Source organism: Parvularcula sp. IMCC14364, from assembly GCF_030758415.1.
Classification (GTDB): Bacteria; Pseudomonadota; Alphaproteobacteria; order Caulobacterales; family Parvularculaceae; genus Aquisalinus.
In genome coordinates this window covers 1,925,344-2,156,029 of the sequence record NZ_CP132334.1, presented here as the reverse complement: position 1 = coordinate 2,156,029, position 230,686 = coordinate 1,925,344, and the positions used below count along the sequence as shown (strand labels likewise).

Here is a 230,686-nt window from a genome sequence, read left to right as displayed (position 1 = left end):
TGATACTTACCCGGTTTAAGTCCCTTAATCAGAAGCCTGTACGTCGCGACACCTGCGCTTGGATAGTTTGCACCCATGGAATTGAAGTGATCACTCCAAAGGGCGGGCATGGGCAAGTAGTCCGAAGTTGCACCGTCTGCTTTCTCACTCTTTAGAAGTTGGTCCCAATAGAATTCCCACTCTCCCATCAGCGGCATAACCTCCTGTGTCATGTCCCAGTCGCTGATGTCTATCACCCCATTTTCCGACGTAGGGGCACCGATACCATCTTCCTGAACATAAAAAGGAGAAATAATCATCGCCAATACAAACAGTGTTATGGCAGATAACAACACTGGAATTGAGGGCAATCGTGAAGTTGTATCTCGAAGGATTTTTGCCATTTCCCTTCGAAAAGTGTACTCATTATCCATCTCACCAAGCCCCCGAACCGCAAACTGATCAACTATCGATCAAGTTGAGTTAACTTTCTAGTACTGTGCCAGATGCCACTTTGCAGGTATGTAACCCCAAAAGCACACCTCATTGAAGACTCACGTATTGAGCTAATGATCCCATATTACTTTTGATATGCCAGGCTGGCAAATGTAAAGTGACCTGACATTGTGAAAGTGTTGCTGGACTGCTGCCTGAAAGTGAAACAGTTGGTCTTGGAGTGCCTACCGAAATGTGGTCCAGTGACGCGCATCACATACTGGCTTCTGGATAAGAGTGAGGATTTAAGTCACAGGATAGCTGCAGACAAATACCGATCAAACACCTTTTGAGTTTGTTCGTGCTCAGATCTTAGTCGCTCGTATGTCGAGTACTGCATGCGCTTTGATTTTTCAGGGAATATGCCCCCAATCCCAGATTGATCACCCAGTTTCTCCTTGATTTTCAGCGCCCTTGAGACTCGCCGCTGGAATGTGTCCTCGTACTGCGTGCAGTAGACGAGGCCCTGGCATTCCCGGCAGGCGAAAACCCCACCCAGTAGGTAAAGGACACTGCAGCGCCTCGAACAGCAGGGGCATTTGAACCACCTGCGTCGGCCACTAAAGGCAGTATCTGTCCAATCAAAGTCTATCCGCTGAGAGACCTTTCGCAAGGTGTTTTCCTCTTGCCGAATGCAATAGTACAGCATCATCCACTCAGGCCAGGTAGCCAGTTCAACCGCGGCAGTCTTCTGCCCTCGACGTGACCAGGTGAGGGTGGTCATCGTCCCCGGCTCAAGCAATCCATGTTTGTTGAGGTAGGGAATTTCAATTCGACAAACTGCTTCGCATTTGTTTGCTCCGCGATATCTGTGACTTCCTGATCCGTAGCCGCCCACCCTCAATCTCCTAAGTTCTGTGAACGAATGATACCAGAGAACAGAGCTGAATTGAATCGGTGTGATACTAATACTTTCTATTTGGGCGCCGTATGGGATCAGCTATGCTCAGTAAATCTGGCCGTAGGGCTAAGGGGAGGGGGGCATCAATCTCTACAAGGATGGGGCCTGATACCACTCCTGTAATTTAGATTTAGCTAAAGGCCCCTGATTTTGATCAAATTACTGTCAAGTTTAATAAATACAATTATTTGGATCAAATATAATGAAGCAAGACATGGACTCGCAACCGCGCGGCGTGCGCTTAAGCTAGCGGACGGCTCCACGCACACCGCGTTCGCCAAACCGAAAACAATCAGGTAATTAGCCGCAGGACTCTCTAATAAAGCGTGGGAGCTAAGAGCCTGATCCAAAAGTATCTGGGTGATTTCAACGACTTATGATTCTCTTTGTTTGCTTAAGACACGGAGGATCAGATGAGTTGGAATGAAACCACCCGCACATATTATGACCGCAGTTTCCTGCGCTATGCAAGTGATCTGACGGACGACGAATGGGCTTTGATTGAACCTGAAATACCTCTTCCAAATCGGATGGGGCGTCCTCGCAAGTGGCCGATGCGGGAGATCATGAACGCCTTGTTGTATATCGCGTCTACTGGCTGCCAATGGCGCATGTTACCAAGGGATTTCCCGCCTTTTTCGACGGTTCAGAAATATTTTTATTGGTGGCGTGATGACAGATTGCTGGAAAAGATCAATCACCGCCTGCTGTTTGAATGCCGCGAAGCACACGGCAGAAGCCCACACCCCAGCGCAGGTGTGATCGATAGCCAGTCGGTTAAAACCACAGAAAGTGGCGGTATTACTGGCTTTGACGCGGGCAAAAATATAAAAGGCCGCAAGCGGCATATTCTGACGGATACGGAAGGCTTTCTGGTGACAGCACTTGTGCATGCCGCGGATGTACAGGATCGCGACGGCGCACCAGCGGTGTTGATGGAAGCGCGAGACAAATTTCCATGGCTTCGCCATATCTTTGCCGATGGTGGCTATGCGGGAGATAAGCTAAAGCGCAAACTTAAAAAAGTCGGTCCATTCCGGATGGAAATCATCAAGCGATCCGATAAAATGAAAGGCTTTAAAGTCCTGCCCCGGCGATGGGTCGTAGAACGCACATTCGCATGGTTAGGGCGATCACGCCGTCTCGCCAAGGATTGGGAACGATGCTGGACCTCAGCTATCGCATGGCTATTCATGGCTCACATCCGTATCGCAACAAGACGACTGGCAAGAGCATGTTTCATATGAAAGACTTTTGATTCAGACTCTTATTGTCAGGATAGCCTATTTTAAGATGCGTAGGCCTTAATCCAAATCACTCTGGTTCGTATCGCAAAAATACGAACAAAAGGCATCTTCGTGTCGAAACGAGGATATAGTACTGTCCAGTCCAACAGTTTCAATAAAGTCTTCACTCAATACCTTGGCCCCCAAAATTAACCAGATACTGCCCGAGCGCCGTGACGTCGCCTTCATGGCTACTGTAAGCGTCGCGGCAATCTTTATCGTCTGGCTATGCTGAGTATGAGCCTAATCTCAAAGATCAATGTCATTCTGCATGGGTGGCCTTGCCCTGTGCTCCTGACGCGATACCCGCCCCCTGGTGATCACTGTTTATTGCTTCAGGGGGCGAGCGGGGGTAGGGCGTGTACTCATGTATGCAAGGTTTACCAAGGCAGTGGAGGATATTCGGGCCAGTTACTGGTTTCTGCCGTCCTGTATGGCGCCGGGCGGGATCGCGGTAAGAATCAGGGGGGATTGTCATGGCAACAGGGGCCTGTAACTGCGGGTTGGTGGCCTTTGAAGTATCTGAAGAGGTGACAGATGTTTATGTCTGTCACTGTTCGATCTGCCGTCGCTCCACGGGGGCTGACGGGATTGCTGTTGTGCTGGTGCCCAACACCGCCTTCCGCTGGATACGTGGTGAAAACATGATTGCCACCTGGCGCAAGCCGAATGCGCAATGGCAGACCTGGTTCTGCCGGACCTGCGGGGCGCGCGTGCCGGGGACCAATGACGAGGGCCGCATGTTTGTGCCGGCAGGCGCCATCTCGCAGGGTGGTGAGGGGTTGCGCGTTGTGCATCATCTCCATGTGGGATCGAAAGCGCCGTGGCAGGTGATCGGTGATGCGGGCAAGCAGCATATGGAGGGTTTTGAAGGCTAGAGCGTGAAAAACCTGTCTGATTTCCTTGCTGGCTGAGACTTTTCCGCTAAAAGATCAGTCCTATATAAAGCAAAACACTAAACAGGGATGAGACACCACCATGACAGACATTGCGCCGCTGAAGACGGAAGAGATTCAGGCCACGGTCGAGAAACTCCTGGCAGAGGACCCGATGTTCGGCTGTCAGCCGGGCACTATTCGCGGCGTTGACTATGAGCGCGTTTTCAATATGTCTGCCATGTCCCTGCGGGATATTCTGGCGGCGAAGTCGCAGGAATTCGCCGATCAGGAATTTATGGTGTATCAGGACAAGCGCTACAGGTTCCGGGATGTCTGGGCCAAGGGGTGCCAGTTCGCCAATGCGCTGATCGACCAGTATGACGTGAAGCCGGGTGACCGGATTGCCATTGCCATGCGCAATTACCCGGAATGGTGCATCGCCTATCTCGGCATTATTGCGGCGGGCGGCACCGTTTTACCCCTCAATGCCTGGTGGCAGGCAGAAGAGCTTTGCTATGCCCTTACAGACAGCGGCGCGAAGATTGTCGTCGGCGATGCCAAGCGCATCAGCTATCTGCATCTGCATAAGGCGGAAATGGGCCTGACACTGATTTCTGCGGTGGAAGAGAGCGATCTTGCGGATGCCAGTTTCGAGGCCCTGACGCAAAACGCCTCGACAGAAATGCCGCCGGTGGTTATCGACCCGGAAAGTGATTTCTGCATTCTGTATACATCCGGCTCGACCGGCAAGCCCAAGGGCGTGTTGCTGACCCATCGCGGTGTTGTCAGTGCTGTTCTTTCCTGGTCATTGTTGCTGAATGTGATTGAAACCCTGCGCCCTGACGCCAATGTGCGCCCTGAGAACCCGGCCATGTTGGTGACCCTGCCGCTGTTCCATGTGACCGCCTCCCATTCATCGTTCCTGCTCTCTTACCTCGGTGGACGGAAGATCGTGTTCATGTATCGCTGGGATGTGCAGGACGCGCTGAAACTGATTGATGAGGAGAACATCACGAACCTGTTGATGGTGCCCACGCAGTCACACGAGATTGTCGAGGCGGCATCGCCAGAACAGCTCTCCGGGTTGCGCGATATTGCGACCGGCGGGGCAAAACGGCCCGCGCATCATGTGATGGAGATGAAAGACAAGTTTCCGTCGATCAACTCGTCTTCGGGCTATGGCCTGACCGAGACGAATGCGCTTGGCTGTATCAATGCGTTGACGGATTATCAGGCAAGGCCGGATTCCACGGGGCGCGCTGTGCCGCCGGTAACGCAGGTTTCGATTTTTGATGAAGATATGAATGAGCTGCCTGTTGGCGAAGTGGGGGAGATCTGTATCAAGAGCCCGGCCAACTTCCGCGGCTATCTCGGCATGGAAGAAGAAACCAACCGGGTGCTGACGAAAGATGGCTGGTTCAAGACGGGCGACCTCGGCAAGCTGGACGAGGACGGATTTGTCTATATCGTGGACCGCCTGAAAGAGCTGATTATCCGGGGCGGCGAGAATATTTCCTGCCTCGAAGTTGAAAACGAAATCTATAAATATGACGGCGTGATGGAGGCAACTGTCTTCGGAATCGAAAATGAGAAGATGGGCGAAATTGTCGGGGCGGTGGTATATCCCGGTGAGAGCACGATTGATGCCGGTGAGTTGCATTCTTTCCTGAAAGGCAACATTGCAGGCTTCAAGGTGCCGGAGCGCATCTGGATTTCCCCGCAACAACTGCCGCGTGGCGGCACCGGCAAAATCGACAAGCGCGCCACGCGCGAGTTCGCGGTGCAATTCCCGGCCCATTATTCTGCTTAAAGAGCATATGATCTCGTTACCCTGAAGGTCGCTATCTCCAGATCGCGCTTTCAGGATGACGAAATCAGCGCGCTCTTGGGTGGGCGGATTTGTAGGCGCGCAGGAGTTCTTCGTTATCCACGGCTGTGTAGCGCTGGGTGGCGGCAAGAGAGCTGTGACCGAGTAGTTCCTGGATGGCGCGCAGGTCGCCGCTGGCGGACAGCAGATGCGTCGCGAAGGAGTGGCGCAGGGCATGAGGCGTTGCGCTTTGTGGCAAGCCAAGCTGACTGCGCAAATGCTGCATGGTTTTCTGCGCCATTCGTGGACTGAGTTTTTTACCGCGTGCTGAAAAGAACAGTGGTGCCGGTTCACCTGCCTCATCCCATCTTTCTGGGTACAGGCTGGCTTCTGCATCAGCCCACAAGGCTGTGCGGTATTTCGCGATTGCTGCGTGAATTGCAGGCAGCAGCGGCACGAGACGGGTCTTGTCGCCCTTGCCGGTAACGCGCAACGAGTCGCCGAACGGGGCGTCGCGCCACTGCAGGGAAAGGGCTTCGGAAATACGCAAGCCCGCGCCATATAGCAATGTCACCAGGGCGAGGTCTCTTGCAGCCTGCCAGTCATCTGATTGCTGGTGTCTGTCAGAGAGAAGGGTACGGACTTCTTCCGTCTGCTGCCTGGCCAGCGGTCGCGGCAGGCGCGCAGGCAGCTTGGGCGAGCGCAATTTTCCCACCTCCGGATTGTCAAGATCGCGGGTCTTTTTCAGATGCCGGTAAAAGCTGCGCAGGGCAGACAGGTCACCGCGCAGGGTGCTTGCGGCCAAACCGTCATTCTTCCGGCTGGCAAGGAACGCGCGAAAATCCCTGATCTCCAGTTCAGCCAGATGTTCAAGCCGCGGCGTGTCGCCCAGATGATCTTTCAAAAAGGCATGAAAGAGGGTGAGTGTGTGAGTGTAATTACGCAGCGTATGCGGACTGCGGCGCTGCTGGCTTTTCAGCATATCCACAAAGCAGGCCATCAGCGCTTCATACGTGTCCCTGTCCTGATGCTTGTCTTTGGTCATGACCATAACAGACCCGGAGAGCCTTAATGGGCGGTTAAGCTGGTTAACTCTCCGTGCCCGGCTGGCCTGTGCGGACCGTCTCAGCCACCTCGTCGATGATCTGATCGATCGTGGCTTTACCGCGTGGATAATCGGCGGCGATCCACGCCTTTTCTGCTGCTGCGAGCGCCTTGCCGATGGCAGGGCCGATGGGCAGGCCGCGGGCAATAAAGCTGGCAGCCGAAAAAGGGCATGCAGGTGCCTGCCAGCGGGCTGGCAAGGAGAACAGATCGTGCCAGCGCGTCGTCTCAAGGCCGGCTGCGTGGTCGCGGGCCCCCAGCAGCAGGCTTGCAGCGCGCAGCGCCTCGGGCCCATGCCGATAGAGGAGTTCCCGGCCATGAGCTTCATCGGGGGCAGCTGCCAGCCAGTCAGTATTTGTGCTGATACTGGTCAGGTGCTGGCTTTGGGCATTGGACAGGCGCAGGCGCGTGATAACATCCGCCGGATTATCCCACAGTGCGGCCAGATAAAGTTCCGGCGTATTTTCGTGCGTCTGCTGACAAAGGTCATATAGCGCACAGGCGTTTGGCAGGTCTGCTGGTGCCGGTATGATTTCGGCGAGGATGCCGCTGTCCGCCATGGCTGTCAGGGTGAAGGGCAGGCGAGGCCCGGCAAGGATCTTGCGTAATTCTGCGGTGACACGCTCTGATGATATCTGTTGCAGCCCGGCGCGCAGGCTCTCGCAGGCCGCGTGGCCCTGCGGGTCTATGGTGGCGGCATAGCGCGCGGAAAAACGATAGAAGCGCAGAATGCGCAGATAGTCTTCCCGGATGCGGGTTTGTGTATCCCCGATGAACGCAACTTTCTGCCGGGTGAGGTCAGTCAGTCCCGCTGCGGGGTCGAACAGTTTGCCGTCCGGTGTCACATAAAGGGCATTGATGGTGAAGTCCCGCCGCCGCCAGTCCTGCTGCCAGTCCTCTGTGTACTGCACGGTAGCATGGCGCCCGTCAGTTTCCAGATCAGCCCGCAATGTGGTGATTTCCGCGACAAGACCGTCAGCAACGGCTGTGATTGTGCCATGGTCATAGCCGGTGGGAATAGCCTTGAGGCCTGCTGCGCGCAGGGCAGCCATGGTATCGTCCGGCGACAGGCTGGTGGCAATGTCGATATCCGTCGGGCTGTCCGGCTGCCCGATCCGGGGCGGGTTGCCCAAAAAGCTGTCACGAACGCAGCCGCCTACAAACATGGCGCTGTGTGCCCGTTGTGCTGACAATGCGTCGATGATGCGGATCAATTCAGGGGTCGAAGTCCAGGTGAAATCAGCCTTATCACCTTCGGGGAAGGCCGTCAGGGGCAGGGCTGAGATACTGGATGCAGAGGTTGGCGGGTGTGCCATCAATCCCTCCTGTCATGCACCGCTTTGGCGAGCGAATTGATGATCCCGGCCGTCAGTCCCCAGATATGAAATTCTCCATACGGAATGGCTGGCATCCGGTACCTGACGCCGTTATTTTCCCGCTCCTCGATGATATGTCTGTCGAGATCGAACAGGTGAGCCAGCGGCACTTCAAACATGCCCTGAACTTCGCGCGGGCAGGGCGTGAAATCTGCATCCGGATGAATGACGCCGATTACAGGGGTGACGGCAAAGCCCATGCCACCCAGATGTACGCCCATATCTCCCATAACCTCCACATAGTCCCGCTCGATACCGACTTCCTCCCATGTCTCGCGCAAGGCCGTATCCGTGTGGTCCTGATCTTCCGCCTGCACACGGCCACCGGGAAAGCTGATCTGACCGGCATGGGACGGCATCTCATTGGAGCGGATGGTGAGCAGCACGCTCGGCTCGTCCACGCGGTCAATGATCGGGAAGAGCACTGCCGCTGCGCGGTATTCTGCCATGGGGCGATTGAAGATAGGGGTGCGTTCCAGATGCGGGTTCAACTCGTGGAAAATGCTGCGCGTGTCCAGCGCATCAGGGGCTTCCAGCGCAGCGCTGATTTCCGCGCGCCAACTGGTGGTAACGCCGGGCGGTGGGATGGTGGAGGCGCGGCTCATGCGCCTGTAGCCGCACTGGGATTTCCGAAGGGGAAAGTCGCGCCATTGCTGACGACCACTGGCGGGTCAGAGCGCACCAGTTCAGCCAGTTGATAGTAGACAGGGCGGGAGAGCCGCGCTTCCAGGCCGCGCCTGACGTGAAGATAGGGGACCAGTTCGTCTTCGGCCTCGCCTGCACGGAACGCAAGGGCGTGGTCGGGGCCGGCAATCACATCGTCGCCGACATTGGTGCGGAAGGTCAGTTGCTGATCCGGCGTGTCTTCATCCTGTACGGTCATCTCAACGGCGAGAAAGGGCACATCTTCGACCACGATTTTCAGCTTCTCCACCGGGGTCACCAAAAAATAGTCGTCTTCTTCGCGCTTCAGCACGGTTGAGAACAGCCGAACGAGCTGCGGGCGCCCGATGGGCGAGCCTTCATGAAACCAGAGGCCATCCTTGCGGATGACCATGTCGATTTCGCCGCAATATTCGGGGTTCCATTTGTCCACAGGGGGCAGGCCAGTGCCACCTGTGAGGTCGGACATGCGGGAGGCGAGGGCAAAAAGATCACTCATAAGATATAACTGGCGCAGCAGGCTGAAGTTTCAAGCCTGCTGTGCAGTGTAGAGCGTTTGCAATCTGTGGCCAGCACAACCGGCCAACAGATGAAGAATGAAGCGACTTAGCGTGCTGGCTCACATTCGAGGCAGCGGGCATAGATCGCGTTCGGGTCATTGAACGTGTCATAGAACGCTGCTTCGTTCTGGGCTTCGGCAATCAGACGACGCAGGCCGGAAACTTCGAGGCCTGCCGTGCCGCCAAAGACCAGATCATCGGATTCGATCAGGCCGAGGCGAACAGAAGCGCCAGAGAGAGATTCCAGGAATATCTCGAAACGTGTCTTGTCTGTCTCCAGACGGACAACATCATAATCGTCCTGAATACCGGCGAGTGTCGCCGCTGATTCAATGGCATCTTCGAAATAGCCGAGTTGATCAACAAGGCCGATCTCCTTGGCTGTTTCACCAATCCAGACCCGACCTTGGGCAATGGCATCCACCTCATCACGGGAGAAGCCACGGGCTTCGCCAACAATGGTCAGGAAGCGCTCATAGCCAGACTCAATAGAGAGCTGCATGATGTCGGAAAATTCCTGCGGCAAGGGGCCAAGGCCCGCACCAAGAACACCGGAAAGATCTGTTGTGCCAACGCCATCTGAGTAGATGCCAGCCTGACTGACCGTGTTTTCCAGTGTCTGGATCATGCCGAAAATGCCGATTGAGCCAGTGATGGTTGTCGGGGCGGCCCAGATTTCATCCGCATCAGCGGCAATCCAGTAGCCACCGGACGCGGCCAGTGAGCCCATGGAGACGACAACCGGCTTGCCCGCTTCCTGCAGGGCCAGCACTTCGGTGCGCATGACTTCCGAGGCAAAAGCACTGCCGCCGCCACTATCTACACGCAGGACAACGGCTTTCACGTCTTCGTCCTCACGGGCGTCTTTCAGGTATCCGGCAATGCGGTCACCAGCGGCAACACCAACAGGCGCATTACCGTCAACGATGGTGCCAGCGGCGGTGATGATGGCGACGTCAGGTGCCTTTGTGTCATCATCGCCTTCAATCGCGTTGAGAAATGTACGATAGCCAACACGCTTGAAGCCGTCTTCATCGTCATCCTCACCAACAATGCCCTTGATATGGTCAATCTGGTCCTTGCGGCTCATCAGCTGATCCACAAGGCCGACATTGACGGTTGTCTGGGCAAGGTCGCCATCTGCCAGACCAATGACCTCGGAGGCATTGTTGGCGTAATTGTTAATGGTGCCTGGCTCCAGGCCGCGTGCTGTCTCGACCGTGCTGGTGTAATCATTCCAGAGCACATTGAGATAAGCGAGGTTTGCTTCCTTGGCTTCTTCTGACATGTCATTGCGCAGAACCGGCTCAAGGGCTGACTTGTATGTGCCAACGCGGAAGATGTGGTTGGTGACGTTGAGTTTTTCGGTCAGCAATTCATTATAATATGTGCGGTAGCGGCCATAGCCATAGATGAGAATGGCGCCATAATCGTGCATGAAGACATCATCCGCGTGGGAGGCAATGTAATACTGCTCCTGAGAATAGTAGTCACCGATCGCGATGACCGGCTTGCCACTTTCCTTGAAGGCTTCGATTTCCTGCACAACAAGCTGCATCTTGCTGGAGAAGACTGAAGGCACCATCAAACCACCAAGATCCAGCACCAGCGCGTCGATGCGCTCGTCCTCTGCGGCAGCGCGGATTGCCTTGGTCAAGTCGTGGACCTGCACTTGCGCCGGGCGATTGGAGCCATAGGCTTCGGCGAGCGCTTCTTCAAACGGATCGGATTCTGCAGCCTGTTCAACCAGAACACCGTTAGGGTTGAGGAGCAGGGCAGCGCCGTCAGGCACAGCAACAGACGGGCCGGACCCGCCACTGCCAGCGTCTGTCATGACGCTGGTGATCACACCCATGAATACGATCAGGAAAATCAGGAAGAGCAGGGCCTGCAAGAGCAGTGCTGCACCAATGATGGCTTTGACGATCCCTTTGAGAAAACCCCAGATCGTCAGTTTGTTTTCGTCTTGCATGTTTCAGACCCCTCGCGACAAATACTTAAGAGTATTATGTTGCAATCACAGGGTTAAGATTCAATCCCCAATATGACGATCTGTCCATTGCCATTTGTTTTCGTTGTCAAAAGGTCACGGAACAGGGAAAAAGACCTCCAAATCAGTGCATGACTCTCTCATTATTACGCGACAGGACGACAAAATGACCATATCCGGCGCCGATACGGCCACCCAGACCACTGACATCCTCGCCCGATTCAGCGATCTCTCGGGCAAGATGCAACACGCCCGGACAGCTCTCGGCGAGGTTGTATTCGGGCAGGAACGGGTGATCGAGGAAATGCTGATTGCCCTGCTTTCCGGCGGTCATGCCTTGCTGGTGGGGGCGCCAGGGCTTGCCAAGACCCTGCTGGTGGCAAGCTGTGCCAAGGTGACCGGCCTGACGGACAAGCGCATCCAGTTTACGCCCGACCTGATGCCGGCGGATGTGATTGGCTCGGAGGTGCTGGAAGAAGGCGCAGACGGGCGGCGCAGTTTCCGCTTTATCGAGGGCCCGGTGTTCTGCCAGTTGCTGATGGCCGACGAGATCAACCGGGCAAGCCCGCGCACACAGTCCGCGCTGTTGCAGGCGATGCAGGAGCATCATGTAACGGTCGCCGGTGCCCGTCGCGACCTACCAACGCCATTTCATGTGCTGGCAACCCAGAACCCGATTGAGCAGGAAGGCACCTATCCGCTGCCCGAAGCGCAGCTTGACCGCTTCCTGTTGCAAATCAATATCGATTATCCCCCGGAAAGTGCAGAACGGCAGATGCTGGCTGCAACCACCGGGACGGCGGTGATCGAGCCTGCACAGGCCATGACCCCGGCCGACCTGATGGCGGCGCAGGCAATGGTGCGGGCCATGCCGATTGGCGAGCAGATTATTGACCGCATCATGGCGCTGGTGCGCGCGGCGCGTCCGGGCATTGAGGCAGCGGATGACCGCACGGACCTGATCGCCTGGGGACCGGGGCCACGGGCAAGTCAGGCCCTGAGCCTCGCGGTGCGCGCGCGTGCCCTGATGGACGGACGCGAAGCGCCTTCTCCGGATGATATTGCCGCGCTGGCCGGGCCGATCCTGCGCCATCGTATGGCCCTGACCTTTGCCGCGCGGGCCGAAGGGCTGACCACGGATATTGTCATCGATAATCTGGTTCAATCAATCGTCTGAGCGCAACAGGAGTGCAGGCACGCATTATGCCGCAGCCCGATCACAGGATGTCTGCCCAAGAAGCCCTGCACCATGAGGCAGAGGAGGCTGGGGGCAGTCTGCCGCCACTTCTGCTGGAGGCGGATCATCTGGCCAATACGGTGATGGCCGGCGTGCATGGCCGTCGCCGGGCTGGCAGTGGTGAGACGTTCTGGCAGTTCCGCCCTTTTGTGGAAGGGGATGTCAGTACGCAAATTGACTGGCGGCAATCAGCCCGCAGCGATGACAGGCTGTATATACGCCAGCGCGAATGGGAAGTTGCGGCAACGGCTTGGCTCTGGCGTGACCCCGGTGTCAGCCTTGATTATGCCCATGCAGACGATCTGCCGACCAAGCGACGGCGCGCTGATGTGCTGGCCACAGCAGTCTGTACGCTTCTGGCCCGGGCCGGGGAGCGCATTGGCTATGCCGGGGCTAGTCGGCGCCCGTTCATGGGACGGCGCGCGGCAGAACAGTTTGCCGGAGAAATTGTCGGTCATTCGTTCAGCCCAGACCGGTTGCCGCCGATTATCAATGCGGCAGGGGAAAAGAAGTACGTTATCTTCAGTGACTTTTTCCTGCCGCCTGTTGAACTTGAGCCGCGCCTGCGGGCGATTGCGGCCCAGCGGGCCACAGCGCATCTGGTGCAGATCATTGATCCGTCTGAAGAAGATTACAGATTTGAGGGGCGGATGGAGTTTCTGGCGCGGGAACAGGGGTTACCGAAATTGCTGTTTGGGGATGCAGGGGCGGTGGCCGGGGAATACAGGAAACTGTTTCAGGCCCATCAGGGCTGGTTACAGGATACCTGCCGCCATCTTGGCTGGTCCTTCATGACACATCGCACGGACCATGCGCCGGAGACGGCGCTGATTGCACTTTACCGGGCGCTGGCGCCGGAGGCACTTGTCTGATGGTGCCTGCTGAACTCGGTTTTTCAACCCCACTAATCCTGGGCGCGCTGGCGCTGCTGCCGGTTATATGGCTGCTGTTGCGGGCATTGCCCCAGGCCCCCAGGCGGCTTGCTTTTCCGGGATATTTCTTCCTCAGACAGATAAAGAATACGCAGGAAACGCCGAGCCGCACACCATGGTATATTCTGCTGCTGCGATTGTTGATCCTTGCTGCCATTATCATAGCGCTTGCCGGGCCGTTCCTGAATGCGCCCGAGCGACTGGCGCGCACAGGGCCTGTACTGATTGTTCTGGATGATAGTTGGGCGGCTGCCGATAAATGGGCGCAGCGGCGCAATACGCTGGCAGGGATTGCCAGTGAAGTGGATGGCACGGGGCGGCAAATCTGGCTCCTGCGCACGACGCCGCAAAGCACTGCCCGCAAGGGGGAAGCGCTGGTTGGCCCGCTGAGCGCAGACCAGCTTGCAGATATCAGCGATAGTGTTGAGCCGGTGGCGCGAGCCGCTGCGCGGAGCACTATCCTGCGTGATACGGCCCCGGCACTGGCCGCGTTGGGGGAGGGAGTTGATATCCGCTGGTTGAGCGATGGTGTTTTTACCGGGCCTGATATTGACGAGCGTCAGTTCCTGCGCCGACTTGATGATTACGGCACGCTGACGGCCTATGTGCCGCAGACCCTGCCAACTGTCCTGACCGGGATTACCTATCGCTCTGACAGTCTGCTGGCGACCATCCGTCAGCCGCAGGCGGCTGTGGCTGAGATGCCCGGGCAGATCAGTATATTGGCGCGTGACGGGCGATTGATTGAGCAGACGCCTTTTCTGATGGCGCAGGGGGCAAATGAGGCGGAGGTGGAGATCGACCTGCCACTGACCCTGCGCAATGAAATCGGTCAGATCCGGCTTGATGGTGTGCGCTCTGCCGGGGCCGTGCAACTGGCAGATGCCAGCACGCGGCGCGCGCAGGTGGGCCTCGCGGGCAGTGCTGATGGCACCAGCGGCACACTGCTGGACAGTCGGTTCTATCTCCAGCAGGCGCTGTCACCCTATGCCCTGTTCCGTACGGGTACGGTCAATACACTCGCCAGTTCTGATGCAACGGTTATTATCCTGGATGATATTGGCCGGTTGCGCGAGGGCGATGCTGAAGCGTTGAGCGGCTGGATTGAAGAAGGCGGCGTGTTGATCCGCTTTTCCGGTCCGGTGCTCGCGGATGCCTCGCAGGATGCCAGTGTCAATTTTGAAGCCTCCCTGTTGCCGGTGCCCCTGCGCGGTGGCGGGCGTGCTTTTGGCGGGGCATTGACCTGGGAAAAGCCGCAGTCGCTTGGCGGTTTTGGCGAAGACAGTCCGTTCAGTGATCTTGTGCCGGATCAGGAGATTGAAATTCGCCGTCAGGTGCTGGCGCGTCCGGGGGCTGATACCTCCACCCGGAGCTGGGCCTGGCTTGAAGATGGCGCGCCCCTGGTGACAGCGCGGGCACAGGGCAAGGGGCTTATCGTCCTGTTCCACGTAACCGCCGCGCCGGACTGGTCCGATCTGCCGATTTCGGGCCTGTTTGTTGACATGCTGCGCCGCCTGACAGCTCTTTCCGTGACCGAGACAGGCCGGCGCGACCCGGAGCAGACCTTTGTGCCCCGGCGTGTCCTGAACGGGTTTGGCCAGTTGCAGCCAGCGCCCGATGACGCCCGGCCTGTGAGTGCTGCGAGTGCCAATGGTGTGGCAAGCGCCCTGATCCCTGCGGGACTCTATGGAGATCCGGATATGCCGCTGGCGGTTAATGTCCTGAGTAATGACAGCAAACTGCAATCCCTCGAGGCGATAGGCGCTTTTGACGGGATCGCGGTGCGCTCCTATGCGGGGCAGGATGTGCGCCAGCTGGCTGTCTGGTTTTTGTTGCTGGCACTGGTGTTATTCCTGATTGATACGGTGCTGATGCTGCATTTGAACGGCAAACTGATGCCGCTGCGCCGACAGGGCCTGGCGGTGATGTCTCTCCTGGTTCTGGGCACCCTGCTGGCACTGCCAGTGTCGGAGGCCGCCGCGCAGATCCGCCCGCCGATTGACCCCAAGGCGGCGGATGCAGCGCTCTATACCCGCTTTGCCTATGTGGTCACCGGTGACAGGGAGGCGGACGAGCTTTCCAGAGCCGGGCTTTTCGGGCTGAGCCAGCGGCTGCGCGAGCGCACAGCGCTTGAGCCTGCAGCCCCTGTGGGTATTTCACCTGATACGGATGAGTTATCTGTCTATCCGCTGATTTACTGGCCGATCCTGCCCGGCGCACCGGTGCCTAGCGAGACGGCGCTGACACGCCTTGAAGCCTATATGGCGCGCGGTGGACTGATTATTTTCGACACCCGCGACGGGGACCGGAATTTCGGTAGCCAGCGAACGGAAGAGGCGGCTGCCCTGCGCCGTATTCTGGAACAGCTCAATATGCCGCCACTGGAGCCTGTGCCCACGGGGCATGTGTTGCGCCGGTCTTTTTATCTGCTTGATGATTTTCCCGGTCGCAACAGTGATGGGCCGGTCTGGGTGGAGGCACGTGGCGTGACCGGCAATGTCAATGACGGGGTGACGCCGGTGATTATATCCGGGCGTGACTGGGCCAGTGCCTGGGCGATTGATGACGGCGGTCGCCCGCTGCGCGCCATGGGCGGCGCGGGGCTTGCCGCGCGTGAAGCAGCCTATCGTACCGGCATCAATATCGCCATGGTGGCCCTGACCGGGAACTACAAGGTGGATCAGCTTCAGGCCGAAGCGCTGCTGGACCAGTTGGGGGAGGAGCAGCGATGAGTGAGCTTGTCTTTATACCTCTCGTATCGTGGCCGGTGCTGGCCGTGTTTGCTGTGGTCAGTCTTGTAGTTTGTATGTACGCCGTCTGGCGAAGCCCGTTCAGCGGGGTATTGCGCCTGATGGCGGCACTGGGCCTTTTGGCTCTGTTGACCGGGCCAACCCTGCTGGAAGAGACCACATCGCCGCTGCCGGATATTGCGTTGATTATTGAGGATCAGAGCAGCAGCCAGAAACTGGATGGCCGCGAAGAGGTCACGGCGGCGGCAGCGACCGAGCTTGCCAGCCGGCTTGAGGGTATTTCAGACCTTGATGTGCGGCGGGTCACGCTTGCGGGGCGAGATGAGACGCGCCTTGGAGAGGGCTTTCTGGATGGTCTCTCCGATGTGCCGCGCAGTCAGCTGGCCGGTATTTTTGTGGTGACAGATGGTCAGAGCATCGACACGCCGCAGGACCCGGCGACACTGGGCATTAACGCACCGGTGCACACTTTGCTGACAGGCCGCCCCGGCGAGACTGACAGGACGCTGGAGATTGTCAGTGAGCCGCGCTTTGGCATTATCAATGAAGTCGCGGATATTGTTTTCAAGGTGGAGGATTATGGCTTTACCGACAGGCTGGCCAGTGTCTCCCTGAAAGTGAATGGCCGTGAGGCGATCACCCGCACGGTGCGGGTCGGCGAGGAAGTGCCCCTGCAGGCCGCGCTTGATACACCGGGCAAGACGATCATTGAGCTGAGTACGCTGCCGGTGGATGGTGAGCTAACGACGCGCAACAACAGGGCGGTGATTGAGATTTCCGTCATCCGCGATCGCCTGCGGGTGCTGCTGGTTTCAGGGGAGCCCCATGCGGGCGAACGGGTTTGGCGCAACCTGCTGAAATCCGACCCTGCTGTTGATCTCATCCATTTTACCATTCTCAAGCCCTCCACCAAGCCCCTGGTGGCCAGCGAGGATGATCTCGCGCTGATCCGCTTTCCCGAGAACGAGTTGTTTCTGGAAAAACTGGACCAGTTCGATGTGCTGATTTTTGATCGCTACACCTATCGCGGTGTCATCAGTGCCCTGCATTTTGATAATATCTCCCGTTATATCCAGAATGGCGGCGCAATGCTGATTGCGTCGGGGCCGGAATTCATCGGCTCGACCAGCATCGCCACGCGGCGCAATCTTGCGTTCATTCTGCCAGCCCTGCCCAATGGCAATATCGACAATGCGCCGTATCTGCCAACCGTCAGCCAGACGGGTCTGCGCCATCCGGTGACGGGAACCCTGCAAGGCGCGGGGGACTGGGGGCGCTGGCTGCGCAGTCTCGGGGTGAATTTGCGCGGCGGCGATGTTCTGCTGGAGCGTGAAGACGGGGCACCGCTGCTGGTCGTCAACCGCGTGGAGCAGGGGCGGGTGGGGCTGTTACTGTCCGACCATGTATGGCTCTGGGCACGGGATTTTGATGGTGGTGGCCCGCACCGGGAATTGCTGCGGCGTCTTGTGCACTGGCTCATGAAAGAGCCGGAACTGGAAGAGGAAGCGGTGACCTTGCGCAGCGATGCAAGCCGGGATGAAATTGCCATCAGCCGACGCACATTGCAGGATGAGGTATCACCTGTGTTCATTGAAGGGCCGGATGGGTCAATGGAGCGGGTGGAGCTGGTACAGACCGAAAACGGCGCCTGGGCAGGGCGCGTGACGGCCACGGAGTCCGGCCTTTATACCGCCACAACCGGTACAGACGATGGACGGACGCTGTTTGATGTGGTCGCGCTGGGCCTCGCGGCGCCGCCTGAATACAAACATGTCATTTCAAGCGCTGAGCATTTACAGCCATTGGTTTCAGCAACCGGGGGGGGGATATATAATATCCGTACACGCGATGGGTTGCGTATTCCGTCCATACGCCAGGTGCGCGAGGGGCGCCCGGCGACCGCCCGCAGCGGCGACAGTGGCTGGGCCGGGATTTATCGCCGGGATGCTGCGCGCGTTGAAAATGTCTCAACACGGGACATCCTGCCAGCCTGGCTCTGGCTCCTGCTGGTGGCCGGTCTTGTGCTGACTGGCTGGTTGCAGGAGTCCGGCAGATTGCGCCAGAAACAAAGCGCCACCGATTAACCGGGCAGTAACCAGATGAATGTATGCTCACAGGAGTTAAGGTCCAGGTTGCGTATGTTTAGCTTGAAGAAAAAGGCCAGGCCGGAAGAACCGGCCGTAGACTTTTCGCGTCCGCTCCAGCGGGCCCTGAACAATCCATTGAAATCCAAAAATGATCCGGCGAGCATCGCGGGGCGTATTGATCCCGACCTGCGCCTGACGCTGAGTGCGATCGAAGCCAGCTTCTTTGTCATTGACCGTATTCGGGAAATTCTGACCGAGGCAGCGCAACTCGTGCTGCGCGCCAAGGATGTGGATGATCTTGCCGCCCGCGCCATGCTGGCAGAGCAATATGATGAATTACGCCAGTCTGTCTGCGATGTGCTGCATAATGCTGATGAAGATGCGCAGCACCTGATCGGGCCGGAAGCCATGCCGCTGACCGCGACGCTGAATTTTCACAGCATCTATACGGTCGATCCGGTATGCCTGAATATCGAAGAGGCCGGCCTGAACCTGCCCCCGCCGCGCGAGGCCTTTGCCCAAACGGGCGAGATAGCACAAACGCTCGGTCATCTGGAAAAGGCGCTCGAAAAAATCGACCGTACCGCCAATTATTACATGAAAGATGCAAAATTCCTGATTACGCGTCTGGAAAAGATCGATGTGATATGATAACACCATCACAACTTACAGGTGGTGGTATGGGTTATCTGAAATTTTCCTTGCTGGCGATTGTCAGCCTTTCGCTGAGTGGCTGCCTTGTGGGCACAGCCGTGAATGTTGTGGCGGAAACGGCTGAAGGCGCCATCGAGCTAACCGGCGCAACCGTTAAAACCACAGCTGGCGCAACAGGTGCCGTGATCGGCGGCACAGTTGATGCCGTGCTGCCGGGCGATCAGCGGCGCAAGAAAGACGATGACGACGACAAATAGTTGTCAGTTACGCTTCTGGTTTTTCGTTCTTTCCTGACAATTTACAAGCCTAAGCCCTGGTTCCCATTGGGAAAGGCAGGGTTGCCCGTGGAGATGTCTCAAACCATCCTGCACAGGCGGCGTATGGCGCTCACTACGTTGAAGGCGTGGCAGCATGAGGCCGCTAGATCATAAAGCCAGGCCTAACTCGGCAACTGGAGCACCTAAACAGGGCCGTCCAGTCGTCATGGTTTTTCTCCTTTGAGTTTCAAGCCGGATCATTCCGGCTGATGTCCCAATCAAGACAGGTCGAATAGAAGAGACTGCAAGGGTTAACTCGGGCCTTCGCCAGAGGCTCCTGCCTCGCAAGCGGAGGCACTTGGCGCGGGCCGCCCCTTGCTGGGTCTTCTCGTCCTGTCAGGGGCATCAGTTTAAGCAGGATGATCTGGCCTTGATCTCAAGTACGTTGAAAAACATGCACCTTCAAACTCACCAATGAGATACTCAGCCTCACTCAACGCCTAAAACTGCATTGTATCCAGAGCCATCCATCCTGCATGAAACAGGAATGTTGTCGGAAGCAGTATAAAGATGATTTTGATCTTGGAGTATTGACGAATTGTCGGGGCAAAAAAGAAACCCCCTTGTTTCTGTCCTTGATGCGCGGCGGCCTTATGCGCAAACATGATATAGAAACTGATCCAAAAGCAGATAATGCCAAGATAATTGAGCCATGTCTCGATAGCCCATTCGCTATCGTTAAATTGCCACGCTGTATCGCCAAGGACGTTCTGGATGACGCTTACATTGATAAAGCTCCATAGGGCGACACCCAGCGCCGTCCCAATCCCTGCTGCACCGAAACGACTATAGACGAACCATGCGATGATGCTGGCGGCTGCGGCTACAGAAATTTGATAGATGATCAATCCAATAAACAGGAAGCGTCCATCGCCGAATTGAAGCTCTGGCAGGGTATAAGCGCCAGTGGCTTCCAGCACTGCCAAGGCGAATGAGACAAGTGTGAAAATGAGACCAAAACGGTCCAACCATTTGAAAAACCCGTCCAATTTTCCCTCCACCCATTTATGCGACAAACGTCACGTTACGTATAGCAAAAACGGCTTTGAAAATACAGGTCGTTTGATCATAGAACGTCGCAAAATCGAATTGAGCACACAGTGCTACTATCAATATTGATACTATCAATTCTGCTACCTTGCGCCTTATTTGCTAGGCCGTATATTGCGGGTACAGATGATCAATGACTAAGACGCAGAGGATGCGCCTCTCGCAATCGTTCTGGCGAACGCCGGACCACAACCACATCACATAATGATCACCACAGCCGGGGCAGGGCCCTTTGGACGGCTCCGAAAAAAGTGGTCTGCGTATTGAATTAGGCCTGGCTCCAATGAAGGAGCCAAGACATGGCGAGAAGAAAATACGCGCCTGAAGAGGTCATCACCAATTTGTGCGAGACAGAAGTCCGCTTGAGTCGGGGAGAGTGTGCGACGCAGGCAGCACGGGCTTCAGGTATCACAGAACGGACCTGAAACCGCTGGCGGCAAGGGTATGGCGGTTTGAAGACCAGTCAGGCCGGGCGGAAAAAGCCGTGAAGAGTTGTCATTTGATCTCGCGCATCACTGGCTTGCGGCCGAGCAGTCTGACCGGCGACCAGGAGAGCGCTTTCAGGAAATCCAGTGCCGAGACCTTGCGTGTCTGTTGCAGGGCGCGGCGCGCTGCCCATGCTTTGTCTGCCTTGAGGAAACCGTCTTTCATACCGTGAAAATAGGCGGGGCCAGTGCCCGTGATGAGACCGCGCAGCACAAAGGCAAAATTTATCAGTATATGGATGGGCAATATCGGCCAGAACAGCGGCGGCGGCATCACCCGGATGAATGTCCAGATGCGGTTGCGGGCACCGTGATAAATTGTGAAGTCGCTGTAGCGCCCGGTGGTGCCGGACCCTTCATGCAGGATCACTGCATCTGCAATCATGATGCTGCGCCCGCCATCAAGGCGCAAGCGTGCGCCAAGATCGACATCCTCATGATAGCAGAAGAAGCTCTCTTCCAGACCGCCGAGCTTTTCGAATGTCGCCCGCTCATAAAGGGCGGCGGCACCACAGGGCGCGAATATCTCCCGGTCAGTGTCGGGCCTTGCCTGCGCAGACTGACCAAAGCCGCCGCGCCAGGCGATGCCTGTGGCGTGATACACGTCCCCCAGACCGTCCAGCAGGGCAGGGTCATCCGCATTCAGCTGCACAGCACCAAAGGATTTTGTGTCGGGATAACGCTGTGTCCCGCGCATCAGATTGGTGAGCCAGTCAGGGTCCGCGACGGCGTCGGGGTTCAAAAGGGCGAGCCAGTCTCCGCGTGCCTGCGTGGCCGCGCGGTTGACCCCGCCGGCAAAGCCGAGATTTTCTTCGCTGCGGATCAGCCGCATGTTTTGCATCACCGGCAGATCATCGACGCAGCCATCTGTAGAGTTATTGTCCAGAAGCAGAATCTCGAAGTCAGTGAAAGTCTGGGCCGCCAGAGAGGCAAGCATCCGCTCCAGACGGTCCGCCCCGGCATTATAGCTGACAATGATGACTGTAACGCGCGGCATGTGGCATCCCTGCAGTTCTGGCCCGGTCTTTTAAGCCTTGCGCCATAGCAGGCATCGGGCCTTTGTGCGAGCCTGAGGGCGCGCCTGCCTGTAGTTGCGACTTGAGCGCGGGCGCACGGCAACCTAACATCTTTCCAACAACCAAGAGATGTTGCGGACAAACCGCGACCTACAGGGAGAGTTGCATGAAAAACCCGTTCGAGACACCCGAACGTGCGGCATTCCGTGAAACCATCCGTCGTTTCGTGGCCACCGAGATCACGCCTTTTGCGGAAGAATGGGATGAGGCAGGCGACGTGCCGTGGGCGTTGCATGAGAAAGTCGGGGCACTGGGGGCCTGGGGCTTTGGCGTCAGTGAGGAATATGGCGGTCTTGGCTTTGACGACTGTTTCATGCGCGCGGCCTTTTCAGAAGAGATACATTTTTGCGGTGCGTCCGGCGTGCCGGCGGCGCTGGGTGGGCGCTCTATCTCCATCGGGCCGATTGAGAATCTCGCCTCCAAAGCGATCAAGGACGATGTGCTTGAGGATATCGTGATGGGGCGCAAGGGCTCCAGCCTTGGCATCACCGAGCCGTCTGGCGGGTCTGATGTTGCCCGCCTTCAGACTGTGGCAGAGCGCGACGGCAACCACTGGGTCCTGAACGGTGCCAAGGCGTTCATCACCGGCGGCATGAAATCTGATTATTTCGTGATCGGGGCCCGCACGGGTGACGCCGGCCTTGCGGGTATCTCGCTGTTTTTCGTGCCGCTCGACACGCCGGGCTTTTCCCGCACACCGCTGACGAAAAAAATGGGCTGGTGGGCCTCTGACCAGGCAACGCTGTATATGGATAATTGCCGCGTCCCGGCGGAAAACCTGATGGGGGAGGAAAATCTGGGTTTTATCCAGATCGTCCAGAATTTCAATTATGAGCGCCTTGGCATGGTCGCTGGGATGCTCGGTATGATGAAGGTTCTGCTGAACGAGTCCATCTCCTGGGCGCAGGAGCGCGAAACCTTTGGCAAGCCGCTGATCAAGCATCAGGTCATCCGCCACAAGATTGCGGATATGTCGGCGAAAATCGACATGGTTGAAGCCTATCTCAATCAGATATGCTGGCAGGCGAATGAAGGCGACATGCCGGTGGCAGAAACCTGCAAGGCGAAGTTCTCTGCCTCAAAGGCACTGGAATTTTGTGCGTCCGAAGCCATGCAAATTCTGGGCGGTGCCGGGTATATGCGCGGCAATGCTGTGGAGCGCTATTATCGTGAAGTAAAGGTACAGGCGATTGGCGGTGGCTCTGAGGAGATCATGCGCGATCTGGCTGTGCGGCAGATGGGTCTTTAGGGGGCTGTCTCAGGGAGTGTCGGTTTTGCGAACCCTCTCTGGCAACAGGGAGAGAAGAAAAATAAACGAGAGGAAACATCAGATGTCTGATTATACGCATGAAGTTGTTGACTGGATACGCTACCATGCCCTGAACCAGCCGGAGAAACTGGCGCAGGTCGATCTCGCCACCGGGCGGCGTTATTCCTATGGCCAGATGCATGAGCGCGTTGGCCGCATTGCAGGCATGTTGAAGGCACACGGCATCAAGCGCGGCGACAGGGTTGGTTTTCTGGCGCTTAATTCGACAGACATCATGGATCTGATCTTTGCGACATGGCGCATCGGCGCTGTGTCCCTGGCGCTGAATTTCCGGCTGACGCCTGGTGAACTGGAATTCATCATCAATGACTCTACGCCGGACTTCATGCTCGTGGATGATGTCTTTGCAGAAACAGCAGAGGCCCTGAAAGGCATGACAAAAGTCAAAAGCTGGATGCGCTTTGACGGTATTGGTGGAGATACGGAATTTGAACAGGCTGTGGCGCAGGCAACGCCCGTGATGGAGATGGAAGAACTGGAGCCTGATGACCAGTGTATGCTGATGTATTCCTCCGGCACGACGGGACGCCCGAAAGGTGTCATCATCACCCATGGCATGATGCTCTGGACGGCGATCAATGTGCAGGTCGGTGTCGGTTTCACCGCTGAATCCGTGAATATGTCTTTCATGCCGTTGTTCCATATTGGCGGACTGAATGTGTTTGCCGTGCCTGCTGCCTATGCCGGCGGCACGTCTGTCATTATGCGGATTGTTGATGTTGGCGCCATACTTGATACGATCAATGACCCGGATCTGGGCGTGACCCATTTTCTTGGTGTGCCTGCTATTTATAACGGTTTGCGGCAGCACCCGAAAATGGAAACTACGGATTTTTCCCGCATCGAAGCCGCTTTTGCCGGTGCAGAGGCGGTGCCGGTGGAGCTCCTGAAATGGTGGCGCGGTAAGGGTATTATCGTGCAGGAAGGCTGGGGCATGACGGAAAATTGCGCCTCCGGGACGCTGTTTCGCAAGGATGATCCAGTTGAAAAACTGGGTTCCGCCGGTCGTATCGGTATGCATAGCGGAGCAAAGATTGTCCGCGAGGATGGCACTGAAGCGCCGCGCGGCGAGGCGGGTGAATTATGGGTACGCGGCAAAGCCGTGACGCCCGGTTACTGGAAAAGACCCGAAGCCAATGCCGAGTGTTTCGTTGATGGATGGTTCAGGACCGGGGACATTGCCCGGCAGGATGAAGACGGATTTTTCTATATCGAAGACCGGGTGAAAGACATGTATATTTCCGGGGGTGAAAACGTCTATCCGGCTGAAGTGGAAAACGTACTTTACGAACTACCGCAGATTTCCGAAGTGGCTGTGATTGGCCTGGCGGACGATAAATGGGGGGAAGCGGGATGCGCCTGCGTGGTTCTGAAAAAAGACCAGAACCTGACGCTGCATGAGGTGCTGGTGCATTGCAAGGGCCGCCTTGCCACCTACAAACAGCCCGCGCATATGGTGACGATGAGCGTACTGCCGCGCAATGCCACTGGCAAAGTGCTGAAATATCAGTTGCGCGAGCAGGCACCGGGTTTGCTGACCTCATAAGTCGCGTCCGGTCTGCTTTGTCTCCACAGGCAACAAAAAGGCGAGACATCAATCGTCTGCTGCGCTACCAGAGATTAAGGTTTCAGGAGCCAGGGTGACGAGAAGATGACTGATGTCGCTGTTATCATGCCGATTTTCGGGCAGGGGCCTTTTCTGTGCGAGTCTGTCAATGCGGCGCTGACTCAGGAAACCGAGGCAGATTTCAAGGTCATCCTTGTCGATGATAACTGCCCGGACCCGGCAACACGGCGCGCGGCCCTGAAATATGTGCGGCGTTATCCTGACAAGGTCTATTACTGGCGCAGCCCAGAAAATCGCGGGCTGGCAGCGATGCGCAATGAGGGGGTCAATCTGGCGCTGGAGCGCTGGCCGGACCTGTTCTCGGTTTTCTTTCTGGATGGTGATGACCGTCTGCATCCAAAAATTCTCGAGCGCTCTCTGATCGCCCTGCGCGCCGCTGTTGCCAATGACAATGAAGGCAGTGACTATCGCACGGGCTGGGTCTTCGAGGACCCGGACCATTTCGGCATAGATGGCGTGCTCAACAGGGTGCATGATTATACGGCGCTGTTCAGCATGGCTGGCTGTGCGAATACATCTTCTTCGCTGATCAATGCAGATATATTCCGCGCGGGCCTGCGCTACCGTGAGCAGATGCGCTCTGGCGGCGAAGACTGGCAGTTCTGGCTGAATGTTCTGAAAAACGGATATCGGGGCCAGTTTGTGCCGCATCTTGGTTTTCAGTATCGCCTGCGCCCGAGCAGTATGTCAGCCGCGGCCTCCAAGCGGGCGGACCGGAATCGAACAGAAATTCGTCTCAGTCATCCTGAGTTGTTTACGCCGGACTTTTTCCTGGCTGAAGAGACGCGGGAGATGCCACGCTATGCGCTCATTACGCCAAATGGCCTTGACGCGGCAAACCGGGTTTTCGAGCACCATTCCAGAGAATATTCTGTGCACGACATGGTGGAATTCATCAAGCAGCGGGACAAGCTGCCAACCGCGCCCTATCCGCAATATGTCATTTTCACCAATAACCAGAATGTCAATGAATTGCGCGAGGCGCGCGTTCTGGACTGGGTATGGTGGCGGTTACAGGCCATGTCCCGGCGGGACAGGAAAGATGTGCTCGTGACCAGCCGTGTGCTGCAACATGAAAAAGAAGGCACTCTTGGCTATATTGAAAGCGACCTGACAACCTCGACCGAGGCAGATTATTCTGAATTAAACCTGCTGTCTTTTGATCTCTTTACGGATATTGTGAAAGGCAAGATTGACCTTGAAAAGATCCGTAAAACACGCAGGCAGCGTGCCACCAAGATTTTTCTGCAAAGCCGGGAGTTGCGTGACTGTTTCAGGGATTTCAAAGGTTTCATGGAAAAGTGCCGGACGCTTTATGCGCAAACGGCACCTTATTCACGGCATGAGGCGCGCAAATGGGCTCCTTTTGGTGTGCAGCGCAAAGACCTTGCCGATCACTTCTTTTCGGCAGAGCCGGTGCTGGCGCTTGAGAATGGCCGGCATAAAGTGCTGGCCATTATTGAGGAAAAGCACCTTGGCTCGGCGCTGATGGAGGCGCAGCTTGCCGAAATCAGTAAGGCCCATAAAGCGCATGGCGTAGAATGTTCCGTACTTGTCCTGGGGGACAGGTTGCCGAAATATCTGACACGTTATTTCGCCCGCTGCTTCCTGTTGCGGACGCGCGAAGATAATCGCTGGTCGAATTTTCAGTTCCAGAATTCAGCAGTGCTTGGCCTGCTGGTTCCGTTTGGGACCGTTATTTCCGTAGGGTGCAGCGCTGTGGCATCTGATCTCAACCAGTTGCGCCGTTATGGTACCAGTGTGATTGGTTTTCTGCCTGACAGGGAGCAGGTCAGAACCGGCCTGCATGATGATCTCAGTCACTGCTTCAAGGTCTTTACCAAGATTGTCTGTCAGACGCATGCAGAAGAAGACTGGGCCCGGGTTATGGGCGCTGGTAGCGAAGTGCTCAGCCGGTCTATTGCAGATGTTCTGGATTATGTCGGCAAGGAAAATGAAATCCCGCAATAGACGCGCGGTTAATTCGTGTCTTCTGCCATGATTTCAGTGAATATCCCGTCAAAGCCATAGCCGATAATCAGCGGTGTAATGCCTGCTGCTTCCAGTTTGTCTGCCGCTTTCTGGTCCAGCGTGACAATGGAAGTATAGGCGCCAGTGTAAGCTTGTACTGCATATGGATCGCGCAAGGCTGCCTTGCCGGCGCTGGACGGATAAAAATCAGACAGGACGGATATATCCGCATCAGGATGATACAGAAGGAAATTCATGCACCCCGTCTTGCGCAGGGCCATCAAGGGACCGGAAAGCATGGGTCCGGCAAAGTTGACAGTCGCGCTCATGTCGGCAAGGCGCCCGATCACCGGCTCCTGCAGGTGCAGCGGAATTCGTTCGTATAAAGGCAACCCATAATAATTCATGGTATGCCCGGGGGTCCAGGCGTCCGCATTGATGCGCAAAAAGATGCGCGAAGCTGATTTCTCCAAAAGGTCATCCGGCAGACCTGACAGGGTGTCACCGATCGATACCAGATGATAGCGGATCTCTTCCGGCCTGTTGAAAAGAGCTGTCACCGTTTCCTGCAAGGCAGCGTCGACCTGTTCAGGCAGAAGGAGTGCCACATCTCTGGAGGTTTCACTCGTGCCAGCGGGCAGAACGGGCCAGACGCCGAAAAGCTCCGCTCCAAGCGTATGGTGCTTGGCCTTGTCCTGACCACAGACATTGTAATTGTCCTGCATGAGTTTGCTGGGTGGGCTTTCCACCCGCAGGGCCGTGAAGGCGTCAGCGAACAGGCTCATGACCTGCAGACTGTTGACCGCTTTCAGGTTGTGCAGGGCCGTATGTTGTGCGGGCAGTTCCACGGTAATTTTTGTCAGTGTCTGTACTTCGGTAAACGCTCTGGCGACATTGCTGAGAGCAGAATGTGCCGTCGACTTCTCTGCACGCTCATGAAAGTGCCCGACGGAGAAAAACAGACCCTGTGCATGATGATCGGCAGGCGAGGCTTTTATGTCAGTCAAACGCAACGTGGTCTGGGGATGCCCGGCCGCGTCTGTTTCATCTGTTGTGAGAATGTTCAGCGCGCAAATCCCTGATTTCAGGAGTGCAGCTTCTGCTTCATACAGCACGCTTTTTAGCAGGCCAGTTTCTGACAGCAGGCGGACAACACTGTCATCCATAAACGCGAGAAGGTCCGGGAAGTACGGGTCAATGATGTAGGCTGAATGATAGTCCTTGGCATATCGGCTCGTGACAGCCTCAGCAAAGGCAGTGGCAGGAACAGTTGCAAACCCGTATTCCGGGTTGGAAAACAGCTTCCAGCTTGAAGCCGTTCCCTCAAACAGAGCCCAGCGCGGAAATGTTTCCTGTTCTTCTGCAAGAAAATGCCGGACGTGCAGAAGGTCGGCGTGTTTGCCGCGCACATAATCCTTGGTCAGCGCATCCTTGCTGCGATTGAGCGAGGAGCGGTTGCCTGTCAGGCGCCGGTATTTCAGATAGGCATCCGGGTTTTTTACGCTGTAGAAACCACGATCCATGGCGGTGTACCAGTATTCCCAGTCCTCAATGCCTTGCCGCATGGACTCATCCCAGAGAACACCTGCCTCAAACATCTCGCGAGAGATCAGACCGCTTGGGGGGCTCAGGTTTGAGCCGAGCCAGCGCATGGCGCGAAATTGGGTCGGGTAGGAGAGGGAGTTTGCGGCGTGTCCAAACTGTATCTGATCCATGACAACCCAACCGGCAGACCCGTTGGTGGCAGTATTTTTCCGCCCTTCTTTCAGGGTGTCAAAGGACGTTGCAACACAACGCTCAGTAACCAGATCATCCCCATCCAGCAGGAAAATACCTTCCACGTCGCTGAAATTGTCGAGTATCCATTTTACGCCAACATTGCGGGCGCGGGAGACGCCGCCATTTTCAAGCCAGATGTAGTGAAATTTCCCCGGTAGTGCCCGGGCATAACGCTGGCAGATCCTGCCTGTTGTTTCGGTCATTGGGCAACCATCAACAATCAGGACCAGTGCTGCCAGATCAATGTCCTGCTGATGCAGGAGTGAGTTGATCGTATCCGTCAGCACAGTGCCCATCTTGTAGGCGGTGATGACCATGCCCACCGGCCGGTCATGCTCTATCTGTACGGCCGGTTGCATGATCAGATCAGCAGGGAAAGTTTGCGGAACCTGACATGCGCATGGGAGACGCTGTCACCATCAACTTTGGTCAGCAGATAGCAGCGACTGATCTGTTGCGGCTTGTCCAGATGCAGCTCGATCGCGCCGCGTGTGCCGCCGATCATGTTCTTCCAGCCTGCGGCAACAGCGCCGTCAATATCCTGACCTTCTGTGACGGCGATAACATCCTCGCCGCTCAGCTCTTCTTCCGAAATCACCATATTAAAGGAGACTTTTGGCGCTTCCTCGTGGGGATTGACGATCTCGGCGGAAAAGCCATTGACGGGCCGTGTCCATTTCGGGTCGAAATCTGCCACGGAGGGGCCATGTAGCGTCGGGTGCAGCATCAGGCCGCTATCATCAATGTTGAAAAGGCGGAAGTTGAATTCCCGCTCTATGGTTACTTTCGCGCTGGCGAGGACACTGTCAGATATCGGCCTTGCCAGAAGAGCGCGCCCCAATTCTTCAATAGCCGTTGGCTGGAATACCCAGTCAGACATCTCTGCGTGGGAGAAACTGTTGCCGGTCCAGACTTTCAACATCAACGGCTTTGACAGGTCCGTGTCGTCAGAGAGTTTCAGGTAGCCTTCCGGATCACCCTTTGACTCGGCAAGTTTCAGGGACACGGCAGAAACATCCGTACCCATCCATTCCAGAACTAGGTCTATATAGCGGTATTTGTGCGCGATCGGCTCCTCGATAGACAGGGCAATCAGGTCATGGGCTGGTTTCTCGCGGATCTGCCATTGGCACAAAGTCTTGCCATCTTCCCGGGCAACCAGTGAGGCCCGTAGATAGCCATTGCTGAAATCAGGTGTCTGCGCCAGTTGTATGGCCAGGCCGACTATCAAAGAGCCGGCAAAAGGCAGCATCTGTTTTGCACTGCGCGTGTTGGACAATTCAACGGTTGAACCGCTGGCATCGTTCTCATAGGCGAGGATCGGCAGTGTCCCGGTGAAGCGCTCTTCCAGTCTTTTCTTGACCAGCTGCATTTTCAGGTTCTCGACTTCCTCACGCAGGACCGCGATCTGGCGATCAAGAGAAATCGCCTCGGTGGCGGTTGCCTGAAGTTCTGACTCCAGCTGGGCATTGACTGTGGAGAGAATGCTGCGGGTCAATTCTGCGCCCCGACCGCTGGATGCATTCACAACAGGCGGGGGTGTGAGACCGGCACTTGTCCAGAGGGTCGCTGCCTGTTCGGCCAGTGGCTCGTTACTGCCCGCTGCAGACAGGAAGACGACAGCCCCCGCAGCCGCAGCGTTGAATGTGTGCACCTGTCCGTCAGCTTCCGTCGCCGTCAGGATGCCATTGTCATTGGCAGAGACACGAAAGGCGCGAAAAGTCAGGTCATCACTGTTCAAGCCGGACACCTTGTTCTGAACGGCGTCGTCAAAATAAAACAGTTTTGTGTCAGCGTTGAATAAAGACACGGCCACTCTCCGGCGTTAAGCTTCTTAGTATTACGAACTGGATAGTATATTTATTTGACAGTGCACAGGGCAGGACGCAACCGCAAAAACAGCAGGCGGGCTGAAATAGCTGTCCTCAATCACACTCTCATTCACTGTCCGGCGTGCCGCGCACGACTTTGCCATCTATGATGTGGATGCCGCACTCGCTTTTGTCCTGTCCTGCCCAGCGTCCGGCACGCGGGTCTGTATCTGTTTCATCGACGGGAGAAGTGCAGGGCGCGCAGTCGATAGAGGGGTAGCCGTTAAAGCGCAATGGATGATGCGGCAGTTTGAGGGCATCGAAATGTTTCCTGATGTCGTCCTGACTGGTGCGGTGCAGCGGGTTTATCTTGATCCATTTGTCTTCTGCTTCGAATAGTTGCAGTTCAGCACGCTCGCCGCCCTGAAATCTCTTCCGTCCGGAAATCCAGGCCGTATAGGGTTGCAGCACCCGGACCATGGGCAGGGTTTTGCGAATATAGCAGCAGCGATCGGTATCACGCTCATGCAAGGTGCCATCCGGGTCATCCGCGATCAGGTGCGCTTCGTTTGGTGAGATGCGCCGCACATCCTTGAGGCCGAGTGCCCCTGTCAGCGTTCCAACATATTCATCCGTTTCCGGAAAGTGTTTGCGTGTATCAAGGAAAAACACCGGCACGTTCGGATCAACCTGTGCGACAATGTGCAGCAGAAGCGCCGACTCAGTGCCGAAGGAAGAAACGACACACACTTTGCCGGGGAATTCCGTCTTGATACTGTGCGACAGCACATCAAAGGCTGACGCGCGGCTGTAGTCGCGGTTCAGGCGAACGACAGCTTCCTCGCGTTCAATCTCCGATAATGTGCGGACGACCATGCGTGTCCTCGCGGGAGGTTACTTCTGGTTCCAGAGAGAGACACACGGAATTTTGGTCTTATCGCAGCGCCCGGCATATTCACCGGCAATGGTCTTGATCTCTTCCATCAGGCCTTCATCAAGTGTGATCGGTGAAAGACCGAGACCCAGAAAGCGATCATTTGCCACATGCAGATCGTTTTCGTCAGCCTCTTTACGCGGATTGTCGATATAGGAAATTTCTGCACCCGTCATTTCAGCAATCATCTTGGCGAGATCACGCACCCGGTGTGTTTCCGTCATCTGATTGAGGATGTTCACCCGCTCGCCTTTCTGGGGCGGGTTCTCCAGGGCCAGTTCAATACAGCGACAGGTGTCCTGAATATGAATGAAGGCGCGTGTCTGGCCGCCGGTGCCGTGTACCGTGAGCGGATATTCCACAGCTGCCTGCATCAGGAAGCGGTTCAGCACGGTGCCGTAATCGCCGTCATAATCGAAGCGGTTGATTAGATCATCATGCATCGCGGTTTCTTCCGTCTGGGTGCCCCAGACAATCCCCTGATGGAGATCAGTGATGCGGATGTCGTCATTCTTGTTGTAGAAATGGAACAGCAACTGGTCCTGGGTCTTGGTCATGTGATAAATTGACCCCGGATTGGCAGGGTAAAGGATCTCGTTATCGACCAGGCCCTGATCGGTCTCGACTTTGACCTTCAGATAGCCTTCCGGAATTTTCATGCCGGCTGTGCCATAGCCATAGACGCCCATGGTGCCGAGGTGGATGACATGAGTGTCGATGCCCGCTTCAACGATCGCCGCCAGCACATCATTGGTTGCACCCAGATTGTTCATGACCGTGTAGCGCTTGTGCTGCGCTGATTTCATGGAGTAGGGCGCAGCGCGCTGCTCGGCGAAGTGGATGATCGCGTCTGGCTGGAATTCCTTGATGAGGGTCAACAGGCGGTGATAATTTTCGCCAACTGTGAAGTTGTAAAAACTGATCTCGTTACCTGTCAGTTCTTTCCAGACGTCCAGGCGCTGGTGGATCGGGCGGATCGGGGTGAGGGAATCAACTTCCAGTTCAATGTCGATCTTGCGGCGTGACAGATTGTCGACGATGCATACATCATGACCACGGCGCGATAGATAGAGACTGGTTGGCCAGCCACAAAAACCGTCACCACCAAGAACCATTACTTTAGACATTTCAGACCCCTTCAACTGTCAGGCATTTCGTTTCGGTCACCTAACAGAGGTGACCTCAGCCTTCAACGCTTTTGTCTGATACGGACAGGCGGTGCAGCGGGATTGTGACGCAACCTTCACATTCGGTCGCGCAGCCCTATCTGTTAAACAGGATATAGCTGCGTAGTTTGATCGGAAAAATCGATACAAAATACCATGATTTTGAATTTCACTTTCGGGCGCGGCGTTCCTATCTCCGTTATGTAAGTTTCAAAACCCAAGAGGAACAAGATGATCAATAAAGTGCCAAATGTGACATTCAGAACCCGTGTCCGCGATGAAAGCGTTGAAGGGCCGAACCCGTTCCGCTGGCAGGATGTGACCAGCGAGGAGCTGTTCAAGGGCAAGAAAGTCGTGCTGTTTGCATTGCCGGGCGCCTTTACGCCGACATGTTCTTCCACACACCTGCCTGGCTATGAGGAGAAGTTTGACGAATTGAAAGCTCAAGGCGTGGATGAAATTGTCTGCCTCAGCGTCAACGATGCCTTTGTGATGTACCAGTGGGGCAAGCATATGGGCGTTGAAAAAGTGCGCCTGCTGCCCGACGGCTCTGGCGAGTTCACCCGCAAGATGGGTATGCTCGTGGACAAGGACAATCTTGGCTTCGGGATGCGCTCATGGCGGTATTCTGCGTTCATCAATGACGGTGACGTGGAGAAAATGTTCATCGAGCCTGATTTCTGTGACAATGCAGACGGTGACCCGTTTGAAGTGTCCGATGTGGACACCATGCTTGGTTATCTCAAGGAAGCCCATAAAGCGGCTGCATAGACTGCTGTCTGGCATCTGCCTGACTGAAAAGGTCGGCCTTGTGCCGGCCTTTTTGCGTTTCATGCTTAGGGTTTCGCGTGCTAAGCCTTCTGGATGAAAAAAATATTCGCGCCAATGCTTTTTGCCTCTGCCAGCCTTCAGGCCTGTGACGCCGGGACGGGGACGTTGCCTACCGGGCAAACGGCCTTCTTTGACAGTCTGTTCACCCTCTGTGGTCAGGCCTTTGAAGGGCAGATGGTCAGCGATGATGAGGTGGACATCGGCAGTGACTGGGACGTGCGGCGCGTCGTCATGCATGTGCGGGATTGCGAGGAAAATGTCATACGCATCCCGTTGCATGTGGCGGATGACCATTCACGCACCTGGATAATTACGCGCAATTCCAATGGCTTGCGACTGAAACATGATCACCGACATGAGGATGGCAGCGAAGATGCCGTTACACAATATGGCGGCGATACCGTGACAGATGGCACCGCGCAGCGGCAGGAATTTCCGGCGGATATGTATTCGAAGGATCTGTTCGAGCGAGAGGGGTTGGATGTCTCGGTCGATAATGTCTGGGCGATGGAAATGTCGCTTGGGGATATTTTTGCCTATGAACTGTCGCGCCCGAACAGGTTTTTCCGGGTCGAGTTTGATCTCGAGAACCCCGTGGTTTTGCCGCCTGATGCCTGGGGTTATGAGGGCTGAGCAGCAGCCAGGTTATCTGTCTTTCAGTCGGCGACGTGCCAGCAGGAACACCAGTAGTGCCAGCATCACAAGCACCGCTGCCGCCAGGAACGGTGCGCCCGGCAGATAGGCGCCCTCGCCACGGGTGAAACTGCCGAATATCTGCGACATCATCAGGGGGCCGATAATCGTTGCCAGACCGAACGAACTGGCAAGCGCGCCCTGCAATTCGCCCTGGCTGTCTTCAGGGATGCGCGTGGTCATCAGCGCCTGAAAAGCCGGGAAGACAAAACCGGACAGACTGCCACCGATGATCCAGATGAAAATCTCTGCCGGGGTCTCGGCGATGCCGAGGCCAATAAAGGCGATCATCCCGGCCAGCATACTGAAGATGATGGCCCGGTTCTCGCCCGTGCGTTTGATCACAGGTCCTGTCAGCCCGCCCTGCACGATAGCCATACACAGACCATACAGGCCAGCCGAGACGCCGATCATGAACGGGGACCAGCCAGCCACCTCGATGGTGAAGAACGACCAGACACTGACATAGGACTGGTTGGCAAACTGAATCAGGAACAGCGCCAGTAACAGGGGCAGGATCAGGGGATAGCGACTGACAGAGACAAGGGTGCCAAACGGGTTGGCGCGGCGCCAGTCAAAACGGCGCCTTTTTTCCGGTGGCAGGGTTTCGGGAAATCTGAACCAGCCATAGAGGCAGACAGCCATGGTCAGAACGCCAGAGATGATGAAGGGCAGGCGCGGGCCGAACTCACCCACAAAGCCGCCAAAGGCGGGACCGAAGATAAAACCGATGGCCACTGCCCCGCCGGTGAAGCCGAAATTCCGTGCCCGTTCTCCCGGGGCTGATATATCCACGATTGCGGCATTGGCCGCAGGGAAGGTCGCGCCGCAAATCCCTGAGATCGCCCGTGCAACAAACAGCCACAGAAGCGTCGGCGCCGCTGCCATAATGAAATAGTCGATGCTGAAGCCGAGCAATGCCAGCAGCAATACGGGCCGACGGCCAAACCGGTCGCTCAACGCCCCGAGGATCGGCGCGAACAGGAATTGCATGATGGCGAACGTGAACAGGAGATAGCCGGCAATTTCGGCAGCACGGCTGTTGGGCAGGCTGGAAAGCTCGCCAATCAGATCCGGCATGACCGGCAGGATCAATGCCACTCCCATGGCATCGAAGAAAAGTACCAGGCAGATGAATATCAGAATGCTGCGTTTATGCGGGGGCGTATCCAGCCGACCCTCCCTGAAGTGAAATGCAGGATGAACCCGATTGCAGGAAAGGAAACCCTGTCGCTGCCCCGGAACAGGAGATCAGAATAGGGCAAGTTGCTCCCGATTCAAGACAACAAAAAACCGGCCAGATTGCTCTGACCGGTTTCGTTTTCTTGAATCGTGGGGCGCTTAGAAGTTTGCGCGTACAGTCACGCCATATGTGCGTGGCTGGTTTGGATACCCATTGACGCTGCCAGCTTGTGCCGTTGTCGGGAAAATCGTCGTGATATACTCGTCCTGGAACAGGTTCCGGGCAAAGAATGTTGCGTCGATGTTGCCGCGTGAGATGCCGACACTGGCATTTACGGTGTTCGTGCTGCGCGTATCGAACTCAGTACCTGCAACGAGAAGTGCTAGGCCACTGCCTTCGTCAGTGTAGGCCACATCACTTTCGTACTGGTAGTCACCGCGTACGAAGCCAGTGTAATCACCACGCTCCCAGTTCCACGTCGCTGATGTGGAGATGCTGGTTTCATGAATACCGCCAGGTTGTGTGCCGGAGATGTCACCGCTGGCAGAGTTCGTGAACGTATCGTAGACCGGATCGAGGAACGTGCCGGAGAAACCAAGCACAAGGTTCTCTGTCGGGAACAGTGTCAGGTCAATTTCAGCACCCTTAACAGATTGCTCTTCCGCATTTGTCAGAGTGAAAGCTGTACCGACGAAAGCATTTGACTGGAAGCCCTCAAGGATCTGGTCAAAGACTGCAATGTTTACGGACCCTTTGTCCCAAGTTGCCTTCAAGCCAAGTTCAAATACTTCAGCTTCTTCAGGACCAGCGAAACGCGTTCCGCCGGCCAGATTGTCTGATGTATTCACACCATTGGCACGCAAAGTAGCAAGGTCGGCCGCTGTTGGCTGTGAGTCACGGGAAAGGTTCCATGAAGTTGGCTTGTAGCCTGTCGCATAACTACCATAGACATTGATGTTATCGTTCAGGTCGTAAGCAAGACGGATGGTAAAGTCAGTATTGCTATCGTTTGAAGTATTGGACTCGAACGCATTTGGCAGGCCAACCGTTGGTGTAATGAACTGGAAGCCATTAGGACCAGCAACGCCACCAACAATTGCTGCTGCTGTGCCTTGGGCCGTCGCGAACGCAACCGGGTTGTTGGCAATGTTTTCCGGTGTCGCAGGCAATCCACCACTAAAGACCGGGAACAGTCCAAATGCCAGATTGGTTGGCAGGCTGCCGCCATTGTCTGTTAGCAGATTGGCAAGATAAATTGGCTCGGTGACAGATTGTGAGAGTGAAACTTCCTTCTCGTCATTGAAGTAGGAAATGCCGAGAGTTGCTGTCAGTCTGTCAGTCAGTTCCCAGTCAGCCTGAGCAAAGAGAGAATATGACTCTTCGTCTTGCGTTGCGAATTCTCTGACGCCATTGCCGGGAGCAAAGAATGTGCCTGGAGTCAGGCCCAGCAAAACTTCCATGGTTGTGAAGTCGAGTACTGGAGGTGTGCCCGGTGCCAGGGTTGTCGCACCCTGAAGCAGAATGTCAAAGAATGGGCGCGTTTCAGTGCCATTGATGATTGAGTCTGTCTGCTTGAGACTTTCGTCAAAATAATAACCACCAACAAGGTAGCTTACTGGGCCAGCTTCGCCAGCAAAACGCAATTCCTGAGTGAATGTTTCAATCTCAAGTGACTGAGCGTTACTGCCGATGATATCGGCGCTGGTGAAATCGACATCGCCTTCGCGGTTGATCTCTGAACTTCTCAGGGCTGTGATAGAGGTGATTTCACCTGCGTCGACAGACCACTTGCTCTCAAGAGAAATACCCTTGTTTTCACCTTCGTTAGTTGGCTCGAAATTCAATGCCACGTCGTAGGAGAATGGATCTTCCGGTACCAGCGCACCACCAACGCCAAAGACACCAAGTCCTGTAGGGCCATTGACCAAGTTGGCAACTGTACAGCAGATTTCGTCAATTTTGTCATAGTCGATGACTGCGCGGTACGAAGACCAATCGTTTGGCTCTACAAGAAGCTGGCCACGAACGCCGTAACGGTCACGGTCGTTTACGTCATTACCGGTTGCGATGTTCTCGGCTGTGCCATCACGCTTGTTATATGTGCCGCCCAGGCTGAATGCCATTGTGTCGCTGATAGGACCAGTGAAATAGCCCTTGAATTGTCGGGCGTTGTAGTTGCCGATCGTTGCCTCGAGGTAACCGTTGCGCTCAAATTCTGGCTTTGATGTTACAACGCTGACCACACCAGCTGACGCGTTCTTGCCGAACAGTGTGCTTTGTGGGCCGCGCAGTACTTCGATGCGCTCGATGTTTGGCAGGTCAGAAATCTGAGAAACAGTCCGCGAGCGATAAACACCATCTACAAAAACGGCGACAGATGGTTCGATACCGGCGTTGTTCGCGCCATTACCAAAACCACGAATGATGAATGTCGTTTGAGTTGAGTTTTGCAGCTGCGATACCCGCAGGGAGGGCACAACAGACTGAAGGTCGAGAAGGTCAAGGATACGAGCCTGTTCGACTGTCTCGGCGTCAGTCACGCTGACGGATACAGGTACGTCCTGCAGGGTTTGTTCCCGCTTGGTCGCGGTCACGATGATTTCGTCCTGCTGTGCTGCTGCTGATGCGGCAAATGACGCGGCAACCAGTACAGAAGTACCCAGTAAAATTGATTTCTTAAGCATTGCGACCCTCCCGGTGCGGTTTACTGTTTGACTAAAACATATGCTGTTACGTGGTCTTAGCCACGTTGGCATTTGTGGAATTTCTTTCACACATAATTGTTATACTATTGCAAGAAGAACGCTAGAGGCTTTGACTCATTGCTCCGGCTTGTTGCGAATCAGCCACACCGTTAGCGCCTTGCTGGTGCAGTGCTTATCCCGAACAGCCTGAAAATTGTGTTAACTGGTTAAAATTTCCTGGTGAAGACGCTTGATGAATACAGGAGAAACCCGGTGCGAGGCCGGGTTTCTGTGTTTTGTTGATGGTAGCAGTTTTGGCCCGCGTTCAGGCTTCGGCGGGCTCCGGCACCCGCTCGATCAGTGGGGCGTCACCATCCGCGCTCTGCTGTGACTGGCGGTTATTGCGGGTGAACAAATAGATCACCAGCGCCAGCAACAGAACGGGGCCAGCCAGCACACCAGCGACGACGAACAGGCTTGCCGCAACGCCGACAAAAGCGAGAGCGATGGAGAAGGCTGCGGCCAGCAGCCCGATGATAATGCCGACAAAACCGGCCAGAATGCCAATGATGGCGCCCAGTATGCCAATAACGACACCGAGCACGACCTCCCATGGCTGTAGTTCATCAATGGTCTGGCCATTCATGACAATGTGGCCATCGCCATAGGTATAGGCGGCCCAGGTGCCAGCGGCGACCAGGGCAATGAACAAAACAAGCAGAACTGTAAGCGTAGTACCGTTACCCGATTGGGCATTGCGTTGGATTCGAGTCATCTCGTCCCTCTCTCGATCATCAACGCCCTGATGTATATTTATTGTTTTTCGATAAGAAGGTCAAGCCGGAGATACCGATTTGCTGAAATTTTATCTGGCGGAGGCGGGCGGGCTGACCTTAAGCTGAAGTTATGACTTCATCACGGGAGTGCACACATGATCGCCTATGCAACGCTTGGCAGCAATGATCTGCCGAAAGCCACCGAATTTTACGATGCCATACTGGGAGAGGTCGGCATCGGGCAGATGTGGTCTACCGACGGATTTGTTGGCTATGGCCATGCCATGGACCAGCCCATGCTTGGTGTGTGCAAGCCGAATGATGGTAGGGCGGCAAGTGTTGGCAATGGTACCATGATCGCCCTGGCATTGCAGGCACCTGAGCAGGTCCAGAAGGTACATGCGAAGGCGCTGGCGCTTGGCGGCCAGGATGAGGGCGCGCCGGGCCTGCGCGGTGAAAGCGGGTTCTATTGCGGTTATTTTCGTGATCTCGATGGCAACAAGCTGAACGCTTTCTGCATGGTAACCCCGGCGAAAGGCTGACTGGCCTCTCGCCCCTCACGTAAAAACAGGACGCCGTTTCATGGACCTGCTCACTGTTCTGCCGCCCGTTGTGGCGATTGCCATCGCCATCATCTGGCGCAATGTCTATGCTGCACTGATTGTGGCGCTGGTGCTGTCGGAGACGCTGATTGCCGGGTTCAACCCCGGAATTGGTGCGCTCGAAGCGATTGATCGGACGGTGGCTGTTTTTGAGGGGACGGGCAACACGCGCATTCTCCTTTTCTGTTTGCTGATTGGTGCCCTGATCGCTTTCATGCGCGACAGTGGCGGCGTGGCGGCCACGGCAAAGGCCATGATCAATAGCGGGTTTGCGCGCACGCGTCGCCGGGCGGAGTTGGCGGTGGCGGGCACCGGGTCTGCGATTTTTGTCGAGACGAATGTCAGTCTACTGAGTTCTGGTGTTCTGGGGCGGCCGCTGTATGACGCGCATGGCCTCAGCCGTGAGCGACTGGCGTATATTATTGACTCCACCAGTGCCCCGATCAGCGTCATTTTGCTGATCAATGGCTGGGGCGCTTATGCGCTGGGGCTGATTGAGCAGTATGAGTTCGACAATGCTGTTGCCGTTGTGGCCGGGTCTGTTCCGTGGAATTTCTACGCCTTGCTGACACTGGCAGGGGTGTATCTGACCGCATTTTCGGGCAAGGTCTTTGGCCCCATGCGCACCGCTGATGCCCGCCTTGAGCAGCATACGGAAGAGCAAGGACCAGCGCCAACCAAAGCCTCCTATATGTGGCTGCCGCTGCTTGTGATGGTTGGCGGGGCGCTGGCCTTCATGACATGGACGGGCGGCGGCAATCCGATCAACGGGTCAGGTTCCCAGTCAATCCTGTGGTCGATTGCCCTGGCTGTACTGGTGGCCGGACTGTTGCTCCTGAAAGACAGGGTTTTCAGCGCTGGCGAGTTACAGCGCAAGGCGTTTCAGGGGATTGGTGAAATGGTCCCGCTGGTGACGGTGCTGCTGTTGTCTATCGCGCTTGGGGCTTCGCTGCGGGCGCTTGGCACGGGGGATTATATTGCGGCGATTGCCGCCGGGACGCTGCCGGCCATGGCTGTGCCGGCAATCCTGTTTCTGGCCGCGGGTCTGACCAGTTTCATGACCGGGACAAGCTGGGGTACGTATGGCATCCTTATACCGATTGCGATGCCTCTGGCACAGGCACTTGGTATTCCGCCATCGCTTGCATTGGCGGCGGTTCTGGGGGGCGGTGTGTTCGGGGATCACTGCTCGCCGATCTCTGATACAACACTGATCGCCAGTGTGGCAGCGGGCACGGACCATCTTTCGCATGTCCGTACCCAGATGCCTTATGCTGTCGCTGCAGCACTTGTCGCCGCTGCAATGTATCTGGTTGCCGGATTACTCGTCTGATTGAGTGGTGTCACCGCTAACCTGCGCCTGAGCGGCGGTGAGTGCCTGTTCTGTTCCGTTGCGAAAGACAGCGATTGCCATATCCGCGGCAAAATCTCCTGGGCTGGTGGCGCTGGCATTCAGGAGAGCCGGGAACTCTGCCTGTGGATCATTTTCAATCTTGGCCGAGGTCATTCCGGAAGAAAAGCGCGTGGTTTCCACAAAGCGTTCCAGCGTTGGCAGCATCACACCGGTGCCACTTTCGTCTGAGCCGCAGGTCACCGCGACCAGCGTATTGCCGAAAATAGCCTGATACTGGATTGCAGTGAAATTGAATTCGCCGGTTGTCCGGGCTGTGAGTCTGAAAGCATCCATACCGTCCAGATCACCGGTTTGCACCGGGCTGATCTCAGCATAATTGACACCACCTTGAGAGCGCAGCTGTGCCAGCAGGGTCTGTTCGTCTATTGCATCGAAGGCGGCCTGAAAATCACGGTTGCTAAAAACAACACTCTGAGAAGCGATATTGCAGTTCGTGCCATAAGTCGCGGCACTGGCTGTATGCGCCCACTGGCGAATGGATGGGTCGGCAGACTGCATCTGCTGCCAGCCGAGATTGGCGCTTACATCAAAAAGGCCGGGTCTGGAGCCGGATGTTTGCGCATGTGCGGCAAGCGGCAACAGCGTTGCGGTCGTTGCGATCAACGCCAGGCGTAATTTTGTCATGACAGGTCCCCCATATCTGTTTGGATCTAAAAAGTAGCATAGGGATGTCGCTTTATCCAGTCACGCTGAGCCTTAGCGGGACTCTTGCCCCGGACAGCTGATATAATGGATCAGACAGGCTTCCCGGTCATGGTGATGGTTTCCAGGCCAAACGTCTGCTTGACCTTGTTGAAGGCTTCAACAAAACCATCATGCCCGGATACATAAGAGGCTGATGTGCCATGCTGGGTATTTTTTACCTTTAAGGTATTCAGCTGGATGATTTTTTGCCGATACAGGATATTGGCTTTCAATATAAGGAAGAATTGAGAGACCCACCAGGACTGATGGTCGAAGCTGCTGTCATATGGCAGGAATTCAGTGTCCTGCAGAATATCGGTGCGGAAGGCATTCATTGCACCATCGAACCAGTCCACAGCCTGATGGTCGACATTCTTGTCCTGCAAGCCCTTGCGTTGATTTTCAGGCGGGATGCCAGGCACATCACTGGTTCTCGCGTTACAGCCCGCATATCAGGAATGATGACGGGTGCCTTCAGTTCCTCCAGTGCCAACTCAAACCCGTCAAAACCTTCAGCCTGAGTGCATCCCTCAAATTCGATATCTTCATCAAGAAAAACAAAATAGTCGAAGTCTTCCTTGCGGGACAGGGCATGAGCTTATAGCCGGTTGCGGCCGGTTGTCCATGTGCTGTCAGGCATGAAAATGTCAGTATCAGATGTTTCTTCACCATAACTGAGGAGGATATGCCGGCCATTGAGGCAGGCATATCGTTCAGGCAAGGCATCCTTTGCCTGGATCAGATAGAGCGTTCTTGATCGGTTGAAACTTTCACGCATCGTTCTGCCTATCTGAACAAAGTCCGCAGCCTAAAACCTGCCGGCAGGCCCCGGAAAGACAACTGGTGTTTCAGAGCCATCTTCTGCAACCGCGGCGACACCGAAATAGTAATTATCGATGACGAGATTCTCGAAGGTATAGGCGCTCACGTCGCCGACATAGCGCGAATGCGTCCATGTTGGCTCTGTGGTGAGACGCCAGTAAACGCGGTAACCGGCGAGGTTGCGCGCCGCCTTGCCAGAAGGGCGCTCCCAGGTGAGGGTCGCAGAAGGCGAGACAGCGCCTTGGGCTTCGACATTGGCGGGGAAGGGCGGGGCGCCTGCCATACCGGCCAATGACACCATGTTGAGCGCTGTGAGTTTGGCGGCATAGTCGCCGTCAACACCATCCATTGTATCGCCATAGATGCGCCCACCTTCAGTGCGCAAATCCTGATGCTGACGATCATAATGTTCATGGGTTTCCATAATCCGTACCCCCGGCATACCGGCATCATTAAACGGGCGGTGATGGCCGCCGCGGCGGTAGCGGTCGAGCCGATAGACCATCATCACATCGAGATTTGTAAGATATTGATCCGCCATGCGATCAATGTAGCGGGCGAGGTTGCGTGACGGAGAGTCCACTTCGCCGCCAGTGAACCGGCGCAGGCGCGCTTCTTCCGGGGTCTCGGTTGCACGGGTGCCTTCAGAGAACACGCGGGCTGTGGTGTTATCGATAACCCCGTCTATGCCGGCGATGTTTGAGATCATGTCATTATTGAGGACGGCCTTGATTTCCCAGCCCTTTTCAAGCGCATGGGCAGCAACAATCTTGCCGCCAAACAGGCCCTGTTCTTCACCAGCCAGCCCGGCATAGATGATGGAGCCGGGAAATTCGTATTTTGACAGAATACGAGCGGCTTCAATGGTGCCCGCCATGCCGGAGGCGTTGTCATTGGCGCCAGGGCTGTCATCTGTCGCATTCATCGGGTCGGTGACGCGGCTGTCTATGTCGCCGGACATGACGACAAAACGGTTGGGGTCGAGCGTGCCACGCTGGATCGCTAGCACACTGACGACTTCCGTACGTTCAGGGATGCGGGTTTCGCCTTCGACGAAGTCTGAAACATAGATCACTTCAAGGCAGCCACCACACTCCGCCGAAATTTTCCTGAACTCATCGTAAATCCAGCGCCGCGCCGCGCCAATGCCGCGTGTGTCGCTTTCGGTCTCGGAGAGTGTGTGCCGTGTTCCAAAATCCACGAGGGTCTGGGTGTCTGCCACGATGCGTTCCGCTGACGGGGCGACGGCGATGTCATACAGTTTCATCACTTCGCCGGGCGGTGCGGTTTCCTGTGCCAGGGCGTTGGAGCCAAGAAACAGGCAGGCAGTCGCGAGTAGCAGTTTTTTCATGAATATACCTCTTTTCAGGAAGCCTGATGTTCAGGGAGTCTGATTATAGGGAAGTCTAGCGCTTTCGTGCTGTGCCGCCAAGGCCAGCCTCAGCGCATGGCGGTGGCGATGGGTTCTGCAGTGATGGGGTAGTCCGCTTCCGGCGGGATGCACAATACGGCACCATCGGCCCGCTCTTCCACCCATGGCTCAACCGTCACGACCTTAGCGCCGGACGCGCTGGTGAGTGCTTCCTTTGTGGTTTTGCTGCGACCCAGCTTCTCAAGATTGCAGCGTGTCGGGAAAATGATCGTGGCCCGTCCCTTTTTCTGCTCATCCATGGCGGTGCGCGGCTCTATCCAGAAACTGTCCACGGCCTCGCGTCCGTCGTGTACGGCGAGCTGGCGCTCCGGGGTGCTGGCCAGAAAGAAGTGCGTATCAAAGCGTTTGGGAGCCATCTTCGGGCCAATCCAGTGGGCAAAATGCACAAGCCGGTCCACAGCCAGCACCAGGTCCTGTTCTGCAACAAATTCAGCAAGGCTCAGTTTGCCCTTGTCGAGGAGAGGGCGAAACGGTGTCAGGCTTGATGCGCGCTCGGCGCCGATCATCTCACCACTGATGGCATCATAGGCAAGCAGAATGCCACATTCCTCAAAACACTCACGAATGGCGCCCAGGGCAAAATGCACAAGCGCGTGCGGCATCTCCGGGTTACGCCGTATGCGCGAGGTGGGAACGGTGCTGTCACCTTTTGTCACCTTGCCGCCCGGAAACACCAGAGCGCCGGAGGCAAAGTCAATCTGGTGATGTCGCTTGACCATCATCACCTGCAGAGAGGGCGCATCGCGCAACAGCAGGATCGTCGCTGCCGGGCGTAACGGCGCTTCTTTTCCGGTCATCAAAATTATACCTTTAACTGATTATTCAGTCTCGCAGGTTTTGCGCAAAGCCTCAAGTTTGCTTTCCAGTTGCCATTCGCAGAATAGAGCCCAGGGGTTATATTCAATCAGAATATCGGGGATTGGCCCTAAGTTTCCATTCGGTGACTACACTTGTATGTCCAGCTTGCTACACAATTCCGACATTCCACATCACCCTGTGAATAGAATAATCAATAGAAATTACGCCACTCATCATCCCAAAGATGAATTTCAGCACAGGCGAACGTAGAAATTGAATGTTCCGCGTCAATCGCGGCTACAGGCCAATTGACCTTCGGTGATAAAGCAATGCAACCAAACCCATTCCAATTTCGCTGTGCATCTCTCGATTCTCCAAAAGGCTTGGTGGCAAAGAACTTTATTGTCACTTCGTCGGGGTCAAGTAGGGCAAAGCCGGGTTGTGCATTCAAAAAGCCGTAGCGTCCGTCTGGATGTTCAAAATATTCTCGGATTTGCTTTTCTCGTCTGTCGTTGAAGTATTGCCCTCGTTTTTGTTCATTACGAATCATAGCTTCGGGGCCGGATTTTATCCGGCGCATCCACTCCCTTACAACCTCCGACGCGCCCGATGGTAAGCCTTCAACGAGTTGCAGAGGCTCATTTTCAGAATCATGCACTGGTGGATAAGTAAGTTTAGCGATTTTAGCGGGACGCCCGAGTACATCGGATAAGTCGGGCAGTTGAGCAATAACCTTGTTCTGAGACAGCACATCCACAACTTCAACATCCGTAAGTATCATGCCAGTATTCTCACCATAGTGACATGCGCCGCCAAAACGAAAACCAAGCTCTTTGCGTTGGCGGTCGTACTGCATTACGGCGAGACATTGGTCATAAACACGCGCCTTTATTCGAATGCGTCGATTATGTAGCGCATGGCTAACAATGCTTTGATCGCCCCAGTTTTCAACCCAGAAATGGGAAGAGCTTAATCCGATGGGACCGCCCGCTAAATAATGATCAGCAACATCATTGAGCATTTGTCCCCTGAAGTTTTGATATCGAACTGGCTTGAAATACCCTTCAAACTCGACCCATTCACAATTTGGTCCGAGCGTTTCTTTCGGTAAAGGCGGTGGGAGTTCTTCATCGAAATTAAAGTTATCGTAAGCGTCTGCGACCGCATCCAACTCCGCAAATAGGTCAACCAATTCGACTCTGCGAGCTGTCTCGGGTGAACCACCTGAGGCTTTTGGGTTAATCTCTGGGCAGACCAAGGGTTCCCACCAAGGAGCTTCTTCCGCAATGGCAAAGCTGCCAATCCCAAATACCAGAGCGATGACAATAGCAGTCAGGGCTCTTCCATATACTGTCATGTTCGCTCTTCTCCTAACTGAGCAGAGTATCTGAAAAGTATAGTACCTGCAAATCAGCTAAGTCACAAAACTACCACAAAACTGTTGTTTAGAATACGTCGTCGAACGGCAGAGATTGGCAACTTCCGGTCGTTCTGATTGACTATAGCGCCTAGCGCCCGGGGCGATAATCCCGTGTTGCTTCGCTCAGGACCTCCTCCAGCGTCAATGGCATCGGTTTGTACTCAAGCTCGGCAAAAAGTGGGGCCTGATCATCATAATGAGGGGACGTTTCATCAATCGTGGCAGAGCCAAACTGATGAATGGTCTGGACTTCAAGATTGCCTTCAGGGTCCCAGTCTGCATACAGAATATAGGTGTCTCCTGCCATGGCGGTGAGATAGCCTTTCTCCAGCAGCGTGTCGTGATAATAAACGGCGCGCAGCACATCCGGCCCGCCCGCCAGCGGCAGAAGTGTGTCGCCCCGCTCCAGTTTGCTCAGCTCACCCCATGTCGGGTCGAGGCGACCATAGACCGTGTTAATATCCGCAACGGCTGATCTGAAAGCGGCTTCGCGGGTCATTACATCATCGCCCATCAGGAAGTCATTGGCCCTTGAAGCGGTGAGGATGGACAAGGCAGCATTTCGGTTTTCGATCTGTGTGCTGCCATCCCAGTTGCCGAGGATTTTCTGACCTGCTTCCAGTTCAGCGTCGCCGGAGAAATCCATTGCAGCAATTTCCCGGGCGACTTCCATGGCTTCGGAATTCTGCGAATAGAAGATGTCTTCGCGATAGGCCAGGAAATCAGCCTCGCTGATAATGTCATCCGGCTCATACTGCTCAAGAGAGCGCATCGCCCGGTTGTTCATATTGGTTTCTATACCGAAGGATGCAGGATAATCTGTCTCTGACAGATGATAGGCGCTGCCTGTTGCCTGATACGGCGTGTTGTTCGTGTTGAAGACCCAGCCTGATGGCGGGTTCACGGTGTGGGGCAGCGCTTCAAAGTCGTGAAATGTATCCCAGATCACTTCGCTTGTGTCGCCCGGCAGATATTGCCGCCAGTTCCAGCCATCAGCACGCTTCGGCATCACCGCATTATAATAGTAGGCGATATTGCCTTCCTTGTCCGCATAGACCGTATTGAAGCTCGGCACGCCCTGACTGCGCATGGCTGTTTCCCATTGCGCAAAATTTTCGGCACGGCCCATCTCATACCATTGCTCAACGGCGCGGATATTATCCATACCGGCATAGCGAAAAGCATAGGCACCATGACTGGTCACCAACACAGGACCATGCTCGGACCAAAGGATATCGCGTGTGACGGGTAGCGAGAAAGGACCAAAGAGCTTTACACGGAACTTGGCTTTGCTGACCTCGAAATCCTGCCAGGTCCCATCAAGCATGTATTGGCGGGGCTTTTTCAGATCATCGACCGTGAGCGCATAGATGTCGAGCAGGTCAGGCTTGTTGACCGTGTGGGCCCAGCCAAGATGCTGGTTCGTGCCCACTGTCGGGAAGGGGGTGCCCGGAAACAGCCCGCCGATAATGTCCCAGCCTGTCTGGGTCTTCAGCCGTGCTTCGTACCAGGCAACAGGACCAGTATAGGGCTGGTGTGAATTGACAAGCAGGCGTGTGTGACCGTCATCGGACCGTGATGGGGCAACAGCAAAGGCATTGGAGCCTATGGCCCCGCCGGGCACATCATCATTCAGGAACGACGCCAGTTCCTTTTCCGATACATCATATTGAGGCGCGTCCTTGAACAGCTCCTGAAGTTCATCATCCAGACCAAAGAAGAAAGGCGTGCGCAGGAAAAAGCCGGCAACGATGTCCTGCCCGGTGACAGGCAACAGCTCTGGCTTGACCGCATCCGGGTTTTCTGCCGCCCACAGATTGATCCCGTCGGCATAGGCCTCAATCATCTCGCGTGTCGCCAGTTTCAGGTCGCTTTCATATCTGGCGTCCATTACCTGATCGGCCTTCAGCAGTTGCACGAGGTAGTCGGTGATCGCGCCGTCCTGACCGATATGTTTGGCCAGCACACCCTTCCTGAACATCAGCGTTTCCTGAATGGTCTGCCAGTCATCTTCTGCATGGGCATAGGCAAGGCCGAAGGAGGCATCCGGGTCACGCGCGCCGAAGATATGCGGCACGCCCCACTTGTCCCGGACAATCCGGACATCATAGGTTTCAGCTTTTGCCTTGTAAGCCGAAAGATCCGGCATTTGCGCCTGCGGTGTCCAGAGCCAGAAACCGGCTGCAACAGCAGCGATGATGACGAGCACGAGCACGCCTGAGAATAGTTTTTTCACGCAGAGTTCCCCCTTGGACTTTTTCTGGATCATAGGCGCTGGAGCGCGCGGCGCAAGAAAACTCAGCGGTAGGGCTTGCAGTATCAGAATGATCGTTCTAATGAGTCAGAATAGCCATTCTGGATATGAGTTGACCTATGCAGATGACCGCCGACCGTCTTGCCGTCGTGGCGCAAGCCACAGACCTTTTCTGGAAGAAGGGGTATGTGGAGACGTCGGTCGAGGAAATCGTGCGCGCCACCGGCCTCAATCGATATGCACTCTATAATAGTTTTGGCGGCAAGCGGGAAATGCTGCTGGAAGCGCTGGCCGGGTTCGTTGCCCAGCGCCGGGCTGCTTTCCTGGAACAGTTCCAGGACAGGACAATGCGGCCCTTACAGGCCATCCACCACATGTTCACCGGGTTCATTGAAGAAATCATGCAGACCGGGAATGGCTGCCTGATGTGTAATACAGTCAGTGAAATTGCGCCGAAGGACCCGGATATCGCGGAAGTGTGCCGGGGATATCAACAGCAGTTTGTTGACATGCTGACGCCGGTGCTGCGTGAAGCACAACAGACCGGTGAGATGCGAGCAGACCTTGAGGTTGTCGCGACAGCGCACGCCTTGCTGACTTTCAAGATCGGCCTAGCAACGCTTGCCAAGGCAGGGGTGTCGCATCATGAATTGCTCGGGGCACTGGAGCAGCAGTTACAGGCGTTGTCGACGCCATCAAGGTCGCCAGCAAGAACGCAGGCCCATGCTTGAGGGAAGGACACCAGTACCGACTGGTCCGGGGTTTTTGCATAATTGATATAAACGCAGATTACCTGTCGAATAAGTGACATCGCATTCGTCTAGGGTTTGAATAAGGGAAAAGGGGCTTTGACCGTGGACAATCAAAACAAGGCGCTGGATCAGTTTGCGATCCGTCTGGCGCATTTCGTGATCCGCTTTCGCTGGCTGGTTCTGCTGGTGACCATTGGCGGGGCTATGGCGATTGCCACAAATGCCAGCAAGCTGGAATTTGAGAGCAATTACCGGGTCTTCTTTTCGCCGGAGAACCCTGAGCTTCAGGCGTTCGAGAATTTTCAGACCACCTATGTGAAGAACGACAACCTGTTGTTTGTGATCGAGCCGGCAGATGGCAAGGTCTTCACCAATGAAACACTGGCAGTTGTGCATGAGCTGACAGAGGAGGGGTGGCAGATTCCCTATTCCTCGCGTGTCGATTCCATTACAAATTTTCAGCATACCTATGCCATGGAAGATGACCTGATTGTTGAAGACCTGATCAACAATCCGGGCCGAATGAGCCAAGCCGAGTTGCAGCGGCGCGAAGAGATTGCGCTCGCAGAACCGCTATTGCGAGACCAGTTGCTGACCCGTAACGGCAGTGTGACAGCGGTGAATGTGACGCTCCAGTTTCCCGAAAAGGAACTGGACGAAGTGCCGGTTACTGTCGCCTATGCACGAGACCTGCGGGACCGGATTGAGGCTCAATATCCGGAGATTGATATTCACCTGTCTGGTGTCTCGATGCTGAATAACGCTTTTTCCGAAGCTGGCCTGAGTGATGCGGCAACGCTGGTGCCGTTGATGTTTCTGGTGGTTCTGATCATGACGGCCCTGACGATCCGGTCCGTCACGGCCACACTTTCCGTTCTCGTTGTCATCATCCTGTCGATTACGACGGCGATGGGTATGGCGGGCCTGCTCGGGATCAAGCTGACGCCGCCGTCAATCTCGGCGATGGTCATTATCCTGACATTGGCTGTGGCAGATTCGATCCATATTCTGATGACCATGCGTACAAGTATGCGTGCCGGCATGGCCAAGTATGACGCGCTGGTTGAAGCTGTCCGGGTGAACTTTCTGGCAGTGGCAATCACTTCCCTGACCACGGCGATTGGCTTTGCGGCACTTAATTTTTCAGACTCTCCGCCCTTCCGCGACCTTGGCAATATTTCTGCCATGGGCATCGTTTCCGCCTGGTTCCTGTCGGTGACCGTGTTGATTGCCCTGATCAGCCTTGTGCCGTTCAAGCCATCCCCGAAACCGGCTGACAGTGGCCGGAGTTTCATGGTGCGTCTGGCTGATGTTGTCATCGCACACAGCAAGAAATGGCTGATTTTGATGGGCCTGGCGGCAGCGGCGCTCATCAGTTTCATACCAACCCTGCAACTGGACGATCAGTGGCGGGAGTATTTTGACCAGCGAATTGAATTCCGCCGTGAAGCGGATCTGGCCGTCGAACATTTCGGCTTCTATGCGGTTGAGTTCTCCATCCCCGCCGCTGAGCCGGGCGGCATTGCGGAGCCGACCTATCTCAACCGGCTGGAAGCGTTTACCGACTATCTGCGCCAGCAGGAATACGTCACACATGTCTATTCGGTGACGGACATCCTCAAGCGATTGAACAAGAATCTGAACCGGGATGATCCGTCCTTCTATCGCATCCCCCAGGATCGTGAACTGGCTGCGCAATATCTGTTGCTGTACGAATTGTCGCTCCCCTATGGCCTCGATCTGAATGACCGGATCAATATCGATAAATCCGCGACACGCCTCACGGTGACGCTGAGTGGGTACACCTCAACGGCGGCGACCAAGGAATTTCTCGGCCTTGCCGAAAGCTGGCTGGCGGAAAATGCCCCTGACATGCAGGCACCGCCCACCAGCCCGCAAGTGATGTTCACCTATATTGCCGACCGGAATATGGAGAGCATGGTCAGCGGTACGATTGTCGCGATTATCGCGATTTCGATCATCATGATGCTGGCGCTGCGCAGCTTCTCCATGGGTATGCTGTCACTGATCCCGAACGGCCTGCCGATACTTGTTGCCTTTGGTACATGGGCGCTGGTTGTCGGTTTCGTGGGCTTTTCCGTCGCGGCAGTGGCGGCAGTCTCGCTCGGGATTGTGGTGGATGATACGGTGCATTTCCTGACGAAATATGTCCGTGCCCGGCGTGAAAAGGATCTGTCCATTGAAGATTCGATCCGCTTTGCTTTCGACACGGTCGGCTTCGCGCTGGTTGTGAATACGATCATCCTGTCATGCGGCTTTGCCGTGTTGATGTTCTCGTCCTTCAAGATCAACGCAGAAATGGGTTTGCTGACAACACTCTCCATTCTGTTTGCCCTGATCCTCGACTGTTTCTTCCTGCCGCCCCTGCTCATGCTTTTTGGCCGCGACAGGAAAACCACTAAAATCAGTTCTTAAAAGGAGGCTGTCACACATGGCTTTTAATCTCTCATTCCGCTCCACCCCTGCAACACTGGCAACAGCCCTTATGTTGGGGACAGCCGGACTGGTGGCAGGTGCTGTTGTCACACCGCTGCTCGCACAGGACGCAACAGTGGAGGCGGCCCCGGCTGACTTCATCAATGATCCGGAAGCACGCGGCACCACAGCAGAGGCCCAGAAGGGCTATGATATTGCCGCGCGCAGCGACCGGACCGATCACGGCTATGGCAACAGCCGGGTCAACTTCACCATGGTTCTGCGTAACTCCGCCGGGCAGGAGGCAACACGGGAAGTGAATATCACAACCCTTGAAAAGCCCGATGAAACCGTTGGCGACAAGTCCCTGGTGATTTTTGAAACGCCCGCAGATGTGCGCGGCACGGCTCTTCTGTCCCATGCCAAAATTCTTGAACCTGACGATCAGTGGCTTTATCTGCCTGCCCTGAAGCGGGAGAAACGTATCGCCTCAGCCAACAAATCCGGACCATTTGTCGGGTCTGAATTTGCCTTTGAGGATTTTACCACGCAGGAGCTGAACAAGTTTACCTATAAATTTATCAGCGAAGGTGAGCTGGATGGCATGGCAGTAGACATCATCGAGCGCTATCCACGGTATGAAAATTCCGGTTATACGCGGCAGGTTTCCTATACTGATCAGGAAATATTTCAGGTCCGCAAGGTGGAATTCTATGATCGGCGGGATGCCCTGTTGAAAACCCTGACGCTGGAAGACTACCGTGAATATGACAACGGAGTTTACCGGGCGCATAAATTCACCATGGTCAACCATCAGACCAACAAGGAAACCGATCTTGTCTATGAAGAGTACGAATTCGGGTTGGGGCTTGATGAAAATGATTTTGTGAAGGGCGTCCTGCGCCGCATTCGATAAACCCAGCGTCCTGAAAAAGAACCCGGATCATTCCCATGCTGAAAAAATCACTATTGTCATTTGCTTCCCTGTTTGTGCTTGGCGCAGGCGCTGCCCTTGGCGGGGAGTGGGAAGCCACAACTGAAATCGGGGCGGAGGCACGCCTCTTCCTGAATGATCCGGTCTTTCAGGGGCAGTCTGACGATACCGTGCAGCCCTCCCTGACATTCGAATCTGATATTCGCTGGCGCAGTGATGATGGCAAGCATGAGTTTGTGTTTATTCCCTTTATGCGTGCTGACAGTGTGGACGACCAGCGCACCCACGCGGATTTGCGCGAAGGTTATTATCGCTATCTCAGTGATGGTGACTGGAGCCTGCTCGCGGGTGTTGCCAAGGTTTTCTGGGGCACGACCGAGTCCCGCCATCTCGTGGATATCGTCAATCAGACCGATGCAGTGGAAGATATTGATGAGGAGGACAAGCTGGGCCAGCCTATGGTGATGCTTTCTTATCTCAAGGATTGGGGGCAGCTTGATTTTTTCATTCTGCCTTTCTTCAGGGATCGGATTTTCCCCGGTGAAGAAGGAAGACTGCGCACGCCTTTTGTTGTGAACGATGATGACGTGTTTTTCAGTGACGATGAAAAGCGCGATGTGGTGGATTATGCCATCAGATATGCACAATATTTTGGTGACTGGGATGTGGGTCTGTCCCTGTTCAACGGTGTTTCCAGAGAGCCAAGGCTGGTCAGTCCGCTGACGACCAGTGGCAGTACAGCAGAATTTTTCCAGCTTTATGACAGGATCACGCAGGCTGGTCTTGATTTGCAATATACCAAGGACGCCTGGCTGTGGAAATTTGAAGGTATCGTCAGGGAGGGGCAGGGCGATACGTACACTGCTGCGGTTGCCGGTTTCGAATACACTCTCTATCAGATTTTTGAAAAGCCCTGGGACCTCGGTATCCTTGGCGAGTATCTGTATGATGGCCGGGATGATGACATCGTGTTGGTGGCGCAAGGCGCGACCACAGCGGCGCCAATCACAGCTTTTGAAAATGATGTCTTTGCCGGCGCACGCCTTGCTCTCAATGACATACAGGACACAGCTATACTGGCGGGCGCGATTGTTGACGCGGATGATTCATCTACGGCACTTTTCATCGAGGCAGAGCGTCGGCTTGGACAAAGCTGGACAATCGAACTGGAGAGCCGACTGTTCCTGAATGTGGATGATGAAAATATCTTCGCGGCATTTGAGGAAGATGATTTTCTCAATATCCGGCTGGCCAAATATTTCTAGCCCGTCTCAACACGCTGGCAACAATTCGGTGTAAAAGCGGGGGTGCAGAATCCCGGCAGGGCCGTTATACCGAAGGCTACAGTCACGTATTTTTCAGGAGCCCTGAATGTCTCTGCATATTCTTGTCACTGGTGGTGCCGGTTATATTGGCAGTCATGTCTGTGTTGCCCTGCTTGAGGGGGGATATCAGGTGACTGTTATTGACAATTTCAGCAATTCCCATCCCGAAGCTGTGGCCCGCGTCAACAAGATTGCCGATGGTGCCATCAACGTAATCGAGACGGACCTTGCTGACGAGGGCAGTATTGACTTCATTCGCAAAGAGATTGGCGGGCGACCTGTGCATGGCGCGATCCACCTTGCTGGCCTGAAGGCAGTGGGGGAGTCCGTTGCCAAACCAGCGCTGTATTATCACACCAATATCAACTCGACGTTGAACCTGATCGAGGTCATGCGCATGGTCGGCAGCAATACAGTTGTCTTTTCTTCTTCGGCAACCGTGTACGGCGAAGGCAACAAAAACCCCCTGACCGAAACGGCGCTGAATTATATGCCGACAAATCCGTATGGCCGGACAAAACTCTATAATGAGAACATCCTGCGTGATCTGTATATTGCGGATAATGACTGGCGGATTGCCAATCTGCGCTATTTCAATCCGGTCGGAGCACATCCTTCAGGGTTGATCGGGGAAGACCCGCAGGGGATTCCAAACAATCTTTTTCCGTATATTGCCCAAGTGGCGGTTGGGCGCCGTGAAAAGCTGAGTGTCTTTGGCAGCGATTATCCCACAAGGGACGGCTCGGGCGTGCGCGATTATATTCACGTGCAGGATCTGGCCAGCGGTCATGTGGCAGCGCTGCAATTCCTGCATAACCAGTCGGCCGGATGCTCGGCAGATATCAATCTTGGCACGGGCAAGGGGGTTTCCGTATTTGAGGCGATTGCTGCGTTCGAGCGTGTCTCCTCCCGCACGATACCGTTCGAGGTCACCGCGCGCCGCCCCGGTGATCTGGCTGAAGTCTATGCTGATGTGACACTGGCCAGTCAGTTACTGGCCTGGCAGGCACAGTATGATATTGACCAGATGTGTGCGGATCACTGGCGCTGGCAGATGCAGAACCCTGCTGGTTATACCGGATAAGGCTCTTGCAGTTTATCTTGCCAGCTGACCTTCGGCGCGTGCTTTGGCATTTTCGTAATCTTCACTGGCCGCAAGCCACTCTTCTTCGGTCTGCTCAATCAGCGAGAGTGTATCTGCGCGTTCCTTGGAAAGGGCGGTGGCCTTGTCCAGATCGTTCTCAAACAGGCCCGGCTCTGCCAGTTGTGTGTCCAGATTCGCGACATTTTTCTGCAGCTTCTCGATTTTTCGCTCCAGCGCTTCGGCTTCTTTTTTCAGAGGGCTGAGTTTTTGACGCATTTCGGCAGCCGCCTTGCGCATGGCGGCCTTGTTGCCGCTTTCAAGCGGGTCTGCGGTATCGTCGCTCGTTTCCTTTTTCCGGGTCTTGCCCGCATCAAGGATCATCTGGCGGTATTCTGTGAGGTCACCATGATAGCGCTCGGCCTTGCCGTCTTTGACCAGCCAGAGACGGTCCACGATGGTTTCCGCCAGATGCATGTCATGGGTGATAAGAATGACCGCCCCCTGATAATCGTTCAGGGCCATGGACAGGGCCTCGCGACTGTCAATGTCGAGATGGTTGGTAGGTTCGTCAAGGATCATCAGATGCGGGCCATCAAAGGTAATCAGTCCAAAGAGCAGGCGTGCTTTCTCGCCACCGGACAGTTTTTCCGCAGCTGTGTCCGCCTTTTCCGGCCCGAAGCCGATCTGCGCTGTGCGGGCGCGCACCTGCGCTTCTGTCCCTTCGGGCATCAATTCACGCACATGCTCGAAAGGAGACTGCTTCGGCTTCAGTTCATCAATCTGGTGTTGGGCGAAATAGGCGATTTTCAGTTTCTTCGATTTGCGCACATGCCCTGCCAGTGGGGTCAGGCGACCTGAGATGGCCTTGACCAGTGTCGATTTACCCTGGCCGTTAAGGCCCAGAATGGCGATACGGTCATCCTGGTCGATCCGCAGGTCAACTTTCCGCAGGACAGGCTTGCCTGGCTCATAGCCAAGGTCAGCTTCCTGCACACGGACGATTGGCGGTGCCATGGCCGGCTTCGGGTCTGGGAAAGCGAAGGGGATTGTCCGCTCCTCAATCGGAATGTCTATGGCCTGCGCTTGCAGTTTTTCCAGCATTTTGACACGGGACTGGGCTTGCCGTGCTTTCGAAGCCTTTGCCTTGAAGCGGTCAACGAAGGCCTGCATGTGCTTCCTGGCCTGTTCCTGTTTTGTCGCCTGAGCCGTCATCACGGCGTGCTGCTCTGCCCGGCGGCGGATATAGGTATCGTAATTGCCATTATGGATTGAGAGTTTGCGGTTCTCCAGCGCCATGGTGTGCGTCATGGCCGCATTCAGAAGGCCACGGTCGTGACTGATGATAAGGGCTGTGTGCGGATAACGCCTGATATAGGTTTCCAGCCAGACAGCGCCTTCAAGGTCAAGGTAGTTTGTCGGCTCGTCCAGCAGCAACAGGTCCGGCTCAGAGAACAGGACGGCCGCCAGCGCCACGCGCATGCGCCAGCCACCTGAAAAATCGGAGCAGGGGCGCTGTTGGTCTTCGTGAGAGAAACCGAGACCGGAGAGGATGATCGCGGCGCGCGCTTCTGCCGAGTGGGCTTCAATATCTGCAAGACGGGTCTGGATTTCAGCGATGCGTGCTGGCTCTGTTGCTGTTTCGGCTTCTGCCAACAGGCTCGCGCGCTCGGTATCGGCAGCAAGCACTGTATCGACCAGACTGACATTATTGGACGGCACTTCCTGTGCGACAGAGCCAATGCGACGGTTCTTGCGCAGCGAGATTGCGCCATCATCCGCGCCCATTTCCTGCTTTATCAGGCGGAAGAGGGTCGACTTGCCGGTGCCATTGCGCCCGACAAAGCCGACTTTCCAGCCGTCAGAAATGGCAGCCGTTGCCTGGTCAAAGAGGACACGGCCCTCAATTCGATAGGTCAGATCATTGATATGCAGCATTGTTGTCGGTCACTCGCAAAGGAAAAGGGGCCAGATGGCCCCTTGGTGCATGTTCCTACTGTGGCTGGGCCGGTATTAAAAGCCCCAGCTTTGCGGGTTGGGATAGGGTTTCCCCTGCGAGATGTAATGCAGGCCTTTCACGCAGCGAACGATGAACCAGATCATCTGCACGAGCAGCATGAATGCACCGATGATGATGACCGTCAGAACCAGCGAAATAATGATATAAAGACAGCCTTTCCAGAACACATGGATGGCATTGCGATAGTGGCTGAGAAGCCATTCGGGCGCATCATCCTGAAAGACATAGGCCATAATCAGCCCGATGAGCGGGGTGATGCCTGTTACAAATCCTGCGAGATAGAGGATATAAATAGCAGTCGCTTTGCCGCCATTATCTGACGTCGTTGTGAGCGCATTGTCACTCATGAGTTAGCCTCGTCTCGTTGAACGCCCCAACGATCATTGATTCTTATATAACGCCAAATGCTCCCTCTTGCTAGAGGGAATGTCCATTGCTATAGGCCGCTCAACCTGAACATTTTCCCAAAAAAGGACCGGAAACATGGCTCTCGAGCGCACTTTTTCTATCATCAAACCTGATGCAACACGTCGCAACATCACTGGTAAAGTGGTTAACAAGCTGGAAGAGGGCGGCCTGCGCGTTGTTGCTTCCAAGCGTATTCACATGAGCCGCGAGCAGGCAGAAGGCTTTTACGCAGTGCATAAAGAGCGCCCGTTTTTCGGTGAGCTGGTCGAATTCATGATGTCTGGTCCTGTGGTTGTGCAGGTACTGGAAGGCGAAAATGCCATCGCGCGGAACCGTGAAATCATGGGCGCAACGAACCCTTCTGAAGCAGAAGCAGGTACGATCCGTGCCGAATATGCCGAATCAATCGGCGAAAACTCCGTGCATGGGTCTGACGGACCGGACACGGCCAAAGAAGAAATCGCCTTCTTCTTCTCTGACGACGAAATCGTCGGCTAAGGCGCTGTTCCAGCGCCGCCCCTGATGCTACACATTACGAATGCATGACCTGCCCCGGCGACAAACCGGGGCAGGTTTATCACTGCGCAGGGGAGTGGGGGCGCTGACATGAAGTACATTCTGGTCCACGGTACGTTCGATACGGACAGTACCGATGAGGGGGAGAAATGGTGGCAGACGCAAAGTCTGCTTTACCAGAAACTTTCTAACGCCGCACAAAAGACGGACACGATAGAAACTTTCCGCTGGTCCGGTGAGAACAGTCACGTTGATCGCGTTGCTGCCGCAAAGCGACTCGCCAGGAAATTGCGACGAGAGGCCGACGCTGATGGCGTTACCATCATTGCCCACAGCCATGGCGGCAATGTTGCTGATTACGCGCTTAACCGCTTGTTGCCCTGGCAGAAAAAGCACGTGTCTGTTGTCACGATCGGGACGCCGTTTCTGTCTGTGGCAACGTCCTTTTTTCAGCGATACTCGCTGCTTGAGCGCATACTGATCTTCCCATTATCGATGCTCTATGCCTACGCGGTTTATTCTTTTGGTGTGTTTGGATTGTTTGGCAGCGATCCCGTGATTGATTTCTTCCAGCCGCTTTTCGATTTTCTGGAACGAGTCGAGCCTGTGCCTGGTCTGGAAGTTGATTTGCTCAGTCTATTGACATTTTTGATGTTCGTCATCCTGTTGAAGCCGATCTGGTTGACCGCTTTGGAGCAGCTTTATTATCAGGTTCACTCAAGGATTTTTGTGAACTCAAGACAGCGACTGGTGATCCATCATGACGGAGATGAGGCAATAAGTCTCCTGAAGCAGGTGGTGACAAGCAAGCTTGCGCCTATCACGCCGGCGCAGGTCCGGTCGAGCTTTGTCTCTCTCGTGGTGCCGGCAACAGTTATCTTTGCGATTGGCCTGACACTCTGGTTCAATTCCTTGAGTGTTGATACGCGGCCTGTTCTTTTTCTGGAATATATCTGGGAGAATATCACCGAAGCCTGGGCGGGTATCTTCCAGGAGACGCAGCTCTCTGTTGTAACGATCCCTTTTTATGCACTCGGCGCGGCGCTCATTCCGCTTTATCTCATTTTCTGGTTGCTTGGTTCACTTCTCTCAGTACCTCTCTCAAGGGGCATGAACAGCGCTCTTCATGCCGCAATCAGGAATGCTGCAACGGGCATGTCTTCTGGCTTCAAAATAAAAAAGGTTGGCGCTCTACCGGAGCTGACACATGTGGTGGTGCCAATCCCGGACCAGATCGCCCGAGCACTGGCGGACGATACCTCGCTGGCACTGGGAAGCCGCATCACCGAGCTGCGTCGCCTGCTGGATATTGCCGGAGACGTGAATGCCGATACGTTCAAAATGATGAATGACAGTTTCCAGTGGAATGAACTTATCCATACCTATTATTTCCGCCATGATGGGTTTTGCGATTTTCTGCTGGAGGCAATGGGAAAGCGATAGAGACATCGTATGAACCGCCCAATCCTCCTCGGCCTTGCCCTTGTTGTACTGATCCTGCCGGTGCATTTTCTGGTCTCCGAGGAAATGTCGATCCAGATCGCCGCCTTGACGCTGGCCTTGATCGCCGGGGCCTATATTGGCTTCGCAGCTGCCGATGGGCGCTTTTCTGTGCTCCTGTTGGAACTGGCAGGTAGTACAATCTATGCGGGCGCAGCGTTGGCCGGTCTTTTATGGGATCCCGTCCTTATTGCTGTTGGCATCATGGCCCATGCAATCTGGGATTTCCTCCATCATAATGACCTTCTTGGGGCCCGAATTCCCCAATGGTATATCCCGCTTTGCGTGGCTGTGGATGTGCCTGTCGGACTGGTCTTGTTCGCTTTGTATCTCTGAAAGTTACAGGGTTTCTGGCGACGCAGAACGGAAACTGTGACCTGGAACACAGCAGTATCACACTAACGCGTGAGCGCCCTTGAAGGCCGCCACATCCATGCCCAATTCCCCATCATGAGGCCACAATCTCCTCGAAATGACCCAGTTTGGGCCATAGCGCAGGCGAAATCAGGCTTCATATTTTGGAACATCGGCGGCGCATGGGCGTTAAGCCGGGGTCCATAGAAACGGAGAACTATTATGAAACGCACTACAGCAGTCATTATCGCGACAGCGTTGACAGGCTTCTGTGCTGTCAGTTTTGCCCAGAGTGTCGTTATGTCTGACGCTTTTGGCCCTGCCACAACGACCTTAACAGTTGAAGACACGCGCCTGGACGCTGACCAGCTGTTTACCAAAGTCGATACGGACCGCGATGGCGTTATTTCGGTTGATGAATATGCCGCGCAGACAGTTGTTCGTGCCAATCTCGCGCGCTTCAACCAGGCTGTCGTGATTGATGGTGAGCAGACATTCCATGTGAAAGTGGCACAGGAAGCAACAACCGCCCTGAGCCCGTCACAGCAAACAGCCATCGATGCGGTCGCCAGAACCGAGTTTTACCGGATCAGTGGCGAAGACATTGTCCTGGACAAGAATGAATGGATCCAGTCTCGCCTTAGCCAGTTTGCGGCAGCCGACCGCGACAATGATGGTCTTCTGCGCAACAGCGAACTTGACCTTTATGCAATGCGCATCGCGCAACACCAGATCTCTTTGAGCTAACCCCGCTCTTGAGTACCCATGCGGGCTTTTAACCCGGGCCCGCAGCCAAGCCCTCCCTCCCAAAGGGAAACTGAACGCCCCGCCATTTTGGCGGGGCTTTTTTGTGGCATCGATATGTGACACACCAGCGCAAAGTTTGAAGGTAAGCCTGTCTGTCATGTCCGCTTCACGTGAAGAATTGAAAGTTATCGCTTGTGTCACCGCCTATAATGAAGAGGCGACGGTTGGCGAAATTGTCCGCGCCTTGAAGGCATGTGATGCTATCGATCAGGTTCAGGTGGTGGACGACGGGTCGGAAGATGGTACGCGCGCCGCAGCGGAGGCTGAAGGTATCAAGGTGATTGCGCTGGAAACCCGCGTCCCCGTAGGGCAGGCGATCATGCGGCATCTGGATGATCTTGAAGACGAGTGCATTCTGCTCTGGTGTGATGCCGATCTGGTTAATCTGAAGCCGGATTATATGGTTGATATTGTTCAGCGCTTCAAATCCTCCCGCCTGATGCAGGTCATGTCCTCGCGCGGTGTGCCGCTGAACTGGCCGGGCTTCCTGCGGGGCTGGCCCATCGCCAATCTCTGGGGCTGGTTTTTCGGGCCCATATCGGGCGAACGGGCCATCCTGAAGTCAGACTTTGAACAGGCGATCACCCTTGCCCAGTCTCTGGAGTGGGAAGAGATGATGCGTGGCTATGGGATTGTTCTGTTTCTTAATTGGTACTCGAATGTTTTTGGCCAGGGCATCGAAGTGCGCTATTTTGATCAACTGAGGCAGCGCCAGAAATATCAGAAATGGGGCCGCGCCGCGCATCTGCAGATGTGGCGCCAATGGCTGCAATTCGGCCTGTGCTGGCTGAAAATCCGCGTCAATGCCGGGAAAATAAAAGAGAAGCGGAACGCTCTTTTGCCCAAACCCTGACAGGCCAGGGTTTTCAAGGTGGCCCCGGGGTGTTTCCCCCGGGGATATTTCAGTCTGTTGTCAGATTACTTTCAGATCGAACAGCAGGAACTCTGCGTCATCGCCCTTTGTGAAGGTGAGGGTGCCGGGCTGCTCAACGGCGAGGCCGTCACCACGGCGCAGGTCCATGCCATTGACGGACACGTTGCCGCGCGCGATCTGTATCCATGCTTTCTGGCCGGATCGCACTGTAAAGCTGATCTCCTGATCACCTTTCAGTGTCGCGGCATAAACATCTGCATCTGCCCGTGCCGCAATGGACCCGTTACGACCATCCGCTGAGAGGAACAGCTTGAGTTTTCCATCCTTCTCTGCCGGGTCAATGTCGAGCGTGTCGTAGCGGGGTTGTTCGCCAAACACGTTCGGCATCAGCCAGATCTGCAACAGGCGCATCTGATCCGTCGCAGACGGATTGAACTCCGAATGGGTAACGCCGGACCCGGCACTCATATACTGAACGCCGCCAGCCTTCACGACTGAGCCGTTACCCATGGAATCCTTGTGCTCGATAGCCCCATCCAGAACATAGGAAAATATTTCGAAGTCCTTATGCGGGTGCATGGGAAAGCCGCCACCGCCGGCAATCAGATCATCATTGATCACACGCAGGTTTTCAAAATGCGTATGCGCAGGATCATAATACTGGGCGAAGGAAAATGAAAAATTCGACTTCAGCCAGCCGAGGTCTGACTTGCCACGCTGCTCTGCGGGGCGCAGGCGAAGGGCATCTGCTGGCACAAGGGCGGATGCATTCCCGCCCAGGGCGGCTGTTGCTGCGACGGATGTGCCACCGGCAATCATTTCACGTCTGTTCATGTCATGGTCTCCTTTCCGAGAAGTTGCTGAGACAGATATAGAAAGCGATGACGCCGGTCATAAGAGGGGCAACAGGCAAGACAGTTTTGCCTTTTGCGCAATGGCGAGTGGGAAGGGTAAAGGCGCGTGGTGACAGTGCAGGGGGGGCTGAGGTTGAAATCTGACGACTGCTATTGGCCCTAACACGACACTAATTGCCGTATCGGCCATACTTTTGAGCATGACGTCATGTTTGGGGGTTCCACATTAAACAGCGCCCAAACTGGGCCTTTAATTCATGTGCAAACAATCAAAAATTATCAATAACATAGTGCCTTTGCACGGTTCGCCGCTTCATCTTGCCGTGACATTCATTGGTAGACTCCGTTCGCATTCAATACTATTGATCAACTCCGAAGATAGTTTGCGTTCGAATGTTAACTCGATAAACTCTGCTTCAAAGTCACTGGATATGTATCCTGCTCTTGACTGCTGTCCCGAAGGTTCTGCGAAGCGCAACAGAACTAATTTTCCATGGTCCAACTGTGAAAAATAGCTGCTATAAAACTCACCTTTCGCTAGACGAATGTAGTTGCTAACTGCATCAACTTCTGCAGCAGGGAGCTGTTCAACTTCGATTTTTTTTCCATTCCCAGTCTTAAAATCAATGAGTAGACTGCTGTATAATCCTGTATTATCGATAACGTTGTAACTTATTTCCCCAACTTGCGTATCGTAGACAAATGTTTCTAGTTTCTCCTTACTCGGTACTGACATCAAAGAATATGATTCACGCGGAAGCCGCTTTATTTCTGCCAATGCAATAGGAAGTACACCGATAACTCTTCTACTCATACCATTTTGATTCGATTGATAATATTCATATTCGTCATTAGGGTGTGGACTCAATTGATCCAGCATTTTGCTGCGAAGAGATATATCATGTTGATGAAGTTCCTTCGAGATTTCTCGAACCGTGTAGCCAGCCGTCTCATGTCTTTCATTTTGCAGAAGAACCGCTCGACAATATTACGCATGGCGTAAAGGCTGGTGTCATGCGGGACCGGATTGCGCGCATTGGACTTGGCGGGAATAACCGCCAACGCACCTTCATCGGCGATATCGCGCCTGATCTTCGCACTGCCATAGGCTTTGTCCAGGACCATCGCCAGAGGCGGCATCTCCCAGTCGAGGAAGACATTCATCACCTGGCTGTCATGAACATGGCCGCCAGTGACCTCAATGCGCAATGGCCTGCCATTTTCATCTACGGCCACGTGAACTTTGCTTGTGCGACCGCCCCGTGAGCGTCCAATATCTTCCGCCAGTTCCCCCTTTTTGAGCCACTCGCTGCGCGGTGAGCTTTGACAATCGAGGCGTCTATGAAGATCAGACTGTCCTCACATTCTTCAGCGAGCGCATCGAATATGCCCTTCCAGACGCCGCGCTCGCCCCACCTGTTATACCGATTGTAAGCAGTCGTGTACGGTCCATATCGTTCCGGCAAGTCCCGCCATGGCGCGCCTGTGCGCAAAATGTAAAAGATGCCGTTCAGGATCGTACGATCATCTTTGCGCTTCGGGCCGCGGCTAACCTTTGGCAACAACGGTTCAATCACCGCCCATTCTTCATCCGACAAATCAAACCGCGCCATTTAAGACTCCCTTTCGGAAATCCCTGAATCACGCTTTGCACAAACAAATCAATCAGTTAAATTGGGTACAGACCCTAGGGAAAATGTGTTTTATCATTTGAAACATCCACAAACAATCTGTCGCCAACAAAACGATATTTGATTGGAATGAATTACACTACCATTGCAGAAACCTCTACAATATTTTTTGAACGTCGCCTTCTGGCGATTACCCGTCAGCGAATTCAACCTGAACACCCCCCAGTGCAGGCGTCGCTGGCGCTTGCGACGCGATGGATATAGGCTTGCCGCGACAATCATGATGAATGAGCAAGGGCAGGCAGCATGGGGGATTTCTACCTCGCATATGAATACTGGTTCGCCGCTGTGCAGTTGGCGCTGGCGATGCTGGGTATGGGCGCAACGCTCACGATTGAGGATTTTCGAAACATCCTCGACAAGCCGCGCTCTCTGGCGATCGGGACGGGCACGCAGGTGCTGCTGGTGCCGCTGGTGGCGCTGCTGTTTATCAGTCTGTCGCGTGCAGAGCCCGGTGTCCTGGTGGGATTGGCGCTGCTCGCAGCGATTCCCGGCGGTACGGTCTCCAACATATTTACCTATCTTGCCCGGGGCAGTTCTTCTCTCTCCATCTCGATTACCGGGCTGACCACCGTCGCCTCCCTGGTGACGACACCACTGATACTCGGGCTTTTGATCAGTGACTATATGCCGGACAGCTTCGTCATGCCGGCAGGACGGATCGCGTTTGAGATTTCAATCTTCCTGTTATTGCCGCTGCTGGCCGGGATGCTGGCCCTGCGGCATTTCCCGGAGATAGCGCCGCGCGTTTCCAGGTGGTCGATCAGGGGATCACTCTTCATCATTCTGCTTATTGTCATCGGTGCCAGCGCTGCCGGGCGTCTTGATATGGATGCCTTTGGCGGGGCAAATGCCCTGCTGGTGTTGTTCTTCACGCTGATGCTGGTGGGGCTGAGCACGGCCGTACCGTATTTTGCCAGATGTCCCCGCCCTGACCTGACCGCGATCCAGATTGAAGTGGCTGTGCGCAACACAAATCTTGGTCTGCTGATCAATGCCTCCCTGTTTCCGGCGCGCCCCGGAGAGCCTAACCCGCTGGGTGACATGGTGCTGTTCACGCTGCTTCTTTATGGCGGCGTGCAGCTGTTGGTCGGGGCGGGGCTTATCTGGTTTCACCGCAGACAGACCACCCCGGCATAAACCCCATCATCTCACAGGAATTGATCATGGACTATACTCTCGACAAGGCGACTGCTGTTACCAAGGTTTCCGACGAAGTTTTTTCGCTTGTCTCCGATGAGACCTATTGGAATTTTACCAGCGCCTTCGGTGGCTGGCTTTCGGCTGGCACTCTGAAAGCATTACAGTCCCGCGCGGATTTTCGCGGGGAGGTGTTCTCCCTCAACTTTACCTTCATCTCTGCGGTGACCGCCAAAAACATCACGCTCTATATCAACCTGCTTCAGCGGCGGCGCACGATGGACTTCTGGCGCGTGACGGCCCGCGACGATGAAAGTGACGGCAAGGTGCTGTTCACAGCCGACATTATCTCGGGGACGCGCCGGGAGTCCGATCTGGCGTATAATGCCGAAATGCCGGCCTACAAGCCATTGGAACAAAGCATACGACTGGAGCCAAACCCGATGGCCCCGCGCTGGATCAAGTTGTTTGATCTCTATCTGGGGGAGGGGGTGCCCTTCAAGAAGAACCCGTCAGGTCGCTCGATCCTGCATATTCGGGAAGCAGATGGCCGGCCCCTGGACGCCCAGGCGATTGTAACATTTGTCGATACGCCGATGCCGCGTACTTTTTTTCTGGAAGAAGGCTTGCGCATGGCGTCCACGCTTTCCATGTCTACGCATATATATGCCTGTGAAGCAGAAATAGATTCTGTGGGTACTGACTACCTTATCCTGGTGGCAGACTGTGCCACGGTCAGGCACTCTCTCTATAATCAGGAATGTCGTGTGTTTCGACAGGATGGCCTCTTGCTGGCCTCAAGCTATCAGACAGCATTCTTCAAATAAGTGTCTTCTTAAAGCCATCAGCGTACCACGTGCGTTCGTTGCCAAACTGTAACGCGCAGATGTGCACGAATTCATCAAACGGTAAGGTGCCTGTCATCTTTCTGTGATAATGTCAGCATAGGGCGTTTCAAAGTCAGAGCACATAATGTGCCGTGCTGACATAGTGAAATGATGGAGAGACTACATGAAAAAACTGATTATTGCTGCCGCTGCAGCCGTTGCCATTACTGGAACCGCTCAAGCAGAAGAGTTCAAATTCAACTTTGATCGTGAATTGCTCACAACACAGTCTGGTGTCGAGAAGGTTTATGACCGCCTGCAAAGACGCATTGATTCATTCTGCGAAGATCCAGGCATTCGTTCTCTCGACATGCGCGCTTATGAAGCTGAGTGCAAGCAAAGCCTCATGGATCAGGTTGTGAACCAGATCGGCAGCACACGACTCGTTTCTGTGCACCGTAACTATCTGCGCGTCGCGTCAGCCAACTAGGTTTCCGTCAGGCGCGTTCGCGCCAGGAAACTGAATGACTGGTAATTGTCGTCGCCAGGACCTATATGGCGGCGACAATGACTATTGACCCTGATATCCGGGCAAAAATGCCCCTGACAGCGCGTACAGCAGAAGCGCTTGACCTCGGTGTGCCCAAGGGCGCGCGCGTGATCGTTGCCATGTCTGGCGGGGTGGATTCATCCGTCACGGCGGCACTTTGCCATTATGCCGGCTATGACGTGGTTGGCATCACTCTGCAGCTCTACGATCATGGTATTGCCATCCAGAAAAAGGGCGCCTGCTGTGCCGGGCAGGATATCCATGATGCCCGCCAGGTATCTGACAGGCTGGGCATCCCCCATTACGTGCTTGATTATGAAAACCGCTTCTCTGATGCGGTGATGGAGGATTTCGCTGACACCTATCTCGCGGGGGCAACACCGATCCCGTGCGTGCGCTGCAATGAGCGCGTGAAGTTCAAGGATATGCTGGAAACCGCGCGCGATCTTGGCGGCACCTGCATGGCGACAGGACACTATATTTCCAGAGCGGAAGGAAAGGCTGGTCCGGAATTACGCCGCGCCGCTGATGCGGATCGCGACCAGAGTTATTTCCTGTTCACCACGACACGCGAGCAGCTTGATTTTCTGCGCTTTCCTCTGGGAAATTTGCCCAAGCCCGATGTGCGCGAGATTGCCCGCGAACTTGGACTGGTCGTGGCAGACAAGCCTGACAGTCAGGACATCTGTTTTGTGCCTGAAGGAAAATATACGTCCGTCGTTGAGCGTCTGCGACCCGGTGCCGCGGAACCCGGTGAAATCGTGCATGTGGATGGCACGGTTCTGGGCCAGCATCCGGGCATTATTCATTATACCATTGGCCAGCGTCGGGGACTGGGCGTGGCAATGGGAGACCCGATTTACGTGGTGAAGCTCGACCCGGATGCGCGTCGTGTGATCGTGGGCCCGCGCTCTGCGCTTGAAACGAAGCGGATTTACGTCAAGGAGCTTAACTGGATCGGCGAGGGGGACGTGCCAGAAGACGGCACACCTGTCGCCGTGAAAGTGCGCTCGACCCGGCCGCCGGAGCAAGCCCGTTTCGGTACGGATGATACGGGATTGTTCATTGAACTCGCCCATCCGGAAGAAGGGGTGTCCCCCGGTCAGGCTTGCGTATTTTACTCACCGGAACCGGGCCATGACCGGGTGCTTGGTGGGGGCTGGATTACCCGCACAGCTGCGCCCCTTGATCTTGTTGACAGCGCATAAATCGGCAGGGCCATGCCTGATGGCTGCAGGCCCTGCTTTACTCAGCGCCAAACTGCGCTAGTTTCGCGATAGTGCAGAGGGTGACTGACATTGCCCCTCAAAGAAAATCTCCAGAAGAAGTCGTCCATGAGTAAGCTGAAATATGATTGTCTGAAATGTCCCGCCTATTGTTGCTCATACGAGCATATTCCGGTGACGGACAAAGACCTGAAGAGATTGGCCGGGCATTTTGGCCTGACTATAGAGCAGGCGAAGAAGCGCCATACCAAAAAGGGTGACAAGGATACACCTGTGGTGTTGCGTCATCAGGCAGACGAGCATTACGATACGATCTGCAAGTTCATTGACCTCGATACGCGCAACTGCACTATCTATGAAGCAAGGCCTGCAATCTGCCGGGATTTCCCGACGCAGAAACGCTGTGGCTATTACGAGTTCCTGAAATTCGAGCGTGAAGTGCAGGAAGACGAGGAATGGGTCGCAACGACCAGCTAGGCAGCCGATGACCGATAGCGTTGAATGTGTGGTAGTTGGGGCTGGCTGTGTCGGCCTCGCGGTGGCCAGGGCTTTGGTGCTTGCCGGGCGTGAGGTTTTGCTGCTGGAACAGCACGATATGTTCGGCACAGAAACCTCTTCCCGCAATTCAGAGGTCATTCATGCCGGTATCTATTATGAGCCCGGCAGTCTGAAAGCCCGGCTTTGTGTCCGGGGCAAGGCGCTGCTTTACCCCTATCTGCGGGAGCGGGGGATTGACCACAAACAATGCGGCAAACTGATCGTGGCAACGTCCCCGGCGGAAGTGCCAAGGCTGGCTTTTTATCAGTCCCGCGCAGTGGAAAATGGCGTGCATGACCTTGAACTGCTGACCATGCAGGAGGCCCAGATGCGCGAGCCGCTTTTGTCCTGTGAAGCAGCGCTGCTCTCCCCCTCCACGGGCGTTTTTGACAGCCACACATACATGCTCTCATTGCTGGGCGATCTGGAGAATGCCGGTGGGATGGCTGTCTTCAATGCACCCGTGATGCGTATCAGGGTTATTGATGGGGGAAGCGAACTGGAGATTGGCGGGGAAGAGCCGTCAACAATTCAGGCGCGGCATCTGATAAATTGCACGGGTCTGCACGCAACCGCCTTTGCCCGTCAGATGGATGGATTCCCGGCCGAGCATATCGCCGAGACACGCTATGCCAAAGGGCGCTATTTCATGATCTCCGGCAAGGCACCCTTCGCGCGACTGATCTACCCGATGCCGACCAATGACAGTCAGGGCACGCATTATACCTGTGATCTGGGCGGGCAGGGGCGTCTTGGCCCTGATATTACCTGGAATGTGCCGCTGAATGACTACGCGGTTGAAGAAGAGGCGCGCTTTGCCTTCTGGCAGGCGGCAACACAATATCTGCCCTGCCTGAAAGAAGAAGACCTGCATGCATCCTATGCGGGGTTGAGGCCCAAGATCGGGCAGCCGGGGCAATGGATGGACTTCCGGATTGATGGGCCGGAAGTGCATGGTGTGCCGGGCATTGTTCAGCTATTCGGGATTGAATCTCCCGGTCTCACGTCGTCTCTGGCTATTGGTGAGTATGTATCCGGCCTGATGTGATCAGGAAGCAGCCAAGGCCTGCTCGCCCTCCTGCTGCTGGTGCCAGAGTGTGGCGTATTCACCGCCAAGGGCAAGCAATTCCGTATGCGTTCCCTGTTCGGCAATTTCGCCATCACGCAGGACAATAATCCGGTCGGCATCGATAATGGTCGAGAGGCGGTGCGCGATGACCAGCGTTGTGCGGTTTGCAGCTACTGCGCGCAATGCCTGCTGAATTTCATGCTCTGTCACGCTGTCGAGCGCTGAGGTTGCTTCATCCAGGATCAGGATTGGCGGGTCTTTGAGGATCGTGCGGGCGATCGCAACACGCTGCTTTTCGCCGCCTGAGAGTTTCAGCCCCCGTTCACCAACAAGGGAATCATACCCGTCCGGCAGGCTCATGATGAAGTCATGAATACTGGCCATTCTGGCAGCAGCTTCAATATCAGCCCGGCTGGCATCCGGGCGGGCGTAGCCGATATTATAGGCGATTGTGTCATTGAACAGGACTGTATCCTGCGGGACGATGCCAATGGCCTTGCGCAGACTGTCTTGTGACACGTCCCGAATGTCCTGACCGTCGATCAGCACACTGCCCTGTTCGATGTCATAAAAGCGATAGAGAATGCGGCTGATCGTGGACTTGCCCGCACCTGAATGGCCAACCAGTGCGGTGGTCTCTCCGGGCGGTACTGCCAGCGTGATCCCCTTCAGGATTGGCCTGTCCGGCTCATACCGGAAATGCACACCTTCGAATGTAATGGCCGCTGCGCTGACATGAAGCGGCTTCGCGTCCTGTTTGTCCTGAACTTCAGGTGGGACATCCAGCAGGTTGAACATTTTTTCCATGTCCACGAGGGACTGTTTGATCTCGCGATAGGCGAAGCCAAGAATGTTTAGCGGCTGATACAGGGTCATCATGATGAGACTGATCGATGTAATCGTTCCGATGCCCATATCTCCAGCCATGACGGACCGTGCCGTCAGGACCAGGATCATGACGAGGCCGGTATTGAAGATCAGGGCCTGGCCTGCATTGACCAGCGCCAGCGAATTGTTTGAGCGCACCGCCGCGTCCTGATATTGCTTCATGGCGCCGTTATAACGGTCCGCTTCATAGGTTTCGTTGTTGAAATATTTGACAGTCTCATAGTTCAGCAGGCTGTCGATTGCCTTGGTGTTGGCATCAGTATCCTGCTGGTTCATCTCACGGCGGAATTTCAGGCGCCACTCGGTTGAAGAGGCTGTGAACCAGAAATAGGCTGCGACCGTCACCGCTGCGATGAGGGCGAAGACCGGTTCATAACGCAGCGCAAAGAGAAAACTGACGATCACGAGTTGCAGCAGTGTCGGTCCGATATTGAACAGGAGAAAGCGGAACAGGAAATCGATAGATTTAATGCCGCGTTCTATGATGCGTGACAAACCACCTGTGCGACGCTCCAGATGAAAGCGCAGGGACAGACCATGCATGTGACGGAACACATCAATGGCGACCTCCCGCTGTGCATTCTGTCCGACCTTCGAGAATAGAAGTTCGCGGATTTGGGGCACGGCAACACTCAACAGGCGCAAAAGGCCATAGCCGATGATGAACCCTGCCACGCCGCCAATCATGCCAAGACGCATGTCCTGCGCAGCCAGCGCGTTCACGGCTTCTTCCAGCAACAACGGGGCACCAATCGCAATGAACTGGCCGATAAGGATCACCACAAGCGCAGCAACAACACGCAGGCGAAATTCCAGATTACCCTTGGGCCAGATATGCGGCAGCAGAAATTTCAGCGCGCCCAGTTGCTCTATCAGGCTGCCGGGAGTGCCGTCTTCCTGTCCGAATGATTTTTCGCCGCGCCCAACCATGCAGCAGGAGGTAGGGCTTTGCCTGTCAAAAGGGAAGGGCTCAGATGGCCGCTGTCCTGATAAAATCGAGATAATGCTGGCTCACCTGCTCCGGTGCTTCGACCTGTGGGTAATGACCAATCGTGTCGAGGGCGGCGATATATTGCGGCTCGCCGACAATTTCGCGATAGCGGGCAACCATATGGACGCCGGAAACCGGATCAAGCGATCCGTTTATCAGCGCAATCGGTATCCGCGCTTCCTGCAGGGCGCTCAGCCAGCGCGCCCGGTGCTGTTTCCGGTCTGTCATATAGGTGATGAGATTATGGAAGATATGCTTGCCATCATTGTGCGTGATCAATCTCCAGAAAGACTCAAGCTCTTGCGCTGAAGGTTGCGTATCAGGTCCGAAAACACGGGAGAAAGACTTGTCGAAGGGGGCCTTGCTGGTCAGTTTGTTGACCAGTGGCCCCAGCGGGCTCAGCAGCAGTTTCTGGATCAGCAGGGCCTTGTGTGTTTCCGGAAAAAGCCCGCCATTCAGGAAACAGACGGACTGCCACTGTCCGGCGCCGCTGCCGGCATTTTGCCTGGCCAACAGCTCCTGCGCGACCGTATCGCCATAATCATGTGCCAGAACGTGAAACTCCGTCAGGGCTTTTTCCCTTATCATCGCTTCAATGATATCTGCCTGTTCATGAATGGAATACGTGTGTGCTGATGGTTTTGCAGAATAGCCGAAACCCAGCATATCCAGTGCAATGAGGCGATGGTTCTCCCGCAAGGTGGACCAGATCGGGGCCCAGTCCCAGCTGGAGGTCGGAAAACCGTGAATCAGCAGCACGGTCTGCTGCGTGGTATCACCTTCCTCGATGTGGAAAATAGGCTGACCGAGAAACGCTTCCACTTGTCCGCGCTGGTACCATTGCTCAATCGTGTCCATGCCGCATTTTCCCTGATGCATATAGGGAATGGTTAAACATGAACTTGACCTGTGGTTCAAGTTCAGTATCGTCGCGCAAAACAAAAACCGGTGAAAAACCAATAGCTTGTGCGCCGCAATAAATGCGCCTGTATAACGGGCAGTGATCCATCCTGCCACGGAGGAAGAATGCAAGATACTGATTGGGATTATCTGATCAAGGGCGGCCTTGTTTTTGATGGCAAGGGCGGACATGCGACCCGCGAGGATATTGCGGTCGCTGACGGTGTCATCGTTGCGCGCGGGGCTAATCTTGACACGGATAAAGCGGCGAAAATTGTTGATGCGCATGACCAATGGGTCATTCCGGGGATGGTTGATGTGCATACGCATTACGACCTTGAGATAGAGGTCAGTCCGGGCCTGCCTGAATCAGTGCGTCACGGGACAACAACAGTTGTCATGTCGAATTGCAGCCTCGGACTGGCCTATGGCGCACAGCGCAAGGATGGCGATGACCCGGTGGTTTCCTGTTTTGCGCGGGTCGAGAATATGCCCAAACATGTCCTCAAAAAAGTGGCGGATATGCTGACCTGGGAAAAGTCTGACGCGTATATAGACCATCTGCATACGCTCAACCTTGGCCCCAATGTGGTGCCGATGATCCCGCATTCGATGCTGCGCATTGAAGTGATGGGCCTGAAAGAAAGTGTTTCACGCGAGCCAACGGATGCGGAACTGGGCGAGATGAAAGCCTTGCTGCAAAAAGGCATGGAGGAGGGGTATGCAGGTTTTTCCACTGACGCCTTGCCGTTTCATTTTCTCGCCAATGATCCGAACCGGGACAAACAGATCCCGACCCAGTTTGCCAGTTACAAGGAGCTGAAGGCCTTGACGTCTGTGGTCCGCGAGTATGACCGCGTCTGGCAGGCGACGCCGCCAAAAGACAGCCCGCCAAATACGATCAAGACTTTCCTGTTGACCAGTGGCCGGCTGCACGGGAAGCCTTTGAAAACAACGGTTGTGGCGGCACTGGATGTGCACACCAACCGTAATATCGTCAGGCTTGGCAAATTGCTGGCGACGATTCTCAATTCAAGTTTTCTTGATGGACGCTTCCACCTTCAGGCCCTTGCGGCCCCTTTCAAGATCTGGGCTGACGGAATGTATTCTCCGTTATCAGAGGAAATAGATGAATTGCGGGAACTGATCGAAACAGACCTTGAAGACCGGGAAGGTCGGCAGAAGTTGTTGAATGATCCGGGTTTCATCACACGGTTCAGGAAGATGTGGCTCTCTGGCAAGTCAGGTTTTGGGCCAGCGCGGCTCAAGCGTCTGCTGCGTCTGGAAGACTATGCGTTTAGTCGTGCCCTTGACGAGATGATTATTGAAAAATGCCCGGTGACCAGTTGGGAGGGCAAGAGTTTCGAGGATATCTTCCGGCAGGTGCCAGGCCTCAAGGGCGCAGATTCGGCAGAGCAGGCGCTGATTGATCAGTATTTCTCTGATGTGCGTGATGAGGCTGACTTTGTGCTCGCCACCTTGCGCGCTTTTGATACTGACTTGATCTGGTATACGGTTACCGCCAACCGGGATCCTGAGAAAACACGCGCCCTGCTGATGGATCCGAAATTGCTGCCCGGTTTCAATGATTCAGGCGCGCATCTGACCAATATGGCATTCTATGACTGTAACCTGCGGGCACTGCAACTGGCCCAGCAGGGCGGCGCGGCCGATGTCGGGTACATGGTGAAGCGGCTGACGCGGGATGTGGCTGAGATTTTCGGCCTGCCAGTTGGGACCATAAAGGTTGGTGCCCCGGCAGATATTGCTGTCATCAACCCTGTTGCCCTCAAGGCATACGACGCTGAAGCAAATGTGCAGCGCGTTTATCGGGATGAATTTGAACATGAGCAACTGGTCAATCGCTCCGATGGCGTTGTGACCCTGACCATGATCGGCGGCAAAACGGCCTGGCGGGAGAATGCCTTTGCCGCGGCCCTGCACCGGGAGAAGTTTGGTCGGCCGCTTCTGGTCAACCAGGCAGCACCTGCGGCCATGGCAGCCGAATAAACCCCTGACATTACAGGAATTTCAGCCAGAATCTTTCACCTGATCTTAAAGGGTCGCGCCCTAGCTATAGTAAACAAAGCGTTATTGTGCGAGTGACCTCCAAAGGTGATGCGTAAAACTGAGTTCAGGCGTAATTTTGTGTCGGCCCTGACGGGGATTGTCGGGGCTGTTTGCCTTGTGCCCGGCGCAATCGCGGCTGACCTTTCCCCTCAGGTTACCATAGACGGTATTGCTGCACAGACCTTGCGCACAGAGATGCGCGCATTGAGCGATCTGGCGAGCGGCGAGAAAGAATGGAATTCTCTTGCTGCCATTCGCAGGGCCGGCAAGGCGGATGCCACCCGGATTGTGCAGGCGCTCACGTCCAAGGGATTTTATGCCGCGCAGGTGACACCATCCTATCGCCGAGCGGGCGCAGAGGTTGCCATCACATTTGATGTTGAGACGGGTGAGCGTTTCACCATTTCGCGCTATGCCATTCAATATGCGGATAAACAGACTGTCCAGCGCCCGGCAATGCTGGCCGATGCCGGTATCAAAACCACAGGCAACCCCGACGGGAAAGTCTTGCAGACACATGCTGGCGCTCTGGTTGCGTGGCTGCAGGAGAACGGATTTCCTGCCGCCGCCGCCAATCAGCACTATGTGCAGGCCAATTTCGAGACCGGCAATGCCATTGCTGTCTATGATGTCCGGAGTGGGGCCAAGGCTGTCTTCGGCAAGGTGATTATTGAGGGCGTTGACCAGACCGAGCCGGGCTTTATTGAAAAATACATCCCCTGGGAAGCGGGTACACTTTATCGGCGTTCCAGGACAGCCTCCTATCGCGATGCCTTGGTGGAAACCGGCCTGTTCCGCGAGGTTTCTGTCAATCCGGCGACACCTCTAGAGGATGGAACGGTGGATATCCTTGTGACCGTTTCGGAGCGCAAGCGGCGCACGGTCGGGGCTGGTGTTTCATTTGCAACTGATGTGGGCGCAGGTGTGCAGTTGTTCTGGGAGAACCGGAATTTGCTGGGGGAGGGCAATCGCGTCACGACCAGACTGACCCTGACAGCCCCTGAACAGGAATTTGCCATTACAGCGGCGCGGCCTTATCCCTCGCTCCCCGGAAGTTTGACAGGATCATTCAGTATCAGGAATGAAATATCAGATGCGTTCGAGGCGCAGTCCGTGGAGCTTGGCAGCGCACTGTCACGTTTCTGGTTTGACAGCAAGCTGGAGGTCAGTGGCGGGGCCGGTTTGAACTACAGCCAGATTGAGGACGCCGGGGTTGAGGAGACGTTTTTCTATGTCACCCTGCCAGCCAACATTGCCTGGAACAGTGACAATGATGTGCTCAACCCCACGCGCGGATTTCGTACCAGCCTGACAGTCACGCCCTTTGTTGGTGATGTGAATTTCATTCAGACAAGGCTTTCCGCGGCCAGTCGGCACGTCTTTGGTGAAGACGCGCGCTATACGATTGCAGGGCGTGGCGCGATCGGCTCCAGCTTCGGTATTGATCGCGATGATATTCCGGCAACGGAGAGATTTTTTGCAGGCGGCGGTGGCTCGGTGCGTGGATTTGCGTTTCAGGAGGCAGGCCCGCTGGATGCAGAGCTTGATCCGATTGGCGGTGCATCTCTGGTTGAAGCCAATATTGAGGGCAGGGTGCGCGTGCGTGAAAAAGTGCAGCTTGCAGCTTTCGTTGATGCGGGCACCGTGTCTGAGAGCGATTTCCCTGACTTCTCCGAAGAAGTACTGGTCGGGGCCGGGCTGGGTGCGCGTTATCTCACGCCTATCGGTCCGTTGCGTATTGATGTGGCAACACCCGTGAACGGGCGGGAGACGGATGATCCCGTCCAGTTTTACATCGCTCTGGGGCAGCCGTTCTGATGAAGCTACTTCTCAAAATAACGCTGGGCCTTGTTGGCTTTATTGTTCTGCTGCTGGTGGTGGGGTGGATCCTTTTGTTCCAGACGAGCTTCGGCAAAAGTTTCCTGCAGCAGCAAGCCATGGACCGCGCGGTTGGTTTTGCCCGCAACCTTTATGACAGCGAGATTGAACTGGGGGCATTGCGCGGCAGTTTGCCGGGCGAGATCATCCTGCAGGATTTTTCTGCCAGTCACGAAGGGGAGGTCTGGTTTCAGGTTGAAGAGTTGAACGTCAACTGGTCACCCTTTGCCCTGTTGCAGCAGAAAGTCATTGTACAGAGCCTGACCGTCACAAATGCTGAACTGTTCATGCCGCCGCCAGCCGTTGAGCGTGAGCCGGCAGCAACGGAAAACGAAAACCGACCGGTGTTGTCACTGGACCTGCCATGGATCGAGATAAGAAAGATCAATATCAATCGCTTCGGTGTAAGCGAGGTTTTGCTTGGGGCACAGCGCGATATTACCCTCACCGGCAATGTTTCAACGGCTGGCGGGACGATCCGCTCAGACCTTGAGGCGGGAACGCTGCGGCAAACAGATGATCTGCGCGCGCTGATCGAACTGGCTGATGATATTCTGACTGTAGATCTGTCTGTGGAAGCAGCGCCGGAAGGAATTGTCAGCTGGCTACTGGATGAAGATAAACCGGTTGCGTTTTCGCTCAACGGCACAGGCCCGGCGCAGGACTGGACGGGCGATCTGGCGTTGGACAGTGAGACATTTGGCAGCGCTGCCGCATCGGTGGCGATTGATCTGGCGGCCGCCAGCAGTTTCAGGATTGATGGTACATACCGGCCGGGGGCGATTTTGCCGGCTGCGCTTGCACAAGCCCTCGGAGAAGAAGCGCAGCTTGATGTGACGGTCAGTGAGCAGGACGACCAATATACAGTTCAGGTTACTGACCTGTCTGGTGCTTTCGGCCAGATATCGGGGATCGTACAGGGGCTTGCCAGTGCCGCTGAGCAGGCGGCCATCGAAGCGGCCCTGACGCTGGATCTTGCCGGGGGCTATGCTGACACACTTCAGCTGCGTCCTTTCGCAGGGCAGAGCACGCTAAATGGCACTTTTTCGTATCTGGATGGCGTCCTTGGCGCAGACGCAACAATAGCAACCCCAATCGCCCGTGCCGTTGTGGATGATTTTACACGGCAAGCGGATGGTGAGATCCAGACCGTTCTGCAATTATCTGTGCAGGAATCACCAATCAACCAGCCGACCCTGACCGAGCTTCTAAAAAATGGCGGCAATGTCAGCGCCCGGCTGTCGCTGGCAAATGAGAGACTGGGCTGGCGCAACCTTTCGCTTTACACCGGCGCGTCGCGCGAACAGGCAAGACTGCGCGTGGCAGGCGAGGGCAGTTATGGACTGAAAGACAGTCGCATACAGATGAAAGGCAATGTGTTTGCGCGCAGAGACCTGATCCCGGTCTTTACTGACGCGGTCACACTGACAGGGCCGGTAAACGCTGAGTTTTCTGTTGATGGCACCGCATCCAGCCTCAACCTGACACTACAGGCTGGCTATAGCAGCTTTGCCTATCAGGACCGCCTGTTCTCTGCTGGCAAGGCCAGTGCCACCTTGCGCCAGTTGCCATCAAGGCCGAATGGCAAGGTAATGGTCACCTCTGACAGTAATCAGTACCGGGCGGGTTTTGATCTGCGCAGCGCTGATACCGGGATGACCTTTATCGAAAATATAGACGCCAGTGCGTTGGGCCTGACCCTTGCCGGCACTATGCAGGCGAATCAGACAACCGGGGCGCTTGGCGCATCGCTTCAGTTTGAGGCACTGGAGGGCGCGGTGTTACCAGGCGGTCAGCCTGTACAGGGCACGGCTGATCTTGAGCTACGCCTGCAGGGCGATACAGGGGGCAGGCCACGTTCCTTGAATGCGGAGCTCGATCTGGCGAATTTCTCCAGCGGGGAAATCAGTGCCGAGATACTGAACCTGTCAGCTGGCGGATCATTGCAGAATACAGATTTCACATTGACAGCAGAGACGTTAAAATTACCGACCGGCCTCGACCTTGTGTCGCTGGCGGGCAATGGCACCCTGTCCGTGCAAGAGGGGGAGACCAGTCTGACCCTTGAGAGATTGCGTGGTCAGTCGCGCGTTGAGGGGGATGCCGGTGCCATCCTGCTCACCTCTCCCATGCGCCTCAAAAGCGGAAATGGCAATATTGCGGTTGAGGAGACTCTGATTAAATGGTTTGGCAATACGCGACTGCAGATCGCCGGCGGGATGATTGACAATGAAATTGTGCTGGATGCATCCGGCGAGAATATCCGCTTGCCTTCACTGCAAGCGCCGTTGTCCATAGACCTTGATATTGATACCGGTGCTGATCGTCCAGGCCGACTGTTGCTGACAGGCATTGCGCGAGACCAGAATGATGGCGAACAGGCGCTGCGGCTGGAAAGCCTGTGGGACGGGCAGGCGCTGGCAACAACCGCGACTTTGACCGATGATGCCGGGGCCACAGCTGGTCGCCTGACCCTGCAAAATCCCTTGCGCCTGATCCGTACGGATGGATTGGCCATCAATTACCGTGATGGTGCGCTCAGCGGTCGTTTCACATATGAAGACACACTGGTGCCTCTTCTTTCTTTCCTGCCTGTGGATACGGATTTTGTGGATGCGCAGGTACAGGCAGATGTGAGCATCAGCGGCACGGTTACGGCGCCGGATGTTTCAGGGGGAATCTCACTGGCAGAAGGGCGCTTTGAAGAGCGAGTCACGGGCGCGCAAATGAATGACATTCAGGGGCGGCTGGATTTTGCCATCGGGCGAGACGGGTCAGAAGGGAAGTTTTCCCTGAATGCTGCTGATGCAACAGGCACCGCCAATGCCATTCGGCTGTCAGGTGATGTTCTGCTGGCGGAGCAGTCTAATGGTGATTTGTCGAAAGTGGATGGCCAGTTGATTCTTGATCGGGCGAAGGTCATCAATTCTGATGTGCTGGAAGCAGAGCTCACGTCTACACTGGACCTGACCGGGTCTCTTTCAGACCTGCTGCTCGCGGGGCGGATCGACATCCGCCGTATCCGGGCAGTCATTCCATCTATTGAGGGCAAAAAGAGTTACACGCCAGTGCGTGTGGTGCGGGTCGATAGCGATGGCAATGCCCTTCCGGCACCGCAGGCCGGGCAACAACAGAACAGCGCGTTGACGCTGGATATTCTGATTGAAGCCAAGGACGAAATCTTCATCTCTGGTCGGGGCCTGCAGAGTGAGTGGCGAGGGCAGCTTGAGGTCTCCGGCACTTCTGCCGACCCTGCTGTCGGGGGAACGGTCGAGACTGTCAGTGGGCGGCTGGATTTCGCCGGGCGACAGTTCCAGATCAGCCGCGGGCGCCTGCTGTTCAGCCCGTCCGGTGGTCTTGCGCCTGATCTCGATATTGAAGCCCAGAGTGATGTTGATACAGATCAGGGTGACGTACAGGCAATCGTGACGATTTCCGGCCCGGCGGCGGATCCGTCGATCAATATTTCCTCACGACCTGAATTGCCGCAGGAGGATGTGATGGCGCTGATTTTATTCGGCAAGCAGCCCTCGCAACTGACTGCACTGGAATCCTTACGCATTGCTACGGCTGTGGCACAGCTCTCCGGCAATGGTGTTTTCGGCGGGGCAAGTGCGGGTCTGGCGCAGACATTCGGTCTTGATGCACTCAGCTTTGCCCAGGATGCCGCAACAGGCGGGGGCATGGTCTCTGTTGGCAAATATGTGTCCGATGATATCTATGTCTCCGCCACGCAAGGCATCGGCACAGGTGGTTCCGTCAGCGTCACCTATGACGTGAACGACAAGGTCTCGATCAAAACCCGCGTAGAACAGGACGGCACGCAAAGCGTCTCTGCCAACTACAAGCGGGATTATTGAGGTATTATAGGCACAAGCAAATGCGAGTTATAAGTTGATCCGGTGTGTATCTTATGAACGCCTTCATTCACAGAGTATCCATGTGCCAGTGCCGGGTGCTCAAACAGGTCATCACCCTGAATGATCAGCCGGAGCGTTTCACCGGCCCGGAACAGTGTGCTGCTCGGCAGGATTTCGATTTCTACAGGAACGATCTCGCCTGGTAAAAGAGGATGTTGGGCTTCGTGTGAGAGGACAGGTTGCCAGGGCGTTGATTTCACTTCATCAAGGGCGCGTTGTGATGCTCGTAACCAGCCCATGGCAACAGGGCCTTTGGTGTAGCCGGTCTTGGCGAAGAACGGGACTACTTCTCCTGTTGCCGTCAGTTTTTCGATACCGACAAAAAGGTCCATGTCCTTACCCTGCGATATGGACACCCAGAGTTTCAGCTTCATGTTGCCGCTCAACTCTGTGTCTTGTGTGAATGTATGTGTAAAGATGACCTTTTCGGACATGGCATCATATTGCGCTGTGCCTGATTCTTCTGATGGTGAGGCAGACAACAGCCCTGATGCCGCATCAAGATAGAGCTTTGTATAAACTGTATCGGGTATTGGCCACTCGGTTTCTTATCTTACCTGATATTCAGACAGGTTTTCGCGCACTTCAAGTCTGACGGCAGGCCGTTCATCAAAGCCATTGTCCAGGCCTTTCAGGAAGTAATCAAAAAAATCTTTCTGATAGGCGAGCGCGTCAGCGCTGTAATAAACATCCCATTTTGCCCGCCCGTGCGTATACAGCCATTTCTGACTGGAAGAAATTCTCTTGTATCCCTCGAAGGAGCCGCGAGTGTGCAACCCCTGGTCAGACCAGGTCGCGCTGATCAGCGCAGGCACATTGATCTTCGGCAGGTCAATGCCGGATGTTGTAGCCGGACGCTGTTGGACACGGCGCATTAACGCCGGGCGTTGATGTGCAAATCTGAAAATTACAGGCGGGGGCAGCGGATTGCCATTGGCACCGGCTCGCATTTTGCGGGACCAGAAATCCGTAAACGCTGTTTCCGGAATGCCACCGTGATAGAGTACCTCTCGATAACTGTCAGATTGCCCTTCCCAGGGGATGATGGCTTTGAGGTGTGGCGGATTGCCGCTAGCAGCGACCCATTGCGCAATAGCAAGGTAGGAGACGCCATTAAGGCCGACATGGCCATTGCTCCAGTCACGTGTGCCAGCCCATTCTACTGCATCAAAAAAGTCGTCCCGATCCTGGCGTGATAAGGTGCTCGGTTTACCCTCCGAGGAGGCAAAGCCGCGGGAGTCCAGATAGATCATGGCATAACCATTCGGTACCCAGAATGCTGGGTCAGGAGCTTCCCAGGAAGTCCATGGGCTGACCTCGAATGTCCCGAGATCAAAATCCTGCTTCAGGGCATTGCGCAACAATTTGGGATACTCATCTGGCCCCTTGTTTTTATCGTATGCTGTGAGAGCCATGACCACCGGATACTCTCCCGGGGCTTTCGGACGATAAACATTAGCCGACAAGCGCGTTCCATCGCGCATCTCCACCCAGACATCCTTTTCAATGATGATCTGATCTGACAGCGCTGACACATCCATTACTTTTACGGGGTAGTCTGGGTTCGCGCGAATCTCGGGATCGTCTTCAAGAAAAGCGTCAGGAGCATCCCGCTCAGTTAGAACCGGATGAATAAACAGTCCTGCAAGTAGAACAGCGGCCAGAACAAAAATTGAGAAGGCCCGAAAAAAACTCATCACACATCCCTTATTTTTATGAGGCAAGCATAGAGCCTTTCGTTCGTAATGCCAAATTTGGGGCCAACTGTACATTGATAGCGCGTATTGCTGTTATGCACCTACGCGCTGCGATTAGCGCTTGTCAGCAGGGCAGCGTCAGTGTCAGGCACGGGGCCTGAACAAGTGTGAATGACAGAGGCCGGTCGTGAGTAATCCAGCAGAGGATGATAATCTGGCAGAAGACAAGGTGTCGGCCAGCGCTATTGTGCCGGCGGTTACCGCCCCCCGACTGGATTCTGACCAGTTGCCGCCGCACCCTGCGGCGCATCCGGGGGAGCGGCGTCGGGCGATGGGTATTCTGATGCTCTGCATCATCTGCCTTGGTCTGGGCCAGACAATCCTGTTTGCCATTCTGCCCCCGATCGCCCGCTCTCTGGGGCTTCAGGATATTCAGGTTGGAATCATCTTCACCGTGTCAGCTTTCATGTGGGTCTTTTTCAGCCCGTTCTGGGGGCGGCGCAGTGATGTGCTGGGGCGCAAGCCGGTCATTCTCCTCAGCGTTGGCATGTTTGCTGTGTCCATCGGGGCACTGGCGGTCGTGCTGGAGCTTGGCCTGAAGGGTGTCCTGCCGGTCATGGCTGTGTTCGTATTGTTGACCTTATCACGCAGTCTGCATGGTATTTTCGTCTCCGCCGGGCCAGCGGCCGCGCAGGCTTATGTGGCGGACCGCACCGCACCGGAAGAACGCACCGCCAGCCTGGCCGGGTTGACCGCTGCCTTTGGTCTTGGGGCCAGCATCGGCCCTGGTATCGGCAGCGCAACCGTACAATTCGGGCCAGTGGTGCCGCTCTATATTGTGACGGTGATTTCCGTCCTGTCATTTGCGGCTATCTTTTTCTGGCTACCCGAGCGCAGCAAACCGGTTGTGGTGAAAAACCGTCGCAAATTGCAGCTCACCGATCCCCGGCTTCGCCGGATCTTTATTTATGGGGCAGGTGGCGGTTTGTTGATGGTTGTGCCCATTCAGTTGATCGGCTTTTACCTGCTTGACGTTCTTCAACTGGATGAATTGAGCGCGTCCCAGTTTCTTGGCGTGGCATTGATGGTCAGTTCCATGGCCTCCTTGTTTGCGCAGCTGGTGCTGGTGCAAAGACTGAAACTCTCGCCCTGGCTTTTGTTACAGGCAGCGCCCGCGCTGGTGCTGTTTGGTCATGTTATCATCGCACTGGGACGGGATTTCGGGACCATCGTGTTCGGTCTGGTATTTGCCGGACTGGGAACAGGGATTATCATGCCAGCCTATAATGCTGCCGTCTCACTCAGTGTGAAGGCAGACGAGCAGGGGGCAGCAGCGGGACTGGCCAATTCATTTTTTGCGGTGGGTTTCATTATCGCGCCGATCGTTGCATTTTCTCTTTATGACCTGTCACCGCAGACGCCTTTTATCTGCTCTGCAATAATCGCTGGCCTGATGGCCATCTATGCCTGGCGCCTGTTGCGCGGTGCGCGTGGGCAGTCATGACCTTGATGGAAGGAGCCTCTCAATGACTGACAAACTGATAATCGATCCGTATCTGTTCACAGAAGAGGCTATCGCGCCCGAAACAGCAAAGGCGACAGCCGAGCTGGAAGCGGTCATGAAAGAACTGCCGCGTATCTGGGAAGTCGGCGCGCCAGTTGTGCGCGAAGCGCGCCGTCGTGGTGAAGGATTGCTCGCGCGTGAGCCTTATTCAGAGATGGCTGAATGGCAGACAGCAACTGCCAACGGGCTTGAAGTGCCGGTGCGGGTGTTCAAACCGGAAAATCCCACAGGGATCTATTTTCATATTCATGGTGGCGGCCACACCATCGGGTCAGCAGACAGTCATGACCAGATGTTTGAGAAAATGGTCAGGGAAATGAACGTCGCCGTTGTCAGCGTGGAATATCGTCTGGCACCTGAAAACCCGTGGCCCGCCGGCCCTGATGATTGCGAGGCGGCTGCCTGCTGGCTGGTTGAAAATATGCAGTCCATGTTTGTAACAGACCGGGTTGTGATCGGGGGCGAAAGTGCCGGAGCGCATCTTTCTGCGGTGACTTTACTCAGAATGCGCGACCGGCATGGCTTCACCGGTTTTGCCGGGGCGAACCTCGTCTATGGGATCTACGATATGTCGATGACGCCGTCCTTGCGGAACTGGGGTGACCGCCTGCTGATTATTGATACGCTGGTCTGTACATGGTTTGGCAACAACCTTCTGCCACCGGAACAATATGACATGGAGGCTAAACGCGACCCGGCAATCTCGCCGCTCTATGCGGACCTTGCCGATATGCCGCCAGCCCTGTTCTCTGTCGGGACGCTTGACCCGATTCTGGATGACAGCCTCTTCATGGCGCAGCGCTGGCTGCAGGCGGGGCACGAAACGGCGCTGGATATCTATCCAGGCGGCATTCACGCGTTTGATGCCATGCCCATCCCGATGGCCAGGCAGGCACGCCAGCGCATGAACAGCTTCATTAGTAACTGCGTTGGCGACTAGTCTGTCTGCAGAAGGGCATCAGCGATGGCGTTGCCACTGCGCCAGCCATCCGAGACTGTGTCTTCCAACAACCAGTCACCGCCCAGATAAAGAGAGCCATCAGGGTGTGGCAGAAACGGGACGCCATATGCTGACGCGGTGAGTGCGTAGCGCCAGCGATGCGCCGTCTGGTACGTCACAGCCGGGAGCGGGATACCAGCCACGTCCGCAAACTTCGCCAACAGGCGCGCGGCGGCCTCTTCCTTTTCAAGCTCCAGATTGTCCGTACTCCATGCAGCATCAGCCTGTACTACCCAGCAATCATGATCCTGCGGGCGTCCGGGCTTGGCAGTATTGCGGATCAGCTTTGCAATGCCGGTATCCGGGTGTTCCTGAAAATCGAATGGCAGGTTCAGGCGTTCTTCAAAGGCCACCATCAGCGTCCAGCAGGGGGTCATCCTGATCCGGTCAAAAACACCGGAAAATCCCGCCAGATGACCGGTCAGTTCCTGTGCCTGTGGTGCCGGAACCGTACAGATAATGGTGTCGAAGGTTTCGCTTGTGGCCGCAGCGTTGTCAGCTTCGAGGGTCAGCTGCCACTGGTCATGCGTTGCAGCAATCCCGATCACCCGGGTATGCAATCGCAGCGGGATACCCTCGGCCATGGGTTTCAGCCATGCGTTCATCGACGGTACGCCGACATATTGATGCTCTGTTGCCGTCGGCCAGATGACGGCATCGCCTGTGCCGGTCAGTTGGCGCTCAAGGTCAGGGGCTTTCTCTGTCACCCTGATAAAAGGAGCGCCATGGTCAAAAGTCAGTCCCTGCGGTGTGCGGCGGGTCGCCAGCCTGCCCCCAAGTCCGCGACTTTTTTCGAAAACGGTCACCGGCCAGCCCGCGTCCTGCAGGCGTCGCGCACAGGCAAGGCCAGCAACACCGGCCCCGATTATGGCTGTCTGGCCACGTTTCATCGAAAATCCTTCTATTGGGCGAAGTCATGACATAGCGCGGCTATCGGCATTTTCTCGCCGGACCGGATTTTTTTATAAAAAAAAGTAGTCCCCGCGGTGATCCAAGAGCGGGTGCTAGGCGTATCACTCAATAGAAGGAGTGACGGGATGGATTACAACAGCTTTAATCGTGAAAGTGCCAGAACGGCATTTGAACACAAAATTCTGACAGTCGAGGAAGAACAGGCCTGCGCCGAACGCTGGCTGGAAAAGGGCGACAAGCGTGCATTGGACAAATTGATCCTCGCCCACCAACGCATGGCCGTTGCCGCCGCCATGAAATTCAAAAATTACGGTTTGCCGATCGATGATCTCATTCAGGAGGGTGTCATCGGCCTTCTTGAAGCGGCCAAACGGTTTGACCCGGCCAAGGGATTCCGGTTTTCGACTTATGCAGGCTGGTGGATCAAGGCCTCCATCCAGGATTATGTGCTGCGTAACTGGTCCATGGTGCGGGTGGGCACGACCAATGCGCATAAGAGCATTTTCTTCAATCTGGGCCGTATCCGCAAAATGATCGAGCAGGCGGATCGTGGCGAGATGACCAAAACGGATGTGGCGCACAAATTCAAGGTCACGGTTGAGGATCTGGATGTTGCCACGTCCCGGCTTTCAGCGCGCGACTCTTCACTGAATGTTATCCTGAAAGATGACTCCACCACCGAAAAGCAGGACATGCTGGAAGACGAGCGCGAAACGCCGGATGTGGCTGTCATGCGCTTGATGGATGAAGAGAAATTGCAGAACCGCATCGGCTCTGAGATGAAAAAATTGTCCGACCGGGAGCAGGCGGTTATCCAGCATCGTTTCTTTGATGAGACGCGTATGACACTGGCTGGCATTGGCGAGAAACTGAATCTCTCCAAGGAGCGCATTCGCCAGATCGAAAAAGCAGCTCTTGCAAAACTGCAGGAAGGCTTTGCGTCAGACGAAGAGCTTTACGCTCATTAAATGACATGCGTGTAAGGATAATGTGATGGGTTCCCTGTATGGAAGCATTGAGATTTCGCGACGCTTCGGCCATGGTGACATAATGGCAGCCGGGTCGCGTAACACATTATCTGCTCAGTATCTTGAGAGTCTCATGCTGTCCGTGCGGGATGATGCTGACAGGTCTGCTTTTGTGGAACTGTTTGAGCTTATGGCGCCGCGGGTGAAATCTTTCATCCTGCAGGGCACCACCCAGGACCATGTTGCCGATGATCTGACCCAGGAAGTCATGACCAGGGTATGGACGCGGCGCGCACAATATGATCCGGCCAAGGCGGCAGTATCGACCTGGATCTACACAATCGCCAGAAATGTCCGCATTGATCTTTTCCGCAAGGAAAAACGCCATCAGCTTGATGAGCATGATCCGGCCTTGCAACCGCAGGCCCCCGCCGACCCCGACAGGCAGGTCGACCTTGGGCGCCAGACGCAGGAGTTGAAAGAGGCACTGTCGGCGCTCCCCGAGGAGCAGCTCACCGTGCTGAAATTGTCTTATTTTGGGGGCTTATCCCATCAGGAAATTGCTGTGCAGACAGGCACGCCCGGCGGGACCGTCAAATCCCGCATTCGATTGGCGTTGAAAAAACTGCGCAGTGTGTTGAAGGAGTATTGAAGATGCCCAAAGTGCATCCTACGGAAGAGTTGTTGAATGATTACGCCGCTGGCACCCTGTCAGAAGGGGTGAGCCTTGCGATTGCGACACATATTGCCATGTGTCCGCAATGCCGCGGCCATGTGAGCGAACTGGAAGCTATTGGTGGCTCTATGCTGTTTTCTGCTGTGGAAACACCTGTTGGCAGTCAGGTGCTGGAGAATGTGCTGGCACAGCTTGAAGATATTCAGGGCGTGTCCGATGCAAAACCTTCTTTGCCACGTGATCTGAAAAATCAGGACATCATTTTACCAAACCCGTTGCGCGACTATCTGGGGGCGAAAACCCTGCGTGAGCTGGATCACCTGAACTGGACGAATCTGCCCGGCTATTCAGAATATGTTGCCTCGGACCGGTCGGATAAAACGAAAGTCCGCCTGCTGCGCGTTGCTGCCGGCATGACTCTGCCGCAACATACCCATGAAGGACTGGAACTGACACTTATCCTTAAAGGGTCGTTCTCTGATCATAATGGCACCTGCGGCGTGGGTGACCTTTCCGTGGCTGATCCGGCGACGGACCATGCCCCGTCTGTGGACCGGACGGGGGAGTGCATCTGCCTTGCGGTGACGGACGCGCCGCTGCGCCTGACGGGCCGGTTTGGCCGTATGCTCAATCCGTTTCTTGATCTTTAAGACAGCCATCACCAGACCCGTGGGGCTGGCCGGGTGCTGAAAACATCTTGACTCCGGCTCATTTGTTCACTATATGTTCCGTTCTGGATGGTGAGCAACATGTCCGACCTGAAATATCTTTTTATCGATTTTAATGCCTATTTTGCGGCTGTTGAGCAGAATGATGACCGGGCAGCGCAAGGCCGGCCTCTCATTGTGGTGCCGTTAAAATCCGAGCACACGTCGGCGATTGCCGCGAGTTACGAAGCGCGCAAGTTTGGCATCAATCGCGGCACGTCCGTCAGGGAGGCGCGCCAGCTGTGTCCCGGGATCATCATCCGCCATGCGCGCCATGACCGCTATGTACAGGTCCATAAAAAACTCAAAGAGGAAGTCGAGCGGCACCTGCCAATCACGAAGGTTTATTCGATTGATGAATGGGCCTGCCGTCTGGCCCCGTCGGAGACCGCGCGCGGTCCGGCCCTGGCAATCGGGCGACAGGTGCAGCAGGGAATCCTTGAAAATATTGGCCCTTCCATGCGGTCCTCCATTGGCCTCGCGCCCTCACGTCTGCTGGCAAAGCTGGCGGCCGAAAGCCACAAGCCGGATGGTCTGACAGCGCTGGAGAGCAGTGATTTGCCGCACACGCTGGAAGATATTCGCCTCAGCAAGATACCGGGTATCGGGCCCGGCATCCTGAAGCGTCTTGAGAGGGCGGGCGTTACTGACTTCATGGGCGTGTGGAATCTTCAACCCAAGCAGGCGCGCCGGATCTGGGGATCAGTTCAGGGCGAGCGCTTCTGGTACTCTTTGCATGGCCATGAAGTTTATGAGGATGACGCGCCGCAGAAATCGATGATCGGACACAGCCGCGTTCTGGGCGGTGAACATGAAACAGCCGCCGGTGCCAGAATTGTCGTGACCGCCCTGTTGATGAAGGCAGCGAGCCGTCTGCGTCATTACGACCGATTTGCCGGCGCCCTGACCGTGAATATCCGGATGCGGGCCGGTCGCCATGGCCCCGGCGGTCGCTGGGGGGGCACACGCCGCTTTGCCCTGTCACAGGATACTTACGGGTTTCTGGACGCGGTCGATGATCTCTGGCGGGGGCTGGAGCAACAGCGCGACACGCTGCGTGATGGCAATGGCGGCGGTCGCTTCGGCAACGTCTCGGTTTTCCTTCATGACCTTGCGGTGGCAGGTGATGCGAAAGTCATGCAAGGGGATCTGTTCACCGGACAGAGCGCGACCAGCCGTCAGGAGAGCCGGGAGAAACTCTGGACGGCGCTGGATGAAATGAACGCTGATCTTGAAAAAAGAATGGCAAAACTTGGCGGCGCGGCACGGATGAGGCCATCCACAGGGCGGTACGTTACCCTTGCTTCCCAGATGGGGCTTGATCTCAATTATCTCGGCGCAAAGATCGCTTTTTCGCGGGTGCCGGAGGAGGCGGAGTTTCTTTTCTAGCTGCATCATGTGATGGGCGTGGCGGCCGTAAATTTTGCTGGTACGCCGGGGGGAAGGCTTTTACATATCCGCCATGACAGACCGGCTTCGTATCAGTATTGCCCAGATTGCCCCGACAGTCGGGGATATCGACGGCAATGTAGAAAAAATTCTGGCGGCGCGCGATCAGGCCGCCGCGCAGCAGGCAGATCTGGTGGTGCTGCCGGAGTTGATCGTCAGCGGCTATCCGCCAGAAGACCTCGTGCTGAAACCAGCCTATCAACGGGCGTGCCGCGCGGCGGTCGAGGACCTGGCAGTTAGAACAGCCGATAGTGGTCCAGCCATGATCATTGGGGCCCCATGGGCAACCACGGATCAGGGCGGTGGCCAGCCCTTCAACGCAGCCATTCTGTGTGCCGAGGGAAAAATTTCTGCGGTCGTTTATAAAACACGCCTGCCCAATTACGGCGTCTTCGATGAACCACGTCGTTATCGTGCCGGGAAGGGGCTGGCACCGGTCAGTTTCAAGGGGGTCAAGATAGGCCTGATGGTCTGCGAGGACCTCTGGTACCCGGATGCGGCAGCAGAACTTGCCGCGCAGGGGGCGGAGATGCTGGTTGCGCCCCATGGCTCTCCCTTCCGGATGACCGCCCATGCAGAACGTCATGCTGTGGCCGAAGCGCGCGCAGCCGAAACAGGGTTACCGGTCATTTTCGTCAACCAGCTGGGAGGGCAGGATGAACTGGTCTTTGATGGCGCCTCCTTCGTCACCCAGCCCGCGGGCAAAAAAAAATTCCAGCTGCCAGCCTTTACCCGGGCTGTGACACTGACCCAGTGGCAAAAAAAATCCACCGGATGGGAATGTGAAAGTGGTCCGGAAGATGCGCTGCCCCCGCAACGCTCCCTGATGTATCAGGCACTGGTGATGGGGGTGCGGGATTACGTAAACAAGAACCGGTTTTCTGGTGTTGTGATCGGCTTGTCGGGCGGTGTCGACTCCGCTCTGACGGCGGCCATCGCTGTAGATGCGCTGGGGGCAGAGCGTGTGCGGTGCATCATGATGCCCTCCCGGTACACTGCCGGGGAGAGCCACACCGATGCAGAGCAATGTGCGGAACTGCTGGGCGTCTCCTACGAAAATATCGCTATAGAACCAGCCGTGTCAGCATTTTCAGACATGCTGGCAAAAACGTTTGAGGGCACAGCAGCGGACACAACGGAAGAAAATATCCAGTCGCGTATTCGCGGTGTGCTGTTGATGGCAATTTCGAACAAATTTGGCCCCATGGTCCTGACCACCGGCAACAAGTCAGAAATGTCTGTTGGCTACGCAACCCTCTATGGCGACATGAATGGTGGCTATAATCCGCTCAAGGACGTTTACAAGACGGAAGTCTTTGCTCTGTGCAGGTGGCGCAATGAACACCACCCAGCCGGGATGCTGGGGCCGGAAGGGAAGGTTATCCCGGCCAACATCATTACCAAGCCCCCGTCAGCAGAATTGCGTGAAGACCAGAAAGACCAGGACAGCCTGCCGCCCTATGATCAACTTGACGATATATTGCGTGGGCTTGTTGAGGACGAGCTGTCGGTGCGGGAGATCATTGCCGGGGCGAATGGCCGCCCGCCACAGGAAGAAGATGTCGTGCGGCGTATCCAGCATCTGTTATATGTTGCCGAATATAAGCGCCGTCAGGCCCCGCCGGGGCCAAAGATCACCGTCCGGAATTTCGGGCGTGACCGTCGTTATCCCATCACCAACGGCTTCCGCGACCGATAGCTGCGCCGCTTTTGTTTGACCCTTGCCATATCTGTCGCTATGGCCGTCTGTTCCGAAAATCAGGTAAGTTGAATGTCTCAGGTTAAGGTAAGATTTGCTCCGTCACCAACTGGCAAAATTCATGTCGGGAATGTGCGTGCCGCACTGCTCAACTGGCTGTTCGCGCAGAAGGAAGGCGGCATCTTGATGCTGCGCTCTGATGATACCGATCAGGCCCGGTCAACAAAAGAGTACGAAGACGGTATCCAGCATGATCTTGGCTGGCTCGGGATTACACATCAGGCATTTGCCCGCCAGTCCGAGCGCTTTGGCGAATATGACGCTGCGGCCAACTGGCTGAAAGAGCAGGGATTGCTCTATGCCTGCTATGAGACAGCAGACGAACTTGATCGCAAGCGCAAGCTTCAGCGGGCTCGCAGCCTGCCACCTGTTTATGACCGTGCGGCACTTGAGCTGAGTGAGGCAGAAAAAAAATCCTATGAGGCTGAAGGTCGCCGACCCCATTGGCGGTTGAAACTGTCCCAGCAGCCCGTGGAATGGCAGGACCTGATCCGCGGCGATGTGAAGGTGGATACGTCGGCCGTGTCAGACCCCGTTCTGATCCGGGAGGACGGGCAATATCTCTATACGCTGCCGTCCTGTGTGGATGATGTGGATTTCGGCATCACTCATGTGATCCGGGGCGAGGATCATGTGACCAACACTGCCACGCAGATAGAACTGTTTGCGCATCTGATACGCTTCAAGGGGGCTGGCACCATGCCCGCTTTTGCCCACCACTCCCTGCTTGTGGGAGCGGACGGGGAGGGGCTGTCGAAGCGGTTTGGCTCTCTTTCCATTGAAGGCTTGCGTGAGGCAGGGATTGAGCCCCAGGCCATCAGCAGTTTGCTGGCGCGCCTTGGCACCGCTGATCCGGTACAGCCAAAGGCAGACATCAACGAGCTGGTTGAGGGTTTTTCCTTCGAGAAAATGGGCAGGGCGCCAGCACGGTTTGACCCGAAGGAACTTGAGCAGCTCAATGCGAAAATCCTGCATGATCTGCCCTTTACCGCTCTGGCTGACAGGCTGGCAGCGCTGGATGTTGATGAACCGCTTTGGCTTGCCGTTCGCGGGAACATAGAAAAACTTTCTGACGTATCGACCTGGCGGGACATGATACGTGAACAGATCGATCCCGTGATCGAAGACAAGGCTTTTACGGATGAAGCTGCCACGCTGGTGCCGGATGCGCTTGATGAGACCAGCTGGAAAGAGCTTGTGAATACGTTGAAAGAAAAAACAGGCCGCAAGGGCAAGCAGTTATTCATGCCCTTGCGTCTTGCGTTGACAGGTCTGCCCCATGGGCCGGATATGCCCGTTATCTTCCAGTTAATTGGTCCGGAAAAGGCGCGCGCGCGCCTGCGGGGAGAGCGTGCCTGATTTCAGTCAGAGCCTGCTTCTCATCAATCGATCTTCCGCAGCCGGAATAACATCTTCCGGCTTGTCGACAAGAACAATATCGTGACGCAATTCCTCCGCCGCGAAACCACGATCAATGATGTGGTTAAGGAGTTCCACCAGAGGCGACCAGAAGCCACCAATATTCAGAAGGACAACCGGTTTGCGGTGCAGGTCCAGACGGGCCCAGGAGAGTACTTCGATAATTTCCTCCAGCGTGCCGATACCCCCCGGCAGGGTACAGATAGCGTCTGACTGCTCGAACATCATCATCTTGCGCTCATGCATGGTCTCGACGATTTCATGATCGACGCCCTCCAGGATGCCTTCCATTTCGACAAGGAATTTCGGGATGATCCCATACACATCGCCGCCATGATCGCGCGCAGCCCCTGCCACGGTGCCCATCAATCCGAGCTTGCCGCCGCCATAGACAAGGCGCACTTGCTCTTTTGCCATGTGCTTGCCCAGTTGTGTCGCCGCATCGGCAAAAATGGGCTCATCTCCCATTCGGGAGCCGCAGTAAACGCATAAGGATTTCAATCCGGTCATTTCTTTCCGCTTTCAAGGCTGCTGGCCTTGCTAGCAGGACATGCTAAGGTGTGCCAGATAAAATGATGTTTAGGTGGAATCGCTCCGGCAATAAACCCGCCTGATGGTAATCTGAAGGGTAATCTCAATGCGTGTCATTTTTCTGTTTCTGCTGCTGATCCTGCTGGCAATTGGTGGTTACTTCATCGTGCAAAAAGCGGGCTGGCTGCCGTCGCAGGAAACACCTGAAGTCTCCGAGGAAGTAACACAAGAGACGGACATTACAGAAGTGGAGCCTGATCCGGGTATTCAGCCACCTCGGTTTGATATTGTCCGCGTTGACCGTAGCGGATTTGCCGTCATTGCGGGGGTTGCGGCCCCTGAGGCGGAAGTGACCATTTTTGCCAATGAAGAGCCGCTGGAAACTGAAACGGCGGGGCGTGACGGCAGTTGGGCGATCAATACGGAAACACCTCTCAAGGCAGGTCCGGTCGAGCTGACCCTTTCCATGACCACCACGGATGGGCTGACGATCCAGTCAGATGAGACGATTGTGATTTATGTGCCCGAGCGTGAGGGAGACAAACCGCTGATCCTGCGCACCACACCGGGCGGTGCCAGCGAAGTATTGCAACGCCCGACCGACCCGGATGTCAGTCTAGGGCCTCTGGCGCTCGAAACGATTGATTATGATGATGCCGGCAGTGTCGTCTTTGCCGGGCGTGCGTCACCGGGCGCAACAGTATCCATTTACGCGAACCGCAGTTTCATCGGTCAGACAACGGCAGATGAAAATGGCCGCTGGTCCATTTCGGAATCCATCATGCCGGGTCGTTACACGTTGCAGGTGATCCAACTGGATGAGTTTGGCGAGCCTGAATATGCCCTGGAACTACCGTTCGAGCGGGCGTCATACAGTGATGTTCAGTTCAAAGATGGCAATGTGATTGTGCAGCCCGGCAATTCCCTCTGGGTGATTTCCCGTCGCATCTATGGTGAAGGCGCTCAATATACGATTATCTATGAAGCGAATGCCAGCCAGATCCGTGACCCTGATCTTATCTATCCCGGGCAGATATTCACTGTCCCGGAAGACGAGGAAGAGGATTCAGGCGACCAGTAACGTCTGAGTGCTGCCTAAGAAGCGGGTTTTGCGATTGGGCTTGCAATCAGATTCATGGCAATGGAAATGCGATCCTGCTCACCCTGATGCGGGCGCACGCCGTGAGTCAGCCATGAAGGAAAGGCGAGCATTCTGCCGGGTTTTGGCGTGACAGATATTTCCGTGCGTTCCCGGTTGCCTTGCGTGTCCCGAACGCTGAGATCCGGCACAGTCATCTTGTTGAGGGGAAAACGCGGATCCTGCAGGACAAGCTGTCCGCTGTTTTCCGAGCCACCATCATCGACAAAGTAAACGGCTGACCAGAACGCGCCTGGATGGGCGTGATACTGATTGGATGCCCCTTTCTGTGAGACATTGGCCCATGCCTGAATGCTCCAGCTGAAGCGTGGCTCATCATTCTTCATCCCGTCATCATGGGTGAAGCCATTGCACATTTCTATCGCAGCGACCGCGACCGTGCGCATGGCATCGCCGCCCCATTGAAGAATGTCATCTTTAGAATGCCAGCCATTGAAATTGGAGCGGTGAATGCCCGCATCTTCGGATTTCTTTTGCAGGATTGCCTGTTTGAGCTCCACATTGATGCGCTCAGCATCCGGAACGGTGCATTCAAGTACCAGGGTTGGAAAGATAGTCCGGCTGCGTACATCCTGAGCGGTTGTCATGATCAGGCTCCTCCGGCGTTACTCGGCGGCTGTACGGTGATAGTCATCATCAGACCCCTGTCTGGTACTATTTTCGGCTGTCAGTGCAGCCTGTCCCTGAGCGGATGAATGTACTGCCGGGTGTCCGCGCATTTCGCCGATCCAGTCACGGATTTCACGCCAGGCAATCATCAGGTTGGCCGGTATCTGGCTGGGGGCTGCCAGAAGAACTGGCGTCAATACAAGTGTCAGCAATGTAGAAAAGGCAAGCCCGTAAACCACAGCTGATGACAGTAGCACCCACCAGTCAGAGACGGCGTTACCGATCCCGATCTGGCCTGTGAGGAAATTCACATTGATCTCGAACACCATGGGTAGCAGACCCATGATCGTTGTAATCGTTGTCATCAATACAGGGCGCGCGCGTTGCGCAGCGGTGCGGATGACGGCTTCTTCAATCGAAAGGCCGGTTTTGCGCAGGTGCTGATAGGTATCAATCAGTACAATGTTGTTGTTAACGACAATTCCGGCAAGAGCAACGATTCCGGTACCCGTCATGATCACGGAAATATACTGGCCGGTAAGGGCGATGCCCAGGAGAACACCGAATACTGATAACACCACCGCCGACAGGGTAAGCGCGGCATGATAGAATGAGTTGAACTGCAACAGCAGGATCAGCCCGATCATGAACATGGCAGCGGCCATGGCACCGGCGAAAAATGTTGAAGCTTGGTCGCGTTCTTCCGTAGACCCGACAAGTGCCCATGGAACGCCGGGGCCAACTGCTTCTGCCAGATCACCACTGTCGAGCCATTCCTGCATTACCGATATGGCAAGGTCCTGACTGACCTGATGGCCCGATATATTGCTGTTGCCGTTGGCTTTAACATCCAGAACGCGGCGGCTGTCGCGACGGGTGACGCGGTCAATCTGCGGCTGAGCAACACGCTGTACGAAATTTGAAATTGGCAGCGGGCCGGACTGTGTCTGTATCTGTATTTCCTCCAGAGCCGCAATGGTACGCTCTTCGGCAGGATAACGGATGCGGATATCGATTTCTTCGTCGCTGTTATCCGGGCGGAACTTGTCAATCAGCAATCCATCCGTCACCAGCTGGATAGCCGCCCCAATATCATCAATAGAGACACCGAAGCGGCCCGCCTGTTCGCGATCTACCTGTAGGGCCCATTCAATGCCGGGCAGGGGGCGATTGTCCTCAATATCGATATAGGTTGGTACTTCCAGCCCGTTCACTTCAACCGTACTCTGATTGACAAATTCACGGATCAGGCGCGCTGCTTCCCGTGCCTTTACATCATCTTCTACGACGATCTCAACCTGTACGTCCTTGCCAATAGGTGGGCCGTTTTCAGGTTGGCCTATCTCAAGCACGATACCCGGCAGGCCGGCAGTCAGCCGACGGAATTCCTCCAGAATGACGAGACTGTGTTCGCGATCTTCGTAATGGATCAGCTCAATATTGAGTTGCGCAATCGTCTCAACCGGTGAGTTGTTACCACGGCTGAGGGCCGGGCCGGTCTGGGTATAGATGCTCTCTATCGCGTAGTGACCTTCGACCTTCTGCCGCACTTCGTTGGCGATCTGCAGTTTCTCTTGTTCCGAGATATTACCTCGACCCTGGATGTTAATATAGGTCTGCTCGCTGTCACCGCGGATAAAAAACTCGGATTCTGGTGTGGCGTTGCTGAACATGAAAATACAGAAATTCAGCACAATGAACGCCACGACAAGTGTGGCCAGCGGTTTGCGCAGGATCCAGCGTATAAAGCGCGCGTAGCGCCCGGTAATGTTGGTCAGTGTTGTTGGGTCTATGCTGTCGAAGTCGGCTTGCTTGTCGTTGTCCGTCTTACCCTTCAAGCCGAGCCGCTTTTTCACGACTTCCGGTATGGCGAAGAATGAACCAAAGAGCGGCAGAAAGATAAGGGCGACAAAAACCGACCCGGTCAGAATGAATATCAGCGTAATGGGCAAAAGGCGCATGAACTGTCCGGGCACGTCCTGCCAGAACAGGAACGGCACAAACGCCGCCAGTGTTGTCGCGGTGGAGGCGACAATCGGCCAGAACATGCGCTTCGCGGCACTGGCATAGGCATCCCGGCGCGTTGCCCCTTCGGTCATGCGCCGATCAGCGAATTCAACAACCACGATGGCCCCATCCACCAGCATCCCGACGGAAAGGACCATGGCAAACATGGTCATCATATTCAGGGTGTAACCCGACAGATTGAGCAGTGCGAGGCCGATCAGGAACGATGAGGGAATGGCAAAACCGACCATAACAGCAGAGCGCAGGCCCAATGCCGCGACGACAACAATCATGACCAGAAGGATGGCGAGAACGATGGAAGCTGTCAGGCTATTAAGGATCGTGTCGACGAAATAGGATTGATCGCCGATGAATTCGTACCGGATCGAACTGGGCCAATCAGGTGCTGCAGCCATTTCCTCCGTCACTCTTTTGACCCCTTCGGTCATGTCTATAATGTTGGCACCGGAGCGTTTGCTGACATTGAGGCCAACAGCAGGCTCGCCATTGAACTGGGCATAGCCGTCAGTATCCTCGAATGTGCGACGAATGTCTGCGACATCCGATAACAGAACGACACTCTCGCCATCACTACGCACCGGGATGGATTCCATTTCCGCGACAGAGCGGATCAATCCCGGTAATTTGACGGCATAGGCACCATCGGGAAAACGGATCGAGCCGGCTGTAATCAGACTGTTATTGTTGCGGATGGCGGCGGCAACTTCCTGTGCGCTCAAGCCATAGGATTGCAAGGTGTCAGGGTCGATGACCACTTCAAGGACTTCATCGCGTTGGCCGACAAGGTCCACTTCCAGCACGCCCTGGACGTTCTGGAGAGATTTCTGCAATCTGTCAGCGGTCAGGTAGAGTGTACGGTCGGGGACATCGCCTGACAGGGTGATCGAGATGATCGGGAACATCTGCTGGGCGTTGAATTCCTCGATCAACGGCTCCAGCGCTTCAGCGGGATATTCACTGCGGGCTTTGTCGACCGCTTCGCGTATGTCAACGAGTGCCTGATCCATATTGGCGGTCGGCTCAAACTCAAGGCGGATCTGTGCAGCGCCTTCATAGGCGAGCGCATTCATTTCCGTCACACCTTCGAGGGACTGCAGTTCCAGTTCCGTGGGTTTGATGAGAAGTCGCTCTGCATCTTCAGGCGAAACACCGGGCAATGGGATAACAATCAATGCCATGGGCAATGGCACATCCGGGTCTGCTTCACGCGGGATGGTATTGAACGAATTGACCCCGGCAAATACGAGAAGCGCCAGCGCCAGCAGGGTTACCTTGGCGCGCTTGAAAGCAATATCGACCAGATGCGTCATGCTGATTTTATCCCGTCGTCACGATGTCGCCAGGTGCAGCCGTCTGCACTTCCTGACCATGTTTTACATAGTCCTGTCCCCGGACAATCAGGTCAATGCTGCCATCAAGCCCGGCAACCCAGACGCCTTCAGGCACATCATTGAGGATCGAGACCGGTGCGAAACGCACCTTGCCATGGCCGTCAGTGGTGGAAATATTTTCGACAACGCGGACGCCCAGAGCGCCTGAATCGTCCTGCAGCAGTGCATTGCGCGGCACAAGATGCGCCGGTTTGTTACCAAGGTTCACCTGTGCATTCGCCGTTAATCCGTCTGGCAGGGCATTGGGGTTTGCCGCTTCAAGTTCGACGGTAAAGGTTCGGGTCATGTTTGACGCAGCTGGAGAAATCAGTCTGACGACAGCATCGAGTTCGTCGCCACCGGAAACTGTGACTCGCGCTGTGGCACCGAGACTCAGTCGCCGCACTTCCTGTTCAGAGACGGAGCCGGTGATGATGATCGGGTCAAGTTGTGACACTTTGGCGCAGGATGCACCAATCGTCAGCAGATCCCCGACTTCCACGTGGCGTTCTACAAGTATGCCGTCGAAGGGGGCGGTAATTTTTGTTTTGGCAAAATCCATCCGGGCACGGGTCAGATTGGCCTGACTTAGGTCCAGTGCAGCACGCGCCGCTGCAACGGCAGCTTCTGAAGAATATCCCTGCTGGGCCAGTTCGACAGCGGCGTTATAATCAATCTGGGCCTTGTCGAGGGCAGCACGCGCTTCGGCCAGACCGGCATTGCGGGTGCCGGGGGTAATCCGGCACAATTCGTCACCGCGTTTGACGATGCTGCCTTCGCGCGCAGGGGTGGCAGAAACCTGTCCGGCTGTTTCTGCCCTTAGGACCGCAGAGCGTGTTGCCTTGGTGCGTCCCCGGATGACCACAGTCTGTGCCTGATCACCGGCATTGATGGTTTCGACAACAACGCGCGTTACGGGAAATTCGAATCGCTCATCTGCTGGTTCTGGCGCAGAACTGAACAGCGTTCTGACGACAAAATACATGATGACGATGAGGGTGAGGACGAGGGATGTCCTGACGGAACTTGGAATTTTGCTGAACATGGCTAACGACCAGTCTGAACCTGAAATATGTCAATCGTGTCACTGATTTAGGGATGAATTCTTAAAATAACACATTCATTGACCAATTCAGGCAGGCCCGTCCGGGAAAGATCGTTCTGTGGATAGCCACTAAATGCATGAAACATATAGCATATGTCGCCATCTATGCATTGAGGTAATAATCTAAATACTGCACCAGAGAGAGATTTCTGAAGTCGCTCAACGGCCTCATAGAGGCTGTATGCGACACCCGTCAGGCGCTTTCTGCCAGCGTTTCCCGCTGTTTGCGCTCATCCACCCATTTGGTGACGACTGCGAGCAGCTTGTCCTGTTTGATCGGTTTGGGCATGTAGGCATCCATACCAACGGCGAGGCACTTTTCCTCATCCTCTTTCATCGCGTGAGCCGTGACACCGATGACCGGCACATATGCCATACCCTGTTCACGCATCCTGATGATTTCGGCTGTTGCCTGAAGACCATCCATCACGGGCATAGAAACATCCATCAGTACGAGGTCGTATGATTGCTGCTGCAACTTCTCGATTGCCAGTTGACCATTTTCGGCAATATCGACTTCACAGTTCAGAGGCTCAAGCATGGAGCGCAGGACCATCTGGTTGACCATGTTATCCTCAGCCACAAGGATGCGGCGCTCAGTATCATTGGCCGCTGCGGCTGGCGATACGGGCTGTTCAGCAGCCTGTTTCTGAAGTTCAGCGCTGGCGCTTTGCAGGCCACGAATGGTATTTGCGTGCAGCGCGCATATGATCGTGTCCAGCAGATGCGAAGAGCGGGCCGGTTTTATGAGATACCCCGCAAGTCCGAGTTCTTTCTGCAGTTCCTGGCTATCCCTATGGCCGGCCGAAGACAGGAGCACCATGGGCAAGTCCCGCTCTGTGTATTCAACTCTGATTTTCCGGGCCAGCTCTGCCCCATCCATGCCGGGCATCTGGAAATCCAGTATAGCAAGGCCGAACGGGTTACCTACTTCTCTGGCCTGTTCCAGTTTCTTCAGGGCATCAAAGCCATCCGTTGTCAGCACAGGGACGAGTGACCAGCTTTTGAGTTGTTCTTTCAGGATTTCACGGTTCACGCTGTTGTCATCTGCGACAAGAACACGAATGCCGCTCAGCACTGGCGTAATACTGCGCGTATTCTGTTGCTGTTTGCTTTCCACCGGCAGGCGGACATTGAAAAAGAACGTGGAGCCCTGACCAAGATCACTGCGGACAGAGATTGTACCGCCCATCAGTTCAATGATTTTTCTTGAAATGCTCAGGCCAAGGCCGGTTCCTTCAAACTTTCTGGAATTGGAGCCGTCAACCTGTTCAAACTTGTTGAAAATCTTGTCCAGTTTTTCGGCCGGAATGCCGCATCCTGTATCTTTAACCGAGATACACAATTCAGCATGGCCGCCATCTCTTGTGCCGGAAACATCGACTAGAATATGCCCTGTTTCGGTGAATTTGACGGCATTGCCGACAAGGTTGGTAATGACCTGGCGCAGGCGCCCCACATCACCGGTATAATCCTGTGGCAAGTCCGGCTGATACCGGATCATCAGTTCAAGGCCCTTTTCCTGCACATGCGGTGACACAAGACTGGCCACATCTTCAATGGCAGCGCGCATGTCAAAAGGCTCTGACCCGATGGCCATCTTGCCGGCTTCCAGCTTGGAGAAATCCAGAATGTCGTTGATGATCGTCAACAGGCTGTCGCCAGAGCGCATGATGACCTGTGCCATCTCATGTTGCCTGTCTGAAAGGCCGGATTTGATCAGCAATTCTGCCATGCCGAGGACCCCGTTCATAGGGGTGCGAATTTCATGGCTCATATTGGCAAGAAATTCGGACTTGGCTCTGTTGGCATCCTCGGCAAGGTCGCGCGATTTGCGCAAATCACGTGACAGACCGCGCAGTTCGTCTTCGCGGCGCATGTCGCGGGTGACATCCGAATACAGAATGACATACCCACCATCAGTCCGGGGGTAAAATACCTCGCTGATATGCTGACCAGATACATCAAGACGCTTGCCCCGGAAAGGCTTGCGGCCCCTCAGGTTCTCAACCAGCCTGCGATTTTGCTCAGTAACACTGCAAGTATCGCCCGTTTTTGGCAGTTCGACGCTGGCAGCGTTTTCGTACAGATCAATCGCATTCCTGCCAATATGCCATTCACCTGGCGGCAAGGGCACATCAGGTTTTTCGTTGACCATCTCGATATTGAAATTCTGGTCCAGCACCACCAGACTTTCGCCCATGGTGTCGAAAATTTCCTGCAGCAGATCAGTCTGGCGTTGCAGATCAAGGGTACGGCCCTTGATGCGCTTTTCCAGTTCCAGATTGGCGCGTTGCAATTCTGACTGTGCAGCATTGGCTTCCAGTCGCGCCGTATGTTCGCGCGTAATTTCCTTGGTATAGCCGCGATAGCCAGTGAATGTGCCATCCGTAGCAAATTTTGGCTTGCCGCTGGTGCTTAGAATATCGTCGTTGCGTGTACGAACGATAAAGTTCTGAAACGGTCTCTTGTTCTCAAGGTCATCCATATGAGTAGCCCAGTCTGTGTGGGCTGCTTCAGGCGTCGAATGTTCCAGAACTTCGCCTCTTTTCTGACCAAGAAGCTCCGATGCTTTTTGACCGGTCCATTTCTCAATCACATCTGAAATATAGGTATATATATGCTCTGCATCCGTTTCCCACAGGCAATCAGCAGCAAGTTCTGCGAAGTCACGGAATTTCTCTTTGGTACGGATTATGTCGTTACGCTGATGCATCAGGCGCGTGGTGTTCGCCATGACGCCGCGATACCCGGTAAGCTCACCTTCTTCGTTGAAGACTGGTGCCCCTGATATATCGGCATAAAGACTGTTGCCGCTGCTCGCGATCACGTTGACGACAATATGATGGAAGGGAATAGCCTGTTCCCAGGCATCCTGGAATTTTCTGATGTTACCCTTTGTTTCCGGGTCATTTTCATTCAGGAGACTGATGGGAGAGCGGTTCAGAAATTTGTGTGCCGGTTGGCCTGAGAATGACTCAATCGCATCTGAAATGAATGTGAATTTCATTTCTTTGTCGGTTTCCCAGACAATATCATCTGACATGTCGAAATAGTTCTGCATGGCTTTGGCAAGATCACGGCTGCGTTCTGCGTTTTGCAGAGCCTGTTCCTTGATCTGTGTCACCACGCGCAAAACAGTTGAGAAGCAGCCGATAACCAGCAGACTGCTGAGGATCATGACTGCGCCGAATGCCTGCAGACGATAATCGTCCTGAAAGACCATCATCAGATTGGCTGGTAACATCAGGGTGACCATGATGATCTTGGCCGTGAAGGGTGTCGCGCACATGCTGATACTGCTGATGCAAGCCATCATGGTCATCCAGCCAGCGATAATGAACATCGCTTCCGTTGGCATCGTAGACATGATGTATAATGCAAGCGCTGAAAAGACAGGACCGCAAAAAGCTGCTGACAGGGGTACGAAGGAGAGCGCTTTGTCCAACTCAGCAACGCTGAAGCTGCTAACGTCTGCCTTGCGCCAGTGAAGATACCGGACGAAAGAGAAAAGACCAATCAGCAACAGCGGAATGGCGGCGAATGGCTGGCCAGCAAGAAATACACCCGGCAGTCCCAGAGCGGCTGTGACACCCATGCAGGCAAACAGCATGGGGGACATGCCTTTGAAAACTTCAACAGCCTGAAGTTTGGCAGAAGGTGACCGCTCGGGCCAAAGTGTTTTCAGAACGCGCAAAATTTTCAGACCCGCCAGACAGATACACTAAATCAGGGTCACTTTAGGCGGTTCTGGTTAATCTGGCGTTTAAGCAGCGCGCAATCTGATCGATTTCAACCTGAAGGTTGGTTAACAAAGTATTACTCTTCAAGGCTTTCCCGCTTCATTTCCAGCTCAAGCCATTCCTCTTCCTTTGCTTCCAGCTGTTTTTCTGTCTGCTCAAGCCGTTCAGCGATCTTGTGAAACTCTTCCGGCGCGCGTGAGAATAAGTCAGGATCAGCCATCCTTTCCTGAAAACTCTTTATATCCTCCTGCAGTTTCTCGATTTCACCAGGCAGGGTCTCAAGTGCATATTTTTCCTTGTACGATAGTTTCGCGCTTGCTGTTCTTGGCTGTGCGCTTTCTGCCTGGGAAGAGGGCGACCGCGAGGAGGGGGCAGAAACCGTCTTCTGTTGCTCCGGAGCGAGCGCCTTCTGCTGGCGCTTCATATCAGAATAGCCACCTGGATATTCCCGCCAATTACCATTCCCCTCAGGCGTGAGCGTGCTGGTGACAGTCCTGTCGAGAAAGTCCCGATCATGACTGACAAGCATCACCGTTCCCTGATAGGCGCTGAGCATTTCCTGCACGAGGTCAAGGGTTTCGAGATCCAGGTCGTTCGTTGGTTCATCCAGTACCAGCAGGTTGGACGGACTGGCAAAAGCGATCGCCAAGGCAAGCCGTCCCTTTTCGCCGCCAGACAGGGCAGCAACAGGAGAGCGCGCCTGTTCGGGTAAAAACATAAAATCCTTGAGATAACTCATGGCATTGCGCATCTGCCCGCCGACAGAAATGGAATCCCCCCGGCCACCAGTGACGGCATCTACCAGTCTTGTTTCTGGTTTCAGGGTAGCGCGTTTCTGGTCGAGGGTGAGAATATCAAGATTGGTTCCAAGGCGGACATTGCCTGCATCCGGCGGTTGCTGGCCCAGAAGCAAATTCAGCAGTGTTGTCTTGCCGGAGCCGTTTGGCCCGGTAATGCCGACCCTGTCGCCACGGTTAAGGCGCATACTGAAATTATTGATAAGAATTTTACTGTCATATGATTTGGACAGGCCTTCAGCTTCAATCACAAGTTTGCCGGACTGGCCGCTGTCAAATGCTTCCAGTTTGGCTTTGCCAGGATTTTTGACAGCCTCCTTGCGCTGCTGGCGCAAGCTGTCCAGCTCTTTCAGCCGGCGGACATTTCTTTTGCGGCGTGCTGTTACGCCATATGTTATCCAGTGCTCTTCACGCACGATTTTGCGATCCAGCTTGTGGCGCTCCAGTTCCTCCTGTTCAAGCACTGTATCCCGCCAGCTCTCGAAGCCGGCAAAGCCGTCATTCAATTCCCGCGTTTGGCCCCGGTCCAGCCAGATAGTCTTACGTGTCATGTTCTCCAGGAAACGCCGGTCGTGACTAATCAGGACGAGGGCGGATGATGTCCGGCTTAACAGCTGCTCAAGCCACTCGATTGTCGGCAGGTCGAGGTGGTTGGTAGGCTCGTCGAGCAACAGGATATCAGGCTCTGGGGCCAGTGCCCGTACAAGGGCTGCCCGCCGCGCTTCACCACCGGAAAGTTGTGCAGGGGATTCTTCGCCGGTCAGGCCAATCTGTTCCAGCAGAAGAGTAACAATATAATCATCATCGCCGGGGGCGAGGCCTTGTTCCGCATACTCCCTGACACTTGCGTAACTCGAAAAGTCCGGGTCTTGTTCAAGATATCGCACCGTCACATCCGGTCGGTTAATGATGTCACCCTTATCGGCTTCAATCAGTCCAGCGGCAATTTTCATCAAGGTGGACTTGCCCGATCCATTGCGCCCCACAAGACACAGACGATCTTTTTCGTGTACGCTCATGCTGGCTCCAGTGAGCAACGGTGTGCCACCGAAAGTCAGGTGAACGTCCTGAAGGGTTAGCAGGGGAGGTGCCACGGGATTATTCCAGTTATTACGAAACGCCTGACCTAGCCGTTGGCAGCGATTTCAGCAATCCTAATGAGCCTTGCAGGCTCGTATATTGTACCTGCCCTGAAAAAGTCGCATATACGCGGTATCAGACAATCATCATGATTGAATGGAGGTCACCATGACCCCTGAGCAGAAAAGACTGCAACTTCTTACAGGTGCGCATATCGCGAGCAAAAAGAAAAAGCCGATGCCGGAAGGCAAGGGCCTGGACATGTTGGGCTTTGCCTTTATCGGCGCCCTGCTGATCATCATGCTGTTTGCCTGGATTGCGGGCGCGATTGCCTGAAGACTGGATTTGTTTTGGTTCAGGCAATGGCCAGCAAATGAGCAGCTTCGGGTAAATCTTCTCCAAAGGCGCGCTGGTAAAACTCAGCGACTGTTGGGCGCTCCAGTTCGTCACATTTGTTCAGAAATGTGACCCGGAACGCATGGCCGATATTCTGGAAAATTTCAGCGTTCTGGGCCCAGGTGATAACGGTACGCGGGCTCATCACGGTGGCGATGTCGCCGTTCATGAACGCATTGCGCGTCATATCGGCAACCTTGACCATGGCATCCAGCTTGGCGAGGCCGTCTTCGTTGTCGTAAGAGGGCAATTTGGAGAGCACAATCGCCACTTCTTCTTCATGTGCGAGGTAATTCAGTGTGGTAACGATTGACCAGCGGTCCATCTGTCCCTGATTGAGCTGCTGTGTGCCATGATAAAGACCCGTGGTGTCACCAAGACCGATCGTATTTGTGGTCGCAAACAGGCGGAAATGCGGGTTGGGTGTCAGGACGCGGTTCTGATCGAGCAGGGTGAGCCTGCCTTCTGCTTCCAGCACCCGCTGGATCACGAACATCACATCAGGCCGACCGGCATCATATTCATCAAAAACGAGTGCGACCGGGCGCTGGAAAGCCCATGGCAGCATCCCTTCCTTGAAGGACGTAATCTGTTTGCCATCTTCAATCACGATGGCGTCCTTACCAATCAAATCAATCCGGCTGACATGGCTGTCCAGATTGACACGGATGCAAGGCCAGTTCAGTCGGGCTGCAACCTGTTCAATATGTGTGGACTTCCCTGTCCCGTGATAGCCCTGCACCATGACGCGGCGGTTGTGTGTAAACCCGGCTAGAATAGCGAGCGTGGTTTCAGGATCGAACCGGTAGGTCGGGTCAACAGGCGGCACATATTCGTTGGCTTCGGAAAAAGCGGGTACTTTAAGATCAACCTCGACGCCAAATACGTCCCTGGCAGATACTTCCTTATCCGGCGCTTCCTGAAAATGCGCGTCACTGGTCAGATTACTCATGTAGAATCAACTCCGGTCCTTTGCTCGGACATTCCCTGAAATGCGCTTGAGTGGCAAGAAGCTAATGCACCATTATTGCAGCAGCGTTCAGCAATAGCCTGCCTTCTTGAGGATCTGGTGCGCCTTGATGACTTCCTGCAACTGCTCTTCAGCACCGCGATCGCCTGCATTGGAATCAGGGTGGAAGCGTTTGACCAGCTCCGCATAACGCTTCCTGATATCGGCATCGGGGGCGTTGGTTGGCAGATTGAAGGTCTTGAAAGCTGATACCTGTAGTTTGGTGAGCTTGCGGCCTTCGCGAAAAGCGCCTTCCATACCCGGCTTGGCCTGAGGGCTTTGCGCAAAAACGCCGACGCTGTCGTCGATGCTTGCCTGTCCGTCCACACCGGCGCGTGCCGCAGCACTGGCCCTGGCATTCTTGGACATCTGCCAGGTTGGCCGCCCGCCATAGCGCTGTGCCTCACGAAATGCCTTTGCCTCATCATCTGTCATGCTGGCAAAGAAGTTCCAGTTCTTGTTGTGCTCCCGGGCATGGGTCGGGCAAAACCAGAAATATTCGCTCAGTTGCTGCGGTGATTTTGGCGCGCGTGATTCGGCTGCGTTGGTGCAATCCGGCGCATCGCACTGGCGTACTTCTTTTTTGGCCCAGCTTTTTGCTGCCGTGCGTCCGCCGCGTGACGGTTTTACCCGGATATCAAAGCCATGACGTGGCTTGTAGGAATAATCATCTGACATAATGACATTATGGGATGTTCGGTATGCCGATACAATCTTGACAGTTGAGTGATTGTTTGGCTTTCTCCACAGTTTTTCAAAATTCCGGTGGCGGGAGGTCTCCATTGTCCATGGTGGCTGGTTCGTGCTAATTTCCTGCCACATAACAAGGCGAGGAATGATGTATAAGGTCGATCTGATAGAATCCTGGTTTCCGGCAGTTACTGACGGAAGCCTTGACGAAGTGACAGTGGGCGGGTTGCTGGAGCGCATGGCGCAGAAGCATCCAGACAAGATTGCGCTCAAGGAGCTCGACTTTGAAGGCGCTATCGGCCGAACCTGGACCTATCCGGCCTTGCTGGCTGAGAGTCAAAGGCTGGCCAGTGCACTTGCGGCCCGGCATGAAAAAGGTGCCCGTATTGCGGTTTGGGCGCCGAACTGTCCCGAATGGGTATTGCTTGAATTTGCAGCAGGGCTTGCCGGCCTCACGCTTGTCACCGTCAACCCATCCTATCAGGCACGTGAGTTGAAATACGTACTCAAACAGTCCCGCGCCGAAGCGATCTATCTTGTAGACAATTTCCGTGGCAATCCGATGAAGAAAATTGCCGATGAAGTATGTTCGGAAATTCCTGCTATCCAGCATCGGATATTACTCGAGGACAGCGCCGCCATGTATGACGGTGAAGGGGCCAGTCTGCCGGACGTCACGCCGCAGGATATTGCACAGATACAATATACCTCCGGCACCACCGGATTCCCGAAAGGTGCCCTGTTACACCATCATGGCCTTGTTCAGAATGCGATTGATTCAGCCGGGCGTATCGAGACAGATGAGAATGCCGTCATCCTGCATAATATGCCGCTCTTTCACACAACAGGGTGCGCCGTTGTGTTGCTGGGGGGCATTGGTGTCGGCGGCACCTTGCTGCTCGCGCCTATATTTGACCCGGTGATGATTGCCAAGGTGATCGAGCGCGAAAAGGTGACGCATTTTATGGGCGTGCCCACCATGATTGTTGCCATTATCGAGGTGGTCAAGAAACTCGGCACAGACACTTCCTCGCTACAGGCTGTCTTCTCCGGTGGGGCGATGGTCTCGCCGGAACTGTGCCGTGAAGCCAAAGACGTGCTTGGGCACTACATTCAGATAGTCTACGGCCAGACCGAAAGTTCGCCCTGCATCACCGGATGCTGGGGCAGTGACAGCCTTGAGGATCTGACGACCACCATTGGCCAGCCCATGCCCAATGTGGATGTGTCGATCCGTGATCCACAGACAAACGAGGTGCTGCCGATTGGCCAACAGGGTGAAATCTGTGCGCGTGGCTATCTGGTCATGCATGGTTACAACGACAATCCGGAAGCCACGGCCAAGACAATCGACAAGGATGGCTGGCTGCACACAGGCGATCTCGGGCGCATGGATGCGCGTGGCTACATCAAGATTACCGGCCGCGTCAAAGAGATGATCATTCGGGGCGGTGAAAATATCTTCCCTGTAGAGATTGAAAATGCCATGGCAGAACATCCGGCGCTGGCTGAAATTGCCGTTGTTGGGGTGCCGGACCGGAAGTGGGGAGAGCAGGTCGCCTGTTTCATGCGTGCAGCTGGTGACAGCAAACCCGCTCCGGATGAGTTGAAGGCCTTCGTCCGCGAGCGTCTGTCACCGCAGAAAACGCCTGTCTACTGGGTCTGGGTGGACGAATGGCCGCTGACCGGTTCGGGCAAGATACAGAAGTTCAAGCTGGCCGAACAGTTTGAACAGGGACAGTTGAAGGATACCGCCTGATGAAAGTTGCTGAGCGCATGAAGACTGCACTGACAGAGGCACTGGCACCTGCAGAGCTGGAAATCATTGACCAGTCGCATCTCCATGCCGGCCATGCCGGAGCACCTGAAGGCGGCGAGTCCCATTTTCGCGTCCGGATTGTTTCGGCTGCATTTACGGGCAAGTCGAGGGTTGAACGGCAGCGACAGGTCAACAGCATTCTGGCAGAGTTGCTGGCCGGCCCGGTGCATGCGCTGTCGATGGATTTGCAGGCGCCGGAGGCCTGAAATTCATGAATTGAAAACAATTGTTAAGCGCGCGTTAAGGCGCGTTTAATCCGGAGTTGCCTACAGTACATATTGTACCCGAGGACAGAATCAGGAAGCCATTAGATTGTGATTTCAGTCACAGCACATCATGTCGGAACGCCTAATCTGGACCCGCAATAAAACACCACCATCTAAAGGGAGAGAGTGAATGCCTTACGATAGCCTCCAGTCAGAAGAGCAATATACAAGCCCGGTAAGTGATATATCGGACGTCATGTCAGTTTTCTGTGGCTGTATGCTCAATGCACATGATCCCAATGATGGTCACAACCACAGTTTCGACCAGAGCAGCTTCAGCTTTGATGGCGGCGTGTTCGGCGACGGCGTCGCGGTGTCAGGTGCCACTGGCGTGACAGGCATATCAGCTGAAGATCTGGCCGAGGCAATCGGTACAGTTTCAGACGGCGTACAGAATGCACTCGAATTTGGCCTAAATGTCGTTGACCTGACCGGCACGGCCACAGCCGAAACGCTGGCGCTTTTTGAAACCATCGCCGGACAGGCCCTTGATACCTGGGGACAGTTCATAGATGCCGCCGAAGGGGCCAGTCTTGAGGTGACGCTGAATGTGGGCGGCACCAATGCCGTTGCTTCCGCCGGGCCAGGCACGTTTGCCATCAGTAATTCGTTCGATCTGAACGGATCTGGAGAGCTTGATGAAGGTGACTTTCTGCTCCTTGAAGCGGGCAGCCTGTTTGAATTGCGGACCGGCATTGATGTGAACGGCGAAGGGACTGACATTGTCATCAATGTGAACCCGGCTTTCATCGAAAGCGGTCAGTTCTTTTTCGACCCTGAGCTTGATGATCCGGTACCGGCGGACCAGTTTGATTTCTTTTCCGTGCTGTTGCACGAGCTTGCCCATGGTCTTGGTTTCCTTGGTATCCGGGATACAGCAAACCCGTTTGATCTGCCGCTGTTCGACCTTGCCAATATCGGCCTGCCACCTGGCCTTGTGACCATCGGCACGCCTTATGATCTGCTGATTGATGTCACCGAAGAGGGAGCACCGGTTTTCAACGGAGCATTATCTGCGGCGGCCTATGGCGAAGCCATCCCGCTGGAATTCCAGACCGGCAGTTCCGGATCTGATCTGTCGCATTTCCTGGGTACTGGCGGTGATATTGCCCTTGCCCTGATGAACCCTTTCGTCATCCCGGGAGACCGTGTGGAGATTGGCCAGCTTGAGTTGAATTTGCTGGCTGATATCGGGATGCCAATTATCAATGCCGAGCAGGTGCCATTTATCAACAGGTTTGATCAGTTACCTGAGGAACTGGAGCCAACTTTCTTCTTTGGCGGTATTACAGGGCTGGCGGATAATGCGCTTAATTTTTCCATTAATCTCACCTCTGTGCCACCGTTTGTGTCTTTGCCGTCATCTGTCGGCTTTGGCGTAACAACGCAAGCTGGTGACTTCAGTCAGCGGTTGAGCCTGACCAACCCGGAGACGGAAGCCAATTTCAGTATCGCTCTGTCAGAGATTTTCGGCGAGGATGTCTCCGCCTTCGTCGGAACAGTTTCCGGTACACTTGATATACGTCTTTTCAATCCGGCGCAGGCCACCCTTGTGGACGGTGTCTTTGAAGATATCACAACGCTGGCCCTGACATTTACAGGCGGTGATGAAGGCCGAGACCGGATCACGACCGGCGATGATATAAACATCGTCTTCAGCCGTGGCGGGAATGACCGCATCGAAACCGGGGCGGGTGATGACTTCATTGAAAGCGGTGATGGCAACGATAGCGTGGATTCAGGTGCCGGCAATGACAGCGTTATCACCGGAGACGGGAATGACCGCGTCACGGCTGTTTCCGGTAATAATCAGATAGATACTGGCGAGGGCAATGACCGTGTCACCACTGGCGATGGGGATGATATTATTCTCACTGGCGCGGGTAATGACCGGGTATTTGCTGGCGAGGGTGACAATCAGATTGATACAGGTACGGAGAATGATCGCGTTGAAGCGGGTGATGGTAACAATCTGGTCCTGACAGGCGATGGTCGCGACCGGGTTATCGTTGGTGATGGTGACAACCAGATTGATACAGGTGCCGAACGGGACCGCATTGACGCTGGTGATGGTGCAAATATCATCCTGACCGGAGACGGCAATGACAGAGTGTTCGTCGGGAATGGCGACAACCAGATTGATACAGGTGCGGACAATGACCGTATTGATGCTGGCGATGGTAACAACCTGATCTTTGCCGGTCTTGGCAATGACCGCATTTCTGCAGGTAATGGCAATAATGAAATTATCGGGGATGCGGGCAACGACCGTATTTTCACGGGAGAAGGCAGTGATGTCATCTTTGGTGATGGGGACAATGACCGCATTTTCTCCGGTGCCGGCGCTGACATTCTGTTCGGTGGTACGGGTAATGACCTTCTCTCCGGTGAAGACGGCGACGATATCCTCATCGGGGACGCTGGTTTTGACAATCTGTTTGGTGGTGCCGGAGCCGATGTCTTCATCATAAATGTGGGGACCGAGAAGGACACCATCCGGGATTTCAGTGCCGAAGAAGGGGACACAATCGATGTCACCGGCTTTGGTGAGGCATTTGATACATTCGAGGAAATCCTGGCCGCCGCAACCCAGCGGGGCAATCACACGCTGATTGATTTTGGCAATGGTGACGAGCTTGTTCTGCGCTTTACGCAGTTGGATACGCTGACAGCGGAAGACTTCATCGCCGTGATACCTGGCCTGTAAAAAAACGACCGCCCTTTGGTTGCGAAGGGCGGTCAATTTTTGCGTGGCACTGTTGACGCGCATTATAAATCAACAGGTCCGCCGGGGCGACCCGGTTGCGTGAAATCAGATAGTACCGTGACAATGCTTGAATTTGCGACCTGACCCGCAGGGGCATGGGTCATTACGACGTACACGCCCCCATGTTGCCGGATCATTCGGATTGATCTCTTCAGCCGCCTGTCGTGCCTGGAGTGTCGACACGCGCGCAGAGCGACCATAAGAGCGCTGCGGCGCATCCGGATTACCGTGGGCGGCATCGTTCTCGCCAGTGGTGGCGTCGATATGCGTTGCCTGCAATTTGGACTGGTCAAGTTGACGCCGCGCTGCCAGCTCGCGCAACATGCGTTCCGCATCATTATCTTCATCCGGCAGGTCGATATGCATCAGTTCACGGACCACATCCTGACGCAGGCCTGTAATCAGCGCTTCGAAAAGGGCAAAACTTTCGGTCTTGAACTCATTCAGCGGGTCGCGCTGGCCCATGCTGCGCAAGCCGACAATGGAGCGCAGATGGTCAATCATCTGGATATGCTCGCGCCAGTTTCTGTCCAGTGTGCTGAGGAGTACGCTTTTCTCCATGCGGCGGATGAAATTGTCAGGGTCTTTAAGGCCCCGGTTCCGCGCCTTGCCGTTCAGGTCAACAGCACGTTGTGATGCATAGGCATCAACGGCCTCTGTCAGGCGCTCTGTGATCTCGGTATCGGCCACACCTTCTTCTGCAGCCCATTCCTTGACCGGGAAGGCGCGTCCGAACACTTCTTCGATTTTAGTGTGCAAGCCCTCCACATCCCAGCGCTCCACATAGGACTTGGGGGGAATATGCGTTTCGACAATATCCTCGATCACTTCCTGGCGCATGTCGCGAATTGTATCTTCGACACTCTTTGACGACATGAAGTCGATGCGCTCTTCAAAGATGGTCTTGCGCTGGTCATTGATCACATCATCATATTTCAAAACATTCTTGCGGATGTCGAAATTGCGGGTTTCGATCTTGCGCTGTGCATTCTCTACGGCCTTGGTGAACCAGGGATGTTCAATCGACTCATCTTCCTTGATGCCGAAGCGCTTGAGCATGTTTTCCATGCCTGTCCCGAAGATGCGCATCAGGTCATCTTGCAGGGACAGGAAGAATTTCGTCGTCCCCGGGTCACCCTGACGACCTGATCGGCCGCGCAGCTGATTATCGATGCGGCGGCTTTCGTGACGTTCGGTAGCCAGCACATACAGTCCGCCAGCATCAAGCGCTTTCTGCTTTTGCTCGGCGATGCGTTTTTCAATTTCAGCACGTTTTCTGGCGATGGTTTCTTCGCTGTCGCCTTCTTCCAGCTGCTTCATCAGTTCAAGGTCTACGGATCCGCCAAGCTGAATATCGGTACCGCGCCCGGCCATATTGGTCGCAATCGTTACTGCGCCCGGCACGCCGGCCTGAGCAATGATTTCCGCTTCCTGTTCATGGAACCGCGCGTTCAGAACATTATGCGGGACCGGCTCTTTGCGTTTTGCCAGTTCTTCGAAAAGAGCGATCTGACGTTTGACTTCGGCAATTTCGTCATCATGTTTGCCGGGCTTGAATTCCGCCAAATATTTTTCTGTATCTTTCGCCAGTTCACGGAAGAATTTTTTGGAGGTGAGCAGCTCGGATATCAGCTCTGATTTCTCAATGGAGGCTGTGCCAACAAGCAAAGGCTGGCCACGGTCATGGCAGTCAGCGATTTGCCGGGCGATGGCTTTGTATTTTTCATCAACGGTAATGTAGAGTTCGTCATCCTGATCCGCCCGGGCAATTGGCCGGTTGGTCGGGATTTCGAAGACGTTGAGTTTATAGATATCGGCAAATTCCGATTCCTCGGTCAAAGCTGTACCGGTCATGCCGGACAGCTTTTTGTAAAGGCGGAAATAATTCTGGAAAGTGATCGAGGCGAGGGTCACATTCTCGGGTTGTATATCGACCCCTTCCTTTGCCTCGACGGCCTGATGCAGGCCATCAGACCAGCGCCGACCTTCCATCATGCGGCCTGTGAATTCGTCGATAATCACGACTTTGTTGTTCTTGACGATATAATCCTTGTCGCGCTTCTGATTGATATGCGCCCTAAGGGCATTCTGCACGTGATGAACGACCGAGACATTCTCAGCTTCATAGAGGCTGTCGCCCTTGAGCAAACCGGCTTCCATGAGCAGTTTTTCGATATGCTCGTTGCCTTCATCGGTGAGCGTGACCTGTTTCTGCTTTTCGTCGAGTTCGTAATCCTCTTCCGTCAGTTGCGGAATGAATTTGTCGATCGTGAGATAAAGATCTGATTTGTCTTCTGTCGGGCCGGAAATAATCAACGGTGTCCGTGCTTCATCAATCAGGATCGAATCAACCTCGTCCACAATCGCATAATGATGCCCGCGCTGGACCATTTCTTCGAGCGAGGATTTCATATTGTCTCGGAGATAGTCAAAACCAAGCTCGTTGTTGGTCGCGTAGGTGATGTCAGCGGCATATTGTTCGCGGCGCTCGGGATCACTCAGCTCGTTCACGATAACGCCGGTGCGCAGGCCAACTTTCTCAAAAACACGACCCATCCACTCTGCATCCCGCTTGGCGAGATAATCGTTTACCGTGACGATATGAACACCGTTTCCGGTGAGTGAGTTGAGATAGGCCGGCAAGGTGGCGACAAGTGTCTTGCCTTCGCCGGTTTTCATCTCGGAAATGTTGCCTTGATGCAGCACGATGCCGCCCACCAGCTGCACATCATAAGGGCGCAGACCCAAGGCGCGTTTTGCGCCCTCGCGGACCGTCGCAAAGGCTTCCACAAGCAGGTCATCCAGGCTCTCGCCGTCCTTGTAGCGCTGCCTGAACTCCTGCGTCTTGCCAATGAGTTGTTCATCTGTCAGGGCCGCGATTTCGTCCTCAAGAGCATTGATTTTCTCAACCGTTTTCATCATCGGCTTGAGGCGGCGCTCATTCGAGGAGCCAAAGATTTTTTTTGCAACGTCCAGTAAGGCCATTTGGTATCCTGTCAGGCAGTGAGCGGCGTGGCCCAACCTGCACTGTTTCTTGACTATCAGATGTTAGTCTCTAATCCACTTTTGGAATGGGACACATAAGCAGGGCCATAGCTGGTGTCAACGAAACGGACCGTAATGCAGACAATGCCTGATCACACCGCACATGTTGCCACAAGAGGACAACTGGCCGCCAGGCTGAAGGGGTTTGCAGGTGACATTGCGAGCGTTTGTGGCTGGTTCGGCAAATTACTCTGGCGTTCGTTATTGTTGGCGACGCAGGATATCGCCATAGGCATGCGCGTTTTCCGGCGCTGGCTCAATTCGACAGACGGGCAGGTTGCCTTGTCCGTGTTAACGCTCTCACTTGTGATTGTGGGCATGAAAACAATCGACGCCCTGCGGCTTTATGAGCCGCCCGTCCAGATGCAGGCTGAGCAGGTTGAGGCGCCGGTTGTCGCGCCAGAACCGGACCCTGTGTTGGTGCGAATCGGCAGACGTCAGCTGCGCCATAGTGATGTGCTGGAATATGCCCATCAGGCGGGCAAATTACCTGAAGCAGAAAGCCTCTCGGTCGCGGAAGTGTTCGAGCGCGGGCTCGTCACTGAAGCGATAGACCAATTTTTGCTGGCCCGGGCCGGGCAGGCCAATGAAGCCGTTACCAGTGACCCGGAGGTAACGTCGAAACTCGCCATGGCGCGCAACCGAATTCTCTCTGCGGCCCATTTACAGGAAGTCATTGCCGACAAGGCCACAGAGGAGCGAGCAGTGCGCCTCTACCAGAGCCAGCGCGAAAATATCTCCTTCGGAGATGAACTGCGCCTGCGCCATGTTGTGGTCGCTGAAGAAGTTCTGGCGCGCGGATTGCGCGACACATTGCAGGAGGGTAGCGATTTTGCCCAGATCGCCCGCGATTTTTCGATCGACCCGGTCTCAGCCGGGCGCGATGGTCAGATGGGCTATCTGGCATTTGGCCAGATGCCGGGCGGCTATGCAGAGCGTGCTTATGCCATGGCCAATGGTGAGATCAGTGAGGTTTTTGAGACAGAAGGCGGCTGGGCCTTTTTCAAGGTCGAAGGTCGCCGGCCGGTGCGCCCGCCAAGTTTTGACAGCGTGCGCGAAGACATTCTTGAATTCCTGCGATTACAGGCGATTGAACAGGAGCTGGACCGGCTGCGCAATGCCGCTGATGTGACAGTCTATCAGCCGGGGGAAGCTGTATCGTCCGGTTCCGGGACAGACAGTGTGCAATTTCGGGATTGACCTGTAAAAACTTTTGTCTGTTTACAAAGTTTTTCATAAAATACGATATGACTTGGCTAAAGCAGCAAGTTTCGACAAATTGTCGAATTATATTAAAGGCATCTTAAAGACATCAGGCGACAATAGGGCGAAAGAATGTCGAAAATACTTCTGGTTGCAGCTTGTGCCCTGATTGACAGGGATGGTCGCGTGCTGATGGCTCAGCGGCCTGAGGGAAAAACAATGGCAGGCCTCTGGGAGTTTCCCGGCGGTAAGGTCGAAAAAGACGAAACGCCTGAAGAGGCCTTGATACGTGAACTGAAAGAAGAACTGGATATCGAAACAGAAACATCATGCCTGGCCCCGCTGACCTTTGCGTCGCATGCCTACAAGGACTTCCATCTGTTGATGCCCTTGTTTGCCTGCCGCAAGTGGAACGGTGTGCCCAGTCCCAGGGAAGGGCAGAAGCTCACCTGGGTACAGGCACGCGACATGATGAAGCTCGATTTACCGCCCGCGGATATTCCATTGGTGGCGCAACTTAGGGACTATCTTTAATGCCTGCACTGATGAAAAAATATGCGGGTTTGCGCCGTCAGGTAGACGCTTTTTCTGAAAGCGAAAGCGGAACGACCTTTATGGAATATACCATGATTATTGCACTGCTCAGCATCGCAACGCTTGCCTTCTTCGGACAGGCTATTGATACGATGAAAGCCGTCTTCACGGATATTTCCGACAAGGTGGACACAGCTGCGAGCTGACCTCCGGTCTTCCGCAATATCTTTAATCCTTAAAACCTGTTTTCACGGCTTGCTCCAATGAGGCTTTTGCGGAGCCAGGTTTGAGAGGTTTCTGCTGGCTTTCATGTGGCGCCCACCCGGTAAGAACGGCTATTTCGAATGTGGCGGTGACGCTGCCATCTTTTCCGGCACTGAATTTCTCTCTGTACAGGTCAAGGGCTCTTGAAAGAACCTGCCGTCCAAGTGTACCTGGTTTCCTGTTACGAAGTATGTTCGTCTCGCCCATATATCGCAGATCTTTCAGGAGACTGATGGGCGCGCGATAGGTCACCGGCAGGCGCAGTGTATCAGCAACAGGCAGCGCGAATCCGGCACGCTGCATCAAGCCGCCAAGCTCCCGCAGGCTGGCAAAGGGATAAACCCTCGGGCTGACACCGCCGGTTATTTCTGTTTCTGCCGCATAAAGACAATCACGCAGTTCCTGCAGGGTGTTTTCGGCTGGTAGTGCGCCGATAAACAATCCATCGGGTTTCAGGGCGCGGCGAACTTGCGCGAGGTATCCCGGCATGTCGTTCATGCTGTGCAATTCCATCATGGAGACAATCAGGGCGCAGCTTCCAGGGCGGGCGGGCAGTTCTTCTGTACCGGAAAACCAGACTGGGGTTGCCGGGGTGTCAGTTGGTTGAGCAAGGCTGTCATACATATCAACGGTACCGACGGCGCATTGGGCCGTGAGACCATTGCTCAGCCTCTGCGTACCGGTCCCGAGGAAACAGGCGCTCGGAAAGTCACGTGTCACTGTTTCCAGTCGGTCAACAATGTCCTCGGCAATGATTTTGTGCAGGAAATCATGGTCAGCAAACCTCAATGCCGCGCGTCTTTGCCGCAAGCGCAGGAGTTGCCGGTCGAAAATCTGCGGTACTGTCCGGGTCTGGTGTGTGCTGCTCATACGCTTTATATGCAGTCAGGTGGGGAGCAGGGCAATTCTTCATGCAAAAAGCCTTGGCACAGTTTCTGGACAGCACGCGACGCGGATCAATATCTGCCCTCAGCGCTTTGCGCGATACACTGTTACCGCCCCAGTGTCCGGTGACGGGCGAGCAGGTACTAACACACGGCGGATTGTCGCCGCGTGCGTGGCAGCAGGTCTCCTTTATCGCACCGCCATTATGCGATCTTTGTGGCATACCATTCGAAATATCACTGAGTGACGCGCTTATTTGCGGGGCTTGCGCAGCGACCGGAAAATTCGACTCTGCGCTGATTTCTGACAAGGGCCTGGACCGGGTCAGGGCTGCCATGCGGTATGATGATGTATCCGCCAACCTCGCACTCAGCCTTAAATATGCAGATCGGCATGACCTGGTGGAAGGGTTTGCCGCCATGATGTCAGGCGTGATCGCGCAGTTGCAGACCCCAGAGACGATTGTCGTGCCTGTGCCCTTGCATCCACGCAGATTAAGGCGGCGCAGGTTCAATCAGGCCGCCTTGCTGGCAAAAGCTCTGGCGCACAAGGCTGACTTGCCTGTCTGTCTGGATTTTCTCGAACGCCATCGCTCGACACCCCAGCAACAGGGCCTCTCCGCCAAAGCGCGAAAACGAAATGTCGCTGGCGCTTTTCGTATTCGCGACAAGTATCTGCCACTGCAGGGCAGCCAGCATTTCCTGCTAGTGGATGATGTGTTGACCACAGGTTCAACCCTGAAAGAGTGCGCGCGTGTTCTCAAGCGGGCCGGTGCCGGACAAGTGAATGCTGTCGTTCTGGCGCGGGTTGTGAAAGATGATGTGATCGCAATATAAAGACAGAACCCAAGGAGTGCCCGTCATGGTGACTGTTGATATCTATACAAGACCGTTTTGTTCCTACTGCCAGCGTGCCCTGAAACTGCTGCATGAAAAGCAGGCGGATGTGAATGAGATCAATGCCGGGATGGACAAATCAAGACGGGCGGAAATGATCCAGCGTGCCAACGGTGCCTCGACATTTCCGCAGATATTTATTGGTGATCTCCATATTGGTGGCTCTGACGACCTCCACGCGCTGGAGCGTGCTGGCAAACTCGATCCCCTGCTGCAGGGAGACACAGCGTGAAAGTAGCCTGTGTGCAAATGTGTTCGGGGCTTGAGCGCGCTGTGAATGTTCAGTCTGCGTCCCAAATGATCCGGGAAGCGGCGGCGGCGGGGGCCAGTATCATCCTGACGCCGGAGATGACAAATATTGTTGATCGCAAGCCGAAGCGCCTGTTTTCGGCATTGCCAGCGGAGCAGGGGCTGGAAGAAATCAGCACCTTTGCCGACTTGGCCGAAGAACTCGGGATATGGCTGGCTATTGGCTCCATGGCGTTCACGCTGTCGGGAGACGCAGACAATCAGCGCGCAGCCAACCGCGCCTATCTGTTCAGCCCGGCGGGCCGGATTGTGAATATCTATGACAAGATTCATATGTTTGACGTAGATCTGCCGGACGGCGAAAGCTGGAAAGAGTCGAGCATCTATACGGCTGGCGAAACAGCGGCAGTTATCGAGACGCCGTTGGCAAAAATCGGCCAGACCATCTGTTACGATCTGCGCTTCCCGGCCCTTTACCGAAAGCTGGCGCAGGCTGGCGCCGAAATTCTCCTGATCCCGGCAGCATTTACCTATCAGACAGGCAAGGCGCATTGGGAAAGTTTGCTCCGGGCACGGGCTATCGAAACCGGCTCTTATGTCATGGCGGCCGCGCAAGGCGGCGAGCATGAGGATGGTCGCAGCACATGGGGGCACAGCATGATTATTGATCCGTGGGGGAAGGTGATTGCCGTCAAGGCGGATACATCTCCGGGGGTTATCGTGGCTGATATTGACCCGGCAAAAGTGTCACAGGTGCGCCAGCAAATTCCAAACCTTGCACTTGAAAAGAGCCTGCACATCAACAATATCCAGGCCTCATGATAAAATATCAGCTTAAATGCCCGGACACGCATGAGTTTGAGGGTTGGTTCCGCAACAGTCAGGATTTTGAAGATCAGGCTGGCCAAAGCCTGCTCGAATGCCCCGTATGCGGCTCTTCACAAATCAGCAAGGCATTGATGGCACCAGCATTGGCGCGCACATCAGCTATTGCCACCTCTTCCGACAAGGAAGAAAAAATCGCGGCCTACAAGCGTGACCTCAATGATGCGGCCCGCAAGGCAAAAACATATATTGAGAAAAATTTCGACGATGTTGGCAAGCGCTTCCCAGAAGAAGCGCGCAAAATCCATTATGGCGAAACCGAGCAGCGGTCGATTTATGGCGAAGCCACCCCTACAGAAGTGAAGGAACTGGTTGAGGAGGGCGTCGAGATCGCGCCTGTGCCTCAACCAGAACCTGAAACGTCCGAGGTCAAGAAGAAGCTGAACTGATTACCCGTCAGATTCTGGCAAGACCAGATCAGAAGCTGTTTTCGGATTGCGCAGCATATCCTCAAAGATAGCCCAGCGTTCAGCCTCGGTTTCAGCCCTCGCTTCGATATAGGCTTTGACCAGATTATACCCATGCGAATAATTTATGACGTAACCGCGATATTTCTCGATGAAGTCCAGTGACTGCTCGGCGCGCTCGCGTGAAACCAGCCTGTATTTCTGAAGCACGTCAATCGCTTCGTCGCGCGTAAAGTTTCCATCGAGATAATTACGGGCAACATAAACGGTCACAAACTGTAACTGGCGGGAGGCTTCGGCCACGACACTGTCAATTTCTGCCAGCGCCGGATCTATGTCTGCAATCGGGTAAAGCACGTCCCGCTCAAAGTCTTTTTTCTGACTGCCGGGGAAGGCGACGTCTACGCCGTAATTTGCCGATCCTTCAGCAAAAAAAGCGCCCGGACTGAACAGTGGAAAGACGTAATACTCGATCCAGTTATTTTCCTTCAGCAAATAGCGTTCCGTATAGATATTCCAGACATGATGCCCCGGATATCCTTCGTGGCAGCCAAGGTCCAGCGCCCGGTCAACGCGGAAAGGCTGGTCCAGATTGATCTGTATCAGGCTTTCATAATCACCCTGATACCAGTTATAGCCGCTCCAGGGTTTGTCGCGCACCAGCTCAAGCGTAAAGCTCTCATCTTCTGGCAGATCATAATATGCCTGCGTGCGTTTGCGACATTCGGCGATCGCGACACGTATCATTTCCTCGATCTTGTCTTCCGGCACTTCCAGTTTCGCCTGCAAGGCTTCGCGTCGCTCTGCAATCGAGCCGTCGCCAGGCAGGATTTCGTCCAGTTCTGCCAATGCAGCATCGAAAATGGCAGGATCGATCTCCGGGACGACAGCATCATAGATCAGGGCTGTTTCGTCGTTGAAAGACAAGGTTTCCCCTCGCACCATGCGCATCCGGGCGATCATGGCTTGCAGGTTACCCTGAAGAATTTTGGCGCGGCGCACTTCGTCTTGCGGCGGTGTTGTCAGGGCAAGGTCAGCCGAAAGCCCGGCAGCTTCTGTAAAAAGCTGATCCAGCGTGCGTCCGGCAGAAAGGGCGCTTTCTTTCCAGTCTTCCGGGCCGGTATAGGCGTCGACATAATCCGGATCGAACTCGCCAAACGCCAGCGCGACAGAAACGTAATCGCGTGCAATCTCATCAATATCGCGAATGATGGCCTCAGACCCGTTTGCTGAACCTGCGGTTGCAGCAGAAGAGGGGGCAGCGGGATTGGCTGCTGGCGATGTCTCATCGGCGGGTGGGGGTGTCTCACCACAGGCAATCAATGTCAGCGCGAGGCAGGAAACAGCAATTTTTTTCACGGAAAGCACCTTTGCAATTTTTTGTGCAGCTAATCAGTATTTATCCAGGCAGGCAAATGGTCAGGAGCGCGGCGGCTTCACCGACGTGATCATGTAGTTGACCGATGCATCATCGCTAATGCGCCAGGCATCCAGCAGGGGCTGGTAGTTCATGCCCACCGGGGTGCGCACCTGAAGGCCTGCTGCCTCAAGCACATCCCTGATTTCTGTCGGGCGAACGAATTTGCGTGGGTCATGAGTCCCGGCAGGCAGCCAGCGCAGAATATATTCTGCGCCAATTTTTGCCGTCAAAAGGGCTTTCATCGTCCGGTTGATGGTCGCGGTAATCATGATGCCACCCGGCTTCAGCAATTCAGCCGATGCACTCAGGAACAAGCCGGTATCTGCCACATGCTCCACCACCTCGAGATTGAGGACCACATCGAATGATGCTGATTCACTTTCAGTCAGTTCCTCGACGGTTGTGTGCCGGTAATCAATCTCGAGGTCCTGTTCCAGTGCATGGGCAAGGGCCGTTTTCACATTATTTTCCCCAGCGTCGATGCCGGTGACAGCAGCACCCAGCCGGGCCATTGGTTCGGAAACCAGCCCGCCGCCGCAACCAATATCGATCAGCTTCAGGCCTTCAAGCGGCTTTCCGGCAAATCTGTCACGATCAAAATGCTGGCAGAGTTCGTCCCGGATATGGCCAAGACGCGCAGGATTGAATTTGTGCAATGGCTTGAACTTCCCGAGCGGATCCCACCACTCAGCGGCGATAGCAGAAAATTTCTCAATTTCGTCGGGGTCTATGGTGGTCGCCATGGTCATCCTTGTTTTCCGCATCCTGCCCACACAGGGCCATCTCCGGGATTAAATCTTGCCTTGAACGGGCAGCATCATTAGGTACGTGGGCTTGCCCGGTACAATTCAGGAATCATATAGGCCCAGAGAGAGATAATGTCTGCACCATTCCTGCAAAAGCCCGCCAGTTCGCGTGTGGTGCTCAAGTTTGGCGGTACGTCTGTCGCCGATCTGGACCGGATTGCGAACGCGGCGGAATTCATCAAGCTGGAAGCCGATGCCGGACATGGAGTCATCGTCGTGGTATCAGCCATGGCAGGTGAGACGAACCGGCTCGTGGATCTGGTGCAGCGGGTCGACAGTACAGGCAATTCAGCTGAATTTGACCGCCGTGAATATGATGCTGTTGTTTCGTCCGGTGAGCAGGTCACGTCTGGCCTTCTGGCCTTGACGCTCCAACGACACGGCTACAAGGCCCGGTCCTGGCAGGGCTGGCAGATCCCGCTCAAGACCAATGATGCCCATGGCCGGGCCAGAATTATGGACATTCCCGAAGCTGCCATCGGGCCAGCCGTTGATGCCGGAGAGGTCGCGATCATCGCCGGCTTTCAGGGCATCACCGAGGCGCAGCGTATCTCGACCCTTGGTCGGGGCGGTTCAGATACCACAGCCGTGGCGCTTGCTGCGGCCCTTGGCGCAGAGCGCTGTGACATTTATACTGACATTGACGGGGTTTACACGACAGACCCGCGCATTACGTCAGAGGCCCGCCGTCTGGACCGCATCTCCTATGAGGAAATGCTCGAAATGGCGTCGCTTGGCGCAAAGGTATTGCAGACCAGATCAGTTGAACTGGCGATGGCGTATAATGTTCAGCTGAGAGTGCTGAGCAGTTTTGCCAACCCTGAAGAGGCACGTTCGGGCAAATTACAGCCGTGCACGGTCATTTGTAACGAGGATGAGATTGTGGAGAAACACATTGTCAGTGGCATTACACACAGCCACGCGGAGGCCAAGATCAGCCTGATGACGGTACCGGATGAGCCGGGCCGGGCCGCCCGTATCTTCGAGGAACTGGCAGCAGCAGACATCAATGTGGACATGATTGTGCAAAGCCCGGCCAAGACCGGCAAGGCAGCGAATATTTCCTTCTCGCTGGATGAAGGAGATGTGGCCAGGGCGCAGGAATTGCTTGCAACACTGAAAGATACGATCGGATACACCGATGTTGTCGCTGATCGCAGCGTCTCCAAAGTGTCAGTCATTGGTGTCGGCATGAAATCTCATGCAGGTGTTGCCGCGACCATGTTCAAGACATTGGCGGACCGCAGTATCAATATCCTCAATATCTCCACGTCAGAAATCAAGATCAGTGTGCTTATTCATTCGGAATACACGGAGCTTGCCGTGCGGGCGCTGCATCAGGCCTATGGGCTTCACACGATTGCGGAAGCCTCCTGACCCGTGAGTGAAACAGGCGACACAGGACATCCATTCAGGTATGGCGGCAGTTCGCCGCGTGTCCTGCTGCGTCGTTTGCGCGAAATCATGGCGGCGGAAGAGGGCGCGCAGGCGCGTCTCGACAAGCTGTCGGAGGCAATTGCTGCAAATATGGTTGCAGATGTGTGTTCGATATATCTTCGGCGTGATGATGATATTCTCGAACTGTTTGCGACAGTTGGCCTGAAGCAGGAGGCTGTGCACCAGACGCGCCTGAACTGGCGGGAGGGTCTGGTCGGCTATGTTGCTGACAAGGCGCAACCTCTCAGCATCAACGAAGCGCAGGACCATCCCGCGTTCTCGTTCCGGCCCGAAGTTGGTGAGGAAATGCTGCATGCGTTTCTTGGTGTGCCCATCATCCGTACAGGACAGGTTCTTGGCGTGCTGGTCATCCAGAACCGTACCTCCCGCCATTATACGGAAGAAGAAATGGAAGCCGCGCAGCTTGTCGCGACAGTATTGGCGGAAATTGTCGCTGCCGGAGACCTTCTGGAGAAAGAAGACGCCGCCGAAGTCGACCGGCTGCTGCATCGCCCGGAACATCTGAAAGGGATGCCAGTGGTCCCCGGCATTACCATCGGCATCGCCGCGTTGCATGAGCCGCCCGCGCCAAAGCACAAGGTTTTTGCTGCTGATGTGGCGCAGGAATCAGAACGGCTGAAAGAAGGAATCATCCGTCTGCAGAAGTCTGTTGATGACATGATTGCCAATAACAGTCAGTTAAGCGCTATCTCCCGAGAAGTAATCGAGGTTTACCGGCTGTTTGCCTATGACAAGGGATGGGCTCGCCGTCTTGAAGAGGCTGTGCTCTCCGGGCTCAGCTGCGAGTCTGCGGTGGAGCAGGTTCAGGCAGAAAACCGCCAGCGGATGCGCAAGGCGACAGATCCGTATTTGCGCGAGCGCCTGCATGACCTTGATGACCTCTCGCGCCGCCTGTTGCGGTCCTTGTCTGGCAAGACCCGCAGGGATGAGCTGGAACTGCCTGAGGATGCGGTTTTGTTTGCTCATGCCCTTGGCCCGGCAGAAATTCTGGAGTTTGACCGCCGCAAGCTGAAGGGCATCGTCCTGGCGGAAGGGGCTGATACGTCTCACGCGGCAATCGTGGCGCGTTCTCTAGGCATTCCCATGGTCGGGCGCAGCGAGGCGGCGATTCAGCGCGTCGAAGCCGGCGATGCTGTGGTGATCGACGGTGAGAGCGGTGAAATCTTCATTCGTCCTGAGGCTGACGTTATCTCTGGCTATCAGGAGAAACTTGCGTTTTTCTCGGCCGCCCAGAAAGAATATGCACAATTACGGGACTTGCCTTGCGTAACGCGCGACGGCACCACAATCGAGCTGTTCATGAATGCCGGGCTGGCGCTTGATATGCCACATCTTGAGACAACAGGGGCAGAGGGTGTTGGCTTGTTCCGCACAGAGTTGCAGTTCCTGGTCAGCCCGCAATTACCGACCTCTGCGTCACAGGAAGAGCTCTATCGACAGGTGCTGGATGCGGCACAGGGCAAGCCCGTCGTCTTTCGCACGGCTGATCTCGGCAGTGACAAGACCGCGCCCTATATGCGCGTCACCCGCGAGGGCAATCCGGCCATGGGTTGGCGCGGCCTGCGTATGTCGATCGACCGGGAAGGTCTGATCCGGCCGCAACTGCGTGCGCTACTGGCGGCGGCTGCAGGGCGGGAATTGAATATCCTGTTACCGCTGGTGACAACCAGTGACGAAATATCTGCCATCCGGAGCATTCTTGATCGTGAGATCGACCGCCGTGAGCGGCTTGGTCTTTCCCAACCGACAGACATCCGGGTCGGTGCCATGATCGAAATACCCGCTGCTGCCTGGCGTCTTGAGCATATTGCCCCGCAGGTAGACTTTCTGTCCCTGGGCGGGAATGATCTGGCCCAGTTCTTTTTTGCCTCGGACCGGGAGTCTGAGAAAATGGCTGGCCGTTATGACCATCTCCATCCGGCTTTTCTCAGTTTCATCGGCATGACAGCCACCAAGGCGAACAGGGCGGGTAAGCCTTTGTGCTACTGCGGTGAGCAGGCGGCTGATCCTCTGATGGCGATTTCTCTGATGGCGCTGGACATTCCGCGTCTTTCAGTGTCAGCATCCAGCATTGGCCCATTGAAGAAGCTCATCCGCGCTGTTGATCTCAACGATCTTACGGCCTGGCTGGAGCCGAGATTGCAGTCTCCGGTGCAGAGCCTGCGCAAGGATCTTGAAGCTTATGCCGCGGAGCGATCACTCCCGTTGCGGTGAAGCATATTATTGCGTGTATTAACTACTTTTGTGCGTGTCATTTAACCATAATGGCAGGTTGGCACGAAAAAGTGCCGGAAAATGGCAACTTTGGCATTGTTCTGGCATTATTAGTTTGAAACGGTTTAACTTTTTCCCTTTTTAGGGTTACTATGTAACAGCGATCTGGCCGGGGATCGCCGTGAGGTTAGTGGCATATGTCCAGTGTAGCTGACATTGTTGAGTTGCAGGAAGAGCGGTCCAAACGTGCTCCGCTGACGGATGAAGAATTTCAAACTGCCGGGGCAATGCTGAAGGCGGCGCGCGAAGCGGCAGGTTACTCTCTTGACGACGCCCATGATGCGACGAATGTTCGTATTGATTACCTCGAGGCGATTGAGGAGATGGATGCAACCCGTCTGCCGATTGCCGCCTATACAACTGGTTTCGTCAAGGCATATGCGCAATTCCTCGAATTACCTGACGAGGCGCTTGTGGCGCGGTTCCGCAAGGAGGCAGGATATGTCGGCGGTGCCTCTACCGCGCCTGAACTGCGCTCCAGTGCGCGCGAGGATGTGACAGCAGGCCGGGAACTTTCCCTGCTGGCAGTGGTCGCAATCCTGTTCTTTGTCATCTGGGTGGCTTTCCAGATTACCCGACCACCGGTTGAGAGCGGACCGATTGCTGTTGAAGGCACACCGTTGCAGCAACGCCCGGTCGAACGGGTTGAGGAGCCGACGTTCACCGTCGCGAACGAGGCAGCGGGAGATGCCGCACGCGCAGAAGCTGCAACTGAAACAACAGAATTGACTTCAGCAGCTGCACAAAGCGACGCCGCAACAGGCGCTGATGATACTCTTGCACAGCCTGCCGTTGGGGATGCCATCGCCGCGGAAGATACCGTCACAGGTGAGACAGAAACCGCTGCCCCGACACAGATCCTCAGTACCGAAGCGGAACAGCTTGCAGACGCAATAAACCAGGTTGCCCTCGATGCCGCGGACCTGAACGCACAGCAACTGTCAGAAGCGCAAGCCGAGACTTCGGCAGACGACCTGTCGCGCAGCATCGCAGACGCGCAAGGAGAGTTACCGCTTGCGGAAACATTCCCACTGGAAACAGAGCGGGAAACAGAGACAGGAAATTTATCTGAAGCCATCACTGAGCCGCCGGTCGTCACGGATGTTGCGCAACCGGATTTACCGACGCCAGCGCCGGTTGTCGCAGCGGACGCAGCGACCCCGCAAGAGCCGGTGCTGATCGAGGCAGTGCGCCTGTCATCGGTCTCTCCCGTCTATCCAAGCCGCTGTCAGCGCCGCGCTGACGGTACAGAACGCGTAACCGTGATGTTTGACATCGACAGTCGTGGTCGCCCGGTCAATCAGCGGGTCAGTCAGACCAGCAACAGCTGTTTCAATGGCGCGTCCCTGAGCGCCATCGACAGATGGACATTTGAACCTGCCAGACGTGACGGTGCACCAGTGCCTGTCTATGGCCAGACAACAACCTTTGTGTACAATCTGCCTGAATAGAGACGCCGGGCACCTTTGGGCCGCATTTTCTCCTTCCAATGCCGCACTTCGTGCTCTTGACAGGGCTGCTAAATGAATACACCTGCTAGTAAAGTTGAACGAAGGTGAAACATGAGCGTCAGGCCGTGGAGAGATATTGAGCGTCGCAAATGCCGACAGATCATGGTTGGCAATGTGCCCGTCGGCGGCGACGCCCCGATCACCGTCCAGTCCATGACAAATACGCTGACCTCGGACGCAAAGGCGACTTTGAACCAGATTGAAGAAATCGCCGAGGCGGGGGGCGACATTGTGCGCGTGTCCTGTCCTGATGAAGCATCAACGGCCGCCATGAAAGAGATCTGTGCGCAGTCACCTGTGCCAATCGTGGCTGACATTCATTTTCACTATAAACGCGGCATCGAAGCTGCTGAAGCAGGCGCTGCCTGCCTGCGCATCAATCCAGGCAACATCGGCTCTGAGGATCGCGTCAAGGAAGTCATCAGGGCGGCAAAGAATAACGGCTGTTCCATGCGCATCGGCGTCAATGGGGGGTCGCTTGAAAAACACCTTCTGGAGAAATACGGGGAGCCATGTCCTGAAGCGATGGTTGAAAGTGCTCTGGATCATGCACGCATCCTGCAGGATAATGATTTTCACGAATTCAAGATTTCGGTCAAAGCCTCAGACCTTTTCCTGACGGTTGCAGCCTATCAGGGCCTTGCCGAGGCGATAGACTGTCCCTTGCATCTTGGCGTGACGGAAGCCGGCGGCGCGCGGATCGGCTCAATCAAGTCGTCGGTAGGGCTCGGCGCCCTGTTATGGGCCGGCATTGGCGACACGATCCGCATCTCGCTTTCAGCTGACCCGGTGGAAGAGATAAAAGTTGGCTATGATTTGCTCAAAAGCCTTGGTTTGCGTCACCGCGGGGTCAACATCATTTCCTGTCCGTCATGCGCGCGGCAGGGCTTTGAAGTGATCAAGACGGTCGAAATCCTCGAAGAGCGTCTGGCGCATATTTCGACACCCATGTCGCTGTCCATCATTGGATGTGTCGTGAACGGGCCGGGTGAGGCCAGAGAAACTGACATTGGTTTTACTGGTGGCGGCGCCGAATCCGGTATGGTCTACATTGCTGGCGTTCCGGATCATAAAATGTCGAATGACGGGATGGTCGAGCACATTGTCGAACTGGTCGAAGAAAAAGCAGCCCAGATTGAGGCAGCCAGAAATTTGAACGCGGCTGAGTAGCCCTGAAAAAGAAGTAGTACAGTTTTGATACCGCAGGAAAAACTCGACAGTCTCATCGCGAGGTTCGAGACGATTGAGAAAGCCATGGAGACGGAGATGGACGCCGAAGAGATCGTGCGTCTGTCCAAGGAACATGCAGAGTTGCGGCCTGTCGTTGAAGCCGGGCGGGAACTCACAGACGCCCGTCGTCAGGTGGAAGAGCTTGGTGAACTGGCGGGTTCTGATGATCCGGAAATGGCCGAGATGGCTGGCGAAGAACTGGAAGAGCTGAAGACGCGCATCCCCGAGATTGAGCATGCCCTGCAGATCATGCTGTTGCCCCGTGACAAGGCGGACAAGTCAGCGAGTGTCATTCTGGAAGTGCGCGCCGGCACAGGTGGTGATGAAGCGGCTCTGTTTGCGGGCGATTTGTTCCGCATGTATCAGCGCTATACACAGATCAATGGCTGGAAAATGGAAATCATCTCCGCGTCTGAATCCGATGTGGGCGGATACAAGGAAGTGCAGGCCAGCGTTTCCGGCGAGGGTGTTTTTGCCCGGCTGAAATTCGAGTCAGGGGTGCACCGTGTGCAGCGTGTGCCGGAGACTGAAACCCAAGGGCGCGTTCATACCTCCGCTGCGACGGTCGCAATGTTGCCAGAGCCGGAAGAAGTAGACATCGAGATAAATGAAAGTGATCTGCGTGTGGATGTTTTCCGCGCGTCAGGTCCGGGCGGTCAGTCTGTGAATACCACTGACAGTGCGGTGCGCATCACTCACCTGCCAACCGGTCTTGTCGTGTCACAGCAGGACGAAAAATCCCAGCACAAGAACCGCGCCAAGGCAATGAAAGTGCTTCGTGCCCGTCTTTATGAAGCAGAGCGAGCCCGCGCCGATGCAGAGCGCGCAGCAGAGCGTAAAGGACAGGTTGGCTCTGGCGACCGGTCGGAGCGTATCCGGACCTATAATTTTCCGCAAAGCCGCGTAACTGACCATCGCATCAATCTGACTTTATACAAGCTGGACAAGGTCATCGCCGGGGAAGCGCTTGATGAACTGGTTGATGCACTGATCACCCAGGATCAGGCGGATCGTCTGGCTGCTATGGAAACGGATGGAAGCTGACGGGTGATGATTGCGGCGGGAACCGGCGCTGAGACAGCCCTGCGATCAGCACGCTCACATTATCCGGGCATATCCCGACTTGATGCGCGGCTGTTGCTTCTGCATTGCCTGGGGATCAGCCTTGAAGAACTGATCGCAGAGCCCAACCGTCAGTTAACAGACATACAGGCTGAGCAGTTTGAAAAACTTCTCTTGCGGCGCTCGCAAGGACAGCCCGTTTCGCAACTGCTTGGCGAAAAGGAATTCTGGGGGTTGCCCTTCAGGATTTCCCGGGATGTGCTGACCCCGCGACCGGACAGTGAAACGGTTGTGGAACTGGCACTCGAAATATGCCGTGGTAACCCGCCCGCCCGGATTCTTGATCTGGGTACGGGAAGCGGTTGTCTGATGGCAGCTTTGCTGACAGAGTTCATGCAAGCCGAAGGGGTTGCTGTAGACATCAGTCCGGCCGCTGTTACTATTGCCGAGCAGAATTTTGCAGATCTGGAACTTTCTGATCGGGTGAGACTTCACTGTGCTGATTTTTCAGACTTCGAAGGCGGTCCCTTCGATTTGATTGTTTCCAATCCCCCGTACATTGCGGATGCAGACCGGGACAGCCTGCCGGTTGATGTGCGTGACCACGAGCCAGCCATGGCCCTGTTCGCAGGGGATGGTTATGAGGCGTATCATACGCTTGCCCGTTATATGCCGAGATTGATCGCGCCTGGTGGCAGGGTTGTTCTGGAGATCGGGCAGGGACAGGCGGATCGTGTCCTGACCATGTTTGAGCTGGCTTTCAACCAGGCGGGGCTGTCCGCCAGGGCATCCGTGAAGCCGGATCTTGCCGGTATTGACCGTGCGGTAGCGTTCTGTCTTGATTGAAAAAAGTGTTTGAAAAGCAGGTTGATATGGGCCATATATCTCTGGTGAAAACAATAGTTTTCAATTCGCTTCTATCTCAATAAATAACCGGATGTTTCGGGCATGTTGCCCCAGAACGATCTGGCTTATGAGAAGGCTGATGTAAATCAGGGAAGGGCGCACAAAGCATTTAGGCGAGAGCTGTAAAGCAACTGCGGGTAATCGAACAAATGGCACTCCGTGTGCCATGTATTCCAACGAATGACCGCTTACGAAGAATTAGCAAGGACGAACATTTTATGGCGCAAAATATGAAGCGCGGGCGTAATCAACGCCGAAGAACCGGCTCTAATATCAACAGGGCATTTGATTCAACAGGCCCTGACGTCAAAATCCGGGGCACAGCTCTGCAGATTCATGACAAATACCAGACGCTTGCGCGGGACGCAGCCTCCTCCGGCGACCGTATTCGGGCTGAAAGTCTGCTGCAACACGCCGAGCACTATCACCGTATGCTGAAGGCCCTGCAGCCGGCACAGCCGCCGCAACAAAACCAGCAGGACCCGTCTGACGAGCCACAGCCTGAAGTGGCAGACGCAAACAATGAGAAACAGTCTGCGGCCAAGGCTGAAAGCCAGCCAGCTGAAGCAGCAGCAGAAGCGCCGCAGGAAAAGGTAGCTGACTCAGAGGAAGGTGCCGCCGATGAGCAGGAGAAGCCCCGTCGCCCCCGGCGTCGCCGTGCCCCGCGCAAGGCGGTTGATGATGCTGACGCGACGGCGGACAAGCCTCAGGAGCAGGTTGCAGAGGACAAGGCAGAAGTGGCTGCCGAGTAACAACCTACCAGCACAAACGGGCAACTGAGTATTTTTGTTGCTGCGCCTTCGCAATCCGGCAACATTGCTGTCTCCAGTTAAAAGGAGATCATGATGGCCGGGATTGCAGACACACTTTTCAACCTTGAAGGAAAAACCGCGATTGTTACCGGTGCCTCACGCGGTATCGGCGAAGCAATCGCGCGGCGCTTTGCCCAGCATGGCGCAAATGTTGTCGTATCCAGCCGCAAGATTGAGAGCTGTCAGGAAGTTGCAGACTCCATCAACGCAGATGAAGGTCGTGAGGCGGCCCATGCCGTTGCCTGCAACATTTCCCATAAGGAGCATTTGCAGGGACTGGTCGACGCGACGAATGAAAAGTTCGGTGATGTTGATATTCTCATCTGCAACGCCGCCGTCAATCCGGCATTCGGCCCGTCCAAGGATATAACCGAAGAAGCGATGGACAAGATATTTGCCTGCAACATCAAGGCAAACCACTTCCTGTCCCACATGGTTCTGCCGCAGATGCAGGCAAAGAAGGATGGGGCGATTGTAATCATTTCTTCGATAGGCGGTTTTCTGGGCAGCCCGACAATCGGCACCTATGGCATATCGAAAGCGGCTGACATGCAGCTGGCACGTAATCTCGCGGTAGAATATGGAAAAGACAATATACGGATCAACTGTATCTGCCCTGGTATTGTAAAAACATATTTTGCCGAAGCGCTGTGGAAAGACCCCAAGACAGAAGAATTCATTGCCGGCCAGTTGCCTATGCGGCGTTTTGGTGAACCGGATGATATTGCCGGCGCTGCGGTGTTCCTCGCCTCTCCGGCAGGTGCCTGGATGACGGGCCAGCATATGGCGATTGATGGCGGTACGTTGATTGGTATCGGCGCGCTTTAGCTCGCCGCAGCGGCGCCTGCCGTGCTTGCTGCAATGACGGCGACCATGGCAGCCTGCTCCTGCATCGCAATATAGGCCTGCAACGCAGCGATGATGGTGGTGAAACCGGTTAGGTTATCATCACCCTGACTGGCATCCCGCATACTGATGACCCTGCTCATATTGACAAAATTCATGGCCAGGGCGGGCGCATTGGAAGACCGGAACGGGCCATCTTTAAGTTGTTGGCGAACCATATCAGTTTCACTGACATACTGTTCCGGCGAAATGTCCGTCAGGCTCGCAACCGCTAAAGATGTTGTGCGTTGCGCTGCACTGCGCATCTTGTTTGCTTTGAAAGCCCGGTGAGCATCCACCAGCCACTGACAGGTTTCTTGAGGGCCTGATTGTCGCAATGTGCCGATCAGTGCCGTGGACATTCTGTATTGGGATGGAAATTTCGCTTCTTTCAGTGTGTCGAACAGTAACGCCCCATCCGTGGCAGCAGCAGAACTGTGATGCATTGCCAGCGATAAGGCGGGCAGGGTGAGCGATCCTACATGCCAGAAATAGGCATCCTTTAGCATGTCAAAGGCTGATTTCAGGCTGGCCATCGTGCCCCGGTCAATCGCCCCGCGGCCCGCAAAATAAAGTGTAATCAGGCTTGCCCCTTCATAAGGCGAGGTGCGTCGCAATTTCAGTTCTTTCCAGAACTGCCGTGCAGCAGAAATGTCGGCGACAAAGGTCTCGGTGTTCATATTCTCTGACAGGAGCGAAGCGGCAACGGCATATCTTGTAGAGGACCGCAAAAAATAGAGTTTGGCATTATTTTGTTTTAGGAACGCAGCGTTTTCCCGAATCGCAGCGAAATCGACGGGTTTGCTGACTGCGACAGGCAATAGCGCAAGTGCCACAGCATCGCGAAGCGGCCCAGCACCGCGCCATTTCAATTCTTCTTTTACAGAGCCCCGAAGGGTCTGGAATGTATCAAAGTGAGCCTGATTCATAATGCCTCCCTATCACTTTATATGGGTATATCCGAACCAAAATTAAAGGGTCTGGCGATATGATCCGAACAGATTGAGTCTGGTAAGAGAGCCTGACTTGAAACAGGCAAAACGGCTTCCCATTTTAATGCTGAAGGCGTTGCCATAACGGGACGCGCATACCTGATGCTCAAAAGAGGTCACATATGAATTTTGATAACTACACAGACCGTGCGCGCGGCCTCATACAGGCTGCACAAACAATAGCGCTGCGTGAAAGTCACCAGCAACTTATCCCTGAACATATCCTCAAAGCGCTGCTTGATGACACGGATGGCCTGAGCGCCAACCTCATCCGCGAAGCAGGCGGTAAACCTGAAGTCGCCTTGCAGGCGGTCAACAGTGCCGTAGGCAAACTGCCGCGCGTAGAAGGCGGTGGGGCGCAAATGATGTTAAGCCAGCAGGCGGCCAAAGTGTTCGCCCGCGCTGACGAAATTGCCAAAAAGGCAGGCGACTCTTATGTCACCGCCGAGCGCTTGCTGATTGCCCTGGCCATGGAAGGCCAGACTGCTGACTATCTGAAGCAGGCGGGTGTCATGCCGCAAACCCTGAACGAGGCCGTCAATACAATCCGCAAGGGCAGAACAGCTGATACAGCGTCTGCCGAAGAAGGATATGACGCGCTCAAGAAATATGCGCGCGACCTGACAGAAGAAGCCCTTAACGGCAAACTGGACCCTGTGATCGGGCGCGGTGACGAAATTCGCCGCACCATGGAAGTACTGGCCCGACGCACAAAGAATAACCCTGTACTGATCGGGGAGCCGGGCGTTGGCAAGACAGCGATAGTCGAGGGCCTTGCCTTGCGCATCGTCAATGGCGATGTGCCGGAGTCCCTACGCAACAAACGTCTTCTGTCACTCGACATGGGTAGCCTCATTGCGGGCGCCAAATATCGCGGTGAATTTGAGGAACGCCTCAAGGCTGTGCTGCAGGAAGTGACAGAGGCTGAAGGGCAGATCGTTCTGTTCATTGATGAAACCCATACGCTGGTTGGCGCGGGCAAGACGGATGGCGCCATGGATGCATCAAACCTCTTGAAACCCGCTCTTGCGCGCGGGGAATTGCACTGTATCGGCGCGACGACACTTGATGAGTACAGAAAGTATATTGAGAAGGATGCTGCGCTCGCGCGTCGTTTCCGTGCGGTTTATATTCAGGAGCCGACGGTTGAAGATACGATTTCCATTCTGCGTGGCCTGAAAGAAAAATATGAACTCCACCATGGAGTGCGTATCTCCGATGGGGCCATTGTTTCTGCCGCAACATTGTCCAATCGGTATATTACGGACAGGTTTCTGCCAGACAAGGCCATCGACCTGGTTGACGAAGCTGCCTCGCGCCTGCGCATGGAGGTTGATTCCAAACCCGAGGAGCTTGATGCCCTTGACCGTCAGATCATCCAGATGAAGATTGAGCGGGAGGCGCTGAAAAAGGAAACAGACGAAGCGTCCAGCGAGCGGCTGGAAAAGCTGGAGAAAGAGCTTTCCGAACTGGAGCAGACCTCCGCAGGGCTGACCGCGCGCTGGTCCCGCGAAAAGCAGGCGCTTGCCTCCGCAACGCAGGTCAAGGAAGCGATTGACCGTGCCCGCCAGGAACTGGTGGACGCAGAGCGCAAGGGTGATCTCGCCCGGGCGTCCGAAATAAAATATGGTGAACTTCCAGAGCTGGAGAAGAAACTTCAGACAGCTGAGGAAGTTGGTGATCAGGACACTCTCGTGCAGGAGGTTGTCGATGCAGAGCATATTGCCGGCGTTGTCTCCAAATGGACAGGCGTACCTGTTGACAAGATGCTGGAAGGCGAGCGCGAGAAGCTTTTGTCCATGGAAGCTGCCTTGCATGGGCGTGTCGTCGGTCAGCGGGAAGCGGTTTCGGCGGTATCGTCTGCCATCCGCCGGGCCCGGGCGGGCTTGCAGGACCCGAACAGGCCTCTTGGATCGTTTCTGTTTCTTGGGCCAACAGGTGTCGGCAAGACGGAGCTGACCAAGGCACTCGCCGAATTTCTATTTGATGATGATGCCGCAATCGCCCGCATTGATATGTCAGAGTTCATGGAAAAGCATTCTGTCGCCAGATTGATCGGTGCCCCACCGGGATATGTCGGCTATGAAGAAGGCGGTGTGCTGACGGAAAAAGTGCGGCGTCGTCCATATCAGGTTGTCCTTTTTGATGAAATCGAAAAGGCTCACCCGGATGTGTTCAACGTGCTGCTTCAGGTGCTGGATGATGGCCGTCTGACGGACGGGCAGGGGCGTACTGTGGATTTCAAGAATACGCTGATCATCCTGACGTCAAATCTTGGCTCGGAATTTCTGGCTCAACAACCTGACGGGCAGGATACGGACCTTGTGCGCGATCAGGTTATGGATGTGGTCAAGTCAACCTTCCGGCCTGAATTCCTCAATCGTCTTGATGAAATGATCCTGTTCCACCGATTGCAAAGAGCACAGATGAGCAATATCGTCGATATACAGATTGCTCGTCTTCAAAAGCTGCTAGCTGACCGTTCCATCATTCTTGAACTGGACAGCGCCGCGACAGACTGGCTCGGCGAAGCAGGCTACGATCCGGCTTTTGGGGCCCGGCCACTGAAAAGAGTGATACAGAAGAAAGTGCAGGACCCGCTGGCAGAATTGCTGCTGGCAGGTGAGATCAAGGATGGTGACATGCTTCAACTTTCTGTTGAGGGAGACAGTCTGACCGTGAACGGGCGTGCGCTCGCAGGTGGCAGTGCCTATTCTCTTGGTGGCGGCGCGCCTGATATCAACAGCCCACCGGGCTCTGCCCTGTTGAATTGAGCGGCTGAAGAAAGGAAACAGCATGAGCAATGAAAGCAACTGGAAACCGGATATCGAGGAAGCGGTGAAGAATATCATCCGCGCGACCTACAAAACATCTGGTGCGCCGCGACCGGATGAAATTCCGCACCTTGTTCGCTCGCAGCTCAGCGATCAGGTGACAGGGCGGACCGATCTTGATCAGTATATCAAGGATACGCTGAAGAAGATGAGGGAAGCAGGCGAGATTTGATGCTGCCGGTTGAATGGCAATAGTGCAGGTCCGAAGCGCCCTTTATGCTCTACCAGTCTTGCTGACCTGAATCTGCGTAGGCACCCTAAGACCTAGTTTTGTGCCAGTACCAGCAGTTGCTGTGGCTGGCGCAGGTCTTCAATCCAGTCGCGCTCTGTTGCAAAAGAGGCCATTTCCACGGCGTCCAGTTCCTTGCCTGTTGCGACCTTGATGGTCATGGGATTGATCTGCTTGTTGTTTCTCAGCACTTCGTAATGCAGATGTGGCCCGGTGGAAGCGCCGGTCGAGCCCACATATCCGATGATCTGGCCCTGTCTGACCTGCGTGCCGGATTTGATGCCCCGGGCAAAACCTTTCAGGTGTGCATAGGCTGTTTTATAACCGTTTGCATGTCGGATACGGACATAATTCCCGTAGCTACCAAAGCGGTTGGCCCGCTCGATGACGCCATCACCGGCGGCCATGATCGGCGTGCCGCTTCTGGCGCCAAAGTCTGTGCCCTTATGGCGTTTTGAATACCCGGAGATCGGGTGACGGCGCATACCGAAGCCGGAGGTGATGCGCGCGCCGTCTATAGGGGTTTTCATGAGAAGTCGCTTGGCGCTTTTTCCGCCAAAGTCGAACCAGGCAATCTTGCCCTCGTCACGATAGCGATAATAGCCGCGCTCTTTGGTCCGGTTCAACCAGCTCATCCGGCCAAAGACGATATCGCCATAGCCGGCAATACGGCCCAGTTCATCATAGAACACTTCATAGACAGCCTCAAAACGGTCACCGCGACGGATCTGGCGCTGAAAATCAACATCATAAACAAACATGTTTGCCAGTTTTGCGACAATCTCTCTCGGCACGCCTGCACGCTCCGCACTGGCGAAAAGGCTGTCAGTGATCTCGCCGGAAATGGCGGCATAGTGCATGGAGGTTTCCGCAACTTCCGTTTCCGCATAAAAAGTTCCATGGCTGTCCTGACGCACGAAAACCCTGCGCACGGGATCATCGGCAAGCATGAGGCTGTTCAGGCGGTCCTGCGCCAGGGCATCGCTGCCGTGAACATGCGCCATTTCCTGAAATTCAGTTCTGGCCGAAGCGGTGCGCGTGATGGTGAATGTGGTGCCAGCGCGAAGGGTGCGCACACGGATCAGGTCAGATAATGCGGCAACAGCCGCTTCGCTGTCATCCGGGTGAATGCCTGCACGAACGAGGGCAGCATAAAGGCTCTCTCCGCGTTTCAGGGTGACGCTGTCAGCGGCTGAGATATCCTCTGGGTCCGTGAAAGGGGAGACATATTTTGTGAAGATGGACTCGCGCCCGCCCGTGAAGTCCCGGTTATGGGCGAAGCTGTAAAACTCGCTTTCCGCAAGCCATGTACCGTTCATATTGATGGATTTGGCAATACTGCGCACCGGCTGCGGGGCAGGCGGCTTCAGGCGCGGCATCGGGTCGGTGAGGCCATTCTGTTCGTTGTTGCTGGCAATAATGAGTGGCACATCAGTCTTATCAGGCGTTTGTGTTCTGCCCCCCAGAATCGCGAACACATCCCGCGTGGTGTGCGACAGGATCACGACGCCACCACTGCCGGTATTGCCGACCTTCGCGAGAGCGTTTTTGTCGTCCCCGAGATTAAACAGATATCCCAGACCGACAAAAAGAACGGCGACAGCGAGCGCTGTCAGCGACAAGGCACCGCAGAGGAAAAATCTTGCCACCCTGTCTGCCTTGAACCGGTCGCCGACAGGAATAAAATCAGTTAATGCAAACACGAAATGACCACACCCAAAAACGCCACACATGCCGTACTGTTATGCAATCTTTGTGCTTGAAGCTGCCAAATCCCAAGGTACGACAGGCAAAACATGACAAGCGCATGCTGTTGAGTCAAATAAACGGCCCGTAACCTCTATGGTAATCTCCGGCAAATGATGTCGATAGCTACCTGTGGTAGAATCGGCGGAAGGTTATTTTCCAAATAGAAGGTATGCCATGAATACTCCCCTTGATCCGCTTACTTTAGCCTCGCTTCTCGCTTCGCGTCTTTGTCACGATCTTGTTAACCCTGTTGGTGCGCTCAGCGCCGGCCTTGAGGTGATGGAAGATGAAGATGATCCGATGATGAAAGAAGAGGCACAGAAACTCATCAGCATCTCAACGCAGAAGTCGATTGCCATGCTCACTTTTGCGCGCCTCGCCTTCGGGGCTGGTGGTGCCTATGGTGCAGAGATCGATCTCGATGAGGCAAAGCTGGCAACGGCGGAACTCTACAAGCATGTCAAAGCCGAATTGCACTGGCAGTTACCCTCGAAGCATGTGGCAAAGGATCAGCTGAAAGCCATCATGAATATTGCCCTGGTCGTGGCGGATTGTGTGCCCCGCGCTGGCAGCACAGTCACGGTTGGCGGCTCTTTGCAGGAGGTGAGTTTCAGCGCACAGGGACCGCGGGCCAAACTGAAAGAGCAGCTTGTTGATGCCTTGTCCGGCAAGACCGAAGAGCTTGAGCCGAAAATGACCCCTGCCTATCTCGCCAGCGTGCTGGTGCAAAAGGTCGGCGGCGCAATTCACGCTGAACTTGTCAGCGAAGAAGAAGTGCGGGTTACAGCTACATTTCCGGCACAGGCAGAAATCGCTGCCTGAGTCTGAATAAGCCTGTCCGGTAAAACGGAGCACATACCTTAACGGTCTGTTCAATCGTTCTCCTCTAGGATTACTTGCCGGTTATTCAAGAGGAATAGTGCTGTGGCCATATGCCTTGTTGTCGATGACTCTGATGTTATTCGTCTTATTACCAGGAAGATTCTCGAGAACCTTGGTCACTCTATTATCGATGCCCCAACGGCTGAAGAAGCGGTCAGTATTTGTGCGACCGACATGCCAGAAGTTGTTTTTCTGGACTGGGATTTGCCTTCCCTTGGTGCGTTGGACTTTCTCAAAGGGTTGAGCGAGATCAAGACACAGCAGAGACCTGCTGTTGTATTATGCGCAACCGAAAACGACGCGCAGCAATTTGCCCTCGCGCGGTCAGCCGGGGCAAGGCATCACGTTCTCAAGCCTTATGAGTTGAGCACTATTCGCGCTGTTCTCGAGCAGGCAGGTTTTCAGGGAGAAGAAGCGCAGGCTGTTGCTTCCTGAACGGGACTATTTTTTCAGATCAAAAAAAGGCTCCCTTCGTGGGAGGCTTTTTAGTTGAGGGTGATTGGCTGGCTTACGCAGCTTTTTCTTCCGCCGGGTCACGCAGTACATAGCCGCGGCCCCAGACTGTTTCGATGTAGTGCTCGCCACTTGTTGCCGCAGCCAGTTTCTTGCGCAGCTTGCAGATGAACACGTCGATAATTTTCAGTTCAGGCTCGTCCATGCCACCATAAAGATGGTTGAGGAACATTTCCTTGGTCAGGGTGGTGCCTTTGCGCAAGGAAAGCAGCTCCAGCATCTGATATTCCTTGCCAGTCAGGTTAACGCGCTGGCCACCAACATCGACGGTTTTGGCGTCGAGGTTAACGGTCAGGGAACCTGTTGTAATAACGGACTGGGAATGTCCTTTAGAGCGACGGACAATCGCATGAATACGGGCAACCAGCTCATCCTTGTGGAATGGCTTGGTCATGTAATCGTCCGCGCCAAATCCGAGGCCGCGTACTTTGTTTTCTGTATCACCAAGGCCGGTGAGAATCAGGATTGGCGTATTGACTTTCGCAACACGCAACTGCTTGAGAACGTCAAAGCCGGTCATGTCCGGCAGGTTCAGATCAAGAAGGATAATGTCGTAATCATAGAGCTTGCCGAGATCGACACCCTCTTCGCCGAGGTCAGTAGTATAGACGTTAAAACCGTCTGATTTCAGCATCAGTTCAATACTTTGTGCTGTTGCCCCGTCGTCTTCAATCAGCAATACGCGCATGCCGCAAGTCTCCTGAGTAGCCTTGTTTTGGCAGCCTCCCCTGAAGCAGCCATATTGTTTGTAAGACCACGTTCCAATAATTTACTTTCGTAAATGTTAACGCGAGTAACTTTTTGTCTTTTCTGGGGCAACTGCATTAAGCTATCCGCAACTCGAACTCCGGCGGAAACGGCATAAACACTGGCTTCCCGGTATTCTTACTCTCTCAACCATGTTTTTCATGGTTACCCTGATTCATTTTACTTCACGAGATATGAAGCGCTTTGGTTAAGAGGAGAAGGGCAATTTGAACAAGATGGTGATGTCTGATGACTGTCGGACAGATCGTCATGCATCTGAAAGAGCATTATACTATCCGATAAAGAAGGCAGGGCATGATGACGTTTGATGGTTTCCCGACAGATTTTTTTGATTTTTTCTCTGAGCTTGAGGCGCATAACGAGCGTGGCTGGTTCGAGGAAAACAAACCACGCTACGAAGAAAGTGTGGTCGCCCCCTGTCTCGACTTCATTTCCGCCATGGGACCGGAGCTGAAAAAAATATCACCGCATTTCACCGCAATTCCCAAAAAAACCGGCGGCTCGATGTTCCGCATTTATCGCGATACCCGTTTTTCCAAGGACAAGACGCCCTACAAAACCAATGCGGCCCTGCATTTTCGCCATGCGCTAGGCAAGGATGCCCACGCGCCGGGCTTTTATCTGCATCTGGAGCCGGGGCAGGTTTTCTTCGGTGGTGGCATGTGGTTGCCGCCGTCAGACGCGCTGAAAAATATTCGCGCAACCATAGATGAAGATCAGGCAGGCTGGAAAAAAGTGAAAAATAACAAAAGGTTGAAAGATCTTTTTGGGGCGCTGGCTGAGGGTAACCCGCTGACCCGTCCACCAAAAGGCTATGCGCAGGATCATCCGCTGATTGAGGACCTGAAGAGGCGCAGTTTCTTCGCTGTGACAAACAGCACGGCTGCTGCGGCCACCCGGCCAGATTTCATCAAGGAAGTCTCTCAGGCCTATAAGGCAGCAAGTCCGCTGATGGCTTTCCTGTGCAAGGCGACGGGAGCCTCTTTCTGACCGTGCAGGATCTGGAATATGAGGCCCTCTCCTGGGGCCTGCCGATGCAGCATCTGCACACCATTCAGGCAGAGGCCCGGCACGTTGATATGTTCGGGCATGTCAATAATGCCTGGTATGTGGCCTGGGCCATGGATTGCGCCTGGGGCCATTCCGAAGCGCTGGGGCTTGATTTCACAGCTTATGAGCGGGTGGGCATTGGCTGTGTTGTCAGGGAGCATCGTTTCACCTATCTGGCTGCCGCTCACGCGGGAGACGGGGTTGTCATTGGCACGGCGATTATCCGCAATGACGGCAAACTGCGGCTGACCCGGGGGTTTGAATTGCGCCGCGCAGGGGATGACAGGTTGCTGGTGCGCGGCGAGACGGATTTTGTCTCAATCAGCCTTGCGAGCGGACGGGCCACAAGAATGCCCGCAGATTATGTGCGTCTTTATGCACCAGCAGATGCAACACAGCGCAGCCGTGCAAGCCGGACACAAGGCTGAACAGGATGATTGTGCACAGCTTACATATTTATCCGTTGAAAAGCGCCCGCGGCATAGACCTGTCAAAGGCGGATATAGCGCCTGCCGGCTTGGCGGGAGATCGCCAGTTCATGCTGATCGACGCGCAGGCCAGATTCCTGACCCAACGTGAGCACCCTGATCTTGCAAAAATCACGGTGCACACCGGCGCCGATGCGATCAGCCTCTCTTATGATGGCAGTCCTGAGAGCTGTATCGCGCTGCCTGACGGGACGAAGCGCGAAACCGTTCAGGTCTGGCGCGCGCAGGTTGATGCTGCCTTATGTGATGACGCTGCAAATGCGCAGCTTTCCGAGTGGCTGGGCGAGCCTGTTCGGCTGGTGATGTTTGACGGGCAGTCTGCCCGATCAGCCAATCCCGACTGGACGGGGCAGGTGGCACCGATCCGGTTCTCTGACGGTTATCCAATCCTGATAACCACGACCGCTTCATTGCGTGCCCTTAACGATGATCTGACAAAAAAAGGTGGCACACCCGTGCCCATGAGCCGCTTCCGGCCCAATCTGGTGATTGAGCATGACACGCCGTGGATGGAAGATTACTGGGCAGCGCTTGACATAGCGGGCATACGCTTTGATCTGGTCAAACCCTGTCAGCGCTGCGTTGTTACAACGCAGGATCAGACAACGGGGGCGACGGGGCTGGGCGACCCCATGCCGGCGATGAAGAGGCTCAGAGTTTCTGCCGATATCCGGGTCAAGGGTGTCCTGTTCGGCTGGAATACGGTCCCAAGGGGATGCGGCGTGATAAATCTTGGCGATCGTGTCAAAGTCATTGAAGATCGCCCGGATGGATGGCCACTGCGCCAGCACTGAAAAAAGTCAAGCGAGGAAAAATAAATGCCGTCATTCGATATCGTCTCCGAAGCTGACCTGAATGAGGTCAAGAACGCTATTGGCAATGTCATGCGTGAAATTGAAACGCGCTACGATTTCAAGGGGTCACAGTCCCGCGTCGAGGAGAAGGACGGCGTCATCACCATTCACGCGGATGATGACCTGAAGCTGCGGCAGGTGCATGAAATTCTGCAAGGCAATCTGCAAAAACGCGGCATTGAACCGGGTATGCTGGACTATCAGAAAGTAGAACCTGCAGCCGGTCAGTCGGTTCGGCAGAATGTGCTGGTGAAGCAGGGACTGGATCGCGATCTTGCGAAAAAAATTACCAAGTACATCAAGGACTCGAAAATGAAAGTGCAGGTGGCCATTCAGGGGGAAGAGCTGCGCGTCACGGGCAAAAAACGTGACGACCTGCAAGCCGCGATCTCTCTGGTCAAGGAGATGGGGCTGGAGCAACCGCTGCAATACAAGAATTTCAGGGACTGATTGACCCCCAGCGACGCGGACAATGGCTCAAGGCGGGGTACAGGGGCGTTTATTCTAGTAGGGATACAGGCTGCCGGCCGGGCGCTGCTCTTTCGGCTTGTGCCCGCCATGGATGATGCGGCGTATATTGTAGCCGAGATAAACCAGCCCGAGAATGCCAAGATACCGGACCACATAATAGGTAATATCCTGCGGGATGGACATGATTGTGGCCCAGAAGGCGGCCCAGATTGCTTCCGTTTCATACCCGTGCAGGTGCATGGAATAAAACGGCCAGGCACGGTCGAAGAAGAAGGCGAGAATCCCGACTTTCCAGGGGCGAAACTTGCGTGTTGCCAGCAGGGAGGCAACCAGACCGACCCAGAGCGCCCGCCAGAAGTCACTTCCCGCGAAGCCGATATTGAAGATGTACTGAAGGTCTTCCATGGCCTGAATAACAGTCGCAATTATCCTGCTTATTTAGGCCTGTCGTAGTTAATGTGGCGTAAACCGCAGGAAGCCAATCGGGCGCATTGCATCCGGAACGCTAATCGTTATATATCGTCAGACTTGGTTTCATGGCCCGACTGATAAGGGGCCCCTCAAGGAGAATTTGGATGTTCACATTGACCGCCTTTGCTGCAACGGCAGCAGGTGCCCCGGCTGCCGCAAACCCATTGGTGCAGCTCATCCCGTTCGTATTTATTTTCGTGGCCTTCTGGTTTCTGCTGATCCGCCCGCAACAGCAGGCGCGTAAAAAGCATCAGGAAATGGTCATGTCAGTGCGTCGTGGTGACAAGGTTGTGACGGCAGGTGGTCTTGTGGGCAAGGTTGTCAAAGTGCCTGAAAATAGCGAGGAAATTATTGTCGAGATCGCTGATGGTGTTCAGGTCAATGTGATGAAATCGACCCTGAGTGATGTGCCGTCCAAAACCGAGCCGGCTGATAAAAATGCCGGTAAAGACAAAGAAAAAAAATAATCAGTACGACCGGCCATCTTTCCTGATGTGTGTCGGACAGGACCAGTAGAATGCTTCAATTTTCAAGATGGCAACAGGGCTTGATCGCTGCGTTTATCGCGCTTGGTGTCTGGCTGATGCTTCCTAACTTTTTCGCTGAAGATGCAAAGCCCTGGGGATTGCCAGATACACGCATTACGCTTGGCCTTGACCTTCAGGGTGGCTCTTATCTGTTGCTGGAAGTGGATACGGATAAGGTCATCACCGACCGTGTTGAAAATCTCCGCTCTGACATGCGCACAACATTGCGTGGTCGGGCAGCGGATGGTTTGGAACGGATCACGTTTTCACCGCCGACAATCTCCGGCAATACCGTCACAATCCAGATCCGCGATGCAGCAGACTCTGCTGAAGCCGAGCGGCGGCTGGACGATCTCATCGAGCCGGTTGGGGGGATAGGTGCGGTCGCCCGCAATGCACGGCTGGAGAAGATTGACGATGTCACATTCGCCATGACCCTGACCTCTGAGGCCCAGGCATTCTATGCTGATACTGCCGTTAATGATTCCATCGAGGCGGTGCGCCAGCGGATCGACAGTCTTGGTACAACCGAGCCGATTATCCAGCGTCAGGGTGACAACCGTCTGGTTGTGCAGGTACCCGGAGATGAAGATTCTGAGCGCCTGAAAAACATCATCAACGCGGAAGGGCAGTTGAGTTTCCATATGGTGGACAGCTCTATCCCCGTAGAGGAGGCACGCTCTTTCCTCCCGCCGAACCGCAAAATTCTGCCAAGTGAAGACCTTGGGGTTGATCTGGTGATCTTCGAGTCGGCCGAAGTGACGGGCGACAAGATCACTGACGCAAGTGCATCCCCCAATCAGGATCAGGGCGGCTTTCAGGTTAACATCTCTTTTGACCGGGACGGGCAGCGCCGGTTTTACGAGACAACGCGCAATAATGTGGGGCAGCTTTTTGCCATCGTCCTCGATGATGTGATTATTTCCGCGCCGCGCATCCAGACCGTCATCAATACCCCGCAAAGCCGTATTACCGGCAGTTTTTCCCCACAGGAAGCCGCTGACCTTGCGCTGCTGATCCGTGCAGGTGCTTTGCCGGCACCTCTCCAGACGATTGAGCAAAGAACAGTTGGGGCGGATCTTGGCGCTGACTCCGTTCGGGCAGGAACGATTGCCCTCATTATCGGTTTTGCGGGCGTGGTTATCTTCATGGCCATCTCTTATGGCCGTTTCGGTCTTTATGCGGATATAGCCCTTATTGCCAATGTTGTATTGATTGCTGGCGCGCTTTCGCTTTTGGGGGCTACACTCACCTTGCCGGGGATTGCCGGGATCGTACTGACGATTGGCATGGCGGTGGATGCCAATGTGCTGATCTTCGAGCGTATCCGTGAAGAAATCAAAGCAGGCAAAACGGCGGTTGTGGCTGTTCAGACCGGTTATGAAAAAGCCTTCAGCGCGATCTTTGATGCCAACCTGACAACTTTTTTCGCCGCAGCCATCATGTTCTTCATGGGGGCAGGGCCCGTGCGCGGTTTTGCTGTCACACTGGCAATCGGCGTCATCACCTCAGTTTTCACCGCATATGTTCTGACACGTGTTTTCACAGGCGGCTACGTTCTCAACAAGCGCCCCAAAGCACTGACAATTTAACGACCAGAATCCGGATCACCCCATGGGCCTCAAACTTATACCTGAAGAGACAGACATCAAGTTCCTGCAAATGCGCTGGATTGCGTTTGCCATATCTACTGTTGCCGTTCTGGCCTCGATTGCCGTTTTCTTTCTCAACGGTCTGAATTTCGGCATTGATTTCAAAGGGGGTGCTGTTGTTGAGGTCGGGCCAGCCGAAGGGCAGGTCTTTACGACTGATGATCTGGCAACAGTACGCAGTGCGCTTACGGATCTTGGCCTCGGGACAATCAATGTCAGTGAGATCGGGGGCAGTGGCGGCGCAGATGCGGCTGGCGGTATTGTTGCCAAGATTGAGCTTCAGTCCGGAGATGTTGAGTTTACGGAGCAGTGCCTTGCGGCGAAACCTGAAAATATCGGCGGTGATCCCGCCGAACAGGCGCAGCAGATTGCCACCGCCTGTGTCTCGGCAACATTGAAGGAAGTGCTCGGAGAAGATATCCGGGATCGCCGGGTTGATGTTGTTGGCCCTGCGGTGTCAGGTGAGTTGATCCAGAAGGGTGTCGGGGCGATTGTGTTCGCTGTCATCGCCATGCTGGCCTATATCTGGTTCCGCTTTGAATGGCAGTTTTCACTCGGGGCGATTGTGGCATTGATCCACGACGTGATCCTGACAGTTGGCATGTTTTCCATCACCCAGCTTGAGTTCAATCTGCCGATTATCGCGGCGCTGCTGACCATTGTCGGCTACTCCATGAATGATACCGTTGTGGTTTATGACCGGGTGCGGGAGAATCTGCGCAAATACAAGAAGAAGCCGTTGCAGGACCTGCTTGATTTCTCGATCAACCAGACATTGTCACGGACAGTCATGACATCTGTCACGACACTGATTGCCTTGCTGGCCCTGTTCATTTTTGGGGGACCTGTGTTGCGCGGATTTACAGCGGCGATGATCTGGGGCGTGATTATCGGGACATATTCATCCGTCTTTATCGCGTCGCCTGTTCTGCAGGTGCTGGGTGTCAAGCGCGAGTGGAACCAGACGGCTAACTGATAGAGGTCATGAGCGATCAGGACCGCCATCACCAGAATGCCGCATATTGTCTGTCGGAAGTCAGAAAATACGCCGAAGATCAGTTTATTTCTCTACAGTTTGCCCCGCGCGAGCAGCACGCGCGCCTGATTGCACTCCATGCGCTGGCACTCGAAATCCAACGCATCCCGGCAACGGTCAGCGAGTCCCCCCTTGGTGCCATTCGACAGCAATGGTGGCGTGATGCGCTGGCCGAAATTCGCGACGGTCAGACGCCGCGCGCGCACCCTGTGGTCGAGAGCATCAGTCAGCTTCCTGGAGCAGGGAGTGAAGCGGAAGCCTGCAGGTCGGTCATGTTATCCATTATCGACGGGACAGACACATTGCTGCAACCGGGAGAGTTTGGCTCCACAGAGCAGGTTCTGGCATTCGCCGAGCGTCAGTATGGCGCTGTTGCACGGCTCGTCGCAACGGTGCTTTCACCCGATGAAGCGCCTGAGATTTTCGACATGATTAGCCGGCTCGAAGCAGTTCACGCTGTGAGCAGAACCGTCTGCGAAGCTGTCCGCCAGGACAGTGAGCCGGTGCAAGGCGTTGAGACCTTTGCCCAGCGGCTTGCCAGGTTTGATCGCCGGCATCCGGCCATGAGAGATGAGTTAAGGGCTGCTCTGGCGGACATCACGCGTAAAGCAGCGGTGATACCGGCGGCCGTCATGCCTGGCATCGCCCATGGGGCGCTGGCGGGTGGCTATCTTGAACGCGCCGGGCGTGGTGCGACCTATCATCCGCTACTGAAGCGTTTCGCCATATTTCGCACAGTGCTGACTGGCCGCCTTTGACGGGGCTTTTCCGGGGCAATGGGCAAAATAAGAGTGTACGCAATCGCGAATTTATCTGTTAGAGTTTGCATTGTGGGTGATTTTGCCGTGGGGGATCTATGGGCAGCGAAGTTTGGGCAATCGTTTTTGGGCTGGCAGGTATTCTGCTACTGGCCGTTCTCATGCTGCCGGTGGCCAGTAGAACACGCATTCCCCATACAGTTATTCTCGCCCTTCTGGGGATCGCGCTTGGCCTGCTGATTCATTATCTGGGTGGTAGCCCCGACGCCGTGGGCCATGGTGGCGGTCATGCCGGTGGCCACGCAGGCGGCGCGGCAAGTGATGCCGGGCACGGAAGTGCGCCATTCTGGATGCAGATGCTGCAAGCCATTGGCAGCCTCGAGATAACGGCGGACGTGATCCTGTTTGTGTTCCTGCCTGCGCTCGTCTTTGAAAGCGCGCTCTCGCTGAATGTGCGCAAACTGATGGCTGATATCGGGCCCATTTTGTTCCTGGCTGCGATTGGTGTTCTGATTTCGACATTCGTTATCGGGCAGGCGATCAACTGGTACACGGGGCAAGGCCTGCTGCTGTGCCTGCTGCTGGGCGCGGTGGTTTCTGCGACCGACCCTGTGGCCGTGATTTCCCTGTTCAAGGATCTTGGTGCGCCGAAACGACTGACCATCCTTGTTGAGGGCGAAAGCCTGTTCAATGACGCGACAGCGATTGTGGTGTCCTCGATCCTGCTGTCGATCCTTGTGCAGCCGGGCGATACAACCTGGCTTGATGGCCTGTTGCAGTTCTTCGTGGTGTTTTTCGGCGGCATCATTGTCGGTCTGGTGCTTACATGGGTTGCCCAGCAGATCATGAAGCCGTTCCGGCGGCAGCCTACGGTGATTGTCACCATCACATTGATCCTGCCATTCATTGTTTTCGTGGTGACTGAGCATTTCATGCACATCTCCGGAGTCATGGCCTGCGTTGCCAGTGGCCTTCTGCTCGGCTCTGTTGGGCGACGGATTATTCCACCGCAAAGTTTCGAGGAAATCGAGCATACCTGGCATCAGGTTGCTTTCTGGGCGACGTCTCTGATTTTCGTCCTTGTGGGGCTGGCTGTGCCCCAGTTACTTGGCGGCAATCTGTTGTCTTATGCTGATGAGATCTTGATCCTGTTTGTCGTTGCCACGGCGATCCGGGCGGCGATCATTTTCGGTCTGGTGCCAGTTCTCGCGACGGTCGGACTTGGCCAGAAAGTCAGCGGTGCTTTCCGCGCGATCATGGTTTGGGGCGGATTGCGCGGCGCGGTATCCCTTGCGCTGGCGCTTATCATTCTTGAAACCCCGGGTGTCAGCGAAGACGCAAAAGCCTTCATTGGTGTGATGGTGACCAGCTTTGTGCTCATTACGCTGCTGGGGCAGGCGACGACGATTTCTCCGTTACTGGCCTTCCTCGGCCTCAACAAGCTGGACCCGACCGACCAGGCCGTGCGCGACCGTTCCCTCATCAAGGCGCTTTCCGATGTGAAGAACCAGCTTGATGACTTCGTGGACGGCAGTTCCGTGATCGAGCCTGAAAAGCTGACATCGGTGACGGATGTTTATCGTGAGGCCCTGGCCAAGGCAGAAGATGGCGCAAACGGTGTCAGTCTGCTCTCTGATACGGACTGGCAACTGATCGGCCTTGAAATGGCCATCGCGCAGGAGCGCCAGATGTATCTCCAGAAATTCGGCGAAGGCCTGCTCGGCTCTGGCCGTCTGCGCGAAGTGTTGTCCAGTCTTGAAGGTGTCTCTGAGTCACTCTCTGATGTGACGCGCACAAACAGTCACAAGGCGGCTGATATTGCGATCCAGCAGGGCGTTGAGTATGCCCCGAATTTCAAGACAGCCATGGGTTTGCAACGCCGTTTCGGCATCACCGGCCCGCTTGCCAGTTCGCTGGAAAAGAGGTTCGGCATTCTCGCCCTGAAAAAGGATGTTCTGCAGGAGCAGCGTCAGGGGCGCTTACCTGAGATCACTGGTTTGTTGCCGCCACAGGCTCAAGCCGATTTCATCGAGGTGATGGATCAGCGTATCGCGTTGGTAGAGGAACATCACAAGGCACTGTGTCTTCAGTATCCGGATTATGCCGAAGCGCTGGAGCGCGCCAATCTCGAACAGATTGGGCTTCGCCTTGAGGAGATTGCCTATAACAAGCTGAAAAGCAATTCGATCATCGGCCCTGAAATTCACAGTGATCTGATGCGTGAACTGGTGGCTCGTCAGGCGAGTGCAAGCCGGTTGCCGAAGCTGAAACTGGACCAGAATCCGGCACACCTTATTGCCAAGGTGCCTTTCTTTGCCGAGTTGCCGGAGAGCAAGCAGCAACAGATTGCCCGTATGCTGAAGACAAAATTCACCGTGCCGGGAGAGAATGTCATCAATGCCGGTGAAGTCGGGGACAAGATGTATTTCATCGCGTCCGGGGCGGTGCGCATTCATGTGCAGGATGACCTGACATTGGGTACGGGGGACTTTTTCGGGGAGCTTGCCCTGATTACGGATCAGCCGCGCAACGCGGATGTATCGGCCCTGGGCTTCTCCACGTTACTGGAATTGCACAAGCGTGACTTTCATACGCTCCTGAAAAAGGATGCCAGCGTGAAGCAGCATATTCAGGCGATAGCCATTGAGCGGCTTGGGCCTGATTTCAGGATTCAGCTGGCAAAGTGATATCCTTTTCAATCGATGAGGAAAAATCGTAGCCTGTGAGCAATATACCGGAAAACCAGTTCGTGCACGATTGTGTCGTCATGCAGGATGGGGCGGTTGCGTTCCGCTGTGATACGGACCAGTTGAAATGGCCCTGGCTGACATTGCCCCCGGCCCATAATATCGTTGTCCAGTCTGTCAATTATTTCGCGTCGATTGGTGCTTCTCATGTTGCCGGGCGGATTGACCCGCAGAAGTGGACGGCGCTGACCTCTTTCCAGTGGCAGACATTTGCCTGTGGTGCAGATGCCCGGCCAGCGACACACGGGGTGGTTGATCCTCAAGCAGATCCTGACAGGGCCGATTATGGGATTTCGCTTTTCGATGCAGAGGGCGCGCCGGTATATCGTTTCACGGGCGCGGGCGTTGTGTTCCAGAACCGCGACTTCAAATCCTGGCGGGCAAAGGCACGTCAGGAAATCATGGCGTTACCAGTACCGGAAGATTTTCTCTATGCGGTGCCTGAGCGTGTTGGTGTGACAACCGCTATAGAGAGCCTTGTCAGCGATCTGTCATATGATCAGGATATGCCTGTGGTTGAGGTGCTTGTCACGTCGGTCAATGGTTTTCGTCCGGGTCATCCGTATCATGATGGATCCGGAGACCATGTGAATTCCGGCCATCTGTGTGATGCGGCGCAGCAGATGGCGCATATGATCAGAAGTCAAGCGGGCAGGCATGCCCACCCTTGTGCCGGTCGCGTTATTTTCAAACGCTATGTGGAGCTGGATCGCCCGTTTCGCCTCAGCCTCACAGATATATCAGCGGATCAAAATGACCTGACACTCCGCTTTACGCAGGGCCAATATCATTGTGCCGACCTGACCTTCCAGTACGCGGACTAAAATTGATTTGCGCAGCAAAAGGACCACAGAAGAACCTGTATTTCAGCGCACATTCAGGCCGAAGCGGCGGGTTGTTTCGTGGCGGTAATGCCTGGAAAGCGGATAATACTGGCTGACTGGGCACTGGCTGATGGGCATAAATCATTTAACGGGCACCGCCCACATTCAGGTTTGCCCTGATGGCAGTAGGTTTCCGTCAGTTTGCGCAAGCCCCCGTAGAGCACGGACACCTCCCGCGCCTGCCAGTCGGCGGGTACCCGGTCCATGACCTGACGATCAAGCGCAGACATCGGGGCACCTTTTTCCACCAGGCCAAGACGCCGGGCAGCCCGTGCTGTCTGGTTGTTGAGCGTAAGAATGGTCCGGCGCAGAGTGCTGAAATTGAGGGTGGCGGCACTGATTGTGCTGTCTACACCGGGCAACGCCTCCAGCCATTCGCGGGCTGCTGCCGTTGACCAGCCCCCGAGAAAATCCAGTTCCAGCAAACCGTGCCGGTCTTCAATGGCCTGCAGCAGGCGGGGCAGGGTAACTGCCTTCTCAACCGCGCGTTCAACGCCGCGCAGAACATTCAACAGCACCTCGGGGGCTTCGTCCCGCAGGTCACTCCAGCGGGGATAGCGCAGGCGCATCCTCTGATGCGCTGCGAGCGCAATGGCTGAGGGCGTATCTGCGCTGACCAGCATGAAAACGAGCTGTGAAAGCGGATCAGCGTTTTGCGCCTCGCGCGGCGGCCATGCCGCACTTAACCTGTCCAGAATGACCGGCAGGCGCGCATCAGCGGCGAAAGAAAGAGGCATTTGCATATTGATCACCATTTGTTCTATTTGACAAATATGGAACAAAAAAAGAACAAGTCAAGATGCCCGGGCAAATTTTTCTGTCGCCGTGACAGCCCGGCCTCCCGTTTTCAGGAGATGTCGTCAGCTCTGCATAATATTAGGAAAGGACGAGCATCTCTTGACCAGCCCCAAAAACGGCCGATAGCTGTGCAAACAGCACCAACGGCTCACGATCACCCTGTACTCATCATGCTGATATTCGCTTCCATCCAGGTCTTCACCTGACCGGCGCGGATGCTCTGGAAGAGGGCGACGCGTTCCCACAAATAGAAATGTTTGGCCAGCCGTTGGTCCTGGCAGGCTTCGGCCAGGGGCACGCTCAGTGTGAGGCGTCTGTCTGCTATGCCGGGCATGTTCTCGCTTTGCGTCAGGTCACCAAAACCGATGGCAGGGTGATCTTCTATTGGCGAGTCGAATGGCCATGTTTCCAGCCAGTTCAGGGTGTCCTGTGCCTGTGTGAGGCGTCGGCGCAATTCGTCGAGACGGTTGCGCTCTGTCTCACTTTGTTGGGCGAGGAAAGCCTCATTGCTGGTGAGGGACTCTATGGCACTGTGACGCAGGCGGAGTGTCGGGGTACCCCGGATGATGTTGAGGCCGGCTTCAAAACGCACAAGGTCTTCTGGTGCCGCGGCACAGCGTCGCAACACATCAATCGAGCTGCGCACCAGTGGCAGGGTGGTCTCCTTGCCAGCGAGGAAGGCGTCTACCGCATCGAGATTGGCCTCACTCTCCGCGACCAGTCGCTCTCTGGCGAGCTGATAGGCTTCCCGGCTGTTGCGGTTGTCATTCCACTCTGACACCTGCAGACCGATAAACACGCCGGAGACAACAATCAGAAAATCGATGCCGACAGCAAGCCAGTTCTGGTCTTTCACATGGCCCATGACACGGCGCAGCAACATCTTTTATTTCCTCTTCAGGTGATCAGGCGGCGCGTTGCATGGTGGAGAGCCAGTCGTCGATGTCTGACAGGGCCCGGGCGCACAGGGCACGTTTGCGCGCGAAGCCCTTTTCCTTGCCCTTGATGCGCCTGCCCTCAGCATCTTCTTTTGGCGTTTCGATAAAGGGGAAAAGGCCGAAATTCACATTCATGGGCTGGAATGCACCTTTGGCGCCTGCGCCATCTGACAGATGCCCGCCGGTAATGTGCCGGTGCAATGCCCCGAGCGCGGTGGTCTCGGGCGGTAAAGCCTGTGTTGGTGACTGGCCGCGCGCAGCGAGGGCGGCAAAGCGCCCCGCCAGAAGGCCGGTGGCAGCGCTTTCGAGATAGCCCTCGACGCCAGTGATCTGTCCGGCGAAGCGCAACTGCTCTGCTTTCTTCATACGGAAGGTTTCGTCGAGTAGCCTGGGGGAATTGATGAATGTATTGCGGTGGATGCCGCCAAGCCTGGCAAACTGTGCTTTTTCAAGGCCGGGAATAAGTCGGAACACTTCCTGTTGTGCGCCATATTTCAGCTTTGTTTGAAAGCCGACCATATTATACAATGTGCCCAGCGCATTGTCCTGTCGCAGCTGCATAACGGCATGGGGGCGGCTGCCGGTGCGCGGGTCGGTCAGGCCGACCGGTTTCATGGGGCCAAAACGCAAGGTTTCACGACCGCGCTCGGCCATCACTTCCACCGGCAGGCAACCCTCGAAATAGGGCGTGTTCTTTTCCCATTCCTTGAAGTCCGTCTTCTCGCCGGTCAGCAGTGCGTCAATAAAATGCTCGTATTCTTCTTCCGTGAACGGCAGGTTGATATAGTCAGCGCCGTCACCTCCGGGACCTTTCTTGTCGTAGCGCGACTGGTACCAGGCGATGTCGAAATTGATCGAGTCCTTGTGGATGATAGGCGCGATGGCATCGAAGAAGGCAAGTTCGGCCTCACCTGTCAGGTCATGAATGGCTTCAGCCAGCGGCAGTGACGTAAGCGGGCCGGTGGCGATGATGACATTGTGCCAGTCTGCTGGCGGCAGCCCGTCAACTTCCTCCCGGCGAATCTCGATCATCGGATGATCTGCAATCGCCTGCGTAACGGCGCCTGAAAATAAGTGCCGGTCCACGGCAAGTGCACCACCGGCAGGAACCTGATTGGCGTCCGCGGCGCGCAGAATCAGGGAGCCGCAGCGCCGCATCTCTTCATGGAGCAGGCCAACAGCGTTCTGGGTCGCATCATCGGACCGGAAGGAGTTGGAACAGACAAGCTCTGCGAGGTTGTCGGTTTCGTGGGCATCGGTTTTGCGTACCGGACGCATTTCATGCAGGATGATGCGCGTATCCTGCACGCCTGCTGCCTGTAACTGTGAGGCGGCCTGCCAGGCAGCCTCTGATCCGGCGAGACCGCCGCCAATGATGTGAATTTCGCTCATCAGCGGAACATAAGGGGGAAGACGGTGAGATCAATGCCTTTTCGCGTGGCACAGGCAGTGCTTGCCATAGGCTTGTTGGCAGGGTTAGGCTTTATTTACAGGGGTATTCAGTAACGGGCGGGGCAACAGGCATGAAACTATCCATTTACGGGACCATCACCGATGCGCTCGGCTTCGCCTGGCACAAATATGAAACCGCCTTGCGACTGGCGTGGTTTCCGCTGCTGCTCCTGTTTTTCCTGCCGATCCTGTTTGTCTATCTCTATGCAACACTGACAAGCGGCGGTCTGGTGACGCCTTTTGGCACCAGCTATTTTGATGCGATTGGCTTGATAACGGATAATGCAGACCGGTTGAGCATGCGCACATACTGGACTGTGGAATTCTTCCGCTTTGTCTTCACCCTTATCCTGCAAACCAGCTATCTGATTCCCCTGTTCCGCTTTGCGGCGCGTGATGTGATGCCGCCGGAAGGGTCTGTCTATCTGCGCTTTGGCTGGCGCCACTTGAAATATATCGTTTTGCAGGTTCTGGTCGGCCTTGGTATCGCTCTTCTGACCTATCTGCCCCTGTTCATCTCCCTGATGCTGTCGACAGCGGCATTGATGGGGATTGAAGGAGAGGTTTTTGCCGTCTTCCCCAATCCGGACAGTCTGCATACGATTGAAACGGAAACAGTTGTGCCGTGGTTTGTGAATGTCATTCCATTGGCCCTGATCGGTCTTTTCCTGATTGCGTTGATCTATTTTTCTCTCAGGCTTTATGCTGTCCCGATTTTCGGGGCTGTGCGGGAGAAGGGCGACGGCTATAATTCGTTGATGCTGTCCCTGAAAATTTCCAGTGGCTGGAATGTGCTGCGCCTGTTGGCGATCAATATCGTTCTGTTGCTGTTGATGCTCGCTCTGTTGATTGCTGTGCAGTTTGTGATCGTGCCGCTGGTGGCTATTGTCCTCTCGCTCATCTTTACCTTCATCCAGTCTGCCGGAAATCTTGTCCCGTCTGAAGCAGCGTCAGATCCTTCTGGCGGCCAGGATCTGATCCTGGCCTTTGTGCTTCATGTTTTGCTGATGTTTTATATGGTATTCACGCAAGCATTGAATGCCGGGTTTGCGGGCAGCCTGTTCCGTCAGGGAGCGCAGTTTGTGGGTACGCCCACCAGCACCGCTGATAAAACATAGAAATAAAGAGCTTTTTACGAGGGAGCACGCAATGTCAGAGAAAATGCCGGTCACGGACCTTTTGAATGAATCTTTCACCTTCGGCTTTCAGCGCTTTTTCACCGTGCTGCGCTGCTTGCTGGTGCCGTATATCATCCTGATTTTCGGGTTGATCATTGTGGCTGTCGGGTTGCTTGATTTCGATATGATCTCCCGACTGGAGTCCGACATCATGCCAGAGCCGGAGTCATTTGAAGACGTGATGGCGATTGTGAACAGCATCTTCCGGGGATCCTGGCAGTCAGCACTGGGGCTTTTCGTTCTGGCCGCAACAGTGCTGTCTCTTCCATTATATGGGGGCATCGCCAGTATTTTCCGGCTGGTCGGGCTTGGGGAAGAGCCGGGCGGCTGGTTCACCCTGCGTCTTGACGGGCCAATGTGGCGGACATTTTTTGCCTGGCTGATTATCGGTATCCTGCAATATGTTTTTTACGGGATAGGTTTCCTGATTGCGTTCTCCATGAACCCGGAAATGTTCGACTTTTTCCAGAATCTCGATCGTCTTGATGATGATCCGACGCCGTTGTTTGGTTTCATGGGCGGCCTTTTCTTTGCCGGGTTCCTGGCGCTAATTCTGATGATGTTCTTCTTTACCAAGCTGGCACCCTTTCCAGCGGCCTCTGCCTGTGAGAACCGGTTGATGCTGGTGAACTCATGGAGCAGGACAAAAGGGCATTTCTGGACGATTTTGGGCGGCTATATCATGCTGGTCCTGGCACTTTTCTTTGCCAATATGGCCTTCCAGATTCTGACCAGTGTCCTGCAGGGAATATTTACAGCTGTCTCAGCCATGGGGGGCGAGGCACTGATGGGCATTATGGTACTGATTGTGACCATCGTCGTGCTGGTTGCCACGATTGCATTTACGGTTTTTACAACCGGGGTGCAGATGGCATTCCCGGCTGTGATCTATCGGCGTCTCTGGCGCGACTAGAGATCTGATGGGGGGGCTTAGCCCCCGCAGCCACCCCCACCACATCCGCCGCCACTACAGCCAGAGCCGCCATCGCCGCCGCCGTCTGCATCTCCATCTGCATCCTTGTCCATTCTGGAGCGTCCGCTGCCGCCGCTGACATAGCCTGCGCCGCAGCCTGATCCTGACTTTTTCGCGGCCGCAGACTTTGCGCTGTTAATGCCGCTGATCACCCCGAAGAGGATCAGGAAGGCGCCAGCCCCAAGCAGAAGCCAGACGAAAAGGGGCCAGCCCCCGCTATTCTCACCCTGCAGAGCGGCCTGGGCGCTGGCAAAGGTCAGCCCGGAGAGCCCCAGAACCGACAACAGGCCCAGTGCCAGTCTGTTTCTGGCAGAAAGAAGCTGACGCACGGCACGTGGCACCGGCAGGACCAGATGCGTCGCCTTGTTGACCCGCTGATAGAAGGGGGCGTCGCCAAAGCGTATTGTTGCGTCCGGCCAGATGTCTGCTGGCGGCACGTCCCCGAATTCACGCTCATAAGACGCCAGCGTGTGGGCATAATTGTCATCAAAGCGTGCCTTGTCGCTGCTAGTGCCTTGCGTTGGCCCATGGTGCAGCGGCCTGCCCAATGCGTCCTGAAAAGGCCCCCAGTAATGGCGCGTATATGTCATGTGCAGATGCCAGACCTGGTCTACCTCATCAGAGGGCGTGACCTCATGGCCGGCGACCATCGCGAGATATGCGAATTTCCTGTATTCATTGATGACACGTTCAGCGAAGTCGCCGGACCAGCCATTGTCGCGGGCGAGTCGTCCGGCGAAACCGAAGGGAACGGCATTCTGTTCAAACGGTAAGGCGCTGAGGGTCTTCCAGAGTTCAGGATTGGTTTGCATTGTCTGTCTCCTTTCCTGGCGGTGGATCCGCCGAAGCCTGTAAAGCTCGCTTTACAATTTGGGATTCGCCGGGTGATTTGTCAAGTGACCTTTACAGTTGGCTGATCGGCCGGGAATGAAGCGTGCCAAACAGAGACAAAAGCCAGTGGCACAGTGTGCACACTTTTTTGTGAACGGAAAAAAGCAGGAAAACATCGATTGTTGAAGAAAACTGCACTGAGTGCACTTGTATTCGCGCTGCCAAACTCTATCTCCGGAGTGTCCTGACAATGCCCCCCTTTATCCCTGTCAGGGCTGCTCGCGCTATCCGGATTATCCCTCCCCCCTTATTGTTATCCTGGTAGCGCGGGCCAAAGGGCTTGGATTTTCAATCAGGACGATCCCATGAAAATGCGCCGCAAGTCAGACCTGCCGCAAAAGGTGTGCGTGACATGCGGGCGACCGTTCACCTGGCGCAAGAAATGGGAAAAGGTCTGGCATGAGGTGCGATATTGTTCGGATCGGTGCCGCCGGGAGAAAAGCAGGTCAGCAGACAGCAAAAAGCCCTGAACAATATGCTCAGGGCTTCATAAGTCAGATTTGACAGGGCGTTGCGCCCCGAACCTGTTTAGGCGATTTCGAGTGTGCTGACAGCAGGTTTGCCGCTGCGTTTGTCAACTTCAGTTTCGAATTCAACTTTCTGGCCTTCGTTGAGACCAGCAATGCCACAACGCTGAAGAGCTGTCGCGTGGACAAAAACGTCCGCGCCGCCTGTATCAGGTTGAATGAAGCCGTAACCTTTTTGGTCGTTGTAGAATTTTACAGTACCGGTAGTCATATTCACGTCCTTTCACTGACGATAGTTTAGCGAAACAATGGCGCGCACTCAGCACACGTTACAAAGTCTCTGGTAGTCGATTTTGGGGAAAAGTCTAAAACGTCAGCGCTTGTACAAAAACAAAACAACGCACGGCCCAGGTCGTCCGGCCAAATATCGATGAATGCTCCATAGAAGAATCCGTGCACAAGCACAAGCAAAATCCGGACTAGTCCGAAAGGGCAGTAAATGCAGGTTTTCCGTCCACCACACTGGCGAAAACCGGAATCTTCCCCCAGGCAGTGCCCGGATAGTAAGTGAGTCCTGGCCGAGTACTGGAGTGCTTCCCGGAAAGTGGCCCATAAGTTGATTTAGTTCTGGCTTCAGTAATGGAGCAACAGAATGGGCAAGAGAGCCAAACCTGAAGAGATAATCGCGAAGCTGCGCGAGGTAGAACCCCCATGATCCGGGCATTTTTATGGATCACAAACCCTTGAACAGGGCGCCAGGCCTCCCCATTTCTATAACACAGGGCGTCGAATTTGTAATGAGAGGACTTTACACGATATGAACACAACAACTTCATCTTCATCATCGCAAGGCAACTGGCGCCATCAACTGCGTCCGGCATGGACGCCGCTGAACATTGCTATCATGGTCGTGTCTTTCATGACTGGCGTATTCTGGTTCGTCGGCGTCTTTATGATCGCCTACATGATCTGGGGGCGCGACTGGGGGCTTGATTTCTCCACCTGGGGGAATGTTGAGCAAAGCATGAACCGGATGGGTGACAACCTCAAATCAGCTTTTGACGGCAAGGCGCAGTCGAACCGCACCGGCAATGCCGCTTTCGACGAGTGGCGCGATGCCGAAATCAAGCGTCTCGAGGAAGAGCGCAAGAAGCTGGAAGATGCCAAGCAGGAATTCCAGTCCTATATGGAAGAATTGCAAAAAGCGCGTGACAAGGAAGAATTTGATCGCTTCTGGTCACAGTGGAATGCGCGCCGTGCAGGCGATACCGGTCCCGGCAGCACAGGCCCAGGCAATACCGGCCCTGGCGGCACGATCAACCTTTAATTGTGCCTACGCTACGTTGACAGAAACGCCGCCTCAAAAGGGCGGCGTTTTTCATATCTGACTATTTCTTGAACGTACCCAGAATACTGCGCATCAGTGAACGGACAATCTGGCTGGTTGCTGTTCTGGCAGCCTGTTTGAAGACAGCCTCGCTGGTGCTCTGACGCCGGGAAGAGCGGCGTTTGCCGGTAGAGCTTTTACTCTTCTTCGCTTTGGCAGCCCGCAGTTTTTCCTGCTCCTCTGCCTGTTCCAGCCGCTCCGCCTCGGCGGCAGCCTTTTCCGCACGCTCATGCAGGATTTCGTAGGCTGAATGACGGTCAAGCCGTTTGCGATACTTCGCTTCCATGCTTGACGCTGACATCAGTTCCTTGCGGCGCTTTTTGGTGATAGGGCCCATCTGGGAGCAGGGAGGACGGATCAATGTCTGCTCAACGACCGAGGGGACACCTTTTTTCAGCAGGGTACTGACCAGCGCTTCGCCGATGCCAAGCTGTGTAATCACATCCTCTGACTTGAATTTTGGGTTGGGGCGAAAGGTCTCCGCTGCGGCCTTGATGACGCGCTTTTCCTTTGGCGTAAACGCGCGCAGGGCGTGCTGGACGCGGTTACCCAGCTGGCTGGATACACTGTCAGGCACATCCATGGGGTTTTGCGTCACAAAATAAACGCCAACACCCTTGGAGCGGATCAGCCTGACCACCTGCTCGATCTTTTCCAGCAGTGCTTTTGGACAATCATCAAACAGCAGATGTGCTTCATCGAAAAAGAACGCGAAGATCGGTTTGTCCGGGTCACCTATCTCGGGCAATTCCTCGAACAGCTCCGAAAGCAGCCAGAGCAGGAAGGTGCCATAGAGTTTCGGCGTCATCATCAGCTTGTCAGCCGCGAGGATATTGATGATTCCCTTGCCATCCTCATCAGTGCGCAGAAAGTCAGCCAGTTCCAGCGCCGGTTCCCCAAAAAACTTGTCCGCGCCCTGTTCTTCCAGGGCAAGCAGCTTGCGCTGGATTGCGCCGACCGAGGCCGCTGAGACATTGCCATATTCGGCGGAGAGTTCCTTGCGGCGCTCGGCGACATTTACCAACAGGGCGCGCAGGTCCTTCAGGTCCAGCAATAGCATCTTCTCGTCATCGGCCACGCGGAACGCGAGGGTCAGAATGCCTTCCTGGGTATCGTTCAGGTCGAGCAGGCGTGACAGCAGGAGAGGCCCCATCTCACTGACCGTCGCCCGGATCGGGTGCCCCTGTTCGCCATGCAGGTCCCAGAAGGTGACTGGAAACCCGCGATAATCGTAAGGCGACAGGCCCACGGTGGTGGCGCGCTCTTCGAGGAAATCTTTTTCCGTGCCGGCAACAGCCATGCCGGCGAGGTCACTTTTCACATCTGCAACAAAAACCGGCACCCCGGCATCGGAAAAACCCTCTGCCAGAATTTGCAGGGTGACAGTTTTGCCGGTGCCTGTTGCACCTGAAACAAGGCCGTGCCGGTTGGCATATTTCAAGGCGAGACCCACGGGCTGTTCGCCCTTGCCGATGAATACGCTTTCTGTTGCCGCCATTTGTCACTCCGGAATTGCAATCAAGAGCAGGGCTTAGCCGTATTTATTGGCATCTCACAAGTCTGCTTCATCCCTTGAAGATGTGAATTGTGAGGGATGTATTGTGTTTGCTTGAGTCATCCCTAAATCGGAAGTATGGTAAATCATACGTCGGGGGCGACGGACAGGTTACGCAGCGCATGAGGCGCGAAAGGGGATAGAGGCATGTTACGGCTATTATTGGTCATTACGGTTGTTATTGCGGCCATCATCGCAGCAATTACGCTCTCTGGTGGCAATATTACGGAAGTGGCAACGGAAGCCCTTGAGGGGTCTGAGCCAGCATCTGAACAAACACAGGCTGCCAAAGAGCCTGAATCTGAGCCAGTGCAAGCAGAAGCAGGCGATGAGCCAGAGGCAGAGCCTTCTGAGACAGAAAAATCCGGACGCGCTGCCGATGATGCTGCTGCGCTCGCTGATGCTTTCCAGAACACAACAGCACCAGACCCTGAACTTGCTGAAGATGCGGACATGTCGGCAACAGATATGGAAGCTGTAACAGAGGCTGATCCGGAAGCCGCTGGCCCGTCAGAAGAGGGCGATACAGAACAGGCAGCAACGGACGAAAGCGCGACGGAGCCTTCTGCTGAAGAGGATAACGCGCAGACTGATCTGACTGAGCAAGTGAAGAACGAGGCCGCCGAAGCCACAGACGCAGTTACGGGCGCACTTGCAGATGTCAAAGACGCCGCCGCCGAGCAGGTTTCTGACATGGCTGAGAAGGCAGAAGAAGCTGTTTCTGAGGCTGTTGCCGATGAGCCCCTGCTGGATGAACTCGAAGCAGAGCTTGAGGCGATGGAAGATGAGTCCGGGTCTGAGGATGAGGCCGACAGCGATGCGCCAGCCGAGGAAGAAAAGTCTGAATAAGGCGTTAACGGACTAACCAGATCACGGTGTTTGCGCGATTGATGTAATTTTCGCGTTATCCATAACGGCCTGTTAATCACGCTGATGTATGTTTCTCCAATAAAATAGGGGAAGTTGCATGAGTAATACAGCACTGATCGATCTGGATCATCTCGACCGCTACGTTTCTGGTGATGTGGCCTTGCGTGATGAAATTCTCAGCATTTTTGAGGAACAGGCAGATATGTGGACGCGTATGCTTGATCCGAATGCAGAAGATGCAGCGTGGAAAGATGCCGCCCATGCCCTGAAAGGGGCATCTCGCGGTGTTGGTGCCTGGGATGTTGGCGATATCTGTGCACAAGCGGAGACATTGATCGGGGAGGAACGACGTGACGTTGTACGTCGGTCTGTCATTCTCCAGGAGTTACGCGACAAAGTGCACGAGACCGTTGCCGAAGTGCGCCGTCTGCGCAAATCGAAATAATCCTGCGCGACTAGCGTTTCAATTCCGCCATTGCTTTATCAAGACCGTCCAGCGTCAGCGGGAACATGCGGTCTTCAAACAGTTGCTCAACCATCTGGATCGATGGCACATAGCGCCATGAGTCCTCAGAAATCGGGTTCAGCCAGACGGCACGCTCGTAAATATCGAGCAAGCGCTGGAACCAGATTGCCCCGGCCTCCTCATTGAAATATTCCACAGAGCCACCTGGTACTGAAATTTCATAAGGGCTCATGGAAGCATCTCCCACAAAAATGACCTTATAGTCATTGCCGTATGTGTGCAGAACATCCCAGGTTTTGGTTTTATCCGTCCAGCGCCGGTTATTGTCCTTCCAGACATAATCATACAGGCAGTTGTGGAAGTAGAAATATTCCATATGCTTGAATTCTGCTCTTGCAGCAGAAAAAAGCTCTTCCATCAGTTTGATATAGGGGTCCATCGATCCACCTATATCGAAAAAGATCAGCACTTTGATCATATTGCGGCGTTCAGGGCGCATCTTGATGTCAAGATAGCCATGCCGGGCGGTGGCATCAATGGTGCCGCCCAGATCAAATTCGTCCGGTGCGCCCTTGCGGGCAAACTGGCGCAGCTTTCGCAGGGCCATCTTGATGTTCCGGGTGCCGAGTTCTGTTTTGTCATCCAGATTTTGATATTCGCGCTTTTCCCAGACTTTCACAGCCCGCTTGTGCTGCGATTTACCGCCAATACGCACACCTTCCGGATTGTAGCCGCCATTGCCAAAGGGAGACGTGCCGCCGGTGCCAATCCATTTGCTGCCCCCTTCATGACGTTTTTCCTGTTCTTTCAGGCGCTCTTTCAGGGTGTCCATCAGCTTGTCCCAGCCACCCATCGATTCAATCTCGGCTTTTTCTTCGTCTGTCAGATATTTCTCTGTCAGATTGCGCAGCCAGTCTTCGGGTATTTCAGCTTCTGCCAGCAGGCCTTCTTCCACAGTCTCCAGTCCTTTGAAGACATGCCCGAAGACGCGGTCAAACTTGTCGAGATGGCGCTCGTCTTTGACCAGCGCTGCGCGTGAAAGATAATAGAAATCCTCAACCTTGCGGCTGGCAAGATTGGCATCCATCGCTTCCATCAGCGTCAGATATTCGCGCAGCGAAACGGGAATATCGGCTGACTTCAGTTCCTGAAAAAAGTTTATAAACATATGGGCAGACTAGCTGGTAGCGTCATGAAAGCAAGCAGGGTGCGCAGTTCTGCTGCGGCAGCTCCGGCATCAGAAGACGCTCATGATATCCATCAGAGGCTTCTTCTTCAGTGCATGTTCGGGCACGCTCGCATCTTCTGCCGGTTTGCCAACAACAAGGATGAGATATGGTTTCTCCGTTGCGGGGCGGCCAAGAATTTCGTTGAGAAAATGCATGGGGTTGGGGGTATGCGTCAGGGTGACCAGCCCTGCCTGATGCAGGGCGGTAATCAGCATACCCGTCGCAATACCAACGCTTTCATGAATATAGTAATTCTTGCGGTTATCACCTGCATCAACGCCGCCGCGGCGCTGGGCGAAAATGCAGATCAGCCAGGGCGCATCTTCCAGATGTGGCTTGTGCTGATCGGTGCCAATAGGGGAGAGGGCGTCGAGCCATTCTGCGCCAGCCTTGCCAGCATAAAACTCCCGTTCTTCTGCTTCTGCCGCCTCACGGATTCGCTTCTTGATAGCTGCGTCTCCCACCAGCGCGAAATGCCAGGGTTGGTGATTGGCGCCGGAGGGGGCAGTACCGGCAGCCCGGATACAGGTTTCGATCACATCCCCCGGCACGGGATCAGTTGCGTAGTCGCGAATGGAATGGCGTTTACGGACTGTTTCATAAAAACCCTGCGCCTGCGCCCGCATGTCTTCATCGCTCATTGGCTGCCAGTCGCCAAGTTCGCGCAAACTGATATGTTTTTCTTGTTTCACTAACGCCGCCCAAAAAGTCTTTCTATGTCAGCCAGTTTTAACTCCACATAGGTTGGCCGTCCATGGTTGCATTGGCCGGAATGGGGCGTTGCTTCCATCTCCCGCAGCAGGGCGTTCATTTCTTCCGGCAGCAAGCGGCGTCCGGCACGCACAGAACCGCGACAGGCCATAGTGCCGCAGATTTCTTCCAGTTGTTCTTTCAGCGCGAGACCTTCGCCAATGCTGCTGATGTCTTCGACCAGTGCCTTGACCAGTCCCTGAATGTTGGTGTCGCCGAGCAAGGCAGGCGTTTCGCGCACCAGCACAGCGCCGTCACCAAACTCTTCCAGAACGAGCCCCAGCTCAGCAAATTCTGCTGCCCGTTCAACAAGCAGACGTGCTTCATCGCGTTCCAGCTCTATGACTTCCGGGATCAACAGGCCCTGCCGGGCAACGCCGCCAGCCGCAAGGGCGCGTTTCATGCGCTCATAGACAAGGCGCTCATGGGCGGCATGCTGGTCGATAATACACAAACCATCCGCTGTCTGACTGACGATATAAGTTTCATGGAGTTGCGCGCGTGCTGCGCCCAGCGGGTAATCCTCTTTTATCTGCTGCGGAATATCCTGCAGGGGCATGTCCGCGCGGGCGGTTGGCGCATCGACGCCTTCAAAAGCCGCGGGCGTTTCGGCCATTCCTTGTGTCAGGGGGGCCTGCGCCTCGGCAAACGGATTGCCGGCCCTGAAGGCACGCGGCGGCATATTCGAGCTGCCATGTCTGCCTGCCGTGCTGCCGCCACCGCTCTGTATGCGGCCAAGCGCGAAGTCGGCAACAGTGGTGGAGGCTCTGTGCCCTGCCTCAGCCAGCACGTGGCGCAATGCGGAAACCAGCAGGCCGCGCACATGACCTGCGTCCCGAAAACGCACTTCTGTTTTGGCGGGGTGGACATTCACGTCAACAAGCTCTGGCGGCACCTCCAGAAACAGAACAACAGAGGGATGCCGGTCGCGGGCCAGAAAATCCGCATAGGCGCCGCGAATGGCACCAATGATGAGGCGATCCTTGACGGGTCGTCCGTTTACAAACAGATATTGCCTGTCAGGCAGGCCGCGATTATAGGTTGGCAACCCGGCAAATCCGGTCAGGCGCACATCTTCGCGAATGGCTTCAATCGCCAGTGCGTTCTCGCCGAACTCTGCGCCCATGATTTTCGCAAGGCGCGCCAGACTGCCATCGGGTGTATCGGGTTCAGCCGGGTAGGCGAAAACTTTCCGGTCATTGGAGGTCATGGAAAAAGCGACATCATGCCGCGCCATGGCCAGTCTTTTGACCACATCGGTTATAGCTATCGTTTCAGCGCGGTCTGACTTCATGAATTTCAACCGCGCGGGCGTTGCAAAAAACAGATCCGCAACATCAACACGTGTGCCATGACCGGCAAAGGCAACGGGGGCTGGTACACTCATTTTGCTGCCGTGTACAGACAGCTTGTAGGCTGTATCGGCTCCTATCGGGCGCGAGGTGATATCAAGGCGTGCCACCGCGCCTATCGACGGAAGGGCCTCACCCCGAAACCCCATGGTTGCGATATTGGTCAGGTCATAGTCGCCTTCATGGGAAAGCTTCAGTTTGGATGTGGCGTGACGTTCCACGCAAAGCAGCAGACTGTCATGGTCCATGCCGCAGCCATTATCGAGGATGGAGATATGGCTCTTGCCACCTTCGCTGATCGCGATACTGATGTCGGTGGCACCCGCATCCAGCGCATTTTCCACAAGTTCCTTGACCGCAGCTGCCGGCCGTTCAACGACTTCCCCGGCCGCAATTCTGTTCACTGCTTCCGGTGGCAGGCGGTGGATATGGCGCGGTGTGTCTTGCGCTTCGCGGTATGATGTCAGGGCAGGGTGATTCGGCATGGGGTATTATGCCCTTATGGCGGGAGGCAGGCTAGCCCTTAAGACTATCGGTCTTCTCAGCAACAAGGCTCTCAAAATCAAACAGGTCCCGGTCCAGCATGTGGCCGGGTTTGATATGGGCCAGCGCACGCAACATCGTTTCCTTGCGACCGGGAGAGTCCGTTTCCATACGGTCAATCATCTGCTTGATGACCTTACGCTGTAAACCATCCTGAGAGCCACAGAGATCACAGGGGATGATGGGAAAGCGTAATGCGGCGCTGTACCTGGCAAGGTCATCCTCTGCACAGTAACTGAGGGGGCGCAGGACAGTCAGGTCACCTTGATCGTTCAGGAGCTTTGGCGGCATTGCAGCCAGGTGTCCGCCATGGAAGAAATTGAGAAAAAACGTCTCAAGAATGTCCTCGCGATGGTGCCCCAGAACGACCGCATCACACCCTTCTTCGCGCGCGATACGATACAGGTTCCCGCGCCGCAGGCGGGAGCAGAGGGCACAATATGTCTGCCCTGCGGGAATTTTCTCCGTCACGACACGATAAGTGTCACGGAACTCTATTCTGTGGGCGATGCCGGCCTCATTGAGGAAGTCCGGTATTGTGGTTGGCGGGAAACCCGGCTGGCCCTGATCGAGATTGCAGGCCAGAATATCCACGGGCAGGTCGCCGCGTTCCTTCAGGTCCATGAGGATGCCGAGCATTGCCCAGGAGTCCTTGCCACCGGACAGGCAAACCAGCCAGCGGCGGCTATTTTGCAGCATCGAAAAATCACTGACGGCCTGAAGGGCCAGGCGATTCAGTCGTTTGCGCAGCTTGTTGAAGCCAGTGGTTTGCGGCGCATGGCGCAACAGCCAAAATGTCTGTTGAGGGCTGGCAGATATATCCGGTGCTGTCTGATCGTAAGACAAGGTCTGCTCCGTTCAGGTGGCAAATAAAAAGCACCGCCAGACTTTCCAGCGGTGCTTCACATTACATAAAAGTCGGATCTGGACTAGCGCACGCCCGGCAGCTTCAGGGCGCGGCTCGTCTTGGCAATCACGACCTGCTCACCGGCGGTGACATTTTCAATCGAGCGGCGGCGGCTGGCCAGCCATTCTTCCGGATCTTCAACACGCAGCGGAGCTGCTGAGTCATCAATCTGGTTATTGCTCACACGCCAGAAAATCAGGCGGTTAGTGAGGCTGTCATCTTTTTCAGCCCAGCCACCATTTTCTGCTCCCAGAATAGAGCGGATGTTCGGGTCCACATTCAGCGCACCGGCAGCCTGAATAAGCGCAAGCTCACCATCTGTTGGCGGGGCGGATGATTCATCGCCAAGCAGCAGTTGCTGCGCACGTTCAGAAGGTGATTTCTCCTGAGGGCGTGTTTCGCCGGGGCGTGGTGGCCGCAGCGCAAAGTCAGGCGGCAATGTCAGGGGAGCCTTGGTGACCACAGCAAACTCATCCGGGGCATCGCGATTGCGGCCGAACTCGTTTCCACCACTGGCACAAGCTGAAGCAGCGAGGCCGAGTGCGGTGAGGGCAACCAGCAGACGGGGAGACTTGTTCATGGATATCAACTCCTTAACCATAGGAAGCGCGAATATAACGAGGAGAGCAGGCAGAGGGAAGGCCTTAAAGGCTTTTATCCGTCCTTCGGTCACGGCTTTTTGCATTACCGCCGAAAAAGGCATCATAGGCGAGACAGGCCACGCCCACATTGATGGCCGCATCGGCTACATTGAACACATAAGGGAAGTAAAGCCCTGAAAAATCTAGGAAATCGACGACAGCACCATAGACAATGCGGTCATAGGCATTGCCGAGTGCCCCCCCGATAATCAGGCCGACACCAATAGCAGCGACGCGCCTTTTCAGGTCCGTCAGCCAGATTAAAAGTCCGAAAGCAACGCAGATGCTGAGCGTCGAGAAAATTACCCGGGAAGTCATGCCACCGGCAAAAAGGCCAAAGCTCACGCCCCGGTTCCAGACCATGGTCAGATCGAAGATGCCGGATAGCTCAATGCGGCCGCAAAATTCCGGCGTGGTCGGGCTACAATAGGGGCCACCAAGCGGGCTGGCATAAAGCACGATGTGCTTGCTGATCTGGTCCACGATAATGATGATCAGCGACATCAGCAGTACAGGCCGGAACAAGGGATTGCGCGCGGCCTTGCGGCCTTTGACCGCCGCAAGGCGTATCGCATCTTTAATCATGCCGCGCGGAGTGTTCACGGTCTCAGCCATCGGTCTTTTGCTCAAGTGCTGTCACCGCCTCATCGCAGCGCCCGCAAATAGATGCCTCAGCTGTGACTTCTTCGAGAATACGCCAGCAGCGTTGGCATTTGCCGCCATCGGCTTTTGTCGGCAGCACACTGACGCCAGCCGTTTCATCCAGCCTGAAGGCTTCTGCAGGTCCGGTGCCATCCGTCAGCGTCGCAGCGGAGGTAATGCTCAACTCCGCCCAGTCTACATCCTGGCAGAGCGCGCGCAGCACATCATCTTCAATATGAATGACTGGGGCTGCTTCCAGGCTGGCACCAATTCGCTTTTCGCGTCTTTCGACTTCCAGTGCACCGGTGACAACTTTGCGTACTGTACGGATTTTTCCCCATTTCCCGGCAAGCGCTGCATTGTTCCACTCAGATGGCACATCTGCAAATTGCAGAAGATGCACAGATGTATGTTCCTGATCGGGATAGCGGTGCAGGAATACCTCTTCTGTTGTGAACGGACAGATCGGCGCGAGCCAGCGCATGATGTGGTCCAGTAATGTGTTCATGACCGTGCGCGCGGCACGGCGGGTCATATCGTCCGGGCTGTCGCAATAGAGGCTGTCCTTGCGGATATCCAGATAGAAGGAAGACAGGTCCAGAGAGCAGAAATCACTGACACGGCGCCACACAGCCTTGAAATCGAAAGCCGCGTAGGATTTGTGTACGTCCGCATCGACACCAGCCAACAGATGCAGGACATATTGTTCAAGCTCCGGCATCTCCTGCACATCAACGGTTTCAGCCTCGCTATAGCCTGAGACAGCCCCCAGCAGATAGCGCAATGTATTGCGCAATTTGCGGTAGGCATCGACCGCCGACCCGATAATCTCGTCGCCAACGCGCGGATCCTCGGTGTAGTCAATACTGGCCGCCCAGATACGGATGATCTCCGCGCCATACTGTTTGATGATTGTTTCCGGCAGGATCACATTGCCGAGGGACTTGGACATTTTACGCCCGTCACTGTCCACCACAAAACCATTGGTGATGATATGCTTGTAGGGTGGACGCCCCCTGGTGCCACAGCTTTGCAACAGGGAAGACTGGAACCAGCCGCGATGCTGGTCAGAGCCTTCACAATAGACGTCAGCTGGCCAGGTCAGATCCTCCCGGTCTTCCAGTACGAAGGCGTGAGTGGAACCTGAATCGAACCACACATCCAGAATGTCTTCAACTTTCTCGTAATCATCGACGGGATGATCCGGACCCAGAAAATCTTCCATCGGTGTGTCAAACCAGGCGTCCGCGCCGCGTTCCTGAATTGCTGACAGGACACGCTGGTTCACTGCCGGGTCATTGAGAATGTCACCGGTTTCCCGGTTAACGAAAATCGTGATCGGAACCCCCCAGGCGCGCTGGCGGGAGATCAGCCAGTCGGGGCGTCCCTCGACCATTGAGCGGATACGGTTGCGCGCCTGTGCCGGGGTGAAACCTGTATCGTCGATGCCTTTCAGCGCTTTCTCGCGCAGGCTTGTGCCATCGGCCATTTTTTTGCCGAGGGCGATAAACCATTGCGGCGTATTCCGGAAAATCACAGGCGCGCGCGAACGCCAGGAATGGGGATAGGAGTGTTTCAGGCGCCCGCGCGCCAGCAGTGCACCATGCTCCAGCAGAGCATCAATGACGGCCTTGTTGGCATCGCCATCCTTGCCCTTCTTCTTGCCTTCCGTGACAATCACCTGTCGGCCTTCAAAACCGGGAGCCTCACTGGTATAGGCACCCATCTCGTTTACCGTATGCGGAATGTCTGTCATGGAAAGGCCATGGGCCATCCAGGCATCAAAGTCCTCAGCCCCGTGACTCGGAGCGGTATGGACAAAGCCCGTACCCGCTTCATCCGTCACATGGTCGCCGGAGAGCAGGGGAATATCGAACATATAGCCTTCTGCATGTCCGCGCAGCGGATGATGGCAGAGCGCTGTTGCGAGGCTTTCGGGGGGGACATCATCCAGTCTTTTCCATTCGGCGATGAGGCCAGCACTGCGAACGCTTTCAGCCAGAGCGTCTGCGACAATCAACTGGTCGCCCGGCTTTGACCATGGTTCAAAGTCGAGATCACCCTGCATTTCCAAAACTTCGTACACACCATAGGACATGCGTGGACCATAGCAGATGGCCCGGTTGCCAGGGATCGTCCATGGCGTTGTGGTCCAGATCACGATGGACGCATTTTCCAGCCCGGCAGGGGCCTTGCCATCAGCAAACGGGAATTTCACCCAGATTGTTGTTGACTGGTGATCATGATATTCGATTTCCGCTTCGGCCAGCGCCGTCTGTTCGACAGGCGACCACATAACAGGCTTCGAGCCGCGATAGAGCAGGCCCGCATCAACGAATTTCAGCAATTCACGGGCAATAACCGCTTCTGACGTGAAAGCCATTGTGGTGTACGGATTTTCCCAATCCCCCTCGCCGCCAAGACGGCGAAACTCGTCACACTGGATATCCAGCCATTTCTGGGCATAGGTGCGACACTGGGCACGGAACTCAACAGCCGGTACATCGCGTTTATTGCGCCCTCTGGCGCGGAATTCTTCCTCGACCTTCCATTCGATCGGCAAGCCATGGCAGTCCCAGCCGGGGACGTAATTGGCGTCAAAACCGTCCATCTGCCGAGAGCGCACAATCATGTCCTTGAGAATTTTTGTCAGCCCGGTGCCCATATGGATGTTGCCATTGGCGTATGGCGGCCCATCGTGAAGCACGAAAGGTGTGCGCCCACGGGCGTCCTCGCGTAACTGCCGGTAGAGGCCCATGTCCGCCCAGCGCTGCAACAGTTTTGGCTCTGCCTTGGGCAGGCCGGCGCGCATGGGGAACCCGGTATTTGGAAGGAAAAGTGTATCTTTGTAATCGCGCCCTGTATCTGGCGCATCATTGCTGTCAGGCATTGAATTCTGGTCCGCTGTCAATCGTGTTGAAAATCGTCTAGCGCGGGTTCGCTACCAGCGCCAATACTTATATCTCCCGGCCTGCCGACGATATGAGACGGAAGACCGGGCCTGTAATTCGAAAAAACGGATCAACAAAATGGGCCATGCCTGATCTCTACAGCATCAGGCGACAACTGCAAGTCTTCTGCTTCCATGGCGCTTAGGCTTCGCGCAGGAAGCGCCCTTCGAGAGGTGATTCAAGCGGCGTTGTCACTGGTGCGTCCAGATCAGCGTCATATTCAGCGCCAAATTCTGCCGCACAGCCAAAAGATGTCCAGATATAGACATCCTGCAGGCCCCATGACTCGCCGTAAACGCATGGTGCCTGGGAGTATTGTTCCGAGAGCCAGATTTTATTGGCGGAAACCGGGATCGGACAGAAAATACGTGTGTCACTGCCATCTGATGAGCAGCTCAGATAATGATCCGACGTGTCGCGGCTGTCCGCCATGGAAGGGGAGAAAGTCAGACTGCCGGCAAAAATCACGAACAAGCTGACGGCTTTCAGGGGGGATGCAGGTGTCATAGGCGAACCTTTCTTCTGCGTGACCAACCCCTACGTGATGATACAATATCACATTGATGGCTATTTGCAAGTTCCCCGAGAAGGTTTGAGGACATTTTCTCCTCAAAGTTGAAACGCTTGTGACATAAAATAGCCCGGGTGAGTGCCCGGGCTATACAGTCTCAACTACTGGACAGGGGGATTAGTATCCGCTGAGCCGGAAATTGAACCCGCACTGCCGTCCGCCATCGCCAAAGTCATAGCGGGTGAGGCGTGTATAGTCACGGGAGGCTTCACAGCCGAAGACCGGATAGTGGAAGTGGTTATCATGGGGCACACGGAATATCAGTTCCAGATTCCAGCCACCGCCTCTGCGTCCCTGGCTTGCGCGCTGTACACGTTCAAAACGGGCACGCCTGAAGCCATCGCGTCTCAGCTGCGTTTCTGCACGCGCGATGCAGTTACCGATCGCAATGTCGCGGGAGAGGCCATAATTATTGCCATAACCGTACCCGTTATTGCCATAGCCATTATTGCCGTATCCATTATTCCCATAACCATAGCCGTTATTGTTTCCATAGCCGTTGTTATCATAGCCATTACGGGAAAACTCATAAGTGACGCGGAAGACGCCACGACAGCCATTCTGGACCCAGATCTGATTATTGCGATAGCCCCAGTCATTACCACGGCGACACTGAGCCTTTGATTCCCGGTCATATAAAGAGACATTCCGGATACGACCATTCAGCCGACAGGTGCGCTTACGAAAGTCTTCTGACTTGCAGCGCACAAATTCGCTCTGGTTATTAGAGTTGCCATAATTATTATAGCCATATCGCTCAGAGCCATAGCGGCTGTTGTTATCTGCAGCTTGCGCGGCAACAGTACCGAGGGTGAGCGGCGCGATGAGCGCCAGAGCATATTTTAAGGGCTTGCGAAGCCAGCGTCCTGTCAGGTCCATTACGGGTCTCCATGCATTTTTTGGTCACTTTTCTGTCCCAGCAATGTCATGGTTAACAAAAATTAAGGCCGCAATGGGGCGCTATTGGGGCGCCGGGCAGGCGGTTGCAACGTTTGCGCGAGCGGGGTGAGAGGCGCTGTTTCAGGCCAGCAGGCGGGCAGCCGTGTCACAATCAGCTGCAATCTGCGCTTTCAGGGCATCAAGGCCATCAAACTTCTGTTCAGGTCTGATGAAGTGATGGAATGATACCGACAGTGTCTCGCCGTAAATGTCCTGATCGAAATCGAACAGGAAGACTTCCAGCAACACGCCCTTGCCATCTACCGTAGGCCGGTTACCGAAATTGGCGACGCCTCTGGCTTCGTTCTCTCCGATTCGCGCGGTTACGGCGTAAACCCCTTTTGCCGGTTGGATATAGTTCTCTGTACTGATATTGGCGGTTGGAAAATTCAGGGTGCGCCCCAGTTGCTGACCCTTCTGCACAATCCCTTCCACAGTGAAGGGCCGCCCCATGATATCTGCGGCCACCTCCGGTTTGCCATCTCGCAGGGCCTGACGCGCCTGTGAGGATGAGTATTTTTCGCTGGCGCCCGCCATGGCAGCAGGCGCAACAATGTGCACACTCATCCCGGCGCTTTCACCCAGGCTTTCCAATGCCTGTGTCGTGCCCGCGCGTTTCTGCCCAAACCGGAAGCCTTCGCCAACCACAACACCTGCAAGCCCCAGCACGTTGCCCAGAATGTCATTCACAAAATCTTCCGGGCTCAACATCGACAGTTGCCTGTTGAAAGGCACCACAAAGACGGTGTCGATTCCCTGTTCTCCCAAAAGGGCGATCTTCTGTTCACGACTGGTCAAGAGGAACGGATCGCCGGTCGGGTCAAATACCTGACGCGGATGCGGATCAAAGATAATCGCACCAAGTGGCTTCTGTCTTTCCTGCGCAAATCTGGCAGCTTCGCCAATCAGGACTTGATGGCCTTTATGCACACCGTCCATATTGCCCATCACAGCCACATGGCCACGGTGTGCCTCTGACAGGGCGCAATTCAGGGGCGTATGAATAATGGTCGGCATATGCGTTTTCACCAGGCCAGCTGATCCATTGCAGCATGGGCGTGCACGTCATGGTCTGACAGTAACCGGTTCAGTTTTTCCATATCCAGAACACCGGCATCATTGCGCGCTTCCTTGCTGAAAATACCATGGGCCACGAATACCACATCAAGGTCATGCCTGTTAGCCCCCAGGATGTCTGTCTGCAAACCATCGCCGACAGCCAGAACCCGCTGCGGCGGGGTGCCATTATTGGCTTTTGTGAGCCGGGACATGGCCAGGTCATAAATCGGCTCATGCGGCTTGCCGGAGAGCAGCGTCTCGCCGCCAAGCTGGTCATAGACCTGTGCCAGTGCGCCGCCGCAATAAATCATGCGGTCGCCAAGTTGCACGACAGTATCCGGATTGGCGCAGATCATCGGCAGGTTCAGCTCCTTGGCCTGCGACAGCATCTCCCGGTAATCCTCTGGCGTTTCCGTGCTGTCATCAAACAGGCCGGTGCAAAGGATGAATTTTGCCTGCTCAAGGGGAACGAACTCAATATCCAGTGCCTCAAACAACGTGTCATCCTTGTCCGGGCCGAGCCTGAAAGCGGGCTGGCCGCGAAAGGCTTCAACTGACGCGCGCGTTGCATCGCCGGAGGTGACAACGCCATCATAGGCGCTGCGCGGCAGGCCAAGCCTGTCCAGTTGTGGCGGGATCACGTCGTTCAGGCGCGGTGCGTTGGTCAGAATGAAGACCGGCCCGCGCGTTTCGCGAAAGTTTGTCAGCGCGTCGGCTACACCGGGGAAAAGCTCAATGCCATTGTGGATCACGCCCCAGGCATCGCACAAAAGGGCATCATACTGGTCAGCGATTTCGGCGAGGCCGCTAATATGCAAGGGTGCGTTCATAAGTTGCGCTTAAACAGGGCCAGGGAACGGGTCAAGGCGCATCTTGACCGCAATGTTGGCAATGCCTACATTCGGCATGTGATAGAAACAGGAGATCAGGCGCATGGGTTACAGACCGTTATCTTTCAGCAGGAAGTATCGCGTGGAAGAGCTTGAAACCATTGAAGGTTTTCCCGTGCCTCCAACGCAGCCCGTTGCACCCTTTCATGCTTTTGCGTCGGTCATGAAGCTACTCGCCAATAAGGAAGACACACGGCAGGTATTTGAAATTGTCGGCGCCATGGCGGGCAAAAGCCATCACCGCTTTTTCGAGCGCTTTGTCAGCAGCGACTATGGCCGCCGTGTTGCCACCGAGCCGGTGAAACTTGAAGAGATCATGACCCGTAAGGAGTGGCTGCGCAGTTTGCCTGACGGCTCTGTGGGCAGAGCCTATCTTGCCTTCATGGAAGGAGAGAATCTGACACCTGACGGTGTTGTTGGTGCGGCAGAGGAAGCTGGCATCGGCTATACCGAGCAGACACAGTTCCCAGAAATGCGCCGCATGTCGCTGAATTTTGAAGTGGCGCATGTCATCACCGGCTATGGCCGTGACACGCTGGGCGAACTTTGTCTGTTGATCTATACCCGCACACAGACCGGCAATGAGGGCTTGCGCCTGATTACATGGATCGGGGCGCTGGCCGGGAAGGTTGAAAAGCCCGGCATGAAAATCCTCAGTGCCATGAAGGAAGCCAAAGCCATGGGGGATAAATCGGCCTGGCTGCCTGCAGAAGATATTGAGGCGCTGCTTGAAGAACCGCTCTCGGCAGCACGGGCACGCATGAATATCATCGACCCAGTGGTCTATAAGTCCATTCCTGTGGACGAGAAGTCTGCTTTGCTCAAGCCACGTGTGCAGGCAACACAGAGCCAGCGCGAACAGGCGGCCTGATAAGTCAAAACACAGGTTTTGATAGAAATTTCTGCCTGCTCTGGAAGCCGCAATGGCATCGCCATATCTGCTCCGTAAGCAGAAGGAGACAGCTATGATGCACTTAAAAACATTTTTCGGTGCGATGCTCGCCATCGCCGGGTTCGGCTTCGCATCTGCGAGCGCCACTGACATCCCCGCGACAGACCTGCCCTCCAAAGCAGAACTGGCGGAGGAGACAAAGCTGACTTCCGCACAAATCAGTGTGGACACGGTCTGGGATGAAATTGCCCGCGAAGGCGTCATCGTTGCCGAAGAGAGCGGTCAGCTGATCGGTATCATCACCAGCAGTGATGATACCACCACAAAAGAAAATCAGGCTGAAAGCCTCTGACTCGCCCCTTATGGGCTGCTTGCTGGCGCACACCGCTGTCAGGCAGCCTTTGCGTGTTCCAGTTCATTGATGATGTAGTCGCGCAGCAGCAGGGCAGCCGGTGACAGGCTGGGCGTTTCGACCAGAGCGATCTCGGAATCTTCAAGCGCTGGCAAGCCGGTCGCGTCGTCATACAGGACGGTCAAATCCCGTGGCACCATCTCTTTTGGCAGAACAGCCACCCCAAGTCCTGCCCGGACAGCGGCGTGGATTCCTGCCAGTGATCCGCAGGTATAGGCAATGCGCCAGTTACGATTGGATTTTTTCAGGGCGCTGATGGCACGCCGTCGATAGACGCAAGGGTCCGGCGACACGGCCAGGGGCAGGGACTGTTCTGCCTGAACAGTATCTTTGCTGCGGGCCACCCAGACCAGCGGCTCACGCCAGACCCGCAGGCTGCTGCGGCGCATATCACCGGTGCCGCGCTCCTGTTTGATCAGTGCGATATCCAGTCCCCCGCTTTTGAAACGCCGTACAAGGTCGAGTGTCAACTCGCAGGTTACCTCCAGCGCGACCTTGGGATAGCGTGATGAGAACCGTGACAGCACTGTCGGCAGGTGGGATGTGGCAAAGTCTTCCGGTGCACCAAGGCGAACAGAACCGGACACTTCAGTTTCAAGATACCTCGCCGCAATGTCATCATTGTGCCGCAACAGGGCCCGTGCGTCTTCCAGAAACAGGGCACCCTCCGGGGTCAATGTGATATTGCGCGGTGTACGGTCCATCAGCTTGACGCCGATCTGGTCTTCCAGCCTTTTGATCTGAAGCGAGACAGCAGACTGTCCGCGCATGAGCTGCTCTGCGGCTTGTGAAAATCCACCACACTCCACAACGGTGACGAAGGAGCGCAACAGGTCGGGGTTGAGATTCAGTTGTTGTGGCATGAGAGTCCTATGATTGATAAAATCAATTTATGGATTTTCATTATCAATTTCAACAATCAAATGAGTCTGCCTATGTCCACCTCAACCTAACAAGGAGAAACTGATGAACGCCCCTGTGACCCCGAAAGATTTTCGTAACTTCAAAGTTATTGACCGGGCAGATGCTGCCGTGCCGGTGACGGTGGCCTATGGCGATGGCATCGGGCCTGAGATCATGAAAGCCTGTCTGAAAGTCCTGACTGCCGGCAGGGCCAACCTGCAATATGAGCCGATTGAGATTGGTGAGGAAGTGTACCTTTCCGGGCAGACCGCAGGCATTGATGCAGAAGCCTGGGAAAGCCTGCGCCGTACCAAGGTGTTCTACAAGGCCCCGATTACAACGCCGCAGGGCAGTGGCTATAAAAGCCTCAATGTCACCGTGCGCAAATCTCTCGGCATGTTCTCAAACATTCGCCCGTCGGTTTCCTACATGCCATTCGTGCCGTCAAAACATCCGGAAATGGATGTGGTTGTTATCCGGGAGAATGAGGAAGACCTGTATGCCGGTATTGAGCACCGTCAGACTGATGAAGTGTTCCAGTGTCTAAAATTGGTATCCCGTCCGGGTACGGAGCGCATCGTGCGCTACGCCTTTGAATATGCCAGAGCCAATGGCCGCCGCAAGGTGAGCTGTTTCTCCAAGGACAATATCATGAAACTGACAGATGGTCTGTTTCACCAGGTATTTGACGAGATTGCGGCTGAATATCCTGATATCGAAGATGATCACTGGATCATCGACATCGGGGCAGCGCGCCTGGCCGCCAAGCCTGAGCAGTTTGATGTGATCGTCACGTCCAATCTCTATGGCGACATCATCTCCGACATTGCCGGAGAGATCAGCGGCTCCGTAGGTCTTAGGCCATCAGCCAATATCGGCAGTCACTGCGCCATGTTCGAAGCGATCCACGGCTCAGCGCCGGATATTGCTGGCCAGAATGTGGCAAACCCGTCCGGTCTTCTGCTCGCGGGCGTGATGATGCTTGTCCATATCGGCCAGACAGAGGCTGCCGAGCGTATTCACAATGCCTGGTTGCGGACTATTGAAGAAGGCTTCCACACAGCAGACACCTATCACGCTGGTCTGATGAACAGGAACGTGACAACGGATGAATTTGCCGAGGCCGTTATCGAACGCTTGGGGCAGAAGCCACAGAAGCTGAAGCCGGTAGCCTATAACCGTGATGCTGAAATCAATGTGCCAGAGCCGGTTCGCGCCAAGCCGCATGTCAAGAAACAGGTTGGTATTGATATCTTTGTCCATGCTGACACGACGCCGGATGCCTTGGCAGAAAAACTTCAGGCTGCTGCGCCAGCCTGCCTGGAGCTTGTCATGATCTCCAATCGGGGGGTGAAAGTATGGCCAAACGGAATGCCCGAAACATTCTGCACCGATCACTGGCGCTGCCGCTACATGATGCGGGACGATCAGGAATTGGCCATGCCGGAAATGCTCAAGCTGTTTGAGGCACTGGGGGCAGCACGTGTCGATGTCATCAAGACAGAGAACCTCTGCACCTTTGACGGCAAGGCAGGATATTCCCTCGGCCAAGGCCAATAGGCAAACAGCGCCAGCAGTCAAAACTGCGCGTATAACAACAAAAAGCCGCCCTCAACGGGGCGGCTTTTCTTGTTCTTGGCAGACTGATCAACCTTGTTGTGGCGGTGCAATCTGAATTTCGACGCGGCGGTTCTGCTGCTTGCCGTATGGTGTGGTGTTGTCGGCAACCGGACGGGTCTCGCCGTAACCGATGGCATCAATCCGACCAACATTCACGCCCTGGCCAGCGAGATAGTTGCCAACACTTTCAGCGCGCTGCACGGAAAGTTGCTCATTATAGGCATAGTCGCCGTCAGAGTCCGTATGGCCTTCCACGCGGATCACCGTCTGGTTGTATTTCGCCAATACAGTGGAGACTGAATTCAGGGTGCGGTAAAAGTCAGGGCGGATGGCTGACTGGGCAGTATCAAAAGTAATATTGCCTGGCATTACCAGTTCGATCTGGTTGCCAACCCGGTTCACGCGCACGCCAGTTGTTTCCAGCTCGGCACGCAATTCAGCTTCCTGACGGTCCATGTAATTGCCGATCCCGCCGCCAATGGCAGCCCCGGCAGCTGCACCGATGGCAGCGTTCTTGGCGGCCTGTTCACCGTCATTGGTGTTGGTCAGGGCCCCGGCCGCCGCGCCGATGACAGCGCCGATCGTTGCGCCGCGCGCGGTGTTGGATGTCTTCTGCTGACCTGTATAAGGATCAGTGGTGGTACAAGCGGTGGCGGCCAGCGCCATAACGCTTACTGCTAAAAGTTTTTTCATCGCGAATTCTCCTCGCTCCATTGATGACGTCATTCAATAACGCCATGCGCTGAAGGCAGTTCCCGGAAGTGACGATATAAATTTCTGTCATGCCGTTCCTGCATCTGAGGACTTGGGGGCACCCTGACGCCATTACCATGTCCGTACTGTGTCAGAACTGTGTGCAAGATCACAATTATGTTGGCGGGCAATCCTTGACTCACGCCGGGGCTGTTCTTATATGCCCGCTATCAGCACTCTTGCGAGGTGAGTGCCAAATATGGCCATAACCTCTAAGGTGTTGAAAAAATTACTGTTTCAAAGCCAACCTCAAGGGAGATATACTCAATGGCTTTCAGACCACTCCATGATCGCGTGCTGGTACGCCGCGTTGAAGAAGACGAAAAAACATCAGGCGGGATCATTATTCCTGACTCAGCAAAGGAAAAGCCACAGGAAGGCGAGATCGTCGCTGTTGGTTCCGGCGCCCGTGGTGACGACAATGAGATCGTGCCATTGGAAGTCAAGGAAGGCGATCGCATCCTGTTTGGCAAATGGTCCGGCACCGAAGTCAAGCTGAATGGCGAAGACCTCATCATCATGAAAGAGTCCGACATCATGGGGATCATGGACTAGGTCCACCCCTGATCTGCGGAATTCACACGAAAAAATTTTAGGAGTTTACGAAAATGGCTGCAAAAGAAGTCAAATTTGAAGCCGATGCCCGCGAGCGTATGCTGCGCGGCGTCGACATCCTCGCCAATGCCGTCAAAGTGACACTCGGCCCGAAAGGCCGCAACGTCGTCATTGAAAAGTCTTTCGGTGCCCCGCGCACAACGAAAGATGGCGTCACTGTCGCCAAGGAAATCGAACTGGAAGACAGATTCGAAAACATGGGCGCACAGATGGTCAAGGAAGTTGCTTCCAAAACCAATGACGAAGCTGGTGACGGTACAACAACTGCCACAGTACTGACTCAGGCAATCGTTCGTGAAGGCGCCAAGTCTGTTGCTGCCGGCATGAACCCGATGGACCTGAAGCGCGGCGTTGACCTTGCTGTTGGCAAAGTCATCGAGTCTATCCGCGGCGCTGCCAAGCCTGTCGAAGGCTCAGAAGGCATCGAGCAGGTCGGCACAATTTCTGCCAATGGTGAAGCTGAAATCGGCAAAATGATTGCAGAAGCCATGAGCAAAGTCGGCAACGAAGGCGTCATCACGGTTGAAGAAGCCAAGTCTCTCGAAACCGAGCTTGAAGTTGTTGAAGGTATGCAGTTCGACCGTGGCTACCTCTCTCCATATTTCATCACCAATGCTGACAAGATGGAAGCAGAGCTCGAAGACTGCCTCATCCTTCTGCACGAGAAAAAACTCTCCAACCTGCAACCAATGCTGCCACTGCTTGAAAGCGTTGTGCAGACAAGCAAGCCGCTCCTCATCATTGCTGAGGACATTGAAGGCGAAGCGCTGGCAACCCTCGTTGTCAACAAACTGCGCGGTGGCCTGAAGATTGCGGCTGTGAAGGCACCTGGTTTCGGCGATCGCCGTAAAGCCATGCTGGAAGACATCGCCATCCTGACAGGTGGCCAGGTTGTTTCCGAAGATCTCGGCATCAAGCTGGAAAATGTCGGTCTGGACATGCTCGGCACTGCCAAGCGCGTTCTCATCAAGAAAGACGATACAATAATCGTTGATGGCGCAGGCGAGAGAGCCGACATCGAAGCACGTACATCACAGATCCGTGCCCAGATCGAAGAAACCTCTTCCGATTACGACCGTGAGAAACTGCAGGAGCGTCTGGCGAAACTCGCTGGCGGTGTTGCTGTGATCAAGGTTGGCGGCGCGACAGAAGTTGAAGTGAAAGAGCGTAAAGACCGCGTTGATGACGCCCTGAACGCAACACGTGCAGCCGTTGAAGAAGGCATTGTGCCAGGCGGCGGTACAGCACTGCTTTATGCGTCAAGAGCCCTTGAAGGCCTGACAGGTGAAAATGCTGACCAGAATGCAGGCGTTGCAATCGTGCGCCGTGCACTGCAGGCACCGATCCGTCAGATCGTTCAAAATGCTGGTGGCGAAGGCTCCATCGTTGTTGGCAAGCTGCTTGAGCAGGATTCAAGCACATTCGGCTTCAATGCGCAGACTGACGAGTTCACAGATCTGATCGCAGCAGGCATCGTTGATCCTGCAAAAGTCGTCCGTACGGCGCTGCAGGATGCAGCTTCCGTTGCCGGTCTCCTGATCACAACAGAAGCGATGATTGCTGAAGCACCGAAGAAAGATGGTGGTGCCCCTGGAATGCCTGACATGGGCGGCATGGGTGGCATGGGCGGCATGATGTAATTGCCGACAGGCATTACATCATAAAGCTGCCCATCACCGGGTTTGAAAAAGGCGGCCTCCGGGTCGCCTTTTTTGCTGCCTGCTGCAGCGCTTCCTTACGTGAGTTTAAGTTGCGACATTTGTCACATCTGAGGCAGAATTCAGGATACCGAATTAGAGGAGGGCACAATGTTCAGAAAATTTTTAACAGGCGCTGTCGCAGCGATAGCACTGCTGCCAGTCACAGCAGTCGCTGACAGCGGCGATTTTGAGTTCTGGTTGAGCGAAGAAAACGGCACCAGCACCTATGCCGTGATGGATACAAGCACCAACAAAGCCGCTGCTGCGACTGTCGAAGCCGGTTTGACCACTATGACAGATGGTGCCGAGGCAGTGAATGTCATCAGTGTGCTGCGTAACAGTATGCCAAAACAGTCTGTCGTCAAGCTGGGCGACGGAACGGATGTCCGGATCATCTCCGAAAGCACCACAAAGTCCGAAGTCATTGTTTTGAAAGAAGATGAAGACGGGAATGTGGATCTTGACGGTATTCTGGAAGACCATGGCATTGAATGGACCGGCGAAGACGGTGAAAAAGTTGTCGTTATTCGCAAAGATGCGCGCAACAGTGATATCGAATCGAGCGTTGATGTTGAGGTGCTGGTGGATGGTGAAGAGCTTGACTGGGTAGAAGAAGGTGGCGGTCAGCGTAAAATTATTATCCGTACGGGTAAGGATGGTGACGCAGACAATGTGATCATTGATATTGACGGTGAAAAAGACATCGAAGTGCACAAGGAAGTGCGCGTGATGAAGACACCTACACCGCCAACACCCCCCCAGCCTGGCACGGCAGAAAGTGAAAATTCATTTTCCTACAGCTATTCCAATGATGAAGATGGAACAACCAAAAAGCGTTTCATTCACATCAATGGTGCCGATGCAGAAGAAGCAGCAGAATTTATTGATGATCTCGAAGATCTGTCTCAGGAGCACCGCCTCGAAATGAAAGCCACGCTCGGCCTTTAGGCGTAGATGCTGGGGGTGGGCTGTTGCCCCCCCCAGAGGTAGGCTTGGCCGCGGCCAAAATCTGACCGCTAAAGCGTGTTGATGGCTTTATTGAGGTTCTCTCTCGCTTGAGCTTCAAGGCGTTCTGAGAAGTAGGCAGAATAATATATTGTGGGCCGCTCTAGGAATGACCGAAGGATTTTTTTCCTTTTAGGGCGAAAGATAAAGCCCGGAACATGACGATATTCTTCACGCACATTTTTTTCAAACTGTGCGTATATTGCCGGTGCAGAGCCCAAAATACTGAGATCGATATCCAGCATCAATTTTGCATCTTTTGTTTTGGGTGCGGCATGATCTTTTGTTATCAAAATAAGGTCACCTATTCTTTCTATACATTCAGCGTGTGCGTTATTTTCGATTAGGAAAGAACAGGCCAGTTGGGCGCTATCTGCTTCATTCGTGGATGATAATATTTTGTAAACTGCGTCATGAAACCACAGAGCCAGCTCTATCTCATGCGCATGATCAGCTTGTAGGTCTACAGAAGATAGATGTTCGAAACAGGCGTTAATATGCTCAAGAGTATGATACTTGCGATGTGGTTCGTTGTAAGCAGTAATCAACTTTGAATGCGTATCCAGATTTTCGGCGAAGCCGAATTCTGCCATCAGCATTTTCCACCCTTCAGCTTTCAATTTAGAGTTTTGGAGCATCATCCCTCCTTTATCATACTGTTAAATCAGGTACACCCTGGCGTCAGGGCAGGGCGTGCAGGAAGCCGATCTGTGTGTCGCCAAACTGGCGCCGGTCATCTTCGCGAAAGCCCTCCGGCAAAGCAGGGGTCTCTTTACCGCCTTGTTCGACCACCAGCAAGGCGCCGGGCAAAAGCCAACCGCCCTGGCGCAAACCTTCCAGCGCCGGTTCCGTCAGTCCCCGGTCATAAGGCGCGTCCAGAAAGGCCAGCCCGAACGGGTCGCCAGCACTGGCGGGTATAGTGCCCAGCGCCGTGGCAGAGCGCCGGTGAAGGCGCGTATCCCCGAACAGGCTTAGCGCCTCAATGTTCTCACGAATGGCAGCGCGGGCTTTTGCAGCTTCTTCCACGAACAGGCAGTAAGCTGCGCCCCGCGATACCGCCTCAAGGCCAAGCGCGCCGGAGCCTGCAAACAGGTCAATCACGCGCGTACCCTCAAGCTCAAAGTCATCCTTGTGCGTCAATATATTAAACAGGCTTTCGCGTGTCCGGTCCGTCGTCGGGCGCGTGTCCATGCCTTTTGGCGCGATGATGGGCCTGCCACTGAATCGCCCGCCGACAATGCGCATTGTCTCAAAGCCCCAGCTCGTCGGAAAGTTTTTTGCCAAGCTGCTCACGCAGGGTTTTTCCCGGCACTTCCTCCAGCGCGCCTTTTTTCAGGCTGCCAAGCTGAAACGGCCCATAGGCCATGCGGATCAGGCGGTTCACCTGCAGGTCGAGATGGCGCATAATGTTGCGGATTTCGCGGTTCTTCCCTTCACGGATGGAAACGGTCATCCAGGCATTGCCGCCCTGAACGCTGTCCAGCGTGGCTTTCACCGGGCCGTAATCAACGCCGTCAACACTGACGCCACCGGCCAGCCGGTCAAGGCGGGACTGGGTGACGCGGCCATAGGCGCGCACGCGATACCGCCGCGTCCAGCCGGTCGCGGGCAGTTCGAGCGCGCGGGCAAGGCCGCCATCAGTGGTCAGCAGCAGCAATCCTTCCGTGGTCAGATCAAGTCGGCCTACGGAAATGACCCGGGGCATGTCAGAGGGCAGGGCTTCGAATACGGTCTGCCGACCCTGTGGGTCCTTGTGCGTGGTCACCAGTCCATCGGGCTTGTGATAACGCCAAACGCGCAGGGCCTGTGGCCCGCCCACGCGCACTTCATCCACGCGAATGTCCTGACTGGCCAGCACTTTCACCGCCGGGGTGGTCAGCACCGTGCCGTCAACGGAGACCCGTCCCTGTTCGATCAGTTTCTCCGCATCGCGCCGGGAGCATACGCCCGCATGGGCAAGCACCTTGGCGATGCGCTCCCCGCCGTCAGTCGATGGGGCAGGCGTCTGCGTCCGGAGAGGATTGTGCGGGGACTTTGTCATAAAGGTCTTTCGATGGCTTGATCAGCAACAGAACGCCCATGCTTATGGCAAGTATGATCGTGGTGACAAGCCCGCCTTCCGGTCCGGTCGCGCCGCCGGTGATAAGGTCCGGCCCGGTTTCGCTGAACTGCATCAGCCGGTCTTCGCCAAATTGCGAGCCGCTGACAGCAAAGCCGAACAGGTTGCCCTGCGTGAAATTCCACATCGCATGGTGCCCACAAATTCCCCAGAGGCTCGCTTCGCGCAAGGCATAGAAACAGGCAAAGACGCTGTAAAAGGCAAGATTGATAAAGAAGATCGCAGACGGGTTGTCGTTCATGCCATGCAGGAGGGTAAAGACCGCACTGGAGACAAGCACGCCGATAATCAGTCCATGGCGCGCCCCGACAGACTGGAACAAAAGGCCGCGCGTGACGATTTCTTCCGTGGACCCTTGCACGATCCAGCCCAACACCAGGATCAGAAGCGGCCAGACCACCAGCCAGCTTGTGGGTACATCAGCGGTGGAGCCTTCTGCATAGCCGATGGCCTGCATACCAAAGGCGATGGCGGCCATGCTGAGAAAGGCGAAAATGCCGCCACGGGCAAATTTGAACAACCCGCTGCCCAGCCCGTGAAACCCCATGCTGGCGATGGAGCGGTCTTCAAAAAACCTGACCCAGAGAAAAATCGCAACGGCAGCAAAAAAGAAAAACCCGATCAGAAACAACCCCTGCTCGACAGAGCTTAGAGTTTCCAGATCCAGTGATGCCTCAACTTCTGCCGCTGCCGCTTCCGGGTCGTCGGTGCCGCCATCGGCAAACATGGCCATTACGATAAGAATACCGAGGCCAAGGCCGCCAACAATTTGTCCGGCGATTGTCGAAACAAGGCCGATGGGCACGGCGAACCAGGCTGCCGTAATACGCTTGCCGGTTCGGGCAAACTCGAAGAACAGATGTGATTTTTGCGACATGATGTCAGGCCTCCTGATAGGGTGTTCAGCGGAACCGGTCACTGACGGTAAACACCACCAGCACGATAATTAGCACAATTGAAACGCCGATGAAACTTGCGGCAAAAGCGCCTGTTTCTGTCTGCGTCACCAACAGTTTCGGGGAGCGCGCCAGCGCATTGTAAATCGCAATGTCGTCGCGCCCGCTATCGTTCAGGCTGACCCCGAACAGGATGTTGAGAGCAAGGTTCCAGGCCATGTTGAACCCGACTGGTCCCCACAGGCTATTATCGAAAACAGCGTAGCAGCACAGAAACGCGGCAAACACGCCCATGCCGATGAAATAGCCTGCGCCGCTGCCGCCATCTTCGAAATGAAGACCGGCAAAAAGCAGGGATGAGAAAAAAATTGCTGCAACGAAGCCATAGCGAAGCCCCAGTGATTGCAGCAGAAAGCCCCGAAACAGGACTTCCTCAGACATGGCCTGGACAAACCAGGCAAGAGGCAGCAGCGCGAAGGTGAGCACAAACGCCCCCACAGGCACCTGACCAAGGGCAAGCGACATCTCTGCATCAAAAAAAACCACGAGGCTTGTCGCAAGCAAGGTGGCGGCGACGAGCCCGGCCAGCATCCCGCGGGCAAAGCGCCTGTGAAACTGTGGCCCGAGGCCAAGGCTGCTGATCTGGCGTTTTTCAAAAAATTTTACCCAGCCACAGGTCAGCAATAATATCAGCACGGCAAAGCCGATAATGGTGATACCGGCATCCATCAGGCTGAACTGGCTCAGCGTTTGTGCGCTGCTCCCGCTCTCTTGTCTCAGCAGGACCGGGGAGAACAGCGTCAGCCCGGCCAGCGCTGCACAAAAAAGGATGCCGATGCTCACCAGCATCGCGAGCCAGCCTTGTGTCTGGCGTTTGCCAGACAGCCCCTGGCGCAAAAAAGGTGGCTTGATCATGTCCCCGCTCGCCACATTGATATGTTATAAAATACCTTTGCCCCGGCCTCAAAATTTGGCAAGTCCGTTCTTATGGTTTTCAAAACAGATCAGACCTTCATGCAACTTGCCGTAGAGCTTGCGCGCGATGCGGGCGAGCATGGCGAAGTGCCGGTTGGGGCGGTGGTGGTCGATGAAGACATGGAAACCATTCTGTCGGTCGGCAGCAATGCGCCCGTCGCCACCCATGACCCCACGGCCCATGCCGAGATCATTGCCCTGCGGCAGGCCGCCCAGCGCAAAAAAAATTATCGCCTCACTGGCACCACCCTTTATGTCTCGTTGGAGCCATGCGCCATGTGTGCCGGTGCGATTGCGCAGGCCCGGGTCAGCCGCGTGGTGTTTGCCGCTGAGGATAAAAAAGGCGGGGCAGTCGTCAACGGCCCACGCTTTTTCGAGCAGCCGACCTGTCACCACAGACCGGAGATCAGTCAGGGATTGATGGCGCAGACCGCATCAGACTTGCTGGTCAGCTTTTTTCGTGCCCGCCGATAGTCCGGGCAATGAGAAGGCTCGGCAGAAAGACGCGCTCTATTTCAGCAGAAACTTATGTGCCCCCCTTTCCCAACTGCTATTGTTGCTTTCAACAGGGCTGCACACAGGCATATTAGAGAGAGAAAATCAGGAGAGGATCAGATGGAATTTGAACATTCACCCCGCGCCAAGGAATATATCGCTCGCGTATCCGAGTTCATGGACAAGCATGTCTATGAAGGAGAGCGTATCTATCACGAACAGCACGCGGCATTCGGGCCGGGTGAAGGGCGCTGGAAAAATCCACCGATCCTTGACGAACTGAAGGCCAAGGCAAAAGCCGAGGGCCTCTGGAACATGTTCATGCCGAACCCCGATTTCGGGCCAGGCCTCTCGATCACGGATTATGCCCCACTGGCAGAGATTATGGGCCGCACGCTGATTGGCTCCGAGGTCTTCAACTGTTCCGCGCCGGACACCGGCAATATGGAAGTGCTGGAAAAATACGGCACACCGGATCAGCAGGAAAAATGGTTGAAGCCGCTTCTGGCCGGCGAAATTCGGTCAGCCTTTTTGATGACAGAGCCTGATGTGGCCTCATCAGACGCAACCAATATCGAGACAGAAATCAGGCTGGAGGGTGATGAATATGTCATCAACGGTCGCAAGTGGTGGTCATCCGGTGCCGGTGATCCGCGCTGCAAGATTTTCATCCTGATGGGTAAAACAGACAAGTCAGCGCCGCGACACGCGCAGCAGAGCCAGATTCTGGTTCCGGCGGATACGCCAGGTGTCAAGATTCTCCGTCATCTGCCGGTATTCGGCTATGATGATGCGCCGCATGGCCACATGGAAATAGAACTGAAAGATGTGCGCGTGCCGAAGGAAAACCTGATCCTGGGCGAAGGGCGTGGTTTTGAAATCGCGCAGGGGCGTCTTGGGCCTGGCCGTATTCACCACTGTATGCGGACGATTGGTGCCGCAGAAGTGGCGCTGGAGAAAATGGTCAAGCGGCTGGCCGCGCGTGAAGCCTTTGGCAAACGCATCATTGAGCATTCCATCTGGGAACAACGCATTGCTGAGGCGCGTATCGACATCGAGATGACCCGTCTGCTTTGTCTGAAAGCGGCGTGGATGATGGACACTGTCGGTAACAAGGTTGCCCGTGGAGAGATTGCCATGATCAAGGTTGCCGGGCCACGGGTTGCGCTGAAGGTTATTGATGACGCCATTCAGGCTTATGGCGGCGCGGGTGTCTCATCTGACGCGGGTCTTGCCCAGATGTATGCCGGTCAGCGCACCTTGCGTCTGGCAGACGGGCCGGATGAAGTCCATTGCCGTGCGATTGCCCGTATGGAAATCAAGAAGCACGTCAATCAGTAAACGGCGGGGCAGGGAGCAATGCCTCCTCAGCTGAATGACGTTTTCGCTGGCAGGCCGACCACCATTTTTGCGGTGATGTCGGCCCTTGCCAACGAGCATGATGCGATCAATCTCGGGCAGGGCTTCCCGGACAGGGATGGCCCTGACTCACTCCTGAAAGTTGCCGCCGAGGCCATCCTTTCCGGACCCAACCAGTATGCGCCGACCATGGGCCTGCCCGTCCTGCGGCAGGCCGTCGCCAGTGCGAACAGGCGCTTTTATAATCTCGAGATTGACTGGGAAACGCAAACGCTGGTGACTGCGGGGGCGGCAGAATCCCTGGCTGCTGCTTTTCTCGGCTTCCTGCAACCGGGTGATGAAGCCATCCTGTTTGCGCCCTTCTATGACAGCTATGCGCCGATGGTGGAAGCTGCGGGCGCCACGCCTGTCGTGGTGCATCTCACCCCGCCGGACTGGCGCATTGACGAAAAAAAATTACGTGCGGCGGTCACCCCCAGGACAAAACTGATCGCGATCAACTCTCCGCATAACCCGACCGGGCAGGTTATTACAGATAACGAGTTAGTGCTGCTGGCGGAGATCATCCGCGCGAACGATCTGATCGCTGTCTGTGATGAAGTCTATGAGCATCTCATCTTTGACGGTCTGGCGCACAAGCCCCTGATGACCCTGCCGGATATGGCGCAGCGTTGTGTGCGGATCGGGTCTGCGGGCAAAACATTTTCGATGACCGGCTGGCGCATCGGTTATGCAACGGGCCCCGCGCCGCTGATTGATGCGATGGCCAAAACCCATCAGTTTCTGTCCTACACCATCCAGCCGCATTTGCAGATTGCTGTGGCGGAGGGGCTTGGGTTTGATGACAGGTACTATAAAGATTTTACGGCTGATATGCAGGCCAAGCGCGATATTCTGGTGGACGGGTTGCGCGCTGCCGGGTTCAATCTGGCCCCGGCGCAGGGCACTTATTTCCTGACGGTTGATATTCGTGATGTTGGCTATAGCGGAGATGACATGTCCTTCTGTCGGGAACTGATCGAAAAAGCAGGCGTGGCGGCCGTGCCGATCAGCTCTTTCTATATGGCAGATGATCCGGATGCGCCAAAAAATTTCGCCCGTTTCTGTTTCTGCAAGCAGCCGGAAGTCTTGCAGGAAGCGTCAGCGAGGCTGAAAAAATATTTTGGGTAAGGAAGGTGTTCAGACTTGCGCTGAAAACCTGATCCGCAGCCGCGCCGGGCATCGTCCTGTGTCAGCCAAACGGGTCAGGCACCGGCCTTCTGCGCAAACGCCCAGCCGGAATTTGCCAGCATAGGGACGAACATGCCGTACTGCTTGGCTTTCTCTGAGGATGCATTGCCCTGCAGGGCGCGGGCATAAACGCCTTGCACAATCCCGGCGAGGCGGAACATGGAGTAGGCCATGCAGAAATTGATATCCGGCAGGCCGTCCCGGCCTGTGCTGTCGCAATACCGGCCAATCGCTTCGTCAAGCGTCGGCAGGTTCATCTCTGCAAAATCAACGTCACTGTAGCCCATGGAGGTTGCCTGTGGCAGGCACCAGGGCATCAGGAAATAGCCAAAGTCCGCCAGCGGATGACCCAGTGTCGAGAGTTCCCAGTCTAATGTGCCGATGACAAGCGGCTCCTCAGGGTGGAAGATCAGATTGTCGATCTTGTAGTCACCATGAACGATACTGACCGCCTCGTCATCGGGAATGGCTGTCGGCAGCCATTCGATCAGCTTGTTCATGTTCTCATGGCTGTCTGTCTCAGCTGCCTGATACTGCTTGGTCCAGCGGCCAATCTGCCGCCCGAAATAATTCCCAGGCTTGCCATAATCGCCAAGGCCCACTGTTTCAGGATCAAACTTGTGCAAGGTGGCAATGTTGTCGATGGCCGCATTGAAATAGTCGCGTCGTGCGCTCGCGGGTACTTCCTTGATGACCCAGTCCCAGAAGGTCCGGCCCTCCAGAAAATCCATGACGAAAAACATCGTGCCGATAACATCATCATCCTCACACAGAAGATATGTTTTAGGCACTGGAAAGCCCTGCTTGCCAAGGGCCGTCATGATCTGGTGTTCCCGGTCAACCGCATGGGCAGAGGGGAGCAGCTTGCCAGGTGGTTTGCGCCGCAGAACATATTTGCGCCCCGGTGTGGTCAGCTGATAGGTCGGGTTGGATTCCCCGCCGGCAAATTTCTTCACCGACAAGGGGCCGGCATAATCCTCGATATTCGCCGCCAGATAAGCATCCAGCTTTGCCTCGTCAAACTTCAGGCGTTCAGGCGTTTCAATCGTGCCTTTCCGGCTTTCAGACATGGGAATTCCTCCAGGTTATGGTAGATGTTATCAGTACTATGGCGCACCAAGGCAAGGGCAGGGTGCAGTGTCGTCGTACAAGACAGACTGTCCACAACCAGGGCGATTAGGGGAATGTCATGAGAGAACCAGGTCTTGGTGCCCAGAGTTTTGAGACGGCATATTCCAGCAACTGGACGCCGCAGCAGGAAGATTTTGACGAACTCGGACATGTCAACAATATCGTTTACGTACGCTGTGTGCAGAACATCGCTGTAGAACACTGGAGCACTGTTGCGCCGGACACGCTGCAGCAGCAGGTTCATTTCGTGGTGCTTCGCCATGAGATTGACTATCGTGACCCCCTCTTGCCGGGAGATAACGCAGAAATCCGCACCTGGCTTGGCAGAGCCTCAGGCCCGCGGTTTGACCGTCATGTGGATATTCGCAAAAGCGGGTCGCGCAAATTCTCTGCCCGTGCCCGCACAACCTGGTGTATGCTGGACCGGCAGACAGGGCGCCCGCGGCGCATCAGTGCAGAGATTTTCGAAGCGTTTGGCGTCACACCAGACGAACTCGATTGACCTCAATCATAGCGCAGTTCGGTCAGCTTGCCCCGAAAGATGTAGTAGGACAGCGCTGTATAGCCGAGGATCATTGGCAACACGAACAGCGCCCCGATCAGAATAATGACCAGGCTTTCCGGCGCCGCGGCAGCTTCATAAACCGTCATTTGTCCGGGCACCACATATGGGTAGAACGAATAGGCCAGGCCGATATAGGCCAGTGCGAACAACGCCATGGTCAGGTTAAAGGGCAGCCAGGAAAACTTGTCTCCCCATCTCGGCAGACGCCGCAAGACAACCCAAAGCGCCGCAAAGCAGATGAATGACAGCACTGGCAGGGGCGCGAGCAGAATGATCGCCGGCGTTGAGAACCATTTCTCGAAAATGCGTGGGTCTGCCAGCGGGGAAGCAACCGAAACAGCAACCATCCCGATCAGGCTGAGCCACAGGGCCTTGCGCGCCCAGTTGATTGCCTGTGCCTGCAGATCATCTTCCGTCTTCAGTATCAGCCAGCCAGCCCCGATCAGCGCATAACCGGAGGTCAGGCACAAAGCCGTTAGGCAGGCAAAAACGATGGAGATAGCGGTGAATTGCAGCCCCATAATATAGATGCCAAGCATGAACCCTTGCGCCAGTGACGCCATCAGGGAGCCAGCGAAGAAAGCAAAATCCCAGCGGGCCTTGTGCCGCACATCTGCTTTGGCACGGAACTCGAAGGAAACGCCGCGCAGGATCAGACCGAACAGGAGAACAAAAACCGGCAGATACAGCGCAGACAGAATGATCCCGTGTGCTACCGGAAACGCGACCAGCAACAGGCCGACGGCCAGCACCAGCCAGGTTTCATTGGCATCCCAGAACGGGCCGATAGTCGCCACCATCTGATCCTGCTGCATCTTGTCTTTCGTCAGGGGAAAGAGGATGCCGATACCCAGGTCGAAGCCGTCCAGAATCACGTAGATCAGGATCGACAGGCCCATGAGCGAAGCAAAAATGAACGGCAGAAAAGCAAAATCTCCAGACATGACAGGTCTCCTTATTCTGCCGGAATGCCAGAGGCATCCAGATTGGCTTCAGGTCGCGGCCCAAGTGTTGCCCGGGGCGCATCTGCCCGGCGTCGGCCTGCAAGGAAGAACAGCACACTGATATAGGCGATCAGCAAGGCAACATAGATTGCGAGATAAAAGAACAGCGTTGTTGCAACCATGCCGCCGGATACATCAGACACGGCGTCTTTCGTCTTCAGAACACCGTGCACCAACCAGGGCTGACGACCGATTTCCGTTACATACCAGCCAGCCAGTGTGGCAACCCAGCCTGAGAAGGTCATGCCCACAAGCACGCGCGCCATCAACGGCGAGATATCTCCCTTGCGCCAGATGCGCCATGCTCCCCACCAGGAGACCGCCAGCATCAACAAGCCGACACCAACCATAATGCGAAAGCCGTAAAATAAAGGTGCGACTGGCGGGTGCTCCCCGGCAAAGTCATTCAGGCCCGGCACAACACCGTCTGCATGGTGTTTCAGGATCAGGCTGGCCCCACTGGGGATGCCGATTTCAAAATGGTTTGTGCGCGCCTCTTCATCAGGCAGGGCAAAAAGAAGCAGGGGAATGTTCGGCCCGGTTTCCCAGTTGCCTTCCATCGCTGCAACTTTTTGCGGCTGATGTTCCAGCGTGTTCAGCCCGTGCAGATCGCCTGCGAAAATCTGTAACGGTATCAGTATCGCCCCAAGGAAAATCCCTGTGCGCAGGGCCGCAATGACACCGGCCTTGCGATCATTTTTCAGCCAGCGATAGGCAGAAAGCCCGGCAATCAGAAACGCGCAGGTGAGGCCGGAGGCGAGCAGCATATGGATCAGCCGATAGGGCATGGACGGATTAAAGACAATGTCCACCCAGTTGGTGGCATGGGCAACGCCGTCAATCATTTCAAATCCCTGCGGCGTCTGCATCCAGGAATTGAGCACCAGAATCCAGAACGCCGACAGCGTTGTCCCGAAGGCGACAAGAAACGTCGACAGCGTGTGCAGCCAGCCCGGCACACGGGAATAACCGAACAACATCACGCCCAGAAAGGCAGCCTCAAGGAAGAAGGCCGTAAGGACTTCATACCCCAGCAGGGGCCCGGCAATGTTGCCGACGGTTTCCATAAAGCCCGGCCAGTTTGTGCCGAACTGGAAACTCATGGTAATGCCAGAGACAACCCCGAGCCCGAAGGTCAGGGCAAAGACTTTCACCCAGAAAAAATACGCATCCATCCATTTCTGATCACCAGAAAAGCTGTAGCGCGCCTTGAAATACAACAGCACCCAGCCGAGCGCGATGGTGATGGTCGGAAACAGAATGTGAAAGGAGATGTTCGCAGCGAACTGAATGCGCGACAGGATGAGGGGGTCCAGTTCCATTGGGTTATTCCTTCTCTTGCGTGGCAGCAAGATCCTTGCCGCCGGGGACAAGCCGGAACCTGTCCTTGAAGTCGATGACTTTCTGAATGCGTGATCCCAGTTTGAACAACTGGATCAGCCGTTCGGTTTCAATCCGGCTGACATCATCATACCAGCCGGTCAGCAGCTCGATCAGCTCATGCATCTCGGCCATGCGGGCATGGGCATGGGCATCCTCATCTGTGGCAGGCTGCGCCATGAGCGCCTCCCGCAGGAAGGTGAGGGTGGGATCGACTTCGCGTTTCTTGCGTTCATTCACCAGCGTGCGCACGATTTCCCACTGGTCTTCCGGCGTGGTGAAATAGTCCCGGCGGTCGCCAGAGAGGTGCCTGAGCCGCACAAGGTTCCAGCTTTGCAGCTCCTTGAGGCTCATGGAGACATTGGAGCGTGAAAGGCCGAGCCTCTCTGTGATCTGCTCGGCGTTCAAGGGCTCTGAGGAAAGAAACAGCAGGGCATATATCTGTCCGACTGTGCGATTGATGCCCCAGCGGGAGCCCATCTCGCCAAAATGCAGGATAAAAGCCTTCTGGTTTTCGCTGATATTCATTTTATTCCCGTTATTTCAGTAATTACTGAAATTTAGATAATGCGTGTGGCGGGATTAGGCAAGGCAATATGGAAAAGGCAGGTGTGATATCTTTTTACTATCACAGCGCGCCATTACTTAATGCCGGGCCGTGTGCCACATTGTGAGGTGACGACATGCCGTCAGGTCATGTACGAGTGCACATATCAAAATGCTCAATGATGATGAACGATACAGGAAAGGAAACTCCATGCCCGCAACCCACAAGATAATAGCGGCGGCCAGCCTCGCCATCGCCGCCATGCTGGCCCCGGCACATGCTCAGCCGTCCTTCAGCTTCAGTGCCCCCGACAGTGATATTGACGGGGATATTGTCCTGATGGTTGGTGAGGGTCTCGACATGACAGCGACCATGACAGCAGTTGACGCTGCAACAAGTGGCCGCCTGACTGCCGCGCTTGAACAGGCGGACTTTACAGGCAGCTTCGGCGCTTCCCTCAAATTGCACGCCATGAGCCCTTATGAAACCATTGTGGTCATTGGCACAGGCGAGGAAGAACTGACACCGCGCAAGCTGACAGACCTTGGCGGTCACGCGGCAGCCCATTCAGGCGATGACGTGACGGTACTGGCTGATAATCTTGATACAGATGTTGAGGCCGCTGGCGCCTGGCTCGCCAAAGGTTTTGCCCTGCGCAGCTACAGTTTCGATAAATACAAATCAGGTGACGACGCAGATGACACAGAGCAGTTCGTGACAGTCATGTCCGCCGCGCCCGCCGCTGCGACAGAGCTTTACACAGGCGACCTGCAATATGTGGTTGAAGGCGTTACCTTCGCGCGGGATATCGGTACTGAACCCGGTAACAAGGTTTACCCGGAGGTTGTGGCAGACCGCGTACGCACTCTGTTCAGTGGTGTGCGAAATGTCCGGATTGATGTTCTGGATGCGCAGGATATCCGCCGCGAAGGCATGGGCTCGCTGATGGGCGTTGGTATGGGCTCTATCAATGATCCGCGCCTCGTGGTTATCCGCTATAATGGCGCGGGCACGGACGAAGCGCCGATCGCTCTTGTCGGTAAGGGCATTACCTTCGACACCGGCGGCATCAGCATCAAGCCGAATAACGGCATGTGGCTGATGAAGTCAGACCTGTCCGGTGCAGTTGCTGTGGCCGGCTCGGTTTATGCGGCAGCCAAGCGGCAGGCACCAGTCAATATTGTCGGCCTGATGCCGCTGGCAGAAAACATGCCAGGGCGGGATGCGATCCGCCCGGGTGATGTGCTGACCACGATGGGGGGCAAAACCATTGAGATCATTTCAACTGATGCCGAAGGCCGTCTCGTGCTGGCTGATGCTGTTCAGTATGCGCAGGAAGAATTCAACCCGCGCCTCCTGTTGAATATCGCCACCCTGACAGGCTCAGCGGCGCGTGCCGTCGGCGATGATTATGCGGTTGTTATTACACGCGATCTGGAAACCAGCCTGGACATGATGGAGATTGGTGAACGGGCCGGAGAGGACGTATGGCCGCTGCCATTGCATCCGAGCCATTTTGACCAGATCAAGTCAGACATTGCCGACATCAAAAATACAGGCGGCTCCCCCGGCGCGTCAATTGGTGCAGCCGTTGTCGGCACTTTCATTGACGAGGATCAGCCCTGGGTGCATCTGGATATTGCCGGTGTGGACTGGCTGAACTCGGACGTTGCCACAGCCCCGAAAGGCCACGCCGGCTGGGGCGTGCGCTTCATGGACCAGTTGATCCGCGAGGAATCTGAATAAAGAATATTCAGTAAAATGACAAATACTTGCCGCCACATGAAATCTGTGGCGGCTTCCCGTTCCGCTTCACCGGGCAGAAGCTCGACCCTGAAACAGGGCTGATGTATTACAAGGCGCGGTACTATTCGCCAGAGATCGGACGGTTCCTGCAAGTTGACCCGATTGGGTATGCGGATCAGATGAACCTCTATGCGTACTGCGGGAATGTGGCGAATTTTACGGACCCGACAGGTGAATTTGGTCAACTTGCTGGTGCAGCTGCTGGTGGAGCCGCTGCGGGAACAACATTTGCAGCGACAGGTTGCGCAACATGTGCTAGCGCAGTAGCGGGAGCTGTGGATAGTACGGTTCGCCAAGCCGTAGACGGCACTAATAAAATGGAGGCAATATAGCAAAGTGTATTGGTAGTATTAGTGTTACAGAAGTTGCTTCAGAAACAGTTATTAGTGGTGCTGCAGGTGCCGTCGGCGGTAAGTTCATGAAGGGCGCAAAAATTCCCCACTTAAGCGTTAATCCAAAGACCGGCAATCGAAGAGGGAGTTGGCAAAGTGTTGCAAAAACAGAAACGACAAAGGCTGCACCTGGACGGAAAATGTCTCTCGGAGTTTTTGGGAAAATATCTGCCGTTGCAGCAGTTGGTGATGCAACTCCCAACGCGACAGTAGAAAATATTGCCAATTGTACGTTGGCAACAAAAGATTGCCGATAATCGGGTAAATTAATGTGAAGGCTTTTCTATATTATACACGCGACTCATTAAAATTTTTACTTGCGGCGATGCGGTGGATAGGAGGAATTTTTGTGTTTTGTATTGCCACAACTTTAGTCGGTACTAAAGTATTTAATACAGAATGGTTAGGTTTTTCATATATTCAGTATATTTTATTATTTATATTTATAAATTCTTTTGTATTTTTTTTTGTTTATGATTATCAACTTTATTGATAGGCGCTCTTTTGCTAAGGAATATTGCAATAAGCATAAATGTACCATGAGTGAGTTTTATGAAATGATGACAGTTAAAGAGCGGTAATTTCACGATTATTTACAAAATAATAAAAATTGTGAACCTAATCCATATTTGGAGTGACGAAACCCCTATGTCGCAGCCAGCCGCAAGATTGATGAACGGCATGACTGGGTGACGCGGCGCTACTGGTATGACGGCGCATTGCTCCTGCATCTTGCCCCCTGAATTGTGCCCAAAGGAGAGGGTTTGAACTTCAGGGGCAATGGCGATATGCTGATACTACACAGACGGTGGGGGAGATGGTTGTGAAGTTCAGGTTGAAAATTTTGCTGCAGCGGTGGTTATTACTGGTGATCAGTGCACTGCTCATGTCTGGTTGTGTGGCATTCATGCCGGATCGTATCCATCATACATGGGATGCGAATGGGGATGCAAGCTGGGAAGCGACCGGGGAGGCTGCGCTGCCGCAAATGTCGGATAAAGACTTTGTGGGGCTTGCATTTTCCGGTGGCGGCAGTCGCGCCGCTCTTTTCGCGGCGGCGGGTGCTGAAGCGCTGCATGATGAAGGCTTACTGAGTCATGTAACGCATGTATCCAGCGTCTCCGGCGGCAGCATGGCGTCGTCCTATCTGGTGGCATCGCCGCCGGAACAGTGTGGCCAACAGGCCCACAGTGGTGCCCAGAGTGAGACCCAAAGTGATAGGGTGGCCTGTCTGGAGACATATTTTGCGCGCTACAAGGGCGCGATGCGCGAGAACTATTTCCTGCCCATGGAAATGCAGCAGGTGTTGCATCCCAACCGTTTTCTCAGCCCGACCCGACGGGTCACCTCCCTGCAGGAGACCTTTGATAACAAATATCTTGACGGGCGTACTTTTGGTGATTTGGCCGATGGCCGCATCCTGCTCATCAACGCGGCCAGTTATGATGACGGGCGCAGATTTGTTTTCTCGAATATGGCCATCCCCACAGTTGAAAACCCACCCGCCTTTCTTCGGCGCGAAACCCTCACCGCGCGCAGTTTCAGCCTGGGCGGCTGCAATGCGCCGACTCCGGATGATTTTCCTGTGGCGCTAGCTGTTGCGGCCTCTGCTGCTTTTCCCCCAGCGCTGGGGCCGGTGGCGATTGAAGTGCCACCTGCCTGCGACACCACCAGCACACAATACTGGCATCTGGGCGACGGGGGTATTCTGGAAAATACCGGTATTGAAACCCTGCAGGAAGTGCTCGTGCGCAAAAATGCGAGAGGCGAGGGCCTGTCACGGGCGGTGATTTTCTCCTTCGATGCCGGCAAGCGGGAGGCGACGGAAGCGAATCTGGCAAACCGGAATTTGCGCCTGTGGACGAGTGATCCGGGGCGAGTTGTCAGCATCACGAATATGCGCGGCGATGCCTATCAGTCGATCGTCTGGGATGCCATGCAGGCGGAGCTTGATTTTCCCGTCCGTATCCTGAGGGTCAGGTATTCGGATCATGTTCCGGCTGGCTGGCCCGACTCCTGTTCGGCAGGTGTGCAGCGGTCACATACTATTGCCGAGCGTCTGCAGGCTGTGCCGACGCGCTTCAACATTTCTGACTGTGACGCAGATCTGATTGAGGCGTCGGCCCGGCTTGGCGTTTCAAGGATGCTACAGCAGAACCCGGAAATCCGTGACTGGTTAGCCAGGTAGGGTGCAGCGAAACGGGCTGTATGTCAGCCCGCGACCTTTCTGAACGGCGGCAATGGTGCATAAGCGCCCGGCTCGCCGGTCTGTTTGGCTTTCATCGCTTCCATGATTTCTGACTGTTGCAGCATGGTTGCATTCCAGATGCCAATATAGTCGAGTGTATCCTCCGTGGAATGATCTCTGGCATAAGTGATGATGTTCTTGCAGCCATAAATTGCCATGGGTGGTTTCGACGCAATCTCGCGGGCTGTCGCCATGACCCCTTCCAGCATCGCGTCCTGATCGTCATAAACGCTATTTACAAGGCCCAGGGATTGGGCTTCTGCCGCCGACATGCGCCTGCCCGTATAGGCAAGCTCGCGCACAACGCCTTCCGGCAGGTGGTTGAGAATACGCGGGAAGGTGCCGACATCGGCGGTCATGCCAATATTGATTTCATAGATGGTGAAAAAGGCATCTGCTGTGCAATAGCGCATGTCGCAGGCGGTGACCATGTCCACACCGCCTCCAATACAGCCGCCCTGAATGGCCACCAGAACAGGGACGCGGGCTTTCTCAAGTGCGGTGAAGCAGTCCTGCATGCGCAGGACATTCTGGTAAAATCCGAGGCCCGCAGTTGCCTGCTGGTGCACTTCATTCTGCCCCGCGCCCTTGTTGGTCGTGGCCCCGGCAAATGCGCCAAGGTCAAGACCTGAGGTGAAATGCGGGCCGGTGGAGGAAATGACGATGACCCTGGTTGAGCCATCCTTGTCGATTTCTCTAACCAGTTCCGGCAATTCATCCCAGAATTCCAGGATCATGGAATTGCGCTTTTCCGGGCGCGACAGCTGGATATGCGCGATGCCGTTGTCGTGCGAAACATCAAAACAGGTGTAAGCCATTCTCGGGTCTCCCTTGGGGCTGAAACGGGTGCTTTTTCATTTATCAGAGTGCCATGACTGCAGGCCGGGGAACAATGAGCAATCGCAGTATGTGCCGCGCCGGGCTTGCGGATATGTCTGCCGGTTAATCAGTCACGGTCACGGGTCAGTGTCAGGATGCGCGCATCGTGGTCATTTCGCGCATCCCTGGCGATGCGCTGGATTTCTTCTTCAGCCCATTCATCGCGTGCCAGTACTGGGAAGAAGGTATCACCCGCAATATCTGCCTCAATGCGGGTCAGATATATTTTTGCTGCGAGGTGCAGGGTGTCTGCATAGATGGTCCCGCCGCCAATAACGCAAATCTCTTCGACCTCCCGCGCCAGAGCGAAGGCTTCCGCGATGGCGATAGCGTCTTCCAGTGAGGCTGCAACGGTTACATTGTCATGGGCAAAAGCGCTGTTGCGTGTAATGACAATATTATCGCGATTTGGCAGCGGCGCACCGATTGACTCAAAGGTCTTGCGTCCCATGATGACGGGCTTGCCGGTCGTGACTTTCTTGAACCATTTGAGGTCATCTGAGAGGCGCCACGGCATGCCGCCATCCTTGCCGATTGTGTTGTTACGGGCCGCGGCAACCACAAGGGCAATCGGGATATTGGTCTGGCGTTCTATCATACTGCAATCGGGGCCTTGATTGAGGGGTGTGCCTCATATCCCGTGATCCGGATATCTTCAAAACGGAAGGCAAACAGGTCTTTCACATCCGGGTTCAGTTCCAGTTTCGGCAAGGGAAGAGGCGCGCGCGCAAGCTGCGTATTCGCCTGCTCGAAGTGATTGCTGTAGATATGGGCATCCCCCAGAGTGTGCACAAAATCACCGGGCGCCAGATCAGTCACCTGCGCGATCATGTGAGTCAGCAGCGCATAGGATGCGATATTGAACGGTACACCGAGGAAAATATCGGCGGAGCGCTGGTAAAGCTGGCACGACAGTTTGCCATCGACCACAAAGAACTGGAACAGGCAATGGCAGGGGGCGAGAGCCATTTCGTCGAGTTGGGCGGGGTTCCAGGCGCTGACCACAAGTCGCCGGGAATCCGGGTTCGTTTTTATTTCATTCAGAAGCCAGATTATCTGGTCTACCGTGCCGCCTTTGTGGGAGGGCCATGAACGCCACTGCGCGCCATAGACAGGGCCAAGCTCCCCGTTCTCATCTGCCCACTCGTCCCAGATGCTGACGCCATTTTCCTGCAGGTAGCGGACATTGGTGTCGCCGGCGAGAAACCACAGAAGCTCATGGATGATCGATTTCAGATGCAGCTTCTTGGTGGTGACGAGGGGAAAGCCGTCGGACAGGTCAAAACGCATCTGATGGCCGAAAACCGCACGTGTGCCGGTGCCGGTTCGGTCGGATTTGTCAGCGCCGTCATTCAGGGCGCGCGCGAGGAGGTCGTGATATTGTTGCATAGCGTGACATTGTAGGGATTCGGCAGCTGCGAATCAGCAATTTAAGGCAGCTGTTTCTATCAAATGTGGATATGGTGCGGGGCCCTGAGTAATGCTATCCTTTTGAAAAGGAGATTTTCATGCCCCGTTTTGCTGCCGGTGTCGTCAAATTTCAAAATGAAATCTATCCGCAGAAAAAAGACCTGTTCGAGCGATTGAGTCAGGGGCAGGCACCAGAAGCAATGTTCATCGCCTGCTCGGATTCGCGTGTCGAGACGGCCATGATCACACAGACTGATCCGGGGGATTTGTTCATCTGTCGTACTGCCGGCAATATCGTGCCACCTCATTCGCAGCATACTGGCGGTGTGACAGCAACAGTGGAATTTGCGGTTTCCGTTCTCAAGGTGCCGCATATCGTTGTCTGCGGGCATACGGAATGCGGTGCGATGAAAGGGGCCATGCACCCGGAACAGGTTGGAGATTTGCCCCATGTGCGCAGATGGCTGGCCTATACACGCGCGGCGGTGGCCGTTGTGGAAGAACTCGGGGCAGGAAAAAGCGAAGAAGTGCGCATGAAACTTCTGCTGGAGCAAAATGTGATGTTGCAGATGCAGCACCTGAGAACTCATCCCAGCGTTGCGGCGGCGTTGGCCAAAGGCGCCTTACAGCTGCATGGCTGGGTCTATGACATCAAGTCGGGTGCGGTCAGCGCCTATGATGACGCAAGCAACAGTTTCAAGCCGGTCGAAGACCATTATGCAGAGCAGGCGGCAAAATACGCCGGTCACTGAAATTGTGATTGTGAGAGCGACTTGGTGCGTCAGGCGTCTGCCTTCAGCACACCTTTTTCGGCCAGAAAACCGCGCAACTCACCGCTCTCGAACATTTCCCGGATGATATCGCACCCCCCGACAAACTCACCCTTCACATAAAGCTGCGGGATTGTTGGCCAGTCAGAAAAAGATTTGATGCCTTGGCGCAAATCATCGCTCGCGAGCACGTTTTCAGACCCGTACTCGACACCGAGATATTCCAGTATCTGCACAACCGTTGAAGAGAAACCACATTGTGGAAATTGTGGTGTGCCTTTCATGAACAGCATGATGTCGTTGCTGTCGATCTGCTGCTGAATATCGGCGTTGATGTCTGCCATGGGTCTGATCCTGTCATCGTTTCGATATAGCTAGGCACAGTGCGTTGCAAAATCAAGCCGCAGCGCCTCGTTGTTCGGTTATTGGATGTCGTTCAGTCTCTCTGTCAGATGATCTGGCAGGCTGCGACTGGCGGCCCTGATATTGAGGTTGAGATGCGCCAGGCGGGTTGTCGTCATCATTGCGGTATCAATGTGATCCTGTTCCAGGACGAAGCGCAGGGCCAGCTCGCTGGCCTGCCAGCCATCGACATCATGGAGCCATCGCAGGTTACGCGCCCGGCGCAGTTCAGAACGATTTTTGACGGCGGCACGGGCCAGATACCAGAGGTCCGGCAGTGAGCTCGGGGAGAAAAAGCCACGTCTGTAAAGGCCTTGAGCCAGAGGAGCGATAGAGACGACCCGCTTTTCACGTGATCGGGCTTGCCTGAAAATATCAGAATGCTGACGGGTCAGGATATTGAAACTTCCCATGATGACATCGACTTCTGGCGTGTCAGCTGCTGTCTGCAGCCCTCTGCCTTCACCACATATACCGATATTGCCGATCGTCCCGTCTTTTTTCAGGGCTTTCAGGACGGGCAGGGCCTGGTGCAAAGAGGTATCGTCAGGGCCGTGCAGGTATAACGTGTCGAGCCTGGCAATACCGATCTTGCGCAGGCTTGTGCTGACATCATGACGGATATTGGCTTCTGAGAAGTCTTTTTCCAGTCGGCCATCTGTTCCCTTTTTTGTGCCGGTCTTACTGGAAATTTGCAGGGCTGTTTTCTGCTCCGTAGGCAGATGTGACAGGGCAAGGCCCAGGCGACGTTCTGCTTCGCCGTCGCAGTAAAAGCTACCGGTATCAAACTGCGTGATGCCTGCCTCGAGGGCTGAATGCACCAGTGCTATGGCGCGTTGCTCACTGAACCATTTCATGCCCCATGGGCCGGAACAGCCAAAGCCAAGGCGGGAAATATCCGACATCGCGCTTGTCTGGGTTACAGGATCGACTGGCCGGTTTTTTCCCAGTCAGCGACAAATGCAGCGAGACCCTTGTCTGTCAGCGGATGCTTCAGAAGGTCGTTGAAAATCTTTGGCGGTATTGTAGCGACATGTGCCCCGGCAAGTGCTGCCTGCTCGACATGGTCGACCGAGCGGATAGACGCAGCAAGAATCTCTGTTTCGTATCCGTGCACGTCATAAAGTGCGCGAATGTCATGGATCAGGTCCATGCCGTTTTCGCCTGTATCATCAAGTCGCCCAATGAAGGGGGAGATATATGTTGCCCCAGCTTTGGCCGCCATCCACGCCTGGGCGAGGGAAAAGCATAAAGTGACGTTGGTCTGGATTTCTTCAGATGAAAGTGCCTGACATGCTTTCAGGCCATCCATTGTCAGGGGCAGCTTGATGACGACATTGTCAGCGATTTCAGCCAGCACCATTGCCTCGGCCATCATGGTTTCATAGTCCGTTGCCGCGACTTCTGCAGAAACGGGCCCGTCCGTCATATCGCAGATTTCTGCGATGACTTCCTTGAAGTCGCGGCCAGAGGCAGCAATCAGGGACGGGTTAGTTGTGCAACCTTCCACAAGGCCGGTTTCGAAGGCTTTTTCCAGTTCGCTCGTATCTGCCGTGTCGATAAAGATATTCATGTTTTGCCTCGCTGCTGGCCGTAAATCTTGCTTATGTCCTAGGATTTGATGGGGTGTTTCTCAACACCAATCTGGTCTGGTGGCTGCTGAATCACTGCATCAATGCTGCCAGATCAGCCCGCAACTCTGCCAGACCATCGGCGCTGACGCTCGAGGTTGCCCGCTGCAACGGATAGGCCGCCGGGCGTTTGAGCAATTCCTGAGCTGTCTTTTCTGATAATACTTTGAGTGCAGATGGTTTTATCTTGTCTGCTTTCGTGAACACAATCTGATAGGGCACAGCCGCCACATCCAGCATCTGCATGATCTCCCGGTCGCTGTCTTTCAGGCCGTGGCGTGAATCAATAAGGATGCAGGCGCGGCGCAGCACGGACCTGCCACGCAGATAATCCTTTATGAGTCCCGTCCAGGCCGCAACATCGCTGCGGGAGGCGCGGGCATAACCATAGCCCGGCAGATCAACCAGACGCAGCCTGCCGCCGAGATTGAAGAAGTTCAGCTCCCGCGTGCGTCCCGGTGTGTTTGATGTACGGGCCAGTGCGTTCCGGCCTGTCAGCGCATTGATGAGGGAAGACTTGCCGACATTCGACCTGCCAGCAAAAGCGACTTCAGTAATGTCAGGCTCGGGCAGGGTCGTCATGCTCACCACGCCAAGCATGAAGTCACAAGGACCGGCAAAGAGCTTGCGCGCAGCCTCAAGGGCTTGTGGCGTGTGCTCCTGAGACAGGCTGTCCGACATTATTCGGCCGGTTTTTTCTTGGTGTCGCCAGACTTGCCGTGGTCAGACTTGTTGTCATCTGCCTTGGCGGTGCTGTCGCTATCGGACTTCTTGCCTGAAGACGGTTTGCCGAAAAGGTTCGTGCCGCCAGTTTCATTTTCTGTCTTGAATTCCTGCGTCTTGCCCGAAAGCGTGGCCTTGATATTGCCAAGCAGGTCAACGTCAGTGCCATGTTTTTTCATGATGTAGTATTGCTGAAGGACGCCCAGGAATGTGTTCCAGAACCAATACAGCACCAGACCGGCAGCGAACGGGGCCATAATGAACATGAAAATGATCGGCATGAAGGCAAAAACCTGTGCCTGTACCGGATCCGTTGGCGGCGGGTTCAGGCGCATCTGTACCCACATCGTCGCGCCCATTAACAGCGGCAGAAGGCCAATGCCAAGAATGAAGCCAAGCACGGGGATCGCAGAAGGATCATAGGGAAGTAGTCCGAACAGGTTGAAAATCATTGCCGGATCAGAATCTGCTAGGTCCTGGATGTACAGGAATGGCTCGTGGCGGGTTTCAATCGTCACAAAAAGCGTCTTGTAGAGCGCGTAGAAGACCGGCATCTGGATCAACATCGGCCAACAGCCCGCCAGCGGATTGATGTTGTGCTTTTTGTACAGCGCCATCATTTCCTGCTGCTGCTTCATCTTGTCAGTTTCATAGCGCTCGCGGATCTTGGTCAGCTCTGGCGCCACTTTGCGCATATTGGCCATGGAGGCGTAGCTTTTGTTGGCCAGCGGGAAGAGCAGCAGCTTGACGACGATTGTCAGCAGCAGGATGGCAACCCCGTAATTGCCGGTAAGAACCGCAAAGAAGTGCATGACGGTAAAGATCGGCCGGGTCAGGAAAAAGAAATTGCCCCAGTCGACGGCCTTGTCAAAATCACGGATGCCAAGCCCGCCTTCTTCCACAGGTTTTTCATAGGACTTGAGAATGTCGACCCGCTTGGCACCGGCGAAGATGAAGGATGTATTTGTGTAGGTTGTGCCCGGCTCAACCCTGATCTCGTCGCCGCGATAGAGGGAGTTGAAGACGGGGCGATCCTTGGTCGTGTTCGGCTCATGACCAAGCTCGGCCCTGTAGGATAACGACTGGTCGGGGATGACGGCTGAAAGCCAGTTCTTGCTGGTGAGGCCGACCCAACCACCGGTGCCGCTTTCAAGGATCTCCTTGTTGGGCTTGTAGACATTATTGTATTTGCGCTCATGAAGCGTCGTGCCGATGACGCCTACAGGCCCTTCGTGCAGGATCATGAAATTTTTGAGAAACGGTGGCTTGCCGCGTTGTACTGTCAGGCCATAGGGCGCGACAGAAACAGTATCACCTGTTGTATTGGTGACGCCCTGTTCAATCGTGAACATGTAGTTTTCATCGACACTGATCGTCATCGTGTAATCCAGACCATTCTGCGAGCGTGTCAGGGTGACAGGCGTGTCAGTCGTCACGCGTGCGCCCTCTGGCGCCGTCCAGATTTCCTGACGTCCGTCACCGGCGCTCGTGAGCAGCCCCTGCTGGGCATAATGGCCAAACTGGGTTTCGCGCGGAGAGAACAGGGTGATGATGTCGCTGTCGTCGTCGATGGTCTCGCGATATTTTTTCAGGCGAAGATCGTCAAAGCGTGCGCCCTGCAAATTGATAGAGCCGGTCAGGGAAGGGGTTTCGATCTGCAGACGCCCCGGTGCCGCTTCCAGAGCAGCAGTGCGGCTCATCACGTCAGAGGTAACCGCGGCGCTATTCTCAAGCCCGCCAACCACAGAGGCGGTTTCTTCCTGTGTCGCGGCTTGCTGCTCTGCCAGCTCTCTTTGTGCCTGCAATTCAACCTGTTGCGGACGGATGATAAGCACTTCCCAGACAACAAGTGTGCCGACGGTAAGGGCAAGAAAGAGAAGAAGATTTCGGTCCATTGGCCAGGTGTGTCCTGTTGAGTGCGCGTGCGGTTTATTTTTTTTTCGCCAGAGGGCTATCGGGCCATACAAGGGCCTGTTTCAGATCGTCAAGCATTACAGCAAAGGGAAGTTTGAGTGCCGCCTGTCGTGCCACCAGCACATAGTCATATCCGGGCCTGCCATAAAGGGGCAGAAGCGACTTTATGCAGGTGCGCAGCCGTCTTTTTATGCGATTGCGTACCACAGCGTTACCCATTTTTTTTGTGACCACCAGTCCATAGCGCCCGCAGGCAGAATCTGTCCCGGTATTCCGGGGCGAGTCCGTGGCTGCTGGCGCCGCCTGCAGCAAAAAGGCGGGTGTTGAGCGGTAATAACCACCATGGCGTTGCGGCTGTCGCAAACGCAAAAAATCCGCTCTTTTTTTCAGAGAGCGGATTTCAGGTTGTTTTTTTTCTGGTGTCAGGCCGGTCACAGAGATGCCGTCAGCGCGTGACGTTATGCAGAAAGAGACTTGCGGCCTTTAGCGCGGCGCGTAGCCAGTACCTTGCGGCCACCAACGGTCGCCTTGCGAGCGCGGAACCCGTGACGTCTCTTGCGAACAAGCCGGCTTGGCTGGTATGTACGTTTCATCGTAGGAGCCTTTCAGGCAGAAATTAAATCAAGGAGCGAGGACATACGGGATGGCTGCTGCACCGTCAAGTAGTGTCTGGCTCAAAATATCCTCCCCCCTTGCCCCTGCGTGGTGGCGGGGTCTGCTCTCTAAATTCTTCACATAAAAATGACGCGAATGTGTGGTTTGACTAGCGCTTCGTGACACCACTAGAGATTAAAACAGGCTATGGAGAGCACATATCCGGATAGCGGCGAGACCCGCATTGACCGGGTTGAACAGATTTTTTTTAAGATGTGACATGCACAGGAGAGACAAGATGAGAACGACACTTAGCACCAGCACGAAGATCAAGACTGCCCTTGCGGGCCTGATGGCCAGTGCCGCCCTGCTGGCAAGCCCGGCGCAGGCGGGGCCTGAGTCCTTTGCACAATATTCCGGCGACCAGAGTGAAGCTGTTGACCACGCGGCCTGGGGGACATTCCTCGGGAAATATCTGCGCACAGTGGAAAACGGCCCGAACCTCGTTGCCTATGGCCAGGTAAGCGCAGAAGACAAGCAGGCCCTGAAAGACTATATCGATAGCCTGGAGGCGATTGATCCGACACGGCTGAGTGAGGATGAGGCTTTTGCCTATTGGGTCAATCTCTATAATGCAGTCACCATCGATGTGATCCTGGACAATTATCCGGTCGAGTCTATTCGCGATATTCGCTCAGGCGTTTTCGCAGCAGGGCCGTGGAAAATGGATCTTGTCGAAGTGAATGGCGAAGATCTGTCGCTTGATAATATCGAGCACGATATCCTGCGTGAGTATTTCAACGAGCCGCGTGTGCATTATGCCGTGAACTGTGCCTCGATTGGCTGTCCAAATCTGGTTGCCGAGCCATATACGGGCGCAACGCTCGAGGCTCAACTGGAGGCTGGAGCAATCCGTTATGTCAATGATCCGCGCGGTGTCTCTTTTGACGCTGATGGAGATGTGACTCTTTCCAGCATCTACAAGTGGTTCAAGGAAGATTTCGGCAATTCGCAAACGCAGGTGCTCGCGCATGTACGCCGCTACGCCAAAGACGATTTGCGGGCGAAGCTGGCCGATGTCAGCCGTATTGATGGCTATGATTACGACTGGGCATTGAATGAGGCCAAATAGGCCTCATCATTCCCGGTGACACCGGAACAAGAGAGATTTAATCATGACAACTTTAGAGCAGGCCGCGCCTGAACCCTTTGGCGTGGGCAACAAACAACCTGATACTGACCCCTTGGCGGGTAACAAGACTTCACACCAGACAGAGGCGGGAACAACCATGTCAGACACACAGAATGAAACACCACCACAGAAGAAAAGCATCTGGATACGACTCGCGCCTGTTGGCGTTATCGCCGTCGCGCTCATCCTCTTTTTTGCGCTTGGTTTGAACAGATATTTCAACTTCGACGTGATCCTGAACAACAAGGAAGCGCTTGATGGCTGGATCAGCCAGAATGCCATTCTGGCAACGGTGCTGTTTGGACTGGCCTATGCCGGTGCGGTTGCGATTTCCTTCCCCGGCGCGACGATCTTTACTGTTGTTGGTGGCTTTCTGCTGGGACTGTGGAAAGGAACCATTGGTGTTGTCTTCGGCGCAACGATTGGTGCCGTGATTATCTTCATGCTGGCCAAGACAGCTTTCGGCGACACATTGCGCTCGCGGGCAGGCAGTGGCGTTATTAAGAAGATGGAAGCAGGCTTTCGCGAAGACGAGTTGAGCTACATGTTCCTGTTGCGGCTGGTGCCGGCATTCCCGTTCTTCCTGGTGAACATCGTTGCAGGCCTGCTGGATGTGAAACTGCGTAATTACATGATTGGTACATTCTTCGGTATTATTCCGGGTACATTTGTATATGTGTCGATCGGTAACGCCATTGCGGCGGGGACAGCGAGCATTGACGACACAGGCCTTGCCTCGGTCTTTTCGCAGCCAAGTGTCTATCTGCCATTTATCGGCCTCGCCTTCCTTGGGGCGCTGCCGATTATCATCAAGCGGGTAACGGGCAAGAAACTGCCTGAGGGCGCAAACGCTGATTAAGTTGGCTGCGCTGGCCGCATTTCCATTACCGCAGCTGCCATTCCTGACGGCAGAATGCTGAACAAAAAAACGTGAGAGATTTATCATGACCAAGAAAATATCAGCCGATATCTGTATTATCGGCGCAGGCTCCGGCGGGCTTTCTGTCGCCTATGGCGCCTCGCAACTCGGCAAAAAAGTCGTGCTGCTGGAAAAAGGCAAAATGGGCGGCGATTGCCTGAACTATGGCTGCGTCCCCTCCAAGGCGATCCTGGCAGCAGGCAAGACAGCCCAGACCATGCGCGATGCCGCAAAATATGGCGTCACACCTGTGGAACCATCCGTAGACTTTCGGAATGTTCATAACCACATTCACAGCGTGATCGCTGCGATTGAGCCGCATGACAGCGTTGAGCGCTATGAAGGGCTTGGCGTCAATGTCATCAAGGAAGCTGGTCGCTTCATCAGCAAGAATGAAGTGCAGGCGGGCGAGAGCGTTATCAAAGCCAAGTTCTTTGTCATCGCTACAGGCTCATCTGCATTCATTCCGCCGATTGAAGGTCTGGGCGATGTACCATTCCTGACCAATGAAGTGATCTTTGACCTGACGGAACAGCCGGAGCACCTGATTATCATTGGCGGTGGTCCGATTGGTCTTGAAATGTCGCAGGCCCATCGCCGCCTCGGCTCGAATGTGACTGTTCTCGAAGGCAGCACGATCCTGTCAAAGGACGATCCTGAACTGGTTGAAGTGGTTCGGGAAAACCTGACAAGAGAGGGTGTTGATCTGCGCGAAGGAGCGAAAGTTTCCTCCGTATCGGGTCAGGCTGGCGACATCACCGTGAATTTTGAGAAGGATGGTGTGGAGCAGTCCATTCAGGGAACGCATATTCTCATCGCTACCGGACGCAAGGCGAACCTTGACGGACTTGACCTTGAAAAGGCCGGTATCGAATACAGCCCCCGTGGCATCAAGGTTGACCAGAAGCTGCGCACGACCAACAAGCGTGTTTATGGTGCCGGGGATATTACAGGCGGGCGCCAGTTCACCCACGTCGCCGGTTATCATGCCAGCCTGATCATTCAGCACATGCTGTTCAAGTCCCCCTTCGTAAAGAATGGTGAACAAAACGCCCCATGGGTGACTTATGTGGACCCGGAACTGGCCCATGTTGGCATGACAGAGGAAATGGCGAAAGCTGCCGGCGAAAAGTATTCTGTAGCCAGATGGAGCTTTGATGATAACGACCGTGCGCAGGCGGAACATGCAACCAATGGCCGGGTAAAGGCGATCATCGGCAAGGGCGGCAAGGTGCTGGGCTGTTCCATCGTTGGCAAGAATGCTGGTGATCTTATCAACCCGTGGGCACTGGCGGTGGCAAACGGCCTGAAAATTCGGGCTTTCACGAATATGATCGCGCCATATCCGACACTTGGTGAAGTCAACAAGCGCGTTGCGGGTGCCTATTACACGCCGACGCTGTTTTCGGGCAAAACACGCACGCTGATCAAGACCCTGTCGATTTTCGACTGAACAGTCGCTAGAACGGGATCATGAGCGGCAATATTCTCAACAATTTCTGGCAGAAGGCCAGATCGCACCGGCAGCCACTGCCGGTGCAGCTCCTGTTGATGACAGTGCTGTTCGTGATCCTGGCTGAAATTCTTCTGTTTATCCCCTCAGTCTCGAAGTTTCGCTATGACTGGCTCAGTGAGCGTATCGAGCGCGCCTATCTAACGTCACTTGCTTTTGAAGTGGCGCCGGAAAACATGGTCGATGATGAAACGGTGCGGCAACTCTATGCCACGGCTGAAATTCTCGGCGTGCGCCTTGAGGTGGATGGCCGCAGCCAGCTTGTGCTGGGGCCAGACATGATGCGCAAGCCGGGGCTTGAATACCGGCAGATTGATTTGCGCAACCCGAACTATTTCTTTTTCACGCGCGATGCGTTGTATAATATTTTTTCTTCTGACAACGCCTATCTGCTTGTCATGGGCACGCCCGATGCTGCGCCCGAAGTGGCCATAGAGCTGTTTCTGGAAAAAGAGCCCTTGCAGCGCGCGCTTTGGACATACAGCGCCGGTGTGCTGGCGCTTTCCATCTTCATTGCCATGTTCGTGGCAGCCGGTATTTATGTCAGTATCATGAGAAATTTCATGCGTCCCATGATGCGTATTACGCAGAACATGGCTGATTTTCAGGAGCAGCCGGAAGATCCGGCCCGCCTGATGGTGCCCACCGGACGCAAGGATGAGATCGGCGATGCCGAAAAGGTGCTGGCGTCCATGCAAATGGAAATTCGCTCGGCCCTGAGCCAGAAGACCCGCCTTGCGGCGCTGGGCGAGGGGGTGTCCAAGATCAATCATGATCTGCGCAATGTGCTGGCCAGTGCCGTGTTGATGTCTGACCGACTGGCCAAAAGCGATGACCCCCGTGTGCAGAAACTCAGCCCCCGGCTTATTCAGGCACTGAACCGTGCTGTCGCACTTTGTCGCGCCTCGCTGGATTATGGTCAGGCTGATATAAAGGAAGTGACGAGCGTCAACCTGTTCGACCTTGTGGAAGAAACCAGTGAAGGGCTGAAGCAGTTTACCGAAGATGAAGGATCGGTGATGTTCGTCAATGAGGTCTCGCCGGACGCGGAAGTACAGGGCGACCGGATGCAGCTTTTCCGTGCTGTGTTCAATCTCGCCCGAAACTCTGCGGAAGTGATGAGCTCCATGGGAACGGAAAATGCGACCGTGACATTCTCCAGCCGGGAACAGAATGACAGAGTCATTCTGGATGTGCGGGATAATGGGCCAGGGGTGCCGGAAGAAGCACAGGCACACCTGTTTGTGCCTTTCAAGGGCTCGAAACGCCAGGGCGGCACCGGGCTGGGGCTGGCGATAGCTTCCGAAGCGGTGAAGGCTCATGGCGGTGAGTTGCGGCTAGCGGCAACGGGCGTGAATGGCACCACTTTCCGTATCCTCCTGCCTTCCTGAAACGGTTCCGGTTAGCACGGCAGGTTCAGTGACGTTTTGCATTTCTGCCCGCGCAAGCGCACTGTCAGTGTGCGTCTGTGCCATAACCCCGGCTGATGGGCAGAGGGCTCTGACAGGGCAGACGGGACATTTGGGTTGCGCGTGATGGCAGACCTGCTGGCCAAGAATTTTTATTTTGACATGGTGGCTTTCAATGTCAGCAGCTGTCCAGTGTGCGGGCAGCAGGGGCATCAACAGGTCGTATGCGCGCTCCGCTGAATAGTGCTCGGGAATAATCCTGAGGCGAGCGCAAACCCGTAGATGATGGGAATCAAGCACCAGCGCGGGCATTTGCAGCGTGCTGAAATTGAGCACGGCCGCGGCGACCTTGCGCCCGACACCCTTGATTGAGCCAAGCCAGGAGAGAGCGACGCTGACCGGCAGACAAGCCAGAAAGGTCATGTCGAGGTCATCGCCAGCAGCGCGTATCTGGCGCAATGCAGCGGGAATACGCGCTGCTTTGATGTCGGCGAAATTTACTGCTGCAATATGGGGCATGACACTTTGTGCCGGTGCTACGCTCAGGTTTTCGAGAGAGCCAAATGCCGCCAGCAGTTGCGTGTATGCTGCGCGGGACTGATGATCATATGTTCGGTTGCCGAGCATACTCAGGACAAGCTGATGAGCAGGGGAGAGCCTGTCTTGTCGTGTTGCGGACAGGGCAATCACGTCTGTCAGCCGCCGGTCAACTGCTGCCAGGCGTGTGCTGCGCGCGTCACTGAAGAGAACTTCCTGCATTCAGTACATATAGCACAAAAAGAACAAAAAGTGAACAATTTTATCAAAATAATAGCAGGCATTGCCCGCTATTATTTTTCAGAGACTTAAGGCTGGTCGCGTTACCAGCGTGATCTTGTGCGTGTCTCGCGCTGGTCACGCCAGTCAACCTTGACGTTCACAGCGATTGAGTTGTCGATCTTGGGGACATTGTTGTAGCCCGCATCAAGCGTGTTCACGTCATAGAAGTCCGGTCCGCCCCAGCCATTATTCTCAAACGTGTTGTCATCACGAATAAAGCCGTTGGCGCGGATGATCTTGATGCCATTGCCACGGTTGCTGGCAATGAAGTTTTCACTCATCGTAATCTGGCGTGCTTTCTCGCCGAGATACATGCCGTCTGTCAGGCTGTTCTGGATCTTGTTACCCACAACCGTTGCTTCGCCCTCACCATTATAGGCGATGCCAATGCCATTGCCGTCGATATAGTTGGCTGCTGCCTGAACTCCGGACATGCCAGTAAGGTACACGCCGTGCAGGCTGTTTTCAGAAATGATGTTGTCCACCAGGAAGGTTGAGTCCCGGTAAGAGGATTTCTGGGAAACCCGCACGCCTTCAAGACCACCACGAATGATGTTCTTTTCGAGTGTGGCGATACCGCCGGTCACTTCTACCATGGCGCCTTTATAGTAACGCGCGTCGTCATTACCCCACTCACGGTCGTAATAGCTTTCCGCGATGTCATTGCGGGCATATTCATAAAGGCTGGCACCGGCATAATTGGCATTATACTGATCAACGATACCGCTGACGGTGGACTCTTTCATAGTGAAGACGCCGCCCTCCACCAGAACGCAGGGCTGATTGCCATAAGCAGCTGCATTGGCCATCTTGGTCAACTCGCTGGAACCGGCAGCTTCAGGTTTGCCTGTCGTGACGCTGTGTGACATTTCAACCGTTGTGAACTCGATATTCGAGATCATCAGATGCGCGCTTTCCTTGCGCGGGCTGAAGGTCATGCAGGGCTGGCTGCCATTTTGTGGCGCAATACGCACACGCATACCCGGCCCGCGATCCCCTTGCAGGGTAACGGCCTTGGTGAGGTTCAGGTTTTCATTATACTCACCTGGCATGACGATGATGACGCCACCTTCGGCAATGTCATTCACTGCTGCCTGAATGGTACGGTAGCCATCCGGTCCGCGCACTGACTGGTCGACGACAAGCCTTGTCGGCTTGCCTTCATTCTCGTCAAGATTACGCCGGGCATTGTCCCGAGCGTCACGTTGGGCCGCAGCTTCCTGTGGTGTCTGTGTCGGATACCCGCCAAACTGTGCAGCGGCTGTTGTCGGCACCATGACTGCTGCCATGCAGAGACCACCCAGTATCCCGTAAGCTAGTTTGTGTTTGCGCATCACTGCTACTCCCGCGTTGAATTTGATCTTCCCGCTCATCTCTGGCTCCCCGTCGTGTTGTCTGCTGCGTTGAAATCATAACGCAGTTGCCGCAGTTCCGTTGCTGCCGGGGCATATCCCAGAGCAGCTGCCTGACCGTAATAGAAAGTGGATTGTGTCAGGTTCTGGGCAACAGGGTTCTTGCCTGCAATGCCCTCCTGATAGGCACGCCCAAGGGCAAAATGCGATAGTGCATAGCCATTGCCAGCAGATTTCTCCCACCAGCGCACAGCTTCCGCCCCGTCAATCGGAATACCGATGCCCCGTGCATGCATGATGCCGTAGACATACATGGACTGCGGATGCTCCCGTCGGGCGGCCCGCTCAATCAGCTCAACCTTCTGTTCGTTGGAGAGATAGCCGGTGACTTTGTCCCGTGCTTCTTCCGGCGTGATGTTCATGTCCTCACGGGCAACAGCATACTGGAAAGCCCGCATGGCGTTGCGTGTTTCCGGGCCGACACTGCCGTCAATCTTGCCGCCATAAAAGCCAAGCGCAGCGAGAGCGCTTTGCAGCAGGTCTTCATTTTCGTCGAATTCACCCTCAAGAGACGCAAGCTCAAGGCGCAGTTCGCGGGCCCTGATTTCCTCTTCGAGACGGGCAAGCTCCAACTCGCGCGGTGTCTTGCCTTCAAAAGCTGTTGGCAATGGTGGCTGCCAGTTGGCCGCAAGGTCACTGGCCAGTTTCTGATCAAGCTCCGGCATGGTTGCTTCCAGCATCCGGCGCTCAGAGTTACCGACGGAACTGCCAAAACGGGCGTTGTTGTCCGCGACAATGAGATATTGCAGGGCGCGGATATTATCCTTGGGCAGGCCCGCCCCGGCGCGATACATCATCGCAAGGCGGAACAGGTCATAATCGGTGCCGCCCGCAAGCACTTTCTCAACAGTGTCCTGCGCCCGGACCACTTCGTCGTCGCGCATGATTCGTTGCAGGCTGATAATGCATTGCTGTGCGACAATCTTGGCTTCATATTCCTCGGTTGTCGGGTTCTGACTATAGGAATAGAAATCATGATATCCGGTGAGAATGTACCAGGCGAGCGCCTTCTCGGCGTCAGGCTTGATGCTGATCTCATCAGGGTCAACGATGACGCCTGTGTCGTTCAAATCGTTGGTGCGGGCGCGAAGACGTGTCTTCAGCTCTTCCTCGTCATCTTCCGGCAGGCGTGCGCTGCCAAATTCCGTGCAGTTGGCTTTGCCGGGGGTAAAACCGGAGTAGATATTCGCCAGTGCCAGTTTGGACCGGATATCACCGGCGGACCCGAACCTCACCCAGAGATCCTGTGCCTTGGTGAATTCACCGTTCTTGTATGCCTGCAAGCCGTCTTCGTAATCAGCATGCGCCGGGGCGGTCATCATCATGCCGAGCGTGGCTGCAAACGCTGCAACGGCACCATGCCGCCAGAGAACCTTGCGATTTGTCGTGCGTTTGAGTGTCATAACCGAAATACCCCTCACCATATTCGAGCTACAGAACGATACGGCGGTCTTGCGCGCATCTGACTCGCTCATCATAGTTAACACTATACATGCGAGTCTCTCCAACGCCATAGTTAACACTTTTCCGAGAGAAAATGCACTCCCCCAGCGGGAAAAGTTAACGTCGGGAGGCTGTCTTTTTGAAAATAAACGGCTTTTTCAAAGGCTTGACCCGATTTTCCCGCCTGCTGTGACCAGAAAGACGCATTTGCCGTTCTCGTTTTTCAGCTCTTGCACGTCATGACCAGCCTCGCGGCAGAAATGCGGTATATCTATGGCTGCCAGAGGGTCGTCAGCGATCACTTCAAGTTGCTGACCGGAGGAAAGACGCCGCATGGCGGCCTCGGTTTTGATAACGGGCAGGGGGCAGCGCAACCCGGTTGTATCCAGAACGGGGGTATCAGCCATGGCGGCGGTCAACAGTCTTAAAGTCACCATCAGTCTGCAGGGGGCGCAAGCTGCCATTTTCATCGAGAAGTGCGTTGCGAATGGCCTGCCATTCCGGGCTTTCTTCCGAGAAATCTGCAGCGGGTTCGGGCGGTTCCGCTATGCTGACCGCGTCGGAACGGCCACCCATCTGGCCCGCGTCATGAATAGCCTGCCACTGGTCCAGCGGGGCAAGATAGTCTCGCGGGGCAAACACGCTGGTTATCAGTGAGAGCGCCCTGTCCACATATTTCACGATATCTGCGGTCAGGGGCGTAATTTTCATGGTGCTTGGCCAGTTGCTGGCTGCTTCTTCAAGGTCGCCGGCATGTCGCCGCCGCGCCTGTGTCAGGGTATCCCAGTTGGCAGACGCGCGTTTGGTGACCACCGTCGCGCCGGCTTCAAAGAGCCTGTCGGTGACATTGCTGAGCGGTGGCAATGGCCGGTTCCACTGCTTGCCCCAGGCACTTTCCAGCGGCCAGCTGGCGGCAAAGGCCGCGCAGGAAACGTCCAGTGTGGGCCCCTGAAAAACCAGACGCAGCCCATGGACAGGCTTTGTCCGGTCCAGTCTGACGGGCAGGGCATAGTGACCGGTCAGGGCGCACAGCTCCAGCATGGGCGCACTGATGAGCTGGGCAAAAACCGGTGAGCGGGTGCGACAGAAACGCTCGAATGACTGGCTGGCGGCAAGGCCGTCAGTAAAAAGCCAAAGTCGCTCAAGCCATCTGGTCCCGGCTGGCGGGAGTGTGGTTTCATAGGCGGTCACGATACCGGCCGCGGTTTCCTGCCGCTCACAGGGCAGAAAACCGGACAGAATGGCAGTCTCGGGTGTTGGATACTGGTCGCGCAACACGTCCGGCACGGCAAGGCGGCAGGCTGTGGCGGCAGCCGATAGGTCTGTCCAACTGGCGCCAGCCTGAAAACTGACCCGACCTTCTCTGGCGGACAGTACGTGTACGCGGCGCATCTGTGACAGATCAACTGGCAGTATCGCCAGGTCGGTCCGATCAGTTTCTCGGGTTGCCAGGCGAAAGCCATGCTCCAGCGCTTTTGCCGCAAGGGTTGTCAGGTGAGCTTCATTTTCCGGGCAGAGCACCGCCAGTGCGCCAGGGGCGGCGCCTTCATGCTGGCGTAATCGCCTGAGGGCATCCGGCGCAGGCGCGAGAGCATAGCGCAAGGCGGGCGAGAAGCTGAGGTCATTCTGGCTTAATGCCCCGTCAAGCGCGGCCAGTTGCGGGGCAAGCACTGCGTCCGGTTCATCGTTCTGCCACACAGGTGCATCCTGCGTGGCGATGAGCCCGCCCACGTGAAACCGTTCTTTCAGCCATTTGCCGAGACGGTCTGCCTGTCTGTTATCCTGATCCAGCATGATGACCTTGTATCTGCCCTGATTCCGGCCCGCGTCGTTCATTCTGTCAAGGTCAATGCAAGTGTCTGACCCGTTATCGGGTCTGCCCAATAAAAATGCCCCCTCAAGAGGGGGCATTTTCAGTTTTGCGTATTTGGCAAGACCCTAGAATTCGAGGTCCAGGCCGATATATGTCAGCTGGCCGCGTGGATCATGGACCTTGGAGTCAAAGCCACCATTGGTGAAGACCTGTGGTGGGTCCTCATCGAGCGCGTTGACCATACCCAGTGTGAAGGTCATGCCCGCCTCTGTATCTAGATAGTCTGACACACGCAGATTATACTGCCAGTCCAGCGTTGTGTGTGCGTCGACTTCACGGCCGCCATTCTGGTCGTCATCATAGCTGTCGATATGACGGACAAAGACATTAGCGGAGTGCGCCCCATTCTGCCAACCAACACCGGTATTGAAGCGAAGCTCAGGTGTTGATGTGCCGAAGTTGTTGAAGTTCCGGCTACCTGCTCCGTCTACGGAACCAGCCAGCGGATCTTCCAGATCATACTCGAGAATATAAGTACCTTCGATGAATGGTACGAATGTGCCTGCATTATCCGTGTCGATTTCTTTCTCAACTTTGAAGTCAACGCCGCTGGTTTCAACAGAACTGGCGTTAACATAGTTTGAGTTGATCTGAAGAATTGTGCCGGCAGATGAGCGAACCACCTGAGGCCCGTTCGGGTCAGCGTTGACAATAGCCTGGAAGTTTTCAGGGATGATCACATCCGTAAACTCGAAGCTGAAATAGTCAACGTCAATGGTCAAGCCCGGTTTTGGTTCCCAGCTGGCCCCGAAGTTGAATGTTTCAGATTCTTCCGGGTCCAGATCAGGATTACCCTGTGTCCGCACCGCCGCGAAAGCAGTACCGCCTGTCACAGGGTCATTGACCTGGTTGAGGCTGGTGCCCTGACCTTCTTGCTGGAAGACGGAAGGGGCACGGAAGGAAGTCGAATAGGAGCCGCGCAGTGACAAAGTATCGGTTGGGCGAAGCAGAAGAGCAATTTTTGGATCAATTGTTTCGCCGATAGACCCACCATAGTCTTCATATCGAATAGCAAGTTGGAGGTCAGCGATTGGAGAGAGTGGAATGCCCATCTCACCGAAGAGCGCGTAGACTTCCTGCTCACCATCGTATGGTTGCTCACCGATGATAAAGCCAAAGTTGTCGTTCAATGAAATATCATCGAAATCTGCTGACAAAGTTTGCTCGCGATATTGCGCGCCCAAAGCAATTCCGATTGGGCCATTATCAGTTTCCCAAAGGTCTTGCGTGATAATGCCTTCAAAGACCTGAAGATCGGACTCAAGTGTACGAACCTGCGTGCCGATGATGAAATCCAGTACTGCATCGCTGTTTGGTGATGACGAGAATGATGTCGCAAACGGGTTAAAGATCTGGCCAACTGGAATAGTTGAACCATCGGCAGCTGTTTGCAGTGTTGTGGCATCACAGGCACCACCTGTAGACGCATTCACGGTAAAGCCGGTTAGCGAACATTGGAAACGATTAGTGATCGTGTCTTCAGTTGCAACTACATAATCGTTCTTGCCATAGGTATAGGATAGTTCCCAGGAACCGGAGTCACCATAACTGCCATCAAGCGTTGCAGAAAGGCGTGTAGTTTCTGAGGTTATTTCATTCGGTGATACGTTGCCGCCGTTACCGATTGCGCGACCGAAGAAGGCAACATTAGCGCCGAACGGATTGTTCGGATGCGATGTTGGTACGACTGCTGTCTGCAGGAACGGGAAGGTTGGTGAGTTGCCACGTACCGCTTCGTTGTCGGCATATGTGCCTTCAAGACGGAGGCTGATCGTATCGGTCAGTTCAAAGTCGCCCTGTACATAACCTGTAAGGCGCTCTTCTTCTGCCACGAGATTAAAGAAGTCACCAAAGTCGAAGCCACAGAAACCAACATCAAGGCCACTGCCGCCGGCGTTTGGTGAAAGAACCTGTCGGTCACCACCAACTTCCTCGCATCCTGTCGGGTCAATGATTGGCAGGCCGGCAAACGGGGCGGCAAACGGTCCATCCAGAATGAAGTACGCACCGGGATTGCCAAGCGCTGATGTATCATCCTGCGGACGGCTGAGGCGTCTGTCGGCTGTCGTCAGCGGTGTGCGTTCAAGATAGCTGATGGCCGCCATGACGTTGCCACGTTCGAAATTCTTACCGAACAGGCCCTGCATCAGATACTCGTCAGAGTCGCCTGTGCCGGCGATTGTCTGATACTGGCCGTTCAGGCGCACACCTTCATAGCTGTTATAGGTGATGAAGTTGGCCACACCAGCAACAGCGTCAGAGCCGTATGTTGCGGACGCGCCATCTTTCAGGATGTCAAGGCGATCAACAGCGATCAGCGGCACCAGGGAGCTGGTGTCAACAAACTGCAGACCGTCATTTGTTGTTGTCGCAGTCAGAACCTGGCGCTTGCCGTTCAGCAGAACAAGCGTTGAAGAAAGGCCAAGGCCGCGCAGGTTGATACTGGAGGTACCAGTCGTGGAGTTCTGCGTGAAGGCATCCGGGTTGTTTTGCGCGCCTGTGTTAATGGTCAGGGTCTGTGTGAGGTCTGCGATGTTTTTCGCGCCCACAGCGTCAATCTGTTCTGAACCAACTGTCTGGATCGGGGAAGGCAGGTCAGCCTGTGACTGGCGCTTGAGGAATGAACCGGTAACGACGATTTCATCTTCCTGCGCATTGGCAGCGGTAAATCCTGTAGCCGGAACAGCCAGCGCAACAGCGACAGCAGCCATGGACGAGCTTTTCAGCCAGTTGATTTTCTTCATGCAATCCTCCCTATGGATCTATGGTGAACAGCCTTGATTGGCTGGGATTATCTTGCGCCTTTTCGGGCTGTTAAAAAGAATAAAGAGTTAACGCCCTTACGATCAATGCCTTGAAGGCGGAGTCGGGGGTGTTTCAAACCGAATTTCGGCAAGTGTGACGATTTTGTTGCAGGTTTGCCGCAGCTTTGCGCTGAACAAGACTTGCCTCGAACGATTCGCGCCTGCCAATGAGGTCACTGGCAGGCGCGAAGAGCAAAAAATGCTGCGGGTGCGAACAAATCAGTCGGCTTTGATCAGTTTTTTTACATCCTCGGTGCCAAACGGGAAGACGATCGTGTTGGACTTCTCGTTGGCGATTTCCTGCAGGGTGTTCAGATAGCGCAACTGCATGGCCCCATCCTGTCTGCTGAGAACTTCCGCCGCCTCTGACAATTTCGCGGCCGCCTGGAATTCGCCTTCTGCCAGAATAACCTTGGAGCGACGTTCCCGCTCGGCTTCCGCCTGTTTGGCGATGGCCCGGATCATGGACTGATCCACATCCACATGCTTAATCTCCACATTGGCGACCTTGATGCCCCAGGCTTCGGTCTGGGCATCGAGAATTTCCTGAATGTCTTTGTTGAGCTTGTCGCGCTCCTGCAGCATTTCGTCGAGCTCATGTTTACCGAGCACAGAGCGCAGGGTCGTCTGGGCGAGTTGAGAGGTGGCTGCGATGTAGTTTTCAACCTGAATCACTGCCCGAACGGCGTCGACGACACGGTAATAGATCACGGCATTGACCTTGACCGAGACGTTATCGCGAGAAATTACGTCCTGGCTTGGCACGTCATGCACGAGGGTACGCATGTCCACCTTGCGCATGGTTTGGAGAAATGGGATCAGAAACACGATACCCGGGCCACCGGCTTTTTGATGTACACGTCCAAGAAAGAATATAACTGCACGCTCATATTCTTTGAGAATTTTGACTGCCGACCAAATGACGACAATCACAAGCAGAATTAGAAAACCGTATCCTTGTATAGGCATAATATTTCTCCGTTTTCCTGTTTTACAACGTGCTTATCACGCGCCCTGTGGTTTGCCACGGCCTGGCATAAACCGGGATAGACCTGGGTCGCCCTGGGCTGACTTTACATCTAATACCAGCCCGTTTACCTCAACAACTTTAATGATATCGCCCGGCTTGAAAGGGGTCTTTGAACGCGCGCGCCAGCGCTCGCCGTCGACAATGACAATACCTTCCCCTTTTTCTTCGTCCCAATCCTCTACTTTGCCCTCACGCTTTCGAATGGCCTCGGCCCCGATCAGCGGGCCGTGCCCGCGCGTTCGCGTCAAGGCGATGAGCATGAGCATGAGGAACATCCCTATTACGGCCAAAATAGAAATGATGGCTATTGGCGATACTCTTCCCACATCTTCAGGGAACAGGAACCACATTCCGACGCCAAATAATGCCAGACCGAAAAGACCGGAAACGCCAAAAGTGGGGGTGTAAGCTTCGAGCATGATTAGAAGCACGCCGACCCCCATCACGGCGAGCCAAAGGCCTTCAAAGGGTAATATCTGGAAAGAATAAAATGCCAGCAACAGGCAGATTAGGCCGACCGTGCCGGGGAAAATTGAGCCGGGGTTCCAGATTTCTGCGGTAATGCCGAGCGTGCCGATGGATAGAAGAATAGCGGCGATGGTCGGGTCGGTGATGATGGAAAGGATCACTTCCCACAATTTCGGCTCGACCCGTGTCAGTTGCATCCCTTCCGTCGCAATCGTGACGTCTCCGGCAGCTGTCTCGACCACGCGACCATCAATCTGTGTCAGGAGGTCGTCCAGGTCCTCTGCCATCAGGTCAATGACATTGAGTTCCAGCGCCTCATTGGCGGTGACGCTGACAGCTTCCCGCACCGCGCGCTCGGCCCAGTCGGCATTGCGACCGCGCTTTTCAGCAAGCGAGCGGATGTAAGCAACAGAATCATTCACGATCTTGCGGCGCATGGCATCTTCGCTGGAATCAGCCGGGAATTCCTCAAGCGCACGGTCTTCCAGCGTATCCTGGGCATCTTCGCGAATGGTCCCGGCATCGCCTTCGGAGGCTGTCTCTTCGCTGGTCTCGCCTGAAGCAGGTTCCGTTTCGGTTGTCTCAGCAGGTGCTTCGTCATTTGTTTCCTCGGTAGGCTCTTCCTGCTCAAGCTCCGGGAAAAACGGCTCCTCGCTCCCATCGCCGCCGTCACCGCCCATACTCACCGGTGTTGCCGCGCCCGTATTCGTCGCCGGGGCCATGGCCGAGACATGGGCGGAATACATTATATACAATCCGGCGCTGGCCGACTGAGAGCCCTGCGGCGAGACAAAAGTCACCACCGGGATGTCTGATGCCAAGATACTCTTGATAATATCACGCATGGAGGTGACGAGCCCGCCCGGAGTGTCAATTTCGATGATCACCAGATCTGCGCCGGTATCATTGGCCGTCTCGATTTCGCGGCTGAGGTAGCCAGCGACGGTCGGCTCAACAACGCCGTTCAGTTCCAGCACCACGGCGTTACGACTGCCGCCATTTTGTGCGAAAAGACTGCTGAGCGTGCCGAGCAATAGTGACGCCAGGCCCGCCACTATCAGGAACAGGAAGAACTTGCGATAACTACGCGCGTGTTGCATCTGCGTGACCATCCCCTTGGTTTGCTCTTTAACATTTAACTATTTTTTCCCGACATTCAACGCGAAAGCGGTGGCAGCGACCCGCTTAGTGCCTATGTTGCCGGAATGACTCATGACAGCCGCCCCAGCATCTATACACCTGTGACTGCGCATCCTGATCTTGGGTCAGGCTTTTATGATGTGGTCACCGCTGCAGATTTCCCCGGTGCAACGCTGCGCTTCCGGAACAATCGGGCAGCCGCCAGTGTCGGCCTCGATGCTCTGAGTGACGAAGCATGGATTGCGCATTTCGCCCGGTTCCAGCCCTTGCCGGATAATCTGCCGCAGCCATTGGCCCTGCGCTATCACGGTCAGCAGTTCCGCAGTTACAATCCGGATCTGGGCGATGGGCGCGGCTTTTTGTTTGCACAAATGCGGGACGGGCAGGGGCGGCTGCTGGATCTTGGCACCAAGGGCTCGGGCCAGACGCCTTATTCCCGGCGCGGCGACGGGCGGTTGACCCTGAAAGGGGGCGTGCGCGAAATTCTGGCGACCGAAATGTTGGAGGCGTTGGGCGTTGAAACGTCCAGAACCTTCTCCCTGATCGAGACGGGCGAAGCGCTTGAGCGCGGCGATGAACCAAGCCCGACACGCTCTGCCGTCATGGTGCGGCTCAACCATTCGCATATTCGCTTCGGCACGTTCCAGTATCTCGCCTATCACGACCGGCAGGATGATATTGTCCGCCTGATTGATCACTGCATCGCACATTATTTCCCGGCGCTGAGCAACCTTGAAGGGGATGACCGCCTGGTCGGGTTCTTCGAGGCGGTGGTCCGCCGCACAGCCACGTTGGTGTCGCAATGGATGGCTGCCGGTTTCGTGCATGGTGTGTTGAACACGGACAATATGAACATTACCGGGGAGAGTTTTGACTATGGCCCGTGGCGCTTCCTTCCCTCCGTGCAGCCGGGCTTCACCGCCGCCTATTTTGACCACTCCGGCCTGTATGCCTATGCCCGCCAGCCGGAAGCGGTGGGCTGGAACATCGCCCAACTGGGCGGGACACTGACCAAACTTGTGCCGGAAGAGCGCCTGAATGCGGCTTTGCAACTCTATCCGGTTGTGTATGAACAGGCCATGGCAGACAGCTTCTCACGGCGGCTGGGTGTCGCCGGTCTCGACAGTGAGTTTGTCGGCCTGCTGTTGCGCTGGATGAACGAGACGAGCATCCCGTTCGAGCAACTGTTCTTCGACTGGTTTGGCGGTGTGGCATCTGTCGCGCGTGCGGCAAAAAGTCCGGTGGCGGATTTATATACCCGCGACAACTGGCGCGCGCTGGAGGAAAGCCTACTCGCCGCAGAGCCGGTCCGGCCCGAGCGGTTACAACACGACTATTTCAGCAATCGCCGCCCGTGCAGTATGCTGATTGAAGAAGTGGAAGACATCTGGGCGCCCATCGCAGAGCGCGATGACTGGTCCGCCTTTGAGCAGAAGTTGGTGGCGATAGGGCAGGCGCGGGCAGCATACGGATTAAGCGCAAATTAAGCGGAAATAATCAGGCGAAGCCGCAGCGCGACCAGACAGGTTAGTGGAGAAGCTCAGCTTTCGACCATGGGCATCATGGGGAGCAGGTCAGGGGGCAAACGGAGGGAAAAATCGACGTGGATGGTGCGGGCGCACTCCGGGCTTTGTCCGGGGGAGCCACGGTACATGTCTATTTTTCTTGAAGTGCGCCTGGGGCGCGCAGCCCAAAGTTGAGATTTTCTGTCAGATCAGCTGTGCACTTGACCCGCCTGGAAGCAAAACTTACGAAACTTATTCAGTAAAAATTATTGAGCCGGCACGAGATGATTTGGGAACCGATAGTTAAGACTATTTTGACAATCTTCGCGACTGTATCAGGGCCTGAAGCTATTTACGAGGCTTGCCCTTACGAATATGAGGTTCTGGAACAACAGGAAATTGAGGGGCTAGAGAAAGCAGTCTATGATGCGACAGGTGTGCTACTACTACAAAGAAAAGAGGATGGTGCACTTGTCACTGCAGTAGGAACTGTAGTCAAATATTCGGACAAGATGTATAGTGTGGCCACTGCCAATCATTCAATATATGATGATGATGGAAACTTGTTCATAAATAATGCCGTGTTTTCGATGGAAGTGCCGCTTGGTTACGAAGAATTGCCAGTTCCGAAAATGCCAGAAAAAATTACTAATCCCGCTGAAGATTACATAACGATTCCGTTGCTGCCACCGTTTTCAGAGGCAGTCATAAACCGAGCGATCGAATATGACGTAGACCTCGATTTTGGAAATGTTTCATCCGTAACAGCTATACTCAATAGAGACGACAGGGTGATTGAGAAACAGTTTCATCGAAATTTATGCGCTAGAAAAGCTAAATTTCTTGCCCCGATGGATCGCTATTTCACGTCTGATTTCGTGGCCGCGCAAGGCATGTCGGGTTCTCCCGTATTCCGATTGGACACGAAAGATGAGAAGATAAGATTTTTAGGTGTCTTATCTGGTATTACCGTATCAGAGGAGTGCATGTCGAATGATAATCTTGAGTGCGGCACAATCATATCACCGGACTAACTCAAGTATTCCTCTAATTTTTTGATATTTTTATCATAATTAATGATTGATTTTCTTTGCGCTGGCACGGAATCGATCACGTCCCCATTGTCTGAAACAAGCGCAGGGTCAAAATAAATTCTCAGGAAATCCGATGTAACTTTTACCGAGTGAGCGGGACGAATGCATCGGGCATAAATAGCAGGCCGATACCATAACCTAAGACGTTTTCGTAAAGCTCACGGGTTCAGCATATTTTATTCTACCGGCTCATCGAGTGGTTTGTTTCCTGACAGCTCTCTTACGCGGTTAACTAACATTATATGCGGTGGTAACAGTACCAGCTTGAAACTATAATAAAGTATGCCACCAGCCAATAAAAGAAGAAATGGAATAAATAAATACTGCAGTTCAATAGATAAAAACCCTGCTAAACTTAAAATGAAAATAATAATAGAGGGTAATAAAAATAATGATAAGCCAAAAAATAAAAAATAAGAGCCTGATCCAAAAGTATCTGGGTGATTTCAACGACTTATGATTCTCTTTGTTTGCTTAAGACACGGAGGATCAGATGAGTTGGAATGAAACCACCCGCACATATTATGACCGCAGTTTCCTGCGCTATGCAAGTGATCTGACGGACGACGAATGGGCTTTGATTGAACCTGAAATACCTCTTCCAAATCGGATGGGGCGTCCTCGCAAGTGGCCGATGCGGGAGATCATGAACGCCTTGTTGTATATCGCGTCTACTGGCTGCCAATGGCGCATGTTACCAAGGGATTTCCCGCCTTTTTCGACGGTTCAGAAATATTTTTATTGGTGGCGTGATGACAGATTGCTGGAAAAGATCAATCACCGCCTGCTGTTTGAATGCCGCGAAGCACACGGCAGAAGCCCACACCCCAGCGCAGGTGTGATCGATAGCCAGTCGGTTAAAACCACAGAAAGTGGCGGTATTACTGGCTTTGACGCGGGCAAAAATATAAAAGGCCGCAAGCGGCATATTCTGACGGATACGGAAGGCTTTCTGGTGACAGCACTTGTGCATGCCGCGGATGTACAGGATCGCGACGGCGCACCAGCGGTGTTGATGGAAGCGCGAGACAAATTTCCATGGCTTCGCCATATCTTTGCCGATGGTGGCTATGCGGGAGATAAGCTAAAGCGCAAACTTAAAAAAGTCGGTCCATTCCGGATGGAAATCATCAAGCGATCCGATAAAATGAAAGGCTTTAAAGTCCTGCCCCGGCGATGGGTCGTAGAACGCACATTCGCATGGTTAGAGCGATCACGCCGTCTCGCCAAGGATTGGGAACGATGCTGGACCTCAGCTATCGCATGGCTATTCATGGCTCACATCCGTATCGCAACAAGACGACTGGCAAGAGCATGTTTCATATGAAAGACTTTTGATTCAGACTCTTAAAAATCATGTCAATGGCGCCAGAGCTGTTTCCCGGATCGCCTGACGGCGTTCGGGGTGACGCCGGTTTGTGGGGGAGAACGGTCTGCCAAAACCTTATGGGCTTAAACGGCTCAATAGACAAAAAAACGCCGCCCTGTGATTTCTGGTTAGTCACCAGCAGGGCGGCGCCGTAATTATTGCGGACGGGTGGCACTTGATGGGCTGGATTAATGCCCGCGCCTCACGTCAGATCCTCAGAGACTGCTCCGAAGGCATAACGATCCGCTCAAGTCCACACGTTTGGCATAATCACTTGACATCAGATCACCTCCTTTCGATTGCTTTACACACGCTATATGTGGCGTTGTTTGTGCGATTTGACAAGTTATTCGCGACGAAATTGGCCAAAGATGCCAATATGACTGATCGGGTGCGCATTAGCATTTTGTTCGCGGGCAAACCTGCTTATGACATTTCCGGTCTGAATGGAGTAGTGTTGCCAATGACTATACAGGAAATGCCCGAAACAACCCCGTCAACAGAGAACAGGATCACCCGCGCCAGTGACTGGATGCCTGTGCTGGCACGATATCGTGAGCCAGGGCTTGGCCGCAGCCTGTTTGAGCTGGCGGTCACTTTCATCCCCTTTGTGCTGCTCTGGGCCATGGCGGTCTGGTCGCTGCAGGTTGGCTACTGGCTGACGCTGCTGGTGGCGCTGCCGACGGCGGGCTTTCTCGTGCGCCTGTTCATTATCCAGCATGATTGCGGGCATGGCGCGTATTTCCGGCAGAAATGGCTGAACGGCTGGGTCGGGCGCTGTATCGGGGTGTTGACGGCAACGCCTTATTTCGTCTGGCACCGTGCCCACGCGCAGCATCATGCGGCTGCCGGCAATCTCGATAATCGGGGCATCGGCGCCGTGCACACCCTGACGGTTGAGGAATATCAGGCGAAATCCTGGTCGGGTCGCCTGAGCTATCGCGTCTTCCGCAGTCCGCTTGTGTTGTTTGGCATTGGCCCTGCCTATGTGTTTTTACTGCAGAACCGGCTGCCACTGGAGTTCCTGAATGGCGGCTGGCGCTATTGGGTGAGTGCCATGGGCACCAATCTGATGATGCTGCTGGTCGCAAGCGGTGTCATCTGGCTGATTGGCTGGCAGGCGTTTCTCGCCGTATTCCTGCCGGTCATGCTGTTTGCTGCATCAATCGGGGTCTGGCTGTTTTATGTGCAGCATCAGTTTGAAGACACCCACTGGTCACGCCATGAGGACTGGCAGATTCATCATGCTGCGCTGCATGGCTCGTCACATTATGATCTGCCGCAGCCGCTGCAATGGATCACCGGCAATATCGGCATTCATCATGTGCATCACCTGAATGCGCGTATCCCGTTTTACCGCTTGCCGAAAGTGCTGAAGGATCATCCGGCGCTTGCCTCCATCAAGCGGCTGACCCTGTGGCAGAGCCTGAAATCCATCAATTTGCATTTATGGTGTGAAACCCGTCAGCGTCTGGTCAGCTTCCGCGAGGCGAAGCTGGCGGCGGCCTGAGGCTAAGAGCGTTTCAGCTTTACCAGGGCGGCGTCGAGGGCAGAGAGAAACCTTGAGCGGTCTGCCTTGCTGAACGGGGCTGCGCCACCGATCTGGTCGCCGCCGGCTCGCAGGTCTGCCATGATCGCGCGGGTCGCGATGGCGCTTCCGATCATATCCTCCGTGAACGGTTTGCCATTCGGGTTGATGACAACAGCGTCGGCTTTGAGGCAGCGATCTGCCAGCAGGATGTCTGCGGTGATGACGACGCTGGCGCTGTTTGCTGCTTCCGCCACATAGTCATCTGCCGCATCGAATCCGTCGGATACGACAACGCGCTCTATCAACGGGTGCTGCGGCAGGCGCATATAGCTATTGGCAACGATTGCCACCGGCACCTTATGGCGGAAGGCCACTTTGTAAATTTCTTCCTTCACGGGGCAGGCGTCGGCATCGACCAGGATACGCATGGCTGAGGTGGTCATGAAGTCCGGTCCTTCCGAATGATGTCGCTGGCACCGACAAATCGTGCCATGCGTTCAATTTCGCTTGCCAGTTTTGCCAGCCGGTTGCCAGTGCTGCCAACACCGGATTCCCACCAGATATTTTCAACGCACAGCGTGCTCTTCTTGCGGTCGGCACGAATTTCAATGCGCCCCACAAGGCGGTCGCCCTCCAGCAGGGGATAGATATAATATCCATACTGACGTTTTGCGGCAGGCACAAATATCTCAATGCGATAATCGAACCCGAACAGGCGCTGTATCCTGTCGCGGTCCCGCACCAGCGGATCGAAGGGGTTGAGAATGCGCAGGCGCGATGTGGGCGCGCGCAAGGTTTCCAGCCGCGCCTCTATATCGGCTGGTGCAAAAGCCAGATGGCTGCTTTTGTCCGCATGCTTGATTTCAACAGGTATCAGGCTGTTGCTGGTGTTGCTGCACCAGTGCTTGACTTCCGCAAGGTCAGTGGCGGACCAGAAGCGCTGGATATCGCCTTCGGTGCCAAATGCCAGCCGGTTGAGGGCCTGATGGCAGAGCCAGTCAATCTGCTCCTGGTCGCTCACGTGACGCTCACGCCACTGTGCCGGGATCACGCGCTCTGACAGGTCATAGTACTTGATGAAGTTGTGTCGATGGCAGGTGGCCAGGTCCCCGGCATACCAGAGATAGTCAAGGCCGTATTTGTGTGCCGGGCGTGCCCAGGCGTGGACGGATTTGTCGGCCTTGCCGGAGAAATCTTTCGTGGATAAAGCGCCTTCTGCTTTAATGCGTGCACGGATGGCGGTGATGTCTTTTCCGGGCGGCATGACCTTCGCCCAGGTGCCGTTTTTCAACTGCGCGGCCATGCGGCCGAACTGTCGCTGCCAGTAGGGGTAGAACGCCATCGGCAGGATGGAGGCGTCATGGGTGAAGTGTTCAAATACCTGTCGCTCTTCCGTCAACAGAATATGCATCATGTCTTCGCGATAATTCTGGTTTCGGCTCCAGAGAATATGATCATGCGCCCTGGCAACGACGCGAATGGTGTCGAGCTGCACAAAGCCGAGCTGCTGAATGATTTCGCGCAACCTGTCTGTGGTGGCCGGGCCCGTCGGCGGCTTGTTCAAGCCCTGCGCCTCCAGCCACAGCCAGCGTGCCTGCCTGTTGGTGATTTCAAGTGTCATGACCGTTGCATCTTCTCAAGGCTCGCGCTTCAGGTCCACAGGCGTTCGGCGAACCAGAAACAGCCTGCGCAAAACAGGGGCAGGGCCAGCCAGGCCCGAGAGATATGTTTGCTGCCAGGCAGGACTGTGCCCAGCAGGCTCGCGATGCCCAGAATGAGACCAAGCGCCAGGATCTGCCCCAACTCTACCCCGATATTGAAGCCCAGCAACGGCGCAACAAGATTCCGCCCGGTAAGCTCCAGTTCCGTCAGCCCTCCCGCAAATCCGGCACCATGGATCAGCCCAAAGGCAATCGCGACCACAGGCACAAGCCGGATGGCTGTCGTCTGCGGCAGTTGCGCCGTTGCGGCCACGTACAGCATGATGGCGACCCCGAATGGCAGGACGAGACCTGATGGCAGGATAATCAGGGCGGTAAGGGCAGCAAAAAAACGGAATGCGGTTTTGCGCTGTTCTGGCAGTCCCGCTTCCAGGGCCGTGCTGGCGATTGTAAAAGCAATCAGTGCCTCAATCATCTGCTCACGCGGCTCAATTATACCCAGAACAGCCAGTGCCAGAGTGATGCTGTGCCCCACCGTAAAGCCCGTGACGGCAATCAGGGCACGGCGCAGGGTACCAGCCAGCAGCAAGAGCGCTGCGAGAAAGGCGAGGTGGTCTGGTCCGGAGAGAACATGATCGAAACCAAGCCTGACAAAGCCGGTCAGGCTGCCCGGGGTATGTGTGCCAGACAGGGAAAAAGCCGGCTGCGCTTCGCTCAGCAGCACTTCCCGCCCAGCGCCATCTGCTGCAGCGTCGTCAATTCTGGCAATATGGATATGTGTTGCGGAAACAGTGTGAAAAGCGGCAATCGTCACCACACTGTTTTCGCTGGCAACTGCCGTTGGGCAGCTGAACGAGAGGCGGGCACGGATGATCGCTCCGTCGCTGGTTAGAGGAGCAATGCCTGAGCGGACGCAAGGCGTATTGCCCTGCTGTACCGTGATCGTTTCTTTCAGGTGGTCTTCCAGCATGGGATAGAGCCCGCCTTCCAGGTCATAGAGCTGAGCCAGTTGCGTGATCCGGCGCGCATCGACAGCGAAGACGGCGTTCACATCTGTGCCGTCACTGCGCCAGCTTGAGAAAGACTGGCTAGTCGTGTGCGCTTTGGCAGGTGAGCAGAACAACCCGGCCAGCACCAACAGG

Annotated in this window: 202 protein-coding genes and 2 pseudogenes (2 of these 204 running past the window's edge); 107 read left to right on the top strand and 97 right to left on the bottom strand. The window is 55.1% G+C overall.

Annotation, left to right across the window (positions count from 1 at the left end):
- Positions 1 to 383 carry the beginning of an adenylate/guanylate cyclase domain-containing protein gene (locus tag RAL90_RS10275; protein ID WP_306250271.1) on the bottom strand. It extends 2,638 nt beyond the left edge of the window, so 383 of the gene's 3,021 nt are visible here — the first part of the coding sequence; its start codon is at positions 381 to 383; the stop codon falls past the left edge of the window.
- 1,405 nt (positions 384 to 1,788) lie between these two features.
- Here RAL90_RS10275 and RAL90_RS10270 point away from each other — a divergent pair.
- From RAL90_RS10270 to RAL90_RS10260, 3 genes are all read left to right on the top strand, one after another.
- Entirely contained in the window at positions 1,789 to 2,622 is an 834-nt protein-coding gene (locus RAL90_RS10270; RefSeq protein WP_306249540.1) for an IS5 family transposase, read from the top strand.
- Positions 2,623 to 3,137: 515 nt separating this feature from the next.
- Entirely contained in the window at positions 3,138 to 3,539 is a 402-nt protein-coding gene (locus tag RAL90_RS10265) for a GFA family protein (protein ID WP_306250269.1), read from the top strand.
- Positions 3,540 to 3,639: 100 nt separating this feature from the next.
- The gene (locus RAL90_RS10260) at positions 3,640 to 5,349 is read left to right on the top strand and encodes a class I adenylate-forming enzyme family protein (protein ID WP_306250267.1); all 1,710 of its coding nucleotides are present in this window, start codon (positions 3,640 to 3,642) and stop codon (positions 5,347 to 5,349) included.
- A 64-nt stretch (positions 5,350 to 5,413) separates the two neighbouring features.
- Here RAL90_RS10260 and RAL90_RS10255 read toward each other — a convergent pair whose 3' ends face one another.
- The 5 genes from RAL90_RS10255 to sppA all read right to left on the bottom strand — a co-directional run bounded on the left by RAL90_RS10255 (position 5,414) and on the right by sppA (position 11,021).
- Positions 5,414 to 6,391, bottom strand: coding sequence for a tyrosine recombinase XerC (locus tag RAL90_RS10255; protein WP_306250265.1), 978 nt, complete (start codon positions 6,389 to 6,391; stop codon positions 5,414 to 5,416).
- A 43-nt stretch (positions 6,392 to 6,434) separates the two neighbouring features.
- Positions 6,435 to 7,766 carry a CCA tRNA nucleotidyltransferase gene (locus RAL90_RS10250; RefSeq protein WP_306250264.1) on the bottom strand — a complete coding sequence of 444 codons (1,332 nt, stop codon included), beginning with the start codon at positions 7,764 to 7,766 and terminating at the stop codon, positions 6,435 to 6,437.
- Complete coding sequence (locus RAL90_RS10245; RefSeq protein ID WP_306250261.1) at positions 7,766 to 8,431, bottom strand: CoA pyrophosphatase; 666 nt, start codon at positions 8,429 to 8,431, stop codon at positions 7,766 to 7,768. The genes RAL90_RS10250 and RAL90_RS10245 overlap by 1 nt, the downstream gene beginning before the upstream one ends.
- Positions 8,428 to 8,988, bottom strand: coding sequence for a DUF1285 domain-containing protein (locus RAL90_RS10240; protein WP_306250259.1), 561 nt, complete (start codon positions 8,986 to 8,988; stop codon positions 8,428 to 8,430). The genes RAL90_RS10245 and RAL90_RS10240 overlap by 4 nt, the downstream gene beginning before the upstream one ends.
- Before the next feature lie 107 nt (positions 8,989 to 9,095).
- Complete coding sequence (sppA, locus tag RAL90_RS10235) at positions 9,096 to 11,021, bottom strand: signal peptide peptidase SppA (RefSeq protein WP_306250257.1); 1,926 nt, start codon at positions 11,019 to 11,021, stop codon at positions 9,096 to 9,098.
- Positions 11,022 to 11,211: 190 nt separating this feature from the next.
- Between sppA and RAL90_RS10230 the strand changes: the two genes are divergently transcribed.
- Genes RAL90_RS10230 through RAL90_RS10205 form a run of 6 tightly spaced genes read left to right on the top strand, consistent with a single transcriptional unit; the run spans position 11,212 to position 18,956 of the window.
- Positions 11,212 to 12,216 carry an AAA family ATPase gene (locus RAL90_RS10230; protein WP_372340466.1) on the top strand — a complete coding sequence of 335 codons (1,005 nt, stop codon included), beginning with the start codon at positions 11,212 to 11,214 and terminating at the stop codon, positions 12,214 to 12,216.
- A gap of 26 nt (positions 12,217 to 12,242) precedes the next feature.
- Positions 12,243 to 13,148 carry a DUF58 domain-containing protein gene (locus RAL90_RS10225; protein ID WP_306250253.1) on the top strand — a complete coding sequence of 302 codons (906 nt, stop codon included), beginning with the start codon at positions 12,243 to 12,245 and terminating at the stop codon, positions 13,146 to 13,148.
- Positions 13,148 to 15,940: a DUF4159 domain-containing protein gene (locus RAL90_RS10220; protein WP_306250251.1), complete on the top strand. Its 2,793-nt coding sequence runs from the start codon at positions 13,148 to 13,150 to the stop codon at positions 15,938 to 15,940. Before RAL90_RS10225 ends, RAL90_RS10220 begins: the two co-directional genes overlap by 1 nt.
- The gene (locus tag RAL90_RS10215; RefSeq protein ID WP_306250250.1) at positions 15,937 to 18,042 is read left to right on the top strand and encodes a hypothetical protein; all 2,106 of its coding nucleotides are present in this window, start codon (positions 15,937 to 15,939) and stop codon (positions 18,040 to 18,042) included. Before RAL90_RS10220 ends, RAL90_RS10215 begins: the two co-directional genes overlap by 4 nt.
- 54 nt (positions 18,043 to 18,096) lie before the next feature.
- Positions 18,097 to 18,696 carry a hypothetical protein gene (locus RAL90_RS10210; RefSeq protein ID WP_306250247.1) on the top strand — a complete coding sequence of 200 codons (600 nt, stop codon included), beginning with the start codon at positions 18,097 to 18,099 and terminating at the stop codon, positions 18,694 to 18,696.
- The gene (locus RAL90_RS10205) at positions 18,693 to 18,956 is read left to right on the top strand and encodes a hypothetical protein (RefSeq protein ID WP_306250245.1); all 264 of its coding nucleotides are present in this window, start codon (positions 18,693 to 18,695) and stop codon (positions 18,954 to 18,956) included. The genes RAL90_RS10210 and RAL90_RS10205 overlap by 4 nt, the downstream gene beginning before the upstream one ends.
- Before the next feature lie 500 nt (positions 18,957 to 19,456).
- On the opposite strand, the gene RAL90_RS10200 is transcribed toward RAL90_RS10205, so the two are convergent.
- A complete protein-coding gene (locus RAL90_RS10200; protein ID WP_306250243.1) occupies positions 19,457 to 20,005 on the bottom strand; it encodes a hypothetical protein in 549 nt (182 codons plus the stop codon).
- 360 nt (positions 20,006 to 20,365) lie between these two features.
- Here RAL90_RS10200 and RAL90_RS10195 point away from each other — a divergent pair, with 360 nt between their 5' ends.
- On the top strand, positions 20,366 to 20,491 hold the full coding sequence (locus RAL90_RS10195; RefSeq protein ID WP_306250241.1) for a hypothetical protein: 126 nt from the start codon (positions 20,366 to 20,368) through the stop codon (positions 20,489 to 20,491).
- A gap of 70 nt (positions 20,492 to 20,561) precedes the next feature.
- Here the strand turns inward: RAL90_RS10195 and RAL90_RS10190 are convergent, their stop codons facing one another.
- On the bottom strand, positions 20,562 to 21,548 hold the full coding sequence (locus RAL90_RS10190; RefSeq protein ID WP_306250239.1) for a glycosyltransferase family 2 protein: 987 nt from the start codon (positions 21,546 to 21,548) through the stop codon (positions 20,562 to 20,564).
- 185 nt (positions 21,549 to 21,733) lie between these two features.
- On the opposite strand from RAL90_RS10190, the gene RAL90_RS10185 reads away from it, so the two are divergent.
- The 3 genes from RAL90_RS10185 to RAL90_RS10175 all read left to right on the top strand — a co-directional run bounded on the left by RAL90_RS10185 (position 21,734) and on the right by RAL90_RS10175 (position 26,555).
- Positions 21,734 to 22,876 (top strand): acyl-CoA dehydrogenase family protein, encoded by a 1,143-nt coding sequence (locus tag RAL90_RS10185; RefSeq protein WP_306250237.1) that lies wholly within the window; start codon positions 21,734 to 21,736, stop codon positions 22,874 to 22,876.
- 82 nt (positions 22,877 to 22,958) lie between these two features.
- Positions 22,959 to 24,503: a long-chain fatty acid--CoA ligase gene (locus RAL90_RS10180; protein ID WP_306250236.1), complete on the top strand. Its 1,545-nt coding sequence runs from the start codon at positions 22,959 to 22,961 to the stop codon at positions 24,501 to 24,503.
- Between the two features lie 105 nt (positions 24,504 to 24,608).
- Positions 24,609 to 26,555, top strand: coding sequence for a glycosyltransferase family A protein (locus RAL90_RS10175; protein WP_306250234.1), 1,947 nt, complete (start codon positions 24,609 to 24,611; stop codon positions 26,553 to 26,555).
- A gap of 8 nt (positions 26,556 to 26,563) precedes the next feature.
- Here the strand turns inward: RAL90_RS10175 and RAL90_RS10170 are convergent, their stop codons facing one another.
- The 4 genes from RAL90_RS10170 to RAL90_RS10155 form a co-directional block, all read right to left on the bottom strand.
- Positions 26,564 to 28,693, bottom strand: coding sequence for a glycosyltransferase family A protein (locus RAL90_RS10170; protein ID WP_306250232.1), 2,130 nt, complete (start codon positions 28,691 to 28,693; stop codon positions 26,564 to 26,566).
- A 2-nt stretch (positions 28,694 to 28,695) separates the two neighbouring features.
- The gene (locus tag RAL90_RS10165) at positions 28,696 to 30,144 is read right to left on the bottom strand and encodes a DUF6212 domain-containing protein (protein ID WP_306250230.1); all 1,449 of its coding nucleotides are present in this window, start codon (positions 30,142 to 30,144) and stop codon (positions 28,696 to 28,698) included.
- A 127-nt stretch (positions 30,145 to 30,271) separates the two neighbouring features.
- A complete protein-coding gene (locus tag RAL90_RS10160) occupies positions 30,272 to 31,021 on the bottom strand; it encodes a phosphoadenylyl-sulfate reductase (RefSeq protein ID WP_306250228.1) in 750 nt (249 codons plus the stop codon).
- 18 nt (positions 31,022 to 31,039) lie between these two features.
- A complete protein-coding gene (locus tag RAL90_RS10155) occupies positions 31,040 to 32,206 on the bottom strand; it encodes an NAD-dependent epimerase/dehydratase family protein (RefSeq protein ID WP_306250226.1) in 1,167 nt (388 codons plus the stop codon).
- Between the two features lie 270 nt (positions 32,207 to 32,476).
- On the opposite strand from RAL90_RS10155, the gene RAL90_RS10150 reads away from it, so the two are divergent.
- Both RAL90_RS10150 and RAL90_RS10145 read left to right on the top strand, forming a co-directional pair.
- Positions 32,477 to 33,016, top strand: coding sequence for a peroxiredoxin (locus tag RAL90_RS10150; RefSeq protein WP_306250224.1), 540 nt, complete (start codon positions 32,477 to 32,479; stop codon positions 33,014 to 33,016).
- 93 nt (positions 33,017 to 33,109) lie between these two features.
- Positions 33,110 to 33,709, top strand: a complete 600-nt coding sequence (locus RAL90_RS10145; protein ID WP_306250222.1) for a hypothetical protein — start codon at positions 33,110 to 33,112, stop codon at positions 33,707 to 33,709.
- Positions 33,710 to 33,721: 12 nt separating this feature from the next.
- Here RAL90_RS10145 and RAL90_RS10140 read toward each other — a convergent pair whose 3' ends face one another.
- The 3 genes from RAL90_RS10140 to RAL90_RS10130 form a co-directional block, all read right to left on the bottom strand.
- Entirely contained in the window at positions 33,722 to 34,897 is a 1,176-nt protein-coding gene (locus tag RAL90_RS10140) for a TCR/Tet family MFS transporter (protein ID WP_306254051.1), read from the bottom strand.
- A gap of 213 nt (positions 34,898 to 35,110) precedes the next feature.
- Entirely contained in the window at positions 35,111 to 37,636 is a 2,526-nt protein-coding gene (locus tag RAL90_RS10135) for a TonB-dependent receptor (protein ID WP_306250220.1), read from the bottom strand.
- A gap of 325 nt (positions 37,637 to 37,961) precedes the next feature.
- Positions 37,962 to 38,411, bottom strand: a complete 450-nt coding sequence (locus RAL90_RS10130) for a hypothetical protein (RefSeq protein ID WP_306250218.1) — start codon at positions 38,409 to 38,411, stop codon at positions 37,962 to 37,964.
- 156 nt (positions 38,412 to 38,567) lie between these two features.
- On the opposite strand from RAL90_RS10130, the gene RAL90_RS10125 reads away from it, so the two are divergent.
- The gene (locus RAL90_RS10125) at positions 38,568 to 38,954 is read left to right on the top strand and encodes a VOC family protein (RefSeq protein ID WP_306250216.1); all 387 of its coding nucleotides are present in this window, start codon (positions 38,568 to 38,570) and stop codon (positions 38,952 to 38,954) included.
- 40 nt (positions 38,955 to 38,994) lie between these two features.
- Positions 38,995 to 40,347 (top strand): Na+/H+ antiporter NhaC family protein, encoded by a 1,353-nt coding sequence (locus tag RAL90_RS10120; protein WP_306250214.1) that lies wholly within the window; start codon positions 38,995 to 38,997, stop codon positions 40,345 to 40,347.
- Here the strand turns inward: RAL90_RS10120 and RAL90_RS10115 are convergent.
- The 7 genes from RAL90_RS10115 to RAL90_RS10085 form a co-directional block, all read right to left on the bottom strand.
- The gene (locus RAL90_RS10115) at positions 40,336 to 41,052 is read right to left on the bottom strand and encodes a hypothetical protein (protein WP_306250212.1); all 717 of its coding nucleotides are present in this window, start codon (positions 41,050 to 41,052) and stop codon (positions 40,336 to 40,338) included. The two genes, RAL90_RS10120 and RAL90_RS10115, sit on opposite strands and share 12 nt — an antisense overlap.
- A gap of 110 nt (positions 41,053 to 41,162) precedes the next feature.
- Entirely contained in the window at positions 41,163 to 41,534 is a 372-nt protein-coding gene (locus tag RAL90_RS10110) for a hypothetical protein (protein ID WP_306250210.1), read from the bottom strand.
- Between the two features lie 176 nt (positions 41,535 to 41,710).
- A complete protein-coding gene (locus RAL90_RS10105; RefSeq protein WP_306250207.1) occupies positions 41,711 to 41,890 on the bottom strand; it encodes a hypothetical protein in 180 nt (59 codons plus the stop codon).
- Between the two features lie 30 nt (positions 41,891 to 41,920).
- On the bottom strand, positions 41,921 to 43,285 hold the full coding sequence (locus RAL90_RS10100) for a M28 family metallopeptidase (RefSeq protein ID WP_306250205.1): 1,365 nt from the start codon (positions 43,283 to 43,285) through the stop codon (positions 41,921 to 41,923).
- Between the two features lie 89 nt (positions 43,286 to 43,374).
- The gene (locus RAL90_RS10095) at positions 43,375 to 44,163 is read right to left on the bottom strand and encodes a hypothetical protein (RefSeq protein WP_306250203.1); all 789 of its coding nucleotides are present in this window, start codon (positions 44,161 to 44,163) and stop codon (positions 43,375 to 43,377) included.
- Positions 44,164 to 44,375: 212 nt separating this feature from the next.
- On the bottom strand, positions 44,376 to 45,521 hold the full coding sequence (locus RAL90_RS10090; protein ID WP_306250201.1) for a hypothetical protein: 1,146 nt from the start codon (positions 45,519 to 45,521) through the stop codon (positions 44,376 to 44,378).
- A gap of 151 nt (positions 45,522 to 45,672) precedes the next feature.
- A complete protein-coding gene (locus tag RAL90_RS10085; protein WP_306250199.1) occupies positions 45,673 to 47,820 on the bottom strand; it encodes a penicillin acylase family protein in 2,148 nt (715 codons plus the stop codon).
- 137 nt (positions 47,821 to 47,957) lie between these two features.
- On the opposite strand from RAL90_RS10085, the gene RAL90_RS10080 reads away from it, so the two are divergent.
- The 5 genes from RAL90_RS10080 (at position 47,958) to galE (ending at position 54,369) form a co-directional block, all read left to right on the top strand.
- Positions 47,958 to 48,569 carry a TetR/AcrR family transcriptional regulator gene (locus RAL90_RS10080; RefSeq protein ID WP_306250198.1) on the top strand — a complete coding sequence of 204 codons (612 nt, stop codon included), beginning with the start codon at positions 47,958 to 47,960 and terminating at the stop codon, positions 48,567 to 48,569.
- A 123-nt stretch (positions 48,570 to 48,692) separates the two neighbouring features.
- Positions 48,693 to 51,026 carry an RND family transporter gene (locus RAL90_RS10075; RefSeq protein WP_306250196.1) on the top strand — a complete coding sequence of 778 codons (2,334 nt, stop codon included), beginning with the start codon at positions 48,693 to 48,695 and terminating at the stop codon, positions 51,024 to 51,026.
- Positions 51,027 to 51,042: 16 nt separating this feature from the next.
- Positions 51,043 to 51,942, top strand: coding sequence for an outer membrane lipoprotein-sorting protein (locus tag RAL90_RS10070; RefSeq protein ID WP_306250194.1), 900 nt, complete (start codon positions 51,043 to 51,045; stop codon positions 51,940 to 51,942).
- Positions 51,943 to 51,977: 35 nt separating this feature from the next.
- Positions 51,978 to 53,225: a hypothetical protein gene (locus RAL90_RS10065; protein WP_306250192.1), complete on the top strand. Its 1,248-nt coding sequence runs from the start codon at positions 51,978 to 51,980 to the stop codon at positions 53,223 to 53,225.
- A 106-nt stretch (positions 53,226 to 53,331) separates the two neighbouring features.
- Positions 53,332 to 54,369: a UDP-glucose 4-epimerase GalE gene (galE, locus tag RAL90_RS10060; RefSeq protein WP_306250191.1), complete on the top strand. Its 1,038-nt coding sequence runs from the start codon at positions 53,332 to 53,334 to the stop codon at positions 54,367 to 54,369.
- Positions 54,370 to 54,381: 12 nt separating this feature from the next.
- Here the strand turns inward: galE and RAL90_RS10055 are convergent, their stop codons facing one another.
- Positions 54,382 to 56,304, bottom strand: a complete 1,923-nt coding sequence (locus tag RAL90_RS10055; protein ID WP_306250189.1) for an ABC-F family ATP-binding cassette domain-containing protein — start codon at positions 56,302 to 56,304, stop codon at positions 54,382 to 54,384.
- A gap of 75 nt (positions 56,305 to 56,379) precedes the next feature.
- Complete coding sequence (locus RAL90_RS10050; RefSeq protein WP_306250188.1) at positions 56,380 to 56,733, bottom strand: DUF4870 domain-containing protein; 354 nt, start codon at positions 56,731 to 56,733, stop codon at positions 56,380 to 56,382.
- 136 nt (positions 56,734 to 56,869) lie between these two features.
- Between RAL90_RS10050 and ndk the strand changes: the two genes are divergently transcribed.
- The 5 genes from ndk to RAL90_RS10025 all read left to right on the top strand — a co-directional run bounded on the left by ndk (position 56,870) and on the right by RAL90_RS10025 (position 60,824).
- Positions 56,870 to 57,292 carry a nucleoside-diphosphate kinase gene (ndk, locus tag RAL90_RS10045; RefSeq protein WP_306250186.1) on the top strand — a complete coding sequence of 141 codons (423 nt, stop codon included), beginning with the start codon at positions 56,870 to 56,872 and terminating at the stop codon, positions 57,290 to 57,292.
- 108 nt (positions 57,293 to 57,400) lie between these two features.
- A complete protein-coding gene (locus tag RAL90_RS10040; RefSeq protein WP_306250183.1) occupies positions 57,401 to 58,753 on the top strand; it encodes a triacylglycerol lipase in 1,353 nt (450 codons plus the stop codon).
- A 9-nt stretch (positions 58,754 to 58,762) separates the two neighbouring features.
- Positions 58,763 to 59,146, top strand: a complete 384-nt coding sequence (locus RAL90_RS10035) for a DUF6010 family protein (protein ID WP_306250181.1) — start codon at positions 58,763 to 58,765, stop codon at positions 59,144 to 59,146.
- A gap of 240 nt (positions 59,147 to 59,386) precedes the next feature.
- Positions 59,387 to 59,911, top strand: coding sequence for a hypothetical protein (locus RAL90_RS10030; RefSeq protein WP_306250179.1), 525 nt, complete (start codon positions 59,387 to 59,389; stop codon positions 59,909 to 59,911).
- A gap of 157 nt (positions 59,912 to 60,068) precedes the next feature.
- Positions 60,069 to 60,824, top strand: a complete 756-nt coding sequence (locus tag RAL90_RS10025) for a glycosyltransferase (protein ID WP_306250178.1) — start codon at positions 60,069 to 60,071, stop codon at positions 60,822 to 60,824.
- Positions 60,825 to 60,884: 60 nt separating this feature from the next.
- On the opposite strand, the gene RAL90_RS10020 is transcribed toward RAL90_RS10025, so the two are convergent.
- The 3 genes and pseudogenes from RAL90_RS10020 to RAL90_RS10010 form a co-directional block, all read right to left on the bottom strand.
- Complete coding sequence (locus RAL90_RS10020; protein WP_306250175.1) at positions 60,885 to 61,679, bottom strand: pirin family protein; 795 nt, start codon at positions 61,677 to 61,679, stop codon at positions 60,885 to 60,887.
- A 333-nt stretch (positions 61,680 to 62,012) separates the two neighbouring features.
- On the bottom strand, positions 62,013 to 62,579 hold the full coding sequence (locus RAL90_RS10015) for a hypothetical protein (RefSeq protein WP_306250173.1): 567 nt from the start codon (positions 62,577 to 62,579) through the stop codon (positions 62,013 to 62,015).
- Positions 62,564 to 63,312, bottom strand: a pseudogene (locus RAL90_RS10010) (IS5 family transposase). The gene RAL90_RS10015 and the pseudogene RAL90_RS10010 overlap by 16 nt, the downstream one beginning before the upstream one ends.
- Positions 63,313 to 63,636: 324 nt before the next feature.
- Here RAL90_RS10010 and RAL90_RS10005 point away from each other — a divergent pair.
- The 6 genes from RAL90_RS10005 (at position 63,637) to RAL90_RS09980 (ending at position 68,718) form a co-directional block, all read left to right on the top strand.
- Entirely contained in the window at positions 63,637 to 64,530 is an 894-nt protein-coding gene (locus RAL90_RS10005) for a bile acid:sodium symporter family protein (protein WP_306250171.1), read from the top strand.
- Positions 64,531 to 64,556: 26 nt separating this feature from the next.
- Positions 64,557 to 65,357: a thioesterase family protein gene (locus RAL90_RS10000; protein ID WP_306250169.1), complete on the top strand. Its 801-nt coding sequence runs from the start codon at positions 64,557 to 64,559 to the stop codon at positions 65,355 to 65,357.
- Positions 65,358 to 65,541: 184 nt separating this feature from the next.
- Positions 65,542 to 65,847, top strand: coding sequence for a UrcA family protein (locus RAL90_RS09995; protein ID WP_306250167.1), 306 nt, complete (start codon positions 65,542 to 65,544; stop codon positions 65,845 to 65,847).
- Between the two features lie 77 nt (positions 65,848 to 65,924).
- The gene (mnmA, locus tag RAL90_RS09990; protein ID WP_306250165.1) at positions 65,925 to 67,115 is read left to right on the top strand and encodes a tRNA 2-thiouridine(34) synthase MnmA; all 1,191 of its coding nucleotides are present in this window, start codon (positions 65,925 to 65,927) and stop codon (positions 67,113 to 67,115) included.
- A 126-nt stretch (positions 67,116 to 67,241) separates the two neighbouring features.
- Positions 67,242 to 67,610, top strand: a complete 369-nt coding sequence (locus RAL90_RS09985; protein WP_306250163.1) for a YkgJ family cysteine cluster protein — start codon at positions 67,242 to 67,244, stop codon at positions 67,608 to 67,610.
- 7 nt (positions 67,611 to 67,617) lie between these two features.
- Complete coding sequence (locus RAL90_RS09980) at positions 67,618 to 68,718, top strand: NAD(P)/FAD-dependent oxidoreductase (protein ID WP_306250161.1); 1,101 nt, start codon at positions 67,618 to 67,620, stop codon at positions 68,716 to 68,718.
- On the opposite strand, the gene RAL90_RS09975 is transcribed toward RAL90_RS09980, so the two are convergent.
- Together RAL90_RS09975 and RAL90_RS09970 are read right to left on the bottom strand one after the other, a co-directional pair.
- Positions 68,719 to 70,557 carry an ABC transporter ATP-binding protein/permease gene (locus RAL90_RS09975; RefSeq protein ID WP_306250159.1) on the bottom strand — a complete coding sequence of 613 codons (1,839 nt, stop codon included), beginning with the start codon at positions 70,555 to 70,557 and terminating at the stop codon, positions 68,719 to 68,721.
- A gap of 40 nt (positions 70,558 to 70,597) precedes the next feature.
- Positions 70,598 to 71,476, bottom strand: a complete 879-nt coding sequence (locus RAL90_RS09970) for an alpha/beta fold hydrolase (protein WP_306250157.1) — start codon at positions 71,474 to 71,476, stop codon at positions 70,598 to 70,600.
- Positions 71,477 to 71,644: 168 nt separating this feature from the next.
- On the opposite strand from RAL90_RS09970, the gene RAL90_RS09965 reads away from it, so the two are divergent.
- From RAL90_RS09965 to RAL90_RS09955, 3 genes are all read left to right on the top strand, one after another.
- The gene (locus tag RAL90_RS09965) at positions 71,645 to 73,528 is read left to right on the top strand and encodes an amidohydrolase family protein (protein ID WP_306250155.1); all 1,884 of its coding nucleotides are present in this window, start codon (positions 71,645 to 71,647) and stop codon (positions 73,526 to 73,528) included.
- Between the two features lie 108 nt (positions 73,529 to 73,636).
- Positions 73,637 to 75,406 (top strand): autotransporter assembly complex family protein, encoded by a 1,770-nt coding sequence (locus RAL90_RS09960; RefSeq protein WP_306250153.1) that lies wholly within the window; start codon positions 73,637 to 73,639, stop codon positions 75,404 to 75,406.
- Positions 75,406 to 79,326 carry a translocation/assembly module TamB domain-containing protein gene (locus tag RAL90_RS09955; RefSeq protein ID WP_306250151.1) on the top strand — a complete coding sequence of 1,307 codons (3,921 nt, stop codon included), beginning with the start codon at positions 75,406 to 75,408 and terminating at the stop codon, positions 79,324 to 79,326. The genes RAL90_RS09960 and RAL90_RS09955 overlap by 1 nt, the downstream gene beginning before the upstream one ends.
- On the opposite strand, the pseudogene RAL90_RS09950 reads toward RAL90_RS09955, so the two are convergent.
- Both RAL90_RS09950 and RAL90_RS09945 read right to left on the bottom strand, forming a co-directional pair.
- Positions 79,320 to 79,922 (bottom strand): annotated as a pseudogene (locus tag RAL90_RS09950) (CocE/NonD family hydrolase C-terminal non-catalytic domain-containing protein); the annotation flags it as partial. The gene RAL90_RS09955 and the pseudogene RAL90_RS09950 overlap by 7 nt on opposite strands.
- A gap of 12 nt (positions 79,923 to 79,934) precedes the next feature.
- The gene (locus RAL90_RS09945; protein ID WP_306250149.1) at positions 79,935 to 81,083 is read right to left on the bottom strand and encodes a CocE/NonD family hydrolase; all 1,149 of its coding nucleotides are present in this window, start codon (positions 81,081 to 81,083) and stop codon (positions 79,935 to 79,937) included.
- 187 nt (positions 81,084 to 81,270) lie between these two features.
- Between RAL90_RS09945 and RAL90_RS09940 the strand changes: the two genes are divergently transcribed.
- Together RAL90_RS09940 and RAL90_RS09935 are read left to right on the top strand one after the other, a co-directional pair.
- Positions 81,271 to 82,587, top strand: coding sequence for an MFS transporter (locus RAL90_RS09940; RefSeq protein ID WP_306250147.1), 1,317 nt, complete (start codon positions 81,271 to 81,273; stop codon positions 82,585 to 82,587).
- A 22-nt stretch (positions 82,588 to 82,609) separates the two neighbouring features.
- Entirely contained in the window at positions 82,610 to 83,587 is a 978-nt protein-coding gene (locus RAL90_RS09935; protein WP_306250145.1) for an alpha/beta hydrolase, read from the top strand.
- Here the strand turns inward: RAL90_RS09935 and RAL90_RS09930 are convergent.
- On the bottom strand, positions 83,584 to 84,537 hold the full coding sequence (locus RAL90_RS09930) for an NAD(P)/FAD-dependent oxidoreductase (protein ID WP_306250143.1): 954 nt from the start codon (positions 84,535 to 84,537) through the stop codon (positions 83,584 to 83,586). The genes RAL90_RS09935 and RAL90_RS09930 overlap by 4 nt on opposite strands.
- A gap of 147 nt (positions 84,538 to 84,684) precedes the next feature.
- On the opposite strand from RAL90_RS09930, the gene RAL90_RS09925 reads away from it, so the two are divergent.
- From RAL90_RS09925 to gltX, 6 genes are all read left to right on the top strand, one after another.
- Positions 84,685 to 85,527, top strand: a complete 843-nt coding sequence (locus RAL90_RS09925) for an RNA polymerase factor sigma-32 (protein WP_306250141.1) — start codon at positions 84,685 to 84,687, stop codon at positions 85,525 to 85,527.
- A 25-nt stretch (positions 85,528 to 85,552) separates the two neighbouring features.
- The gene (locus tag RAL90_RS09920; RefSeq protein ID WP_306250139.1) at positions 85,553 to 86,179 is read left to right on the top strand and encodes a sigma-70 family RNA polymerase sigma factor; all 627 of its coding nucleotides are present in this window, start codon (positions 85,553 to 85,555) and stop codon (positions 86,177 to 86,179) included.
- Between the two features lie 2 nt (positions 86,180 to 86,181).
- Positions 86,182 to 86,853, top strand: coding sequence for a ChrR family anti-sigma-E factor (locus tag RAL90_RS09915; RefSeq protein ID WP_306250137.1), 672 nt, complete (start codon positions 86,182 to 86,184; stop codon positions 86,851 to 86,853).
- A 99-nt stretch (positions 86,854 to 86,952) separates the two neighbouring features.
- Complete coding sequence (locus tag RAL90_RS09910; protein ID WP_306250135.1) at positions 86,953 to 88,299, top strand: hypothetical protein; 1,347 nt, start codon at positions 86,953 to 86,955, stop codon at positions 88,297 to 88,299.
- A 73-nt stretch (positions 88,300 to 88,372) separates the two neighbouring features.
- Positions 88,373 to 90,058: an NAD+ synthase gene (locus RAL90_RS09905; RefSeq protein WP_306250133.1), complete on the top strand. Its 1,686-nt coding sequence runs from the start codon at positions 88,373 to 88,375 to the stop codon at positions 90,056 to 90,058.
- A gap of 72 nt (positions 90,059 to 90,130) precedes the next feature.
- Positions 90,131 to 91,477 carry a glutamate--tRNA ligase gene (gene gltX / locus RAL90_RS09900; RefSeq protein ID WP_306250131.1) on the top strand — a complete coding sequence of 449 codons (1,347 nt, stop codon included), beginning with the start codon at positions 90,131 to 90,133 and terminating at the stop codon, positions 91,475 to 91,477.
- 6 nt (positions 91,478 to 91,483) lie between these two features.
- Here the strand turns inward: gltX and RAL90_RS09895 are convergent, their stop codons facing one another.
- Positions 91,484 to 92,047: a TIGR00730 family Rossman fold protein gene (locus RAL90_RS09895; RefSeq protein ID WP_306250129.1), complete on the bottom strand. Its 564-nt coding sequence runs from the start codon at positions 92,045 to 92,047 to the stop codon at positions 91,484 to 91,486.
- Between the two features lie 127 nt (positions 92,048 to 92,174).
- Between RAL90_RS09895 and RAL90_RS09890 the strand changes: the two genes are divergently transcribed.
- Positions 92,175 to 93,149 carry a LysM peptidoglycan-binding domain-containing protein gene (locus tag RAL90_RS09890; RefSeq protein ID WP_306250128.1) on the top strand — a complete coding sequence of 325 codons (975 nt, stop codon included), beginning with the start codon at positions 92,175 to 92,177 and terminating at the stop codon, positions 93,147 to 93,149.
- A 14-nt stretch (positions 93,150 to 93,163) separates the two neighbouring features.
- On the opposite strand, the gene RAL90_RS09885 is transcribed toward RAL90_RS09890, so the two are convergent.
- The 5 genes from RAL90_RS09885 to RAL90_RS09865 form a co-directional block, all read right to left on the bottom strand.
- Positions 93,164 to 93,814: a TIGR02466 family protein gene (locus RAL90_RS09885; protein ID WP_306250126.1), complete on the bottom strand. Its 651-nt coding sequence runs from the start codon at positions 93,812 to 93,814 to the stop codon at positions 93,164 to 93,166.
- A gap of 18 nt (positions 93,815 to 93,832) precedes the next feature.
- On the bottom strand, positions 93,833 to 97,174 hold the full coding sequence (locus RAL90_RS09880) for an efflux RND transporter permease subunit (protein ID WP_306250124.1): 3,342 nt from the start codon (positions 97,172 to 97,174) through the stop codon (positions 93,833 to 93,835).
- 7 nt (positions 97,175 to 97,181) lie between these two features.
- Positions 97,182 to 98,279 (bottom strand): efflux RND transporter periplasmic adaptor subunit, encoded by a 1,098-nt coding sequence (locus tag RAL90_RS09875; RefSeq protein ID WP_306250122.1) that lies wholly within the window; start codon positions 98,277 to 98,279, stop codon positions 97,182 to 97,184.
- Between the two features lie 253 nt (positions 98,280 to 98,532).
- Positions 98,533 to 102,036 carry a response regulator gene (locus RAL90_RS09870; protein WP_306250119.1) on the bottom strand — a complete coding sequence of 1,168 codons (3,504 nt, stop codon included), beginning with the start codon at positions 102,034 to 102,036 and terminating at the stop codon, positions 98,533 to 98,535.
- A gap of 122 nt (positions 102,037 to 102,158) precedes the next feature.
- Positions 102,159 to 103,973 (bottom strand): ATP-binding cassette domain-containing protein, encoded by a 1,815-nt coding sequence (locus RAL90_RS09865; RefSeq protein ID WP_372340381.1) that lies wholly within the window; start codon positions 103,971 to 103,973, stop codon positions 102,159 to 102,161.
- A 154-nt stretch (positions 103,974 to 104,127) separates the two neighbouring features.
- Here RAL90_RS09865 and RAL90_RS09860 point away from each other — a divergent pair, with 154 nt between their 5' ends.
- The gene (locus RAL90_RS09860) at positions 104,128 to 104,295 is read left to right on the top strand and encodes a hypothetical protein (RefSeq protein WP_306250115.1); all 168 of its coding nucleotides are present in this window, start codon (positions 104,128 to 104,130) and stop codon (positions 104,293 to 104,295) included.
- 19 nt (positions 104,296 to 104,314) lie between these two features.
- Here RAL90_RS09860 and cobS read toward each other — a convergent pair whose 3' ends face one another.
- Together cobS and RAL90_RS09850 are read right to left on the bottom strand one after the other, a co-directional pair.
- Entirely contained in the window at positions 104,315 to 105,307 is a 993-nt protein-coding gene (gene cobS / locus RAL90_RS09855) for a cobaltochelatase subunit CobS (RefSeq protein ID WP_306250113.1), read from the bottom strand.
- Positions 105,308 to 105,394: 87 nt separating this feature from the next.
- On the bottom strand, positions 105,395 to 106,042 hold the full coding sequence (locus RAL90_RS09850; RefSeq protein ID WP_306250111.1) for a J domain-containing protein: 648 nt from the start codon (positions 106,040 to 106,042) through the stop codon (positions 105,395 to 105,397).
- A 157-nt stretch (positions 106,043 to 106,199) separates the two neighbouring features.
- Here RAL90_RS09850 and RAL90_RS09845 point away from each other — a divergent pair, with 157 nt between their 5' ends.
- The 3 genes from RAL90_RS09845 (at position 106,200) to RAL90_RS09835 (ending at position 110,846) form a co-directional block, all read left to right on the top strand.
- The gene (locus RAL90_RS09845) at positions 106,200 to 107,813 is read left to right on the top strand and encodes a class I adenylate-forming enzyme family protein (protein ID WP_306250109.1); all 1,614 of its coding nucleotides are present in this window, start codon (positions 106,200 to 106,202) and stop codon (positions 107,811 to 107,813) included.
- Positions 107,813 to 108,079 (top strand): BolA family transcriptional regulator, encoded by a 267-nt coding sequence (locus tag RAL90_RS09840; protein ID WP_306250107.1) that lies wholly within the window; start codon positions 107,813 to 107,815, stop codon positions 108,077 to 108,079. The genes RAL90_RS09845 and RAL90_RS09840 overlap by 1 nt, the downstream gene beginning before the upstream one ends.
- A 190-nt stretch (positions 108,080 to 108,269) precedes the next feature.
- Positions 108,270 to 110,846, top strand: a complete 2,577-nt coding sequence (locus tag RAL90_RS09835) for a hypothetical protein (RefSeq protein ID WP_306250105.1) — start codon at positions 108,270 to 108,272, stop codon at positions 110,844 to 110,846.
- A gap of 105 nt (positions 110,847 to 110,951) precedes the next feature.
- Here the strand turns inward: RAL90_RS09835 and secA are convergent, their stop codons facing one another.
- Positions 110,952 to 113,891 carry a preprotein translocase subunit SecA gene (gene secA, locus RAL90_RS09830; protein ID WP_306250103.1) on the bottom strand — a complete coding sequence of 980 codons (2,940 nt, stop codon included), beginning with the start codon at positions 113,889 to 113,891 and terminating at the stop codon, positions 110,952 to 110,954.
- Positions 113,892 to 114,035: 144 nt separating this feature from the next.
- On the opposite strand from secA, the gene RAL90_RS09825 reads away from it, so the two are divergent.
- From RAL90_RS09825 to RAL90_RS09815, 3 genes are all read left to right on the top strand, one after another.
- On the top strand, positions 114,036 to 115,151 hold the full coding sequence (locus RAL90_RS09825; RefSeq protein ID WP_306250101.1) for a peptidylprolyl isomerase: 1,116 nt from the start codon (positions 114,036 to 114,038) through the stop codon (positions 115,149 to 115,151).
- Between the two features lie 135 nt (positions 115,152 to 115,286).
- Positions 115,287 to 115,688, top strand: coding sequence for a (deoxy)nucleoside triphosphate pyrophosphohydrolase (locus tag RAL90_RS09820; protein WP_306250100.1), 402 nt, complete (start codon positions 115,287 to 115,289; stop codon positions 115,686 to 115,688).
- Entirely contained in the window at positions 115,688 to 115,894 is a 207-nt protein-coding gene (locus RAL90_RS09815; protein WP_306250098.1) for a Flp family type IVb pilin, read from the top strand. Before RAL90_RS09820 ends, RAL90_RS09815 begins: the two co-directional genes overlap by 1 nt.
- A 22-nt stretch (positions 115,895 to 115,916) precedes the next feature.
- Here the strand turns inward: RAL90_RS09815 and RAL90_RS09810 are convergent, their stop codons facing one another.
- A complete protein-coding gene (locus RAL90_RS09810) occupies positions 115,917 to 116,822 on the bottom strand; it encodes a methyltransferase domain-containing protein (RefSeq protein ID WP_306250096.1) in 906 nt (301 codons plus the stop codon).
- Between the two features lie 41 nt (positions 116,823 to 116,863).
- Here RAL90_RS09810 and RAL90_RS09805 point away from each other — a divergent pair, with 41 nt between their 5' ends.
- Genes RAL90_RS09805 through RAL90_RS09790 form a run of 4 tightly spaced genes read left to right on the top strand, consistent with a single transcriptional unit; the run spans position 116,864 to position 119,256 of the window.
- Positions 116,864 to 117,673, top strand: coding sequence for a ComF family protein (locus RAL90_RS09805; protein WP_306250093.1), 810 nt, complete (start codon positions 116,864 to 116,866; stop codon positions 117,671 to 117,673).
- 25 nt (positions 117,674 to 117,698) lie between these two features.
- Positions 117,699 to 117,965, top strand: a complete 267-nt coding sequence (gene grxC / locus RAL90_RS09800; RefSeq protein ID WP_306250091.1) for a glutaredoxin 3 — start codon at positions 117,699 to 117,701, stop codon at positions 117,963 to 117,965.
- Positions 117,962 to 118,804, top strand: coding sequence for a carbon-nitrogen hydrolase family protein (locus RAL90_RS09795; RefSeq protein ID WP_306250089.1), 843 nt, complete (start codon positions 117,962 to 117,964; stop codon positions 118,802 to 118,804). The genes grxC and RAL90_RS09795 overlap by 4 nt, the downstream gene beginning before the upstream one ends.
- Entirely contained in the window at positions 118,801 to 119,256 is a 456-nt protein-coding gene (locus RAL90_RS09790) for a DUF1178 family protein (protein WP_306250087.1), read from the top strand. The genes RAL90_RS09795 and RAL90_RS09790 overlap by 4 nt, the downstream gene beginning before the upstream one ends.
- On the opposite strand, the gene RAL90_RS09785 is transcribed toward RAL90_RS09790, so the two are convergent.
- Positions 119,257 to 120,633, bottom strand: coding sequence for a hypothetical protein (locus RAL90_RS09785; RefSeq protein WP_306250085.1), 1,377 nt, complete (start codon positions 120,631 to 120,633; stop codon positions 119,257 to 119,259).
- Positions 120,634 to 120,693: 60 nt separating this feature from the next.
- A complete protein-coding gene (ubiG, locus tag RAL90_RS09780) occupies positions 120,694 to 121,443 on the bottom strand; it encodes a bifunctional 2-polyprenyl-6-hydroxyphenol methylase/3-demethylubiquinol 3-O-methyltransferase UbiG (RefSeq protein WP_372340380.1) in 750 nt (249 codons plus the stop codon).
- Between the two features lie 129 nt (positions 121,444 to 121,572).
- Here ubiG and RAL90_RS09775 point away from each other — a divergent pair, with 129 nt between their 5' ends.
- From RAL90_RS09775 to RAL90_RS09740, 8 genes are all read left to right on the top strand, one after another.
- A complete protein-coding gene (locus RAL90_RS09775) occupies positions 121,573 to 122,877 on the top strand; it encodes an aspartate kinase (protein ID WP_306250080.1) in 1,305 nt (434 codons plus the stop codon).
- Positions 122,878 to 122,880: 3 nt separating this feature from the next.
- Positions 122,881 to 125,172, top strand: coding sequence for a phosphoenolpyruvate--protein phosphotransferase (gene ptsP, locus RAL90_RS09770; RefSeq protein ID WP_306250078.1), 2,292 nt, complete (start codon positions 122,881 to 122,883; stop codon positions 125,170 to 125,172).
- Between the two features lie 197 nt (positions 125,173 to 125,369).
- The gene (locus RAL90_RS09765) at positions 125,370 to 126,683 is read left to right on the top strand and encodes a TonB family protein (protein ID WP_306250075.1); all 1,314 of its coding nucleotides are present in this window, start codon (positions 125,370 to 125,372) and stop codon (positions 126,681 to 126,683) included.
- A gap of 111 nt (positions 126,684 to 126,794) precedes the next feature.
- A complete protein-coding gene (gene ispG, locus RAL90_RS09760; RefSeq protein WP_306250073.1) occupies positions 126,795 to 127,913 on the top strand; it encodes a flavodoxin-dependent (E)-4-hydroxy-3-methylbut-2-enyl-diphosphate synthase in 1,119 nt (372 codons plus the stop codon).
- 24 nt (positions 127,914 to 127,937) lie between these two features.
- The gene (gene prfA, locus RAL90_RS09755; RefSeq protein ID WP_306250071.1) at positions 127,938 to 129,017 is read left to right on the top strand and encodes a peptide chain release factor 1; all 1,080 of its coding nucleotides are present in this window, start codon (positions 127,938 to 127,940) and stop codon (positions 129,015 to 129,017) included.
- 6 nt (positions 129,018 to 129,023) lie between these two features.
- A complete protein-coding gene (gene prmC, locus RAL90_RS09750) occupies positions 129,024 to 129,881 on the top strand; it encodes a peptide chain release factor N(5)-glutamine methyltransferase (RefSeq protein WP_306250069.1) in 858 nt (285 codons plus the stop codon).
- Between the two features lie 278 nt (positions 129,882 to 130,159).
- Positions 130,160 to 130,693: a DUF4167 domain-containing protein gene (locus tag RAL90_RS09745; protein ID WP_306250067.1), complete on the top strand. Its 534-nt coding sequence runs from the start codon at positions 130,160 to 130,162 to the stop codon at positions 130,691 to 130,693.
- Between the two features lie 90 nt (positions 130,694 to 130,783).
- Positions 130,784 to 131,581: an SDR family oxidoreductase gene (locus RAL90_RS09740; RefSeq protein WP_306250065.1), complete on the top strand. Its 798-nt coding sequence runs from the start codon at positions 130,784 to 130,786 to the stop codon at positions 131,579 to 131,581.
- Here RAL90_RS09740 and RAL90_RS09735 read toward each other — a convergent pair.
- The gene (locus tag RAL90_RS09735; protein ID WP_306250064.1) at positions 131,578 to 132,567 is read right to left on the bottom strand and encodes a DUF4003 family protein; all 990 of its coding nucleotides are present in this window, start codon (positions 132,565 to 132,567) and stop codon (positions 131,578 to 131,580) included. The two genes, RAL90_RS09740 and RAL90_RS09735, sit on opposite strands and share 4 nt — an antisense overlap.
- A 185-nt stretch (positions 132,568 to 132,752) precedes the next feature.
- Between RAL90_RS09735 and clpB the strand changes: the two genes are divergently transcribed.
- Entirely contained in the window at positions 132,753 to 135,404 is a 2,652-nt protein-coding gene (gene clpB / locus RAL90_RS09730) for an ATP-dependent chaperone ClpB (protein WP_306250062.1), read from the top strand.
- A 22-nt stretch (positions 135,405 to 135,426) separates the two neighbouring features.
- Positions 135,427 to 135,636: a hypothetical protein gene (locus tag RAL90_RS09725; protein WP_306250060.1), complete on the top strand. Its 210-nt coding sequence runs from the start codon at positions 135,427 to 135,429 to the stop codon at positions 135,634 to 135,636.
- A 92-nt stretch (positions 135,637 to 135,728) separates the two neighbouring features.
- Here RAL90_RS09725 and RAL90_RS09720 read toward each other — a convergent pair whose 3' ends face one another.
- Positions 135,729 to 137,396, bottom strand: coding sequence for a M23 family metallopeptidase (locus RAL90_RS09720; RefSeq protein ID WP_306250058.1), 1,668 nt, complete (start codon positions 137,394 to 137,396; stop codon positions 135,729 to 135,731).
- Between the two features lie 220 nt (positions 137,397 to 137,616).
- On the opposite strand from RAL90_RS09720, the gene RAL90_RS09715 reads away from it, so the two are divergent.
- A complete protein-coding gene (locus tag RAL90_RS09715; RefSeq protein ID WP_306250056.1) occupies positions 137,617 to 138,264 on the top strand; it encodes a histidine phosphotransferase family protein in 648 nt (215 codons plus the stop codon).
- 102 nt (positions 138,265 to 138,366) lie between these two features.
- Positions 138,367 to 138,759: a response regulator gene (locus tag RAL90_RS09710; RefSeq protein WP_306250054.1), complete on the top strand. Its 393-nt coding sequence runs from the start codon at positions 138,367 to 138,369 to the stop codon at positions 138,757 to 138,759.
- 73 nt (positions 138,760 to 138,832) lie between these two features.
- On the opposite strand, the gene ctrA is transcribed toward RAL90_RS09710, so the two are convergent.
- A complete protein-coding gene (ctrA, locus tag RAL90_RS09705; RefSeq protein ID WP_306250052.1) occupies positions 138,833 to 139,525 on the bottom strand; it encodes a response regulator transcription factor CtrA in 693 nt (230 codons plus the stop codon).
- 374 nt (positions 139,526 to 139,899) lie between these two features.
- Here ctrA and RAL90_RS09700 point away from each other — a divergent pair, with 374 nt between their 5' ends.
- Genes RAL90_RS09700 through RAL90_RS09685 form a run of 4 tightly spaced genes read left to right on the top strand, consistent with a single transcriptional unit; the run spans position 139,900 to position 142,447 of the window.
- Entirely contained in the window at positions 139,900 to 140,595 is a 696-nt protein-coding gene (locus tag RAL90_RS09700) for a DUF2461 domain-containing protein (RefSeq protein WP_306250050.1), read from the top strand.
- Positions 140,596 to 140,597: 2 nt separating this feature from the next.
- A complete protein-coding gene (locus RAL90_RS09695) occupies positions 140,598 to 141,083 on the top strand; it encodes a thioesterase family protein (protein WP_306250048.1) in 486 nt (161 codons plus the stop codon).
- 5 nt (positions 141,084 to 141,088) lie between these two features.
- On the top strand, positions 141,089 to 141,937 hold the full coding sequence (locus tag RAL90_RS09690; RefSeq protein WP_306250045.1) for an MOSC domain-containing protein: 849 nt from the start codon (positions 141,089 to 141,091) through the stop codon (positions 141,935 to 141,937).
- Positions 141,938 to 141,961: 24 nt separating this feature from the next.
- On the top strand, positions 141,962 to 142,447 hold the full coding sequence (locus RAL90_RS09685) for a YajQ family cyclic di-GMP-binding protein (RefSeq protein WP_306250043.1): 486 nt from the start codon (positions 141,962 to 141,964) through the stop codon (positions 142,445 to 142,447).
- Between the two features lie 54 nt (positions 142,448 to 142,501).
- Here RAL90_RS09685 and RAL90_RS09680 read toward each other — a convergent pair whose 3' ends face one another.
- Complete coding sequence (locus tag RAL90_RS09680; protein ID WP_306250041.1) at positions 142,502 to 142,873, bottom strand: hypothetical protein; 372 nt, start codon at positions 142,871 to 142,873, stop codon at positions 142,502 to 142,504.
- 170 nt (positions 142,874 to 143,043) lie between these two features.
- Between RAL90_RS09680 and yajC the strand changes: the two genes are divergently transcribed.
- The 6 genes from yajC to RAL90_RS09650 all read left to right on the top strand — a co-directional run bounded on the left by yajC (position 143,044) and on the right by RAL90_RS09650 (position 150,483).
- Positions 143,044 to 143,406 carry a preprotein translocase subunit YajC gene (gene yajC / locus RAL90_RS09675; RefSeq protein ID WP_306250039.1) on the top strand — a complete coding sequence of 121 codons (363 nt, stop codon included), beginning with the start codon at positions 143,044 to 143,046 and terminating at the stop codon, positions 143,404 to 143,406.
- Between the two features lie 50 nt (positions 143,407 to 143,456).
- On the top strand, positions 143,457 to 145,058 hold the full coding sequence (secD, locus tag RAL90_RS09670; RefSeq protein WP_306250037.1) for a protein translocase subunit SecD: 1,602 nt from the start codon (positions 143,457 to 143,459) through the stop codon (positions 145,056 to 145,058).
- A 22-nt stretch (positions 145,059 to 145,080) separates the two neighbouring features.
- Positions 145,081 to 146,094, top strand: a complete 1,014-nt coding sequence (secF, locus tag RAL90_RS09665; RefSeq protein ID WP_306250035.1) for a protein translocase subunit SecF — start codon at positions 145,081 to 145,083, stop codon at positions 146,092 to 146,094.
- 8 nt (positions 146,095 to 146,102) lie between these two features.
- Positions 146,103 to 146,912, top strand: a complete 810-nt coding sequence (locus tag RAL90_RS09660; RefSeq protein ID WP_306250033.1) for a squalene/phytoene synthase family protein — start codon at positions 146,103 to 146,105, stop codon at positions 146,910 to 146,912.
- 98 nt (positions 146,913 to 147,010) lie between these two features.
- Positions 147,011 to 149,599 (top strand): cation:proton antiporter, encoded by a 2,589-nt coding sequence (locus RAL90_RS09655; RefSeq protein WP_306250031.1) that lies wholly within the window; start codon positions 147,011 to 147,013, stop codon positions 149,597 to 149,599.
- A 35-nt stretch (positions 149,600 to 149,634) separates the two neighbouring features.
- Positions 149,635 to 150,483 (top strand): hypothetical protein, encoded by an 849-nt coding sequence (locus RAL90_RS09650; RefSeq protein WP_306250030.1) that lies wholly within the window; start codon positions 149,635 to 149,637, stop codon positions 150,481 to 150,483.
- Positions 150,484 to 150,536: 53 nt separating this feature from the next.
- On the opposite strand, the gene nth (RAL90_RS09645) is transcribed toward RAL90_RS09650, so the two are convergent.
- The 3 genes from nth (RAL90_RS09645) to trmFO form a co-directional block, all read right to left on the bottom strand.
- Positions 150,537 to 151,286, bottom strand: coding sequence for an endonuclease III (nth, locus tag RAL90_RS09645; RefSeq protein WP_306250028.1), 750 nt, complete (start codon positions 151,284 to 151,286; stop codon positions 150,537 to 150,539).
- A gap of 209 nt (positions 151,287 to 151,495) precedes the next feature.
- The gene (locus tag RAL90_RS09640; RefSeq protein ID WP_306250026.1) at positions 151,496 to 152,224 is read right to left on the bottom strand and encodes a hypothetical protein; all 729 of its coding nucleotides are present in this window, start codon (positions 152,222 to 152,224) and stop codon (positions 151,496 to 151,498) included.
- A 22-nt stretch (positions 152,225 to 152,246) separates the two neighbouring features.
- Positions 152,247 to 153,671: a methylenetetrahydrofolate--tRNA-(uracil(54)-C(5))-methyltransferase (FADH(2)-oxidizing) TrmFO gene (gene trmFO / locus RAL90_RS09635; RefSeq protein ID WP_306250024.1), complete on the bottom strand. Its 1,425-nt coding sequence runs from the start codon at positions 153,669 to 153,671 to the stop codon at positions 152,247 to 152,249.
- A 131-nt stretch (positions 153,672 to 153,802) separates the two neighbouring features.
- On the opposite strand from trmFO, the gene RAL90_RS09630 reads away from it, so the two are divergent.
- The gene (locus RAL90_RS09630; RefSeq protein WP_306250022.1) at positions 153,803 to 154,849 is read left to right on the top strand and encodes a hypothetical protein; all 1,047 of its coding nucleotides are present in this window, start codon (positions 153,803 to 153,805) and stop codon (positions 154,847 to 154,849) included.
- A 31-nt stretch (positions 154,850 to 154,880) separates the two neighbouring features.
- Positions 154,881 to 155,822, top strand: a complete 942-nt coding sequence (locus tag RAL90_RS09625; protein ID WP_306250020.1) for a hypothetical protein — start codon at positions 154,881 to 154,883, stop codon at positions 155,820 to 155,822.
- A 17-nt stretch (positions 155,823 to 155,839) separates the two neighbouring features.
- Here RAL90_RS09625 and RAL90_RS09620 read toward each other — a convergent pair whose 3' ends face one another.
- The gene (locus tag RAL90_RS09620) at positions 155,840 to 156,694 is read right to left on the bottom strand and encodes a hypothetical protein (protein WP_306250018.1); all 855 of its coding nucleotides are present in this window, start codon (positions 156,692 to 156,694) and stop codon (positions 155,840 to 155,842) included.
- A 384-nt stretch (positions 156,695 to 157,078) separates the two neighbouring features.
- Between RAL90_RS09620 and RAL90_RS09615 the strand changes: the two genes are divergently transcribed.
- Complete coding sequence (locus RAL90_RS09615; RefSeq protein WP_306250016.1) at positions 157,079 to 157,243, top strand: DUF2256 domain-containing protein; 165 nt, start codon at positions 157,079 to 157,081, stop codon at positions 157,241 to 157,243.
- Positions 157,244 to 157,301: 58 nt separating this feature from the next.
- Here the strand turns inward: RAL90_RS09615 and RAL90_RS09610 are convergent, their stop codons facing one another.
- Positions 157,302 to 157,511: a cold-shock protein gene (locus RAL90_RS09610; protein ID WP_306250014.1), complete on the bottom strand. Its 210-nt coding sequence runs from the start codon at positions 157,509 to 157,511 to the stop codon at positions 157,302 to 157,304.
- A 546-nt stretch (positions 157,512 to 158,057) separates the two neighbouring features.
- Between RAL90_RS09610 and RAL90_RS09605 the strand changes: the two genes are divergently transcribed.
- A complete protein-coding gene (locus RAL90_RS09605; protein WP_306250012.1) occupies positions 158,058 to 158,567 on the top strand; it encodes a DUF2852 domain-containing protein in 510 nt (169 codons plus the stop codon).
- A 61-nt stretch (positions 158,568 to 158,628) separates the two neighbouring features.
- Here the strand turns inward: RAL90_RS09605 and RAL90_RS09600 are convergent, their stop codons facing one another.
- Positions 158,629 to 160,125: a helicase HerA-like domain-containing protein gene (locus tag RAL90_RS09600; RefSeq protein WP_306250010.1), complete on the bottom strand. Its 1,497-nt coding sequence runs from the start codon at positions 160,123 to 160,125 to the stop codon at positions 158,629 to 158,631.
- A 204-nt stretch (positions 160,126 to 160,329) separates the two neighbouring features.
- On the opposite strand from RAL90_RS09600, the gene RAL90_RS09595 reads away from it, so the two are divergent.
- On the top strand, positions 160,330 to 161,031 hold the full coding sequence (locus RAL90_RS09595; RefSeq protein WP_306250007.1) for a hypothetical protein: 702 nt from the start codon (positions 160,330 to 160,332) through the stop codon (positions 161,029 to 161,031).
- A 118-nt stretch (positions 161,032 to 161,149) separates the two neighbouring features.
- Positions 161,150 to 161,497: an Hpt domain-containing protein gene (locus RAL90_RS09590; RefSeq protein WP_306250005.1), complete on the top strand. Its 348-nt coding sequence runs from the start codon at positions 161,150 to 161,152 to the stop codon at positions 161,495 to 161,497.
- Between the two features lie 10 nt (positions 161,498 to 161,507).
- On the opposite strand, the gene RAL90_RS09585 is transcribed toward RAL90_RS09590, so the two are convergent.
- From RAL90_RS09585 to RAL90_RS09535, 11 genes are all read right to left on the bottom strand, one after another.
- Positions 161,508 to 162,686 (bottom strand): VWA domain-containing protein, encoded by a 1,179-nt coding sequence (locus RAL90_RS09585; protein ID WP_306250003.1) that lies wholly within the window; start codon positions 162,684 to 162,686, stop codon positions 161,508 to 161,510.
- Between the two features lie 69 nt (positions 162,687 to 162,755).
- Entirely contained in the window at positions 162,756 to 163,388 is a 633-nt protein-coding gene (locus RAL90_RS09580) for a nitroreductase family protein (RefSeq protein ID WP_372340465.1), read from the bottom strand.
- 50 nt (positions 163,389 to 163,438) lie between these two features.
- Positions 163,439 to 165,334 carry a DNA mismatch repair endonuclease MutL gene (gene mutL, locus RAL90_RS09575; RefSeq protein ID WP_306249999.1) on the bottom strand — a complete coding sequence of 632 codons (1,896 nt, stop codon included), beginning with the start codon at positions 165,332 to 165,334 and terminating at the stop codon, positions 163,439 to 163,441.
- 31 nt (positions 165,335 to 165,365) lie between these two features.
- A complete protein-coding gene (gene ttcA, locus RAL90_RS09570; protein ID WP_306249997.1) occupies positions 165,366 to 166,238 on the bottom strand; it encodes a tRNA 2-thiocytidine(32) synthetase TtcA in 873 nt (290 codons plus the stop codon).
- 83 nt (positions 166,239 to 166,321) lie between these two features.
- A complete protein-coding gene (locus RAL90_RS09565) occupies positions 166,322 to 166,879 on the bottom strand; it encodes a DUF3035 domain-containing protein (RefSeq protein WP_306249995.1) in 558 nt (185 codons plus the stop codon).
- Positions 166,880 to 166,943: 64 nt separating this feature from the next.
- Positions 166,944 to 167,555 carry a signal peptidase II gene (gene lspA / locus RAL90_RS09560; RefSeq protein ID WP_306249993.1) on the bottom strand — a complete coding sequence of 204 codons (612 nt, stop codon included), beginning with the start codon at positions 167,553 to 167,555 and terminating at the stop codon, positions 166,944 to 166,946.
- Entirely contained in the window at positions 167,548 to 170,472 is a 2,925-nt protein-coding gene (gene ileS, locus RAL90_RS09555) for an isoleucine--tRNA ligase (RefSeq protein ID WP_306249991.1), read from the bottom strand. The genes lspA and ileS overlap by 8 nt, the downstream gene beginning before the upstream one ends.
- Before the next feature lie 202 nt (positions 170,473 to 170,674).
- Positions 170,675 to 171,040, bottom strand: coding sequence for a DUF3011 domain-containing protein (locus RAL90_RS09550; protein WP_306249989.1), 366 nt, complete (start codon positions 171,038 to 171,040; stop codon positions 170,675 to 170,677).
- A 181-nt stretch (positions 171,041 to 171,221) separates the two neighbouring features.
- On the bottom strand, positions 171,222 to 171,983 hold the full coding sequence (locus RAL90_RS09545) for a DUF3011 domain-containing protein (RefSeq protein WP_306249987.1): 762 nt from the start codon (positions 171,981 to 171,983) through the stop codon (positions 171,222 to 171,224).
- Between the two features lie 141 nt (positions 171,984 to 172,124).
- Positions 172,125 to 173,072 carry a bifunctional riboflavin kinase/FAD synthetase gene (locus tag RAL90_RS09540; protein ID WP_306249985.1) on the bottom strand — a complete coding sequence of 316 codons (948 nt, stop codon included), beginning with the start codon at positions 173,070 to 173,072 and terminating at the stop codon, positions 172,125 to 172,127.
- Complete coding sequence (locus tag RAL90_RS09535; protein WP_306249983.1) at positions 173,069 to 173,932, bottom strand: TIGR01459 family HAD-type hydrolase; 864 nt, start codon at positions 173,930 to 173,932, stop codon at positions 173,069 to 173,071. The genes RAL90_RS09540 and RAL90_RS09535 overlap by 4 nt, the downstream gene beginning before the upstream one ends.
- A 103-nt stretch (positions 173,933 to 174,035) precedes the next feature.
- Between RAL90_RS09535 and RAL90_RS09530 the strand changes: the two genes are divergently transcribed.
- Together RAL90_RS09530 and RAL90_RS09525 are read left to right on the top strand one after the other, a co-directional pair.
- Positions 174,036 to 174,863 carry a Coq4 family protein gene (locus RAL90_RS09530; RefSeq protein WP_306249981.1) on the top strand — a complete coding sequence of 276 codons (828 nt, stop codon included), beginning with the start codon at positions 174,036 to 174,038 and terminating at the stop codon, positions 174,861 to 174,863.
- Positions 174,864 to 174,957: 94 nt separating this feature from the next.
- On the top strand, positions 174,958 to 175,236 hold the full coding sequence (locus tag RAL90_RS09525; RefSeq protein WP_306249979.1) for a hypothetical protein: 279 nt from the start codon (positions 174,958 to 174,960) through the stop codon (positions 175,234 to 175,236).
- 38 nt (positions 175,237 to 175,274) lie between these two features.
- On the opposite strand, the gene RAL90_RS09520 is transcribed toward RAL90_RS09525, so the two are convergent.
- Positions 175,275 to 176,159 (bottom strand): LysR substrate-binding domain-containing protein, encoded by an 885-nt coding sequence (locus RAL90_RS09520; protein WP_306249977.1) that lies wholly within the window; start codon positions 176,157 to 176,159, stop codon positions 175,275 to 175,277.
- Positions 176,160 to 176,373: 214 nt separating this feature from the next.
- Here RAL90_RS09520 and RAL90_RS09515 point away from each other — a divergent pair, with 214 nt between their 5' ends.
- The gene (locus RAL90_RS09515; RefSeq protein WP_372340464.1) at positions 176,374 to 177,759 is read left to right on the top strand and encodes an NADP-dependent isocitrate dehydrogenase; all 1,386 of its coding nucleotides are present in this window, start codon (positions 176,374 to 176,376) and stop codon (positions 177,757 to 177,759) included.
- A gap of 87 nt (positions 177,760 to 177,846) precedes the next feature.
- Here the strand turns inward: RAL90_RS09515 and RAL90_RS09510 are convergent, their stop codons facing one another.
- On the bottom strand, positions 177,847 to 178,512 hold the full coding sequence (locus RAL90_RS09510; protein ID WP_306249973.1) for an OmpA family protein: 666 nt from the start codon (positions 178,510 to 178,512) through the stop codon (positions 177,847 to 177,849).
- 327 nt (positions 178,513 to 178,839) lie between these two features.
- Here RAL90_RS09510 and groES point away from each other — a divergent pair, with 327 nt between their 5' ends.
- The 3 genes from groES (at position 178,840) to RAL90_RS09495 (ending at position 181,835) form a co-directional block, all read left to right on the top strand.
- Positions 178,840 to 179,127 (top strand): co-chaperone GroES, encoded by a 288-nt coding sequence (gene groES, locus RAL90_RS09505; RefSeq protein ID WP_306249971.1) that lies wholly within the window; start codon positions 178,840 to 178,842, stop codon positions 179,125 to 179,127.
- Between the two features lie 53 nt (positions 179,128 to 179,180).
- Complete coding sequence (groL, locus tag RAL90_RS09500; protein ID WP_306249969.1) at positions 179,181 to 180,827, top strand: chaperonin GroEL; 1,647 nt, start codon at positions 179,181 to 179,183, stop codon at positions 180,825 to 180,827.
- A 168-nt stretch (positions 180,828 to 180,995) separates the two neighbouring features.
- Positions 180,996 to 181,835, top strand: a complete 840-nt coding sequence (locus tag RAL90_RS09495; protein WP_306249966.1) for a hypothetical protein — start codon at positions 180,996 to 180,998, stop codon at positions 181,833 to 181,835.
- A 68-nt stretch (positions 181,836 to 181,903) separates the two neighbouring features.
- On the opposite strand, the gene RAL90_RS09490 is transcribed toward RAL90_RS09495, so the two are convergent.
- From RAL90_RS09490 to RAL90_RS09470, 5 genes are read right to left on the bottom strand one after another with little or no spacing between them, the layout of a single operon-like run.
- Positions 181,904 to 182,533: a hypothetical protein gene (locus RAL90_RS09490; protein WP_306249964.1), complete on the bottom strand. Its 630-nt coding sequence runs from the start codon at positions 182,531 to 182,533 to the stop codon at positions 181,904 to 181,906.
- A gap of 40 nt (positions 182,534 to 182,573) precedes the next feature.
- A complete protein-coding gene (rsmD, locus tag RAL90_RS09485; RefSeq protein ID WP_306249962.1) occupies positions 182,574 to 183,137 on the bottom strand; it encodes a 16S rRNA (guanine(966)-N(2))-methyltransferase RsmD in 564 nt (187 codons plus the stop codon).
- Positions 183,138 to 183,141: 4 nt separating this feature from the next.
- The gene (locus RAL90_RS09480; protein WP_306249960.1) at positions 183,142 to 183,933 is read right to left on the bottom strand and encodes a pseudouridine synthase; all 792 of its coding nucleotides are present in this window, start codon (positions 183,931 to 183,933) and stop codon (positions 183,142 to 183,144) included.
- Positions 183,878 to 184,888 carry a CPBP family intramembrane glutamic endopeptidase gene (locus RAL90_RS09475; RefSeq protein ID WP_306249958.1) on the bottom strand — a complete coding sequence of 337 codons (1,011 nt, stop codon included), beginning with the start codon at positions 184,886 to 184,888 and terminating at the stop codon, positions 183,878 to 183,880. The genes RAL90_RS09480 and RAL90_RS09475 overlap by 56 nt, the downstream gene beginning before the upstream one ends.
- A gap of 25 nt (positions 184,889 to 184,913) precedes the next feature.
- Complete coding sequence (locus tag RAL90_RS09470) at positions 184,914 to 185,822, bottom strand: CPBP family intramembrane glutamic endopeptidase (protein WP_306249957.1); 909 nt, start codon at positions 185,820 to 185,822, stop codon at positions 184,914 to 184,916.
- A 72-nt stretch (positions 185,823 to 185,894) separates the two neighbouring features.
- On the opposite strand from RAL90_RS09470, the gene tadA reads away from it, so the two are divergent.
- From tadA to RAL90_RS09455, 3 genes are all read left to right on the top strand, one after another.
- Entirely contained in the window at positions 185,895 to 186,356 is a 462-nt protein-coding gene (gene tadA, locus RAL90_RS09465) for a tRNA adenosine(34) deaminase TadA (protein WP_306249955.1), read from the top strand.
- 141 nt (positions 186,357 to 186,497) lie between these two features.
- Entirely contained in the window at positions 186,498 to 187,718 is a 1,221-nt protein-coding gene (locus RAL90_RS09460) for an acyl-CoA dehydrogenase family protein (RefSeq protein WP_306249953.1), read from the top strand.
- Positions 187,719 to 187,736: 18 nt separating this feature from the next.
- Positions 187,737 to 188,906, top strand: coding sequence for an aminotransferase (locus RAL90_RS09455; protein WP_306249951.1), 1,170 nt, complete (start codon positions 187,737 to 187,739; stop codon positions 188,904 to 188,906).
- A gap of 74 nt (positions 188,907 to 188,980) precedes the next feature.
- Here the strand turns inward: RAL90_RS09455 and RAL90_RS09450 are convergent, their stop codons facing one another.
- A complete protein-coding gene (locus tag RAL90_RS09450; RefSeq protein ID WP_306249949.1) occupies positions 188,981 to 190,036 on the bottom strand; it encodes a phosphotransferase family protein in 1,056 nt (351 codons plus the stop codon).
- Positions 190,037 to 190,155: 119 nt separating this feature from the next.
- Between RAL90_RS09450 and RAL90_RS09445 the strand changes: the two genes are divergently transcribed.
- Complete coding sequence (locus RAL90_RS09445; protein ID WP_306249947.1) at positions 190,156 to 190,599, top strand: thioesterase family protein; 444 nt, start codon at positions 190,156 to 190,158, stop codon at positions 190,597 to 190,599.
- 2 nt (positions 190,600 to 190,601) lie between these two features.
- Here RAL90_RS09445 and RAL90_RS09440 read toward each other — a convergent pair whose 3' ends face one another.
- From RAL90_RS09440 to RAL90_RS09430, 3 genes are read right to left on the bottom strand one after another with little or no spacing between them, the layout of a single operon-like run.
- Positions 190,602 to 191,606, bottom strand: a complete 1,005-nt coding sequence (locus RAL90_RS09440) for a cytochrome d ubiquinol oxidase subunit II (protein WP_306249946.1) — start codon at positions 191,604 to 191,606, stop codon at positions 190,602 to 190,604.
- Between the two features lie 11 nt (positions 191,607 to 191,617).
- Positions 191,618 to 192,982: a cytochrome ubiquinol oxidase subunit I gene (locus RAL90_RS09435; protein WP_372340463.1), complete on the bottom strand. Its 1,365-nt coding sequence runs from the start codon at positions 192,980 to 192,982 to the stop codon at positions 191,618 to 191,620.
- A gap of 10 nt (positions 192,983 to 192,992) precedes the next feature.
- On the bottom strand, positions 192,993 to 193,574 hold the full coding sequence (locus tag RAL90_RS09430; protein WP_306249942.1) for a GbsR/MarR family transcriptional regulator: 582 nt from the start codon (positions 193,572 to 193,574) through the stop codon (positions 192,993 to 192,995).
- A gap of 229 nt (positions 193,575 to 193,803) precedes the next feature.
- On the opposite strand from RAL90_RS09430, the gene RAL90_RS09425 reads away from it, so the two are divergent.
- The 4 genes from RAL90_RS09425 to RAL90_RS09410 all read left to right on the top strand — a co-directional run bounded on the left by RAL90_RS09425 (position 193,804) and on the right by RAL90_RS09410 (position 197,979).
- On the top strand, positions 193,804 to 195,339 hold the full coding sequence (locus RAL90_RS09425) for a M17 family metallopeptidase (protein WP_306249939.1): 1,536 nt from the start codon (positions 193,804 to 193,806) through the stop codon (positions 195,337 to 195,339).
- A 26-nt stretch (positions 195,340 to 195,365) separates the two neighbouring features.
- The gene (locus RAL90_RS09420; protein ID WP_306249937.1) at positions 195,366 to 195,731 is read left to right on the top strand and encodes an RHS repeat-associated core domain-containing protein; all 366 of its coding nucleotides are present in this window, start codon (positions 195,366 to 195,368) and stop codon (positions 195,729 to 195,731) included.
- Between the two features lie 86 nt (positions 195,732 to 195,817).
- Positions 195,818 to 196,048: a hypothetical protein gene (locus RAL90_RS09415; protein ID WP_306249934.1), complete on the top strand. Its 231-nt coding sequence runs from the start codon at positions 195,818 to 195,820 to the stop codon at positions 196,046 to 196,048.
- Between the two features lie 650 nt (positions 196,049 to 196,698).
- Complete coding sequence (locus tag RAL90_RS09410) at positions 196,699 to 197,979, top strand: patatin-like phospholipase family protein (RefSeq protein WP_306249932.1); 1,281 nt, start codon at positions 196,699 to 196,701, stop codon at positions 197,977 to 197,979.
- A 23-nt stretch (positions 197,980 to 198,002) separates the two neighbouring features.
- Here RAL90_RS09410 and RAL90_RS09405 read toward each other — a convergent pair whose 3' ends face one another.
- From RAL90_RS09405 to RAL90_RS09395, 3 genes are all read right to left on the bottom strand, one after another.
- On the bottom strand, positions 198,003 to 198,857 hold the full coding sequence (locus tag RAL90_RS09405) for a crotonase/enoyl-CoA hydratase family protein (protein ID WP_306249930.1): 855 nt from the start codon (positions 198,855 to 198,857) through the stop codon (positions 198,003 to 198,005).
- A 128-nt stretch (positions 198,858 to 198,985) separates the two neighbouring features.
- Positions 198,986 to 199,516 carry a dihydrofolate reductase gene (locus tag RAL90_RS09400; protein WP_306249928.1) on the bottom strand — a complete coding sequence of 177 codons (531 nt, stop codon included), beginning with the start codon at positions 199,514 to 199,516 and terminating at the stop codon, positions 198,986 to 198,988.
- Positions 199,513 to 200,307, bottom strand: coding sequence for a thymidylate synthase (locus RAL90_RS09395; RefSeq protein WP_306249926.1), 795 nt, complete (start codon positions 200,305 to 200,307; stop codon positions 199,513 to 199,515). The genes RAL90_RS09400 and RAL90_RS09395 overlap by 4 nt, the downstream gene beginning before the upstream one ends.
- Before the next feature lie 119 nt (positions 200,308 to 200,426).
- On the opposite strand from RAL90_RS09395, the gene RAL90_RS09390 reads away from it, so the two are divergent.
- On the top strand, positions 200,427 to 201,080 hold the full coding sequence (locus RAL90_RS09390) for a carbonic anhydrase (protein WP_306249924.1): 654 nt from the start codon (positions 200,427 to 200,429) through the stop codon (positions 201,078 to 201,080).
- A gap of 29 nt (positions 201,081 to 201,109) precedes the next feature.
- Here RAL90_RS09390 and grxD read toward each other — a convergent pair whose 3' ends face one another.
- The 7 genes from grxD to rpmH all read right to left on the bottom strand — a co-directional run bounded on the left by grxD (position 201,110) and on the right by rpmH (position 206,361).
- Positions 201,110 to 201,442, bottom strand: a complete 333-nt coding sequence (grxD, locus tag RAL90_RS09385) for a Grx4 family monothiol glutaredoxin (RefSeq protein WP_306249922.1) — start codon at positions 201,440 to 201,442, stop codon at positions 201,110 to 201,112.
- 78 nt (positions 201,443 to 201,520) lie between these two features.
- On the bottom strand, positions 201,521 to 202,405 hold the full coding sequence (locus RAL90_RS09380) for an aldo/keto reductase (protein WP_306249920.1): 885 nt from the start codon (positions 202,403 to 202,405) through the stop codon (positions 201,521 to 201,523).
- Between the two features lie 14 nt (positions 202,406 to 202,419).
- A complete protein-coding gene (gene fsa, locus RAL90_RS09375) occupies positions 202,420 to 203,073 on the bottom strand; it encodes a fructose-6-phosphate aldolase (protein ID WP_306249918.1) in 654 nt (217 codons plus the stop codon).
- A gap of 91 nt (positions 203,074 to 203,164) precedes the next feature.
- Positions 203,165 to 203,812, bottom strand: a complete 648-nt coding sequence (gene yihA, locus RAL90_RS09370; protein ID WP_306249916.1) for a ribosome biogenesis GTP-binding protein YihA/YsxC — start codon at positions 203,810 to 203,812, stop codon at positions 203,165 to 203,167.
- Positions 203,812 to 205,749, bottom strand: coding sequence for a membrane protein insertase YidC (yidC, locus tag RAL90_RS09365; RefSeq protein WP_306249914.1), 1,938 nt, complete (start codon positions 205,747 to 205,749; stop codon positions 203,812 to 203,814). The genes yihA and yidC overlap by 1 nt, the downstream gene beginning before the upstream one ends.
- Before the next feature lie 34 nt (positions 205,750 to 205,783).
- Positions 205,784 to 206,203 carry a ribonuclease P protein component gene (gene rnpA, locus RAL90_RS09360; protein WP_306249912.1) on the bottom strand — a complete coding sequence of 140 codons (420 nt, stop codon included), beginning with the start codon at positions 206,201 to 206,203 and terminating at the stop codon, positions 205,784 to 205,786.
- 23 nt (positions 206,204 to 206,226) lie between these two features.
- A complete protein-coding gene (gene rpmH / locus RAL90_RS09355) occupies positions 206,227 to 206,361 on the bottom strand; it encodes a 50S ribosomal protein L34 (protein ID WP_306249910.1) in 135 nt (44 codons plus the stop codon).
- Between the two features lie 299 nt (positions 206,362 to 206,660).
- On the opposite strand from rpmH, the gene RAL90_RS09350 reads away from it, so the two are divergent.
- From RAL90_RS09350 to RAL90_RS09335, 4 genes are all read left to right on the top strand, one after another.
- A complete protein-coding gene (locus tag RAL90_RS09350; RefSeq protein WP_306249908.1) occupies positions 206,661 to 207,494 on the top strand; it encodes a DUF547 domain-containing protein in 834 nt (277 codons plus the stop codon).
- A 43-nt stretch (positions 207,495 to 207,537) separates the two neighbouring features.
- Positions 207,538 to 208,413: a TVP38/TMEM64 family protein gene (locus RAL90_RS09345; protein WP_306249906.1), complete on the top strand. Its 876-nt coding sequence runs from the start codon at positions 207,538 to 207,540 to the stop codon at positions 208,411 to 208,413.
- Positions 208,414 to 208,498: 85 nt separating this feature from the next.
- Entirely contained in the window at positions 208,499 to 209,926 is a 1,428-nt protein-coding gene (locus tag RAL90_RS09340; protein ID WP_306249904.1) for an NAD(P)/FAD-dependent oxidoreductase, read from the top strand.
- 20 nt (positions 209,927 to 209,946) lie between these two features.
- On the top strand, positions 209,947 to 211,377 hold the full coding sequence (locus RAL90_RS09335; protein ID WP_306249902.1) for a HAMP domain-containing sensor histidine kinase: 1,431 nt from the start codon (positions 209,947 to 209,949) through the stop codon (positions 211,375 to 211,377).
- Here the strand turns inward: RAL90_RS09335 and nth (RAL90_RS09330) are convergent.
- The 8 genes from nth (RAL90_RS09330) to RAL90_RS09295 form a co-directional block, all read right to left on the bottom strand.
- Complete coding sequence (nth, locus tag RAL90_RS09330; RefSeq protein WP_306249900.1) at positions 211,324 to 212,154, bottom strand: endonuclease III; 831 nt, start codon at positions 212,152 to 212,154, stop codon at positions 211,324 to 211,326. The two genes, RAL90_RS09335 and nth (RAL90_RS09330), sit on opposite strands and share 54 nt — an antisense overlap.
- 101 nt (positions 212,155 to 212,255) lie before the next feature.
- The gene (locus tag RAL90_RS09325; protein ID WP_306249898.1) at positions 212,256 to 213,587 is read right to left on the bottom strand and encodes a right-handed parallel beta-helix repeat-containing protein; all 1,332 of its coding nucleotides are present in this window, start codon (positions 213,585 to 213,587) and stop codon (positions 212,256 to 212,258) included.
- Positions 213,584 to 215,029: a peptidoglycan-binding protein gene (locus tag RAL90_RS09320; protein ID WP_306249896.1), complete on the bottom strand. Its 1,446-nt coding sequence runs from the start codon at positions 215,027 to 215,029 to the stop codon at positions 213,584 to 213,586. Before RAL90_RS09320 ends, RAL90_RS09325 begins: the two co-directional genes overlap by 4 nt.
- Before the next feature lie 198 nt (positions 215,030 to 215,227).
- Positions 215,228 to 215,476: a sulfurtransferase TusA family protein gene (locus tag RAL90_RS09315; RefSeq protein WP_306249894.1), complete on the bottom strand. Its 249-nt coding sequence runs from the start codon at positions 215,474 to 215,476 to the stop codon at positions 215,228 to 215,230.
- A complete protein-coding gene (locus tag RAL90_RS09310) occupies positions 215,469 to 216,905 on the bottom strand; it encodes a hypothetical protein (RefSeq protein ID WP_306249892.1) in 1,437 nt (478 codons plus the stop codon). The genes RAL90_RS09315 and RAL90_RS09310 overlap by 8 nt, the downstream gene beginning before the upstream one ends.
- A gap of 102 nt (positions 216,906 to 217,007) precedes the next feature.
- A complete protein-coding gene (locus RAL90_RS09305) occupies positions 217,008 to 219,686 on the bottom strand; it encodes a TonB-dependent siderophore receptor (RefSeq protein ID WP_306249890.1) in 2,679 nt (892 codons plus the stop codon).
- A gap of 279 nt (positions 219,687 to 219,965) precedes the next feature.
- The gene (locus RAL90_RS09300) at positions 219,966 to 220,715 is read right to left on the bottom strand and encodes a slipin family protein (protein ID WP_306249888.1); all 750 of its coding nucleotides are present in this window, start codon (positions 220,713 to 220,715) and stop codon (positions 219,966 to 219,968) included.
- Positions 220,716 to 220,751: 36 nt separating this feature from the next.
- Complete coding sequence (locus RAL90_RS09295) at positions 220,752 to 222,344, bottom strand: nodulation protein NfeD (RefSeq protein ID WP_306249886.1); 1,593 nt, start codon at positions 222,342 to 222,344, stop codon at positions 220,752 to 220,754.
- 105 nt (positions 222,345 to 222,449) lie between these two features.
- Here RAL90_RS09295 and RAL90_RS09290 point away from each other — a divergent pair, with 105 nt between their 5' ends.
- The 4 genes from RAL90_RS09290 (at position 222,450) to RAL90_RS09275 (ending at position 227,862) form a co-directional block, all read left to right on the top strand.
- Positions 222,450 to 223,871: a protein adenylyltransferase SelO gene (locus tag RAL90_RS09290; protein WP_306249884.1), complete on the top strand. Its 1,422-nt coding sequence runs from the start codon at positions 222,450 to 222,452 to the stop codon at positions 223,869 to 223,871.
- Between the two features lie 302 nt (positions 223,872 to 224,173).
- On the top strand, positions 224,174 to 224,923 hold the full coding sequence (locus RAL90_RS09285; protein ID WP_306249882.1) for a hypothetical protein: 750 nt from the start codon (positions 224,174 to 224,176) through the stop codon (positions 224,921 to 224,923).
- Between the two features lie 553 nt (positions 224,924 to 225,476).
- Positions 225,477 to 226,310, top strand: a complete 834-nt coding sequence (locus RAL90_RS09280) for an IS5 family transposase (RefSeq protein WP_306249879.1) — start codon at positions 225,477 to 225,479, stop codon at positions 226,308 to 226,310.
- A 520-nt stretch (positions 226,311 to 226,830) separates the two neighbouring features.
- Positions 226,831 to 227,862: a fatty acid desaturase gene (locus RAL90_RS09275; protein ID WP_372340462.1), complete on the top strand. Its 1,032-nt coding sequence runs from the start codon at positions 226,831 to 226,833 to the stop codon at positions 227,860 to 227,862.
- Positions 227,863 to 227,864: 2 nt separating this feature from the next.
- Here the strand turns inward: RAL90_RS09275 and RAL90_RS09270 are convergent, their stop codons facing one another.
- The 3 genes in view from RAL90_RS09270 to RAL90_RS09260 are tightly spaced (at most 29 nt apart) and all read right to left on the bottom strand, a layout consistent with a single transcriptional unit that may run on beyond the window.
- Entirely contained in the window at positions 227,865 to 228,311 is a 447-nt protein-coding gene (locus tag RAL90_RS09270) for a YaiI/YqxD family protein (RefSeq protein ID WP_372340461.1), read from the bottom strand.
- Between the two features lie 11 nt (positions 228,312 to 228,322).
- Positions 228,323 to 229,504 carry a winged helix-turn-helix domain-containing protein gene (locus tag RAL90_RS09265; protein WP_306249874.1) on the bottom strand — a complete coding sequence of 394 codons (1,182 nt, stop codon included), beginning with the start codon at positions 229,502 to 229,504 and terminating at the stop codon, positions 228,323 to 228,325.
- 29 nt (positions 229,505 to 229,533) lie between these two features.
- A protein-coding gene (locus RAL90_RS09260; protein ID WP_306249873.1) for a HupE/UreJ family protein crosses the window boundary here: on the bottom strand, positions 229,534 to 230,686 show its 3' portion. Its footprint extends 20 nt past the window's final position; only the last 1,153 of its 1,173 coding nucleotides appear in the window; its start codon lies beyond the right edge, outside the window; it ends in the stop codon at positions 229,534 to 229,536.

Bases quoted from the DNA above. Each gene is read 5' to 3' on its own strand.
- RAL90_RS10270 (WP_306249540.1), top strand. From the start codon at position 1,789: ATGAGTTGGAATGAAACCACCCGCACATATTATGACCGCAGTTTCCTG.
- RAL90_RS10265 (WP_306250269.1), top strand. From the start codon at position 3,138: ATGGCAACAGGGGCCTGTAACTGCGGGTTGGTGGCCTTTGAAGTATCT.
- RAL90_RS10260 (WP_306250267.1), top strand. From the start codon at position 3,640: ATGACAGACATTGCGCCGCTGAAGACGGAAGAGATTCAGGCCACGGTC.
- RAL90_RS10255 (WP_306250265.1), bottom strand. From the start codon at position 6,391: ATGACCAAAGACAAGCATCAGGACAGGGACACGTATGAAGCGCTGATG.
- RAL90_RS10250 (WP_306250264.1), bottom strand. From the start codon at position 7,766: ATGGCACACCCGCCAACCTCTGCATCCAGTATCTCAGCCCTGCCCCTG.
- RAL90_RS10245 (WP_306250261.1), bottom strand. From the start codon at position 8,431: ATGAGCCGCGCCTCCACCATCCCACCGCCCGGCGTTACCACCAGTTGG.
- RAL90_RS10240 (WP_306250259.1), bottom strand. From the start codon at position 8,988: ATGAGTGATCTTTTTGCCCTCGCCTCCCGCATGTCCGACCTCACAGGT.
- sppA (WP_306250257.1), bottom strand. From the start codon at position 11,021: ATGCAAGACGAAAACAAACTGACGATCTGGGGTTTTCTCAAAGGGATC.
- RAL90_RS10225 (WP_306250253.1), top strand. From the start codon at position 12,243: ATGCCGCAGCCCGATCACAGGATGTCTGCCCAAGAAGCCCTGCACCAT.
- RAL90_RS10220 (WP_306250251.1), top strand. From the start codon at position 13,148: ATGGTGCCTGCTGAACTCGGTTTTTCAACCCCACTAATCCTGGGCGCG.
- RAL90_RS10215 (WP_306250250.1), top strand. From the start codon at position 15,937: ATGAGTGAGCTTGTCTTTATACCTCTCGTATCGTGGCCGGTGCTGGCC.
- RAL90_RS10210 (WP_306250247.1), top strand. From the start codon at position 18,097: ATGTTTAGCTTGAAGAAAAAGGCCAGGCCGGAAGAACCGGCCGTAGAC.
- RAL90_RS10205 (WP_306250245.1), top strand. From the start codon at position 18,693: ATGATAACACCATCACAACTTACAGGTGGTGGTATGGGTTATCTGAAA.
- RAL90_RS10195 (WP_306250241.1), top strand. From the start codon at position 20,366: ATGGCGAGAAGAAAATACGCGCCTGAAGAGGTCATCACCAATTTGTGC.
- RAL90_RS10190 (WP_306250239.1), bottom strand. From the start codon at position 21,548: ATGCCGCGCGTTACAGTCATCATTGTCAGCTATAATGCCGGGGCGGAC.
- RAL90_RS10185 (WP_306250237.1), top strand. From the start codon at position 21,734: ATGAAAAACCCGTTCGAGACACCCGAACGTGCGGCATTCCGTGAAACC.
- RAL90_RS10180 (WP_306250236.1), top strand. From the start codon at position 22,959: ATGTCTGATTATACGCATGAAGTTGTTGACTGGATACGCTACCATGCC.
- RAL90_RS10175 (WP_306250234.1), top strand. From the start codon at position 24,609: ATGACTGATGTCGCTGTTATCATGCCGATTTTCGGGCAGGGGCCTTTT.
- RAL90_RS10170 (WP_306250232.1), bottom strand. From the start codon at position 28,693: ATGCAACCGGCCGTACAGATAGAGCATGACCGGCCGGTGGGCATGGTC.
- RAL90_RS10160 (WP_306250228.1), bottom strand. From the start codon at position 31,021: ATGGTCGTCCGCACATTATCGGAGATTGAACGCGAGGAAGCTGTCGTT.
- RAL90_RS10155 (WP_306250226.1), bottom strand. From the start codon at position 32,206: ATGTCTAAAGTAATGGTTCTTGGTGGTGACGGTTTTTGTGGCTGGCCA.
- RAL90_RS10150 (WP_306250224.1), top strand. From the start codon at position 32,477: ATGATCAATAAAGTGCCAAATGTGACATTCAGAACCCGTGTCCGCGAT.
- RAL90_RS10145 (WP_306250222.1), top strand. From the start codon at position 33,110: ATGAAAAAAATATTCGCGCCAATGCTTTTTGCCTCTGCCAGCCTTCAG.
- RAL90_RS10135 (WP_306250220.1), bottom strand. From the start codon at position 37,636: ATGCTTAAGAAATCAATTTTACTGGGTACTTCTGTACTGGTTGCCGCG.
- RAL90_RS10130 (WP_306250218.1), bottom strand. From the start codon at position 38,411: ATGACTCGAATCCAACGCAATGCCCAATCGGGTAACGGTACTACGCTT.
- RAL90_RS10125 (WP_306250216.1), top strand. From the start codon at position 38,568: ATGATCGCCTATGCAACGCTTGGCAGCAATGATCTGCCGAAAGCCACC.
- RAL90_RS10120 (WP_306250214.1), top strand. From the start codon at position 38,995: ATGGACCTGCTCACTGTTCTGCCGCCCGTTGTGGCGATTGCCATCGCC.
- RAL90_RS10115 (WP_306250212.1), bottom strand. From the start codon at position 41,052: ATGACAAAATTACGCCTGGCGTTGATCGCAACGACCGCAACGCTGTTG.
- RAL90_RS10105 (WP_306250207.1), bottom strand. From the start codon at position 41,890: ATGCGTGAAAGTTTCAACCGATCAAGAACGCTCTATCTGATCCAGGCA.
- RAL90_RS10100 (WP_306250205.1), bottom strand. From the start codon at position 43,285: ATGAAAAAACTGCTACTCGCGACTGCCTGCCTGTTTCTTGGCTCCAAC.
- RAL90_RS10095 (WP_306250203.1), bottom strand. From the start codon at position 44,163: ATGACCGGAAAAGAAGCGCCGTTACGCCCGGCAGCGACGATCCTGCTG.
- RAL90_RS10090 (WP_306250201.1), bottom strand. From the start codon at position 45,521: ATGACAGTATATGGAAGAGCCCTGACTGCTATTGTCATCGCTCTGGTA.
- RAL90_RS10080 (WP_306250198.1), top strand. From the start codon at position 47,958: ATGCAGATGACCGCCGACCGTCTTGCCGTCGTGGCGCAAGCCACAGAC.
- RAL90_RS10070 (WP_306250194.1), top strand. From the start codon at position 51,043: ATGGCTTTTAATCTCTCATTCCGCTCCACCCCTGCAACACTGGCAACA.
- RAL90_RS10065 (WP_306250192.1), top strand. From the start codon at position 51,978: ATGCTGAAAAAATCACTATTGTCATTTGCTTCCCTGTTTGTGCTTGGC.
- galE (WP_306250191.1), top strand. From the start codon at position 53,332: ATGTCTCTGCATATTCTTGTCACTGGTGGTGCCGGTTATATTGGCAGT.
- RAL90_RS10055 (WP_306250189.1), bottom strand. From the start codon at position 56,304: ATGCTGCATATCAATGATCTGACCTATCGAATTGAGGGCCGTGTCCTC.
- RAL90_RS10050 (WP_306250188.1), bottom strand. From the start codon at position 56,733: ATGAGTGACAATGCGCTCACAACGACGTCAGATAATGGCGGCAAAGCG.
- ndk (WP_306250186.1), top strand. From the start codon at position 56,870: ATGGCTCTCGAGCGCACTTTTTCTATCATCAAACCTGATGCAACACGT.
- RAL90_RS10040 (WP_306250183.1), top strand. From the start codon at position 57,401: ATGAAGTACATTCTGGTCCACGGTACGTTCGATACGGACAGTACCGAT.
- RAL90_RS10035 (WP_306250181.1), top strand. From the start codon at position 58,763: ATGAACCGCCCAATCCTCCTCGGCCTTGCCCTTGTTGTACTGATCCTG.
- RAL90_RS10030 (WP_306250179.1), top strand. From the start codon at position 59,387: ATGAAACGCACTACAGCAGTCATTATCGCGACAGCGTTGACAGGCTTC.
- RAL90_RS10025 (WP_306250178.1), top strand. From the start codon at position 60,069: ATGTCCGCTTCACGTGAAGAATTGAAAGTTATCGCTTGTGTCACCGCC.
- RAL90_RS10020 (WP_306250175.1), bottom strand. From the start codon at position 61,679: ATGAACAGACGTGAAATGATTGCCGGTGGCACATCCGTCGCAGCAACA.
- RAL90_RS10015 (WP_306250173.1), bottom strand. From the start codon at position 62,579: ATGCTGGATCAATTGAGTCCACACCCTAATGACGAATATGAATATTAT.
- RAL90_RS10005 (WP_306250171.1), top strand. From the start codon at position 63,637: ATGGGGGATTTCTACCTCGCATATGAATACTGGTTCGCCGCTGTGCAG.
- RAL90_RS10000 (WP_306250169.1), top strand. From the start codon at position 64,557: ATGGACTATACTCTCGACAAGGCGACTGCTGTTACCAAGGTTTCCGAC.
- RAL90_RS09995 (WP_306250167.1), top strand. From the start codon at position 65,542: ATGAAAAAACTGATTATTGCTGCCGCTGCAGCCGTTGCCATTACTGGA.
- mnmA (WP_306250165.1), top strand. From the start codon at position 65,925: ATGACTATTGACCCTGATATCCGGGCAAAAATGCCCCTGACAGCGCGT.
- RAL90_RS09985 (WP_306250163.1), top strand. From the start codon at position 67,242: ATGAGTAAGCTGAAATATGATTGTCTGAAATGTCCCGCCTATTGTTGC.
- RAL90_RS09980 (WP_306250161.1), top strand. From the start codon at position 67,618: ATGACCGATAGCGTTGAATGTGTGGTAGTTGGGGCTGGCTGTGTCGGC.
- RAL90_RS09975 (WP_306250159.1), bottom strand. From the start codon at position 70,557: ATGGTTGGGCGCGGCGAAAAATCATTCGGACAGGAAGACGGCACTCCC.
- RAL90_RS09970 (WP_306250157.1), bottom strand. From the start codon at position 71,476: ATGGACACGATTGAGCAATGGTACCAGCGCGGACAAGTGGAAGCGTTT.
- RAL90_RS09965 (WP_306250155.1), top strand. From the start codon at position 71,645: ATGCAAGATACTGATTGGGATTATCTGATCAAGGGCGGCCTTGTTTTT.
- RAL90_RS09960 (WP_306250153.1), top strand. From the start codon at position 73,637: ATGCGTAAAACTGAGTTCAGGCGTAATTTTGTGTCGGCCCTGACGGGG.
- RAL90_RS09955 (WP_306250151.1), top strand. From the start codon at position 75,406: ATGAAGCTACTTCTCAAAATAACGCTGGGCCTTGTTGGCTTTATTGTT.
- RAL90_RS09945 (WP_306250149.1), bottom strand. From the start codon at position 81,083: ATGAGTTTTTTTCGGGCCTTCTCAATTTTTGTTCTGGCCGCTGTTCTA.
- RAL90_RS09935 (WP_306250145.1), top strand. From the start codon at position 82,610: ATGACTGACAAACTGATAATCGATCCGTATCTGTTCACAGAAGAGGCT.
- RAL90_RS09930 (WP_306250143.1), bottom strand. From the start codon at position 84,537: ATGAAACGTGGCCAGACAGCCATAATCGGGGCCGGTGTTGCTGGCCTT.
- RAL90_RS09925 (WP_306250141.1), top strand. From the start codon at position 84,685: ATGGATTACAACAGCTTTAATCGTGAAAGTGCCAGAACGGCATTTGAA.
- RAL90_RS09920 (WP_306250139.1), top strand. From the start codon at position 85,553: ATGGGTTCCCTGTATGGAAGCATTGAGATTTCGCGACGCTTCGGCCAT.
- RAL90_RS09915 (WP_306250137.1), top strand. From the start codon at position 86,182: ATGCCCAAAGTGCATCCTACGGAAGAGTTGTTGAATGATTACGCCGCT.
- RAL90_RS09910 (WP_306250135.1), top strand. From the start codon at position 86,953: ATGTCCGACCTGAAATATCTTTTTATCGATTTTAATGCCTATTTTGCG.
- RAL90_RS09905 (WP_306250133.1), top strand. From the start codon at position 88,373: ATGACAGACCGGCTTCGTATCAGTATTGCCCAGATTGCCCCGACAGTC.
- gltX (WP_306250131.1), top strand. From the start codon at position 90,131: ATGTCTCAGGTTAAGGTAAGATTTGCTCCGTCACCAACTGGCAAAATT.
- RAL90_RS09895 (WP_306250129.1), bottom strand. From the start codon at position 92,047: ATGACCGGATTGAAATCCTTATGCGTTTACTGCGGCTCCCGAATGGGA.
- RAL90_RS09890 (WP_306250128.1), top strand. From the start codon at position 92,175: ATGCGTGTCATTTTTCTGTTTCTGCTGCTGATCCTGCTGGCAATTGGT.
- RAL90_RS09885 (WP_306250126.1), bottom strand. From the start codon at position 93,814: ATGACAACCGCTCAGGATGTACGCAGCCGGACTATCTTTCCAACCCTG.
- RAL90_RS09880 (WP_306250124.1), bottom strand. From the start codon at position 97,174: ATGACGCATCTGGTCGATATTGCTTTCAAGCGCGCCAAGGTAACCCTG.
- RAL90_RS09875 (WP_306250122.1), bottom strand. From the start codon at position 98,279: ATGTTCAGCAAAATTCCAAGTTCCGTCAGGACATCCCTCGTCCTCACC.
- RAL90_RS09860 (WP_306250115.1), top strand. From the start codon at position 104,128: ATGACCCCTGAGCAGAAAAGACTGCAACTTCTTACAGGTGCGCATATC.
- cobS (WP_306250113.1), bottom strand. From the start codon at position 105,307: ATGAGTAATCTGACCAGTGACGCGCATTTTCAGGAAGCGCCGGATAAG.
- RAL90_RS09850 (WP_306250111.1), bottom strand. From the start codon at position 106,042: ATGTCAGATGATTATTCCTACAAGCCACGTCATGGCTTTGATATCCGG.
- RAL90_RS09845 (WP_306250109.1), top strand. From the start codon at position 106,200: ATGATGTATAAGGTCGATCTGATAGAATCCTGGTTTCCGGCAGTTACT.
- RAL90_RS09840 (WP_306250107.1), top strand. From the start codon at position 107,813: ATGAAAGTTGCTGAGCGCATGAAGACTGCACTGACAGAGGCACTGGCA.
- RAL90_RS09835 (WP_306250105.1), top strand. From the start codon at position 108,270: ATGCCTTACGATAGCCTCCAGTCAGAAGAGCAATATACAAGCCCGGTA.
- secA (WP_306250103.1), bottom strand. From the start codon at position 113,891: ATGGCCTTACTGGACGTTGCAAAAAAAATCTTTGGCTCCTCGAATGAG.
- RAL90_RS09825 (WP_306250101.1), top strand. From the start codon at position 114,036: ATGCCTGATCACACCGCACATGTTGCCACAAGAGGACAACTGGCCGCC.
- RAL90_RS09820 (WP_306250100.1), top strand. From the start codon at position 115,287: ATGTCGAAAATACTTCTGGTTGCAGCTTGTGCCCTGATTGACAGGGAT.
- RAL90_RS09815 (WP_306250098.1), top strand. From the start codon at position 115,688: ATGCCTGCACTGATGAAAAAATATGCGGGTTTGCGCCGTCAGGTAGAC.
- RAL90_RS09810 (WP_306250096.1), bottom strand. From the start codon at position 116,822: ATGAGCAGCACACACCAGACCCGGACAGTACCGCAGATTTTCGACCGG.
- RAL90_RS09805 (WP_306250093.1), top strand. From the start codon at position 116,864: ATGCAAAAAGCCTTGGCACAGTTTCTGGACAGCACGCGACGCGGATCA.
- grxC (WP_306250091.1), top strand. From the start codon at position 117,699: ATGGTGACTGTTGATATCTATACAAGACCGTTTTGTTCCTACTGCCAG.
- RAL90_RS09790 (WP_306250087.1), top strand. From the start codon at position 118,801: ATGATAAAATATCAGCTTAAATGCCCGGACACGCATGAGTTTGAGGGT.
- ubiG (WP_372340380.1), bottom strand. From the start codon at position 121,443: ATGACCATGGCGACCACCATAGACCCCGACGAAATTGAGAAATTTTCT.
- RAL90_RS09775 (WP_306250080.1), top strand. From the start codon at position 121,573: ATGTCTGCACCATTCCTGCAAAAGCCCGCCAGTTCGCGTGTGGTGCTC.
- RAL90_RS09765 (WP_306250075.1), top strand. From the start codon at position 125,370: ATGTCCAGTGTAGCTGACATTGTTGAGTTGCAGGAAGAGCGGTCCAAA.
- ispG (WP_306250073.1), top strand. From the start codon at position 126,795: ATGAGCGTCAGGCCGTGGAGAGATATTGAGCGTCGCAAATGCCGACAG.
- prmC (WP_306250069.1), top strand. From the start codon at position 129,024: ATGATTGCGGCGGGAACCGGCGCTGAGACAGCCCTGCGATCAGCACGC.
- RAL90_RS09745 (WP_306250067.1), top strand. From the start codon at position 130,160: ATGGCGCAAAATATGAAGCGCGGGCGTAATCAACGCCGAAGAACCGGC.
- RAL90_RS09740 (WP_306250065.1), top strand. From the start codon at position 130,784: ATGATGGCCGGGATTGCAGACACACTTTTCAACCTTGAAGGAAAAACC.
- RAL90_RS09735 (WP_306250064.1), bottom strand. From the start codon at position 132,567: ATGAATCAGGCTCACTTTGATACATTCCAGACCCTTCGGGGCTCTGTA.
- clpB (WP_306250062.1), top strand. From the start codon at position 132,753: ATGAATTTTGATAACTACACAGACCGTGCGCGCGGCCTCATACAGGCT.
- RAL90_RS09725 (WP_306250060.1), top strand. From the start codon at position 135,427: ATGAGCAATGAAAGCAACTGGAAACCGGATATCGAGGAAGCGGTGAAG.
- RAL90_RS09715 (WP_306250056.1), top strand. From the start codon at position 137,617: ATGAATACTCCCCTTGATCCGCTTACTTTAGCCTCGCTTCTCGCTTCG.
- ctrA (WP_306250052.1), bottom strand. From the start codon at position 139,525: ATGCGCGTATTGCTGATTGAAGACGACGGGGCAACAGCACAAAGTATT.
- RAL90_RS09700 (WP_306250050.1), top strand. From the start codon at position 139,900: ATGATGACGTTTGATGGTTTCCCGACAGATTTTTTTGATTTTTTCTCT.
- RAL90_RS09690 (WP_306250045.1), top strand. From the start codon at position 141,089: ATGATTGTGCACAGCTTACATATTTATCCGTTGAAAAGCGCCCGCGGC.
- RAL90_RS09685 (WP_306250043.1), top strand. From the start codon at position 141,962: ATGCCGTCATTCGATATCGTCTCCGAAGCTGACCTGAATGAGGTCAAG.
- RAL90_RS09680 (WP_306250041.1), bottom strand. From the start codon at position 142,873: ATGGAAGACCTTCAGTACATCTTCAATATCGGCTTCGCGGGAAGTGAC.
- yajC (WP_306250039.1), top strand. From the start codon at position 143,044: ATGTTCACATTGACCGCCTTTGCTGCAACGGCAGCAGGTGCCCCGGCT.
- secD (WP_306250037.1), top strand. From the start codon at position 143,457: ATGCTTCAATTTTCAAGATGGCAACAGGGCTTGATCGCTGCGTTTATC.
- secF (WP_306250035.1), top strand. From the start codon at position 145,081: ATGGGCCTCAAACTTATACCTGAAGAGACAGACATCAAGTTCCTGCAA.
- RAL90_RS09660 (WP_306250033.1), top strand. From the start codon at position 146,103: ATGAGCGATCAGGACCGCCATCACCAGAATGCCGCATATTGTCTGTCG.
- RAL90_RS09655 (WP_306250031.1), top strand. From the start codon at position 147,011: ATGGGCAGCGAAGTTTGGGCAATCGTTTTTGGGCTGGCAGGTATTCTG.
- nth (WP_306250028.1), bottom strand. From the start codon at position 151,286: ATGCAAATGCCTCTTTCTTTCGCCGCTGATGCGCGCCTGCCGGTCATT.
- RAL90_RS09640 (WP_306250026.1), bottom strand. From the start codon at position 152,224: ATGTTGCTGCGCCGTGTCATGGGCCATGTGAAAGACCAGAACTGGCTT.
- trmFO (WP_306250024.1), bottom strand. From the start codon at position 153,671: ATGAGCGAAATTCACATCATTGGCGGCGGTCTCGCCGGATCAGAGGCT.
- RAL90_RS09630 (WP_306250022.1), top strand. From the start codon at position 153,803: ATGAAACTATCCATTTACGGGACCATCACCGATGCGCTCGGCTTCGCC.
- RAL90_RS09625 (WP_306250020.1), top strand. From the start codon at position 154,881: ATGTCAGAGAAAATGCCGGTCACGGACCTTTTGAATGAATCTTTCACC.
- RAL90_RS09620 (WP_306250018.1), bottom strand. From the start codon at position 156,694: ATGCAAACCAATCCTGAACTCTGGAAGACCCTCAGCGCCTTACCGTTT.
- RAL90_RS09615 (WP_306250016.1), top strand. From the start codon at position 157,079: ATGAAAATGCGCCGCAAGTCAGACCTGCCGCAAAAGGTGTGCGTGACA.
- RAL90_RS09610 (WP_306250014.1), bottom strand. From the start codon at position 157,511: ATGACTACCGGTACTGTAAAATTCTACAACGACCAAAAAGGTTACGGC.
- RAL90_RS09605 (WP_306250012.1), top strand. From the start codon at position 158,058: ATGAACACAACAACTTCATCTTCATCATCGCAAGGCAACTGGCGCCAT.
- RAL90_RS09600 (WP_306250010.1), bottom strand. From the start codon at position 160,125: ATGGCGGCAACAGAAAGCGTATTCATCGGCAAGGGCGAACAGCCCGTG.
- RAL90_RS09595 (WP_306250007.1), top strand. From the start codon at position 160,330: ATGTTACGGCTATTATTGGTCATTACGGTTGTTATTGCGGCCATCATC.
- RAL90_RS09590 (WP_306250005.1), top strand. From the start codon at position 161,150: ATGAGTAATACAGCACTGATCGATCTGGATCATCTCGACCGCTACGTT.
- RAL90_RS09585 (WP_306250003.1), bottom strand. From the start codon at position 162,686: ATGTTTATAAACTTTTTTCAGGAACTGAAGTCAGCCGATATTCCCGTT.
- RAL90_RS09580 (WP_372340465.1), bottom strand. From the start codon at position 163,388: ATGAGCGATGAAGACATGCGGGCGCAGGCGCAGGGTTTTTATGAAACA.
- mutL (WP_306249999.1), bottom strand. From the start codon at position 165,334: ATGCCGAATCACCCTGCCCTGACATCATACCGCGAAGCGCAAGACACA.
- RAL90_RS09565 (WP_306249995.1), bottom strand. From the start codon at position 166,879: ATGAACAAGTCTCCCCGTCTGCTGGTTGCCCTCACCGCACTCGGCCTC.
- lspA (WP_306249993.1), bottom strand. From the start codon at position 167,555: ATGGCTGAGACCGTGAACACTCCGCGCGGCATGATTAAAGATGCGATA.
- ileS (WP_306249991.1), bottom strand. From the start codon at position 170,472: ATGCCTGACAGCAATGATGCGCCAGATACAGGGCGCGATTACAAAGAT.
- RAL90_RS09550 (WP_306249989.1), bottom strand. From the start codon at position 171,040: ATGACACCTGCATCCCCCCTGAAAGCCGTCAGCTTGTTCGTGATTTTT.
- RAL90_RS09545 (WP_306249987.1), bottom strand. From the start codon at position 171,983: ATGGACCTGACAGGACGCTGGCTTCGCAAGCCCTTAAAATATGCTCTG.
- RAL90_RS09535 (WP_306249983.1), bottom strand. From the start codon at position 173,932: ATGAACGCACCCTTGCATATTAGCGGCCTCGCCGAAATCGCTGACCAG.
- RAL90_RS09530 (WP_306249981.1), top strand. From the start codon at position 174,036: ATGGGTTACAGACCGTTATCTTTCAGCAGGAAGTATCGCGTGGAAGAG.
- RAL90_RS09525 (WP_306249979.1), top strand. From the start codon at position 174,958: ATGATGCACTTAAAAACATTTTTCGGTGCGATGCTCGCCATCGCCGGG.
- RAL90_RS09520 (WP_306249977.1), bottom strand. From the start codon at position 176,159: ATGCCACAACAACTGAATCTCAACCCCGACCTGTTGCGCTCCTTCGTC.
- RAL90_RS09515 (WP_372340464.1), top strand. From the start codon at position 176,374: ATGAAAGCCTGTCTGAAAGTCCTGACTGCCGGCAGGGCCAACCTGCAA.
- RAL90_RS09510 (WP_306249973.1), bottom strand. From the start codon at position 178,512: ATGAAAAAACTTTTAGCAGTAAGCGTTATGGCGCTGGCCGCCACCGCT.
- groES (WP_306249971.1), top strand. From the start codon at position 178,840: ATGGCTTTCAGACCACTCCATGATCGCGTGCTGGTACGCCGCGTTGAA.
- groL (WP_306249969.1), top strand. From the start codon at position 179,181: ATGGCTGCAAAAGAAGTCAAATTTGAAGCCGATGCCCGCGAGCGTATG.
- RAL90_RS09495 (WP_306249966.1), top strand. From the start codon at position 180,996: ATGTTCAGAAAATTTTTAACAGGCGCTGTCGCAGCGATAGCACTGCTG.
- RAL90_RS09490 (WP_306249964.1), bottom strand. From the start codon at position 182,533: ATGATGCTCCAAAACTCTAAATTGAAAGCTGAAGGGTGGAAAATGCTG.
- rsmD (WP_306249962.1), bottom strand. From the start codon at position 183,137: ATGCGCATTGTCGGCGGGCGATTCAGTGGCAGGCCCATCATCGCGCCA.
- RAL90_RS09480 (WP_306249960.1), bottom strand. From the start codon at position 183,933: ATGACAAAGTCCCCGCACAATCCTCTCCGGACGCAGACGCCTGCCCCA.
- RAL90_RS09475 (WP_306249958.1), bottom strand. From the start codon at position 184,888: ATGTCGCAAAAATCACATCTGTTCTTCGAGTTTGCCCGAACCGGCAAG.
- RAL90_RS09470 (WP_306249957.1), bottom strand. From the start codon at position 185,822: ATGATCAAGCCACCTTTTTTGCGCCAGGGGCTGTCTGGCAAACGCCAG.
- tadA (WP_306249955.1), top strand. From the start codon at position 185,895: ATGGTTTTCAAAACAGATCAGACCTTCATGCAACTTGCCGTAGAGCTT.
- RAL90_RS09460 (WP_306249953.1), top strand. From the start codon at position 186,498: ATGGAATTTGAACATTCACCCCGCGCCAAGGAATATATCGCTCGCGTA.
- RAL90_RS09455 (WP_306249951.1), top strand. From the start codon at position 187,737: ATGCCTCCTCAGCTGAATGACGTTTTCGCTGGCAGGCCGACCACCATT.
- RAL90_RS09450 (WP_306249949.1), bottom strand. From the start codon at position 190,036: ATGTCTGAAAGCCGGAAAGGCACGATTGAAACGCCTGAACGCCTGAAG.
- RAL90_RS09445 (WP_306249947.1), top strand. From the start codon at position 190,156: ATGAGAGAACCAGGTCTTGGTGCCCAGAGTTTTGAGACGGCATATTCC.
- RAL90_RS09440 (WP_306249946.1), bottom strand. From the start codon at position 191,606: ATGTCTGGAGATTTTGCTTTTCTGCCGTTCATTTTTGCTTCGCTCATG.
- RAL90_RS09430 (WP_306249942.1), bottom strand. From the start codon at position 193,574: ATGAATATCAGCGAAAACCAGAAGGCTTTTATCCTGCATTTTGGCGAG.
- RAL90_RS09425 (WP_306249939.1), top strand. From the start codon at position 193,804: ATGCCCGCAACCCACAAGATAATAGCGGCGGCCAGCCTCGCCATCGCC.
- RAL90_RS09415 (WP_306249934.1), top strand. From the start codon at position 195,818: ATGAAGGGCGCAAAAATTCCCCACTTAAGCGTTAATCCAAAGACCGGC.
- RAL90_RS09410 (WP_306249932.1), top strand. From the start codon at position 196,699: ATGCCGGATCGTATCCATCATACATGGGATGCGAATGGGGATGCAAGC.
- RAL90_RS09405 (WP_306249930.1), bottom strand. From the start codon at position 198,857: ATGGCTTACACCTGTTTTGATGTTTCGCACGACAACGGCATCGCGCAT.
- RAL90_RS09400 (WP_306249928.1), bottom strand. From the start codon at position 199,516: ATGATAGAACGCCAGACCAATATCCCGATTGCCCTTGTGGTTGCCGCG.
- RAL90_RS09395 (WP_306249926.1), bottom strand. From the start codon at position 200,307: ATGCAACAATATCACGACCTCCTCGCGCGCGCCCTGAATGACGGCGCT.
- RAL90_RS09390 (WP_306249924.1), top strand. From the start codon at position 200,427: ATGCCCCGTTTTGCTGCCGGTGTCGTCAAATTTCAAAATGAAATCTAT.
- grxD (WP_306249922.1), bottom strand. From the start codon at position 201,442: ATGGCAGACATCAACGCCGATATTCAGCAGCAGATCGACAGCAACGAC.
- RAL90_RS09380 (WP_306249920.1), bottom strand. From the start codon at position 202,405: ATGTCGGATATTTCCCGCCTTGGCTTTGGCTGTTCCGGCCCATGGGGC.
- fsa (WP_306249918.1), bottom strand. From the start codon at position 203,073: ATGAATATCTTTATCGACACGGCAGATACGAGCGAACTGGAAAAAGCC.
- yihA (WP_306249916.1), bottom strand. From the start codon at position 203,812: ATGTCGGACAGCCTGTCTCAGGAGCACACGCCACAAGCCCTTGAGGCT.
- yidC (WP_306249914.1), bottom strand. From the start codon at position 205,749: ATGGACCGAAATCTTCTTCTCTTTCTTGCCCTTACCGTCGGCACACTT.
- rpmH (WP_306249910.1), bottom strand. From the start codon at position 206,361: ATGAAACGTACATACCAGCCAAGCCGGCTTGTTCGCAAGAGACGTCAC.
- RAL90_RS09350 (WP_306249908.1), top strand. From the start codon at position 206,661: ATGAGAACGACACTTAGCACCAGCACGAAGATCAAGACTGCCCTTGCG.
- RAL90_RS09345 (WP_306249906.1), top strand. From the start codon at position 207,538: ATGACAACTTTAGAGCAGGCCGCGCCTGAACCCTTTGGCGTGGGCAAC.
- RAL90_RS09340 (WP_306249904.1), top strand. From the start codon at position 208,499: ATGACCAAGAAAATATCAGCCGATATCTGTATTATCGGCGCAGGCTCC.
- RAL90_RS09335 (WP_306249902.1), top strand. From the start codon at position 209,947: ATGAGCGGCAATATTCTCAACAATTTCTGGCAGAAGGCCAGATCGCAC.
- nth (WP_306249900.1), bottom strand. From the start codon at position 212,154: ATGCAGGAAGTTCTCTTCAGTGACGCGCGCAGCACACGCCTGGCAGCA.
- RAL90_RS09325 (WP_306249898.1), bottom strand. From the start codon at position 213,587: ATGAGCGGGAAGATCAAATTCAACGCGGGAGTAGCAGTGATGCGCAAA.
- RAL90_RS09320 (WP_306249896.1), bottom strand. From the start codon at position 215,029: ATGACACTCAAACGCACGACAAATCGCAAGGTTCTCTGGCGGCATGGT.
- RAL90_RS09315 (WP_306249894.1), bottom strand. From the start codon at position 215,476: ATGGCTGATACCCCCGTTCTGGATACAACCGGGTTGCGCTGCCCCCTG.
- RAL90_RS09310 (WP_306249892.1), bottom strand. From the start codon at position 216,905: ATGAACGACGCGGGCCGGAATCAGGGCAGATACAAGGTCATCATGCTG.
- RAL90_RS09305 (WP_306249890.1), bottom strand. From the start codon at position 219,686: ATGAAGAAAATCAACTGGCTGAAAAGCTCGTCCATGGCTGCTGTCGCT.
- RAL90_RS09300 (WP_306249888.1), bottom strand. From the start codon at position 220,715: ATGCCTATACAAGGATACGGTTTTCTAATTCTGCTTGTGATTGTCGTC.
- RAL90_RS09295 (WP_306249886.1), bottom strand. From the start codon at position 222,344: ATGCAACACGCGCGTAGTTATCGCAAGTTCTTCCTGTTCCTGATAGTG.
- RAL90_RS09290 (WP_306249884.1), top strand. From the start codon at position 222,450: ATGACTCATGACAGCCGCCCCAGCATCTATACACCTGTGACTGCGCAT.
- RAL90_RS09285 (WP_306249882.1), top strand. From the start codon at position 224,174: ATGATTTGGGAACCGATAGTTAAGACTATTTTGACAATCTTCGCGACT.
- RAL90_RS09280 (WP_306249879.1), top strand. From the start codon at position 225,477: ATGAGTTGGAATGAAACCACCCGCACATATTATGACCGCAGTTTCCTG.
- RAL90_RS09275 (WP_372340462.1), top strand. From the start codon at position 226,831: ATGCCCGAAACAACCCCGTCAACAGAGAACAGGATCACCCGCGCCAGT.
- RAL90_RS09270 (WP_372340461.1), bottom strand. From the start codon at position 228,311: ATGCGTATCCTGGTCGATGCCGACGCCTGCCCCGTGAAGGAAGAAATT.
- RAL90_RS09265 (WP_306249874.1), bottom strand. From the start codon at position 229,504: ATGACACTTGAAATCACCAACAGGCAGGCACGCTGGCTGTGGCTGGAG.